Annotated in this window: 193 protein-coding genes (2 of these 193 cut by a window edge); 91 read left to right on the forward strand and 102 right to left on the reverse strand. The window is 45.6% G+C overall.

Annotated features, from left to right (window positions below; translation table 11 throughout):
• Positions 1-61, forward strand: partial view of a GGDEF domain-containing protein gene (locus R7P64_RS00300; protein ID WP_025768745.1) — the 3' end only. The gene continues 1088 nt to the left of window position 1, outside the view; the window shows 61 of its 1149 coding nt (coding positions 1089-1149); the start codon falls outside the window, past its left edge; the stop codon is at positions 59-61.
• Positions 62-64: 3 nt separating this feature from the next.
• On the opposite strand, the gene R7P64_RS00305 is transcribed toward R7P64_RS00300, so the two are convergent.
• Together R7P64_RS00305 and R7P64_RS00310 are read right to left on the reverse strand one after the other, a co-directional pair.
• Complete coding sequence (locus R7P64_RS00305) at positions 65-346, reverse strand: hypothetical protein (RefSeq protein WP_005374405.1); 282 nt, start codon at positions 344-346, stop codon at positions 65-67.
• Between the two features lie 132 nt (positions 347-478).
• Entirely contained in the window at positions 479-763 is a 285-nt protein-coding gene (locus R7P64_RS00310) for a pyrimidine/purine nucleoside phosphorylase (RefSeq protein ID WP_005383244.1), read from the reverse strand.
• Between the two features lie 328 nt (positions 764-1091).
• Here R7P64_RS00310 and R7P64_RS00315 point away from each other — a divergent pair, with 328 nt between their 5' ends.
• Complete coding sequence (locus R7P64_RS00315) at positions 1092-1595, forward strand: DUF2850 domain-containing protein (protein WP_053308095.1); 504 nt, start codon at positions 1092-1094, stop codon at positions 1593-1595.
• A gap of 359 nt (positions 1596-1954) precedes the next feature.
• Positions 1955-4501: a glycosyl hydrolase family 18 protein gene (locus tag R7P64_RS00320; protein WP_054576506.1), complete on the forward strand. Its 2547-nt coding sequence runs from the start codon at positions 1955-1957 to the stop codon at positions 4499-4501.
• A 168-nt stretch (positions 4502-4669) separates the two neighbouring features.
• On the opposite strand, the gene R7P64_RS00325 is transcribed toward R7P64_RS00320, so the two are convergent.
• Both R7P64_RS00325 and R7P64_RS00330 read right to left on the reverse strand, forming a co-directional pair.
• Entirely contained in the window at positions 4670-5527 is an 858-nt protein-coding gene (locus tag R7P64_RS00325) for an alpha/beta hydrolase (protein ID WP_017633823.1), read from the reverse strand.
• A 128-nt stretch (positions 5528-5655) separates the two neighbouring features.
• The gene (locus R7P64_RS00330; RefSeq protein WP_047102492.1) at positions 5656-6246 is read right to left on the reverse strand and encodes a TetR/AcrR family transcriptional regulator; all 591 of its coding nucleotides are present in this window, start codon (positions 6244-6246) and stop codon (positions 5656-5658) included.
• Positions 6247-6496: 250 nt separating this feature from the next.
• On the opposite strand from R7P64_RS00330, the gene R7P64_RS00335 reads away from it, so the two are divergent.
• On the forward strand, positions 6497-7522 hold the full coding sequence (locus R7P64_RS00335; RefSeq protein ID WP_262637829.1) for an acyltransferase: 1026 nt from the start codon (positions 6497-6499) through the stop codon (positions 7520-7522).
• Between the two features lie 420 nt (positions 7523-7942).
• The gene (gene nhaD / locus R7P64_RS00340; RefSeq protein ID WP_053303986.1) at positions 7943-9373 is read left to right on the forward strand and encodes a sodium:proton antiporter NhaD; all 1431 of its coding nucleotides are present in this window, start codon (positions 7943-7945) and stop codon (positions 9371-9373) included.
• Between the two features lie 37 nt (positions 9374-9410).
• On the opposite strand, the gene R7P64_RS00345 is transcribed toward nhaD, so the two are convergent.
• Positions 9411-9806, reverse strand: a complete 396-nt coding sequence (locus R7P64_RS00345; RefSeq protein ID WP_017821038.1) for a GFA family protein — start codon at positions 9804-9806, stop codon at positions 9411-9413.
• 201 nt (positions 9807-10007) lie between these two features.
• Between R7P64_RS00345 and R7P64_RS00350 the strand changes: the two genes are divergently transcribed.
• A complete protein-coding gene (locus tag R7P64_RS00350) occupies positions 10008-10616 on the forward strand; it encodes a YitT family protein (protein WP_005374427.1) in 609 nt (202 codons plus the stop codon).
• Between the two features lie 72 nt (positions 10617-10688).
• Here R7P64_RS00350 and R7P64_RS00355 read toward each other — a convergent pair whose 3' ends face one another.
• The 3 genes from R7P64_RS00355 to R7P64_RS00365 all read right to left on the reverse strand — a co-directional run bounded on the left by R7P64_RS00355 (position 10689) and on the right by R7P64_RS00365 (position 13454).
• A complete protein-coding gene (locus tag R7P64_RS00355; RefSeq protein WP_318123020.1) occupies positions 10689-11507 on the reverse strand; it encodes a hypothetical protein in 819 nt (272 codons plus the stop codon).
• Positions 11508-11607: 100 nt separating this feature from the next.
• The gene (locus R7P64_RS00360; protein ID WP_053809746.1) at positions 11608-12090 is read right to left on the reverse strand and encodes a methylated-DNA--[protein]-cysteine S-methyltransferase; all 483 of its coding nucleotides are present in this window, start codon (positions 12088-12090) and stop codon (positions 11608-11610) included.
• Entirely contained in the window at positions 12087-13454 is a 1368-nt protein-coding gene (locus tag R7P64_RS00365) for an AlkA N-terminal domain-containing protein (RefSeq protein ID WP_256901215.1), read from the reverse strand. Before R7P64_RS00365 ends, R7P64_RS00360 begins: the two co-directional genes overlap by 4 nt.
• Positions 13455-13648: 194 nt before the next feature.
• Between R7P64_RS00365 and R7P64_RS00370 the strand changes: the two genes are divergently transcribed.
• The 3 genes from R7P64_RS00370 (at position 13649) to R7P64_RS00380 (ending at position 15326) form a co-directional block, all read left to right on the forward strand.
• A complete protein-coding gene (locus R7P64_RS00370; RefSeq protein ID WP_017633816.1) occupies positions 13649-13852 on the forward strand; it encodes a hypothetical protein in 204 nt (67 codons plus the stop codon).
• Between the two features lie 325 nt (positions 13853-14177).
• Positions 14178-14621 carry a DoxX family protein gene (locus R7P64_RS00375; protein ID WP_017821042.1) on the forward strand — a complete coding sequence of 148 codons (444 nt, stop codon included), beginning with the start codon at positions 14178-14180 and terminating at the stop codon, positions 14619-14621.
• Between the two features lie 9 nt (positions 14622-14630).
• The gene (locus tag R7P64_RS00380) at positions 14631-15326 is read left to right on the forward strand and encodes a pirin family protein (protein ID WP_017821043.1); all 696 of its coding nucleotides are present in this window, start codon (positions 14631-14633) and stop codon (positions 15324-15326) included.
• 81 nt (positions 15327-15407) lie between these two features.
• Here the strand turns inward: R7P64_RS00380 and R7P64_RS00385 are convergent, their stop codons facing one another.
• Positions 15408-16301 carry a LysR family transcriptional regulator gene (locus tag R7P64_RS00385; RefSeq protein ID WP_005374436.1) on the reverse strand — a complete coding sequence of 298 codons (894 nt, stop codon included), beginning with the start codon at positions 16299-16301 and terminating at the stop codon, positions 15408-15410.
• 149 nt (positions 16302-16450) lie between these two features.
• Between R7P64_RS00385 and R7P64_RS00390 the strand changes: the two genes are divergently transcribed.
• Entirely contained in the window at positions 16451-16804 is a 354-nt protein-coding gene (locus tag R7P64_RS00390; RefSeq protein ID WP_005374439.1) for a DUF413 domain-containing protein, read from the forward strand.
• Positions 16805-16951: 147 nt separating this feature from the next.
• Here R7P64_RS00390 and R7P64_RS00395 read toward each other — a convergent pair whose 3' ends face one another.
• Positions 16952-17203: a DUF3081 domain-containing protein gene (locus R7P64_RS00395; protein WP_005374440.1), complete on the reverse strand. Its 252-nt coding sequence runs from the start codon at positions 17201-17203 to the stop codon at positions 16952-16954.
• A gap of 374 nt (positions 17204-17577) precedes the next feature.
• Here R7P64_RS00395 and nagB point away from each other — a divergent pair, with 374 nt between their 5' ends.
• Positions 17578-18378 (forward strand): glucosamine-6-phosphate deaminase, encoded by an 801-nt coding sequence (gene nagB, locus R7P64_RS00400; protein ID WP_005374441.1) that lies wholly within the window; start codon positions 17578-17580, stop codon positions 18376-18378.
• 90 nt (positions 18379-18468) lie between these two features.
• Here the strand turns inward: nagB and R7P64_RS00405 are convergent, their stop codons facing one another.
• Together R7P64_RS00405 and gltS (R7P64_RS00410) are read right to left on the reverse strand one after the other, a co-directional pair.
• Positions 18469-19335, reverse strand: a complete 867-nt coding sequence (locus R7P64_RS00405; RefSeq protein ID WP_213901560.1) for a glycerol kinase — start codon at positions 19333-19335, stop codon at positions 18469-18471.
• A gap of 154 nt (positions 19336-19489) precedes the next feature.
• The gene (gltS, locus tag R7P64_RS00410) at positions 19490-20716 is read right to left on the reverse strand and encodes a sodium/glutamate symporter (RefSeq protein WP_025768732.1); all 1227 of its coding nucleotides are present in this window, start codon (positions 20714-20716) and stop codon (positions 19490-19492) included.
• Between the two features lie 413 nt (positions 20717-21129).
• Here gltS (R7P64_RS00410) and R7P64_RS00415 point away from each other — a divergent pair, with 413 nt between their 5' ends.
• From R7P64_RS00415 to R7P64_RS00425, 3 genes are read left to right on the forward strand one after another with little or no spacing between them, the layout of a single operon-like run.
• Positions 21130-21501, forward strand: coding sequence for a GntR family transcriptional regulator (locus R7P64_RS00415; protein ID WP_005374444.1), 372 nt, complete (start codon positions 21130-21132; stop codon positions 21499-21501).
• Positions 21498-22355 (forward strand): ABC transporter ATP-binding protein, encoded by an 858-nt coding sequence (locus tag R7P64_RS00420; protein WP_005383221.1) that lies wholly within the window; start codon positions 21498-21500, stop codon positions 22353-22355. Before R7P64_RS00415 ends, R7P64_RS00420 begins: the two co-directional genes overlap by 4 nt.
• Entirely contained in the window at positions 22355-23185 is an 831-nt protein-coding gene (locus R7P64_RS00425; protein ID WP_017633815.1) for a membrane protein, read from the forward strand. Before R7P64_RS00420 ends, R7P64_RS00425 begins: the two co-directional genes overlap by 1 nt.
• A gap of 101 nt (positions 23186-23286) precedes the next feature.
• Here R7P64_RS00425 and gltS (R7P64_RS00430) read toward each other — a convergent pair whose 3' ends face one another.
• Positions 23287-24522, reverse strand: coding sequence for a sodium/glutamate symporter (gltS, locus tag R7P64_RS00430; protein WP_005374448.1), 1236 nt, complete (start codon positions 24520-24522; stop codon positions 23287-23289).
• Between the two features lie 862 nt (positions 24523-25384).
• On the opposite strand from gltS (R7P64_RS00430), the gene R7P64_RS00435 reads away from it, so the two are divergent.
• The 4 genes from R7P64_RS00435 to R7P64_RS00450 all read left to right on the forward strand — a co-directional run bounded on the left by R7P64_RS00435 (position 25385) and on the right by R7P64_RS00450 (position 29044).
• The gene (locus tag R7P64_RS00435; protein ID WP_318123021.1) at positions 25385-26179 is read left to right on the forward strand and encodes a DUF4344 domain-containing metallopeptidase; all 795 of its coding nucleotides are present in this window, start codon (positions 25385-25387) and stop codon (positions 26177-26179) included.
• Positions 26180-26203: 24 nt separating this feature from the next.
• Entirely contained in the window at positions 26204-26590 is a 387-nt protein-coding gene (locus tag R7P64_RS00440; protein ID WP_182038569.1) for a thiol-disulfide oxidoreductase DCC family protein, read from the forward strand.
• A gap of 175 nt (positions 26591-26765) precedes the next feature.
• Positions 26766-28427 carry a methyl-accepting chemotaxis protein gene (locus R7P64_RS00445; protein WP_318123022.1) on the forward strand — a complete coding sequence of 554 codons (1662 nt, stop codon included), beginning with the start codon at positions 26766-26768 and terminating at the stop codon, positions 28425-28427.
• Between the two features lie 122 nt (positions 28428-28549).
• Positions 28550-29044 carry a peptidylprolyl isomerase gene (locus R7P64_RS00450; RefSeq protein ID WP_020195057.1) on the forward strand — a complete coding sequence of 165 codons (495 nt, stop codon included), beginning with the start codon at positions 28550-28552 and terminating at the stop codon, positions 29042-29044.
• A gap of 116 nt (positions 29045-29160) precedes the next feature.
• Here R7P64_RS00450 and R7P64_RS00455 read toward each other — a convergent pair whose 3' ends face one another.
• The 8 genes from R7P64_RS00455 to R7P64_RS00490 form a co-directional block, all read right to left on the reverse strand.
• Entirely contained in the window at positions 29161-29796 is a 636-nt protein-coding gene (locus tag R7P64_RS00455; RefSeq protein WP_213900001.1) for a DUF2268 domain-containing putative Zn-dependent protease, read from the reverse strand.
• A 68-nt stretch (positions 29797-29864) separates the two neighbouring features.
• The gene (locus tag R7P64_RS00460; protein WP_042522318.1) at positions 29865-30656 is read right to left on the reverse strand and encodes a LytR/AlgR family response regulator transcription factor; all 792 of its coding nucleotides are present in this window, start codon (positions 30654-30656) and stop codon (positions 29865-29867) included.
• A gap of 15 nt (positions 30657-30671) precedes the next feature.
• Positions 30672-31694: a sensor histidine kinase gene (locus R7P64_RS00465; RefSeq protein ID WP_151515217.1), complete on the reverse strand. Its 1023-nt coding sequence runs from the start codon at positions 31692-31694 to the stop codon at positions 30672-30674.
• On the reverse strand, positions 31695-33023 hold the full coding sequence (locus R7P64_RS00470) for a hypothetical protein (protein ID WP_258657790.1): 1329 nt from the start codon (positions 33021-33023) through the stop codon (positions 31695-31697).
• Between the two features lie 45 nt (positions 33024-33068).
• Positions 33069-33854, reverse strand: a complete 786-nt coding sequence (locus tag R7P64_RS00475) for an outer membrane lipoprotein-sorting protein (protein WP_318118585.1) — start codon at positions 33852-33854, stop codon at positions 33069-33071.
• A complete protein-coding gene (locus R7P64_RS00480) occupies positions 33847-35115 on the reverse strand; it encodes an ABC transporter permease (protein WP_318118586.1) in 1269 nt (422 codons plus the stop codon). Before R7P64_RS00480 ends, R7P64_RS00475 begins: the two co-directional genes overlap by 8 nt.
• Positions 35103-35801 carry an ABC transporter ATP-binding protein gene (locus tag R7P64_RS00485; protein WP_270054728.1) on the reverse strand — a complete coding sequence of 233 codons (699 nt, stop codon included), beginning with the start codon at positions 35799-35801 and terminating at the stop codon, positions 35103-35105. The genes R7P64_RS00480 and R7P64_RS00485 overlap by 13 nt, the downstream gene beginning before the upstream one ends.
• 9 nt (positions 35802-35810) lie before the next feature.
• Entirely contained in the window at positions 35811-36479 is a 669-nt protein-coding gene (locus tag R7P64_RS00490; protein WP_222712171.1) for a hypothetical protein, read from the reverse strand.
• A 393-nt stretch (positions 36480-36872) separates the two neighbouring features.
• Between R7P64_RS00490 and rodA the strand changes: the two genes are divergently transcribed.
• Complete coding sequence (gene rodA, locus R7P64_RS00495) at positions 36873-37955, forward strand: rod shape-determining protein RodA (RefSeq protein ID WP_065275570.1); 1083 nt, start codon at positions 36873-36875, stop codon at positions 37953-37955.
• Between the two features lie 72 nt (positions 37956-38027).
• Here the strand turns inward: rodA and R7P64_RS00500 are convergent, their stop codons facing one another.
• The 3 genes from R7P64_RS00500 to R7P64_RS00510 all read right to left on the reverse strand — a co-directional run bounded on the left by R7P64_RS00500 (position 38028) and on the right by R7P64_RS00510 (position 41088).
• Positions 38028-38744: a YebC/PmpR family DNA-binding transcriptional regulator gene (locus R7P64_RS00500; protein WP_005374482.1), complete on the reverse strand. Its 717-nt coding sequence runs from the start codon at positions 38742-38744 to the stop codon at positions 38028-38030.
• A gap of 135 nt (positions 38745-38879) precedes the next feature.
• Positions 38880-39089: a DUF3283 family protein gene (locus R7P64_RS00505; protein WP_005374484.1), complete on the reverse strand. Its 210-nt coding sequence runs from the start codon at positions 39087-39089 to the stop codon at positions 38880-38882.
• A gap of 100 nt (positions 39090-39189) precedes the next feature.
• Complete coding sequence (locus R7P64_RS00510) at positions 39190-41088, reverse strand: ATP-binding protein (protein ID WP_222712170.1); 1899 nt, start codon at positions 41086-41088, stop codon at positions 39190-39192.
• A gap of 68 nt (positions 41089-41156) precedes the next feature.
• Here R7P64_RS00510 and R7P64_RS00515 point away from each other — a divergent pair, with 68 nt between their 5' ends.
• The gene (locus tag R7P64_RS00515; RefSeq protein ID WP_005383196.1) at positions 41157-41912 is read left to right on the forward strand and encodes a substrate-binding periplasmic protein; all 756 of its coding nucleotides are present in this window, start codon (positions 41157-41159) and stop codon (positions 41910-41912) included.
• A gap of 68 nt (positions 41913-41980) precedes the next feature.
• Here the strand turns inward: R7P64_RS00515 and ribA are convergent, their stop codons facing one another.
• Both ribA and R7P64_RS00525 read right to left on the reverse strand, forming a co-directional pair.
• Positions 41981-43042 carry a GTP cyclohydrolase II gene (gene ribA / locus R7P64_RS00520; protein ID WP_017635221.1) on the reverse strand — a complete coding sequence of 354 codons (1062 nt, stop codon included), beginning with the start codon at positions 43040-43042 and terminating at the stop codon, positions 41981-41983.
• Between the two features lie 248 nt (positions 43043-43290).
• Positions 43291-43488, reverse strand: coding sequence for a PA3496 family putative envelope integrity protein (locus tag R7P64_RS00525; protein WP_005374493.1), 198 nt, complete (start codon positions 43486-43488; stop codon positions 43291-43293).
• A gap of 361 nt (positions 43489-43849) precedes the next feature.
• On the opposite strand from R7P64_RS00525, the gene R7P64_RS00530 reads away from it, so the two are divergent.
• From R7P64_RS00530 to R7P64_RS00540, 3 genes are read left to right on the forward strand one after another with little or no spacing between them, the layout of a single operon-like run.
• Positions 43850-44698: an ABC transporter ATP-binding protein gene (locus R7P64_RS00530; protein WP_005374497.1), complete on the forward strand. Its 849-nt coding sequence runs from the start codon at positions 43850-43852 to the stop codon at positions 44696-44698.
• Between the two features lie 2 nt (positions 44699-44700).
• On the forward strand, positions 44701-45633 hold the full coding sequence (locus tag R7P64_RS00535) for an ATP-binding cassette domain-containing protein (RefSeq protein ID WP_017821873.1): 933 nt from the start codon (positions 44701-44703) through the stop codon (positions 45631-45633).
• Positions 45633-46100 carry a hypothetical protein gene (locus R7P64_RS00540; RefSeq protein ID WP_047102478.1) on the forward strand — a complete coding sequence of 156 codons (468 nt, stop codon included), beginning with the start codon at positions 45633-45635 and terminating at the stop codon, positions 46098-46100. Before R7P64_RS00535 ends, R7P64_RS00540 begins: the two co-directional genes overlap by 1 nt.
• A gap of 289 nt (positions 46101-46389) precedes the next feature.
• Here R7P64_RS00540 and R7P64_RS00545 read toward each other — a convergent pair whose 3' ends face one another.
• On the reverse strand, positions 46390-48360 hold the full coding sequence (locus R7P64_RS00545) for a replication initiator protein RctB domain-containing protein (RefSeq protein ID WP_005374502.1): 1971 nt from the start codon (positions 48358-48360) through the stop codon (positions 46390-46392).
• A gap of 1238 nt (positions 48361-49598) precedes the next feature.
• On the opposite strand from R7P64_RS00545, the gene R7P64_RS00550 reads away from it, so the two are divergent.
• The 4 genes from R7P64_RS00550 to R7P64_RS00565 all read left to right on the forward strand — a co-directional run bounded on the left by R7P64_RS00550 (position 49599) and on the right by R7P64_RS00565 (position 55862).
• A complete protein-coding gene (locus R7P64_RS00550) occupies positions 49599-50816 on the forward strand; it encodes an AAA family ATPase (RefSeq protein WP_005374503.1) in 1218 nt (405 codons plus the stop codon).
• Between the two features lie 7 nt (positions 50817-50823).
• On the forward strand, positions 50824-51798 hold the full coding sequence (locus R7P64_RS00555; RefSeq protein ID WP_318123024.1) for a ParB/RepB/Spo0J family partition protein: 975 nt from the start codon (positions 50824-50826) through the stop codon (positions 51796-51798).
• A 105-nt stretch (positions 51799-51903) separates the two neighbouring features.
• Positions 51904-53931, forward strand: a complete 2028-nt coding sequence (locus tag R7P64_RS00560) for a tRNA(Met) cytidine acetyltransferase TmcA (protein ID WP_017821874.1) — start codon at positions 51904-51906, stop codon at positions 53929-53931.
• A gap of 251 nt (positions 53932-54182) precedes the next feature.
• Entirely contained in the window at positions 54183-55862 is a 1680-nt protein-coding gene (locus tag R7P64_RS00565; RefSeq protein ID WP_020838336.1) for a DUF342 domain-containing protein, read from the forward strand.
• Between the two features lie 56 nt (positions 55863-55918).
• Here R7P64_RS00565 and catC read toward each other — a convergent pair whose 3' ends face one another.
• Positions 55919-56578 (reverse strand): type C chloramphenicol O-acetyltransferase, encoded by a 660-nt coding sequence (catC, locus tag R7P64_RS00570; protein ID WP_213970781.1) that lies wholly within the window; start codon positions 56576-56578, stop codon positions 55919-55921.
• An 88-nt stretch (positions 56579-56666) separates the two neighbouring features.
• On the opposite strand from catC, the gene R7P64_RS00575 reads away from it, so the two are divergent.
• A complete protein-coding gene (locus R7P64_RS00575; RefSeq protein ID WP_085569464.1) occupies positions 56667-57578 on the forward strand; it encodes a LysR family transcriptional regulator in 912 nt (303 codons plus the stop codon).
• A gap of 208 nt (positions 57579-57786) precedes the next feature.
• Here the strand turns inward: R7P64_RS00575 and R7P64_RS00580 are convergent, their stop codons facing one another.
• From R7P64_RS00580 to murQ, 3 genes are all read right to left on the reverse strand, one after another.
• Positions 57787-58842 (reverse strand): porin, encoded by a 1056-nt coding sequence (locus R7P64_RS00580; RefSeq protein ID WP_318118592.1) that lies wholly within the window; start codon positions 58840-58842, stop codon positions 57787-57789.
• Positions 58843-58990: 148 nt separating this feature from the next.
• Positions 58991-60445 carry a PTS N-acetylmuramic acid transporter subunit IIBC gene (gene murP / locus R7P64_RS00585; protein ID WP_062730872.1) on the reverse strand — a complete coding sequence of 485 codons (1455 nt, stop codon included), beginning with the start codon at positions 60443-60445 and terminating at the stop codon, positions 58991-58993.
• A 28-nt stretch (positions 60446-60473) separates the two neighbouring features.
• Positions 60474-61376, reverse strand: coding sequence for an N-acetylmuramic acid 6-phosphate etherase (murQ, locus tag R7P64_RS00590; RefSeq protein WP_318123025.1), 903 nt, complete (start codon positions 61374-61376; stop codon positions 60474-60476).
• A 242-nt stretch (positions 61377-61618) separates the two neighbouring features.
• On the opposite strand from murQ, the gene R7P64_RS00595 reads away from it, so the two are divergent.
• Positions 61619-62470, forward strand: a complete 852-nt coding sequence (locus R7P64_RS00595) for a MurR/RpiR family transcriptional regulator (RefSeq protein WP_033907250.1) — start codon at positions 61619-61621, stop codon at positions 62468-62470.
• Between the two features lie 19 nt (positions 62471-62489).
• Here the strand turns inward: R7P64_RS00595 and mpaA are convergent, their stop codons facing one another.
• Complete coding sequence (gene mpaA, locus R7P64_RS00600; protein WP_005383577.1) at positions 62490-63200, reverse strand: murein tripeptide amidase MpaA; 711 nt, start codon at positions 63198-63200, stop codon at positions 62490-62492.
• Positions 63201-63341: 141 nt separating this feature from the next.
• Between mpaA and R7P64_RS00605 the strand changes: the two genes are divergently transcribed.
• Positions 63342-64967, forward strand: coding sequence for an ABC transporter substrate-binding protein (locus R7P64_RS00605; RefSeq protein ID WP_318123026.1), 1626 nt, complete (start codon positions 63342-63344; stop codon positions 64965-64967).
• 63 nt (positions 64968-65030) lie between these two features.
• Here the strand turns inward: R7P64_RS00605 and R7P64_RS00610 are convergent, their stop codons facing one another.
• A complete protein-coding gene (locus R7P64_RS00610) occupies positions 65031-65615 on the reverse strand; it encodes a flavodoxin family protein (RefSeq protein WP_017635653.1) in 585 nt (194 codons plus the stop codon).
• A 231-nt stretch (positions 65616-65846) separates the two neighbouring features.
• Here R7P64_RS00610 and R7P64_RS00615 point away from each other — a divergent pair, with 231 nt between their 5' ends.
• The gene (locus tag R7P64_RS00615) at positions 65847-66185 is read left to right on the forward strand and encodes a hypothetical protein (RefSeq protein WP_017821886.1); all 339 of its coding nucleotides are present in this window, start codon (positions 65847-65849) and stop codon (positions 66183-66185) included.
• A gap of 300 nt (positions 66186-66485) precedes the next feature.
• On the opposite strand, the gene R7P64_RS00620 is transcribed toward R7P64_RS00615, so the two are convergent.
• The 7 genes from R7P64_RS00620 to R7P64_RS00650 all read right to left on the reverse strand — a co-directional run bounded on the left by R7P64_RS00620 (position 66486) and on the right by R7P64_RS00650 (position 77075).
• A complete protein-coding gene (locus R7P64_RS00620; RefSeq protein ID WP_065275558.1) occupies positions 66486-67079 on the reverse strand; it encodes a mechanosensitive ion channel family protein in 594 nt (197 codons plus the stop codon).
• Positions 67080-67572: 493 nt separating this feature from the next.
• Positions 67573-69687 carry a type I secretion system permease/ATPase gene (locus R7P64_RS00625; RefSeq protein ID WP_005374556.1) on the reverse strand — a complete coding sequence of 705 codons (2115 nt, stop codon included), beginning with the start codon at positions 69685-69687 and terminating at the stop codon, positions 67573-67575.
• Positions 69688-69702: 15 nt separating this feature from the next.
• Entirely contained in the window at positions 69703-71616 is a 1914-nt protein-coding gene (locus tag R7P64_RS00630; protein WP_005374560.1) for an EAL domain-containing protein, read from the reverse strand.
• Between the two features lie 5 nt (positions 71617-71621).
• Positions 71622-72305: a transglutaminase-like cysteine peptidase gene (locus R7P64_RS00635; protein ID WP_005374561.1), complete on the reverse strand. Its 684-nt coding sequence runs from the start codon at positions 72303-72305 to the stop codon at positions 71622-71624.
• Between the two features lie 114 nt (positions 72306-72419).
• Positions 72420-73811: an HlyD family type I secretion periplasmic adaptor subunit gene (locus tag R7P64_RS00640; protein WP_005374562.1), complete on the reverse strand. Its 1392-nt coding sequence runs from the start codon at positions 73809-73811 to the stop codon at positions 72420-72422.
• 173 nt (positions 73812-73984) lie between these two features.
• Complete coding sequence (locus tag R7P64_RS00645; RefSeq protein WP_005383565.1) at positions 73985-75208, reverse strand: sigma-54-dependent transcriptional regulator; 1224 nt, start codon at positions 75206-75208, stop codon at positions 73985-73987.
• Positions 75201-77075 carry an ATP-binding protein gene (locus tag R7P64_RS00650; protein WP_213873676.1) on the reverse strand — a complete coding sequence of 625 codons (1875 nt, stop codon included), beginning with the start codon at positions 77073-77075 and terminating at the stop codon, positions 75201-75203. The genes R7P64_RS00645 and R7P64_RS00650 overlap by 8 nt, the downstream gene beginning before the upstream one ends.
• A gap of 115 nt (positions 77076-77190) precedes the next feature.
• On the opposite strand from R7P64_RS00650, the gene pdxH reads away from it, so the two are divergent.
• Positions 77191-77826 carry a pyridoxamine 5'-phosphate oxidase gene (gene pdxH, locus R7P64_RS00655; RefSeq protein WP_005374570.1) on the forward strand — a complete coding sequence of 212 codons (636 nt, stop codon included), beginning with the start codon at positions 77191-77193 and terminating at the stop codon, positions 77824-77826.
• Between the two features lie 73 nt (positions 77827-77899).
• On the opposite strand, the gene R7P64_RS00660 is transcribed toward pdxH, so the two are convergent.
• Positions 77900-78619 carry a PAS domain-containing protein gene (locus tag R7P64_RS00660; RefSeq protein WP_017820063.1) on the reverse strand — a complete coding sequence of 240 codons (720 nt, stop codon included), beginning with the start codon at positions 78617-78619 and terminating at the stop codon, positions 77900-77902.
• Between the two features lie 971 nt (positions 78620-79590).
• Here R7P64_RS00660 and R7P64_RS00665 point away from each other — a divergent pair.
• The 4 genes from R7P64_RS00665 to putP all read left to right on the forward strand — a co-directional run bounded on the left by R7P64_RS00665 (position 79591) and on the right by putP (position 86289).
• Positions 79591-80403, forward strand: coding sequence for an AraC family transcriptional regulator (locus R7P64_RS00665; RefSeq protein ID WP_017820064.1), 813 nt, complete (start codon positions 79591-79593; stop codon positions 80401-80403).
• A 405-nt stretch (positions 80404-80808) separates the two neighbouring features.
• The gene (gene putA, locus R7P64_RS00670; RefSeq protein ID WP_017820065.1) at positions 80809-83940 is read left to right on the forward strand and encodes a bifunctional proline dehydrogenase/L-glutamate gamma-semialdehyde dehydrogenase PutA; all 3132 of its coding nucleotides are present in this window, start codon (positions 80809-80811) and stop codon (positions 83938-83940) included.
• Between the two features lie 11 nt (positions 83941-83951).
• A complete protein-coding gene (locus tag R7P64_RS00675; protein WP_005383557.1) occupies positions 83952-84659 on the forward strand; it encodes a 1-pyrroline-5-carboxylate dehydrogenase in 708 nt (235 codons plus the stop codon).
• Between the two features lie 136 nt (positions 84660-84795).
• On the forward strand, positions 84796-86289 hold the full coding sequence (gene putP, locus R7P64_RS00680) for a sodium/proline symporter PutP (RefSeq protein WP_005374582.1): 1494 nt from the start codon (positions 84796-84798) through the stop codon (positions 86287-86289).
• Positions 86290-86413: 124 nt separating this feature from the next.
• Here the strand turns inward: putP and R7P64_RS00685 are convergent, their stop codons facing one another.
• Positions 86414-86947, reverse strand: a complete 534-nt coding sequence (locus tag R7P64_RS00685; protein ID WP_262665447.1) for a GNAT family N-acetyltransferase — start codon at positions 86945-86947, stop codon at positions 86414-86416.
• A gap of 148 nt (positions 86948-87095) precedes the next feature.
• On the opposite strand from R7P64_RS00685, the gene R7P64_RS00690 reads away from it, so the two are divergent.
• The gene (locus tag R7P64_RS00690; RefSeq protein ID WP_005374587.1) at positions 87096-87335 is read left to right on the forward strand and encodes an RNA recognition motif domain-containing protein; all 240 of its coding nucleotides are present in this window, start codon (positions 87096-87098) and stop codon (positions 87333-87335) included.
• A 91-nt stretch (positions 87336-87426) separates the two neighbouring features.
• On the opposite strand, the gene R7P64_RS00695 is transcribed toward R7P64_RS00690, so the two are convergent.
• Both R7P64_RS00695 and R7P64_RS00700 read right to left on the reverse strand, forming a co-directional pair.
• A complete protein-coding gene (locus R7P64_RS00695) occupies positions 87427-87861 on the reverse strand; it encodes a hypothetical protein (protein WP_017820067.1) in 435 nt (144 codons plus the stop codon).
• An 18-nt stretch (positions 87862-87879) separates the two neighbouring features.
• A complete protein-coding gene (locus R7P64_RS00700; protein WP_085569453.1) occupies positions 87880-88413 on the reverse strand; it encodes a GNAT family N-acetyltransferase in 534 nt (177 codons plus the stop codon).
• 358 nt (positions 88414-88771) lie between these two features.
• On the opposite strand from R7P64_RS00700, the gene R7P64_RS00705 reads away from it, so the two are divergent.
• Both R7P64_RS00705 and R7P64_RS00710 read left to right on the forward strand, forming a co-directional pair.
• On the forward strand, positions 88772-89020 hold the full coding sequence (locus tag R7P64_RS00705) for a hypothetical protein (protein WP_005374593.1): 249 nt from the start codon (positions 88772-88774) through the stop codon (positions 89018-89020).
• A 292-nt stretch (positions 89021-89312) separates the two neighbouring features.
• Positions 89313-89789, forward strand: a complete 477-nt coding sequence (locus R7P64_RS00710; RefSeq protein ID WP_005374595.1) for an Lrp/AsnC family transcriptional regulator — start codon at positions 89313-89315, stop codon at positions 89787-89789.
• Positions 89790-89892: 103 nt separating this feature from the next.
• Here R7P64_RS00710 and R7P64_RS00715 read toward each other — a convergent pair whose 3' ends face one another.
• Positions 89893-90600: a DUF445 domain-containing protein gene (locus R7P64_RS00715; RefSeq protein WP_262657676.1), complete on the reverse strand. Its 708-nt coding sequence runs from the start codon at positions 90598-90600 to the stop codon at positions 89893-89895.
• Positions 90601-91192: 592 nt separating this feature from the next.
• Positions 91193-93043, reverse strand: a complete 1851-nt coding sequence (locus R7P64_RS00720; RefSeq protein WP_005374597.1) for an ABC transporter ATP-binding protein — start codon at positions 93041-93043, stop codon at positions 91193-91195.
• A 404-nt stretch (positions 93044-93447) separates the two neighbouring features.
• On the opposite strand from R7P64_RS00720, the gene R7P64_RS00725 reads away from it, so the two are divergent.
• Both R7P64_RS00725 and R7P64_RS00730 read left to right on the forward strand, forming a co-directional pair.
• A complete protein-coding gene (locus tag R7P64_RS00725; RefSeq protein ID WP_318123028.1) occupies positions 93448-94449 on the forward strand; it encodes an arginine deiminase-related protein in 1002 nt (333 codons plus the stop codon).
• Between the two features lie 265 nt (positions 94450-94714).
• Positions 94715-95953: a DEAD/DEAH box helicase gene (locus R7P64_RS00730; protein ID WP_213965799.1), complete on the forward strand. Its 1239-nt coding sequence runs from the start codon at positions 94715-94717 to the stop codon at positions 95951-95953.
• Between the two features lie 66 nt (positions 95954-96019).
• On the opposite strand, the gene R7P64_RS00735 is transcribed toward R7P64_RS00730, so the two are convergent.
• Positions 96020-96712 (reverse strand): MOSC domain-containing protein, encoded by a 693-nt coding sequence (locus R7P64_RS00735; protein WP_213965798.1) that lies wholly within the window; start codon positions 96710-96712, stop codon positions 96020-96022.
• Positions 96713-96823: 111 nt separating this feature from the next.
• Between R7P64_RS00735 and R7P64_RS00740 the strand changes: the two genes are divergently transcribed.
• Both R7P64_RS00740 and R7P64_RS00745 read left to right on the forward strand, forming a co-directional pair.
• A complete protein-coding gene (locus tag R7P64_RS00740; RefSeq protein WP_213966476.1) occupies positions 96824-97639 on the forward strand; it encodes an AraC family transcriptional regulator in 816 nt (271 codons plus the stop codon).
• An 88-nt stretch (positions 97640-97727) separates the two neighbouring features.
• Positions 97728-98720 carry a zinc-dependent alcohol dehydrogenase family protein gene (locus R7P64_RS00745; protein WP_213964021.1) on the forward strand — a complete coding sequence of 331 codons (993 nt, stop codon included), beginning with the start codon at positions 97728-97730 and terminating at the stop codon, positions 98718-98720.
• A 73-nt stretch (positions 98721-98793) separates the two neighbouring features.
• Here the strand turns inward: R7P64_RS00745 and R7P64_RS00750 are convergent, their stop codons facing one another.
• From R7P64_RS00750 to R7P64_RS00760, 3 genes are all read right to left on the reverse strand, one after another.
• A complete protein-coding gene (locus R7P64_RS00750; protein WP_005383527.1) occupies positions 98794-99489 on the reverse strand; it encodes a VC0807 family protein in 696 nt (231 codons plus the stop codon).
• Between the two features lie 166 nt (positions 99490-99655).
• Complete coding sequence (locus R7P64_RS00755) at positions 99656-100186, reverse strand: sigma-70 family RNA polymerase sigma factor (RefSeq protein ID WP_255209459.1); 531 nt, start codon at positions 100184-100186, stop codon at positions 99656-99658.
• Positions 100187-100306: 120 nt separating this feature from the next.
• On the reverse strand, positions 100307-100993 hold the full coding sequence (locus R7P64_RS00760) for a DJ-1/PfpI family protein (protein WP_318123033.1): 687 nt from the start codon (positions 100991-100993) through the stop codon (positions 100307-100309).
• Positions 100994-101119: 126 nt separating this feature from the next.
• Here R7P64_RS00760 and R7P64_RS00765 point away from each other — a divergent pair, with 126 nt between their 5' ends.
• Together R7P64_RS00765 and R7P64_RS00770 are read left to right on the forward strand one after the other, a co-directional pair.
• Entirely contained in the window at positions 101120-102076 is a 957-nt protein-coding gene (locus R7P64_RS00765; protein ID WP_005374613.1) for a LysR family transcriptional regulator, read from the forward strand.
• Positions 102077-102203: 127 nt separating this feature from the next.
• A complete protein-coding gene (locus R7P64_RS00770; protein WP_195723056.1) occupies positions 102204-102743 on the forward strand; it encodes a CAP domain-containing protein in 540 nt (179 codons plus the stop codon).
• Between the two features lie 77 nt (positions 102744-102820).
• Here the strand turns inward: R7P64_RS00770 and R7P64_RS00775 are convergent, their stop codons facing one another.
• From R7P64_RS00775 to R7P64_RS00790, 4 genes are all read right to left on the reverse strand, one after another.
• Complete coding sequence (locus tag R7P64_RS00775; protein ID WP_005374615.1) at positions 102821-103240, reverse strand: VOC family protein; 420 nt, start codon at positions 103238-103240, stop codon at positions 102821-102823.
• Positions 103241-104480: 1240 nt separating this feature from the next.
• Positions 104481-106049 (reverse strand): alkyl hydroperoxide reductase subunit F, encoded by a 1569-nt coding sequence (gene ahpF / locus R7P64_RS00780; RefSeq protein WP_238952382.1) that lies wholly within the window; start codon positions 106047-106049, stop codon positions 104481-104483.
• Positions 106050-106384: 335 nt separating this feature from the next.
• Positions 106385-106942 (reverse strand): alkyl hydroperoxide reductase subunit C, encoded by a 558-nt coding sequence (gene ahpC / locus R7P64_RS00785; RefSeq protein WP_005374632.1) that lies wholly within the window; start codon positions 106940-106942, stop codon positions 106385-106387.
• A 305-nt stretch (positions 106943-107247) separates the two neighbouring features.
• Positions 107248-107706, reverse strand: a complete 459-nt coding sequence (locus R7P64_RS00790; protein WP_005383518.1) for a MarR family winged helix-turn-helix transcriptional regulator — start codon at positions 107704-107706, stop codon at positions 107248-107250.
• A 137-nt stretch (positions 107707-107843) separates the two neighbouring features.
• Between R7P64_RS00790 and R7P64_RS00795 the strand changes: the two genes are divergently transcribed.
• Positions 107844-108266, forward strand: a complete 423-nt coding sequence (locus R7P64_RS00795) for an organic hydroperoxide resistance protein (protein WP_047476680.1) — start codon at positions 107844-107846, stop codon at positions 108264-108266.
• A 78-nt stretch (positions 108267-108344) separates the two neighbouring features.
• Here the strand turns inward: R7P64_RS00795 and R7P64_RS00800 are convergent, their stop codons facing one another.
• Complete coding sequence (locus tag R7P64_RS00800; RefSeq protein WP_193837805.1) at positions 108345-109442, reverse strand: YdcF family protein; 1098 nt, start codon at positions 109440-109442, stop codon at positions 108345-108347.
• Between the two features lie 298 nt (positions 109443-109740).
• Complete coding sequence (locus tag R7P64_RS00805; RefSeq protein WP_318118604.1) at positions 109741-110640, reverse strand: AraC family transcriptional regulator; 900 nt, start codon at positions 110638-110640, stop codon at positions 109741-109743.
• A gap of 184 nt (positions 110641-110824) precedes the next feature.
• Here R7P64_RS00805 and R7P64_RS00810 point away from each other — a divergent pair, with 184 nt between their 5' ends.
• Positions 110825-111688: a helix-turn-helix transcriptional regulator gene (locus R7P64_RS00810; protein ID WP_318123037.1), complete on the forward strand. Its 864-nt coding sequence runs from the start codon at positions 110825-110827 to the stop codon at positions 111686-111688.
• 91 nt (positions 111689-111779) lie between these two features.
• Positions 111780-112367 carry a GNAT family N-acetyltransferase gene (locus R7P64_RS00815; RefSeq protein ID WP_137282953.1) on the forward strand — a complete coding sequence of 196 codons (588 nt, stop codon included), beginning with the start codon at positions 111780-111782 and terminating at the stop codon, positions 112365-112367.
• Positions 112368-112448: 81 nt separating this feature from the next.
• On the opposite strand, the gene R7P64_RS00820 is transcribed toward R7P64_RS00815, so the two are convergent.
• The 5 genes from R7P64_RS00820 to R7P64_RS00840 form a co-directional block, all read right to left on the reverse strand.
• Entirely contained in the window at positions 112449-112715 is a 267-nt protein-coding gene (locus R7P64_RS00820; RefSeq protein ID WP_004746427.1) for a DUF2999 family protein, read from the reverse strand.
• A gap of 103 nt (positions 112716-112818) precedes the next feature.
• Positions 112819-113928, reverse strand: coding sequence for a lipocalin-like domain-containing protein (locus tag R7P64_RS00825; protein WP_151515245.1), 1110 nt, complete (start codon positions 113926-113928; stop codon positions 112819-112821).
• Complete coding sequence (locus R7P64_RS00830; protein ID WP_137282955.1) at positions 113928-116438, reverse strand: ABC transporter permease; 2511 nt, start codon at positions 116436-116438, stop codon at positions 113928-113930. The genes R7P64_RS00825 and R7P64_RS00830 overlap by 1 nt, the downstream gene beginning before the upstream one ends.
• Positions 116425-117150, reverse strand: coding sequence for an ABC transporter ATP-binding protein (locus R7P64_RS00835; protein ID WP_053307992.1), 726 nt, complete (start codon positions 117148-117150; stop codon positions 116425-116427). Before R7P64_RS00835 ends, R7P64_RS00830 begins: the two co-directional genes overlap by 14 nt.
• Before the next feature lie 487 nt (positions 117151-117637).
• Complete coding sequence (locus R7P64_RS00840) at positions 117638-117883, reverse strand: DUF3297 family protein (RefSeq protein WP_005374689.1); 246 nt, start codon at positions 117881-117883, stop codon at positions 117638-117640.
• A gap of 266 nt (positions 117884-118149) precedes the next feature.
• Between R7P64_RS00840 and R7P64_RS00845 the strand changes: the two genes are divergently transcribed.
• The 5 genes from R7P64_RS00845 to R7P64_RS00865 are packed head-to-tail and all read left to right on the forward strand — an operon-like array spanning position 118150 to position 123021.
• Positions 118150-119322: a glycosyltransferase gene (locus R7P64_RS00845; protein ID WP_250155371.1), complete on the forward strand. Its 1173-nt coding sequence runs from the start codon at positions 118150-118152 to the stop codon at positions 119320-119322.
• A gap of 8 nt (positions 119323-119330) precedes the next feature.
• Positions 119331-120281 (forward strand): glycosyltransferase family 2 protein, encoded by a 951-nt coding sequence (locus R7P64_RS00850; RefSeq protein WP_005383496.1) that lies wholly within the window; start codon positions 119331-119333, stop codon positions 120279-120281.
• Entirely contained in the window at positions 120268-120645 is a 378-nt protein-coding gene (locus R7P64_RS00855) for a GtrA family protein (RefSeq protein ID WP_130545677.1), read from the forward strand. The genes R7P64_RS00850 and R7P64_RS00855 overlap by 14 nt, the downstream gene beginning before the upstream one ends.
• Positions 120646-120658: 13 nt before the next feature.
• Positions 120659-121375 carry a class I SAM-dependent methyltransferase gene (locus R7P64_RS00860; protein ID WP_137282957.1) on the forward strand — a complete coding sequence of 239 codons (717 nt, stop codon included), beginning with the start codon at positions 120659-120661 and terminating at the stop codon, positions 121373-121375.
• The gene (locus R7P64_RS00865) at positions 121372-123021 is read left to right on the forward strand and encodes a glycosyltransferase family 39 protein (RefSeq protein ID WP_318123040.1); all 1650 of its coding nucleotides are present in this window, start codon (positions 121372-121374) and stop codon (positions 123019-123021) included. The genes R7P64_RS00860 and R7P64_RS00865 overlap by 4 nt, the downstream gene beginning before the upstream one ends.
• Positions 123022-123050: 29 nt before the next feature.
• On the opposite strand, the gene R7P64_RS00870 is transcribed toward R7P64_RS00865, so the two are convergent.
• Positions 123051-125042 carry a U32 family peptidase gene (locus R7P64_RS00870; RefSeq protein ID WP_318123042.1) on the reverse strand — a complete coding sequence of 664 codons (1992 nt, stop codon included), beginning with the start codon at positions 125040-125042 and terminating at the stop codon, positions 123051-123053.
• A gap of 227 nt (positions 125043-125269) precedes the next feature.
• On the opposite strand from R7P64_RS00870, the gene R7P64_RS00875 reads away from it, so the two are divergent.
• Positions 125270-125716: a DUF302 domain-containing protein gene (locus R7P64_RS00875; protein ID WP_213964028.1), complete on the forward strand. Its 447-nt coding sequence runs from the start codon at positions 125270-125272 to the stop codon at positions 125714-125716.
• A 96-nt stretch (positions 125717-125812) separates the two neighbouring features.
• Here the strand turns inward: R7P64_RS00875 and ptsG are convergent, their stop codons facing one another.
• Positions 125813-127255, reverse strand: a complete 1443-nt coding sequence (gene ptsG / locus R7P64_RS00880; protein ID WP_012842409.1) for a glucose-specific PTS transporter subunit IIBC — start codon at positions 127253-127255, stop codon at positions 125813-125815.
• Positions 127256-127520: 265 nt separating this feature from the next.
• Here ptsG and R7P64_RS00885 point away from each other — a divergent pair, with 265 nt between their 5' ends.
• Genes R7P64_RS00885 through R7P64_RS00895 form a run of 3 tightly spaced genes read left to right on the forward strand, consistent with a single transcriptional unit; the run spans position 127521 to position 130895 of the window.
• Positions 127521-128228, forward strand: a complete 708-nt coding sequence (locus R7P64_RS00885; protein WP_021450481.1) for a response regulator — start codon at positions 127521-127523, stop codon at positions 128226-128228.
• On the forward strand, positions 128218-129648 hold the full coding sequence (locus R7P64_RS00890; protein WP_137282960.1) for an ATP-binding protein: 1431 nt from the start codon (positions 128218-128220) through the stop codon (positions 129646-129648). Before R7P64_RS00885 ends, R7P64_RS00890 begins: the two co-directional genes overlap by 11 nt.
• 2 nt (positions 129649-129650) lie before the next feature.
• On the forward strand, positions 129651-130895 hold the full coding sequence (locus R7P64_RS00895) for an ABC transporter substrate-binding protein (protein ID WP_318118610.1): 1245 nt from the start codon (positions 129651-129653) through the stop codon (positions 130893-130895).
• A gap of 72 nt (positions 130896-130967) precedes the next feature.
• Here R7P64_RS00895 and R7P64_RS00900 read toward each other — a convergent pair whose 3' ends face one another.
• From R7P64_RS00900 to R7P64_RS00920, 5 genes are read right to left on the reverse strand one after another with little or no spacing between them, the layout of a single operon-like run.
• A complete protein-coding gene (locus R7P64_RS00900) occupies positions 130968-132170 on the reverse strand; it encodes a type III PLP-dependent enzyme (protein ID WP_085569437.1) in 1203 nt (400 codons plus the stop codon).
• Positions 132163-133992: an IucA/IucC family protein gene (locus R7P64_RS00905; protein ID WP_213866672.1), complete on the reverse strand. Its 1830-nt coding sequence runs from the start codon at positions 133990-133992 to the stop codon at positions 132163-132165. Before R7P64_RS00905 ends, R7P64_RS00900 begins: the two co-directional genes overlap by 8 nt.
• Entirely contained in the window at positions 133964-135169 is a 1206-nt protein-coding gene (locus tag R7P64_RS00910) for an MFS transporter (protein WP_318118613.1), read from the reverse strand. Before R7P64_RS00910 ends, R7P64_RS00905 begins: the two co-directional genes overlap by 29 nt.
• Before the next feature lie 6 nt (positions 135170-135175).
• A complete protein-coding gene (locus tag R7P64_RS00915) occupies positions 135176-137008 on the reverse strand; it encodes an IucA/IucC family protein (protein WP_318123043.1) in 1833 nt (610 codons plus the stop codon).
• Positions 137005-138216 (reverse strand): ATP-grasp domain-containing protein, encoded by a 1212-nt coding sequence (locus R7P64_RS00920; RefSeq protein ID WP_151515255.1) that lies wholly within the window; start codon positions 138214-138216, stop codon positions 137005-137007. Before R7P64_RS00920 ends, R7P64_RS00915 begins: the two co-directional genes overlap by 4 nt.
• Before the next feature lie 250 nt (positions 138217-138466).
• Here R7P64_RS00920 and R7P64_RS00925 point away from each other — a divergent pair, with 250 nt between their 5' ends.
• The 6 genes from R7P64_RS00925 to fecE all read left to right on the forward strand — a co-directional run bounded on the left by R7P64_RS00925 (position 138467) and on the right by fecE (position 146556).
• A complete protein-coding gene (locus tag R7P64_RS00925; RefSeq protein ID WP_318123047.1) occupies positions 138467-140503 on the forward strand; it encodes a TonB-dependent siderophore receptor in 2037 nt (678 codons plus the stop codon).
• Positions 140504-140623: 120 nt separating this feature from the next.
• Positions 140624-142762, forward strand: coding sequence for a TonB-dependent siderophore vibrioferrin receptor PvuA (pvuA, locus tag R7P64_RS00930; protein ID WP_017634503.1), 2139 nt, complete (start codon positions 140624-140626; stop codon positions 142760-142762).
• 101 nt (positions 142763-142863) lie between these two features.
• Complete coding sequence (locus tag R7P64_RS00935) at positions 142864-143787, forward strand: Fe(3+) dicitrate ABC transporter substrate-binding protein FecB (protein ID WP_248525458.1); 924 nt, start codon at positions 142864-142866, stop codon at positions 143785-143787.
• A 74-nt stretch (positions 143788-143861) separates the two neighbouring features.
• Complete coding sequence (locus R7P64_RS00940) at positions 143862-144821, forward strand: FecCD family ABC transporter permease (protein WP_370687806.1); 960 nt, start codon at positions 143862-143864, stop codon at positions 144819-144821.
• A complete protein-coding gene (locus R7P64_RS00945) occupies positions 144818-145789 on the forward strand; it encodes a FecCD family ABC transporter permease (protein WP_213915592.1) in 972 nt (323 codons plus the stop codon). Before R7P64_RS00940 ends, R7P64_RS00945 begins: the two co-directional genes overlap by 4 nt.
• A 2-nt stretch (positions 145790-145791) precedes the next feature.
• Positions 145792-146556 carry a Fe(3+) dicitrate ABC transporter ATP-binding protein FecE gene (gene fecE, locus R7P64_RS00950; RefSeq protein ID WP_213973067.1) on the forward strand — a complete coding sequence of 255 codons (765 nt, stop codon included), beginning with the start codon at positions 145792-145794 and terminating at the stop codon, positions 146554-146556.
• 117 nt (positions 146557-146673) lie between these two features.
• Here fecE and R7P64_RS00955 read toward each other — a convergent pair whose 3' ends face one another.
• Positions 146674-148560 (reverse strand): methyl-accepting chemotaxis protein, encoded by a 1887-nt coding sequence (locus tag R7P64_RS00955; protein ID WP_054575394.1) that lies wholly within the window; start codon positions 148558-148560, stop codon positions 146674-146676.
• Positions 148561-148924: 364 nt separating this feature from the next.
• Here R7P64_RS00955 and R7P64_RS00960 point away from each other — a divergent pair, with 364 nt between their 5' ends.
• Positions 148925-151675, forward strand: coding sequence for a M16 family metallopeptidase (locus R7P64_RS00960; protein ID WP_213973068.1), 2751 nt, complete (start codon positions 148925-148927; stop codon positions 151673-151675).
• An 87-nt stretch (positions 151676-151762) separates the two neighbouring features.
• Here the strand turns inward: R7P64_RS00960 and R7P64_RS00965 are convergent, their stop codons facing one another.
• Both R7P64_RS00965 and R7P64_RS00970 read right to left on the reverse strand, forming a co-directional pair.
• Positions 151763-152215, reverse strand: coding sequence for a bactofilin family protein (locus R7P64_RS00965; RefSeq protein ID WP_080276973.1), 453 nt, complete (start codon positions 152213-152215; stop codon positions 151763-151765).
• Positions 152119-153072 (reverse strand): M23 family metallopeptidase, encoded by a 954-nt coding sequence (locus R7P64_RS00970; RefSeq protein ID WP_318123052.1) that lies wholly within the window; start codon positions 153070-153072, stop codon positions 152119-152121. Before R7P64_RS00970 ends, R7P64_RS00965 begins: the two co-directional genes overlap by 97 nt.
• A 427-nt stretch (positions 153073-153499) precedes the next feature.
• Here R7P64_RS00970 and R7P64_RS00975 point away from each other — a divergent pair, with 427 nt between their 5' ends.
• Positions 153500-155254, forward strand: coding sequence for a hypothetical protein (locus tag R7P64_RS00975; RefSeq protein WP_213973069.1), 1755 nt, complete (start codon positions 153500-153502; stop codon positions 155252-155254).
• Between the two features lie 80 nt (positions 155255-155334).
• Here R7P64_RS00975 and R7P64_RS00980 read toward each other — a convergent pair whose 3' ends face one another.
• From R7P64_RS00980 to R7P64_RS01035, 12 genes are all read right to left on the reverse strand, one after another.
• The gene (locus R7P64_RS00980; protein WP_213973070.1) at positions 155335-155979 is read right to left on the reverse strand and encodes an START domain-containing protein; all 645 of its coding nucleotides are present in this window, start codon (positions 155977-155979) and stop codon (positions 155335-155337) included.
• A gap of 77 nt (positions 155980-156056) precedes the next feature.
• Positions 156057-157241 carry a multidrug effflux MFS transporter gene (locus tag R7P64_RS00985; protein WP_213973071.1) on the reverse strand — a complete coding sequence of 395 codons (1185 nt, stop codon included), beginning with the start codon at positions 157239-157241 and terminating at the stop codon, positions 156057-156059.
• Entirely contained in the window at positions 157238-157882 is a 645-nt protein-coding gene (locus tag R7P64_RS00990) for a recombinase family protein (RefSeq protein WP_213973072.1), read from the reverse strand. The genes R7P64_RS00985 and R7P64_RS00990 overlap by 4 nt, the downstream gene beginning before the upstream one ends.
• A gap of 146 nt (positions 157883-158028) precedes the next feature.
• Positions 158029-159036, reverse strand: coding sequence for a LacI family DNA-binding transcriptional regulator (locus tag R7P64_RS00995; RefSeq protein ID WP_005374731.1), 1008 nt, complete (start codon positions 159034-159036; stop codon positions 158029-158031).
• Positions 159037-159253: 217 nt separating this feature from the next.
• Complete coding sequence (locus R7P64_RS01000) at positions 159254-160987, reverse strand: sodium:solute symporter family transporter (protein ID WP_005383442.1); 1734 nt, start codon at positions 160985-160987, stop codon at positions 159254-159256.
• The gene (locus R7P64_RS01005) at positions 160980-161975 is read right to left on the reverse strand and encodes an ester cyclase (RefSeq protein WP_042522215.1); all 996 of its coding nucleotides are present in this window, start codon (positions 161973-161975) and stop codon (positions 160980-160982) included. Before R7P64_RS01005 ends, R7P64_RS01000 begins: the two co-directional genes overlap by 8 nt.
• 49 nt (positions 161976-162024) lie before the next feature.
• Positions 162025-162999, reverse strand: coding sequence for an ester cyclase (locus R7P64_RS01010; protein ID WP_025768665.1), 975 nt, complete (start codon positions 162997-162999; stop codon positions 162025-162027).
• 513 nt (positions 163000-163512) lie between these two features.
• Entirely contained in the window at positions 163513-164793 is a 1281-nt protein-coding gene (locus tag R7P64_RS01015; RefSeq protein WP_047102426.1) for a TRAP transporter large permease, read from the reverse strand.
• The gene (locus tag R7P64_RS01020) at positions 164790-165353 is read right to left on the reverse strand and encodes a TRAP transporter small permease (protein ID WP_025768663.1); all 564 of its coding nucleotides are present in this window, start codon (positions 165351-165353) and stop codon (positions 164790-164792) included. Before R7P64_RS01020 ends, R7P64_RS01015 begins: the two co-directional genes overlap by 4 nt.
• Before the next feature lie 58 nt (positions 165354-165411).
• Positions 165412-166407 (reverse strand): TRAP transporter substrate-binding protein, encoded by a 996-nt coding sequence (locus R7P64_RS01025; RefSeq protein WP_025768662.1) that lies wholly within the window; start codon positions 166405-166407, stop codon positions 165412-165414.
• A 267-nt stretch (positions 166408-166674) separates the two neighbouring features.
• Entirely contained in the window at positions 166675-167631 is a 957-nt protein-coding gene (locus R7P64_RS01030) for a LacI family DNA-binding transcriptional regulator (protein ID WP_104976388.1), read from the reverse strand.
• 150 nt (positions 167632-167781) lie between these two features.
• Positions 167782-168531 (reverse strand): HpcH/HpaI aldolase family protein, encoded by a 750-nt coding sequence (locus R7P64_RS01035; protein ID WP_005374748.1) that lies wholly within the window; start codon positions 168529-168531, stop codon positions 167782-167784.
• A 289-nt stretch (positions 168532-168820) separates the two neighbouring features.
• Here R7P64_RS01035 and hisD point away from each other — a divergent pair, with 289 nt between their 5' ends.
• The 4 genes from hisD to R7P64_RS01055 all read left to right on the forward strand — a co-directional run bounded on the left by hisD (position 168821) and on the right by R7P64_RS01055 (position 172646).
• Positions 168821-170107, forward strand: coding sequence for a histidinol dehydrogenase (gene hisD, locus R7P64_RS01040; RefSeq protein ID WP_318123056.1), 1287 nt, complete (start codon positions 168821-168823; stop codon positions 170105-170107).
• A 1-nt stretch (position 170108) separates the two neighbouring features.
• Positions 170109-170843: an SDR family NAD(P)-dependent oxidoreductase gene (locus R7P64_RS01045; RefSeq protein WP_017634483.1), complete on the forward strand. Its 735-nt coding sequence runs from the start codon at positions 170109-170111 to the stop codon at positions 170841-170843.
• A gap of 83 nt (positions 170844-170926) precedes the next feature.
• A complete protein-coding gene (locus R7P64_RS01050) occupies positions 170927-171931 on the forward strand; it encodes a cupin (RefSeq protein WP_017634482.1) in 1005 nt (334 codons plus the stop codon).
• Position 171932: 1 nt separating this feature from the next.
• Entirely contained in the window at positions 171933-172646 is a 714-nt protein-coding gene (locus R7P64_RS01055; RefSeq protein ID WP_054576565.1) for an alpha/beta fold hydrolase, read from the forward strand.
• A 69-nt stretch (positions 172647-172715) separates the two neighbouring features.
• Here the strand turns inward: R7P64_RS01055 and R7P64_RS01060 are convergent, their stop codons facing one another.
• The 3 genes from R7P64_RS01060 to R7P64_RS01070 form a co-directional block, all read right to left on the reverse strand.
• Positions 172716-173801 (reverse strand): porin, encoded by a 1086-nt coding sequence (locus tag R7P64_RS01060; protein ID WP_054576566.1) that lies wholly within the window; start codon positions 173799-173801, stop codon positions 172716-172718.
• A gap of 177 nt (positions 173802-173978) precedes the next feature.
• Complete coding sequence (locus R7P64_RS01065; protein ID WP_005374772.1) at positions 173979-174995, reverse strand: nuclear transport factor 2 family protein; 1017 nt, start codon at positions 174993-174995, stop codon at positions 173979-173981.
• Between the two features lie 101 nt (positions 174996-175096).
• The gene (locus tag R7P64_RS01070; protein WP_149191701.1) at positions 175097-176392 is read right to left on the reverse strand and encodes an MFS transporter; all 1296 of its coding nucleotides are present in this window, start codon (positions 176390-176392) and stop codon (positions 175097-175099) included.
• 338 nt (positions 176393-176730) lie between these two features.
• On the opposite strand from R7P64_RS01070, the gene R7P64_RS01075 reads away from it, so the two are divergent.
• Both R7P64_RS01075 and R7P64_RS01080 read left to right on the forward strand, forming a co-directional pair.
• A complete protein-coding gene (locus tag R7P64_RS01075; RefSeq protein ID WP_318118626.1) occupies positions 176731-178272 on the forward strand; it encodes a sodium:solute symporter in 1542 nt (513 codons plus the stop codon).
• A gap of 11 nt (positions 178273-178283) precedes the next feature.
• Positions 178284-179654, forward strand: a complete 1371-nt coding sequence (locus R7P64_RS01080) for an L-serine ammonia-lyase (RefSeq protein ID WP_318118628.1) — start codon at positions 178284-178286, stop codon at positions 179652-179654.
• Positions 179655-179732: 78 nt separating this feature from the next.
• On the opposite strand, the gene glgX is transcribed toward R7P64_RS01080, so the two are convergent.
• Positions 179733-181724 carry a glycogen debranching protein GlgX gene (gene glgX, locus R7P64_RS01085; protein ID WP_130545711.1) on the reverse strand — a complete coding sequence of 664 codons (1992 nt, stop codon included), beginning with the start codon at positions 181722-181724 and terminating at the stop codon, positions 179733-179735.
• A gap of 446 nt (positions 181725-182170) precedes the next feature.
• Between glgX and R7P64_RS01090 the strand changes: the two genes are divergently transcribed.
• The 5 genes from R7P64_RS01090 (at position 182171) to R7P64_RS01110 (ending at position 188857) form a co-directional block, all read left to right on the forward strand.
• Positions 182171-183442, forward strand: a complete 1272-nt coding sequence (locus tag R7P64_RS01090) for a maltoporin (protein ID WP_005374784.1) — start codon at positions 182171-182173, stop codon at positions 183440-183442.
• Between the two features lie 100 nt (positions 183443-183542).
• On the forward strand, positions 183543-184352 hold the full coding sequence (locus R7P64_RS01095) for a MalM family protein (protein WP_005374786.1): 810 nt from the start codon (positions 183543-183545) through the stop codon (positions 184350-184352).
• Positions 184353-184668: 316 nt separating this feature from the next.
• Positions 184669-185175, forward strand: coding sequence for a glycosidase (locus R7P64_RS01100; RefSeq protein WP_318118630.1), 507 nt, complete (start codon positions 184669-184671; stop codon positions 185173-185175).
• A 120-nt stretch (positions 185176-185295) separates the two neighbouring features.
• Positions 185296-186909 (forward strand): alpha-amylase family glycosyl hydrolase, encoded by a 1614-nt coding sequence (locus tag R7P64_RS01105; protein WP_318123058.1) that lies wholly within the window; start codon positions 185296-185298, stop codon positions 186907-186909.
• Positions 186910-187240: 331 nt separating this feature from the next.
• Positions 187241-188857: an endonuclease gene (locus R7P64_RS01110; protein ID WP_318123059.1), complete on the forward strand. Its 1617-nt coding sequence runs from the start codon at positions 187241-187243 to the stop codon at positions 188855-188857.
• A gap of 99 nt (positions 188858-188956) precedes the next feature.
• Here R7P64_RS01110 and pulA read toward each other — a convergent pair whose 3' ends face one another.
• A complete protein-coding gene (gene pulA, locus R7P64_RS01115) occupies positions 188957-192946 on the reverse strand; it encodes a pullulanase-type alpha-1,6-glucosidase (protein ID WP_258475674.1) in 3990 nt (1329 codons plus the stop codon).
• Between the two features lie 546 nt (positions 192947-193492).
• Here pulA and R7P64_RS01120 point away from each other — a divergent pair.
• From R7P64_RS01120 to pdxY, 6 genes are all read left to right on the forward strand, one after another.
• On the forward strand, positions 193493-194689 hold the full coding sequence (locus R7P64_RS01120) for a hypothetical protein (protein WP_318123062.1): 1197 nt from the start codon (positions 193493-193495) through the stop codon (positions 194687-194689).
• Between the two features lie 582 nt (positions 194690-195271).
• The gene (locus tag R7P64_RS01125; RefSeq protein ID WP_318123210.1) at positions 195272-195673 is read left to right on the forward strand and encodes a helix-turn-helix transcriptional regulator; all 402 of its coding nucleotides are present in this window, start codon (positions 195272-195274) and stop codon (positions 195671-195673) included.
• Positions 195674-196083: 410 nt separating this feature from the next.
• Positions 196084-198264 carry an ornithine decarboxylase SpeF gene (speF, locus tag R7P64_RS01130; RefSeq protein ID WP_033906657.1) on the forward strand — a complete coding sequence of 727 codons (2181 nt, stop codon included), beginning with the start codon at positions 196084-196086 and terminating at the stop codon, positions 198262-198264.
• Between the two features lie 61 nt (positions 198265-198325).
• Positions 198326-199636: a putrescine-ornithine antiporter gene (gene potE / locus R7P64_RS01135; RefSeq protein WP_053307967.1), complete on the forward strand. Its 1311-nt coding sequence runs from the start codon at positions 198326-198328 to the stop codon at positions 199634-199636.
• A 147-nt stretch (positions 199637-199783) separates the two neighbouring features.
• Positions 199784-199972, forward strand: a complete 189-nt coding sequence (locus R7P64_RS01140) for an AbrB/MazE/SpoVT family DNA-binding domain-containing protein (protein ID WP_017634469.1) — start codon at positions 199784-199786, stop codon at positions 199970-199972.
• Between the two features lie 101 nt (positions 199973-200073).
• Positions 200074-200943 (forward strand): pyridoxal kinase PdxY, encoded by an 870-nt coding sequence (gene pdxY / locus R7P64_RS01145; protein ID WP_318123063.1) that lies wholly within the window; start codon positions 200074-200076, stop codon positions 200941-200943.
• A 65-nt stretch (positions 200944-201008) separates the two neighbouring features.
• On the opposite strand, the gene sstT is transcribed toward pdxY, so the two are convergent.
• The 7 genes from sstT to malT form a co-directional block, all read right to left on the reverse strand.
• Positions 201009-202226 carry a serine/threonine transporter SstT gene (sstT, locus tag R7P64_RS01150; protein ID WP_005374821.1) on the reverse strand — a complete coding sequence of 406 codons (1218 nt, stop codon included), beginning with the start codon at positions 202224-202226 and terminating at the stop codon, positions 201009-201011.
• A 356-nt stretch (positions 202227-202582) separates the two neighbouring features.
• Positions 202583-203659, reverse strand: coding sequence for a ribosome small subunit-dependent GTPase A (gene rsgA, locus R7P64_RS01155; protein ID WP_318123064.1), 1077 nt, complete (start codon positions 203657-203659; stop codon positions 202583-202585).
• Positions 203660-203934: 275 nt separating this feature from the next.
• Positions 203935-204243 carry a PTS transporter subunit EIIB gene (locus R7P64_RS01160; RefSeq protein WP_005384641.1) on the reverse strand — a complete coding sequence of 103 codons (309 nt, stop codon included), beginning with the start codon at positions 204241-204243 and terminating at the stop codon, positions 203935-203937.
• A complete protein-coding gene (locus R7P64_RS01165; protein WP_017820122.1) occupies positions 204233-204847 on the reverse strand; it encodes an SCO family protein in 615 nt (204 codons plus the stop codon). Before R7P64_RS01165 ends, R7P64_RS01160 begins: the two co-directional genes overlap by 11 nt.
• 9 nt (positions 204848-204856) lie before the next feature.
• Positions 204857-205282, reverse strand: a complete 426-nt coding sequence (locus R7P64_RS01170) for a hypothetical protein (protein WP_017820123.1) — start codon at positions 205280-205282, stop codon at positions 204857-204859.
• Between the two features lie 243 nt (positions 205283-205525).
• The gene (locus tag R7P64_RS01175; protein WP_017820124.1) at positions 205526-206443 is read right to left on the reverse strand and encodes a DUF368 domain-containing protein; all 918 of its coding nucleotides are present in this window, start codon (positions 206441-206443) and stop codon (positions 205526-205528) included.
• Between the two features lie 578 nt (positions 206444-207021).
• Entirely contained in the window at positions 207022-209730 is a 2709-nt protein-coding gene (gene malT / locus R7P64_RS01180) for an HTH-type transcriptional regulator MalT (protein ID WP_005374834.1), read from the reverse strand.
• A gap of 734 nt (positions 209731-210464) precedes the next feature.
• Between malT and R7P64_RS01185 the strand changes: the two genes are divergently transcribed.
• The 5 genes from R7P64_RS01185 to R7P64_RS01205 all read left to right on the forward strand — a co-directional run bounded on the left by R7P64_RS01185 (position 210465) and on the right by R7P64_RS01205 (position 220762).
• On the forward strand, positions 210465-212918 hold the full coding sequence (locus R7P64_RS01185; RefSeq protein ID WP_005374836.1) for a glycogen/starch/alpha-glucan phosphorylase: 2454 nt from the start codon (positions 210465-210467) through the stop codon (positions 212916-212918).
• A gap of 117 nt (positions 212919-213035) precedes the next feature.
• Positions 213036-215216 (forward strand): 4-alpha-glucanotransferase, encoded by a 2181-nt coding sequence (malQ, locus tag R7P64_RS01190; protein ID WP_318123065.1) that lies wholly within the window; start codon positions 213036-213038, stop codon positions 215214-215216.
• 232 nt (positions 215217-215448) lie between these two features.
• Positions 215449-217692 (forward strand): 1,4-alpha-glucan branching protein GlgB, encoded by a 2244-nt coding sequence (gene glgB, locus R7P64_RS01195; RefSeq protein ID WP_318123211.1) that lies wholly within the window; start codon positions 215449-215451, stop codon positions 217690-217692.
• 151 nt (positions 217693-217843) lie between these two features.
• Positions 217844-218521, forward strand: coding sequence for a monofunctional biosynthetic peptidoglycan transglycosylase (mtgA, locus tag R7P64_RS01200; protein ID WP_151515271.1), 678 nt, complete (start codon positions 217844-217846; stop codon positions 218519-218521).
• Positions 218522-218701: 180 nt separating this feature from the next.
• Positions 218702-220762, forward strand: coding sequence for an alpha-amylase (locus R7P64_RS01205; protein ID WP_222712124.1), 2061 nt, complete (start codon positions 218702-218704; stop codon positions 220760-220762).
• 69 nt (positions 220763-220831) lie between these two features.
• On the opposite strand, the gene R7P64_RS01210 is transcribed toward R7P64_RS01205, so the two are convergent.
• Together R7P64_RS01210 and R7P64_RS01215 are read right to left on the reverse strand one after the other, a co-directional pair.
• Positions 220832-221548, reverse strand: coding sequence for a DsbA family protein (locus R7P64_RS01210; RefSeq protein ID WP_005384623.1), 717 nt, complete (start codon positions 221546-221548; stop codon positions 220832-220834).
• A 96-nt stretch (positions 221549-221644) separates the two neighbouring features.
• Positions 221645-221932 carry a hypothetical protein gene (locus R7P64_RS01215; protein WP_049872671.1) on the reverse strand — a complete coding sequence of 96 codons (288 nt, stop codon included), beginning with the start codon at positions 221930-221932 and terminating at the stop codon, positions 221645-221647.
• Between the two features lie 448 nt (positions 221933-222380).
• Between R7P64_RS01215 and R7P64_RS01220 the strand changes: the two genes are divergently transcribed.
• The 4 genes from R7P64_RS01220 (at position 222381) to R7P64_RS01235 (ending at position 225305) form a co-directional block, all read left to right on the forward strand.
• A complete protein-coding gene (locus tag R7P64_RS01220; RefSeq protein WP_005374846.1) occupies positions 222381-223118 on the forward strand; it encodes a nucleoside recognition domain-containing protein in 738 nt (245 codons plus the stop codon).
• Positions 223118-223585, forward strand: coding sequence for a YjiG family protein (locus R7P64_RS01225; protein ID WP_005374849.1), 468 nt, complete (start codon positions 223118-223120; stop codon positions 223583-223585). The genes R7P64_RS01220 and R7P64_RS01225 overlap by 1 nt, the downstream gene beginning before the upstream one ends.
• Positions 223586-223594: 9 nt before the next feature.
• Positions 223595-224719 (forward strand): M20 family metallopeptidase, encoded by a 1125-nt coding sequence (locus tag R7P64_RS01230; RefSeq protein ID WP_318123066.1) that lies wholly within the window; start codon positions 223595-223597, stop codon positions 224717-224719.
• A 211-nt stretch (positions 224720-224930) separates the two neighbouring features.
• On the forward strand, positions 224931-225305 hold the full coding sequence (locus tag R7P64_RS01235) for a YkvA family protein (RefSeq protein WP_064354966.1): 375 nt from the start codon (positions 224931-224933) through the stop codon (positions 225303-225305).
• Positions 225306-225314: 9 nt separating this feature from the next.
• Here the strand turns inward: R7P64_RS01235 and R7P64_RS01240 are convergent, their stop codons facing one another.
• From R7P64_RS01240 to R7P64_RS01260, 5 genes are all read right to left on the reverse strand, one after another.
• On the reverse strand, positions 225315-226508 hold the full coding sequence (locus R7P64_RS01240) for a lipase family protein (protein WP_064354965.1): 1194 nt from the start codon (positions 226506-226508) through the stop codon (positions 225315-225317).
• Positions 226508-226981 (reverse strand): DUF6795 domain-containing protein, encoded by a 474-nt coding sequence (locus R7P64_RS01245; protein ID WP_232284613.1) that lies wholly within the window; start codon positions 226979-226981, stop codon positions 226508-226510. The genes R7P64_RS01240 and R7P64_RS01245 overlap by 1 nt, the downstream gene beginning before the upstream one ends.
• A 403-nt stretch (positions 226982-227384) precedes the next feature.
• Positions 227385-228689, reverse strand: coding sequence for a dicarboxylate/amino acid:cation symporter (locus R7P64_RS01250; RefSeq protein WP_064354964.1), 1305 nt, complete (start codon positions 228687-228689; stop codon positions 227385-227387).
• Between the two features lie 389 nt (positions 228690-229078).
• Positions 229079-230344 carry a DUF1835 domain-containing protein gene (locus R7P64_RS01255; RefSeq protein ID WP_318123067.1) on the reverse strand — a complete coding sequence of 422 codons (1266 nt, stop codon included), beginning with the start codon at positions 230342-230344 and terminating at the stop codon, positions 229079-229081.
• Between the two features lie 280 nt (positions 230345-230624).
• A protein-coding gene (locus R7P64_RS01260) for a LysR family transcriptional regulator (RefSeq protein WP_318118646.1) crosses the window boundary here: on the reverse strand, positions 230625-230686 show its final stretch. The gene runs 829 nt beyond the window's last position; the window shows 62 of its 891 coding nt (coding positions 830-891); its start codon lies beyond the right edge, outside the window; the stop codon is at positions 230625-230627.

Raw genomic sequence — 230686 nt, forward strand, 5'->3', positions numbered from 1 at the left:
GCACTGCAATACGGAAGAACAGTCAACATCTGATGCACCAGCGGTACCAGAAGCTTGCTAATGACTAAGCGAACACATGCATCACCCAAAGCCCCACAACGAGGAATACGATTAACCACACTACTTGCAACGTTCTGTTCGGCTTGTCTTGCTGACGAGTGGGGTGATCTTTAAACGCACGGCCCTTCATTTTGCCCATTAAGCTCTTCCCTAGAGCACGTCGATAAAATTCACGTCTCTTATGAGCGGCGTTGGCAACTTCGGTAAAGCGCTGTCTTTGCTCATTGGTGAGATCTTTATCCTCGTAACGAGGAGGGAGATCAGAATGCTTGCGTTGTACTGCCATCACTTCCTCCCTGGTCGATGGGTACATTTTTATTAAGTATATACCCAAATAACCAAAAAGATGCGTTATAAGTGAAGCACATAGACGAAAAAACCACCCGAAGGTGGTTTTATGACGAGCAACAAATGAACGCTAGAAGTACTCACATAAATACGCAGTCGCTTCTTTCACTTGAAGCTCAAATGAAGAATTACCTTCCACTTCAAAAAACTCACCACTTTGATAAGTCGTCCAATCGCTCTCGCCAACACGCTTGACCACAAGCGCACCTTTTACAACCGTCATACGCTCTGGTGCTTGAGTACCAAACGTGTACTCACCAGGAAGCATCACACCAACGCTAACATCCTGATCTTTCTGGTTAAAGCCTAGTGATTTTACACTACCAGCAAAATAGCTATTTTCCTTAATATTCATTATTGGTTTCCTTATCAAAAGTCCGCTCTTTTTTACCTTGTTTCTTTCCGTTACTCAAGCTTTGAAAGCCATTAAACTCAACGTAATAACGCACATCCTTTGCTACTGAGCGAGAACCTTTTTTAGCGAGGATTAATCAGGCGACCTAAACCGAGCAAGAAAACCTGCGAAGTAATGAATGTGAGCAAACAACAAAACCATCAATAAGATGTGTATCTGAATGTAAAAGTGGACATTAGATCATAGTTTCGTCGTCTCAATGGCGGGATTGTTTGTTTTTAAAAAGGAAGGTTTCCACCATGTTAAAAAAGTGGAGAAAATTAGATCTATGACGGACTCGACTCGCCGAAGGCGAAAAGCACGACAAGAACCAAAACTTTCATTTTTGGCTCGCCACCAATCCAAAATCCTCAAGAGTACATTTGTCTGCTTCGGGATGGGTATGTTGACGTTTTTTGGCTATCAAATCCACCTGTCCTATCAAGACCACATTGATCCGGAAAAGGTGTACGGCGAATGGATTGAGATTGGCGCGCCACCCTACCAAACAGAACGTCTCGTTTTCACTGAAGATGGGGTATACCGAAACCATCGACTTATTACGACGGAATTTGAATTCGATGGCAAGGTCATCACGTTGAATACCGGATTAGGAAAGACCGCGTATCAGATCTCAGGCTCTCATCTTTCACCTCAAATACGCCGTATTGAACCTCTTATTCCAGATCAGCGATTCATTCGTAAAGGATTTGAGCATACCGTTCAGGGCTCAGAAACCGGCGCAGCCTCTAAACGTCGTGCCGCGTTGAGTGAACACTTCAGCCGTGACTAGTACGTCTTCACGGCTATTTTTCCTTTTCTATATCAATGAAACAAAACCTTAATAAACAACAAAATAAGGCCTTCATCGCATTTAACTAACTCGTTACTGAGTAAACAATAATTTTAGTTTCTGCTGAGATTTTATAAATTATTGACTCAGTCTGACACTTTCTGTGTAACAGAGTGCGAGTTTTAGTTAAGTTCTCTCAAGTGCCTCGAAAACCGTCTTAATTTTTTTTGACGAAAAAAAACTCTCTGAAATGCTGAGTGTGATGCTTTTGCACGTGGAGTAAATCCAATCATCTTATCTGGTGCAAGAGCAGCCTATGTTCTAGGTAGAACATGAATCCAAGGATTGAGAGAGAAGTTATGATTCGATTTAACCTATGTGCAGCTGGAGTTGCTTTAGCGCTATCAGGTGCTGCAGTTGCTGCTCCAACCGCACCAAGTATCGATATGTACGGTTCCAACAACCTTCAGTTTTCTAAAATTGAACTCGCGATGGAAACCACGTCAGGCTACTACGACATGGTGAAATACCATGAGCAAGCGAAGATCACTGTTAAATTTAACCAGTGGAGTGGCACACCTGGTGACACTTACAACGTCTATTTTGATGGTGTAAAAGTAGCAAGCGGCCCTATCACTGGTAGCCAAACAACAGCTTCGTTTGAATACGGCCAAGGTGGCTTATACCAAATGGAAATCGAAGCATGTGATGCGACAGGTTGTGCGAAAAGCGCACCAGCTGAAATCACAATTGCAGATACCGATGGTTCTCACCTGAAGCCACTAACGATGAATGTTGATCCAAACAACAAAACCTACAATACCGATCCAAGCGTCGTGATGGGTACGTATTTTGTTGAATGGGGCATCTATGGCCGTGACTACACCGTCGATAATATGCCGGTCGACAACTTGACTCACATCCTTTACGGTTTTATCCCAATTTGTGGCCCAAATGAGTCTGTGAAGTCTGTTGGCGGCAACAGTTTCAACGCGCTACAAACTGCTTGTACAGGTGTGCCTGATTATGAAGTCGTTATCCATGACCCTTGGGCTGCTTATCAGAAGAGCTTCCCACAAGCTGGTCATGAATACAGCACGCCTATCAAGGGTAACTACGCAATGCTAATGGCATTGAAACAACGTAACCCTGATCTAAAAATCATCCCATCGATCGGTGGTTGGACACTGTCTGACCCATTCTTCGATTTCGTGGACAAGAAAAACCGTGACACATTCGTCGCATCAGTTAAGAAGTTCCTGAAAACTTGGAAATTCTACGACGGTGTTGACATCGACTGGGAATTCCCTGGCGGCGGCGGTGCAGCAGCCGATAAGGGCGACCCTGTAAACGATGGCCCAGCATACATCGCACTGATGCGTGAACTGCGCGTAATGCTTGATGAATTAGAAGCTGAGACAGGCCGTACTTACGAGCTAACGTCCGCTATCGGTGTCGGTTACGACAAGATTGAAGACGTAGACTACGCAGATGCAGTTCAGTACATGGATTACATCTTCGCAATGACTTACGACTTCTACGGTGGTTGGAATAACGTTCCTGGTCACCAAACTGCGCTTTACTGTGGTTCATTCATGCGTCCTGGTCAGTGTGACGGTAGTGGCGTTGATGAGAACGGCGAACCGTACAAAGGTCCTGCTTACACAGCAGATAACGGCATCCAACTTCTTCTTGCTCAAGGCGTTCCTGCGAACAAGCTAGTACTTGGTACAGCAATGTACGGTCGTGGCTGGGAAGGCGTAACTCCAGATACACTCACAGATCCAAACGACCCAATGACAGGTACTGCTACAGGTAAACTGAAGGGCAGCACAGCGCAAGGTGTTTGGGAAGATGGCGTAATTGACTACAAAGGCATTAAGTCATTCATGCTAGGTGCAAACAACACTGGTATTAACGGCTTCGAGTACGGCTACGATGCACAAGCAGAAGCACCATGGGTATGGAACCGTACTACGGGCGAGTTGATCACATTTGATGACCACCGTTCAGTGCTAGCAAAAGGTAGCTACGCGAAGTCTCTTGGTCTTGCTGGTCTATTCTCTTGGGAAATTGACGCGGATAACGGTGACATTCTAAACGCGATGCACGAAGGTATGGCTGGTGGTGTGGTTCCTCAACCAAACCGTAAACCAACCGCAGCCGCTGGCGCAGATCAATCGGTAACAGGTCCTGCAAATGTGGTTCTAGATGGCAGCCTGTCAAAAGACTCTGACGGCACCATCGCAAGCTACGCTTGGGAACAAGTATCTGGCACAGCAGTGGTACTAACAGGTGCAAACACAGCGAAAGCAAGCTTTGATGCAGCAGAAGTTACTGTTGAAGAGCAATTAACTTTCAAGCTGACGGTGACTGATAACGAGGGTGCAACGGCATCTGACCTCGTTGTAGTAACAGTGAAACCAGCAGGTGTTGTTGACCCAGTGAACAGCGCACCAGTAGCACAAGTTGTTGCTCCAGCAACAGCAAACGCTGGTGACGTTGTGGTTGTAGATGCATCTGCGTCTAGCGATGCAGACAACGATACCCTGACATTCAACTGGACTCTACCTCAAGGTCTGAATGCAACGGTTGAAGGCTCTAAAGTCACGTTCACTGCTGCGGAATACCCGCAAGACACAAGCTTAAGCTTCACTGTAAGTGTGAGCGACGGTAAAGCGTCTTCATCGGCAAGCGCGACAGTGGTTGTTGCACAGCACGCAACCGATCCGAACCCTGGTACTTGTGACAACGCATGGGATGCGAGCGCAGTGTACACAGGTGGTAACCAAGTGACTCACGCAGGTAAAACGTGGGAAGCGAAATGGTGGACTCAGGGTGACGATCCTAGCCAATCTGGCGAATGGGGCGTTTGGAAAGAAGTTGGCGTAGCTAACTGTAACTAACTTCAGCCTTGCAGACGTTCTGCTAAATAAACAAAGGACAGCTTCGGCTGTCCTTTTTGGATTTAACTTCTTAACGAGAAGAGCAACACCAGAGACGAAAAAGTCTGAGGTGTTACTTTCAAATCGAATTAGCGCAAAACGGAGCGAATCAATCAGTAAAAGTAAGGGTTACCAAGCACTATCGAGCAAACGGTCAAAACTACTGAAGACTTGCTCACACTTCATCACTCGACCATGCCCCTGACCTTGTGTTGTCACTAACTCAACGTTTTTAATCTCTTCAGCCGCTTTTGCCGAGACACTGTATTTGGTGAACTTGTCTTGCTCATCATGAATAATAATGGTGTGAGACGGACGCTCAGACAAACGCTTCATCGGATCAATGGACTGTAACGGATAACCAAATTGGTCTTCAACTTCTGAAACCACAGCATTAAAAAGCTTCATCGAGTAACCGGAACGTGCAATGCTACCGAATAAGTTCTCTACGTAATTTAATACCGGAGCAATAAGCAGCAAAGGCTTGTTTTCTAATTTACTGTGCCTACACTCAAGAGCAGAAGCGGTGCCCATGCTGTGCCCAACTAGGCCAACAATATCCTCGACCGTATCCAACACATCTTCTAATCCTCTGACAAACCCCGGAATGTGCCCATACTGCCCCTCACTCTCACCATGTGCCGGATGATCGTACGCCAAAGCAGTAAACCCTTTCGACGCAATATGTTCCATCAGTGGATAAAACTGACTTGCCGTTCCAGACCAACCATGAGTTAGCACCCAAATAGGTCCAGAACCCAAAGTATAGGTTTTGATGATGCCTGCATGCCCTTTAATTTCACCTTTGATAAGCCCTTGAGGCTCAATATTTTTAGGTTGCGTACGAGCAGGTGTCAGAAGAAGCTTGCGCGCGGTCTTCTTTGCATGTGACGGGGCCAGTGTATGGTGTAACCGAGTACTAATGTTCACCAAACTGCGCTTAATACTGAAACGTTGCGATGTATTAAAGTAAATTTTTTCACTCATAATCATGTCCTTAACTATCAGCTTTGCAAAAAATAGAACGGTCGTGCTTTTTACGCTGATAAGAAAGAGCGAACTCAGCCGCTCTTTGTGATTTTATGTCTACGAATCTGGGAAGCGAATAACCGATATTAGCCTTTCCAGCGAGAAAATAAGTTGTCGATCCCTTGCCAAAACAGACGCAAGCTTTCTTGCTCACCTTTAATTGAGTAAAAAACATGCGCACTCAAATAGAGACCGTACAAATCAAACGTTGCTTGGCGTGTATCTAAGTCTGCTGCAAATTCTTGCTTCTCTTTGCCTTTCGTTATTTGGATCTCCAAATAGCTCAGCCAAGTGTCTATGGATTTACGCAGTCCGGCCTGAAGCGGGCAATCTTTATCTGCCGTATCATTCCAAGCGTCAAGAAACATACAACTTCCTTGGAATGCGTGATTCCAAGTCATCCAAGAGTCGAGCAACCCTCTAATTTTACGCTCGATATTGCCATCCCCGAGTTCTCGAGCAGGCTCAATAACCCGATCAGCGAACACTTTATTGGCGTGATCAAGCACCGATAGCTGTAAATTCAACTTCGAATTAAAGTGGGCAAACAGACCACTTTTCGACATACCGCATTGCTTGGCTAACTCTCCAATCGTAAGACTTTCTAATCCGTCTTCGCTGGCGATCTCAAAAGCCCGCTGCAGAATAAACTCTTTTGTCACTTTTCCTTTTTGCATAATCTTATTTTTAGCACGATCGTTCTTTTTTGCAATCTCGAGTTAACTGGTCTAACCATTATTCAGTGCTATTTTCGACTCACGAATCAGGTATTGATTGCGTTAATAGGTTAATAATTAAGAAGTTTGAAGTAAGTCTTAATTTTCAAAACAGCTTCAATGTAAGCGCAAGTCTGTTGACTTTTTCACGTATTACTTCAGTAACAACCTGCTATTTTCACCTAAGTTTTTTATTTAGGTAAACAATGTAATGGCAAAGAAACAAAAAATAGCCAGCTTAGAGTTTGCACGTATCATTGCGATGCTTGCGATTGTGGGTTTGCATTGCCAGATGGCACTGACGTACTGGCAGTGGGATGGGATACCATGGGTTGGCTATATGCTCAACCAACTGGCTCGTTTTGCTGTTCCGTTGTTCTTTCTCATCTCGGGTTATCTAATCCAGCCGAAGTTGAGTCACTCACCTATTGATACTCTTAAGAACTACGCCAAACCGTTAATGAAGGTTTGGCTCATTTGGAGCATGATCAGTTTACTGATGCCATTCCAATGGCAGACGGTCGCTGAGGCAGGGTATCTCGCCGAAAGGCAAGGTTATTGGGGGTACTTAATGTCAACCCCGATCAATTCACTCATCGAAGGCGGACTCGTTCATCTATGGTTTATTCCGGCTCTGGTCATTGCCGTAGCGTTAATTGCCTTTCTCGTGCATATCAATATGGCGCAACTGATACTGCCAACCGCAGTATTGCTATACATATACGGGGTCTTTGCTGGCAGTTACGCGACCATTACCGACCTGCCAGCGCCTTTCTTTACTCGTAACGGGCCTTTTTTCAGCACGTTGCTAATTGCTCTAGGTTATTCCGCACGAGAAGCGCAGTGGCGGTGGTCGAGAAACAATACGGTTCGATGCATTATTCTTGGCATGGCACTGCATTTTGGTGAAGCTTACTGGCTGATGCAACATGACATCGCTTTCAACTCGCACGACTTCCTATTCGGTACCGTTATCTGGGCTGTAGGTGTCTTTATGTGGCTTTTGGCTCACCCTCATTTTGGCGACATGCCTTGGGTCTTCAAACTATCTCCTAGCGTGTTAGGAATATATGTTAGCCATCTGCTTATCATAATTGTCATGATGAATGTCGCTGGATTTATCGGGCTGCAACACCTCGCGAAAGATGTGTTTATTTATCCTGCAACGATTGTTGCAACCATACTGCTTGTGAAAGCAATTGACGCTTCACCGTTGAAAAAATGGCTCCTACGCTAAATGCATTCAGCTCTAGATATAGCTAGCTTTAACTCAAAAGGGTTAGAGCTAGCCAGTTAAAAATGAGATTTCTCTCTCACTGACCAATTTTTGACTTTCTAATCCTTCAGAATTTGCTTTCACTCACAAAAAACATTGTTCATTTCCTTTAAATTGGCTCGACTATTACAACATTGCTCATTAAACGGAGGCTGTATGTGGGCAGGTCAAGGACTCGTTCCTTTTTTAGAGATTAGTCACTGGTTAACTTACGGTTTATATGCCGCTGCGGTTTTATTCGGCGCAGCAAGCATTGCGTCACTCAGAAAATAGTGGCGCACACTATCATTTCCTAACTCCTACTGTTAATTCGAGCTCTCTCACAACTAACTCATTCATTTGTGGCTAATATTTCTCCAACCAGACAAAGGAGAAATGTCTATGCCAATCTATCCAATTGTGGCTTTCTGCTGTTTGTTGTTCTCTAGCGCCACCTTTGCTGCATCAACCAATGAACTGAATCTTGTTAATTCTGGTGTCGGTTACGCGGCTCTGATTATCTTTTCGATCGCTTACATACTGGTTATGTTGGAAGAGTATCTGAAAATGAGAAAATCCAAGCCAGTGCTGCTCGCTGCAGGGTTAATTTGGATTCTGATTGGCTACACCTTTGCTCAGCACAACCAGCCTGAAATCGCCAAATCCGCACTAGAACACAACTTGTTGGAATATGCCGAGTTGCTGCTGTTTTTGCTCGTGGCGATGACTTACATCAACGCAATGGAAGAACGCAAACTCTTCGATGCCTTACAGGCGTGGATGGTTGGTAAAGGTTTTGGATTCAAAAAGTTGTTCTGGCTGACGGGGTTTCTCGCTTTTGTCATTTCACCGATTGCCGATAACTTAACTACGGCCCTTTTGATGTGCGCTGTAGTGATGAAAGTCTCTGGTGATAATCCTAAGTTCGTCAATCTTGCTTGTATCAACATTGTTATCGCAGCCAATGCTGGCGGTGCATTCAGCCCATTTGGTGATATTACAACCCTGATGGTGTGGCAGGCCGGTCATGTCAGCTTTGCTGAGTTCACTCCGTTGTTTGTACCGTCATTGGTGAACTACTTGGTTCCCGCATTTTTGATGTCACTTTTTGTTCCAAACACAAAACCGAATACGATTCACCAACACGTTGAGCTAAAACGCGGGGCAAGGCGTATTGTCGCGTTGTTCATTTTGACGATTGCCACCGCAGTCTCTTTCCATGCTGTGCTGCACTTCCCACCCGTTATGGGCATGATGATGGGCTTGGCGTACTTACAGTTTTTCGGATATTTTTTGCGCCAAACTCTCAAACACTCACTCGCAAAAAAAGCAGCTATGGCAATTGCCAATGGCGATGATCAGGCATTGAAGCGCTTAGGCTCAGTGGTTCCGTTTGATGTGTTTCATCGTGTGTCTCGAGCTGAATGGGACACCTTGTTGTTCTTCTACGGTGTTGTAATGTGTGTTGGCGGTTTAAGTTTACTTGGCTACCTCGAACTGGTTTCAAACGTCATGTACACGCAATGGAACCCAGTCTGGGCAAACGTAATGGTTGGTGTCCTATCTGCAATCGTCGATAACATTCCGGTTATGTTTGCTGTACTGACCATGGAACCAAGCATGTCGATGGGCAACTGGCTACTGGTCACATTAACCGCAGGTGTCGGTGGCAGTTTGCTTTCCATTGGCTCCGCGGCAGGCGTCGCTTTAATGGGAGCCGCGCGTGGACAATACACCTTCTTTGGCCACTTAAAGTGGGCTCCCGTCATCGCCTTGGGTTATGCCGCCAGTATTGCGGTACACTTGTGGATGAATAGCGGTTTATTTACTTAAAAACACCTAGAATTAGTCACTTAACTTGCAATGTAACCTAACGGTCGGATGGATGGTTAACGCCATCCATCACTTCAATCGCTCCCAACTCATATGGGTTGACGCCCTCTAAGCAGCCGACATTATAGCCATACTCACTCGGGTCAGAACGACGCTGATGGTGCGTATAAATACCGCACTCGCCACAGAAAAAGTGCTTCGCAGTGTGTGTATTAAATTGATACTGCTTCAAGACGTCTTCGCCTTGCACAATACGAATACCGTTCAAAGGTACAGACGCGACAATCGCGCCACGACGTCGACACATAGAACAGTCACACCGTCTCGGTTTCTCAATACCATTGGGTAACGCCAGTTCCAACTCAACTTTTCCACAGTGACAACTCAGTCGATGTAATGTGTTGATTTGGGTGTTGCCAACTTTCTTAATCATAACTTTTCCTTGTTGTTTTTCTATCTGTGTACATTATGTTAAACAGGTTAATATCATCATAATCTCGTCCAAAAACTCGACATCCATCACTTTTCGCGACATTTTATTGGCCGATTTGTTAGTTGCTATTTTGGCGACTGTCTATCGCGTCCGTGAGACGTGTTATCTCCGGCGCGGTTTTTAAACCAAGGAAATTAATTTATGGACAAAGATCATAGCCTAAGAGAGAACCTCTTGGCTCTGACGCTCGGCAGTGCGTTGGTGTCACTTGGGGTGATATTTTTTAGCAAAGTAGGATTGCTCACTGGCGGTACGGCTGGTTTGGCGATCTTCCTAACCAAAGTGAGTGACTTCAGTTTTGGTCAGATATTTTTCGCTCTTAACCTCCCTTTTTATATTTTATCTGTGATGCGCATGGGTTGGCGCTTCACTATCAATACCTTTATTGCGGTTTCGATTGTCTCTTTTGCGGTCGATCATCTGCATCATGTGATTGAGATTTCACGAATCGAACCTTTCTATGCGGCACTTTTGGGTGGTGGGCTGATTGGAATCGGTATGTTGGTAATTTTCCGTCACAAAATGAGTTTGGGTGGCTTTAACATTCTAGCGTTGTACCTTCAGGAACGTTTTGGAGTTCGAGCGGGTAAAGTTCAAATGGCGTTAGATTGTGCCATCGTGGTGATGTCACTGTTCATTGTAGATGTGCACCTTATCGCTCTATCTGTTCTAGGTGCCATCGCAACGAACTTGATTTTGGCGATGAACCATAAACCAGGACGATACCAAGCAAAAGCGCAAGCAGCATAATCATCGCTGCATAGTCAACAACCCTAAAGCCCCCAGCCAGTCGCTCGGGGCTTTTTTCATTCTACGCTAAGATCACGTCAACGAGCTCGTTTTGCAGTGCTGCTGCATCTCCTCATCCAATTTAGCTTTATATTTCTGGCTAAGATGGAAGTGTACTTGCATCAGCAAGTCATGTGCGTGGAACAGCTCAAGCGCGTCGCTACCATGTTGCTGACAAATATCTTCACAGCGCTCAGCATGCACTTTGGCTTCTTGCGGTTTATCCGCTTTAAGCAAGCTCATAGCTAAGCGATACTCTGCGCGCTCTTCTTGCATCCACCCCCCTGCCACTTTCCAATAGTCTAGCGCGAGTGTTGCTGCTTCTAACATCTTCGATGTTTCCATGCACGTGCGCTCAGCCAGCGCTTCGTACTGACATGCTAAGTTGTTCGCAGTGATCGCGATAGCGCGTGCTAATGGCCCTTCTGCATCGTTCGGCGTCATTCCTAACGCTGCCTTCACCAACCATTGACTCGCCAGTTCAAGCTGAACAAGTGCAGAAAGTTCATTCGAAATCAAAGCGTAAACTCGGCGTTGTTCTTGCTCTTCCAATAATTCCATATTGTCAGTGCCATTTACGAAATAGCGCGCAACGGCAATACTGCGTTGAAATGCCAAACTCTCGGCAACCTTGCGTTCATCAAAGTGATCTAAACAAGTAAGAAACTGTTCTGGGCACTGGAGATGCCCAATAGCGGTATGCAGCATCAATGCGAATATTCGCTCGATTTGGGTAACGTCTTCCACCTCGCTCAGAGCCGTTTCTAGCTTAGCATAAACTTGTTCGGGATTTTCCTCGTGATGCTGCCAACACTCACTCATGAAGGCATCAAAATCCGTTTTGAAAGGCATGTCCTTATTGTCCTTCTTCTATTCGTATAACGATTATGAAACTCTACACTATCGTTACCCCTGTGTAGCACGCTTAATCCCAATACGAGAATCGCCTCACTTAAAGCGGTGTACCTTGCTCCAGCGCGAGCAAACGTTGCTTGCGCTCCACTCCACCTGCATACCCAGTCAGTTTTCCGCTTTTGCCAATAACGCGATGACAAGGTACCACGATAGAAATCGGATTCTTCCCGTTTGCTAACCCAACAGCACGCACAGCTTTAGGGTTACCTATCGCATTCGCGAGATCTTGATAGCTCCACGTTTCCCCATATGGAATGGTCGTTAGTGCCTGCCAAACTTGATTTTGAAAATCAGTGCCTGTCGCTGCAAGGGGCAAGTCGAATTCGTTGCGCAGACCAGCAAAGTATTCATCCAGTTGGGTGACAGCTTGGCGCAAGACCGGATGCTGCTCGTCTCGCCCCCCCAGCTCACTCGGCTTAGTGGTGCATGTTTCAAACCAAATGCCAAGTAAGCCCTCAGCGTTCGATTGGATAGTCACCGTTCCTAGTGGACTCGGCATTTCGGTATAAAATGTTTTCATGATTGATTCCATAAGTGAAACGTCGCGTAGCTTCCCCAAGGGGCCGCAGTGTGCGTATTCAGTGATGGGTAACGCTGCATCGCCTTTTTCACCACTAAGTCTTTATCTAGAAAGCAATCGGGTTGAGATTGCCCTCGCAGTTGAGCATAACTGACGGTCCAAGGTCCAATGCCTTTCAAAGCTAGCCACTGCTGGGGGGCAGCTTCTGAGTTGTCCTGCATAAACTGGGCGAAGCGCACTAGCGTCTCTATACGGCTTTGCGGCATGCGCAAAAAGCTCACGTCGGCGTTCGCAATATCACTGGGAGTCGGGAAAAAACGTTTTTCTGACTCTCCACTAAGTGTGGCCACCAATAAGTTAAGTTGACCAATCGCAGCTTTAACCGACACCTGCTGGCCTAAAATCGCTCTAACCCCTGCTTCCCATGCATTCCATACACCAGGAATACGAATACCTTTACTCGACACGAGCCCAGGCGCGACATACTCCAAATGCTGCTCAACAGTACAAATATCAGCGTCAAGATCGAACATACGACGAATGTCAGACACCAAGTTTTGCAGCTTCGTTACGTCTTCAATTTCAAACGCCAGTTCTAAGTATCCTTCACCTTTTGTCGCTTTAAACCAGGCTTTGCTGTTATCCAAAAAAACGTTGCGCTGATAACTCTCATCACTCACTAGCTCAACCCCCTCAACCGCTCGCAAACGATAGAAGTCCAACATGTGCGACCAATTCAACTCACCTCGATAAGGTAAGGCAATTCGATTGCAACCCGCACCATCAAACTCTTTACGGCGTACTTGAGAAGGCGTTAGTTTGAGAAACTTTTGAAAAGCATCGTTAAAGCGGCGCGTACTGTTAAAACCTGACGCAAACCCCACGTCGGTGACCGACATAGAGCTGGAGTGAAGCAACTGTTTGGCGAACATTAGTTGCTGATATTGCGCATACTGCTTGGGTGACATACCTAGATACTGCTCAAACAACATACGTAAGTAACGGTCAGAAATCCCAACACGCTCAGCCAACTCTGACACCGAATGGTGATGCAACTCCCCTCTATCAATTAACGAAATCGCTCGTTGAAAGGTCGTCTCGACACCTTTCCATGCCCAAGATCCAGGCGCGCTGTCAGGTCGACAACGTAAACACGGACGGTACCCTGCTTGAAGGGCTTGCGTCTTATCAGCGAAATACTCAACATTTTCTTCTTTAGGCAAATTTGCCGGGCAAATCGGACGGCAAAAGATTCCCGTTGTTTTTACCGCCACATAAAATCGCCCATCAAAACGACTGTCTCGCGCGACTCGCGCCTTGTGACACTGCTCGAAGGTCAGTGAGGTATGGGGGTGAATAAACATAGTGCTTTCCTTGCTCATGCCTTTTGTCATTTATTGTTCATAGGCATCGTTCAATATAGTGTTATTGTAGCTTGCTTAAGCGCCCACAATTAGCCATTTTCGGAACTCAATATTGAGATTTATTGGCATTAGCGCTTTTGTACACTAAAGTTAGATCCAGAACATCACAACAACGTCGGCTAAAGGGAATTGGCATGGACTTACATACTTGCGTAATTGTATTAAGAAACCAAAAGGTTATTACCAGTAAATCCGTAGATCATTCTATTGGAATTATCGAAAGAGACTCAGATAACGAGATCTCAGAAATTCAGATTAATGCGACGGATGGACGTAATATTCGAACTTATCACTACAACAATGTAGAGGAGTCATTAGAGAGCTTAATGAACCTCTGACGGTTTTCTTTAACACACCTTTCTCCCTTGTTAAAAGCGAAAGCAATAGAGCACAGTACATGTGCTCTTTTTTTGTTTAACAGCAAAAATGTTTATCGAAAATAATGACAGACCTTGATTTAAAACAGACAATAATCGGCAAATAAACACCCGAATATAAAAATCAAGACATTGATTTAAATAAATAAAAACCAATCATTCAATTTTTTAGAACGAGTTTATCAAAATCCTCCCGTTATTTTTATGTTCGCCTCTACCTAAACTGTTCTCAACAGCACGGGAGCACACGCTTCCCACTCATTGAAAAGAGTCAGAGGACAGAATCATGAAAGCACTATTACAGAAAATTACCACATCAAACGCAGGTTACAGCGCACTATCACTTCGCGTTCCAATCGGCATTATCTTTATGGCGCACGGCGCACAAAAACTATTTGGCTGGTTTGGTGGCTACGGCCTAGAAGGCACAGGTCAGTGGATGGCATCTATCGGTTTAGGTCCTGGCGTACTCATGGCGTTACTTGCGGGCAGCGCAGAGTTCTTTGGCGGCTTGTTCATTTTACTTGGTCTGCTAACTCGACCAGCAGCGGTTGCTTTGGCGTTCACGATGGTGGTAGCGATATTCTCTGTCCACTTTGAGAATGGCCTGTTCATGGCAAACAACGGTTACGAGTTTGGCTTGGCATTACTGGCAGCGAGCGTTTCTCTGGCGTTCTCTGGCGCAGGTAAAGCAGCGTTAGATAACTTATTAAACAAAAAGCTCTCTTAAGGAGGCCTTATGATTACGGTAAGACATGCAGCAGACCGAGGTCGAGCAAACTTTGGCTGGCTTGATAGCAAACATACGTTTTCTTTTGGTAGCTACTACGATCCTCAACATATGGGCTTTTCTGAGCTGAGAGTCATTAATGACGATGTAGTCAAGCCTGGCGCGGGTTTTGATACACATGGCCACCGTGATATGGAGATCATCAGCTATGTGTTGGAAGGTGTTATCGCACACAAAGACAGTGAAGGTAACGTCAAAACACTACCTGCAGGTGAATTCCAACTCATGTCGGCAGGGAAAGGGATTTACCACAGTGAGTACAATGCATCGAACCAAGATACGCTGCGGTTTCTACAGATTTGGATTCAACCGAACACATTTGGAACCAAACCAGGTTATCAGCAAAAAGATTTTGGTCGCAATCCTGGGTTAACGACTATCGCAACTCCAACTGGAGAAAACGGCACGCTACTTATTAAGCAAGATGCGACTTTGCATCAGTTAATTCTTGAGCCAAGTAGCGAACTAAACTTTGAGATTGAGTCGGGCCGAAATCTATTCATCCATCAAGTGACTGGGAGCCTTAGTGTCGACAATACCACTTTGACGGCTGGCGACGGCGCGAAGGTTGAACACCAGAGTAAGGTTGTTTTGCGCAATACATCAAACGAAAGCACAACAGCCCTGTTGTTTGACTTACCATAACTATCGATTCATCGAGATAAAAACAAAGCCGCCTTGATTTCTCAAGGCGGCTTTTTCGTTTTTCTGACTTTTCATTCAACGCTATTCGTCGGAAGTGCCAGAACCAATTTGCTGAAAACTGTAAGCGGTCAGTGGATCGATCTCTTTGACAATTTCTTCCACTTGCTTAATCGCGTCTACAGACGAGCTAGCTTTACGATAGCTCAAATAGATAGGGCGACACCAATCTTCTACTCCAGACACCTTGTGAAGCTGCCCATTAGCGATAAATGGCTCCACGAGAGAGATTGGTAAGTACGCGGCTCCACCCTTCTCTAAAATAAAGTCCAATGCGATACGCGCTGTTGAAGTGCGTAAATATGGAGCCGGAATCTTAGGGTGACGCTCAGAATGCTCTGAGGAGAAACGCGTCCCCCAGTCAACGTACACATATTTGTTTTCGAAAACGGTGTCTAAAGAATCTTTCTCAGTTGATACCAGAACGAGAACAACATCCGCCACTTTTTTACAGTTAAGCTCATCAGCTTTGATCTGATCGAACGCAAATGCCATATCTAACGTGCGCTCTAGCAAGCTACGACTGAGCATCTCACGTCCCATCACTTCTGCCATGAAGCCATAACCACCAAACGAATCTGTGACGACACTTAAACAATTCTGTAAATAAGCGTCCCAAATGTTTGGCGTGCCACCTAACGTTAGTTGCAGCGCTTTGCCATCTTCAAGCGATAATTCTAGCTTCGCTTGTTGCAATGTAGTGACCATTACCTCGGCATAGCTGATTAAGCGCTCACCTGCAGAGGTCAACTTTATGTTATTTCGATCACGAATAAACAATTGCGTATCGAAGTAACTTTCCAATTGTTTGATACGTGCGCTCACAGCGGCTTGGGTAATATAAAGGTTCTCAGCAGCACGTCCGAAGTGACGAACTCTTGCCAGCTCTAAAAATGTTCGAAAGACTTTTACATCCATAAACCATCTCCTGGTTAATATAAAACCAGATTAACAACTAATTAAAATCATGACGACAAAAAAGTTTTGTTTTTCTTTTGTTAGATTTAAGCCTAATTTTCGCCGTAAGTTCACTACATTCATCAATAACGGTTACAGAGGCTGTTGACATGTCTGACACTGAATTCCGTCATGGCAAAAAACGTTTTTACGATAACGTAAAATTCCCACGCGGCTTTGCAAAGTCTGGCGATTTTACTCTTTCAGAAGAGGAAATCCTAACAATTTATGGGGATACAATGCTTGGCTTAGAGTCAGGCGAATTAACACCTGAAAACAGCGAAGAGAAACACTTCATCAAGGTGTTAGAAAACCCGGGCAAAGCAAAAACAAAACTTGAGCGTACGTGGCTAAAGTACACCCAACTTGCTCGTGGTCGCAAGCGCTTCCATACGCTAAATGGTCGTAACAAGCCTGACGCCACAGAAGAATACATTGAAGAGAGTTTGGTTGAAGACGATTAATAACCAATAACCTAGTTCTCGCCTTTTTCTAGCAGTAGGCGAAAGCTCGTTTGACTTTACTGAGCGAGCAAGACAAGCTCATTTCTTCTCCTAAAGCCCAAGGGGGCATTCTCCCAAGGGCTTTTTTAATATTTGGGTGATGACCGTTTACTTGGCGAGCGTCGCAATCTTTTTCAGAAAGCTCTCTTTCAAATGCTCTTGGTCATATTCCAAGTGATAGGTGTTGTGGAAGCCAATTTTTAGCTCAACACCATTCCCTCTCAAGAAAACGTTGTACCCATCGTAGTCAGAAAACGCTTCTACACCTTCATACATTTTACCAAATTCGGTTGGTGTACCGTTGTTCATCACACATTCGTAAGCCTGTAGTACTTTGCTCGGATCTAACTCATTTTTCATACCGAATTCCTCACTGGTTTACACATTTCAATTATGGTTAAAGAATGAGCGCCATGCCATATCTAACCCATAATATTTGAAGTTCGTGTGCGATTTCGCACTCTGTAGGTTGTTAAAAAACAAGGTTAAGTGCGAAGGCAGAACTTAATTTAGATCATAAATTTTATCTATTGATTCGTCAGTTTCATAATGCAATTTCTTTGTAAAAAATCGTCTTATAAAAGCATTTAGATATAAAAATCGTCGACAAAACCAACATTGGTTAAAGAAAAAGCAAAATTTTGACCTAAAACAATAGCAGTTCGCCATTACTTATTTTATAATGCGAATTAATGTTTCAGTACATCGTCAATTCCAATAACTAGGGGCACAAAATGAGACTTATCCCGTTAACTCGAGCAGCACAAGTAGGTAAGTGGGCAGCTGCGCATATCGCTAAGCGTATCAACGACTTTAAACCTACTGCTGAGCGTCCATTCGTTCTGGGTCTACCAACTGGTGGCACTCCTCTAGCAACCTACAAAGCCCTAATCGAGCTTTACCAAGCCGGCGAAGTCAGCTTCAAAAACGTCGTGACTTTTAACATGGATGAGTACATTGGCATCCCTGCGGATCACCCAGAATCTTACCGCTCGTTCATGTACAACAACTTCTTTAATCACATTGATATTCAAGAAGAAAATATCAACCTACTGAACGGTAACACAGACGATCACGACGCAGAATGTAAGCGTTACGAAGACAAAATTAAGTCTTACGGCAAGATCAACCTGTTCATGGGCGGCGTGGGTAACGACGGTCACATCGCGTTCAACGAGCCAGCGTCATCTCTTTCTTCTCGTACTCGCATCAAGACCCTCACTGAAGACACTCGCATTGCGAACTCTCGCTTCTTTGACGGCGATATCAACCAAGTGCCTAAATACGCGCTGACTATCGGTGTTGGTACGCTTCTAGACTCAGAAGAAGTGATGATCTTGGTCACTGGTCATAACAAAGCTCAGGCACTTGAAGCAGCCGTGGAAGGTTGTGTAAACCACCTATGGACAGTTTCTGCACTTCAACTTCACCCTAAAGCGGTGATCGTATGCGACGAACCAGCTCAACAAGAACTGAAAGTGAAGACAGTGAAGTACTTCTCTGAGCTAGAAGCAGAAAACATCAAAGGCTTTTAACCCATAGGATGGCAGCCTAGAAACACACTAAAAATACAAAACCCGTGTTGAACACGGGTTTTTTCTTATCTGAACAGCGGGCTTAAGTCGTCAATAAGCTTTAATACCAAACTGACGAAGACGCTTAGGAAGCACTTCATCCAACTTGTCTAGTTCACTCGGTTCGACTTCGATAAGATTGAAATGATGCTGCTCATAAACAGTACGAATGGTATCACGGTCGGCCTGAGCCATCTCCCCATCGTCACTTCCCCAAAATTGCAAATAGACTTTACCGCCTGGTAAGTAAAAATCGCTAGTGACATCTTGGTCAATCGGCAGCTGACGCTCATAAGCGTGCACTACACCAGCCAAGTACAGCCAGTTGTCAATGAGCAACTCACCCTTAGAGCGTACGTAATGCCCATCTAATGTTCGGTGCTTGGCTTCAAATTTTTGGCGAAAGCTTGAGTACGATTTATCCGTAGAATGTGACTCCGCGTCTTGCCCTAAAAACTCAATGACAGACTGCTTAAGACGCTTGTTACGCAGCACCACATCGTGCCATACGACAAAGGTATTTTGTGTTTCTTTATCGGTTCTTTGCTGCCCACCAGCGCGCACACCAGCTTCTGTGACACTCCATCCCTCTTCGGATTTGGTCAACCAACCCAGTTCACTCAAAAGCTGGTTCATGCGCTTCGCATTCAATTTCAGCTTTTCACCCAGTTGTGTCGCGCTCAATGTTTTCCCTGAGCTGGGAGTCAGCTCAATATGTAAGTTGGTCGGCCAGACGATGAACTGGCCAAATTTAGGGTGATCCACATACTCACCGCCAAACTTTGCCCCTTCTTCGGTCAAAATCCACTTTTCATCTTGGCGAACGATGTAGCCTGCACGTTTGAGATCGGCAAACAGCAGCTTAGCTTCTACCTTGCGCATTTTCGCTAATGCCGACGTCGATATTTTTTCAGACATGTGGGTACCTCATGCTGCTGCAAAATTGAACACTATGTCGTCATAGTAACGCATTGATTTCACGGCTTGAAGTCAGGCAAACAAGATTTCGTGTTACAAATAGCAAAGCCAGCGTATAGGTGCTGGCTTTGTTATTTCGGTAAAAAAGCGAATGTTATTTAATAAAAGCGATGCATCCTTGCAAAATCACTAAATTCACAATGTCGATGAAGAATGCACCGACAATTGGAACCACCATAAATGCTTGTGGTGATGGACCATATCGACTCACGATGGAGCCCATATTCATGACCGCAGTCGGTGTAGCACCTAACCCAAAACCGCAGTGTCCGCTAGCGATCACCGCCGCATCGTAGTTGCCTCCCATCATGCGGAATGTTACGTAGTAAGTGAACATCGCCAACACTGCCGACTGAATAGCAAGAATAATAAGGAATGGGATCGCAAGATCGAAAATATTCCACAATTTCAAACTCATCAAGGCCATGGCAAGAAATAGAGATAGTGCAACCGTGCCAAGAATATCAACGGTTTCTAAATCAACCTTGCGCGCCTTCGTCACTTCCATGATGTTAGTGATAACAACACCAATAAACAGCGCATAAACAAAATCGGGAATCATTAACCACTTGATGTCAAAACTGCTTACCCAACTCTCCAGATACTTCGCGCCTGTCACGCAAAGTAGAATGATGGACAAGCTTTCAACGACTCTTTTCGCTGTGACACGATCTTCCTCATGTTCGTTGTACGTCACCAGTTCAGGGAAACTCTGATGACTTTGATTGGTGCGTCCGTATTCCGATTCCAAGTTGTGTTTGTTTAGTAGCTTTTGTGCAACAGGGCTGCCAATAATCCCGCCCATCACCAAGCCAAATGTAGCAGAAGCCATTGCCACCTCTAGAACATTATGCAAACCATACATTTCTTGAAAAGTTTGCGACCACGCAGCTCCAGTTCCATGTCCGCCAGAAAGCGTAATGGATCCGGCGATCAACCCCATGAGTGGATCTAACCCCAACGCTGTTGCTAAGGACACGCCGACCGCGTTTTGGATAAGAATGTAGACCGATGCCACAACTAGGAAGATGAAAACCTTCGCACCGCCTTTAATCAGTTGGGTGTAATTTGCCGCTAAGCCAACGGTTGCAAAAAACATCAGCATAAAGACGTTTTGCAGTGGTAAATCAAAGGAGACATCCACACCATTTAAGTGCATCGTCGTGATTACGCAAGCGACCACTAGACCACCAACAATTGGCTCTGGAATATTAAATTTTTTTAAGGTTGGTAACTTGGTATTGATGAACTGCCCTAAAAACAACACGCAAATTGCGACGAGGAACGACTCCTGTGGGCCGATAGATATTACCTGATTCATGAGACCTCTTTACTCTACTCTTTCTCATTCATTGAGCACGCGCTCAACGTGAGATAGGTGCCTAAGCCAGTCAGATTGCCTCTCGAAACTTTTGTTTTCTAGGCCTCCTTGACCATCAATTCTCATCAAGTAAGAAATAGGCAGACCTAAAATTATGCTAATTATCATTCGGTGAGAATATTCATTTAGAACAGGCGATAAGTGTATTGATGGGAAGAGAAAAACAACACTTCTCAACTTATGAGAAGCAATTAATTTCCATATAAAACAAAACCTCAAAACAACGACCACATAGGTGGATATTTAGAGCGAATGAGACAGGCGGATACACTAGGTTTTAAATTATTACTTTCTCTCTAATGCACTAGGTGTTATACATATATATAACACCATCTCAACCAAGAGATTCACTCATGACTAATTGGCATGATCGCCAACCGATATTTCGACAGTTGGCAGACCAGATCACGCAGCAAATACTGCAAGGTGTCTGGCAAGAAGGCGATGCTCTGCCCTCCGTCCGTAGCATCTCTGCAGATATGAAAATTAACCACCTCACCGTTATGAAAGGCTATCAATTGCTTGTTGATGACGGGCTAGTGGAGAAAAAACGCGGTCAAGGTATGTTTGTCGCTTCAGGAGCAAAGCTCAAATTACTCGCAGACGAGAAGGCACGTTTTCTTCAGCAACAAATTCCGCAGATAGCCGACACAATACAGCGTCTGGATATGTCACTCGACGAATTCATTCAACAACTAAAACCACACTTGAAAGGTGACCAATGAGCGCATTAGTCAGTGTAAACAACGTCTCCAAGCAATATCAGCAACAAGGAGAAGCACTGCATGAAGTGAGTTTCGACCTACATGCAGGACAAGTACTTGGCTTACTCGGCCATAATGGCGCAGGTAAATCAACGCTTATTAATGCCCTACTCGGTGCACATGAATATCAGGGCACTATTCGTATCAACGGATTTGAACCCATTATGCAACGCGACAAGATAATGCAGAGCTTATCCTACATCTCGGATGTCAACGTTCTGCCAGATTGGATGACCGTTGCTCAACTGCTTAACTATACCGAGGGCGTGCATCCAGGGTTCAATCGCGCCCAAGCAGATACGCTACTTCGTCAAACGGACATCAAACCTCGTGCGCGCATCAAATCTTTATCCAAAGGGATGAAGGTGCAATTACACCTCGCGATTGTGATCGCGACCAACACCCAAATCCTCATATTGGATGAACCGACACTCGGGTTAGATCTCGTGTATCGCGAGACGTTTTATCGTCACTTATTGGAATGGTTTCACGACGGCGAGCGCGTGTTGATCATCGCCAGTCATGAAGTATCAGAGATTGAGCACTTGCTGACAGATGTTCTGATTCTTAAGCATGGTCGCCCCGTTCTGCAAACCTCGATGGACAGTATCAGTGAAGACTATTTCATTCTTGAAGCCAACGACGAGCACCGCACACAAATTGAAGCGATGAACCCACTCTCGTCACAAAAAGGCCTCGGTTCAACGAAATGGTTACTCAAAGCCCAGTATGCCCAACAAGCAGAAACAATGGGTTCCATCCATGGGGTGAAGTTAGCGGATCTATTTTTAGCATTGCAGAAGGAGGCAGCGTAATGCGTTCAGTTGTCGCGATGTTGCAAAAAGAGTGGTTAGAAAACCCTCTTGTTTTACGTATTCCACTGTTTGTGTTGGCGTGTGGAGTTATTCTCTTTGTGAGTTTAATGAGTAACGATACTCTACAACACAATATGTTTTTCCAAATGAGCTTTGGTGGCGATGTCAGTGACATTCACAGAGAGCTTGGTGATGACGTCAATATGTTGATTACCGGAGGAGCAGGGCTGCTGTCTATCTTGTTAGCCGTTCAGTACTTCCCAAGAACGCTACGCAAAGAACGGGCGGAAGGCAGCATTATGTTTTGGCGCAGTATGCCTGTCAGTGACATAAAAACCCATTTAGTGAAGCTAGGGTTTGGCTTATTGGTGATTCCGCTCGTCTGCTCGGTGCTCGTACTCGCTGCAAATTTAATGTTGTGGTTGCTGAACATCTCTACTGATCACCAATTGGCTTTATTGTACCGCCAAGCCTCGTTAGGTTACGTGCTGCTGCATTGGGGAGAGTTTTTAATCAGAATGTTGTTCGCCGGTATTCTGCTGTTACCGCTGGCATTAACTGCGATGGCTATTTCACAAAAAGTGAACTCACCACTGGTCATTTTGTTTATCGCCATTTATGCGCTACGTTGGATGCCTATCGCACTTTTTGGTTACTACGGGCTAGATCACTTTTTCTCCGAAGTGCTTTACCTTCCGCTGCACGCCATTATTACACCAAACCCATTCAATACCATTCCTCAAGCGGGTTGGTTAAACGTTGGCATTTACGCCTTCATTGGTATTCTTGGTTGGACAGCTAGCCTCAAGTTCAGCCGAACCATTCAATAATCCGTCGTCCGATAAACGGCCAAAATCGAGCCATAAAAAAACGGTCACAACCTGTGTTGTGACCGTTTTTATTTCGACCTTAGGAGATCATGAACTTAAATTTAACCAAGGAATGAAATGTAACCTTGTAAAATGATTAAGTTAACGATGTCGATAAAGAAAGCCCCCACAATTGGCACCACCATAAATGCCTGCGGCGACGGGCCAAATCGGTTAACGATCGAACCCATGTTCATTACGGCTGTTGGGGTTGCACCCAAGCCAAAACCGCAGTGCCCCCCTGCAATAACCGCAGCATCGTAGTTGCTTCCCATCACTTTGAACGTAACATAGTACGTAAAGATAGCTAAGACGACAGACTGCACAGCTAAAATAACCAAGAATGGAATCGCTAGATCGAAGATATTCCATAACTTCAAGCTCATCAGAGCCATCGCTAAGAACAGAGATAGCGATACCGTACCTAACATATCGACCGTTTCGGCATCTAACTTACGAATCTTGGTCACTTCCAAGAAATTCGTAATGATCACACCAATGAATAGCGCATATACGAAGTCTGGAATCATCAGCCATGAGATTTCATACGTGCTTACCCATTGCTCGACATACTTGGCCCCAGTAACACAGATCAGTAGGAAGAAGAGTTTCTCCACCACTTTTTTCGCCGTTACTTTATCTTCTTCGTATTCATTGTAAGTCACCAACTCCGGGAATTTCTCGTGAGTTTTGGCATCTCGACCACCACGACCATACTCAGACTCTATGCTGTTCTTTTCCACCAGACGCTGCGCTACAGGGCTACCAATGATACCGCCGATGATCAAACCAAAAGTCGCTGATGCCATTGCAATTTCTAAGACGTTATCCAATCCATACACGTCTTGAAAGGTTTGTGACCACGCAGCACCTGTACCATGACCACCAGACAGAGTAATCGAGCCAGCAATTAACCCCATCAAAGGATCTAAACCGAGCGCCGCCGCAAGTGAAACGCCAACGCCGTTTTGTATGATGATGTAAAACGATGCGACAGCTAAGAAGATAAAAACCTTCGCACCTCCTTTCATCAACTGAGTGTAATTTGCGGCCAAACCAACTGTCGCAAAAAACATTAACATAAACGTATTTTGTAATGGCAAGTCGAACTCTAAATCGATGCCGTTGAAATGAAGAGCAGTAATCATGCAGGCCACAATAAGGCCACCTACAATCGGCTCAGGTATGTTGAATTTCTTTAAAATCGGTAGCTTAGCATTAATAAAATGCCCCAGGAAAAGCACACTAATTGCGACCAAGAAGGACTCCAGTGCACCTACAGATATTAAATGATTCATATCGCCTCTTATTATTGTTCTCTTCATTCTCCGTAATGAATGAGTGTTAGTTTAACCTTCGTTCAATAGCAAATTTTCTCGCTTTATTGTTTCGAAAATACTCAAAAAGTTGGTGTAGATGCGCCTTAGGCTAGTTTAAGGGGCGCTCCTTAAGCGATGTGTCAGTTTTTACGCTGTTAGCAAGCCCTTAAATGTGAAAGGAGCTGATACAGCTCCTTCAAATGGCCCCTCGCAATACCTGTGCGTTATCGCTTGGGGTGTTGTGTTGTGAGTAAATTCTGGGTGACACTTTCTGAACCACTTCGGGCTCCCTTACTTAAACAGAATGTGTCAATTACTATCAAACAAAGTTCCTTCCCGTTGTAACCGCTAAACGCCGAGAGCGCGTTCAAAACAATTGGGTTTGCCTGTTCCTGTCGTAGCTTTTCAACTCTGGCTCATGGTGTATAAACGAGCCGAATCCAAGGAAACTCTCAGGCTGCAACAAACGTTTTCGTCACAACGGAGCAGGATTATAACATATCGCTGATAATTTTCTTCAATTCAGTGACATTCACCAACCCCATGGTTAAACCTTGCAATGATTAACTGCCTATTATCATTTTCACAGATAAAGATCGAAGCACAGTTACTCAGTAAGCTTCTTAGAAAACGATGCATAGCTAATAACTTCACCGCCGTTCTTATCCAAGAGGTCTTGATAAACGCCCTAGAGAACCAAGCAGCCGAAATATGCGATGTTATCATGATTGCTTTTCGAGACCGACGTCCCGACTTTGGCTAATGAGTACACCCCCAACTATGCATCAGACAAAAACATGTATAATTTTTTATACAAGTTATTCAATAACAAGAGTCCCACATGAACATTCATTCGCTTTGCGCTGCGCTATTACTCAGCATCGTCTCATCAGCTACAGCAGCTGAAAACATTCGTATTCAATATTCTCCCATAGAGACAACTCATGAAAAAATCGCCCAACAATCTATTCAAAGCAGCGATGTAAACACCATCTTTGTTGAGCTGTCTCAGGCCTACTTTCCATTTGATCAAGCTCTCACGCTGGTTTACGGCGGAGAAGATGGTCCAATGTATGATCCTGATACACACACAATATACGTTCCTTACACTTTTTATTTGGAGTCGCTCAATTACTTCTCCAATAATCAGTATGGAGAACGCTTCGGAAAATCCCCAAAAACAGGGGCGCTAGATACGTTATTGCACACTTTACTTCATGAAGCTGGACATGCTTACATCGAAGATCAAAGCATCCCTGTTCTCGGAAAAGAAGAAGATGCGGTCGATAATTTTGCCACTATTTTAATGATTGACTTCCTAGAAGATGGCGCAGATATGGCCATTAGCGCCGCCGACATGTTCGCATTCGAATCCGACGACAGACCGGACTACTACGATTTTGGCGAGTACATTGACGAACACAGCTTTGATTTGCAGCGTTACTTTTCAACGTTATGTTTGGTGTACGGTAGTGATCCTGAGCAATACAAAGCCTTACTCGATGAAGTAGAAAAAGACTACCTGCGTGATCGCAAAGAGTTCTGCCAATTCAATTACGGCAACATTCGCGACAATTGGCTGCATTACTTGCAAAACAATGAACCAAAAGAAAATTCGCCACGTAAAAGCGATTAGAAAATCTCAAATAGGAAGACCGCAATGACAAACCTCACCATATTTTATGACGGAACCTGCCCGCTTTGTGCCAAAGAGATGAAGGCGCTAAAACAACGCGATTCCAAGCAGCACATCAAAACCGTCGATATCTATAGTGATACATTCGCAGATTATCCGCAGATCGATCCTGAACAAGCCAACACCATTTTGCACGCCCTCAACGAAAAGGGGGAGCTTCTGCTTGGGTTGGACGTGACTCATCGTGCGTGGCAATTAGTTGGTCGCGGTTGGCTCTACGCTCCACTGCGTTGGCGCCTCGTTAAACCTGTTGCTGACTGGCTTTACCTCAAATTCGCAAAGAATAGGTATCGCGTCTCATATTGGTTAACAGGGACTTCTCGTTGCAATAGTGGGTCGTGTTCACGTTAATTGTGATCCCGCTTAAAAATGCTACGACCTTCGTCTAGATTTATAAATTTCCAGTACTTCTGATTGATTAACTCGGTTAATCTCTAAGCATTACAACAATAAGTATTAACACTTTTATCAGGCAAGCTTATTCAGCTTGTCACTTGTAACGCTGCGCCGAGAGAAGGACGTCTCTATGAATCTGACGATCAGAAAACGACTATATATCCTTTCAATAATTCCAATTCTAACTATGGCAATAGGCATGATGTGGTTCACCTATCTACAAACCACGGCCTACAACGAGCACGAGATTGAGCAAACTCGAAGTCGAATGATGGAGATGAAAAAAGCCGAACTCAAAAGCTACGTACAAATGGCGCGTTCCGCTGTCGAGCCGCTACTCGCACAAAATGCCCCACTGGAAGAGGCTCTGCCTATCTTGAAACAACTAGAGTTTGGTCAATCCGGATACATCTTTGGTTATGATTCAAAAGGCGTTCGCGTCGTGGTGGGTAAAAACACCAAAGGCATCGGGGAAAACTTCTATAACTTGCAGGACAAGAAAGGCAATTACCTGATCCAGGATTTGTTAAAAAATGCCAAAACTGGCGAGTTCACGACTTATTACTTCCCGAAACTCGGTCAGAGTGAAGCACTACCGAAACTGAGCTACTCAGTCTTTATTCCTGAATGGGACTTGATGTTGGGAACGGGTTTCTACACGGACGATATCGACGCCATTGTGGCAGACATGGAAAAAGCCGCACACGAAGATCTCAACACCACACTGACGGCAATAGCCCTGTTTTGTGCCTCAATAACAGCGATAGTTGCAGTCTTTGCCGTATTTGTTAACCGCAGCATCATGAAACCTATTGAGCAGTTTGATGCTTCAATTCACTCTTTCGCACAAGGCGATGCAGATTTAACCGCGCGCATGGAAGAATCGAGCGTGCCGGAGTTCACGCAGCTGAGCCGTAACTTCAATATCTTCGTTGAAAGCCTACAAGGCATAATCAAGAGCGTTAGCCACGTAGGACAAGAAGTGGTTTCAGAGACCAACGAGATGTCACAGCGTGCATCGCAAGTGGATGAATTAGCTTCTGGTCAACGTGAAGAGACCGAACAAGTCGCAGCGGCAATGACCGAGATGACAGCAACGGCGCACGAGATTTCAAACAACGCTAACCAAGCAGCGCAATCAGCCAGAGACGCCGATGAAAACTCACAACAAGCAAAACACATTGTTGATTCGGCAGCGAACTCTGTCGAAGCACTCGCGCTAGAGGTGTCGGAAGCCAGCACGGTGATTTCTCGTTTAGAGAGCGACGTAAAAAACATTTCTTCTTCTCTGGAAGTGATTCAGGATATAGCCGAGCAAACTAACCTATTGGCACTGAACGCAGCCATTGAAGCAGCCCGTGCAGGCGAACAAGGTCGCGGCTTCGCAGTCGTTGCCGATGAGGTTCGTAAACTGGCAAGTCGCACTCAAGACAGCACAGGCGAAATTCACCAAATGATTGAGCAATTGAAGTCTGGCTCGGATGCGGCAGTGAAAGCCATGGGCTCAAGCCAAGCGCGTGGTGAAGCAACGGTTGAGGAAGCACGAGCTGCCTCTGCCGCACTGCAAGAAATCCAAGCCGCAATTGCTAACATCATGGACATGAACACCCTGATCGCAACGGCAACCGAAGAGCAAAGCCAAGTTGGGCAAGAGATTTCACAACGCATTGAAGTGATCTCTCAACAAAGCAGTCAGTCGGCAAGCCTTGCGAATCAAAACCGTGCAGGCAGTGGCAACCTTAACCACAAAGCCAACGAACTGTACGACTTGGTCGGTCGCTTTACGGTCTAGAGCTTTCCTCAAACACTCAACATGCAAACAGCGACGCCAAAACGTCGCTGTTTTTATTTCTGCTATCATAATGCGACTTAGCTATAATGCCGCCAACTAAGCACCCACAAGGGCAAAACCAGATGATTATTATGACCACCAATTTCGGTGACATCGAGATTGAACTGAACCTAGAACGAGCACCAGTTAGTTCAAAGAACTTCAAAAAATACTGTGAAGATGGCTTCTACAACGGCACCATTTTCCACCGCGTTATCGATGGCTTTATGATTCAAGGTGGCGGTCATACCGAAGACATGGCAGAAAAGCCAACACGCGCCCCTATCGCGAACGAAGCAAACCGTGGTCTAAAGAACCTTGTTGGCACTATCGCAATGGCGCGTACCGATGCTCCGCACTCTGCAACAGCACAGTTCTTCATTAACTTGGAAGACAATGATTTCCTAGACCACACCGCAACCACCAACCTAGGCTGGGGCTATGCCGTGTTTGGTAAAGTGACCGCGGGTATGGATGTCGTAAATCGCATCGCGAAAGTAAAAACGACCTCTAAGCTTGGTCACGATGATGTGCCATGCGATCCAATCATTATCGAGAAAGTGACGATCAGCGAATAAACCCATTCGCCTCTGCAGAGAAATCGTCGCTATAAACGAAGAAAGCGCCTAACGTCTGATGACCTAGGCGCTTTTTGTTTTTATAACTCGGCCGATTAGTTGGGCTTATAACGAAGTTATTGATAGAAAAGCTCAGCTTTGGCTCCAACCAAATCCAGTTCAGAGCCTTGAAAGTCAGCCAGATATTCAGCAACAAGGTTGTACCCAACCCAATACCCCATGTATTTCGGCCAGCGGCTTTCATCGCTGCCAAGAAAGTAAGCGTCGAAGTTGTAATCTAGGCTGGTCAACTTATCTTTCATCTCAGCGTAGAAAGGGCGCCAATCTTGATCTTTGATTTGCTCAAACAAGCTCGGAGTGACGCCGCCATTCACCTTACGTTCGAAGTGACAAGCTAACCCTTCCATAATCAGCACATCACCAAGTGCAACGCCATTCTCTCCGGCTCGCATACGGAACAGGTGATGCAACTCATGCGCTAACACCGCAGCTAGTTCTTTCTCAATAACGTTTTTAATATCAGCACGTTGAGTATCAAGCAGAATCTCTACACGATAGGCGCTTAAGCAATAGCCACCAATCCCCGTCTGCGGTACGTCATTGCGATCAAACGGGCTAATGGTGAGGTCAATGTTACTTAAATCAAAGTAACTAGAAAGTGGTGAGCTCAGATCATCAAGTTTCTGATGCAAATACTCAGAGATTGGAGACAGTTCTCCCGTCGCATTTAACAGGGTTACGCGATAACTCATTTATCTTCCTTGATAATGTGGGTTAAGAGCAGCGAGTTTACAGTGTAAAGAGTGAGCAGTTCTAGCGATTACATCCCTTTGAACAAACTTTGAGATGCACGACTCACAGGGAGCTTAGTTTCTCCAACATGCACAAACATTCTTCCAGCAAAGTCTTTGTTTACTTTGTTAATTTTGCACACTTGCACCACGCTTGAACGGTGCACTTGCCAGAACTGTTCTGGGTTAAGCTGCCCTATCAACTCTTTCAACGATGTACGAATCAAATACTCCTGCACTTTGCCTTGTCCTTGTTGGGCATACACAGAAACGTATTTTTCTTCCGCTTTGAAATACAACACATCAGACGTGGCGATCAGATGAATATCTTCCCCTTGCGTCGCTTTAATCCACTGTAAATACTGCGGCGTTTGTGGCGCGGATAATTGCTGCAACTGCTCTAACAGGCTGCTCATCTGCACATTGCTGCTCTCTTGTGTTCGCTTAGCAAGGCGTGCTTTCACTCTTTCACACGTCGTCAGGAGGCGCTCATCCGAGATAGGCTTAAGCAAATAATCGGCAGCATTTTGCTCAAAAGCTTTGATGGCGTAATCATCGTACGCGGTGACAAACACAATCAAAGGTGGATTGGCGAGTTGATTGAGCTTTTGTGCTAATGTCATGCCATCCAAAACTGGCATACGAATATCTAGAAACGCAATGTCAGGTTGACTTTGCTCAATGGCTTGCAACGCTTGTTCACCATCGGCGACTTTGGCTATCACCTCTAACTCTGGCCACACTTCAGCTAGGCTTTTATCAAGATGACGCCTCAATAGCGGTTCATCATCAGCAATAATGGCAGTAAACCCTGTATTCATTCCTTTCTTCCTTGATTACGATTCCATTGGCCAACTCAGGCGAACACAAACGCCACCCTGAACAGACTCACTGATAGAGACCTCTCCTTGCCCTGCGAACAAAGCTTCAACTCGCTGCTTGAGATTACTTAGACCCACACCAGAGCCCATGTGACCACTCACGTGATTCAAGCCAACACCCGTGTCTCTGACTTCAATCTTCAAGTTCTGTTGTTCGCGCTTGATGAGCAAGCTGACTTCACCACCCTCTCGCTTCGGCTCAATACCATGGATGATGGCGTTTTCGATTAAGGGTTGTAGCATCATCGGCGGTAACTCGGTTCTGCCTAGTCCCTCTTCAACCTCAATCTTGTAACTGAGTCGTTCACCCAAACGAGTTTGTTGAATACCCAAGTAAGCTTCAATTAACGCCGTTTCATTGTCTATGGTGGTGTGCTCTTCGCGTGAGCTTTTTAGCGTTGCACGCAACAGCGCGGTTAATTGTTCTAGCATCAGCTTGGCTTTATCGACATCTTGCGACATGAGTGCACTGATATTCGCCAGGGTATTGAATAGGAAATGCGGTTCAATCTGGCTTTGCATCTGCTTAAGCTGACTTAGCAACAGCGCACGATCTTGCTCTGCTTTCTCGCGCTTGATGGCTTCCAACTCTCGTTGAGCAACCGCCTCTTTCTCACGCGAGTAAAAATAGAAATAACACATACCGCTAAACAGTAATCCCATTAAGCCAACAGGGATCATATCGGAGATACCAAAATACTCTCCGAGCCAAAATTGCGCATTAATCACCCCAAACAATAAACAGGCAACAAGCGAACACACCACTTCTATCATACGTGGGATGGTTGGAAACAAACGGTCAATCAACCATGAGAAGAAGATAGCCGAATAGCCAAATCCAAAGCTAACCGCCACATGAATGTAAAATGGACCGCCCCAAACCGAGAGCGTCATTGCTGCGATAAAGAGACAAAATGCCGTGGTCACTAATAAGCTACGCGGCCATCCACTTTTTACCACTGATTTTGCTGAACACATTTAGAATTTCCCTTTGATATTAAATACAATCATATGCTTATCATTGATTTGTGCGTAAGCAGATTGGTCGTCTCCGGTTAAAAAGCGTGCGGCAACTTCCACTTCTACACTTTGATCGCCGGTATCAATCCATTGGTAGTTAAGCCACTGCGTGACAATCACACCGCCATCTTGTGGCGACAACATCACATCCAACGTGGGGGTTACATCAATTAGCCAGCCCATATCTGCTTTGCCGTTCCATGCAGCCCACGCTTCCACATCCCAACTCCAGTGCAGCATTACGTTATGCTGAACGATATTGGCATGCTGAAACCCTTGGGCGTAGCTTGTCGCAAGTAGAGATACATTAGGATCAGGGATCTGAGAAAGTAATTCGCCACGCCCTATTGCTTGTTGCCATTCGCTTTTCGACCATGCTCGGCTGTCGTACCAATATTCGGCAATCACGTTATGTCCGGCTTGGTTTGCCCAGTTCAATCCAACTAAGGCTTGAAATGCGCTGCCCTGCTCCTCAACCGAAACGGGTTGGTAAAGATCACCCTGCTGAAACTGATAGCCAACACTTTGCTTTTGCCACAGCATGGAACCGTGCATGGCGATGGATTCATCCCACACCGCAATGGCACTGGCTCCGAGTAAACCTCTGCGCACATCATCGTAATAACCAATAAGTTGATACTCGGTGTCACCCACTAGCGCATAACGACGAATACCAATACCTTGTTGCTCTGCGGCTTGATCAAGTGCACTTTGGTCTTGTTGCCCCCAGCTTGAATCCGTTGCAATCACCGTCCACTCGCCTGCCATATCGTAGTGTGAAAGTGAAAACACACCCGCACCTTCTTCTGCGACTAAGCCAACCGGGTTTTGTCGATAAGGCTTAAAGAGATCCAAAGGTCGGTAGCCATAACCCACGCCCCAATCCACGCGCAACTTACCCAAACTCACATCAAGAGTGGTATCTCCGACTTGCCACTCCCCTAGCCAAGCCAGCTCTCGAATCAACAGTTGATTATCAGCTTCACTCCACCAGTCACTCTCTCCTTGTTGATTGAGGTACAAACCTTGGCTGTACAGAGCAAACAAACCACTGAAGTTGTGATAATTCACCTGCACATCCAACAGTGCATTAAGTGAATCACGAGAACTGCCCTGCGCCTGCATAAATGCGCTATCACGCTGCTTGGCCGTTTCGTAACTGACAGCCCAATCCCACTCAAAACTCAGCTCATCATTGGCAAAAACAGGGGCTGCAGCGCCCACACACAATGACGCAGCAATCAACAGACTGGTGCTTTTGCTAAGGTTAGGCTGGCGCGATTTCATGTGACTTCCTTGCTCGTTTTCATGGTTCTATTTACGAAGCTCAGACTAAAGCTGAGTCGTGTTGGCTTTCGGCAAATAACTTGGGTTGTAGAACTTGTTATCCAGCTGCCAAGGCACGATTTCTTGGTACTCGATAACGGTCTTTTTGCTCGGCTGAATGCTATCAAGCAAGGTCATCTCACTGACGTAGTCTTCACCGTTGTCGCTTGCACGTCCGTATTGCGCTTGCTTGGCGAGTTTGCCAGAGCGCAAGTAGAGATCGGCTTTGATTGGAAACGCATCTTGCTCAGACAACCACAAATCGATCTTTTGGTAACTCGCCCCTTTGGTTTTCGCGGTTAAAGCAAGGTGATAAGCCGCGACACTTTCCCCGTTCACCGAAACGGTTTCTGTCGCTTTCCATTCACCTTGATAATCTTGGCTCCACGTCAGGGTTGAGATGTCGCCGATAGACGCTTCCCCAAGCAACTTCTGCATTGGCGTAATTCGAATCGGGCGGCGGCTCTTTGGCATTTGCAGCCAGTAGTTATCGCCCATCATCAACATCTTTTGCCCTGCTTCAACCGCCGATTTGAATACCACCAACGATTCACGATTTGGACGCGTGTACACGTGGTAAAGGCGAGTTTTATCTAACTCTTGGTCTTGATATAAGCGCACCAGAGACACCACTTTGGAGGAATCATCTTGCAAGCGGTAGCTGTCGGCTTTTTCAATCAATTGCGCAACTTGCTGTGCATCTAGTGCTGCTTCATTCGCACTGACATTCATGCTTGCAACGCCAGTTACCGTCAGCAATGCAATTGGTAATAGTGATTTGAAATTAAACATAAATCAGTGCCTCCGTAATTGGCTTGTTCACCCCTTTGCGTGCCGAGAAAAACGCCGCAACCAAACAAATCATCAATACTGCAAATCCAGCTATAGCCACCAGCTCCCAAGAGAAGTAAATCGTCAATGGGTAACCTTCTGTGCGTCCTGGCGGTGGCGGCATTTGCACATCCACGACCATCAGTAAGACGGTGACTAGCGCCGTAAACAAAGCACCGATTAAGCTGCCAATCACGGCAAGTAACCCTGCTTCGCGCAAGAACCCAGCAATAATTTCGCGAGGGTAGCTACCAAGTGCTGACAAGGTGCCAATTTCACGGGTGCGTTCCGTTACCGACATGGTCATGGTGTTAAACAGCGCGACAAATACCACCAACGCCATTACTGCGCCCATGATGCCGAAGATGCGGTCGTACAAATCTTTCACTTTGAGATAGAAGAACGCACGTTCTTGCCAAGGCGTGATCTCAATATCTTGCTCGCCAAAGTTCTGCTTTTGCTTACTCAAAACCGAAGCCACTTGTTGCTCGACTTGGCTAGTTAAACTGGTATCGAACAGAAAGACAGATAACGCGCTGACTTTGTCTGAACCGAGCAGCGATTGCGCGCTGTTGATGTGTACGTAAAGCTGGCGTTTATCAAGCTCAGGCACGCCTGTTGAGTAGATGCCTCGTACTTTGAAGTCATACGCATTCAATGCGCCATCGGTAGTGGTCGCCAGCAAGGTAATCCAATCGCCAACGTGCACGCTTAGGTTGTTCGCCAAATCAACACCGAGCATCACTTCTGGCTCCGCTGGGTCATAACGCGATGCATGAATGTTGGACAGCGTCTGCCCTTCGCGCACGTCCAAAAACGGTCCTTTCATATCGAATTCGCGTTCGTTAACACCAATGCCGATAAAGATCGATGACTTGTTGCCGTTGGAAATCAAACCGCTGAACTCAACTCGAGGCTGCACACCTCGCACTTCATTCAACCCAATCAATTGCTTGGTGATGTCGTCAGCATGAGTTAACCCGTTACTCAGTGGCATTTCTTCTTCTTTAGCGAAGTAACCCGGCGTGGTTAACGTCAGATGCCCCGTGTCACGAGCTGTCGACTCTTTCAAACTGTCGTAGGTGTACAGACCAAAACCGCCCGCACTGGTTAAGGCAAACACGGCAATGGCGATGATCAGCATCGACAACAAACTGCGGCGGCGATTGCGTTGCAGGTTCAACCAAGCAAGGCGAACGGAAACTGGAATTAGCTTGCCCATGAAACCTCCTCCACACTTGTGTGCGTTTGGGTAATTTTGCCGTCCACCAATTCAATGGTGCGATCGCAGCGGGATGCCATACGAGGGTCGTGTGTAGCGACGACAAAAGTGGTGCCTAGCTCGTGTCCGAGCCCTTTCATAATGTCGATGACCTTGTTGGCAGTTTGGCTATCAAGACTTGCGGTTGGCTCATCAGCAATCACCAACGCTGGTTTGTGCACTAAGGCGCGCGCAATTGCCACACGCTGCTGCTGACCGCCCGACAAGTTATCGGGCATGTGATGAATAAACTCACCCAACCCAACGTGTTCTAGCATTTGTGTGGCGAGCTCGGTTTGATCTGCTTTTGAAAAGCCGTTGAGGTGTAGCGGATACACCACGTTCTCTAGTGCCGTCATCACGGGAACAAGGTTGAATTTTTGGAACACAAAGCCAAGCTTTTCACGGCGCATTTTCGCAGCTTGCATTTGTCCGGTTGGATATGGGCTGCATGCAAATGTCACCTGACCTTGGTATTGAGTATCCAGCATGCCAAGCACGTTAAGTAAGGTGCTTTTGCCTGAGCCAGACGGTCCGCACAATGCCACCATTTCGCCGGAAAACACTTCACCAGAAACGTCTCGCAATGCACGCACCGTTTGGCTGCCAAGGGCATAGTCGCGGCTAAGTTGATTAAATACGATCATGACGCCTCCCTAATACTTGGCTAGCAGCGCTTTCGCGGTTTGCGTTTCTAGATTGCTGTCGCCCAATTGCTCCATTTGCGCTAACCATATTTTGGCTTGTTGAACATCTTCAGCGCGCAGTGCCGCTTCAATGGCGTAGCGATAAATCCAAGACGTTGCGGCGAAAGGTTGCTGGCTAAAACTCGGTTCATCGAGCAGAGAAAGGTACAGCTCGTAGCCACGCTCAAAGTGATTGAACATGTCAGGTAGAGAAGTAAATGTGGTGGCTGCCATAGCGGTGGCTAGTTGGTATTCCGGCAAACCTTGTAAGCGTTGTTGCTCTTGCAGTGGTACTGGCTGATTCGCCATTAGATCCAAACCTTTTTGGATAGTAGCAAGACCGCGCTCGGTGAACTTCATCTTGTTCCAAGGCATAAACGCCTCACGACCTTGCAACGTCTCAGCACTGCCCAAGTAAACCAAGGTCACCGGCGTTGCGCCCTGCTCTTCGAGTTGTTTGGATAGTTCGCCATAAACAGTATCAACTAAGCCAGAGTCACCCTGCGCCGCTTGGTTGAATTGACTGAGTGTGCGCTCGCTTGGGTTAGCCAGAGCCAGATTGCTGCTAAGTGCAAATGTGGCGATAAAGGTACTTGCCAGTTTAAGAGCTTTAATTGAGCGAGATTGAGAAACCATCATGTACTGTCCTTAGTTGAACGTGATTTGATGGTTTCAGATTAAGGGAGAAAATCGCACGCTGCTTTTGCATGCGACCAATGGCAGTTATGTGGAGTGAATGGTATTAAGAGAGGATGAATGACATTCACTTAAACAGAAAATACAATTCCGCTCATTCGTAACTCTACATTTTTACGGCAGTCACAATAAAAACACTGGCTTAAAATCTGAGGCTAGTGTATTTATCCATCCCACAGCTACCCATAACAGACAGTGTCGCACTCTCCTTTCTTACACACCTTTGCATGGTGTCTGTTGTTTCCAAATCGAGATTCTTAGCATCGGAATAGTTTGAACTCTTCGAGTTTTAGTTGTTTTCGCACTCAAAATAGGTGCGTTATTAGGTCGTTGAAAATGAATAAGCGTTATTTCCCAAGAGTTGATTTACCACTACTCATGGCGATCATTCCGATCATGCTGTTAAGTTCGCTCACTCTCTGGAGTGCCAGTAGCTTTAATGAGGCGATGCTCTTCAAACATTTGGCGCGCTGCGGACTGACATTAGTTTGTATCTTGGTCATGTCCTCGATTCCAGCGTCCAGCTATCAGCGCTCAGCTCCATATCTCTACATTATTGCGGTTGCGCTACTACTTGCTGTCGCTTTATTTGGTGATAGCACCAATGGCTCTCAACGTTGGCTCGATATCGGCTTCTTCCGCTTTCAACCGTCTGAACTAATCAAACTTTCCATTCCAATCATGATCGCCTGGATGCTTCATATTGAAGGAGGTCGACCAGACAGTCGGAAAATTGCGTTTTGCTTACTTATTACAATGATTCCTGCCGGGTTAATCGCGCTACAACCGGATTTAGACGGTGCAGTTTTTACCATCATTTATGCATTGTTCGTTTTGTTTTTGGCTGGCATGAGCTGGAAAATAATCTGCGGGTTTATTGCGAGCATTTTAACGTTAGCACCTATTTTATGGTTCTTCGTTATGGAAACCTATCAAAAGAGCCGTGTAACACAGTTCTTGCACCCTGAGTCCGATCCACTGGGTTCGGGCTACCAAATCATCCAATCTTTGATTGCGATTGGCTCAGGCGGTATGAAAGGCAAAGGTTGGATGAATGCAACGCAGGGAACACTTGGCTTTATTCCAGAAAGTCATACGGACTTTATTTTTTCGACCTATGCAGAAGAATGGGGCTTTGTTGGCAGTTTAGTCTTACTCGCATTGTACTTGTTTATTACTGCACGCGTTATGTTGCTTGCATGTCAGTCTGACCACTTTTTTAGTCGGCTGGTAAGTGGCGCATTAGCGATGAGCTTTTTTCTGTATGCTTTTATCAATACGGGCATGGTGAGTGGCTTGTTGCCAGTAATGGGTAGCCCACTTCCCTTCTTTAGCTATGGCGGCACGGCGATGCTAACTCAAGGTATCTGTTTTGGTGTAATCATGTCGCTGTGTTATTCCAAATATCGTAACGCATAGCTCTGCTTGAGAAAAAGCGATCAAAAAAGGCTTCCCTAAGGAAGCCTTTTTACAACGATATGAGCGAATTAATTACAGCTCTGCGTTGTGGTAAACCTGCTGAACATCATCACAGTCATCTAGAAGATCTAGGAATTTCTGGAACTTCTCAGCATCTTCACCCGAAACAGGCGTATGAGTTTGCGGAACGAATGTGATTTCTTCAACATCGATCGTTAGATCTGGGAATGCACCGTTAAGCGCAGTTTTTGTTTTGAAGAATTCTGTGTGAGGTGCGAATACAGTGATAACACCGTCTTCTAGCTCAACGTCAGTAACGTCTACGTCTTCCATCATTAGCGTTTCTAGGATGATTTCATCATCGTCGCCTTTGAACTGGAATACCGCTTGGTGATCGAACATGTGAGAAACCGAGCCCTCAACACCAATTTTCGCACCGACTTTCACAAAGCATTGGCGTACATCTTGGAAAGTACGGTTGCCGTTGTCTGTTAGACAGTCAACGATAACGCTAGTACCGCCAGGGCCGAAGCCTTCGTAACGTGCAGGAGTGTAGTCTTCACCACCGCCACCGTTCGCTTTGTCGATCGCTTTATCGATAACGTGCGCAGGAACTTGGTCTTTTTTCGCTTTTGCGATCAGGTGTTTCAAAGACAAGTTCATGTCTGGATCACCACCACCGTTTTTCGCGCACATGTAAATTTCTTTACCGTATTTGGAATAAACTTTAATTTTCGCGCCTGCAGTTTTCGCCATAGAGGCTTTGCGCACTTCAAAACTTCTTCCCATCGGGATGTCTCTCTAAATTCAAATTTAATGCGAAGGATTTTAGCAAAAAGCGAAACCTTTTCAATTTCGCTTAGCAAAGGAATAGGGAGGTTACCTCATTCGTCGCATTGGATTGAACCATTGCCACGGTTCGCGTTAAGCGACACCCATTACTCGTTTGTACTTTTCGACCGATTGCTGAAAAAACGCCTTTTCATCAGCATCGTTAATCTTGGACAACTGTTCTTCTATTGCTTCAGGACCAGATTTGGCCTCTCTGAGCTTCCAAACCAAAAACGACGCCTGCTTATCCAGTTCGATTTTGTTTTTTTCGTCAGGCGGCAATAGGGATAGATTAAACGACATTCACAGCCTCAAGGTACTTTAAATACTAGCCGGGCACTATATCACACAGAGTTACAATTACAGAATAGAAACGCACTTAACTTGATCGATTTCAAGTTAACTATTTTGGCACAGCGCTGATTTTCAGTGCTTTTGGTAAATGCTGTTCGAATATTTGTTGTAATCGAGTCTTGGTAACGGGTTTAGCCACAAACTCGTTCATCCCAACATCGAAGCAATGTTGCTGATCCTCTTTAATGACATTGGCACTTAGCGCAATAATTGGAACGTGTTTCCCCCACTCTCCCATTTTTCGAATTCGCTCCGTAGCAATAAACCCATCCATCACAGGCATTTGGCAGTCCATAAAAATCAAATCGAAAGGCTGCTGATCACACAGCTGCAATGCTTCTTCGCCATGGTTAGCGACACTCACTCGCACACCCAGTTTTTCTAACATGATGCGAACTACCTTCTGATTGACGATGGTATCTTCAACAACCAATACCCAAGGTTTATCATTATCTTGAGGGCTGATTTCGTTGTCTTCCGCTTTCGGGAAATCTAATACATTAAGTTGGTCGGTATAGGTCGATTGCGCATTTATTACAGCAACAGGAATCGAAAACTCAAAACAGCTTCCCAGCCCAAGCTCACTTGTTAGTTGTATTTCCCCTCCCATCAAGTTAACCAACTGTGCAGCTATCGCCAAACCAAGCCCTGTCCCACCATACTTTCTGGTGGTACTACCATCAGCTTGTTGGAAGCGTTCGAAGATTGCTTGTTGGTGCTCTTTCGCAATACCAATACCAGAATCCACAACTCGAAACCGGATATGAGCGGTCTCTCCATCAAGTCGAGATAACGCTACAAGAAGCTTCACATGGCCGCGCTCGGTAAATTTAATCGCGTTGCTCAACAAATTGTTCAGAACTTGTTTCAATCGTGTGGCATCACCTTGCACTTCCATTGGCAAGTGAGGATCAATATCGCTGAGCAGCTGTAAGTTTTTCTGCTTGGCTTTGACACTATGTAAACTGATGATATCGTCAAGTAGCTCGCGAAGATCATAGCTCGTGTATTCCAGCTCTACTTTGCCAGCTTCAACTTTAGAGAAGTCCAAAATGTCGTCGATGATCGTCATTAGTGAGTGAGAAGAACTGTCAATGATCTCTACAAACTCTTTTTGCTGGGGATCGAGGTCGGTGTCATTGAGCAACGACGACACACCAATAATGCCATTCATCGGTGTGCGGATCTCATGACTCATAGTGGCAAGAAACTCACTTTTCTTACGATTAGCGACTTCTGCCCTATCGCGTTCAGCCTCTAACTCAGTCTGGTGCTCTTTCACTTTCTCAACACTTCGGTTGTATTTCTCTGCCAAAACACTCACTTCATCAAAGCACCATCGTTTAGGGAGAGTCACTTTACTCGGCACTGTACCACCACGAAAATCGCTCACCGCACCTGACAGCAATTGTAATGGATTGACCAACAAGCGAAACGCCACCCAAAGAACACCAATGATGAGGACAAGAATTTTGATCGCTTCTGTCGTAAGTAGAAAAAAGAACTGCTGCCAAAGATCTTCATATATCGCGCTAAGATCCGATTGAACCGTTAATATCGCGAGATCATACGTTTTATCGCCGACCCGATACTGCATCGGCCAGCTTCTCTCGACAACATCCTCAGAAAGCGCCGAACCTAATTCAATGATAACTTCGTCTTCACTAGCAATACGTAAGTAGTCCACCGAGGGCATACGCATTGCACCTTGAGCTTGTGTCAGCAACAGCTCCCTATCCTCTACCCACAAACTCGCAGAAAAGCTCGATAAATAGCTAGACTCAACCTGCTTTAATTCAACATCTAAATGGGCTAAATCTTCGTGAAAAACTCGATATAAGCTCACTGTAGAAATGATGACCGTAAAGATTAAACTCAACGTTAATACCGCCAACATAAGTTGGTTGCCGATACTAAAACGACGTTGAGATCGCTCTTTTTCATCCATATGAAACCGCTCCGATAAACTTGCGCTACTCTAAATATAGCTACGCACAAATAATAATCGAGGATACGATGAAAAGACTTCTACTTAGATTGGCTTTTAGCTTAATTGTTGTAAGTTCTCATGTGACCGCAAATCAAGTGAACTATTACGTCATTGCTGAACAAGCTCGACCATTTCAAATTGAACAACAGGGACAAATGCACTCCGGAATTGTGACCGATATCGTCAGCGCTATCTTCGCGGAGTCGGATTACCAAGTGAATTATCATACTTATCCATTTAAACGTATGATTTCCATATTGGAAGAAGGCGCTGAGCCAAACTGGTTAACTTATGGCAGCCCGAACTGGGGCAAGGTGCAATCGGAAAATTTATCTGAGGAGCCCATTTACACTGTAAAACATGTACTGGTGTCGAGTAGCGAGAAGCCTTTAGAATTCAAAAATATGGATACGATGCATGGTCGTTCTATTGTATTACTGCTGGGGTTTGATTATCCAAATTTAACACCGTTCTTTGAAAATGGCAGTGTCAATGAAATGCGCGTGAAAGACTACAACGCCGCATACCGAGTGATAAGCCGAACCCCTGGAGATACAGCTTTTGTCGAGATGGAATCCCGAGTCCTTTACAACTTAAAGCGACTCAATTTGCCGTTAGAGAATTTTCAGATACAGCCTTTCAGCTCGGTTATTCCTGACTACTCAATCTACCTAGCTTTTTCACCTCAAATGCAACCAGAAACTCAAAATTACATCAATACACGACTCGTTGAATTAAAAACCTCAGGGGAAATTGATGAAATCATTCAAAAGTATCAATGAATCAACTCATTAACAAAAACGCCAACGATGATACGTTGGCGTTTTTGTTTCTGGGAAATCTGTAGCACTTACTTAGTGTGGTTAACAAACTTAGGATCAAACATGTGCCCCAACTTACTCGCCTTGGTTTGCAGGTAATGTTGATTACTTGGGTTATTCCCTTCTTGTAATGGCACTCGTTCAATGACGTTAATATCAACCGCTTTTAAGGCGGCGAGCTTGCGTGGGTTATTCGTCATTAGACGCACAGCGTCAATCCCCAAATGCTCTAGCATTCCTTTACAGAACGCGTAATCACGCATATCAGCGGCAAAACCTAAACGCTCATTTGCTTCCACGGTATCTGCGCCATCATCTTGTAAGTGATAGGCACGAATTTTATTAATCAAGCCGATTCCACGCCCTTCTTGACGTAAATAAAGCAGCACGCCACATCCCTCTTTGACGATGTTTTGTAGCGCTCTATTAAGCTGAAAACCACAGTCACAACGCGTGCTAAATAGAGCATCTCCGGTAAGACACTCCGAATGCAACCGAATAAGTGGTGCTGCACTTTTTGTTGGCTCGCCATAGACCAGAGCAAGATGCTCTTTATTTGTCGCGGCTTCAATAAAGCCGTACATCATAAATGTGCCCCACTGGGTGGGCAATTTGGCTTTATCGATAAACTTCACGAGATTGTAAGGCTCAACATGTCTCAGCTCTGCTCGAACATTCATCAGAATCTCTCCTAGATGATTTTCTCCTTTACCATCTCCCCCGTCTCCCCAAAAGGCATCTTTATGAGAATGCTCTGTTAGGCAAGCGTTACCCGTTCTCATTAATTGCTGCGCTAATGGTGGATTTTGTAGAAACTTTTCCCTAACGATGAAAGCCATAACAGCCAACTTTATATCGTCCCAATCGCTTCTGACAAAGTGTTCGTATTTACGGCTTAAAGCAAACGCTTCATCAGGGGTGCTTGCGTGCTGAATTTTACTTTGCAACTGAGCATCGAGAAACTTTTGGGCTTGGTAATAATGTTCGCTGGTGGGCCAAGTTTGGGAGGAGATATTGACTGGGGCATGGCAAAAATTTGAGAGAAAACCGTGGGGCTCATCGGGCTCATAAAAAAGGATTTGATCAACCATACTTGCGCTCCTTGCTTTGTGGTTGCGATAATCAACAAAAAGCATATCGCTACTGATATATCTAGTAACACAAGGTCAGATTGTCAAACTTCTTCGGGACGGGACGGGACGGGACGTGAGTGTGAAACTCGTGCTTTTGAGGCGCAAGACAGATAAATGGAGGTTTTGAATAAGAGAGTAATAGAGTGAAAAAATAAAAAGGGCAGTCCGTCGACTACCCTATGGGTTGCTAAACCAACCTGAGGCGATCAGTGTATCAAGCCAAGCTCCCTTGCTTCTTCAATGGTCAACCCACTTTCACGGATCTCACGTAACGCTTCAATGCGTCTTCTGGCTTCTGCTGATTTCACTGTTTTCTCTGGCTTCACAACGGTTTCCTCATCAGGTAATTCCCATTTGTGAGCGATGTTGGTCATCTCGTCATGGTCGATAGAATTAATGGACATATTTCCTCCGAACACACCATGTTTTCGATGCGTAATCTATAGCAAAACCGGAACAAGGTGGTAAGAAAAACTGTAGGGAAATGTGACCCCTCCCGCCCTTTCGTTAACTCCTTAATAGATTCATCATTTAAGTTTTGCCAAGGGACAAATTTACGATTAAATTTGAGTAATTCCCCCTACGAAAAGTGTGCTGATCTAGCTCTCAATTCTGCTCTTCTTTAGTTTTATCAACGACGCATTACACCACTTCCTGTTTCACCTAACTTTCGAGTCACTTCACTGATTCATAGCTTGATACTTTCTAAAAACCGCCACACCTGATAATGATAATAATTATCTTTTAGATTGATAAGGTGTTTATATGGATGGTATTAACTTAAGTCATGCATACCACAATGACCCGGTCATCCAGATCCGAGATTTGTGCGTCGATTACATCACTGATAATGGTGATTTTAATGCGGTAAAGTCCGTCAGCTTTGATATCGGCAAAGGCGAAGTATTTGGTCTTGCCGGTGAATCTGGATGTGGTAAAAGCACAATCGCATTCTCAATAAATCGTCTTCATAAGCCGCCAGCGTTCATTTCTGGCGGTAAAATATGGTTTGATGGCAAAGATATCCTTAGTATCTCAGACTCTGAACTGACCGCTCTAAGGTGGAGTGAAATCGCCATGGTGTTCCAGAGCGCGATGAACTCACTCAACCCTGTCTTAACGATACAAGAGCAATTTGCAGATGTGTTACGACACCATCAAGGCCTCACTAACGCTCAAGCAAAAGATAGAGCAGAAAAGTTGTTGGACTTGGTCAATATTCCTCGAGAACGCTTAGCAGAATATCCTCATCAATTTTCAGGAGGAATGCGTCAGCGCTTGGTGATAGCCATTGCTTTGTCTCTAAATCCAAAACTGATCATTATGGATGAACCCACAACAGCATTAGATGTAGTGGTACAGAGAGAAATTTTACAGCAAATTTATCAGCTTAGAGATGAGTTCGGTTTTTCAGTCCTCTTTATCACTCATGACCTGGCACTCATGAGCCAACTATGTGATCGAATTGCAATCATGCGTCACGGAGAAATCGTCGAAGTCAATCGAGCATACGATATACGCAATCATCCTCAACACCCCTACACGCAAAAGCTATGGGCTTCTTTCCCAAACATCCATGACGTCCACAAACAACCAGAGTTACAAGGAGCGTAACCATGAGCCAGCCTATCATCCAAATGAAAAATGTGATTAAAGAATTCAAAGTGGGCGGTGGTTTAGCGAAAGAGGAAACCTTTCGTGCGCTTCAAGGAGTGACTTTTGATCTGTACGCAGGAAAAACCTTGGCTTTGGTTGGAGAGTCAGGCTGCGGTAAGAGTACTTGCGCTCGTTTAATAACCAAAGTCTATCCTGCAACGGAAGGCGAGATCCTTTTCAATGGCACTGACATAAATGAGATCACGTCACGATCGGCTCTACAAGAATATCGCAGTAAAGTACAAATGGTGTTTCAAGATCCGTTTGGCTCTCTCAATCCAACTCATACCATTCGCCATCACCTAACACGTCCTTTGAAAATTCATAAACAAGTCAAAAACGAGCGCGACATCCCAGCCCGCTTGGAAGAGCTTCTAAAGCTGGTGGAACTACCTGAAGAGACATTGAATAAGTTCCCTCACGAACTCAGTGGTGGGCAACGTCAGCGAGTAAACTTAGCAAGGGCTTTAGCGGTAGGTTCGCAAATCATTCTTGCGGATGAGCCTACGTCTATGCTGGATGTTTCTATTCGCTTGGGAGTGTTGAATTTAATGCAACGAATGAAGCAAGAACTGGGAATTGGTTTTTTATACATCACACATGATCTGGCGACTGCGCACTACATCGCGGAAGAAACCGCAGTAATGTACAAAGGGCAAATCGTTGAATGGGGCGACACTCATTCAATACTTAAGAATCCGCAGCATCCTTATACTAAGCTGTTGATTTCTGCCGTTCCTGATCCTGACTTACCTTTTGGTAACTTAGTGAAAAATGAGCCAAACTATTCGATAGATGCCGATGAAATTCGTCAACGTAGCAGCATAATTGTCGACGAATTTGATCAAATAGGGCCAAATCACTATGTAAAACAATGGACTGAGGCAGCGTAATGGATTTGAGTACTTGGCAAGATCAAATCGCCATGTGGTACGAACAGCGGAAACATGATCAAGTAGAAAAATTGGAAACGATCTTATATCAGGTGCCTGATGACGTGTTTGGACCCGAATTGAGTGATCTTCAAAGTAAAGCGATTGCTTGCTGGTTGGATGGATGTTTACGCGTGTTTCAACATGCAAGCTACCAAGACCCTCAGAAAGCATATCAAACCTTGCTTTATACGAGTGCAAAGCTTGAACAAGCAGCATGCCAAGTCTCGACTGATATTCTGATCAAAGATTGGTGTTTGAGACGACTTCAGCATCTCACCGTTGTGGCGTTAGAGTTTTGTAATCAGCAGTGTGATCAAAACAAGTGGCAGGAACAAGCCCATAGCTTAATCGAATCACATGTTGCGTTGATGCGTTCATTACATTGGAATGAACCCAAGAAGCATGATCAAGGTTTACCTCATTAGTCCGGAAAAATGATCAAGGCTTAATTAGCGGAATTTTAGGCAAAAAAAAGCGAGTTTCCTGAGGAGAAACTCGCGAAGTCTATTCAGAATGAATGTAACAATATGAGCCAATCTATTAATCATCAGAAAGGACAAAAGGTTGTCTATTCGGGATAAATAGTAGTATTAGGCTTGGCTTCTAATGTCAGTGGTTTGTAAGAGTTAAGTCTGTTTTTTATCATCGAAAGACATTGTTACATTTCAAACCGATACATCACACCTATAGCTTGATACACATCAAGCGACACTTTTAAATCGCCATTTCATCCAAGGCACGAAATACCATTTCATCCATGTGACCATCGAAGATTTGACGACAAACTTTCCGACGCACCGCTAACCCCGCAATCAAGCGCTCGATGGTAAGATGCTTAACATCGTTCTGGGTGTTAAACAGCTCGACGGTTTTACTTAATGTCTCATAAGGAATCGGCTCATCCCCTACCCTTAGCCAATCGAGCTTCTCTATGTAATCTGAGCACTCTTCTTTGATTGAGGCATACGAGTGCCCTGTCATCGCAGACAAAGCCGTTATACTGCGTTCTAGAGCCTCTGGTGAGGTATATTTAGATAGAGTAATGGTGATCTCATCAGCATTGATCTCTACCAAATGTTTTCTTTGCTTCACGCGTCGCCCTAAATTTCCTCTTGGAGACGGTGCTTTGCGTTGAATGGGCTCAAATTCGCCGTCTATGATGCCTGAGAGCTCCTCAAGCTGCTGTCGGGTTACCATCTCATTACGAAGCGGGTTTGGCAGCGTAGGCGCCATGTTGCGCTTACCTGCGTTGGTTGTACGCGCTCGCGAATAACGTAAGACCTCTTCGACATCACATTTGATATCGATCTGGTAGTCCATCACTTTGTCATTTTCGATCATGGTTTCGATCGTTAAGTGATAGCCCCATAAGTTCACCACAAAAAGATCGTCTGTCCCTTTGCCGTCTGACAAGCGTTTCAGCTCACGGATCAGATCCATTGAGAACCGACGCCATTCAATGTTACGTGCAAGCTTCTGATTTAACTCGCTCAACAGCATGCAATCTGTGTGTCGGCGCACCATACGGCTACGGAAAAACGAATACAGCTGGAACACCAACGTATGCTGTTTCAGGATTTCTGGTGGGAACAAGAAGAAATAATCGCGTGTTAGTAGTTCTTCGTAGAACGACGGTTCCCACACCAAGATGTATAAGTTGGGTTTAATACGAATTTCGCCATCACTGCCCTCAACGGGCGCTTCTTCTGAAGCCGTGATGGTACGGGCTAAGAAGCGGAAGCGGTCACTCTTAAAGCCTTCGGGCATATTTTCACTGAGCCATCGGCCAGTGAGTTCATGCAGTTGGAAATCGGTAAACTCGATACGATCGATACTGTCACGGATGGAATCACGAGCTGGGCCACTGTCTTTTTTGCCTCTGAGCGACAAAATATCAGTGATGTATAGCGGCGTTTTGTTTGGTACGTGAGCAGCATCAAGCTGATACTGATCTTTGTGATGATCATGATACTGAACCGTTAACGTGAAGAGAGCGAACAGGGTCATGAGATCATCCACAGTCATGATATTTTTGGATGATCGCGTCTCGATAACGGCTTTTGTGCCAGAGATCGACACCATGGATTTCTGATAACTTTTTCGAGTTCTTGGTGGCGCAAGTGCTTGGTCAATGATCCCAGCCCAATTTGTTGGAGATACAACAAATTGATCGGCTTCATCTTTCATCGTGGGAGGTGTGTTTAACCCGTGCTCATTCAACAAACGTTTGTTTACTTGAGTCTGAGCCAATGCTTTCGAACGTTTTTGTTTTTCGTTCTGGCGAACTTTGTCGGTAACAAGACTTGTTGCTCCCAACACAGATATAAGCTGATTGGGATTCACAAATTTATGTAGCATCGTTTTACCAGCAAGTCCCTCTTCAAAACGCACTGGAGTTTGAGTAAATAAACCAATATTTACTGCCGCGCGCAAACGTTGTTGCAGGGCTGCACGTGTGAGTTGCCCATCTGTTGCTTCCACAATCTCTGTGGTTGAAACCAAACCATCCTTGCTGCTGAAGCCTCGTAATGAGATCAGATTAAGCAACTCTAAGATGCTTTTAGTCACCCCTTTGAAATGTTGGTACTGTTCTACCCAATCCGCAGAGGATTCATGTACCTCAAAAAGATGGCCATCTTTGTGGCTTCTCGGTGCTTTAATCAGAATTTTTTCATCAGCCGTCATTTTAGATCCAGATCACACTAGCCGTAGTTGTGCTATGGTTCCGAAGAATAAAGAAAAACAGATCATAAATAAAGAAAAAAGATTGTTTTTTAAATAACTGATCTTTTTGATTAATCTGATCTTAATTGATTATATGATCTAATGATCTGGCTTGGAATTTTCCTCTAAGCTTTTGTTCTATAAGGCTATTATTTTCATGTATTTCGGAACTATGATCATAAGAAGTCTGAAAGTATGATCAACAATAACCTGAAAGCATGATCATATTTATTCGTAAGCATGATCATTAAGGTTATGAAAAGATGATCAAAAGAGTCTTGAAACGATGATCATGATGTTTTTACAGGTTATCCACAGATGCAGTATTTAATAATGATCTTCACGATGATTATATTGTGCATTGGTAATGTTATTTATACTCGGATCGATGATCAAGAGCCAATATATCTATCGTTCTGGCGTCCATATTGATGAGATATCACTCATCTGATTAAAATACATTCAAGTCGCTCATATTTAGAAGTAAATCCTAGTCTCTGCTTATTTACAGGAAGCATGATCATGAGAGTGTGATTTATCATAGCAACTTGCGCAATTTCATTGTTCCGGCTTCTATACCGTCAATTTCTGCTCAATCCCCCATTCTGTCTGCACTCAACCGTAAATCAGAGAAGAAAACTCATGCTTCCGAGAGATTCTAAGGCTTGATCATATTTCCGATTAATGGATCTTATTTTATTTGCGTGTTTACAGCGTACTCTGCTCAATTTTGCCATGATCATGCTTTCGGATTTGTTTATTAACACGGAAGCATGATCATAAGTATACCTTGATCATACTTCCATAGATGTTTCGCTGGAACTGCCCTATTTTGTTCGGAGACATGATCAAGGTGTTCAGGTCTTTATTGTTCCGATATTACTTACTATTTTTCGTTTAAATTAGGTTGGTCTAACATAATCCGTAATTTAGCTTAAGATTATAATCGTTCCGGTAGAAAATTGATTTACATTGTAAATGAGTGACGCTGTAACACTTTTTATTTTTAAGTTTAGGTGTCCACTTATGCGAAGATTATTTGATTAAAAATAGTTATCTTTTTGACCATAAATCATAAAAGCGTCGATTTGGGTGTTTTTTTATGTGATGGTAATTCAAAATGTTCGTGCACCTTTTTGTTGTTTTTGGTCTTTACTGCTGTACAATTGCAATTATAAATCCTTCCAACGGAATTTGGCATGAAAAGAGAAAAAACGATTGAAAACCTTCTTGAGTTAGCGGAGCTGACTCAGCAGGTTCAAGCTGACCGTATTGAAATTGTTTTAGAAGAGCGAAGCGATAACTACTTCCCACCAATGTCGAAAGCGATGATGGAAACCCGTTCTGGTCTAACTCGCCGTAAGCTCGACGACGCGATTGGTAAAATGGAAGCCGCTGGGCATCAATTTACCAAAAACAACGCGAATCATTATTCAATTACGTTAGAAGAAGCACACATGCTCATGGATGCGGCTGAAGTGCCTAAATTTCATGAGCGTAAAAAGAATTCAGGTAACAAACCTTGGATTATTAATGTGCAGAACCAAAAGGGCGGTACAGGTAAATCAATGACCGCGGTTCATTTAGCGGCATGTTTAGCGCTAAATTTGGATAAACGATACCGTATTTGTTTAATCGACTTAGACCCACAAGGCTCGCTACGTTTATTCCTCAACCCGCAAATCAGCATGGCAGAGCATGATAATATCTATTCTGCGGTAGACATTATGTTGGGTAACGTGCCTGATGGTGTGGAAATTGACAGTGAATTTTTACGTAAAAACGTATTGCTGCCAACGCAATATCCGAACTTAAAGTCGATTTCAGCGTTTCCAGAAGACGCGATGTTTAATGCGGAAGCATGGCAAACGCTATCTGAAGACCCATCACTCGATATCGTCCGTCTGCTGAAAGAGCAACTGATTGATAAAATTGCTGATGACTTCGATATCATTATGATTGATACCGGTCCACACGTTGACCCATTAGTATGGAATGCTATGTATGCATCAAATGCCTTGCTAATTCCTTGTGCGGCTAAGCGCCTGGACTGGGCTTCAACAGTAAACTTCTTCCAGCATTTGCCTACGGTATATGAAATGTTCCCGGAGGACTGGAATGGTCTTGAGTTTGTTCGCTTGATGCCAACCATGTTTGAGGACGACAATAAGAAGCAAGTTTCTGTTTTAACTGAAATGAACTATCTTCTAGGTGACCAAGTTATGATGGCTACTATTCCTCGTAGCCGTGCGTTTGAAACCTGTGCCGATACCTACAGCACAGTATTTGATCTGACAGTAAGCGATTTTGAAGGCGGTAAGAAGACACTAGCTACCGCGCAAGACGCTGTTCATAAAAGCGCACTGGAATTAGAGCGTGTGCTGCACTCTAATTGGCCGTCATTGAATCAGGGGTAATAAGTAAATGGCTTTGAAAACGTCTGAATTAAACGCGAAATTATTTGGCAAAACGAATAAGCGTCGTGTTGTGACTCCGCAAGAGGCGCAAACTGCGGCAAAAGATAAAGCTCAAACGATTGAACTAGCAGTTGCAGGTGAAAATATTGTTCAGTTTGAACTTGTGCGTATTCCTGCAAATAAAGTTGCGACAGAAACAACAGTATTTGTTGATAACGCTCGTGAGCAATCGTTCTTAAACGAACATGCTTTATCTGATGTTTTAGTCACACTCAAAGAGCGTGGCCAACAATATCCAGCTGTGGGTCGTAGAACTGAAGATGGCAAGATCGAAGTTTTAGATGGTAGCCGTCGTCGCATGTCTTGTATCCTCGCTGAACAAGATTTTTTGGTTTATGTTGCTGACAACATCAATACTGACCATGCTAAGTTTTTGTCTGATGTGGCAAATGCTCACAAACCGCTCTCTTTATACGAAAAAGGTAAAGAGATGCAGGCTAAGCTTGATAGTGGTGAAGCTGAGGATCAGAAAGCATTGGCAAAAATGTTCCAGTGCAGTGAAGCGTTGGTAAGTGGCGCTTTAAAAGCCGCAGCATTACCGTTAGAACTGCTTCAAGCGTATCCGAATGTTGGCGATCTCGGTCGCCCAACAATCGTGAAACTGCACAAACAGTTTTCAACGCTAACGCCAGAGCAGCAGCAAGAGCTGTTAGATAAATGTCGCTCTAGCGAAGGATTTTTATGGCAGCGAAGCGCAGCTCAAGGCGTTGCTCGTCTGACAAAAGAAGTCACGGAAAGCATCGAAAATTGGATTACTGAACTTGCACCAGCAAAACCTGGTAAGAAGACGGAAAAAGTCGACTTAGTTAAAGGTCGAGCAAGCTATAGCCGAAAAGGTAGCAGCCTGGCGTTGAACTTGAAGAAAGTTGACGACAGCTTAATGGAAGAGATTCTTGCGTTTGTACAAACCAAACTGCAATAACAAATGATGATTGAATCAACCGCCTCCGGGCGGTTTTTTTATATCTGAGAAGCGTCAAATTAAAGATGTGATACCATTGCGTCAGTTCAACGTTGGATAGACAAAATGCAGACACAATCTGATTTCCTTTCATCACTTCAACATCAAGCTCACCAATCTTTCCAAAGGATTGGTGTTGTCATTCAAGGCGAGGCTTCTTGGCAAAATGCGTTGATGTCAGAGTTCCATAAAACGCAGCGCCATCAACGTTGGTTTTCTGTTGGTGATTTTGGTTTGAAAAACGTATCCAGTGTTTCGTCTAAACAAGGACACATGTTGCTAGGCAGAGAGTGTGACGTTCTATTGTTTGATGCTCGAAATGGCTTTGACGCCAATAGTTTTACCGCCGCGCTTGGCTCATTGGTTGGCGGCGGTTTTCTTATTGTCATTACTGAGCTGCGACAAAATGCGAATTTTGCTCAGCAATGGATGCACAAACAGTGGGAGAAGCTCGTTGTTATTGAGCAAGACAAACCATTGCCAACGGCTCCAGACATCAAGCAAGCAGAAAAAGAAAGCCACTACACGGAACAAGAACATGCCATTTCTCTAATTGAAAAGGTGGTGACAGGACATCGAAAGCGACCGTTAATTTTGACCGCTGATCGTGGGCGCGGAAAAACAAGTGCCCTCGGCATTGCGTGTGCGAACTTATTACAGCAGAAGCCACTTAGAATCTTAATTACGGCACCATCTATAAAAGCCGTTGAGCCTGTTTACCAACATGCTTTACGTTTACTCCCTAACGCACAGCGCATTAAGAAGGACAGATTAGAATCAGGGCAGGGAGCCATTCAATTCATTGCTCCTGACGAACTTCTATCGAGCAGACCTGAATGTGATTTGTTACTTGTCGATGAAGCGGCTGCAATTCCAGTTCCTATGCTCAAAAGCATTACCGAACATTATCATCGACTCGTTTTTTCTACGACTGTTCATGGTTATGAAGGTTGTGGCCGGGGCTTTACGATTAAATTTGTTGATTGGCTTCAGAAACAGCGTTCGGGAATGAAAACATGGCACATGACACAGCCCATCCGCTGGAGCATGAATGATGCGCTTGAATCATGGCTCTATGACGCGTTTTTGTTGGATGCGGAGTTAACGCACCATCAACTTAAACAGGTCGACTCAATTTCCCTTTCTAAAGCCGATAAGAACAATTTGATATCGCAGCCTAGTTTGCTGCGTGAGTGCTTCGCTCTTTTGGTGAATGCTCATTATCAGACCTCGCCGAATGATTTGATTCACCTTTTGCAAGACGACAACAGTCAGCTCTATTTTGCTAAGCAAGATAATGCGGTTGTGGGGGTGATATTAGCGGTCGAAGAGGGGGGCCTTGACGATGAATTGATTGAAGAAATCCAGCTTGGTAAGCGTCGTCCTAAAGGACACTTAGCCCCAATTACGATTGCAAACCACCTAGGATTCCCGAATGTCGCGAATCTATCGACGCTGCGAGTCATGAGAATTGCGGTTCATCCAGCATTGCAAGGCAAAGGCATTGGTCAAAAAATTCTGCAGCAACTTGAGCAAATGGCTGCTAAACACATTGCCTACTTATCCACGAGTTTTGGTGCGACGGAAGAGTTGCTCTATTTCTGGCGACAATCGAACTTCCGTACAATTCGCTTAGGGTCAATGCGCGATGCTGCTAGCGGTTGTTATTCAGTCTTGATGGTCAAACCTTGTGATTCCCAACAGACGGCTTGGGTCGACCAATCTCAGGCGCTATTTGAAGAAATGTTGTCTAACAATGTGGCTGACGTCTATCCAAAATTAGAAGCCCCTATTTTTCGAGCTCTATTGCCGCAACCTTTGGGAATGAGTCCACTTCATCCCGCTAAGTTATTACTAATTGAATGTTATGCTGATGGTGGTAACAGTTATGAGTCTGTGTCTGTGTGGCTTCAACAGTGGTTACTTAATTTAGGTTTGAACTCTGTTTCCGACTTGATGATTAGTAAGCTTTTTCTTAACCGTAGTTGGACTGAATGTGCTCAGCAATTTGGTTTACCTGGAAGAAGGCAAGTTGAGCAGCAGTTAAGGGACGAAGTAAGACACATTTGGAGCGATTTACACTGTAAACAATAAAGGGAAATTTACACTGTAAATGAAATTATTGGGAGCTGATTTTACACTGTAAATCCAGCTCCTTTTTGTTTCAGCGTGTATTTTGATTGAGCTTTAGGTTAAATCGAGTTTTCTCTTAATATGCTGTTTAACCGTTATTGATGGATTACTTTCTTTAGTGACGTGAGCCCTATAATAAGAAATGCGAGGTTTGTTCAGAAAACGGATTTGGTTAGACTGAAAGTGTTGATGGGAAGCAAAGTGGTAAGGGTATGTGGAAGCTGTGTCTTGAGTTATCTGAAGATAAGACCAAGGTGATAGCCCGTCTTCCGGGAGAAGTGGACCTCGGTGGTGAGCTAAATCAAAATGAATTAAACGAGCAGCTCGTCGCAATGAACGCTGAAAGGATGTTTGTTGTTGAGGGGGAAGTCGTTAGGTTCATTAACTGCGCCAAAGAACGTAAAGCCGAAGCTTACGAAGGCATCGTCATTGCGGAAAAACGCAACGCGCAAGTTGAGGTCGAATTATCGAATAATGACATGCTCGCCAGTATGAACGTTGTCGGTGCGTACGGAGGCCGAGGTTTACGTGGCCCCGAGATTGTTCAAGCCCTTGCTCAAGCGCGAGTTTCGAAAGGCATCAACAAACTGGCTTTGAAGAAAGTGTTGGTTGTCAGCACTCAGCTCAAACCCGGCGAAACTTTTTCTCAACCTGTAGCGGTTGGTAAGCAACCTATCAAAGGCAAAGACGCTCTTTTTACTCCTCTCGTTAAAGACATCACCAAACGCATCCTCAAACCCAAAGACGGCCAATCTGCTAGCGACAAAATTGATTTACGTAACCTCGGTGAAACTATCGCGGTTGACGTAGGCGATGAGGTGATGCGCCGCACGCCTGCGACCAAAGGTACGCCAGGTTTTACTGTTCAAGGGCGAGTGATTCCTCCACAAGCTGGAAAAGACAGCCCAATGAAGCCAGGCAAGGGCACCGAGATAAGCAAGCACGACCCAAACCTATTGATTGCATCGGTATCCGGTACGCCTCTAATTAAAGACAAAACCATTGAAGTTGATAACGCACTCTGTCTCAATAGCGTTGGCGTGAATACAGGTCACGTGAAATTCAAAGGGAATGTGATTATCGGTGGCAACATCGAATCCGGAATGATTGTTAAAGCGACGGGCTCTATTACTGTAGGCGGCTTCATTGAATCGGCTGACGTACAAGCGCAAGACGACATTCAAGTTGGTAAAGGGATCATTGGCCACACCGTGAGTGATGGCCAGCCAAAGAGTTGTCACGTCAAAGCCAAAGGTTCGATTCGTGCCAGCTACGCCCAATATTGTGATTTGCAAGCTGGCGAAGATATTGAGTTGGCGGTGCACAGCATGAATAACGATATTGTTTGTGGGCGCAATCTGACGGTGCTGGATGCGAACGGTAGGAACGGTACGCTCAGCGGCGGAGATGCAAAAGTCGGTGACAAAGTGGTGTGCTTACAATTGGGCGTAGAAGGCGACACCGCCACTAAGGTAGAAGCGTTCGCGCGCTATTCTGCATTTAAGGAGCGATTAGCAGAGCTCAAAGATCAATACAAACGCGCTCAAGAAGGCACGATGGATGTGATTCGTAAAGAGCTCGAATTTAAGAAACGTCCTAAAGCCGAACGTACCGACGAAGAACAAGCTCAGATTGACGTGATGAAAACACAAAACAACGAGCAGCTTGAAGCGATAAAGCAAAAGCTAGAACAAACGGAACATGACTTTGAAGTCGCGTTAGAAGAAAATATTGTCGAAGCCAAAGAGCGTGTCTTCACACGCGTGACGGTGCAGTTTGGCGACGAACAAGTAACGACAAAGCGCACTCATGGCGGTTGTTCGTTCCGTTTCAATCAATACGAAATTAAAGTCTCGGCGAACTTGGAAGAAGAGGACGTCGCTGCGGTTTAAGCTTTCTTACTCATTGAGCCCACACGTCGCAACAAGATGTGTGGGCTTTTGTTTATCTACAAATCGACAATGTGCTCTTGATAGTAGTCCGCAAGCGCACCGGCTTGGCTGCTACACATTACTTTCATTGCTTGTTTAATGTGTTCTATTGGCCAGTTCCACCATTGGATATTGAGTAGAGTCTCAATCTCTTTATCGCTAAATCGTTGACGTACGACTTGGTTGTTTCCAACCACCACCGAATAAGGTTGCACGTCTTTCGTCACTACGGCGCGTGCTCCGATGACGGCTCCATCGCCGATGTTTACTCCGGGCATGATCATCGCCTCACTGCCAATCCAAACATCGTTCCCCACCACTGTATCTCCGGCACGCTCGAAACCGTCTTGTACGCCTTCTCCAAATTCTTCAGGAGAGAAGGGGAAGGTCGAAATCCAGTCAATGCGATGACCTTGGTTTCCTGCCATCATGAAGGTGGCTCCAGAAGCGATGGAACAAAACTTGCCAATGATTAATTTGTCGATGCTATCGGGTTCTCTACTTTGCCATTCTTGAAGTGTGACGGGGTCACCCAACAAGTAGCGTACCGCTTGCTCTTCGAAGCTTTTTTGATGATAGAAGCCCGAGTAATAGCTGTAATCGCCAACGATGATATTGGGATTAGTGATGTGATCTTTAATGACTTGACCTTTTAACCACGTGTCGAAAACACTCATAACTCATCCTTTCAAATTTAGGTTGTACAGAGTTTAGAGGCTTTCTATTATTTCCAGTAGTTTGATTTTAGAGATTCAGAATTACTGTATGGAAATAAAATGGCTCAGCTACGTACCACTTTACGTCGCTTTGTGTGAGGAACGAAGTATTGCTGGTGCAGCAAAGCGACTGAATTGTTCGAATGCGCATGTAAGTCGGCAACTTAAACAGCTTGAAGACATATTGTCGGTGCAGCTTATTCAGCGAACTACGCGCCAGTTTAATTTGACCTACGATGGTTTGCGGTTTTATCAGCAGGTAAAGCAACTGCTCGAAGGCGCTGAGCAGATCAATGAGCAAGTCATGGCAAACGAGATCGTATCGGGAAAATTGAGAATAGCGGCGTCCGCTTCTTTCGGAGCTGCGTTACTCAGCCAAACATTGATCGAGTTTCGATTGCAACATCCACAAGTGAGTGTTGAAGTGATCTTCACAGAGACACCTCTCGACTTGATTGAGGCTGGGTTTGATATCGCATTCTACTTTACCGATACTCCCCCAGAGGGATACGTCGGCCATCAGCTACGCACTTTACACTGTAAACCGATCGCTCATCGCTCGTATTTAGCTGATAAACCAAATGTAAGTACGCCAGAGGAGCTTGGTGACTTAGAGCACATCCTTTATAAAAGTCGTGACTTGGTGTTAGACAAGTGGACGTTTACGCATAAGCAAACTCAACAGCAGTGCAGCATTGAGTTAGAAAGTACGCTGAGTTTTAATCTTGTCCAGTCCATGTTGGATGCTACTTTGACTGGCTGTGGTGTAGCCATGTTAGATGAATTTGCACTGGCTAAACTCGACCCTGCACAAAAAGAACAACTCGTGAGTTTGCTGCCAGAATGGCAAACGGATGCGATTTTGCCGCTTTATCTGCTTTACCCAAAACGTGAGCACTTACCAAGAAGAACGCGAGCGTTCATCGAACACTTTAGGAACATATATTCTGTCGGCGAATAGCGACAACAAACTTAGCAACAATTGAGGAAGCAAAGGAATGCGAAAACACTGTCACCAGTTTTCCTGATGCAGGCGTGTTGGTCAAAACAGGTAACGAAGAAAACATATTACGAGGGTGAGCTTCTTCAAATCAGCATTAAAGGCAATAACTACTGACCGGACACAGAAGAAGCTCATGGATTCAGCTAACTTACATTAAGTATCGTGCTTACAGCTCGTAACGCAGACCTAAGTGGTAGTAGCTTTCGTCTGCGTGCGCACCGCCAAACGAGACTTCTTGTCCATTGCTGTAGCCACGCGAGCCGTTACGATCAACGTAGTTTGTGTAGATAGAAGAACGAGGCGTCAGTTTGTATTGCACTTCTAGCGTTGTATCTTTCAGCTCTAGCTCGTCACCATAACTGTTTTCTAAAGAACGATAACCAGCACGCAGTGCCCATTTGTCATTTACACTGTAAACCGCCGTCAATTCCATCACTTTGTCGGTGCTGGTTTGTGAGTAATAGCCCTCTAGTTCATCTTCCGAGTACAACGCACCCAACATCAAATCACCTAGGTAGTAACGCGTACCTGCGCCCCAGAATGTGTAATCGGTGTCGTTGCTTTCACGTGCATCACCTTTATTTTTCTGCATCGCCACCACTGGCGCCAAGGTACCCAAATTCCCCATGTCTAGCGTATAACGCAGTGCAGCGTTGTAACCGTAGTCGAGCTCAGAAGTGTTGTTTCCTAAAATGTACGCGACAGAAAAGTCGAAATTACCTAGGCTGTTTTGATATTGCAGCGTGCCATCTTGACGGAAAACTTGCGTCGCGGTTTTGTCGACTTTATTCGCTTGGCGCGCCATAGAAACATCGGAAGAGGCGAACACATCACCAATGTCGGTAAACATAATCAATCCAGATGCCACGCGACCACCAGTAATACGACCATAATCTTTCGCATCAATACCCGCCCATACATAACGTGCAGTCAGAGATGGTTTGTCGTTTACTTGGTTTGCGTATTCAGCTGCACCCACTTGGTATTGCGCTTGGCCGATGATCGACGCGTACTCGTTGATGGTTTGTGAACCGTTTAAACCAATACGGCCATCAAACTCGCCATTTGCATCGCCGTGCTCGTCATTTTTACTGGTGACATTGAAACCAAGACGAGAGTAAATATTTAAAACTGACCCATCTTCCGCTTGATACAGCTGCGCTGCCATTGCGTTTGATGCCATCAATGTAGGGAGAAGTAGAGCCAAAATGTGCTTTTTCATGATTAACGACCTTTCATTTCTATTGTTTTAGGTACGACAAAGCCTCTTCCGAGTAACGGAATAAGAAAAATTGTCGTGAAGTAGAGAGAGGGTGCGCCCTTGTTTGCCAAGGGCGCGAGCTAGTCCATTCCTATAGGGGAAGAATGATTTAGCTTAAATCGACGTCTTTGCAGCCAAAGAAGTAAGTCGCGAGGAAGCCGACGATGTAAGAGATAAGCAGTCCGGCAACAAACACCATCATGCCCGGGAAGATGCCATTTTCAGATGTCATGAGAGGAATCGCCACGATACCGGACGGGCCAAACACCGTATTAAGACCAACTGGTAAGCCAAGGTAAGAAACTAAACCGATAAAGAAGCCGCCCGCAGCACCACCAATACAAGCGGTAACGAATGGTTTTACGCGTGGTAATGTCACGCCGTAAATCAATGGTTCGCCAATGCCTAGAAGACCCGGAATAATAGCGCCTTTAACTTGAGTGCGCAGTAGAGCGTCTTTTTTGGCTTTGAAATACAGCGCCATTGACGCGCCAACCTGACCGCCACCAGCCATTGCCAGGATAGGGAATAGCGAGTTAAAGCCCTGTGCTTCCATCAATGCGAAGTACACTGGAACAAAACCCTGGTGGATGCCAAATACCACAGAAATTAAGAACAAACCTGCCAAGATTGCAGCGCCTAATGGGTTATCGTTTAAGTTGAGGAACAACCAAGACATCCCTTTAAATAACTCGCCGCCGATCGGCATGATGATCAAGAAGGTTACCGCACCCATGATCAATAGAGTGATAACGGACGTTAAGATCATGTCCAGATCATCAGGCATGTATTGACGAACCTTACGCTCGACTTGTGCACCGATGATCGCTGCCAAAAGTACGCCGATAATGTTGCCGCGCGGATCAATCGCAAAGCCGAAAAACTCGTTCATGCCAGAGTAAATGCCGGATGTAGCCTCTGGGTTGTAACCCAGCACAAACAAAGAGGCGAGAATGGCACCATTAACACCAGAGCCGCCAAACGCTTGCTGCGCGTTGTAACCAATCAGAATACTTAGGAAAGCAAACAGACCCTTACCAAAGACTTTCATGTAGGCGATCAAATCTAGCATAAACTGGCTTGGTGTCTGGTCGAGAACAAACATTTGTTCCAATAACGTCGCAAAACCTAACAACAGACCAGCGGCAATAAAACCAGGGATCAACGGCGTAAAGATGGTGGCAAACTTGCTTAAAAAACGCTGAACCGCACTGGTTTGTTTGCTCTTCATCTGTTTTTTCTGCTCGGCCGCGACGGCAGAAAGATCTTGTTGCGGCATATCTGCTTCTTCACTGTCACCAGAGGTTAAGCTGTCGATCAATTGATTCATCATCTCAGCCGCTTGTTGAGCTTTTCCGGGACCGAGAATGATCTGAAACTGCTCATCGCTTTCCACCACACCCATTACGCCGGGAATTTGCTTGATAACTGATTGATCAGCCAAGCCATTGTTGGCGAGCGATAAACGCAAACGCGTCATACAGTTACCACATTTGCTTACGTTGTTACTGCCACCCACTGCGGACAGCAACTGCGATACTGTGTTTGAAGTTATTTTTGCCATAGGGTCTATCCTTCAGAACTCGGATTATTTAGTTATTATTTAGTGCTGCGCGAATAAAGCCGTTGTGCGCGGCGAGGCGTGATTTGGCTTGTTTGGCATCCAAATCGGCCAAAATCATTAAGATGGCGGTTTTGCAGTGGCGACCGCAGGCATTTAATGCTCGCTCTGCTTCTTCTTTTGATGCGTCGGTTGCTTCCACAACAATGTTGGTTTGGCGTTGGATGAGCTTGGCGTTAGTGGCTTCTACATCCACCATTAAGTTGCCAAATACCTTACCGCTACGAATCATTGCGCCTGTCGTGAGCATGTTTAGCACCAGTTTTTGTGCGGTGCCGGCTTTCATGCGAGAAGATCCAGTGACAACCTCTGCGCCAACTATCGGCAGAATCGCGATGTCGGCCGCTTCTGCCATGGTACATTCTGGATTACAAGCGATAGATGCGGTCGTGGCTCCGATGGATTTAGCGTAGTCCAAACCACCTAGTACATAAGGTGTACGGCCACTCGCTGCAATGCCTACAACCACGTCATGCTTGGTGAGGTGAAGTGCTTTTAAGTCGTCTTGACCCATTTTCGCGTTGTCTTCTGCGTTTTCTACCGCTTTTAAAATCGCTTGATGTCCACCAGCAATTAAGCCAATCACCATATCTGGATGCGTGCCGTAGGTAGGAGGACACTCGCTTGCATCAAGAATGCCTAAGCGACCTGACGTACCAGCTCCCATGTAAATTAAACGGCCACCATTTGCAAAAGCTTGGGTAATTGCGTCAACTGTCTCTGCAATTTGTGGTAGCACCGCTTTTAACGCGAGCGGGACTTTTTGATCCTCTTCATTAATGACTTGCAGCATCTCGATGGTCGAAAGCGTATCGATCTCGGCACTGGCTGGGTTACGGCTTTCTGTCACCAATCTGCTTAAATCAATTTTCATGTTTTGCACTCTTCGTAATGTTCAATCTGAGGGCGATTTTATGGAATAAAATATTCAGGTTTGGTGATAAAAATCACACTTGAGGTTATTCTTTATGCAGGAGAAATTTGGAATAATGAGAGAAAATATACGTCTATTACGTCCGGGATTAACTGTCTTGGTTAGAATAATCAGGGGGTTAAATCAAACGCCTATTATTTCTGATTTGGAATAATTTATTTAAAATTTTTGAGGTTTTTGTTGTGTCAGTTATCAATAAGATAGTCGCGAGGCGTACTCAGCTTTCGCAAAGTGGTCGTTTGGTTGGCGATTGGATTGTTGAAAACGCAGAAAAGGCGGCGCTGCTCACCAGCCAAGAACTTGCGGCGCAAGTAAAAGTGAGTCAATCGAGCATTGTGAAATTTACTCAGCGTATCGGCTTTAAAGGTTACAGCGAGTTTAAGTTAGCTCTGAATGAAGAGATTGGCCGTAAGCATGCGATGCAGTCGACACCGCTGCACAGTGATATTTTGGCTGACGACCCCATTGCGGTTATTTCACAGAAACTGGTGAAAGCGAAAACCGACGCTATGTTTCAAACCACCAATACGCTGTCTTACGAAGCGTGTCACCAAGCGGTGAAATGGTTGAGTGAAGCGCGTCGAGTGCAAGTGGTCGGGATTGGGGGCTCTGCACTGACCGCGAAGGATTTAAGCTTTAAACTGCTTAAACTTGGTATTACGGCGCTTTCTGAACAAGACAGCCACGTGCAGATTGCTGTTGCCCGCACGCTCTCTCCAGAAGATGTTCAGATCGCAATCTCGTTTTCGGGTGAGCGCAAAGAAATTCTCGTCGCGGCAGAAGCGGCAAAAGAGCAGGGCGCGAAGGTGATTGCGTTATCTGCGCCTGGAAGAAGTCGCTTGCGCGGTATTGCCGATATTACGTTTGATACGATTGCCAATGAAACGGAACATCGCAGCTCATCCATTGCTTCGCGTACCGCGCAAAACGTGATCACCGATTTGCTGTTTATCATCTTGGTTCAGCAAAGAGACGACAGTGCCCGTCAGTTGATCAGCGATATCAGTACCGACATCAAACAGATCCTCACATGATCGCTTGTTTAACAGCGGACTAGAGATCCGGATCGTGCCTCAGTAAAGCAATAAAAGCGGATAGATGCTTTTCAATGGTGAGATCGGCAGAAATTGCCGGTAACTCCAACGTGATGCAAGGTAAATCACGTTCACTACACCAAGTGCCGAATGAGCCGGGTGTTTCGTAGTCGACATCGTCCACGATTGGCAGCTGAAACTGCTCGCCGAGCCATTTGGCAAGGTCGGAATGTTTGGGATCATCCACAAACGCAAGCGGTTCATGAAACGACACCACAAACTTTGGCTTGCGCAGTTCAATCAAGTTAATTAATGCGCTAACTTCAGGCTCTAGTTGGTTTTTAGTGCCAGTTTTTACCTGTACGTCTCGAACGGGTGTGTGAGAGCTCCATCGATACACTGTGCCATGCTCAGTCCAATTTTGGGTTGGAAACGCGCGATTGAGATCCACTTGGTTTGCATTTGCGCGTGTGCCTAGTTGGTTGCCGTCAGGATTCATTGACAGAATCACATCATGTCGTAAGTTTTCAGCAGGCAAGCTTCTTAGCGCGCAGGACAAACCTGCAATCGAGGCCGTCTCGTCCCCGTGAGTGCCTGCCAAAATCAAACCTCGCGAAGCACTTTCGACTTGAGCCGGAAAATACAGTAATGGCGCACCAAGCACGGATTGACCGTATGATGTTGGCCGAATTAAAAATGCCGCTCTTTCCGTTCTTGGAATTAGACTCACCGTAATCTCCTGATTGATGAAGTAGTATCAATATCTAAGCTAATTACACCTAGCTAAACTGAACCGTTTAAACTCGTCAACGGTTGAAATGTTAATTGTGGCACTTGCTTCACAAGACGCGTTAGGAGAACGAAAAACGATATGGATTTTAAAAAACATTCAACGGCGTTGCTGATTTCCTCTTTATTCACCCCTTTTCTTGCTACATCAGTTGCTGCGGAGACCTTACCTAAAGGCATTCAACTTGCCACAGAACAGCATTTAGTACGTGCGAATGACGCAGAGGCGGCGACGCTTGACCCAGCGAAAGCCGAAGGTCTGCCAGAAATGCATGTGATTCGTGACTTATTTGAAGGGCTTGTGATTCAAGATCGTGACGGAAACATTATTCCCGGTGTGGCAGAATCATGGGAAACCAACGACAACCAAACCTTTACTTTTCACTTGCGCAAAGACGCGAAATGGTCGAATGGCGAGCCTGTGACAGCGGATGATTTTGTCTATTCACTGCGCCGAGCGGTAGATCCGAAAACCGCTTCTCCAAATGTTTGGTATCTCAAACTCACCAAGATCAAAAACATCACCGATGTAGCAGAGGGCAAAAAGCCTTTGGACGATCTCGGTATCAAGGCAGTGGATAAATACACCCTACGTTTTGAGTTGGACAGTCAAGTGCCGTACTTTGTTGCTATGACTGGGCACACGTCCATGATGCCAGTGCATCAAGCGACAGTGGAAAACCGCGACAAGCCGTGGAGCGATCCAGACCAATTTGTTAGCAACGGTGCATTCACATTGGATAAGTGGGTCGTGAATGAGCGCATTGAACTGGTTAAGAGTCCAAGTTACTGGGACAGCGCAGATACGCATCTAAACAGAGTGACTTACATTCCGTTTGAAAACCAAAACGCGTCGATCAATCGTTATGCGGCAGGAGAGTTGGATATCACGTCCGATGTGCCGACTCATATGGCACAGAAGCTTAAACAAGATTACAAGCAGGCTTACACGGTGGTGCCATTACTGTGCACGTATTACTTCGCGTTCAATACCACTCGTCCGCCATTTGATGATGCGCGAGTGCGTCAAGCGGTGTCGTACTCCATCATGCGTGATGTGATTACGAATGGTGTCACGCAAGTGGGCAACCTTCCTGCGTACACCTTTGCGCATCAGTACACTGCCGGTTTTGATGCGACGCCCCCTGAGTATAGTAAATGGAGTCAGCAACAACGTGACGAGAAAGCGCGTCAGTTGTTAAAAGAAGCGGGTTACAGCCAAGACAAGCCGCTCGATTTTAAATTGCTGTACAACACCAGTGAGGCAAACAAATCGATCGCGGTTGCGATAGCGTCGATGCTACAAAAAAATCTCGGTGCACACGTGGAGTTAGAAAACCAAGAGTGGAAGTCATACTTAGTGGCGCGTAAACAAGGCAATTTCGATGTGATGCGCGCTTCCTGGTGTGGTGATTACAATGAAGCGTCTACTTTCCTGAGCTTACTTCGCTCAGGTTCTTCGGGTAACTTTGCACGTTACAGCAATGAAGCGTACGACAACGCGATGAACAGTGCATTGGCCGCAACCGATGAGAAAGCGCGCCAAGGTTTCTATGATCAAGCCGAGCAATTGTTGGCGGCGGATATGCCAATCGCACCGATTTACTACTACATGCAAGCGCGTTTGGTTCGTCCTACGGTTGGCGGTTTTGCCAAGAGCAACGTAGAAGGTCGTATCTACTCGAAAGACCTCTACATCAAGAAGTAGCGCTCAAAACAAGCGATAAATATGAAGCCCCGAAGATGTATCTTACGGGGCTTCTTTTTATTGTTAGCGAGTGGAGAGCTTGTTCACGAGCATAGCGACTCGTTTGCCAAGATACTCTGCTGTTGCAACATCAGAAGCATGCAACTGACCATCTTCACCACCTTGTGCAACAATACCACCTTGTACACCATAACGATTCAGGTTTTGCTCCCCAGAATTGCTGATCTTATCCAACCCGACCCACATCATGCCGTGTTGGTTAGCGAGCGTTTGTAGATATTGTAATGTGCAAGATTGGTCGCCATTCATTGCCCCACCACTGGTAAAGCCAGCCGCGATTTTGCTCGCCCATTTTTGGTAATACCAAGATTCACTGCTTGCATCTGCAAATGCTTTAAACTGCGCTGCTACACCGCCCATATAGGTCGGTGAGCCAAAGATAATCGCATCACACTCAGCAAGTTCATCCATTAGTTTAGGGTTCACAAAACGTCCCTCAATAATCTCATTGCCTTCAATTCGGTGAGAGAGGATTTCACAGTCATCTTGCTGCTTAATGCCTTGTTGTTCAACGCCTGCGGCAATCGCGCGAGCAAGCTGACCAGTAACGTCGGTTTTAGAGAAATAAATAATCGCAATTTTGGACACAATGGTTCCTTTTTTCATTGTTGATTTTTAATCGTGCGACTAAGGCTAAAACCTCAAGCTAAGTTGAGGTCAAGAAGAGATTTGAGATAGATAAAGTACGAATTGGTATCTAAAGAGCTTTCTTATAGGGTAAGTCGACGGCATAACTACAGTGAATGCAACGACGATGAATGTCGTGTATAAAAGCGTTAAAGGAAGATCTTAAAGATGTAGAAAACTCTCTTGGAAACAATGATAAAGGTACCGATGCTAGTGATGATTAATAGGCGGAAAAATAGATTAAAATATGTAAACTCAGATCTGATCCAAGGCGGGAAAAGTACATTTCATCGTTTCTTAAGGCGAGGGATTATTATCATTATGGTAGGAGGCCTTTCTACAGCCTCTTCCACGGTATTTGCACACTTTATAGCGGGTGTGTTTGATGTGGATATGAATGTTCATCCAGAGAGCTTAGAAGAAAAAGTGCATGCACTACTTTTTGTTTCGGTCAGTCTTGTTTTTTACCTCTTTTATGCCCTTATCTCGCTAAATATTAGTGGGTGGCTCATAATGAAGCTAAAAATATAAGCTTAACTAAAACCATGTCCTTGTATTTTAAGGAAGATGGAACTAGTGACGATTTTTTCTTTGCTTGCACCATCTCTATTTTTTGTATTTATTTAAGGTTCGTAAATAAGAAGCTTCCTTTGGTTAAAGTGGCGCTTTTGGTTTCGGCGATGTGTCATGTTTTTATCATGAAAGAATACAGTGGTGACCTTCAGCTTATACGTTTTGTCTCTTCACTGTTTTTCGCCATTAACTTTGGGTTATTTGTGACCACCAAGTGATACTAAAAAGCCGATGTAGATACATCGGCTTTTTAGTGGGTTATTTCTTTCTGCGAGTATAAATCCGAGATTTTACTTTACTTGGCTCTGGCTTGTTTTTCGCCAGCTTTAGCACTGCTTTTTGCAAAATCTGGTTGTTTGGGTAAGTGATTAAGTTTCCGTTGTCGTGCTTAATTAACACGTGAAACATACTGATTTCTTGAATCTCACCGCAGATGTCTTCATCTTTATCTACGACTTTAATTCGGTCACCCACTCGGTATGGGAAGACAAAAAAGATCAAAAAGCTGGCAGTGATGTTGCTCAGAATTGACCACTGCGCGATAAACGCCACACCTAATACGGCAAAAATGGACGATAGGAACAAAGACACATCGCCATAGCCAATACCTGTGATAATGGCAAAAATAGAGGCGGTCAAAAATAGCAGCGCGACATTGAAACAGCGCTGAATAAAACTCAAACGAGCCTTTTTTACACCTTTCGTTGTTGCCAAATTTAGGATGGCTCGATTTACAACCCTCTTCAGGATGCGATACGCGATCAGGACAAAAATGCCCATCAATAGTTTGTAACCGAGGGAGCCCGTAGTGAAATACTGGCTCACTTGCTCTAATTGGATCCAATCATTCATTTCTTCATCTCGACGATATCTAGAAAGCGGCTTTTATAGCTGATTTTTTGCTGTAAGTAATCACAATTTTTCTTTACACCATTTGTCTCTGTGTTGAGGTTCCACAGAGTGCTATATAAGTTAATCAAAGACTTAGTGAGTATTACAAACTCTTTGGCTTCATTACTTATATTCAATCAAAGCTGACGTGATTTTGAAGAGAGCAATCTTTGAGCTGTATCCCATATCCGACATTCTATGACGCTAGTTCCCTATAAACGAGCTGAATATGACTTTTGTCCTGATAACCTAAGGTGTATTAATTGAAATAGCTTTTAGGGCGTTGAAAAATGGAAGAAGATGAAAAGGCGATTATGATTTTATTCGTGATTGTTGGCCTTGTACTCGTTTGGGTCGCGCTTGAAGAACTTAATTATCTCGGGCTCCCAATAAAATAAGCCCCGTTAAACACAAGTTAAACGGGGCCCTTGTCTTTTATCAATGTGAATTCAGGCTAGCTAACCGCACGCACTTTGCCTTGTTTCAAATCGTTCAGCACTTGCGCTTTAGGACCATCTGCGATGATGCTGCCTTTTTCCATCACAATTACGCGATCAACGATGTCGAGCATAGACGTTTTATGCGTAATCAGAATCAGCGTTTCACTAGGTTTCAACTGTGCTAATTGATGCTTAATGTGCATCTCTGAGCGGTTATCCATCGCACTGGTTGGTTCATCCATGAGTAGAACAGGAGGACGACCCAAAAATGCACGAGCGATCGTGACTGCTTGACGTTGACCACCCGAAAGCATTGCACCACCTTCACCAACTTGGCGTTCTAAGCCCGCTGGGTCAGATTGCGTAAACGCAGTAACACCGGCACGATTCGCTGCGTCTAGTACGTCACGGTCATCGGTTAATGGGCGACCTAGCGTAATGTTGTCGCGGATAGAACCAAAGAACAGATTCGAATCTTGCGGCACACAACCAATATTACGGCGAATGTCGACATGATGCAGCTGTGCGATGTCGGTATCATCAATGCGAACATGACCTTCCGTCGGCTGATACAAGCCCATGATGAGACGTTCTAACGTGGTTTTACCCGAACCGATACGGCCTATGATCGCTACTTTTTCGCCTGGGTTAATGGTCAAGCTCAAATCTCGAATCGACGCCACCGGTGAATCTGGGTAGTGGAAGGTCACGCGTTCAAGTTCAATTTTGCCTTGTACTATTGGACGGTGAATGTAACGTTTACCTTCTTCTTGTTCATCCGGCATTTCCATGACTTGATTGATAATTGTCATAGAAGACTTCGCTTGGTTGTAGCGCGTAGAGAGTAAGGATAACTGAACCAAAGGACCAATCGCGCGGCCGCTAAGCATGGTTGCGGCAATCAAACCACCCATGGTTAAGTCGCCCTCTGCAATCAAGTAAACGCCTAGGATGATCATCCCTACGTTACTACTTTGCTGCACAAAACCTGCTGCGTTTTGAATGCTATCCGTAATTCGGCGGCTTTTTATATTCCAGTTCGCCATGTGCGCAACTGCCTCTTCCCAGCGGTATTGGAATTGGCTTTGCGCACTGAGCATTTTTACGGTTTCTAACCCAGCCAAGCTCTCTATCAAATTGGCATATTTTTGCGATGCTAGGCGTGAACCCTCCTCAATGGAGCGGCGCAGCGGCCCTTGTATCAGTAGCGAGTGAATAATCAAAATGACCACGCCCACCATCGGTACATACACAAGATCGCCAGCCATTAGCCATATAATCACTAAGAACAAAATGGCAAAAGGCAAATCAATGAGAGCACTGACGGTCGCTGAAGTAAAAAACTCTCGAATAGATTCGAATTCTTGTAAATGGCGAGCGAAGGCACCGACCGAAGGCGGCTTTGATTCCATTCTAATCCCCATCACTTTGCTGAACAGTTTGGATGAAATCAGAATGTCAGACTTCTTGCCCGCCACATCAATGAAGTAATTTCTCAGCGACTTGAGAATGAAGTCGAACAGGAACACGACAAAGATGCCACTTGCTAGTACCCATAGGGTTTCAAACGCAAGATTCGGAACCACTTTGTCGTACACCAAGCGAGTGAATAGCGGAGCGGCAACCGCAAAGAGGTTGATGAGAAGTGATGCGATTAAAACATCACGGTAGATGCGTTTTGACTGCCACAAGGTGGACCAGAACCAGTGGCCTTCGTTGGTTTTGAGCACTTCGGGAGAGCGCTCATCGAAACGGAATTGCTTTTTAACTAAAAAGTACCGACCAGTGTATTGCTCAAGTAGGTCTTCTAATGGAATAGAGATCGGCACCATTCCACTTTCTAGGGTGGTGACTTCGGCCTCGCGTTTCTCCATATTGATGCTGTTGAGAACGCAAGAGTCACCGCCTTTAAGAACTAAGATTGCCGGCAGAATTAGGCTAGAGATGCTCTCCAGCTCTGCGCGGTTTTCCTTGGCAACCAATCCGGCCCTTTCCGCTGCTCTTGGTAGCAAAAATGGGGTCAGTTTACCGTCAGATAGCGGTAGTCCGTTGACTAGCGCTTCTGGCGAGTTAGCTAACCCATAGTAACGGCTAACGTAGATGAGCGAATTCAGTAAAGGGTCTTTCATCGTTGATAAACCTTTTTATTCCTTGTCGACGATGAATCCTTGGAATACCTCAACAAAGTGTTCAGTGAGGAAATCCAACTGGATTTGAGTTTCGATACGCGATGCGATAGTCGTAATACCAAGGTTGTGGGCAGTACGAGAGATCGACGTTAGCGTGAATTTTTGTTTTTCGTCGTGCAAGTTGTGTGTGAATAGGTAATCGAGCTTCACATAGTTCGGGCGGAACTCTTGGATGTATTCCAAAGATTGGAAGTTACGTCCGTAGTTATCTACGCCGAACTCAGCACCTGATTGGCGAATGGCATTACATAACAGTGCTGTGTGGTGAGGCTGATCGATAAAGCATTCCTCTGGAATTTCAAAGTGTAGCTTAGAGGCCACTTTGGCGTGTTTTTCCAGCATGCTAGTTGTCCAGCGAATAAACGATGGTTGAGACAAGCTACTTTGCGCGATGTTAATCGCGACTGGGTCATTAAGTTCACCATTTTCTAGCATCTTAATCATTGATTCAATGACATACTGGTCAAAGATGTTGGTGGCGTCTAACTGTTCTAGTGCGAATAGGTATTGATTCGCACGATACGTTTCACCATCTTTTTCGATGCTTGAAAATACTTCGTTGTGGAATACTTTACCCCATGTGTTTTTCGCAGCTTGGAAACGGAATTTAACCCAATCACTATGAATGGCTTCTTCAACCAACGCTTTCCATTGCTGTTTACCCATCAAACTAGAAGGTGTATCACTGCCAATGAAGCCGTATGGCTTGTCTGGTTGCGCTTTGGCTTTCGATAGTGCGTTGTCCACCATCGAGAGGATTTCAGAGCGCGTTTTCTGATCTTTGCTGTGTGCAACCCCTAGTGACGCTTTAGGTTTTGCTAAGCCTGTTGGGTCAGTATTTAGGCCGTTCACACAATTGACGATGCTGTCCGATAAAATGCGTAACTCGCTCTCATCCATATGAGGGAAAAGCAAGCCGAACTCATCACTAGACAAGCGAGCAATAGTGGCACCCGGTACATCAATGGTGTTTTTCAAACGTTGAGACAGTTCTTTAACGTGGGCATCTGCGCGTTGGTAATCTTTGGTCTCGTAAATGTCCCCAATGTATTCAGCATGGAGTAGCGCGATACCCCCTTGCGTTTGCTCTGCAAGCCATTGGTCGATTTGGTTGATGTAGAATGAGCGGTTACCCAATTTAGATATAGGATCGAGGTAAGCCTGAGCACGCAGACGTTGCGCCTCTTTGGCTTGCTCTTTGAATGATAGCTCGATTTGAGCAGACATCATGTTAATGCCATCTACCACCGCGATAAGATCTTTGGTTCTTGGACGAGCAAGCGGTTCACCAAATTGGTTATTCGCGATTTCATGCATTTTATTCACGATGGCCGTTAATGGTTTTAGCGAGCGACGTAGGATGTATGAAATTGCCACTAAACCAGCCAGAAAAATGACACTGAATACAGACAGCAAGCCAATAAAACCTTGCCAGAGCTGCTCGTAAGCTGCGCCTGGGTGGCTAATGATTTCTACTTCGGCGAGCTGCATCCAACCACTGGTCACAACACGCTTATCGTGAATCGCTTTAAATAGATTCATGTCGATAAACCATTGTGGCACCGTACTTGGTTTAACTGGGTAAGTACGCACGATCTGGTAGTCAGAATCTAATGCTGTAAGACGAACAACTGAGTAGGTGCTGCCGTCAAATAGAGCATTAATCACGGACTCAACCGCGACTTTATCTTTGTCCTTTAGGTAAGGAGCCAATGCCAAACCTACGGTGTTAATAGTGTTGTTGACCTCTGAACGTTGCTGTTGCTCCAAGCTGTCTCGAGTCGTGTTGAATTGGATTACGAATACTGATGCCAACAAGAGTATAAAGACCGTAACCATCCCCACCACAAGCTTCTTATATAGGGTCATGTTTCTCACTCGTCATAGTTAATTTTAGGTTTATTTAACTGCAACTTACGTTCGCGCGAGCGTAAGTCATTCCAAAGGCTCAACCGTGATGCTTTCCCTGCCAGCTCTCCAGTGCTAGCAGATGACTTCATCAACCACAGGTTTGTACCATTAAAACTGTATATCGGTAGCAAGTCGCTACGCTTAGAGGCTCGGACAATGTCAGGATTGATATTATCGAGAATGAGCGGCTCAGAACTTGGGGTAGGGTAGTAAGCTAATACCATGTGAAACTGATTCAGTTCGATGGCTTTTACGTATATTAACCGCATCTTTGAATCTGGTATTCCTAGCTCGAGTAAAGAGAAGTACTTAGCAATAGTGAAATCTTCACAGTCTCCTGCGTTACTCCCTAAAAATTCGAGTGGCGTAGCCCAATAATCTGTCTTTCCCCACAGTTTTATGTCGTCAACGAAATACAGCTGATTAAAAAAGTCGTTAACGCCAGCGAGCTGTTCATGAGTCTCTAATTGTTTAAATAAGTCGAGGTTCTTTCGCCATGTATTTACGCGCAATCCCGCACGTTCGCCGTACACCGCTGTGACCGTATTGACCCATCGTTGTTCTTTACTGTTCAGCGCACCAAGTTGGAACGACAAACAACTTAAGCTGATTAATAATGTAACTTTACGCTGCAAATTGGATCGCATATTCGACTCGTATCACAAGTATACTCTTCTAGAGAGTTCGTCAGTGAGAAATAAGTGCTTTTTATTTAATCACTTATCGCTCAATACTCCCTCTCGCGAGTATCTTAATGTGGTTTACTCCTTCAAGGCGTTCGTTTTGGCACTTAAAATCGGTTTAAGTAGATATTCCAAAACGGTTCGCTTCCCTGTGATGATATCGACCGATGCTGTCATTCCTGGAATGATTGGTAAATCTGCATCTTGACCAAAGTTTGTTTTTTCGGTGCGTACACGAACAATGTAGAAGCTGTTGCCTTCTTCATCTTGAGTGGTATCCGCGCTGATATGTTCCAACTCTCCCTCTAAACCGCCGTACTTTGTGAAGTCGTAAGCTGTAAATTTCACGATAGCGTGAAGATCTGGGCGTAAAAATGCGATGTCTTTTGGCGCAATTTTCGCCTCTACCAATAGTGTGTCTTCTGTTGGTACGATCTCGACGATATCCATACCAGGTTGGATAACACCACCGACAGTATTGATGTTCAGTGTTTTGATTTTGCCTGTTACTGGCGAATTCACAACCGTTCGGTTTACTCTATCTTCCAAGCCCACCGCTGATTCAACCAAAGCAGATAACTGGTCTTGGGCGCTGTTGAGTTTCTCTTGCTGTTCAGAGCGGAATTTGAGTGCAACATCAATACGGTTGAGCATGGATTCTCGAATCGCTGATTGCAATACGGGAATCTTGAGCTCACTGGACGTCATTTCACGACGGGTATCGTTGACTTGGCGCTGTAATTTGAGCAGTTCAATACGAGGAACAACGCCCTCGTCTGCCAAAGGTTTGGTGATATCGAGTTCTTTTTTCGCGTATTGGTAGCTTTGACGCAAGTTCCTTACTCGTGCTTGGATCTCTACCAAGTCCTGCTGCTTTTGCTGCACTTGTTGGTCAATAACAGAAAGTTGGTTGCGTAAATTATCTAGATCTTCGCGATATTCTGCTTTTTGACGCTGTGTGAGTTGAGGTCGAGTCTCTTCCAAGGTTGGTGGGAAGGTCAGTTTACCGTAATCAAGTAGTACACTTTGACGCCAGTTTTCCGTTTCAAAATCACGATTAACGGCAACACTGTTAATAGAAGCGGATAGTTGCAGCACAGATGCGGTAAGGTTGGCAACTTGTTGCTCACGTTCACGAAAATCTGAGCGAAAGCGGGTGTCGTCGATAAGCAGTAACTGTTGGCCTTTTTCAACCAACTGACCTTCTTTGACCAAGATTTCTTTGACTAAGCCACCTTCTAAGTTTTGGACTACTTGTATCTGTGAGGAGGGAATCACTTTGCCTTGACCAACCGTGACTTTGTCGATTTCAGCCCAAGATGCCCAACCTATTGCTGCAATGAAAAATAGCACCATAACCCAAAGCATAAAACGCGCGCTGTTGGGGGTATTGAGGAGCAATGCTGCAGTTTTGTCATCAACAAAATCCAACTCTTCATCGTTGAGTTTGTTGTAGTTATCTCGGCTCATCACAGTCCCTGCTTATATAATTACGGATTATCTTTTTGATCTTATTATTATTAACCGATCGTGTCAGCATGCTCGGCTAATAAAATATGAGAAGAGGGTTATTCTCTCTTCAAATGAGCTTTCTTACACTTTCTAAATCAAACAAAAGCATAATTAGCGCCGGAGTATAGCTATTACGCCTTGAACTTGGCTTTATCCAACTGATGTTTTTTTAGTTTGTCGTACAAGGTTTTGCGTGATACCTGTAATTCTAGTTGAACCTCTTTGAGTCTGCCGCGATGTCTTTGCAATGCATCGAATAACAAGCAATATTCAAAGTATTCTGTGCGCTGAGTCATACTCTGAATTTCAAGACTTTTCTCACTGTTCCAATCTTCCATTCTAAAAGTATCTGGCTTGAGGGCACGAAGTTCAGCAAATTGGCGTAGCTGCTTAACGTTTTCTGGCCATTCGAGACTGGTGAGGTGTTTGACCTCTTCTAGGCTGATATGTGGCGGCTGTAACTGATATCGGCTCGCGGTGTGGCGCACAAAGTGCTTGTATAAAGGCCCTATATCTTCCTTTCTCTCATCGAGCGTCGGTAAGTGAATTAGAGTCGCCAGGGATTTTAGAGGCGGCTCGGCTTGGGTGGTCGCGCCAAAAACACGTTCAAGTTTTGGGTGCTTGAATAAGTATTCCCATTGCTCAAATGATACATGCTCTGCGCTATGTAAGTACAAACTGCAGTGGCGTTTTCCTTCACTTAAGCGGTGTATGGCTTTGTCGAGCGCTTCTAATGAAAGCTCATAGAGGTCTTCACCAGAAGCGGCGATTAGCTCACTATCCGGTGTTGCATGTATGTCGTGGGCAAATTGTGCAGCGAGTCGCCGACCCGTACCATCTTGACCTACAAAAATGAGCGGCTGGCTTGTGGGCGCACTGATCAAGGCGCGACGAATACTAACCATGGCCTTACTGTGACCAATCATTTTCGGACCAACATGAGTTTGCATGTCGAGCTCTTTCTTAAGCCAGATGTTTTCTTGCAACAAGTTCAGTTTATCGCTGGCATTGTTGAGCGATTTCATGAGCTGTTCCGTTGAAAACGGTTTTTCTAGAAAGTCGTACGCGCCGCTTTTCATCGCATCTACCGCGGTTTTCACATCTCCATGTCCAGTAAGTACGATGAATTGAAAGTGATCGTTTTTGCTTCGCAAAGTTCGCATAAACTCCAAGCCATCCATCACGGGCATATGGATATCGGTAATGATAATCGCAGGCGTATTTGAGTCGATTACGCGTAAGGCTTCTACTGCGTTTGGTAAGCAGGTGACGTCTATCCCTTCAATCAGCAGGGCTTGAGACACGGCATCACGAATGTGTGGTTCGTCATCAACAAAGAAAACTGGGTTATTCATGGTCGTTTTCCACTTCTGGAGTACGTTTATTCTGATTGACTATTGGTAGCGTCACGATAAAGGTCATGCCTCCTGCTTGTTGTTCTGTGTTCTGATGTTTATAGGCACAGAGGGAGCCGTGATAGCTCTCTAAAATGCGTTTGGAGATGGTCAAACCTAATCCTAAGCCCTCTGGCTTAGTCGTAAAAAATGGATCAAAGATTTTTGCTAGGGCTTCGTCCGACATGCCAGGCCCGTTATCGGAAACAAGAATGTCGCAACTGTCATCATGACACTGAACAGCAATGGATATTTGCGGATCGATACAGTGGTTTTCCATCGCTTGTGCCGCGTTGTGGAAGAGATTGATCAGCACTTGTTCTAATTCAACGCTGTGAATGGCCAGCTTCACATCATAGTCGATGGCCGGAACTTTTAGTGTTACTCCTTGCTTAATAAGCTTGTTGCTCAAAATGCTGGTGGCAGTATGTACCGCGTCGTGCAGTACTGAGATTTCATTGTGTGAATCGTACGTGGCTTTCCGAGTAAAGACTTTTAAGCGGGCAATGACTTCCGAAATGGTGTCATTAAGTGTCAGCATTTTGCCCAAATTGTCGGCGACCATTGGGTATTTTTCCATTGCCAACAAACGCTGCGAGTTTTCGGTATAGGTTCTTAGTGCGGAAAGTGGCTGATTTATCTCATGATTAATACTGGCTGATAGCTCGCCCAACAGTGCCAATTTCGCGGCTTGCGTCAGTTCTTGTTGTGTTTGTTTAAGCTCTTGTTGGCTTTGTTCATATTGGCGGATGGTCTGTTGTAGCTTTTGGTTGGCTTCACTCAGAACTAGTGTCCGTTGCACTACTTTTTCTTCTAGGCTCACATTGAGATGGGCAAGGCGTGCTTTGTTAACTAGGGTTTGGAACCACGCTAACGCAATCAGCGCAATGAGCGCATATAAGATCAGGAAGACGATATCGGCCTGTAAAACGGCGGCAAGAACGCTGTTGTGGTTAATTAAGGCAACGACGCGAAACCCTTTATCCAATAAGTGTGTTGCGTATGCGAGGTAATTCGGTGATAGAAGCAATTGATTGTCATCAAACTCCGTGACACCACTGTGTGCCGTTAACTCACCAAAATATTCGGGTAAGGTATCGCCATATTGACGCGTTTCGGTAAGTTCATTTATTGCACTCGATGACAGTGGGAAAAGTGCACGATAGCGCCAGTCTGGTAAATTGCTCATAAACACGACATTGTGTTTATCTGTAATGAGTACGTCAGTCGTGGTTTGCGAAAGGCGCTGTTCTAATTGCTCCAAATTCACTTTTACTGTGATCACGCCAACGACTTCCTCATTTACCCACAGCGGAGATGAGAAGAAGTACCCACGTTTATTCGAGCGTACGCCTAATCCAACGTATTGAGCGGGCTCACCGCGTCGCGCATTTTTAAAATAGGGGCGATAGCTAAAGCTAGAGCCAACAAACGTATCTTCTTGCTGAAAGTTACTTGAGGCTATGACTAACCCGGTACGGTCATGAACGTAAATCGTATCGGCCAAACTTTGCTTCAACCAATCTGATAACAGTAGGTTGAGCTCTTGAGAGGGCGTTCCGCGCTCGACTGCTTTGAGTAGTCTTGGGTCGTGACTTAATAGGTTTGGTATCTGTTCAAACTTTGCCAGTTCGTAGTCCACTTCTTGTGATACTTGCGCGGCTTGTCTCTCTAGCTTTTGTTGCCATTGATCATGTTGGTATTGAGTTGCGTAATGATGAGTAAGCGCAAGCCCTGAAATGCCAACGGCACACAGTAGCAGTAAAAAATGACGTAGGGCTTTGGGGTTGAGTAAGTTCACGATCGGCTCACTGGTTTTTTGTGTCATGGTATCAAATGACGCACTGTGATGCTGTGAGCGGCAACGATAACAAGCACAATGATGTCCTTGTATTTCCTCAGTATCGGGAGCACAATCGACAAAAACGAGTGAAGGAGTAAAGATGGAACTTGCTGATATTCGTCGTGAGTACACCAAAGGTGGGCTGCGTCGTAAAGATTTGAAAGCTGATCCTATTGATCAATTTAATCTGTGGCTAGAGCAAGCAGTTGAAGCGGGTTTAACGGACCCGACTGCGATGACAGTTGCAACGGTTGATGAAAATGGCATGCCGTTTCAACGCATTGTTCTATTGAAAAACGTCGACAAAGATGGTTTTGTGTTTTACACCAACCTAGGCAGTCGCAAGGCCCAGCAGCTAGAGCATAACAGCAATATTAGTTTGCACTTCCCTTGGCATCCGTTAGAGCGCCAAGTTCATATTACTGGTGTGGCTGAAAAGCTTACCGCCGTAGAGAATATGAAATACTTTACTTCTCGTCCTAAAGAGAGCCAGTTGGCCGCAATCGCGAGCAAACAAAGTAGCCGTATTTCTGCCAGAGGTGTGTTGGAAGGTAAGTTTTTAGAGCTAAAACAGAAGTTTGCTAAGGGTGAAATACCAGTACCAACCTTTTGGGGTGGCTTTCGCGTAAAACCAAAGAGCATCGAATTTTGGCAAGGTGGCGAGCATCGCCTTCACGATCGTTTTCTTTTCTCCCAGCATGATGGAAGTTGGGACATTGATCGTTTAGCGCCATAGGCTTATGGTTCCTCATGAATAAACAAACACCGCCGAATTGGGGCGGTGTTTTTGTAGGTAGAAGCAATTCGAATTATCGCTCTCCATTCAACACAACCGATAATTGATGCTTAAGCAGCGTTTTGGGTACAACAGAGCCGTAGCCTGCTTCCATTGCTTTATCTATTAGCTCGTTCTTGCTGTTCGCTGCAAACTTATTACGTAAGCGTGCGACGTGACCTTCAACGGTTTTTGTTGATATGCCCATGACCTGAGAGATGAATTGTGGCTTTTTGCCATAGAGCAAGAGGAAAAGCGTTTCTTGCTCGCGGCATGTGAGCTTCTCTGGTTTTGGTTGTAAGTCAGAAAAACGAAAGATGGATTGTTGATTTGGGTTGGTACTGATTGCACGACAAACCCAATACCCGACTTCAATCACGGCGGTGTCGGTGAGTTCTCTTCCGTAGAAAATGGTGCCTACGATGTCGCCTTTGTCATCTCGCCACGGTGTTTTAGTAAATATATGTGCTCGCCAGCGGCCATCTGGATAAGGGTGGATATCCAGAATTTTTAGTGACTCGCCAGTTTCGAGAACGTGTTTATCTTGGCGTTGAAATTCTTGCGCGCATTCAGTGGTTGGGCTGGCCATATCAAAATCAGTTTTACCCAAGCACTCCTCGGGCGACGTGTGCCCTAACAGTTCTGCGTATTCCTGGTTTACGTATAGGAATACCGAATCTTTATCTTTGCATCCCCAACAACCTGGTAGCTGTTTAAGGAGGGATTGTTCTATGGTATCGACTGAAATATTCACAAAAGGACTCACTACATACTGCTTTTACCAATACAGAGACGTCCGTGTTACATGGCTCGTATTGATGTTGCCAAGTAGGCAGTTACGTTGCTAGAACACGTTCGTTGATTGGCGCTCAATCCAATTAAATTCATGGTGTTCGATGTTTTCGTCAGGTAGTCATAGACAACGACGAAATGGAACGAAGAGTTTAATTGGGAAAATGGTCTGTTTCATTACAGATATGTGCGCTCACGGATGTCCGCCTAATGTTCGGCTTACAACTCGTATCGTCCTTGATCATGCTTCCTACAACTCAGTTGTAATGTGGTTGACGTTCATATCACTTGTGAGCGAAAGAGCAGCACCTAAGCATATGAGAGGGACAGTGAGACAAAAGCTATGATATCAGCTTATGCCATTGTTTTCATTGTTGAGAAGCGAAAAAAAGCCAGCCTGAAGACGGGCTGGCAACACAAGATATAATCTTGTCGACGTGTAGAAGAGGTTCTAAATTACCTAGCGAGGGTCTGCTAAGTAAGTTAGAGGTATCAATGAGATACCGAGAGCTTTAGATCGTATGCATCTTAAAGCTCGATAACTAATGTATTGAATCAGAGGCATATTAGTAAGGGGGGAAATCCCTCTATGTTGAGTTTAAGCGTGGGTTTCGATCCGTTTCGGAGACGACTTATCTAATATGGAGCACGGTGTTTTACAAAATAACAGATTGTTCGGTAACAAGGATCTTTACATTGATTGATTATGTATACGTAAGGTGTTGCCTATCTATCCGTTTTTGTTAATAAAATTGGTTGCTCACTGACCGTAAATTAACCTCGCATGATCATCGTTCCGGAACTATGATCATGTAAATGAACTTGATCATGCTGATTTGATCTTGTCGATTGAGTTGGGTAAAAGTTGCAACCCAACAAAGAAGGTATATGATGCGAAGACGTAAGCTGACCGTGTAAAGACGACTGTTTGAAATGAGTGACTCAGATAACCAAAAAATCCTTTCATATCAAGAGATTATTCTGCCAAAGCCGGCGGAGCTGATCACACTTCCGTCTTATATGGATTGCCACGATCATTCTTATACGCAGATCGTGATTGGTTTAAAAGGGCAAGCCGAATTTGAAGTGCGCGGGCGAGGTAATCTTGTCGGCCCTGGTCAAGGTTGTGTGGTCACCGCATGCTCTGATCATGCTTTCGGTGGCGTCATCAATCAATCGGATATTTTGGTGCTGAATATGCCCAAACCGACAAATGATGATCCTGAAATGCTTCAAAAAATCAATAACCTGGAGAGAGATCATGTCTACTTCCAGTTAGATAGTCAAATTCAGAAGTTGATACAGATGTTGGTTCAGGAAATGCGAAACCATCCGGATGACCTGCTGTTAAGTCGTGCGTGTAACGACACTGTGATTGCATTAATGCAGCGCCATATCTCGGCATTTGAGACCAGTCGAAAAGAGTCGCGCTTTGATTTGGAGGCGATTGATCGTTACATTGAGCAGCACCTGAGTCATAAGATTAGTGTGGCTCAATTGGCCGGGCGAGTGTTTCTTGGGGAAAGTCAGTTCCATTGCTTGTTTAAAGAGCAGATGGGGATTACACCTCATCAATATGTTCTTGGAAAGCGTATCGACATGGCTCGTGAATTAATCGAGCAAGGGCACCTTTCTTTAGGGCAAATTGCCGAGTTTACTGGCTTCTCAAGCCAGAGTACTTTTACTCATACTTTTACTCGCTTACAGGGAATATCACCTTCCCGTTATAAAAAACAAGTTGGATAACAACGCGTTTTTTAGGTCAAATAATCATCAATCAGAATAAAGCCATGCACTATGCATGGTTTTTTTATGTTTTATTCACGTGACCTATCTCTCGTTTTTTTAAATTCTCTGTTCTTTGCAGTGGTTGATATGCCACTTGATCCTACATTTTCTCTTAGAACGAGCTCTTCACAAAAATCTTATTGATATTCTTGATATTTTGTTGTGAATGCAATGAAAAAATTAAAATTTACAACACAAAATATTACCTATTTGAATGTGACTATGTGGATGTTTTGTTATAAAAGCGAGTTTTTGGCAAAAATGTCGTAGTTTTTGACAAGTATTCTTATCGGCCTCAAAATACACTGCCAGCCATTGATAATCCTCGAAGCGGTTTTCGAGGAGTGAGATTGAGGAACACACATGTTTACAGCTACGAACGTGTTGACACCGGAATTTATCGGGCAGCCGCTTGATAAGTTGTGGTCACTGATCTCGCCATTATATATGGTGGACGAGTCTCAATGGCTAGAGCAACTATTGCCACTAGCGACGCCGACAGAGGATGAAAAATCGGCGATCACTACCCAAACGACCCACCTTATCGAAGCCATTCGTGCCGATAAGAAGTCAATCCAGATGATTGATGCTTTATTGCTGGAATACAGCTTAGATACTCAAGAAGGTATCTTGCTGATGTGTCTTGCAGAAGCATTAATGCGCATCCCAGATGCCGCGACAGCAGATTCTTTGATTAAAGATAAGTTGAGTGTCGCAGACTGGAAATCTCACCTGAAGAACTCTGACTCTGTGTTTGTTAACGCATCAACATGGGGCCTCATGCTAACAGGTAAAGTGGTTGGTCTTGGTGAGCAAGGCACCCAGAGCCCAGGTCAGGCTGTAAACCGTCTGGTAAATAAATTCTCTGAGCCCGTGATTCGTAAAGCCATGTATCAGGCAATGAAGATCATGGGTCACCAGTTTGTTCGTGGTCGTACGATCGAAGAAGCGCAAAAGAACGGTCGCCCAATGCGCGACAAAGGTTTCACCTACTCGTTTGATATGTTGGGTGAGGCGGCGTTAACTACAGCGGACGCGAACAAGTACTTCAAAGATTACCTAATGGCGATCGAAGCGGTGGGTCGCGAGACTTACGGTAACGACACCAGCCCTGCGCCTTCGATTTCCATCAAGCTTTCTGCATTACACCCGCGCTACGAAGTCGCAAATGAAGAACGTGTAATGACAGAGTTGTATGACTCACTAATGCAACTACTAAAACGTGCTATTGAAGTCGACGTTGCAATCACAATCGATGCAGAAGAAGCGGATCGCCTTGAGCTTTCCCTGAAGCTATTTGAGAAAGTATACCGTAGCGATCTTGTGAAGGGTTGGGGCAAGTTTGGTTTGGTTATTCAAGCCTACTCAAAACGTGCGCTACCAGTCTTGGTGTGGCTAAATGCACTCGCAAAAGAACAAGGTGACGTTATTCCTCTGCGTTTGGTTAAAGGCGCGTACTGGGACAGCGAAATCAAGTGGTCTCAACAAGCGGGTTATGCAAATTACCCAGTATACACTCGCAAAGAAGCGACGGACGTTGCATACCTAGCTTGTGCTCGTTTCCTACTTAGCGAAGGTGTTCGCGGTAATATCTACCCACAATTTGCAAGCCACAATGCTCACACGGTGACGGCAATTGCTGTCATGGCGGAGCACAAAGAATACGAGTTCCAGCGCCTGCATGGTATGGGTGATTCACTGTATAACCATGTTATGAAAATGTACGGTCAGCCAGTACGTATTTATGCACCTGTCGGTAGCCATGCTGATCTTCTTCCGTACTTGGTTCGTCGTCTGCTTGAAAATGGTGCGAACAGCTCGTTTGTACACCGTCTAGTTGATGCGCGTTGTCCAATTTACGAGTTGACTCATCACCCTGTGGATGTGTTGACGGGTTTTGACACGCTACACAACGACAAGATCCCATTACCTGCCGACATTTTCCCTGAGCGTAAGAACTCATATGGCGTCAACATCGACATCGACAGTGAAGCGAAGCCATTTGAAGCTCAGGTCGAAAGCTTCATGGACAATCAGTGGGTTGCAGGCCCGATGATCAATGGTGAGCGCTTTGCCGAAAGCATGATCAAGGAAAATGCGGCTGAGATCATCACCGCACCATACGATCGCCGAATTGAAGTCGGCAAAGTGGCATTTGCAACTCTTGATCACGTTTCCGCTGCAATTGATGCGGCGCAAACTGCTTTCTCTGATTGGAAAGCCGTTCCTGTTGAGCAAAAAGCGGCTTGTTTAGAAAAGCTTGCTGACTTAATGGAAGAAAACCTAGCTGAGCTGGTGGCGATTTGTCACAAAGAAGCGGGTAAAACGATTCACGATAGCATTGATGAAGTTCGTGAAGCGGTGGATTTCTGTCGTTATTACGCGAAACAAGCGCAAAACTTACAGCCATTTGAGCTAGAAGGCTTTGATGGTGTGAAACGCATTTCTAGCCGTGAAGGTCTTGGTGTGTTTGTGTGTATTAGCCCTTGGAACTTCCCGTTGGCTATCTTCCTTGGTCAGGTAACGGCAGCACTGATTGCAGGTAACACTGTGGTTGCAAAACCTGCTGAGCAAACAAGCTTAATTGCCGCTCGCGCTATTGAATTAATGCTTGATGCGGGTTTCCCTGCTGGTGTGATTCAGTTACTTACTGGTCGCGGCGCTGAGATCGGTCATGCACTGACTTCTCATGATGCCATTGCTGGTGTGGCATTCACTGGTTCAACGGCAACGGCGCAACGCATTAACGTCACGCTTGCGGAGCGCAGCGCGAAACCGGTTCCGTTTATTGCGGAAACAGGTGGTCAAAACGCAATGATCGTGGACAGTACTGCATTGCCAGAGCAGGTGGTGCGTGATGTGATTCGTTCGGCGTTTGCATCTGCAGGTCAGCGTTGTTCTGCCCTTCGTGTTCTATTTGTACAAGAAGATGTAGCAGACCGTATGATCAACCTGATTCAAGGTGCGATGAATGAGCTGCATGTTGGTTTACCTTACCTACACAAAACGGATGTTGGTCCGGTTATCGACAGCAATGCAAAACAAAAACTCCTTGCTCACCTTGAGCAAATGAGCAAAACACAGACTAAAGTCGCTCAGCTACAGCTGGATGAATCGTGCCAGCATGGTGACTTTGTCTCACCAAGTGCGTTTGAAATCTCGGGCATCGATGTGCTGAAAGAAGAACAATTTGGTCCAATCTTGCACATTGTTCGCTTTAAAGCGTCTGAATTACCGAACGTGGTTGCGCAGATCAACAGAACGGGTTTTGGCTTGACGATGGGTATCCATAGCCGTAACGAAACCACGTACCGTTGGATTGAGAAACATGCACGAGTAGGTAACTGCTACATCAACCGAGACCAAGTTGGCGCTGTGGTTGGTGTACAGCCGTTTGGTGGTCAAGGCTTGTCGGGTACTGGCCCGAAAGCTGGTGGTCCACACTACCTATTCCGCTTTACTCAACATCTTCTTGCTCAAGCAGAAAACGCATAAGGAGTCGCATTATGGTTCATCAGATCACCTATTTTAAAGATGCATTCTCTGCGTGGGAGCAGTGGAATCTGACTGATTTTGATTACAAATGCGAGCATGTTCTGGCATTTAAATCTGCACTAGAAGGGCAGCAGTCTACCGTTGCCAAAGTGGTTTCTTACCACTTGCAACAAGCATCAGCTCTTCTTGCAGAAACTCACCAGTTAGTTGGCCCTACAGGGGAAACTAACGAACTGTATGCCGCAGGACGCGGTGTGGCTTTGGTGATTTGTGAAAACAACATCGAGCCTGCTGATAATGCGTTATACAGTGCTTTTGCGATGATCACCTGTGCCTTAATTGCAGGCAACAGTGTGGTCGTTTGCAGTGACAATGCAGAGCTAAACCAATTGGTTAAGCAAGCTGTAGCGTTGGCAAACTTCCCATCTAACTTAGTCCAGGTTGTTGCGTACGATGCGTCTGCCCCGTTGCTTGAGAGCGATGTACGTAGTGTGGGTTATGTTGGGCGTTCACAGGTTGAGCATGCGCTCAATCTTCAACTAGCTAAGCGTGACGGTGCAATCGTCGGCTTAGTTTCTGAAACGGATTTAGAGTCACCGAAATTGGCTCATGATCCTCATCTCTCGTTGCGCTTCATTACTGAGCGCACTCGAACGATAAATATTACCGCGGTGGGTGGTAACGCAACTCTACTCGAGTTGGGGAACGAAACTCACTAACCTGACTTGTAATGCCAATCTGGAGTAACTGGACTGAGAGCCGGTCCAGATTGGTTTTTTATACTCTGATGTATTGCTGAGACGGTAAAATATCAGGGCAGGCAAGGAAGGAAATAATTATAACGAGGACTATCTAATGATAGAAAATAGCTTTGCTATCACGTCCACTTTTGTGGCGTATTTACTGATTATGGTTGCTATTGGCGTTTACGCGTATAAGAGGACTTCCAATTCATCTGACTACTTCCTAGGTGGCCGTAGCCTAGGTCCGTGGCCTGCTGCATTATCTGCAGGTGCTTCAGACATGAGTGGTTGGTTGCTGCTAGGCTTGCCTGGCTATGCGTACGCTGCGGGTATCGAGGCCTTCTGGTTAGCCGGCGGTCTACTTCTTGGTACATGGGCAAACTGGCTCATCAGTGCAAAACGCCTCCGTACCTACAGTATCCAAACTGACGCGCTAACGTTGCCAGAGTTCCTGTCACGTCGCTTCAACGATAAGTCGAAACTGATTCAGACAATCTCTGCGTTTTTCATTCTTCTATTTTTCCTTTTCTACACCAGCTCAGGTTTGGTCGCAGGGGGCAAACTGTTTGAGACGGTATTCGGTCTAGATTATACCTACGCTGTTATCATCGGTACGGTGTGTGTCGTTTCTTACACACTATTCGGTGGTTTCCTAGCGGTATCTTGGACTGACTTAGTGCAAGGTCTGCTAATGGCGGCTGCGCTAATGATTGTTCCTATAGCGGTAATGGACGGTGGTTTAGGTCAGCTAAGTTCTGATCTACATGACATCAACCCAGAACTTGCAACGCTATGGAATGACGCGAAAGGCGAACCATTGTCTGCAATTGCCATTATCTCTCTAGCGGCGTGGGGCCTTGGTTACTTTGGTCAGCCACACATCCTAGCGCGTTTTAAAGCGTCTCGTTCAAACAAAGATCTAACGACTGCACGTCGTATCGCAGTGATTTGGACGGCACTATCTATGGTTGGTGCAATGCTTGTTGGTCTTGTTGGTCTGGTTTGGGTTACGGGTCATCCGGGTACTCAACTAGAAGACGGTGAGAAGATCTTCATGCTATTGGTTAACGCAGTATTCCACCCTGTCGTTGCGGGTATGTTGTTAGCAGCAATCCTAGCGGCGGTAATGAGTACCGCTGACTCACAGCTCCTTGTTTCATCTTCAGCGCTTGCAGAAGATTTCTACAAGCAAGTATTCAAGCCAGAAGCGTCTTCTGAAGAAATCGTAATGATTGGTCGTATCGGTGTTATCGTTATTTCGCTTGTTGCGCTATTCCTAGCGATGACGCCTGATAGCTCAGTACTTGGCCTTGTATCTTACGCTTGGGCTGGTTTTGGTGCGGCATTTGGTCCTGCGGTTGTACTTAGCCTTTACTGGAGCGGTATGAACCGTAATGGCGCGTTAGCAGGTATTCTTGTTGGTGGTATCACTATCGTAGTTTGGAAGCAGCTAACAGGCGGTTGGTTTGATGTGTACGAAATCGTACCGGGCATCATCTTCTCTACGCTTGCCATCATTGTGGTAAGTAAAGCAACGGGTGGTGCTGCGCAAGACGTGTTAGACCAACACCAGTCGTTCGAGAAAAAACTGGTTGAACTAGACTAGTAACTTCCCGTATATGAACACAAAGCCCGCTATTTTAGCGGGCTTTGTTTTATCTGAAACTTAATTAACGTTAATGGCGGTAGCTTGAGATCAGAGCTTAGCATTGCTCGGTTAGATTGGAGTGTTAGTCGCGACGAATTTTGGCGTAAATAATGGTGTTACTCAGCTCTCCCGATGTAGTCAGACGTTCGTTTCTGAGCTCTCCTTCGAACTCATAACCACAGCGCTCGGCTACAGCCCTGCTCTTTTGGTTGGTGCTATCAGCATGAATTGCGATTCTCTTTGCGCCCAAGTCATCAAACGCATAGCGCTCAACTTCGAGCACAGCCTCGGCAACATAACCATTGCCAACGGCAGCATTATCTAACCAATAACCTATCTCAAAGGATGGTACGTCGGGATCTCGAATCATCAGGCCGACCGCACCCAGTAAGCGATCGCTTTCCTTTTCAATCATGTAGTAACGCAGCTCTTCTTCGAAGTTTTCAAAGTTTGCGATGGCTTTCTCTGTCCCTTCTATCATCGCTTCTAATGTCAGCACATGAGGCACCCACGGCAGATAGACTTCGAGAGTTTTTTGGCTGCGAACGACAGCTTGATGCGCCTCTTCGGCTCGTTCTAAACAAGCAGGGATGAGTTTGAGACGTTTCGTTTCCATGCCGACTCTCCTATGGGTGAAAAATGAACGGAAAATCATTTAAACAGATGTACTTAGAATGATCTAGTCAACGCCGTCATATTATTCACTTGGTTTGCCAGAGAGAAACTGAGAGAATCGAACCGTTATCAAACCAACTAGGTTCATTATGAAACTTTTAGTAAGAAACTTGGCTCGTCACATGACCGAGCAAGATATCCGCAAATTATTCTCAGCGTACGGCAAAGTAGAACTGTGTTCGCTAGTGCTTGATCAAGACACGGGTTTGTCGAAAGGCTTCGGTTTTGTCATCATGCCGGACGAAGCAGAAGCCATTTCTGCTCTTGAAGCACTGAATTTGACGAACGTAGAAAAAAGCAAAATTCGCGTGAAAGTCGCACAAGACTAATACAGAGAAAAGCCAGCGTTATTGCTGGCTTTTTTGTCTTTCTATTTAGAGACCAAATTGGCAACATTCTAGAATGTCTTCTCTTTTCGTTTTAGCGAGATTGATCATCAATTCTCTCTTCAAGTTGTTTCATTAAATCCTTTAACTGTAGAGAATCGAAATTGTCTGAATTCGGCACTTGGTAAGCGTCGTTGACTGTGTAGAGCATCAAACTTTTGCTAGAGAAGAACTCTTTCTGTATTTGGACTTTGACAATGTCATCAAGAGGTAGACGGAAGTAAACCGTTGAGCCCTGGCGGTATTTCAAGGTGTTGGTGCTTGCATCGATATCTAGCGTTTTAGGATTGAACGCGCGGCGCGTGAAGTACGTTGAGAGCAGTTTCAATCCTATTATTGTGAGTGCTACGAGTCCAAACTCGACGATCTTGTCTGCTAGGTAGGAAAAATAGAACAGCGACAACAATACAGTTCCTAGCAAGAAAGGGTTGTTCTTGGGCAGATTTTGTGAAGTTTCATGGATGATCATCCGACATATTCCTCGACTTTATTCAGAAGCGACGAACGTGAGTTGGTAGACACAAACCTTTCGTTCTTTGCCTTGCATGCGCAATGTTTTGTCACCGATGTAAGGGATATTTAGTTTTTGGATCACCGATTTAGAACGCTGATTGTCCACCAAATGCATCACGGTTATTCCGTTTAACTCAAAGTGCATTCGAGCAAATTCGAGTAAGGCTTTGGAGGCCTCGAATGCATAGCCTTTCCCCCAATGTGGCACGCCAACCCAGTAGCCTAATGTACCGTAGCCCTCTTCGATACGCGGTAAACTCACTGCACCAAGTAACTCCCCAGTGTTTCGCAAGGTAATAGCGTACGCCACGCCTTGATGCTGCTGATACATCGGATCGTGCCTATCTATCCATGCTTGCGCCATCGGTCGCTCATAAGGATGAGGGATGTTTGCTGTCATGTCGGCAATTCGCTTATCTCCAGCGAGTAAAGCCACTTGTTGGCAGTCATCGATATTGAATGGCCGGAGGACGAGTCTTTCGGTAGTGAGAATCGGTTGTATCGTCATGCATTTCTTCCTTGATGAGACGGCTATAGCTGCTAGCAACTGGTTTGCGGGGTAAATCGAGATAACAAGGCGTCTCGAAAGCTCGATCTAGCCAGGCGTGTAGTTGTCATGCGCCTTACTAAATAATAAGCCCGAACAATTGCTTATGTGTAATGTGTCGTATTATTACACACATAAGCACGTTTGCTCATATTGATGGTACAAAAGTTGAGGTCTGACCAATGTCTCAGTTTTTTGATACTTTCGTTCAATTTTTTGAAGATAGGGCACAAAAAATTAAAGGAGCTTTTTAATTGTGGAATTATTTTGAACAAAATATGTCAATTGTCAGTAGGACGAAAAAGTAGGGAGAAGAGAAATGCCGGATATATATTGCGCAGCTTGTAGAAAATCAACGCAACATAAAGTGATTATGAAGCGTTGCGAGCCTCAGTCTGTTGACTCGTTAACAGGCAAAATGGTGAGTTTTACACAGCTGATGGCGAAATTTGTATCAGGTGAACATTATTACGAGATGGAGCCTCAATACTACTGCCGTTGTTGTAATCATCGTGCAATTGGAGAGGTTGTTCCACATCCTACACGGCATACATCGGCCGCACTCTAATTCTGAGTGATAGCCATGATTAATGGCTAAATAGGGCAGTGTTGCCCGAACGACATATCTATACAGGCGTGTCATGCGCTTTCAAATTTGCGACTCCGCGGGAGCCGCTAGGTTGCTTTTTCTCTTCATATCACGGTTACTAAGTGAGCGGCAATAATCATAGCTCTTTCCCTCCTTCGTTGTTTTCTGGTTATTCTCTGCTGAATTTCACATGCTGTGCATTTGATGGTTTGCAATTGTTTGAGCAACGATTAATGTGATGCTTTCTAAGTGGTTACAAGGAAGTGGGTTAATGAGTTATCAATTGGACCGGATTGATTTACATATTTTGAGAGTGCTTCATTCGAGAGGCAGAATTCCAGTTGTAGAACTAGCAAAGCTGATTAACTTAACGACTTCTCCATGTTCTGATCGTGTAAAGCGGCTAGAAAAAGAAGGGTATATCAATGGTTATCATGCGGAGTTGAATGCGGAAAAGTTGGGGCTGGATGTGCAAGTATTCATCCATATTCGTTTAGACCAAACCAGTTTTTCTATTTTTGAAAAGTTTGCGAAAGCGGTGGAATTGATGCCTGAAATTGAAGAGTGCTACTCGCTCTCTGGAGATTTCGATACCATGATAAAAGTTCGTGTTAAGAGCATGAAAGCGTATCAGGAGTTTATGTCGAGCAAGTTAGGCACGCTTCCGGGCGTGATTCAAACTCGTAGTGAAGTGGTCATAGAAGAACATAAAACGGGATTTGGTGTTAATCCCGAGCTCCTTGGTTAGGCGAGGCATGTGTTGAGCCTCCTTATTGAGCGTGACTTGGCGTATTATTTTTTCAAGATAAAAAAAGGAGCCGAAGCTCCTTTTTTAATAAATCGGTGAGCGATTATGCCCCGATAAAGGTGCTGATAACGCCTATTAAACCACCAAAAACACCGCCCCAAACGACTAGCCATCCAAGGTGTTGTTTAATCATTTTTTGCACCATTTCTTTAACTAATGCCGGTGTTAATTCGCTTAAACGTTGATCGATGATACCTTCAATGTTCTGCTTTATCTCATCCATCATTGCAGGAGATTCGAATTGCTCTTTCAGTGCTTCTTTGATGTTATCGCTCTTGCTCAACTCAATGATGGATTCTTGCATCTTTTCGACGAAAGGTTGGCGCATGGGTTGTAGCGCTTCCGAGCCGCCAAACATCGCTAGCATGCCACCAAACTGAGAGCCTTCAATTACTTCCACTAGGGAATCAAATGCTGGATTTAAATCTACTTTCTCAATTACTGGTTGAAGATCGATGTTCACACCGCCCGCCATTTCTTTATTCAAGAATCGGTCAATGTTCGCTTCAGTAAAAAACTGTTCCATCATCAGTTTTTTGATAGCCAGTTTAAACTCTTCAAATCGCGCGGGGATCACGCCAGAACCGTATAATCCAGGCACTTTCTCAAACAGCATATGGATGGCAAGCCAGTTGGTGATGGCGCCTGAGAACGCAAACAGCCCTGCATACCAAAGATAGTCGTTTTGTAATTGATGACCTCCAGCCATCAAAGCGATAGCGAGGACATTCGTTAGCAAACTTTTGTTCATAGTGACCAGTTATATATGAATATCGGAAAGAATAAGTGGGCCTGATTCTATACCTAAGTCACATTAAGATGCTAGGTTTTGCCGTGATGAGTAGTCTTGTAGAGAAGGGACAAAAAATGAATGCTCAGAAAAACAAAACCCGACAATCATTGTCGGGCCACTGCTTTTTCTTAGAAAAACTAAGATTCTATTTTTAATTTTAGATGCGGTAGATCTTACAACAAAGTTGGCATTTCCATCTTTCTGAGTAGCCAAATAGCTTGTCAGCCCAACTTGGTTTGAGTTGTACGATCTGCATTGAACCACATTTACACATAAGCTAATTACCTTATTGTTAATATAATAACTAAGCCATCTATTGAGTATAGCTGTTTCTCAAAAAGTGAAATGACAAATGAAGACGGCTCAATACTCTGTATTGTGTTCATTGCAATGGATACGCAACGAGGCGGTATATTAGCAGAAAAAGTGTGAGCTTTATCATGGAGAGTGTTTCATATATGAGAAACCACAATGGCTATATGAGCATCTAGCCATGGATTTAAATAAAAAACGGCGCTTAAAGCGCCGTTTTTATTGAGCTTATCACTCGTTAAGAAGCGTGTTGATTGTCTAGTTCTTCAGCGATAAATCCGCCAGTTTGATGCGCCCAAAGCTGGGCGTAAATGCCGTTATTCGCAATGAGTTCTTGATGAGAACCTTGTTCAACGATGCTGCCTTTATCTAGCACGATGAGGCGATCCATTTGTGCGATGGTCGATAATCGGTGAGCGATAGCAATAACCGTTTTCCCTTGCATTAATTCATTCAAGCTTTCCTGAATCGCTGCTTCGACTTCTGAATCTAGAGCCGATGTTGCTTCATCCAATACCAGCAATGGTGCATCTTTGAGTAGCACACGAGATATTGCGATACGCTGACGTTGGCCGCCAGACAGTTTCACACCACGTTCACCAACTTGCGCATCGTATCCGACATTACCAAATGGGTCGGTCAGAGTTTCGATAAACTCATGGGCATGCGCTTGCTTAGTGGCTTTCAGCAAATCTTCTTCTGTCGCATCTGGATTGCCATACAAAATATTGTCTCGAATTGAACGGTGTAGCAGAGAAGTATCTTGGGTCACCATACCGATCTTTGAGCGCAAAGAGTCTTGTGTGACTTCTGAGATGTTCTGTCCATCGATCTTAATGCTGCCGTCTTCGACATCGTGGAAACGAAGTAACAAGTTCACCAACGTCGATTTCCCGGCGCCGGAGCGCCCAACCAAGCCGACTTTCTCTCCTGGTTTGATGTTGAGATCGAGGTGGCTAATCACGCCTTTGTTCTCACCGTAATGGAAGCTGACGTTATCAAAGTGAATGCCTCCTTCAGTGACAACCAAGTCTTTTGCACCTGGTTTATCTTTAATATCAATAGGCTTAGAGAGCGTTTTCATTCCATCGACAACGGTTCCCATGTTTTCAAAGAGGGCGCCAACTTCCCACATTATCCACATAGACATACCGTTTACGCGCAATGCAAGACTAACAGCAATCGCAATCGCGCCAACGCTAATGGCACTATCCAACCACAGGTAAATCGATAAAGCAGCAACGGAAAATACCAAAATATAGTTTGAGATCTCTACAGCGACGTCGAAGCCGGTCACTAGGCGCATTTGACGATAGACCGTATTCAAAAATCCTTTCATGCCTTGCTCGGCATATTGGGTTTCGCGCTGGCTATGAGAAAACAGTTTGACGGTTTGAATATTGGTATAACTGTCTACGATGCGCCCTGTCATTGTCGAACGTGCATCGGCCTGCGCTGAAGCGACGTCTTTGAGCTTAGGGACAAAATAGATTTGGATAGCGATGTAAGCGAGTAACCAGACGATCATTGGGATCATCAAACGCCAGTCTGCCGTCGCTAACATAATGATCATGCTGGTGAAGTAAACCGTAACGTAAACAAACACATCCATAGCTTTCATTACGGTTTCGCGCACAGCTAATGAGGTTTGCATGACTTTCGTTGCGACTCGGCCTGCAAAATCATCTTGATAGAAGTTCAAGCTTTGATTGAGCAAATACCGGTGTGCAAGCCAGCGGATAGACATTGGGTAGTTGCCCAATAACGTTTGATGAACGAGCAACGAGTACAAGATCACCAATATAGGCATGACAACCAGCAATAAGGCTCCGTAGAAAATCAAATCCGATTTGTTGTCTTGTAAGAACGTTTCTGGATTGCTGGTAGACAACCAATCAACCAATTGTCCCATGGCGCCAAACAACATTACCTCAACAACAGCCACAATTGTGGCCATCAAAGACATGATGATCAAAGGCTTTTCATAACCACGAGTGTAATAACGCAGAAAAGCGAACATCCCTGAAGGAGGCTGATCCGGCGTAGATTTGGGGAACGGCTCTGTAAAGCCTTCAAATCGTTTAAACATAACTCATCCTAAAGTTAAAACAGTGCCATTTGGGGTGGCTAAATCCATCGATTCACGCTGCTTTGGACGAAACCGCGTGTATGAGAGTTTCTTGCCTGCTCCTCGATAAAGCAGACCGATTGACGAGAGGGGCGAAAAAATAGTCTAACCGATTGTGTCTTAAATGTAACTAGTTGGTTATGAGTGTGATTGTCTATGGTTCTGATTCTTATGATGAATTCTTATCATGTTCATCACGGTGCAATAAAAGCTTAAACCTGCAAGGTGACAATAAAATTTAGGGAAAAATGAACTTAATGCAGCAAAAATTACTTTTGGGCAATTAAATTAATTGTCAAAACAGCAAAACTGAAGTTAACAATAAATTTACAATCTCCTCATTCTAGTGATAAGGAATGTATTGGATGCTATTACACGAATCAGTGACCCAATTTGCTAATGGGAAAGAAGAAAGCACGCAAAGTGCTCAGCGCCAAACCGCAAACTGCGTAGTGATGGTGCCACCGAAAGAGTTTCGTTTTAATGAAGAAACCGCACAAGATAATGAGTTCCAACATAAAGTGTCACTCAGCCAAGAAGAAGTCTCACGTCGAGTAATGGCCGAGTTCGCGAGTATGGTTGCAACGCTGCGTCAAGAGGGCGTTCAAGTTGTTGAGTTTGATTATCCAACTTCAGATGTTGCAACGCCAGACGCGGTATTTCCAAACAATTGGTTTAGCACTACGCCAGATGGCACGTTGTACACCTTTCCAATGGCCTGTGAAAACCGTCAAAAAGAAGTACGTCCCGATGCGCTTGTGGCAGCACTAGCGCAAGCAGGGCGAGAAGTTCATCGACGCAGCAGTCTAACTGAATATCTTGATGAGCAAGCGTATTTAGAAAGCACGGGTGTGATGGTGTTTGACCACCTAAATAAAACGGTCTACGCCGCACTCTCACAACGTTGTGATCGTCTGGTTTTAGAAGATTACGCCGATCGTATTGGCTATGAACGAGTGATTTCTTTCCAAACTCGTTTGCCGTCTGGTGCGCCGATTTATCACACCAATGTGATGATGGCGGTTGGCGAACAGTTTTGCGTGATTTGTGACGAAGTGATCCCAGAATTTGAGCGTCGTTTTGTAATGAAGTCACTCGCCAAAGACAAGCAAGTCATCTCAATTTCGCTTGATCAGATGAACCAGTTCTGCGGTAACATTCTGCAACTGGAAACGATCAACGGCGACAAGGTGATTGCGATGTCGCAATCGGCGTACGATGCATTCTCACCAGCACAAAGAAACCAATTGGCAACGCACGGTAAATTGCTGCCATTCGACGTTTCTACCATAGAATCTATTGGTGGTGGTTCGGTTCGTTGCATGTTGGGTGAAGTGTTCTTACCGAATCGTAAAGCTTTGCTTTAATAAACTGCACATTTCTTTTCAGCCGCAGTGAAAGGCTGACGAAGCGTTCTCTTCAAGGGTTTTTAGCCGTTAGCTCTGTGGCAGTACAGACTAACGGCTTTTTTGCGCTTTTTAGTTTTCTGACGATTTGCGTAGGTGACGCTTGGTTTAAGCGCCTAAAGTAGGATGGTTCACCTAGCAGATTGTGGTAAAGTCCGCGCCTGCGTTTTACCGCATCTTCATTATTTTTATTGCTTCTTCAACCCAAAGTACAAGGTTTTCGTTAATGCCATTTTCTACTCTCTCATTGAGTTCTGAGCTGATTCACGCACTGCCAAAAGACTTCAAGAAACCGACCGATATTCAAGCGTTGGCCATTCCTGAGCTGTTGGCTGGTCAAGATCTATTGGCTTTGGCAAATACAGGCAGCGGCAAAACCCTGGCTTATGGTTTGCCTTTGTTGGAAAAGCTGGGTGTCAATCCAGAGCAAAAAGCGCTGATTCTTGTGCCAACTCGTGAGCTGGCAATGCAAGTGAGTGAAGCAATTAACCAAGTTGGTCAAGTTCTTGAACTCAACGCAGTGTGTTTGTGTGGCGGCGTTGATAAAGAGCAACAACAGCAGGCGCTAGCGACAAATCCTCATATCCTTGTCGCGACGACAGGTCGTTTGGTTGATCTGGCAAACAACGGTTTAGACTTAAGCAATATCCATTACCTAGTGTTGGATGAGGCGGATCGTCTGTTGGATATGGGCTTTTGGCCTGACGTGCAAAATATTGCGGGGCAGATTTCAAACCAGCGTCAAACCGCAATGTTCTCGGCAACGTTTTCAGATGAGTTGAAGGGTAAAGCGAAGCTGCTTATGCAGGCACCAAAGCAAGTTGCAGCGCATCAAGAAAACAGCACCAACCAAGATATTGCTGAAACGCTGTACCTCGTCAACAAAGGCAGTAAAACCAAGGCATTGATTGAACTGATTCAAAAAAACGCGTGGACTAAGGCATTAGTCTTTATTGGTGCGAAAGAGAACGCCGATGGCTTAGCGAAGAAGCTGAATAAAGCGGGCATCTCAACCAATGCGCTGCATGGCAATAAGAGTCAAGATGAGCGAGAAGAAGCACTGGCGCAGTTTAAATCTGGGCAAATTCAGGTGTTGATTGCCACCGATCTACTAGCGCGTGGCATTCACATTGAGCAATTACCTGTAGTGATCAACTTTGAACTGCCAATGCATGCAGAAACTTACGTTCACCGAGTAGGACGTACCGCTCGCGCAGGCGAACAAGGCGTGGCGGTGTCATTGGTTTGTCATGGTGAAATGGACGCACTAAACGCGATTCGTCACCTGACTCAACGTGCATTGCTAGTGCAAGATCTGGTTGGTTTTCCAGTAACGGATAAGCCATCAACTGGCGAGAGCAAACGCGCGCCACGCGATAAAAAAGCCAACCGCCGAACTCATGCTAAGAAGAGCATTAAGCAGTTCCAAGGTAAGTCGAAACGCCCAGCCCCGAGTGCGAAGTAAACCAAAAAAACACGCTCTGGCGGCATAGTTGGTTCAGAGCGTGGCTTAAAATTTTACTTTGGGGTGTCAACTCACAGTTGGGCCAACCAAGCGCATTTCCCAATCTTCAACTTCGCCAGTTTCTAGGCGGCGCTCGACCAACTTGCCCCAAGACTCGACTAACGGCAGCTCAGACAGCTGAGTGAGTTCTTTTCTATCTAAACAGCCAGTGAAAACCGCGCCCATGATGCGAGCCAGTGGCCATTCTGGATAAGGTCTTTCGCACAGAATAATCTCGTCGCCTGCACCGATATCGCCTTCTTCCAACACTCGGAAATACCAGCCTGTTCGAAGCGTATCTTGCAGTCTTCTCGCCATATCGTGTTGGTCAAAGCGTACGTTAAGTTTCCAACAAGGCATGCGACCTTGCGACACTTCCAGTAGTGTTGAGCCGATGCGAATTTTATCTTTCAAGCAAATCGTGGATTCGGTTACGCCTTCGGAGCTGATGTTTTCGCCAAAGCCGCCGGCGGATTGGAAAATGGTTCTTTCGCCTAATTCTTGTTGCCAGATTGGGTAGTGCTCGCTTGGGTAAATATGAAGCGCTTTTTGAATGCCACCATGAAAGCGTGGATCACCTTGCTCATCACTGATAAAACCGAGCTCTGTTGCATGCTGGCGCTCAGGCAGCACTTGTTTGTTGATTGCGCTTTGCGCACCATGAGCATAAGGGACGGTTTTCCCTGCTAGCACAGCTTTTACGACGCCGATTTTCTTCATGTAACCTCCTTATTATTTGAATGAGAGATAAAGTGTTTACCTTCATTCGCGATGCGGAGCATGATAGCCTAGTAAACTTGTGTCGGTGTAGGGGTGAAAAGACAACTAACAATGCTAACTCGCCAAATTGATTCGAAGTCAGGCGTCGTCACCTCCAATGAGATGATGGCCGCGAATTCCCATTCTCCTGTTTTAGTGAAAACCATCGACATGCCAAAAGGTTACATTGATGCGCTGCATCAACACACTTGGCATCAAATCATCTTTCCTATCAAAGGGTTATTGCAAACACAAACGGAGCATTATCAGCATTTGGTTCCGCACACTTCTGCGTTATTTGTTCCTGCGGGTGTTCAACACGAGTCGATTGCTCTAAGCAATACGATATTTGTTGGTATTTACCTCAACCCTGAGTTTGGCGCAACGTACGAGCCACAAGTGAGAACCATTGCTTTAACGCCGTTTTTAAATGAGCTTTTACAAGAGATCCGCAGACAGTGTGAAGGTGAGACAAGCCACGAAGAAGTGCTGCATTTGCTGGCGGTGTTGCATGATCAAATTTTGAAAAGCAACGTGCAGACATTTCAGTTATTGCTGCCACAAGACAGACGACTAAAACTGATTTTCGAGCGACTGACTGACGAGCCAGCGTTGAGCTGTTCGCTAAAAGAGTGGGGGGAGAAAATTGGGGCGTCTGAGCGTACTTTATCACGGCTGTTCGCCAAGGAATTCAACACTTCATTTCTACTTTGGCGGCAACAAATTCGGCTAATTTACTCGCTTTCTTTGTTAGATGAATCGTTGCCAATCCAAGCCATTGCAGACCTAGTGGGTTATCAAAACGACTCATCCTACATCAAAGCATTTAAAGCCTATTTTGATATGACGCCACAACAGTTTAGAGTGAACGGCGCATCGCGCAGGTAGAAATACAGAGTTTCGACTTCACTTAATGCTTTTGAGTAGAAGTTACGAAACTTCCTTTTTGAATTTCAATTACATGGTATGAATAACAATGGCACCAACGATAAATACTCGAGTGAATCAATTCTGTTTTGGTCAACCCAAAACGTCGCTGTCGTTGGAAAAAGAGCCCCTCAAACCGCTTGCTCAGGGCAAGGTTCGGGTGCGACTGGAAGCCACCAATATTAACCCAAGTGACTTGCTTTCCATTCATGGTGTTGGGCAATACCGCCGCGTTCACGTACCACCTCGCGTGCCGGGATTTGAAGCGGTTGGGCGTGTGGTGGAAGTCAGTGCAGTTGATCAAACTGACCTTCAAGTTGGGCAAAAGGTGTTGGTGGCGATGAGTGGGACTTGGCAATACTACATAGATGCCTCGCCTGAGAATCTTTTTCCGCTACCTGAGAGTTTGGAGAACGGCTATGCCTGTCAGTTGTACATCAACGCGTTAACCGCGTGGGTGATCACCACTAAAGTAGCTAAGTTGAACAAAGACGATGTGGTGATCATCAATGCAGCAGGGTCAGCGATCGGTAAGATATTTGCCCAGCTCGCCCATTCACTGGGTTTTGCACTGATTGCTGTGACCTCAAAGCGAGACGAGTATCCGTACGATACCATTCCAGTGTTGGACGCGAAGAAAAACTTACAAGCGCAGCTGCAAACGCGCCAACTGCCACAACCAACGGTCGCTTTGGATGCGATAGGCGGTGAGGCTGGCACGGATCTCATTCGTACCTTGAAAGAAAACGGCCAATACATCAACTACGGAACATTGTCGTTAACGCCTTATACGCCTGAGTTTTTTGAATCGATGAAGGCCAACAACATCGACTTTAGTACATTCTTTTTGCGGTATTGGGAAGAATCGGTAGGTAAAGGCGGGAGAAAGACGGTGTTCGCTGAAATGTTAGAACACTTTATTAGCAGCGACATAAAGTTAAACGTTGCATATGATCTGTCGTTAGAGGACTTTCAAACAGCGATTGAAATGGTTGAGCGACGCTCGTCAGCAGTGTCAGGTAAAATCATTTTGACGCTATGATTTACAGTGAGTCTGTTGAGAAAAGGGAGGATAAAATCCTCCCTTTTTTATGGGTTTATTTGTAATGATAGGGCTATTTTAGATGGAAGATTTGCTCTGTTTCGAGCGATGTCATCGCACGTACTTGACGCCAAATGTAATAAAAAATACCAAACATCATCAACATACTTGGGATGGCAATCATTGGGTAACTGTACAGCGTCATTTTTCCTAACTCTTCGTTAAAGGCAGCAGTACCAGAAGGGCTAGTCACAATCCAAGTCGCAAGGAAGTAGTTCATTGCAGATGAGAACGCAAAAGTACTTGCAAACAGGTAGTTAGAAGACATAAGGCAACGTTCGAACGCATCGGTTTTACCATTTTCTTTTAAACGTTGGTTAATCAACGCGAGATTCAACACTGTGTCATTCAGTACTAACTTCTGCATCAGTGGGTAGCGGGTAAACGTTGACCCCAAAACCGCTAAACCGATCAGGCCAGGAATCAGGGCTTCTTTTAGTGCTAACCAGCGTGTATCAAGCTCTAACAAGCCGATGCCACCAGTTAGTAGAACACTGATAAAGCCCAGAGCAGAAATAAAGTTAAATTTCTTGTTACGGACAAGGTCCATACCGCCATAAATGATAGGAAATAGCAAAGCGACAACCAGCGCCATTGCTGTCCCTAGATGCTCATCGCCACTAAACTTCATCAAAATGAAGGAAGGGATAAATACGTTGAAAAGGATTTCAAATAAGGGATTCGGCTTTTTCGCCGTCGTGTTACTCATAATGTTTTACTGACTCTACTCTATGTCGGCTGTTATTGTACTTTGACAAGAAGTGTTCATCTAGTCGCGCTTGATGTAAAGCGTTAAAGCGTCGAGTTGTGTAACGACTTATGAAATAGACCGGAGCATAGCCAGTTAGTTTACATGGTTGACTACTTTTTGTGTCTTAATGACTCTCCTTCTGTGCGATGATCTGATTACGCGCTCTGAATAATCGAGTCGCCACTGTGTTGTGGTTGAGCCTCAAGGCTTGGGCAATTTCATCATGATTCAACCCAGCCACTAAGCTCAAGAGCAACGGTTCTCGGTATTTGGGTTCGAGAATCATCATTTGTTTTTGAAGCCAATCTTGGGCCATGTCGTAGTCACTGCCAGGGTAGGTTTTTGTCTGTATTGCACACTCATCAATGTCGACAAAATCGTACTGTTTTCTATCAAAGCGCCGAGCATTCTCACGACGCAAAATAGTAATGAGCCAAGACTTCGCGGCGTTGGGGTCATTTAATTTATCAAAGAATCGCCACGCTTTCAGAAAGGTTTCTTGCGCTAAATCTTGAGCAAGGTGGTGATCTTTGCATAACCAATACGCGAGACGGTAGATCTCTTGGTATCGATCTTTCGTCAGTGCTTCGTAACGTTTATGTTTTTCCATAGCATTAAGATAAAAAGTTTGGAGAGCACGTTGTGTCTGCCAGATGAACGACAACCCTTTTTATCGCTTTTACAGTGATAAAAAGGGTTGTTCGATTAGGAAGACAAATTCGAAGAGTTAACCTTCCAAATATCGAAGGGTGACTCTGATTTCTTTCTTACACGCTTAAAATGGTTGGTTGGAAAAGCGTGAGTACTGGATGGCATCTGCGACTTCCTGAGCTTTAGACTCTGAAGTCATAAGGTGAAGTAGCTTAAGAGCAGCTTGATAGCTAACTAGGCTACCGTTCGAAGTGATAACGCCATCATCAATGACAAAATTCTGGTCGACTTGTACTTTGACTGCTGGGTAATCTCTTTGAAAGCCGTTTTCACCTCCGGCCCAAGTTGTTGCTTTTTTACCGTTTAAAAGGCCAGCTTCGGCTAACAAATACGCGCCAGAGCAATTACTTGCCATCCAATCTGCCGCCTTTGAGGTAGTTCTAATAAAGTGAATGAGATCTTTATTTTCGATTAGTGCATCCATGTCATAGCTGGATGTTAAAACCAATACGTCGAGTTCCGGCAGATCACCAATCCAAGCATCCACACCAATTTTTAATCCTTCTTCAGTGGTGATGGTTTTCTGATCTGAGACGGAAATGGTGAGCACGTCATAATCACTAAACCAAGTGAGACGACTTGCGACGCCAAAGACCTCTAAAGGCGCAGTAACATCAGAGGTCAGTACGCCATCGTAAACCAGAATACCAATTCGTTTATCTGCGGCATGTGCTGTTTGAAGCACCCCAAAGAATAGGACTAGTGTCGCTATCAATAGTTGTAGTGCATTCTTCAATCCGATTTTACCCATGGTTTTTTCCTCGCTAACAGAGCATCAAGTTATTGAGGTTCATTATATTTAGGCTAATTAGTGATTGAAGAGCCACTTGGTCTTTACTAAAGTGAATAAAATTCATGAATAGAGTTCATTGGTTATATGGATAAGATACGGTCCCTACGATTTTTTATTGCCACTTTAGATGGCGGTAGTTTTGCTGCGGCTGCCAAAGTGTATGGCACTGACCCTTCGACCGTGAGCAAAGCCATACATCGTCTTGAAAGCGATTTGGGTATACAGCTTTTTCAACGTTCTACGCGACAGAGCCGACTGACAGAAGCTGGTCGTCGGTACGCAAATACTGCTAGGTTTGTACTGGAAGAGCTGGCGGCATGTGAGGATTCATTAAAAAGTCACAATGATGCACTTTCAGGGCAGCTTAAGATTAATGTGCCAGTCTCGTACGGTCGCCTCTATATTCGTCCTTTATTAAAAGAGTTTTGTCGCCGCTACCCTAACATCACTATCGATATTCATTACGATGACGCCTACGTTGATATTATTGAGCAAGGTATTGATGTGTCGATTCGCTCTGGTGTCGTTCACGATAGTCAATTGATTGTGCGTCAGCTCAGCCCTATCGATTTTATCATTTGTGCCAGTCAGGATTACTTAGCGCGCCATGGTGTTCCGAGTGGCTCGGATGTATTCAATGACCATTCTTGGGTTCGTTTTCGTTTTAAACAAACGGGGAAACTGTTGCCGATTCGGATGCCAGAACCAGACGGTGCGAGTGAATATGACCCCGAAAGAAACTACATTGTAAATGACGGTGAATCTATGGCAGAGCTTTGCGCAGAAGGCTTAGGATTAACTCAGATCCCTCATTTTATCGCGAGAGACTGGCTTAAAGCGGGGCGTTTAGTGCCGATATTTCCGAGCATGCGCCAAGCAGGAAATGGCGTGTATCTTCTCTATGCCAACCGGGAATATGTGCCTGCCCGAGTTAGGGTGTTCATCGATTTTATCACTCAAGCAATACAGGATATGGATGAAACGCCATTCCATACTTGGGCTGAAACGTTGCCGATTTATCGACCGAACCAAGGCGATTGAAAACTTCATGTGAGTCTTTGGTTAAAAACCCCTAAGCTATATGGTGCTTTTATTGGTTTTTGTTAGTTTATTGGGCGTTATTATCGAAAAGCGCAGTTTGCTCTTCGTCACTCATAAAGGAAATACAATGCCAACTAAGATCTTAGTGCCTGCTTTGGCCCTACTTCTCAGCGCATGTGGCGGCGATGGGGAGTCGTCAGCCCCAGCAGAAAGCGGCTCACAAAACACAGGTTCCACATCGTCACAAGGCACATTTGCCGAGCAGATGCTTGCAGCGGTCAACAGCGCCCGCTCTACTACACAACAGTGTGGCGCAACCACCATGCCACCTGTTGGGGCTCTGACTTGGAGCTACGATTTGGAAAGCGCCGCTTATCGACATTCAAGCGATATGGCGAACAGCGATTTCATGAGCCACACAGGCTCTGATGGCAGCAAAATGTCAGATCGAGTTAACGCAACGGGTTATGCTTGGAGCGCCATTGGTGAGAATGTCGCCGTAGGGCAAAGCAGCATTAACGCCGCCATTAATGCTTGGTTATCGAGTGAAGGTCACTGCCTTAATATCATGAGTGCGGATTTTGATCAGATGGGCGCGTCGCTTGTCGAAAATCACTCTGCACGCTACGGATATTACTGGACTCAGGTTTTTGCCAAACAGCGCTAATGCGATAAAGAAGCCTGATAGATAAAATAAAACGCCAGCAGTCACTATCTGCTGGCGTTTTATTATTTACATCTCTTTTAGCTTGTCAGGTTACGAAGTTTTGGGTCATCCGCCAGATATTCAACAAATTCAATCTCAAAACCGGCAGGGTCAACAAAATACACATTTTTGCGGTATGGTTCATCAGCACCAGGTTGGGCAATCGGATAACCTGCATCGGTTAGTCTTTTGATGATTGCATCGACGTTGTTGGTCACATAAGCAAAATGCGCTAGCCCAACTTGGTGCCCGCTCAACTCGCGGTTTTCACCTTCGCCATGGTCACTCATGGCTATGTATTGATACTCGTCGCCAAAATGTAGCCAGTTTCTTGGTTTGCCACTCCATTCGCCTTTACCTTCATCACGCACGTACCAATGTGGAAATGCAGTTTGGTAAAACTTCAGCATTTCAGGGATATCTTTCACGACTAAGTTAATATGTTCTAGTTGGATCATGATGTGCTCCTTTTTGTCATTTTCTAGCCAACGATGAACATGCTAAAACCTCAAGTTATATTGAGGTAAAGGGCTTTTTTAAAATTTTTTAGGGTTGATATCTTTGGATCTGGATACATTGAGAGATTCGGTGGGTTTGGTGCTTTGAATCTGAAAGCTGGGTTAGGGGCTTGCAACCTTGTTTCACCTTTTGTTTGTTCGTGTTCGTGCTACTCATTTTCGATCGAGTTTACGGTGAGTAGATTCCCAGTCTCGCCTAGGTTCGCGGGAATGACGGAAAGAGAGTGCTAGACTAAGAGCGTCATTCTGAAAGAGCCTAAGCGAGTATTCAGAATCTACTTTCAGCACGTTGTGATGCTGGTGGAGTGAATTGAATTATCTGTGACTGTAAAACTTTCCACCTTACACTCGGAATGATGAGACCTTGAGAGTTTGATATAAGGGGGAGGTTAGGTGGGGTTGTTGGTTTGAGGCTGAATGTTGGGTAAGGTGTTTGCAACCTTGTTTCACCTTTTGTTTGTTCGTGTTCTTGCTAATCATTTTCGATCGAGTTTTTGGTGAGTAGATTCCCAGTCTCACCTAGGTTCGCGGGAATGACGGAAAGAGAGCTAAACGAGCAGCGTCATTCTGAAGGAGCCTAAGCGAGTATTCAGAATCTACTTTCAGTGTGTTGTTATGTTGCGTTGTGAATTGAATTATCCGCGAGCACAGAACCAGTTCCTCCCTTTTGAGCTCTGCGTGTTGAGAGCTTCGGAGTTTGATACAAGGGGAGGTTAGGTGGGGTTGCTGGTTGAATGTTGGGTAAAGTGCTTGCAACCTTGTTTCAACTTTTGTTTGTTCGTGCTACTCATTTTCGATCGAGTTTACGGTGAGTAGATTCCGAGTCTCACCTAGGTTCGCGGGAATGACGGAAAGAGAGCTAAACGAACAGCGTCATTCTGCAAGAGCCTAAGCGAGTATTCAGTATCTATTCGCAGCGCGTTGTGATGCTGGTGGAGTGAACTGAATTATCCGTGATTGTAGAGCCATTCCCTCCAGTTTGAACTCGGAGCGCTGAGGGATTTGTTTACACCTCTCCCCAAACAAAAAAAGCCAGCAGTTAATACCTGCTGGCAAAGTCTTTGGGCTTCTAGGTTTTTTTGATTTTATTTCTTGTTACTCATCGCTGTCACGGTGCCCCGATTGGTTTTCCGGGGAAGAAAACACAGCACCGTGCGCTTTGTGCTCAAGAAATTGGAGATTAACCTTGCTTACGGATTAGGTAGTCAAATGCGCCTAAGCTTGCTTTTGCACCTTCACCCATCGCAATGATGATCTGTTTGTAAGGAACGGTTGTTGCGTCACCGGCTGCGAACACACCTTCTAGGCTCGTATCGCCACGGCTACCGACCTCGATTTCGCCGCGCTCAGATAGCGCTACTTCTGAATCTTTTAGCCATTCTGTGTTTGGTACTAGACCGATTTGAACAAAGATACCTGACAGTTCAATCTCTTTGATCTCATCTGTGTTGCGATCTTTGTACTTCAAGCTTGTTACGCGAGTACCGTCACCCACTACTTCTGTTGTTTGCGCCATCGTGATGATGTCTACGTTTGGTAGTGAGTTCGCTTTGTCGATAAGCACTTGGTCTGCACGAAGTACGTCTGCAAATTCAAGAACCGTTACATGTTCTACAATACCAGCAAGGTCGATAGCAGCTTCGATGCCTGAGTTACCACCACCGATAACTGCGGTTTTCTTGCCTTTGAACAGTGGGCCGTCACAGTGTGGGCAGTACGCGACACCTTTGTTGCGGTACTCTTGCTCACCCGGAACGTTCATTTCACGCCAGCGTGCACCAGGGCTTAAGATGACACTCTTACTCTTCAGCGTTGCGCCGCTTTCAAGTTGGATGTGAATCAAACCATCTTCTGTATGTGCTGCGCCCATTAGCTTCTCAGCTTGTTGCTCAGTCACGACGTCTACGTCGTATTCTTTTAGGTGTTCTGCTAGGTCAGTTGCTAGTTTTGGACCTTCAGTACGTTTTACCGAAATGAAGTTCTCGATTGCCATGGTGTCCATAACCTGACCACCAAAACGCTTAGCAACAACGCCAGTACGAATACCTTTACGAGCAGCGTATAGTGCAGCTGCGCTACCACCAGGACCACCGCCGACAACAAGCACGTCGTATGGGTCTTTTTCGCTCAGTGCTTTCGCCGCTTTCTCGCTCGCGCCGTCATCCACTTTGTTTAGGATTTCAGTCAGAGACATACGGCCTTGACCGAATAGCTCACCGTTCACGAATACACTTGGTACTGCCATGATGTCGCGTTGTTTCACTTCATCTTGGAACAAACCACCGTCGATCATGGTTGCTTTTACTTTCGGGTTGATCGCCGCCATCATGTTGAACGCTTGAACCACGTCCGGACAGTTTTGACACGACAATGAAATGAAGATTTCTACGTCTAGATCTTTGTCTAGTGCTGCGATTTGCTCAATCACTTCTGGTTCTAGTTTGATTGGGTGACCGCCAGAATGAAGCAGTGCCAATACTAGAGAGGTAAATTCGTGACCCATTGGCAAGCCTGCAAAGCGTAGTGCTGTGCCTTTTGCTGGGCTAGTTACCGCCATCACTGGTTTACGTGCGCTTGCGTTGTCGTCACGTTCAACGGTGATTAGGTCGCTCATCTCTGCGATTTGGTTCGCTAGAGACAAAATGTCATTCGATGCTTTGCTTTCATCTAGACTAACCACTAAACGAACTTCTTCTTTTACATTAGCCAGATATTGTTTGAGTTGTTGTTGGATCGCTTGGTCTAACATAGTTGTTACTACCTTAATTAAATAGTTACCAATCAAAACAAGTATTTGTTCATTCTTGCTAGCTAAAATCGTTGATAACTGCGTTATAGATTTTGTAGTTAGAGTAACTAGCTATCGAAAATCTATGCCTGGTTCTAAACGATTTTTTCTACGCAATTACTGCACACCTACTTATTCAGATAGGTAATAAAAAGTGGTTACTGTAGATAAAACCTGAGGGGGAGAGAGCAAATCAGGCAGAAGGTCGTCAAGGTATCTAACCTGAAGTGCTCTCTAATTCAGTTCTAATCAGAAAAAGGAAATCGGGAACTGATTAGAACTTAAATTTCAGTGGCTTAGATTTTGCCAACTAGGTCTAGTGATGGAGCTAGTGTCTCTTCACCTTCTTTCCATTTAGCTGGGCAAACTTCGCCTGGGTGCGCTGCTACGTATTGAGCTGCTTTCACTTTGCGTAGTAGGTCTTCTGCGTCACGACCGATACCTTCAGCAGTGATTTCCATTGCTTGGATAGTACCTTCTGGGTCGATTAGGAACGTAGCGCGGTCTGCAAGACCTTGACCTTCACGCATCACACCGAAGTTGTTTGTGATGTTGCCTGTTTGGTCGCCAAGCATGTAGTACTGAATCTTACCGATTGTGTCTGAGCTGTCGTGCCATGCTTTGTGAGTGAAGTGTGTGTCAGTTGATACTGAGTAAACTTCTACGCCACGTTTTTGTAGCTCTTCGTAGTGGTCTGCTAGGTCGCCCAGTTCTGTTGGACATACAAACGTAAAGTCTGCTGGGTAGAAGAAGAATACTGCCCATTTACCTAGAACGTCTTGTTCTGTTACTTCAACGAATTCACCGTTTTTGTACGCTGTAGCTGCAAATGGTTTGATTTGAGTATTAATCATAATTTACTTTCCTTTGAATGTTTTAAGCTGAGCTGTTGTTGCTTTCGGAAAGTATATTCTCATTGGAGTGTGTTTAAGGAAAATCGCTTGTAACTATCCTATTGATAGCCATTTCCTATTTCACTTGATAGGGAAATCCGATGTAAGTGAGTTTGCTTTGATAGGTTTTATTGAAGATGAAGGCAGATTAGCAATAGAGAATACCGATGATTACTTTGAGTAGATCTTCTAGCTAAGATCGAAAGAGCCTGCATCTCGGCAGGCTCTTTCTAATAGGAAGTGGGGAAGCGAATGCTTCTATTTTGTTAGCTCAGATTGTCGAGCACTTTGCCACATAGCTTCTTCAGCATGATCATTTCATCCAGCTCTAAGGTGATTTTGCACATCATGGCGTTTGGCACAGACTTAGCTTGTTCTTTAAGGTCACGACCTTGTTCTGTTAGGTTGAGTACGCGAACGCGTTCATCGGTTTCACTGCGCCCACGCTCTACATAGCCTTTTGCTTCTAAGCGTTTAAGTAGCGGCGTGAGTGTGCCTGAATCCAAATGCAGTTGCGACCCCAATTCTTTCACACTGGCACCGTCTTTCTCCCACAGCACCATCATCACTAAGTACTGCGAATAAGTCAGATCAAGCTCGTCCAGCAACGGGCGGTAAGCTCGGATCACTGCATTTGCTGCGCTGTAGAGCGGGAAGCAAACTTGGTTTTCGAGTAAGAGTTTATCGTCGTCGGTCATGGTGTTGTCGGTGTAACACTGGCTCATTGGCGTTGCCTACCTGCTCACAGAGAAAGAGAGTCATAAAATAAATTGTGCACAATATAGTTGCAAACTATCTTTACTTCGATATAAGATTGCAAGCAATTAAATTGTGCGCAACTTAAATTAAGAAGGACACTCGCATGACTACTCTATACAAAACTCAAGCTACCGCTTTGGCTGGTCGTAATGGTCAAGTAAAAACTGATGACGGTCTTCTCGATCTAGAGCTGTCATACCCGAAGGAAATGGGCGGCACAGGCGCAGCAACTAACCCAGAACAGCTTTTTGCAGCGGGCTATTCAGCGTGTTTTTCTAACGCGATTTTGCACGTAGCACGTGAAGGTAAAGTGAACCTGAAGAGTGCACCCGTAACAGCGGAAGTGGGCATCGGCCCGAACGATAAAGGCGGCTTTGCACTAACAGTGAGCCTAGCGGTAGAGCTAGACATGCCACAAGAACAAGCGCTAGAGCTAACGCGCATTGCACACCAAGTTTGCCCATATTCAAACGCAGTTCGTGGCAACATTGATGTGGCAGTAACGGTAAACGGCGAAGCAATTTAAGCGGTTTCAACCACTGCACAAAGACAAGAAAGCCTGCAAGCACGCAGGCTTTTTTTGATTGGTATGAGTCGAGAATACTTAACGCGACTCTAGCGGGTAAGAGCGGTAGCTCCACATGCCGTAAGTACGCAGAGCATCGCGGTAGATACCAAGCAGCTCACTATCGCTGGCTTTGGCTAAGTCTTTCAGTGGCTTGTCTGGATAGCTCACTGTGTCGAAAGTGATGCCTTGCGGACCAGTTTGCCAGCTTGCGATTTCAAACAAGGTTTGACCGCGGCGCACGTGGCTCGCTGAGCTTATGATGGTCGCGTGTTTAATGTTATGACGCGCCAATGCGTAGCTGCTGAATAGGGCGTTACCTACCGTGCTGGTGGCGTAGTTTTCTTCAATGATGCGATCTTTGCTGATGCCTTTTTCAATCAGCCAATCCGCCATTAACTTGCCTTCGGTTTTGTGGTTCTTCGGTACACCACCCGTCAATACGATCAATGCGTCTGGATTTGCTTTCGCCATTGCTAACGTAGTTTCCAAACGCTCAACCAAGATTTGATGCATTGAACCATCTGGGTTCAGCGCGTATCCCAACGTGACGATTGCGCCTTTGTCATCCAATTTGCCTTTGTCGGCTTTCTCTTTTAGCGGCGTGGCAAGTACGCGGTCAACGGTGTCGAAGATGCGTTGGATGTCTGCCGCTTTACCTGCATTGAGCTTAGTGAGCGTCGCCATGTGTTTCGCTGATTCCGTTTGGTTGCCCTCAAAGCGTTGCCATACCGCTAAGTAAGCGTGCAAATCCACATCGTCTGGTGCAACAGAAAGGGCTTGTTCAAACAGTTCAATCGCGCGGTCTGCATTCTTGTTGTAGATCTGCGCGTTGGCCGCAGAAATCAGTAGGTCAGTACGGTACGGCTCAAGTTTGTAGGCTTCTAGTAAGCGGTCGGTGACAATCTCCATGTTGCTCGGCATTTTGGCGGTAAAACCTGCGTGCGAGATACGCGCAGGGGATCTGAATGCTTGTACCGCGTCATTCAGCAGTTGGTCGACAACCTGACGTTTAGTGACGATCTGTGAGTAGTCGGCGGAAGATTGGACGGCGGCATCGTTAGCCGCGATAGAGTATGGGGCAGCAGTCAGCGCAATCACGCTACCAAGAGCAATGGCAAGTAAGTTCTTCTTCATGGAATGTCCTAGAGGTGCTGTAGTACCTAGTTTTTATTGTGCCTAGCGTTGTAGGTCGAACGGGGTCGATGGAGTTTTTTCAGTCTAGGTTCGCTTCATGAATAATCTGTGAAATGAATCCCAACTCAGCCGAGCGAATGAATGCGCGTGGCCAAAACGCGAAGTAGGATCACGAAAATACTGAGGTATTCGTTCGTGTTCTAAGTAATTGGATTAAAAGATAAACAGCGTTTGGAAGAACGAATTTAAGCAACCAGAGTAAGAAATGAAAAAGCCTGCAACGATGCAGGCTTATGGTTTATTTGATGGCAGTGCAGAAGCTAACGTCTGCATGGTGCGTTTGTGGGTCGAAGCTGTGGTAAAGCTCAAAGCAAGGACGATCGTCGTTCTCAATACCGGATTCAATCACTTTGCTCATGACATCATCCCATGCTCTTGAGTATTGGCTCGGGTCAGTAATGTGCTGGCGCATCACCGCATACTGACCGCCGGGGAAGTCTTGCAGCTCAATACCTTTCGGAACTTCCGTGTCTTCTGGCACCATTAGACAGATGTCAGTACGGCACTTCTCGTCTGGTGTGATTTCTGGGTTGTCATGGTAGATGAAGATGCAGGTATTGCCTGCCAAACCTTTCATTCCTGCCCATTGATACAGGCGACCTGATGGCTCTTCATAGCCTTGGCCGTAAGGGCCGTTTACACGAATGTAAGCCAGTTTTGCTTTTTCAAAGTTTTGCGTTTCCATTGTCATGCTCCATTTGGTGAGTTCAGAGCCAGTATATGAATCGCTTGGTGTTACTTCGTTTCCATTCTTGCGCAACGTGTGTCCAATCTTGCTGTTTCGTGCTAATTCAGAAAACTGCTGGTAGTTTTCGCAGTCACGAAAGGCCGTCGGTGTAACGCCATAATGTTGTTTGAAGGCTTTGGCTAAGCTCTGTGAGCTAGAAAATCCGTACTCTAGGGCAATGTTTAATACCGGTTGCTTGGATTTGAATAAGTCATCGGCGGCGGCTTCTAAACGTAAACGTCGAATGAAATCAGCCAATGTCTCCCCTTGCACGGCTTTGAAGGTACGATGAAAGTGATATGGGGAAAGGTTCGCCAGCGCGGCCACTTCTGGCAGGTTGAGTGGTTCATTAAAGTGTTGTTCTAAATAACGAATCACAGGAACCAGTCGTTGGTGGTAGTCGACGCGCATCGGGGTATTTCCTTGTTCTGTTCAGCTTGTTTTCTCTGCTCAAAGCCTACCGCAATCCAACAAGCTTGCAAGGGAGCAGGGTGAGAAATGCGTGGCGAGATGAGCGTCAATCAGTCACACTCAACGAGCAGATGTTGAAGCAAAAACGTCGTGCTTATTATCTTTACTAACCGCTAGGACAATCATGATAGCTTGGAAACAGTCTCTGCCAGAGTACGAATGGCTCATTCATCAAATTTGGTACTTGGAAGTGCCAGAGGGTGAAGTCATTGACCCCAAGCCGCACCTTATTCCAAACCCGCGTGCTCATTTACTCTTTACGCCACCAGAGCAAGGCTACAGCTACGACACGGGAGACACAAAGCTTGCTGGCAAAGGCTGCCACTTATTAACGGCTAACGAACATTTGCTGTTGTTGGAAGATGCGGCTCCCATCAAGCGTATCGGCATCACTTTTCGCCCAGAGGGTTTGTATGCCATTGAATCACGGTTTAGTGATGTATCCCAAGTTAGCGCAATTAACCAATGCGAATGGTTTGATTGGCTCAGCGCGGCGTTTGATGTGCGCTTTCAACAAGGGTTATGGCAACTAGAGTTGCAAGATTCACCGCAATGTTTGCTGAACTACATCAAACAACATCTAGATGCGTTAGATATCGAACCTTGCCGTACCAAACCGTTTTTGGCGTCACAAAAAGCAGTGTCCGTGATGGACGCTCAAGCGCTACGTTCACCTGAGCTAGCGATGGATATTGATGAGATAGCCAAACAGTGCGCTTGTTCTCGCAGAACGCTTGAGCGCAGTTTTAAACAAGTGGTGGGGTTGAGTGTTAAGCAGTATCAACAAATGGCACGTCTGGAGCAGATGATTTTGACCCTCTATAAGCAACAAGAGGCGATTGATTGGGTGAGCTTCTCACAGCAATTTGGTTTCAGTGACCAATCGCATTTGATTCGTACCCTCAAACAGCAGCTAAGAAAAACGCCGAGCAAATACTTGAAAAAGCGCGACTTAACCATCGATATCTATGGCGACTTTGAGTCGTAATGCATTGCTGGTCAGCCCGAAAGTTGTCGCAAAAATCCAATTTTTCTCTTATCCGCTGAGCTACTATTTTCAGCAGATAACGAGGTAACACATGTCATATCAAAAACTAAAACAAGGCGAAGCCATCCCATTTAACGAATCGTTGACTATCCAGCTGATTCAAGGCTCTGATCTACAAGATATTATCGAGATGTTGAACGATGATAAGGTCAATCAGTATCTGTTCTTCGCACCTGCTGACAACAGCCTGTATGAAGGTTTCTTTGGCCCTATTATTGAAAATACGGCACAAGCGATCAAAGGAGGTGTTTGGCCAGATAGCCCAACGTTCGTGATTCGTGACCAACAAGGTCAGTACATGGGAATGTGTGCAGTGACCGCAGTGATGTTCTTAACTGGCAACTACGAAGTGGGTTATCAGTTACCTACTTGCGCATGGGGCAAAGGCGTTGCGACTCGCGCTTGCCAAATGATGACCGAGATTGGATTTACTGAGCTAAACGCCCATAAAGTCAGTGCCGATTGCTACGCTTCTAATGTTGGCTCTTACAAGACGTTAGAGAAAAATGGTTTTACTCAAGAAGGCCGTCAGAAAGACTACTACAAACGAGAGCAAGGCTTTGACGACAAGCTGTACTACGGTATGACCGCAGAACAATTCGCGTCTTTAAATCGCTAATAATTAGCCAACAAAAAAGGCCGTTAACCCACATGCTCGGGTTAACGGCCTTTTCTATATTCAGCGCTAAATGGCTAAGACTTAGTTGCCTTGGTTCTGGCTTTGAAGCTTCTCTTTTGCTTCTTCAACCTTTGAGAAATCCAATCCCAATTCGTCTACCGCTTCTTTGATTAGCGCAGGGTTTTGCATCACTTGCGCCATCAGCATTTGTAGCTTGTCTTGTGGCAAACCTAGTTGGCTGATTGTTGCCATTGCCGCTAGAGGGTTTTGCGTCAGAGTCTGAAAAATCTCGTTGATTTGTTCGTCGCTGATGTTGTTCTCTTTTAGCAAGGCGATAATTGGGTTCATCATATTTCCTTTCAATTATTCATTGGATGACACTGAGGTGCAGTGTATCACTCGGTTACCTGTGTTTGTACTAGCTGAATAATTGGGGTAATCATTCAACTTTTCAATACCCCGTTAGTTCCATATAACCTGTCCCAGAATGAGAGCCCTCAATACGCACCGGGCCTTCCCAATAAGGCACAGAAAGGGGCATTTTCGCGTTCGGGTTGAGTGCAGAAACCGTGAGCTCAACTTGCTGGTTAGGAATCGACACTTGCCACTCGGTTGGATAATTGCGACCTTGGATTTCTGTTTGCTTAGTCGCCTTTAACTGAATGTATTTTTGAGAAATGGCGATGCCAGAACCATCTTGTTGCATCAGTCTTGCGCTGGAGTAACTGGCTGCTCCGGTTTTGGAATCCCGCAATTGGAACACCACCAAGCTGGTGTCGTCATTCAACCTTAGGGCAAACCAGTCCCAGCCTTGTTGTGAGTCGAGTAAGAATTGCGAGCTCCACTCTCGGTCTATCCAGCCTTTGCCCGACACTTGATGGGTTTTGCCGTCGATGGTGACTTCACCGGAGACATCAATAAACGGTTGGCTGTAGTAATACGAAGCCACCTGACCATCGGCGCTTTTGGTGCTGTAACCTTGCTCGCCTTGCTTTTGATAAGGCGCAGTGCTGGTAAGCGTCAGCGAATAGCCAAACTGTTCGGAGTTTGCATTCAATGTGGCAGTGAAGAGATCGGTGGTTGAAGAAGTCCACTGCCAATCATCGAGGTAAACCCGAAATGGTGAAGAATCAACGCCTGCGAGAGAGGCTTGATCGCGCGACCATTTTTCATCGGCGTAGTGTTTGTCTGCGGTCGTGACTGCGCTGTGCGCCATGTAGATTTGTTGAGCTTGCCACTCGGTTTTCTTCACGTCATCTTCGTCCTTTGGCGGCGCAGCAGCAAAGCGAAATTGTGTCCACTGGACGCCAAGTGGGTTGCCGTTTGCATCGATTAAGTTAGCGGTTAAGTACCACCATTCATGACGAAAATCCGGGTGTGCTTGATGATCGGTAGGAAAGGTGAGTTCAACCCCTTTTTCTACGGGTGTGAATAGGTTGCTCTCGCTTTGCATATCTCCACTGCCCAGCAACGTGCCCATATTTTGTTGTTGGGGATCTTCACAACCGAACAGGAACAGACTGCTCATGAATAGAGTAAGTGTGCTTGCTAATCGAACCATCACAACACCTCGCTTTGCAAACTGGATACGACAGGCTTGCTGACCAATCGCCACAGCGGAATCAAGGTTGCAATCACTGCCACCAAGATGGTGATCGCCGCAATACTGAGCGCATCACTCCAATTCCACAGATAATTTAAGCTCCAACCAAAAGCGCGTAAGGTGACGATGTCTGTCAGCACGTAACCCACCATGGCTCCTAAAGGTAGGGCGATAACAAGGGTAAAACTGACCAAAGCGACGATCTGTCCGACCACCATGGTCATTAATTTACGACGGCTGACGCCAAGTGCGTACAGCCTTGCAATGGCGGCTTTGCGCGCGTCGAGTAACATAAAACAAGCACTGAACAAGCCAATCACTGCGACCATCAACGTCACGCCGTTGAGTGCGCGTGTAATGGCGAAGGTCTGCGAGAAAATATCCAACGCGATGGATTTGATTTGCGCCTGATCGTAGAGCTGACTTGGATGCAGATTCAGTTGCTCGCGCAGTTGGTCGTATACGATTTGTGGGTCACCTGAGACTTTAATTCCAAGACTTGTTGGCAAGTCGGTAAATCCGCTCTCTTGCCATAGCTTTGGTGCTAATAACACTTCACCGTTGGGTGAGCCGTAATCGTGGAATATCGCACCCACAAGTAGGCTCTTATTTGGAATGGCATCAAGCGTGAGCTCGCTACCCAGTGATAAACCCAGTTTGACCGCGGTTGGTTCACTGATCGCGACTGACTCACCTTGGTAAAAACGCTGCCAGAAGTTCTCCAAATGCGATTTGAACACCATGGTTTGCTCTAAGGTGTCTTTATCTTTGGTGCCAAGCAAAATCGGTAAACCTTGCAGGTTATCGTCGACGTAGTATTGTTTGTAGACGGTCTCAACCTTGTCGAACTGCCCTAATGCGCGCTCTACATCTGCGATTTCCCCTTGGGCAGGGCTAACGTAAATATCGGCGTGCAGTCTTTGTTCTAACCACTGTTTTAGGGTGGATTCAAAACTGCCCACTAAGGTGTTCATCCCCATATTGGCTGTAACGGCGAGTAGCAGTGCCATCATGGCGAGAGAAAGCGGAGAAATCAGCTCGCGCAGCTCAGCAAACAGATACTGCATCAAACCGGAACTGGTGCGTTTTTCACACCAATTGGCTAATACGCTGAGTGTTTTGGGTAGATACAAAGGAATCGACACCACAAGCACGCCGAGCCACGCCATGGTAAATCGGTGGTGCTCACTCAGCCACAAACCCGCAAGCGCAAGAATCGTTAACGCAGCACCTATCAAGAACAATTGGTTTTCGTTAGAGGCTTCAGGTGCTTGATAAAATCCACCATGAGAGGAGAGCGGCTGGCGCACTCGCTGTTTAAAGTGCTGCCAACATGCCAATAGTGTTGCGGCTAACGTGAGCAGCAGGGCTTGCGCCCACCATTGCCACTGCCAAGTGCCGGGCAGCAGTGTCGCACCATAAAGTTGTTCTAGAGTCAGTGCTACGGTCGGATGCAACCAATGGCTGAGCTGCATGCCCAATACAAAACCCAGTGAAGCACCGATGGTAACGAGAATAGTGAGTTCAACCAACAGCGCAGAGAACACAATGCTCGGCGCAACACCTGCCTGTTGGATTTGTACTAACAGACGATTGCGTTTCAGCAAACTGTATTTTACGCCGTTGTAGGCAATGAACAGCCCGACTAAAAAGGCAAGTAAGCTCATTGCTGTGAGATTGAGGTGAAAGCTGTCGGTCAGCGAGCCAAGGTCTGTGCTTTGATTGTTGGAAATCCATTGCCCTTGATCGCCAATCAGCTTCTGCCAATTTGCTTGCGTGTCTTTATTCCCTTTAACACCCGAATGGAAAACCGCAATGTAACTGAGCTGTCCTTGTTTATTGAGCAGTTGCTGGGCAAAACCAATGTCCATCAACATTCGGCTACCTAACTGCCATTCGTCGGGTAGCACCACCACTTGGGTTGGAATGTCGTCCAGAGTTAGGGTTTCTACTTCTCCTAAGTTTTGATGTTGAGATTGACTCATCATCACGATTGGCTTGCCAGCTAAAAGCTCAGGTAAAGGTAACGCACTATCGAACAAAGATACGTTTTGTTGGTTTTCTGAAGAATAGCGCGAACGTGAAGAGATGGCGGCAATCAACTCGCTGCCTTGTACTGACCAGCGACGCCCTTGTTCGTCTCTCACTCGCCCTTCGATTACAGGTAGCGCTGCACTGAGCCCGTTTTGTCTAAGGGTGAAGTAGAGCGATTCGGGCAGATAGTTTTGCCCTGCTGGTGGAATAATTACGTTCTGAGCTTGTGCGCTAAGCTGCTCGGTAGACTCCGCATAACTGCGCTTGGCATTGAGGTTGATGGCTTGCACCGCAACAAACAAGGTCACGGCCAGCACGATACCGATCAGAATTGCGGCGGCTTGCAGTGGCGCCTGCCGATAGTGCGCTGCAAACAGATTCAGGGCGAGTCGAGTATGAGTGAATCTGGTGTTTGATAGCTTAGCTTGCTTCATGGCGAAGCTCATGTTTGTTTTGGTGATGACCGCCATGCAACTGACTATTTTCCAAACGCCCATCCTTCAAACGTAATTGGGTTTTCATAAACTCAGCGCATTCAGGGCTGTGGGTGACTAACAGTACTGCCGTATTGCCTTGGGTGGTGATTTCACTCAGTAGTTTCATCACTTCCAAGCCCGCTTTTTGGTCGAGGTTTCCTGTGGGTTCATCAGCAAGTAGCAGTTTAGGTTTGTGTGCCAATGCGCGTGCGATAGCGACTCGTTGCTGTTGACCGCCGGAAAGGGCAGAAACATGCCTGTCGAGAAGTTGGCTGATACCTAGAGTCTCGACCAAATAATCGCACCAGTCGTTCCATTTCTGTTGATTCAAATGCAGGGGGAAGGCGATGTTTTGCTGCACGTTGAGCGGCGTTAATAGATTGAATTGCTGGAAGATAACACCGAGTTTTTGATGTCGAAATCGGCTCCATTGTGGGTCTTTCCAAGCCGCCGTGTTATCGCCATCTAACCACAACTCACCATCGGAAAGCGGCTCAAAGCCAGCGATGACATTGAGCAAAGTACTTTTGCCGCTGCCACTTGCGCCCGTCAGCGCAACACTCGCTCCTGTGTTCAACGTGAAGTCGACGCCTTCCAACACGCGATGTGTCTCTTTGCCATCGACAAAGCTTTTGCTGGCGTGTTTGAGTGTGACAAGTGGGCTTTCCATTTCCTCTCCCTGGATTAAAAAGGTGTCGTTTCTTTTGGCAATCGCTATTGCAGTTAGTTCTCTAGAAACTTTAGACAACAATCAGATAAAAACAGCGATTTACATCGAGTTTAGGGTCTGTTGACCTTTCGAGCTGATTTTTGCAGCGAATTGTTGGGTATTTGTGCAAGGCAGAAGCTTTGATGTGTAGTTAGCCTACATGAAAAAGCTGATAACGCAGGAGAAATGACCAACAAACGCTGCCCAAAGGGTTCGGCTAAAATCGTTCTATGCCTTGTTAAGGAGTATTTACTTAGGATGCTAGGCTACACACTCCTTGCCTCGCCTAAAACGATTTTACCTCGAACAAAACTTAATCTCGAAAGATAAACAGACCCTACTTTGTACTGAAAAGAAGAGGGAATAGATTAAACGAGGAAGGGATATGACAGGCATTAAAAAAGCCCGAGTCAAACTCGAGCTTTCAAATATATTCAGCGTGGTCAGCTTACACGTAGTACGCTTCAACTTCGCCTTTAAGCTTGATTAGCATTGGGTTACCGAAACGGTCTTTTGCTTTAGGAGAAGCAATTTTTACCCAACCTTCGCTGATGCAGTATTCTTCTACGTCAGTACGCTCTTGGCCGTTGATACGAATACCGATTTGGTGCTCGAAGCATTCTTTGATGAAGAATGGGCTACGTGGGTTACCCGCTAGGCGATCTGGTAGAGCTGGTTTAGCTGTATCTGTCATTTTGTGTGACCTTGAAGTCATTAAAAAAAGTGCGTCATTGTAGTCAGTGCAAGGCGAGTGTTCAAGGATTGTGACTGGTTTTAATGGACCGAACTGCAATAAAGCCCTGATTTTTATCTATCTCCTTTTGCTCTTTCGGTGAGCCCTTTTAAAACTAATTCAATCATTATCTTTTTATCATTTTGATTCTCTTACTAGTAAACAGTTTCTCAGGTTCTCGTTGTTTATACTATGGTTATTAGGTGCGATAAGTATTAGGAAAACAAATGGAACTTGTGATCTTAGCTATCGCTAGATTTCGAAGTGATCAAAAAGAAGCAATGAGTAAAAACTTCGTCAATTTAGCGCAGTGCTTAACTGAGAATGGACATCATGTTGTCACTGTTTCTCCAACTGAGTTTCGTTCTCATATTAAGGTTGAACAACATACCTTTCGTAATGAGAGTCGATATGAATCTCTGTTTGAGGGGCTGATGAATCTAATTTACTTATGTAGAGAGCTCAACAGGCTGCTCGAGAAAACCAACAGTGCGAAGGTTAACCTACACATTGCTACGCCTGTAGAACTATTGGTGGTTTTTTTCTTTTTAAAATCTCGATATCAAAAGCAGACGACTTTATCCATTTGGCAGTCATATTTGACCTTAGACGAGGTCCGTAATAACAAGCATTATTTTTTTCGGAATTGGTTTAAGTATTTACATTTACTTCTATTTAATTCGTTTATCAGTGCGCCTTTATACAAGCGTTTGTTAGACAATTTTTGTCAAGCGATTGTGCACAGTAACTACCAGAAATTTCAGTTATCTTCTCTGTCTCATTTGCCAGTATATTTCATTCAAAATGGGGTTTTTTCTGAGCACTTTTCGCGACCTAATCCTGCAAAGCAGACACAAAGAATGTCTTTACTTTATATCGGGCATTCTAAGCCATCAAAAGGCGTTGACGCTTTAATTGAATTGGCTGCAATACTAAAGAAGCGAGAATGTATCGATTTTGACCTAACGCTCTGTCTCAGTGGCTTCGGCGACCAAGCAAATATAGAGAAACTTGTTTCTAAACATGAGCTACATCACCAAATAGAATTTAAAGAGAGCATTGATATTTCAGTTGAGATGGCGAGTGCAGATTTGTTGGTTTTACCACTAAGGACATGTGTCGGAACGAGCCTAACACCTAACCTAATCGTGGAGGCGGTATCTTGCGGATTACCGATTGCGATTCCTGATTTCGAGCAATTATCGGATGTTATTCAATTTGGTTCTAATGCCATTGAAATTGATCTGGATGATTTAGAAGCGAGTGCAAGTGCGATAGAGAACGGTTTTAAGTTAGGTCAACTTGACCAGATGTCTAGAAATCAAATAGAGCAGTTTAAAGTTCGTTATACGTTAGAAAGTTTTGTGTCTGGCTATACGCGAACACTCGGCCTTGGGTAGGAGGGAGTATGGATAAAATTAGCTTTATCGCTCCGTGTTTTAATGAAGAGTCTGTCATCGAGGAGTATTACTCGCGTTTGTGCGAAATTGCTAAGCAATACGATCAGTATTTGTTTGAGTTTGTTGTAGTTAATGATGCTAGTGTTGATAAAAGTGCAGTAATTTTAGACAAGCTGGCTATGGCGGATGAACGATTAGTGATCGTGCATCTTGCTGCGAATGTAGGGCAGCAAACCGCTTTGTTTGCTGGAATCGAAGCTGCAACTGGAGATATTAATATTACCATTGATATTGATCTTCAAGATCCCCCAGAAGTTATTACACAGTTCTTAAAAGAGATCGATAAAGGCTTTGATATCGTCCATGCCCAACGCTTGTCGAGAAGAAATGAAACCGCTTTTAAGCTAATTAGTGCAAAATTGTTTTACCGCTTTTTATCCCTCACTTCTCCCGCTAATTTAATTGAAGATTGCGGTGATTTTCGAGCATTTACTAAGCCAGTTAGAGAGGCCATTTCATGTTACCGAGAGAAGCACAAATACTTGAGGGGTATTTTTGCCATTATCGGATTTAATCAAACCATTATTCAATATGAACGTGATGGTAGACATGCAGGAGAAACGAAGTATTCACTTACCAAGATGTTTGCTTTAGCGTCAGACGCGGTACTTAATTTTTCCCGCTTTCCTATTCAACTGATGTTTGTTATCTCAACATTGATGTGGTCACTTGGCTTGTTATATCTCACCAAAGCACTAGTAAGTAAGTTCGTTTTTGGCACAACTGTCGATGGTTGGACATCAATCATCTTTTTCCAAGTCTTTTTCTCAGGGATTTTATTGTTCTTTATTGCCTTAATCGGCTCTTACGTCGGGCGAATTTTCGAGCAAGGTCAAGACCGACCCGATTACATTATTCGTTACACAAGGAATATAAAGAGTAGCGATGAAGATAGTTAAGTTTGGTTCAGTGGGTATCATGAATACTCTGGTCAGTTACCTCGTTTTTTGTGTTCTTATTTATTTTGATGTCTATTATTTGACATCTTCTGTTTTGTCTTTTTTAGTGGGTTCTGCCTTTAGTTACATCATGAACTCAATATATACGTTTTCTGTTTGTACAAATGTAAGAAGCTTTTTTAAATTCATCACCATAACGGCAGGATCATTGTTCTTGAGTGTTTTGCTGCTTTATATCTTTAAAAGTATTGTAGGCATTCATGTTCTCATTTCGCAGATTTTGGTCGTGTTGATTCGTTTCCCAATTGTATATCTATTAATGAAACGCATCGTCTTTAATCAAGCTCATTTGTTTCAGCGCTGAAAAGAGGTGACTTATGAAAACGAATCGGCAAGAAAAACAAGATTTCTACAGTGATTCTGAAACGGTGAAAAAGTATGAAGATCTACGTTTTTCAAATGTTGGTGGACAATTTGTACATCAGTCTGAAGTGTCTTTGTTTTCACAGTTTCTTAATATCTGCTCCTTGCAAGAGTCAATTCTAGATATACCCTGTGGCACGGGAAGAATGCTTCCAACTATTACGGCGTCTGGCTTTCAACAGGTTTATGCGGCAGATTACTCTGATGAGATGCTCGCAGTTTGTTACGAGAACCCTTTGTTCCAAAAAACACATTTTTCTAAACAAGACATCTATTCAACTACATATCCAGAGCAGCAGTTTTCAGTAGTATTATCTAGTCGTTTTCTGTTTCATTGCGATGATCAAGATCGGTTGTTTTCGGAGTTTGAACGGGTAATTGCACCAGAAGGATATCTTATTTTTGATAGCCTAAGGTGGTCTCCGCGAACTTGGACCCGACTTTTTTCTGAACAGCTAGGAGGAGATGTTTACACCAATAGCACATCTAGTATTTACAAGCTGGCAGATGCACACGGTTTCGAGGTTATAGACTCTCAAGTGATCCTGCTCTTTCCTAGCTTTGTCTATAACTTTATTCCAGGCATTTTAATGCGCCCGTTGATATGGCTTGAGTCAATTTGGCCGAGTTTACTCAAAACGAAACAAGTTTGGATACTTAAGAAGCGATGAGTGAAGCAAGAGTTAGATGGCTACTTGGGATTAACTTAAGTCTGTTATTCGGTTTTTACGTTTACATCATATTCAATCTCGCGCTCGTTAATGATGATTACATGGCGCTTTATACCACATGGTTAATGAGCGTTGGGAAACGGCCGAATCTTGACTTCAATGTTGATAGCTATACTTTGCTTTTTGATTGGATGACGCCAGTTTACTTTTTCTTTGGCGAACGATTCGAGCTTATTTACGTTTTTCGTTCGTTTTTTGTTTTGTTTTTGTTGGCGATAGGTTGGCAAGTCTATGTGCTTCTTCGCCAAATATTTACAGTCAATATTGCACTCACTACATTGTTATTGCTCTTTGCCTCTTCTGCGATGGTGATGCGTGGCATTGACCTTCGTCCTGACCTCGTTATTCTTTTTCTTTGGTTACAAATAATCATTGTGTTGTATGTGTGCCCAGGAAGTGATGCTCATAAATTGTTTTGGGTGGGGTTATTATTCGGGCTTGCGATACTCTTCAAATTTAAGGCGATTTTGATTGGCGTAGTGATTGGGCTCTTCGGGCTTATTCGGCTAATTCAAAAGCGCTCCGTACGTGACTTTGTCTTGGATGTCAGTGCGCTTTTGTTAGGCATTATCTCTTGCGTAGCTTTGTTTGTTGCGACCGTTGGAATCTCTTCACTTGAACTGTTTTTGTACACGACGTTTGATTTATTTCTGTATTCGACATCGCATGTTAGTGATGCAAACTCTCTGAAGGTTGATGTACTGATACAGTACTTTTTACATGATATTGTTTATTGGCTGTTTGCTCTCATAGGAGTGGGAATATGTGTCGGTAAGTGGAAAGTACTGTCGTTTAAGCAAGCTCAGTTTTTGATAGCTTTGGTTATATTAGCTGTGTTGTCGGTTTTGGCTAACCCCCACTATCACGCATATAACTTGGTCACACTTTACCCTTTGCTTGCGATATTTGTTGCGTTTTCAATCCAGTACGTTGTTTCATCTACTCGGGAGTGGTCGAAAGGAACGGTTACCACTTGTATCGTACTATTCTTGATTGTGATTGCTCGTATCATCCACTATCCGGTACAGCATAATAATCAGCACCAAATCGCACTACACACATTCATAGAAAGGCACACGCAAGTTGACGAGGCGGTCTTTGCCTATGAAGGAATAGGTCTTTTTCGTCCATCGACTTATCATTGGCGAACATCTGCCATCAAGATAAACAACTACTATCGGGGTCAGTATGACGTTTGGCAGGAAATTCGTGCAGTAAAGCCGATACTCATCGTCGAAAGTTATCGAATTCCTGATTGGTTATTAGAGGAGGACCGTGATGCTCTTCGGCAACACTATGTATCTATTGCTCCGTTTATTCTGACTCTTGGGTTAAAAACACAATCTAGTGTTCGAGGCGATTTACTGAGCTCGGGTTGGTACGTGCTTGAGAGTGATCGTTTGAACCGTTGCTTTATTGATGGTGTTGGTGTGTCTGTCGGAGAGAAGATATGGCTCAACTCCGGATCGCATACACTGATGTCCCAAGATGGTACTTGTACTCTTCATTGGTATTTTTCTCATCTTGGCCTTGAGGCGCTCAGGCAAAGCAATCCTGAGAATTCCCCCTATTTGTTTGGCCCTTAGCAAAGGTTGTAGAACTTAGTTTTGTTCCCCTATAACTCCTTTAAATACTGCGCGTTGGCTGTTGGTTGAATCATGTCATTCAGCGTTTGGATGGCTAGTTCGCTGTGTTCTTCAAGTAGAGCTAAGAACGCGTCAATCAACTCAGGTTTGCTTGCTGAGACTTTCGTTTCGGTCTGGATATCACGCAGATCGATCAACACATCGGTAAATAATTGAGGCAGATCGTGCAGCACTTGCAGGTTTAAGACGTTGTGTTCGCTGTAGATCGAATTGTGGCTGCCTTTCTGTTTTTGCACCACGTAAGGATTGTCTTTTAAGTTGATGATAGACGTGCGTTTATCACAGCGTTTCAAACAGCCTTTGTTGACCTTCACCTTACGGCATCCTTCGGTTTGTTGGAACAAACATTGGCGGCTCGTGAGTAGGGTATTTGGATGATAAATGCTGTAGAAGCTGCGCATGTTTTTCGGACGCTTTATGTGACGCATCTGCTTCATATTCAGCTCGTTAGAAACAAACGCGCCACTTGCCGCGAACTCGTCTTGAAGGCATTTAAACGCGTATGAGTTCACCGTGTTCATTTGTGGGCCTGCCACCCAGCCTAAGCCGAGCTCTTTTGCGAGCATGCCGACGCCTGAGTTGTTGGTGATCAACAATTCAGGTTGGATGGTTTCCAAAAATACACGAGCGGCGTGGTAGTCTTCGCCAATCAAAATGGCAGGGAACCAAGGTTTGAGCATTGGGTTGGCTTGGAACAATTCAATCATCGCGCTCAGTTCACCAGACAATCCCATTGGCAATTGATAGTAAACATCAATGTCGTGGTATTCGCACAGCATGGCTTCTTGTGCTGACGAGATCAGAACCGATAGTTTTGGCGCACCTTGGCGAGGGTCTGGTTGAGGTAACGCTGGCAGAGTTGGCACATCAATCGACCCTTTCAAGCTGCTGCCGGATACTTGTGTTGAAGTGGCATCGAACGACTTAGTTTGCTCTGCCACTTTCTCAATGATCGCGGTTTTGTCATCGTATAGTTTCTTTTTCACCGCTTGCACATCATCAGCAGATTGGCATTGGTAAACCTTCGAAAAATGCTTTACAGCGTGGTCGCGCGGGTTGTCGATGTACATCGCCTTGCCGAAATCACCTTGCAAAAATGCGTTGGAGAAATCACGGTTGAACACCGTGTATAACTCTGTGGTGTCTTCAGAGAGTTCCAAACCTTCGCACAAGCGATCGATTTGCTGACGCCAATTGTCGACCACGGTATAGACGTAGTGCGATTTCTTGATTCGTCCTTCCACTTTTAAGGAATACACGCCAGCATCGGCAAGCGCTTCCAAGTCCCCAAAGGCGGAGTTGTCTTTCATATTGAGTGGGTAGTTGTTGCCCGTTTTGGTCGTTTCGTACTGTTCGCGACAAGGTTGACTGCAACGTCCACGGTTACCTGATGCACCATTGCGAGCGGAACTTATGTAGCAAATTCCGGAGAATCCGATGCAGTATGAGCCGTGGACAAACACTTCCATCATTACGTTGTGCTCGCGACCAAATTGCGCCAGATGTTTTATCTCACTGATGTTAAGTTCGCGAGATAAGTTTACTCGGCTTGCGGTGATCTGGTTGAGAAAGAGGATCTGGCCTTCGTTATGCGTGTTCAGTTGCGTTGACGCGTGCACATCCAAATCGGGAAAGTGATGTTTGAGAATATAGGTCAGACCGAGATCTTGCACGATCACGCCATCGATTTTGGTGGTGTTCAGTTGGCTGAGTAAGCGAACAATCGCTGGAATTTCACTTTCTAAAATCAGCACATTCAACGTTAGGAAAATCTTACAGCTGTGCTGATGGGCTAACGTTAACACGCCATTTAAGTTATCTAAGGTGAGGTTGGTCGCTCGGTTACGAGCATTGAAGCGGTCGAGCCCACAGTAAATTGCATCGGCGCCAGCGGCAATGGCGGCTTTGATGGAATCTAAATCACCACCGGGTGCTAATAACTCAAATTGATCGCGTGTCACTACTTTTCTCTTTCTTACTAAAATAGGCTGCAAATGTTACGTATTTCACGCTTTTGATGCTCGGCTAGTTAATGCTTTATTAATCTGAATCAATTAATCCGTGTTACACGGTCGACTCTTGAGTGGGTAGAGTGCAATTCGCGATAGTGGGATCTGACTTCTATAGTTTTCCTACACTTGGTTTTTCTATATCTAGTTTTCGACTCAGAGAGAGGAAGGGACGACAAATGAAAAAAGTAATCATCGGGTTGGTCGTGGCGTTGACGTCATTGATTGCGTTGGCTGGTGAGGGTGTGGTAACCGTTGCGAGCACGCATTCAGCAAAAGATACGGCGGATAAATTTGTCGCTATCGCGCAAGAAAAAGGGTTGAACGTCTTTGCGCGCATTAACCATCAAGAGAATGCCACGAAAGTCGATATGACGTTGCGACCAACCGAAGTTATCGTGTTTGGAAACCCTAAAGTGGGCACGCCACTGATGATCTGTGCGCAGGAAGTGGCGCTCGATTTACCCCAAAAAGTGTTGGTGTATGAAGATGCTGAAGGCAAAACGTGGTTAGCTTATAACGATCCTATGTATTTAAAGCAGCGCCATCATATTGAAGGCTGTGACGAGGTATTGAACAAAATCAGCGGCGTGCTGGGCAATTTAACCAACGCGGCGGCGAAGTAGGGCTGGTTATTGGCTTCGCTTTTTTTACTCCGAAAACGAAAAAGCCAACCTCACAAGGAGGTTGGCAAATCTTACCTAAACTGGGGATAAATAAGATCAGGAGGCAGCGAGTACGCTGTGCACTTCTGACTTAATTGAGTCAGACTGCGTACCGAAAATCGCTTGTAAACTGTCGCCAATCACTAACACATCTCGCGCGCCAAGTGCTTTTAGCTTAGCAACATCAACGTTAGCGATGTCTTTCACCGAGACACGTAGACGAGTGATACACGCATCGACTGACTTGATATTGGCTTTGCCGCCCAATGCAGCTACTACATCCACAGCAATTTCATCAGGTTGTCCGGCAATCTTCACTTCTGCAATGTCGGTTTCACGGCCCGGCGTTTTCAGATCCAACTTCACAATTAGGAAGCGGAACAAGCCATAGTACAACGTCGCCCAGATTGGACCGATGATGATGAACATCCACGCGTTGGTCGACATTGGGTAGTAAAGGAAGAACTGGATCGCGCCGTGCGCAAAGTCCGTACTGTGTTTGATTTCCAAAAACGCGGTGATCGCAAACGCAATACCGGTGAGGAAAATATGGATCACGTACAGCACTGGCGCGACGAATAGGAAGGTAAATTCGATTGGCTCTGTGATACCAGTTAACCAAGAGGTCAACGCCGCAGACATCATCAAACCGCCGACGATTTTCTTGCGCTCTGGAGACGCGCAGTGGTAAATCGCTAGTGCCGCTGCTGGTAGTGCCCACATGGAATACATAAAGCCACCAGACAGATAACCTGCGGTTTTATCGCCCGCGAAGAAGCGAGTGAGCTCACCGGTAAACTCTTTGCCGGTTTCTGGGTCTACATAGCTGCCGACTTCAAAGAAGAACGGCGCATTCCAGATGTGGTGCAAACCAACCGGGAGTAAAGAACGTTCGCCCGCGCCGTAAACCGCCCACGCAAGTACAGGGTTTTGGTACGCTGCCCAATGAGAGAATGCATCAAGAAGTTGTCCGACAGGTGGCCATGCAAACGCGAGAATCGCACCAACGACGATCGCCGATAAACCGGTGACAATGGGCACAAATCGCTTACCCGCGAAGAAGCCCAAATATTCCGGCAGTTTGATGTTGTAGAAGCGGTTGTACATGATTGCCGCGACCGCACCGATAAAGATGCCGCCAAACACCCCGGTTTGTAGCGTCTCAACGCCCATGATGGTGGCGTCAGTTTCTAGGCCGCGCAGACCAGTCACGATACCGAGCGATGCGTTCATAATAATTAGGCCAACTAAGCCAGCGAGCGCAGCGGCACCGTCATTGCCTTTTGATAACCCGAGCGCCACACCGACCGCAAACATCAACTGCATGTTGCCGAACACGCCTTCACCGGCGGCGAGCATCACTTTGTTGACCGCGTCTGGAATAAACGCAAAGCCCGCGTTACCAATACCCAGCATCAAGCCGGCCACTGGTAACACCGCCACAGGCAGCATCAACGACCGCCCTATTTTTTGTAGTTGTCCAAATATACTTGCAAACATGGTTTCCTCCTGACGAATGCCAGTGTTGTAGGACCTGATTCCTTCAGGTCATGTTGTTTCACGTAAGGTCAGGATGATCATAGCGAGCAAGGCGGCGCCTAAGGTTACAAAAGGCAATCAGTTTGTAAGTGACCGCTTACAAATCTCTTACACCGAGAAGTGAAAATTGTAATCGGCTCGATTGTGAATGTGCGTTTAAGAATGCATCATATTGGCCAGCGCCAAACTCAGGGGCAGGCACAGGGACGGACACAGGGAAAGTAGGATGGAAAACAAGCAGATACTGGTCGTCGATGACAACCTCGACCTTCGCGAAGCGTTGTCAGATTACCTTGGCCGTGCAGGGTTTGAAGTGCTTTGTGCGGAAAACGGCGGCGTGATGTGGCAACTGCTCAACGATCACCATCCTGATTTAATCATCCTCGATATTATGATGCCCGGTGAAGACGGTTTTACCCTGTGCCAGAAACTGCGCAAAAACTCCGATATCCCGATCATCATGCTGACCGCCGTCACTGAAGAAGCCGACCGAGTCGCGGGGCTAGAAATGGGCGCAGACGACTACATCACCAAATCATTCAGTCCGCGTGAACTGCTCGCGCGCATCAAAACGATTCTGAGACGCAGCCAAACGACCGCCAATAGCAAACTGACGCGTAAAGTGCGTTTTGACGATTGGTTATTAGATACCGTAACCCGGCAACTGACCCACGTTGCTAGCCGCGAGGTTAAGCAACTGAGTGGCGCGGATTTGTCGCTGCTCGGTTTGTTCGTCAACCACGCGCAATCAATATTGTCTCGCGATGACATTGCGCGCGAGATCTGGGGACGCGATGCCGACCCGTTTGAACGCGGCATTGACGTGCAGATCAGCCGCTTGCGTCATCACCTTGAAGATAAAGACCGCTCGCTGATCCTAACGGTGCGCAACAAAGGCTACATGCTGACCACGGATGTACATTATGAGAATTAAACGCTGGACGGGATCACTGGTCGTTCGTACCAGTGTGTTCCTGTTGCTGGTGATCATTCTGGCGCAGGTATTATCCGGGATTATCTGGTATCAACACGCCAGCGAACGCGACAAAGAAGGCCTGACCACCACAGTCAAAAGCTTAGCATTGAGCGCTTCTTCCACCATCGCTTTCTTTCAAACCCTCCCTTCGGAATATCGCCACTTGGTGCTCAATCAACTACGCAACATGGGTGGTACGCGCTTTTTCGTCTCACTCAACAATCACCAGATTGACGTCGACCCACTGCCAGAGAGCGAGCGCAAAACGTTGGTCATCAACCAAGTTCGCGAGGTATTAGAAAGCGAGCTGAGCGGCATTCCTAATATCGAGGTGGAGTTCACCCAGCGCGACAAACTCAAAGTGTTCAACAACGAGCTACCTATCGACGAACTACCGCTATTGTGGGCGCATTATTCGCTTTCGTTTGGTGACCTCAATCCGCCTATTCTGGTGATGCAGGTCGAAGTCGCGCAGAACGAATGGTTTTATCTCGCGGCGGTGCTACCCGCGCCTTACATCAACCTAGAGACTAACTATTTTGAGCTGCGCCAATGGCTGACGCTATTGGTGTCCGCGCTAATGCTGTTGCTGTGTACCTGGTTTATCGTTCGCAAAGAAATTCAACCCATTCGAGAGCTGGCAAAAGCCGCAACCCTGATGTCGAGCCGATTAGACGTGCCCGAAGTCTCTGAACGCGGCAGTAACGAACTGAAAGCGGCGGTACGTGCGTTTAACAAAATGAACCGACGCATCGACAGCCACATTAAAGACCGCGAGATGCTGTTCAGTGCCATTTCACACGATCTGAAAACGCCGATTGCTTGCCTAAAACTACGGGCGGAAATGCTGGATGACGACGCCGACCGAGAACGCTTTATCCGCCTGAGTAACGACCTAGATTTGATGGTCAAAGGCGCATTGCAATGCATTAAAGAGACCGATATCCACGAGGAAATCGAGCCGATCAATTTCACCCAACTGATTCAGCACATTTCCGCCAATATCGCCGATGCGCCGGACACAATTCGCATCCACGGTGAAATCCGCACCCACTTTGCTGGTAAACCGTTAGCGATTAAGCGCTGCATTCAGAATCTGGTCGATAACGCGCTCAAATACGGCCATCAAGCGGACATTACGCTGAGTGAAAGCCCAGAGTCGATCCAGATTGAAATTGAAGATCACGGTGATGGTGTTGACGATTTATTACTTGAAAAGCTCTGCCAGCCATACTTCCGCGCTAGCAACGATAAAGAAGGCAGTGGGCTGGGGTTAACCATTTCACAGAGCATTGCAAAGGCTCACGGCGGCAGTTTGTCGCTGAGCCATTCTCAGTTTGGCAGCCTCTGCGCCACGCTGACTTTCCCGAGAGACTGACTATGAACAAACTGGTATTCCCGTTCCCACTGTTGCTCGCCCCTTGCGTCGCTCACGCTGAGTCACCACAAGGGGTAGAGTTTTTGCATTGGTGGACTTCTGACGGCGAGCAGCAAGCGCTGCAAACACTCAAAGCTCAGCTAAAACAGCATGATATCGAGCTGCTGCAAAGCCCGGTGTTAGGCGGTGGTGGCGACAGCGCGATGACGGTACTGCAAGCTCGCGCGCTGGCGGGCAATCCACCGAGCTTCGCGCAAATCGAAGGGCCAAGTATTAAAGCGTGGGATGCCATCGGTATTTTGCACAACGTCAACGCGGTAGCGGATGAGCAGCGCTGGGACGAGGTGCTCTACCCGCTGTCTATCGAAATCAATAAAACACAAAACGGCTATATCGCCCTGCCACTTACGCTGCACCGTTTGAACTGGTTGTGGGTCAACCACAAGCTGCTTAAACAACTGAATCTGTCCGCGCCGAACAACTGGCAAGAGATGTTCGCCGCCATGGAGCTTGCTAAGCAAAATGGCATCGTGCCGATCGCGGTCGGCGAGCAGCCGTGGCAAGTCGCCCAACTTTTCGAGAACTTAGTGATCTCCACTGGCGGTGTTGAGTTCTACACCAATGCGATGGTTAAACTTGAGCGAGACAGCATCGACAGCGAAACTCTGCGCCAAGCGCTGACGCAATTTCGCCGCCTGAGTTTGTTGATCGACAACCAATTACCTGACAGTAAGTGGGATACGGCGACCCAAGCGCTAGCCGACGGTCATGCGCTGTTTCAAATCGGTGGAGATTGGATTTTGGGTGAGCTGCTCGCCAATCAAGTCTCAGTTCCGCAAGAGATCGGCTGTTACCCAACGCCGGACAGCGATGGTGTATTCCTCTACAACATGGACAGTTTGGTGTTTATGTCGAGCAAATCGTTTTCTGCCGAGGCGGCTCAGCAAACCGCGAGCGCGCTGACAGACGTCGAGTTTCAAGCTAAGTTCAATAAGGTAAAAGGCTCGATTCCGGTACGCACCGATATCGACATCAGCGATTTTAATCCTTGTCAGGTCCAGTCATATCAAGACTTTCACTACGGCGTTAAACACAATCTCGCTGTGCCGAGTATGATTGATTCGATGGCGGTCAATCCGGTAGCTCAGCAAGCGATAAACTCGGAAATCTTCCGTTTTTACCGCAATCCCAAGATGGAACCCGACGAGCTGATAAAACGCATTATTGCTATTTCGCAAAGCGGTTAATGGCAATTAATTTGTGCCGAGTGGAATAAAAAAGCCCCAATGATTGGGGCTGAGTAAAGCGAAGTATGCCGTTTAAAAATAGTGGAAGATCGGCGGTTCATGCATCAAGAAGTTTTGATGGGAGATGTTCCACGCATAGGCGCCCGCTAAGGTAAACACAACGTAATCACCAATATCGACGTGGGCGACGTGTTGATTGCGTGCCAGCACATCTTTGGGCGTACAAAGCTGGCCGACAAAGGTCGCTTGTGCATGCTGAATTGGATGAGAAATCTCATGGTGTTGCTCGCTTTTCAGGATGACGAATGGATGATCATGGCTCTGCGCCGCTGGCGTGCGGAAGTGGTGAGTTCCTCCGCGCGCGATGACAAAGTTTTCGCCAAGATTTTGCTTAATATCCAGTACTTCCATCACGTAATAACCGCATGCCGCCGTGATGAAACGTCCGCATTCAAAACGCAGTGTCCAATCTTGCACTTGCTCTTTGGCGATGAGGAATTCCAACTTGTCGCAAAACTCCATCCACGGAAAGTGTTGCTCAGGGTTTTGGTAGTTAATCCCCATGCCTCCACCCAAGTTGATCATCAGCTCACCGAGTTCAAACTCTTGTTGCCACGCTTTCACGACTTGGAAATAGCGCTGCATTAACGCTAAGTGACGTTCAACATCGAGCTGATGCGACATCAAGTGAAAATGGAAGCCTTTGAGTGACACTTGCGGGAAATCGCGCAGCAACATCAAAGTATTGCTCAGCTCGGACTCGTCAAAACCAAAAGGGGTCGGCTTGCCGCCCATCGCCAACTTGCTGAGCGTGATGTCGCCGATATTAATGTTCATACGCAAAAAGATCGAAGCAGGGCGGTTGAGGCGCTCGGTTAGTGCTCCAATGCGCTTTAGCTCGGTGAGGCTTTCGACATGAATCGCATCGACATCCAGCTCAATCGCTTGTTGCAATTCAATTGGCATTTTTCCTGGGCCGCCGAAGATCAATGGCTTATCGAGTTGTTGCTGGTGGAGGTGTGCCAACTCCCCACCAGATGCCGCTTCAAAACCATCGACATACGGCGCGAGCGTTTTAAGAATCGGGCCTGATGGATTGGCTTTGGCTGCGTAAAATAGCTCGACATTTTTCGGCAAAACGTGGCGCATTTGTTTGATGTGTTCTTCTAAGGCGTTTAGATCATACAAGTACGCGCACAAGGGTTGATTTTGCTGCTGTGCGAGCGTGTGAATTTGCTGGCTAACGCGTGTCGGTAGAGAGAGTGAATTAGACATGTTGCGCTCCTTTTTCGTGTTGCTGCCAAGGCGCAGCGACTTGGGTATAGCCCGACTCCTTATCGGCTTTTTGCATCAAACGCGTGGTGAAATTATTTTTGCTTGGGAAGTGACCGCCATTCTGCAACGCTTCTAGTTCCGGCTGTTTTCCATTCACTGACTGCCAACGCACAATGGCACTTTGCACCGCATTCCACAGCGTTTGCTCTAGTGGCTCATCACCTTCTGCGATGAAGAAAATCGCTTCGCTGATGTTGTTGATAAAGGTGCAGTATCCGATGCGATTCCAGCCTTGTTCGCGACTGTAGTAAACCGATTGTCGCGCGCGTTCAGACAAATCAGTTAATGTTTCTGCTGGCCAGAACTCTGGCAGTAATTTAGTGCCTTCCAAATCACGAATCCAAACACAACACGGCATCTCTTGCTCAAAGCCAATCAAGGTGTTTTGCAAATGCGGCTCAAACGCCACCCCGTGTTTGAAGTAGTAATTAAACACGCCCGGAATTAGGCAATGCAAATAGCGCTCAAACCACAGTGTCGCGATGTCGGAATAGCGATTTTGCGTAGTACGCGCTTTGTTTTTAAGGCGTTGAGCAATGCAACTGTTGCCGTTTTTGTCGTAAGCAAACAGAGCGCCAGCGAGGGTTGGTTTTAAGATGTCGACTTCGCTCAGCGAGAAATTTTCGCGGTATAAAATCCCAAACGATTCGCGCGCTTTGGTGTTGTCGTCCCAGTTGTGCTCAGCGACACTTTCTAGATTCAACGTGGTGGCGTAAGGCTCAGTCATCACTTTAAATACGGGGTTGTGCAGCTGCTCGTTTTCTCTAATTGGTTTAAGAATCGACGTGAGCTGCACGGCGCTGTCGAGTTCGTACCACGCGTTTTTGCGCACGCAATTGGTTAATCGTACGTTGATGGAGAATTTCGCAAACCAATCCATATCTGGGTGGTAGAGGGTACGAACTGAAGAGGTCGGCTGCATCTTTTCACCACCTAAACCCAGTGGCGTGATCTTGCCTTGTTCAATGGCACGCTTCACGCTTGGGTTGCTCAAAATGGTGTAGCTTTCCCAAGGATGGCAAGGGTAGAGGGTCTTCCCATTGCTGGTGGCGTGTTGTGGCGCGAGCTGTTGTAGCATGTGCTGAGCAGGGTTAGCTTCTCCGTCGGAACTCAGCACATCAAGTAAGGACGTATCCACTTCAAACCAGTACAACGGGACTTGCGCGCCGACTTCTGGAGAAAACGCCAAGAGATCATCCATGGTGACGCCCGAACGACTTTTCGGGGTCGGATGGAAAGTATGCCCCCAAATCAGAGACTGTTCCGAAGCGATAAACTCGTTGTGATGCGATTTGGGCGCGACGTTGAGAAACTGCTCGGTAACCAGCACGCTATTTTCTAGTTGTTCGATCAGCTCATGGTTAAACGGGATCGCCAACACCTGCTTGAGATAGTTAAGCAAAAGCGTAAGAGTTTGCGTGGCATCCAATTTCGCCCAACCAGATCCCGGCATTTTCGCCCACGGCAGTTCTGCCAATTTGATTTTGCCCAGTTTGCTCGCGTAGTGAATCGGCAAAACCAGCACGCCATTTTGTTGAGAAAGATGAACGGCTACCCGCTGCTTGGCGGAATAGTTGCGTTTTAACGTTTGGGGTAGCGATGTCGATTGGTAGTGCCATTCCACTTGTTGATTCGGTAGCGCAAATTCACGTAAGTAACAATTAAGAACACCCATTATCGTGTTGAGTTGGGCCTTCTCCCGATTGAGCTGCACATCATGCGCGCGCAACTCGCTAGTCTGAGAGGATTGAGTTTGTAACATGTTGATTTCCAAATTTTGAATGGAGAACCAGCGCGATCAAGGTGATTACGCTGACTATCGCAGAAAGTAGGAAAGGAACCTCAAGTAGCCCCAAGCTAGAAATGAAAGAAGCGCAAAATCCCGCCGCCACGCCACCCCATTTGGACATGGCATCAAAGCGAGAAAATACTTTGCCACTGAGTTTGCGATCCAGATTGCTCGCAAGATGCTGATGCAATCCGTGATAACAACACACCATCGCGATGCCAAAGATAATTCTCGCAGCAATGAGTGCGGTTTCGGACGCAATCAAATGCAAGGCAGAGCTCACGGCAAGCAATGCAAACCCGAGCCACAACGTGCGCAGCGGTTGATGGCGATTCAGCCCATCTGACAACACGTGGATTTTGCCTGCCAGCAACAGATAGACGCCATGCGGCAGTGCGTACAAAAAACCGATCCATGCGTGGTGAGTGATGCCATATTGCTGCACAAACGGCGAGAAATAAGGAAAGGTCACCACCATGGAAAACGCAAACCCGAACTGAGCAAAGAAGATCCAGCGAATGGCATGCATTGCGTTTTTCTGTGCAACCGGTTTTTCTTGCTGAGATTCTGAGTTTGGCTTTTCGAGGTTTCGTTCGGCGGGTTTATCCGCAGGCAGTGTTAGCGTGATGCCCATAGCAATTAAAGGCAAAACGCATAACCACAGGTACGCGTTGAGTGGGTCGGTTTCGGACAAGCTCCAGCCGAGCCCAATGGGCGCAACGATCAGCGCCAAGCGAGCAGATAGCTGGGTTTTATTGAGTGACTTGCCGAGTGTTTTGGCTTCTTTAATTTGACTAGATAAGTAGCTGTTCGAGGCGGCCATGGTGCCGCCAAAGGTTCCTTGAACAATAAGACCAAACACAAACATGGCGAGGTTGTCTGCCAAGCCGCACAGCGCAAAACCTGCTGCAAGGCCAAGTTGCGCACGCAAGAGTGAGCGGCGGCGACCGTAGCGATCGGCAAAGTTGCCCCAAAATCGCGCCGCCAACGCAGTACAAAACGTAGGTAGGATAAACAATACCCCTGCCCAGTCCGCATCAATGCTTGCGCCTAATGTTGGCAACACGACGGGTAGAAATAGCGGCATACCTAACGCGGCAAACGCAGCGATAAAGTGGCACAACAACACACTGTAGATGAGTTTGGTCATAATCGTTTAACGTACGCTTTTTTTGATGGCTTCTAAGTAGGCGCGCTGCGCTTCTTCGCTAGAAAGCAGCAAGAAGTTCGGGGCCGACAAACCATAGAACTTATTGATGTCACTCGCGCCGGAGGCTTCTTTCGAGAGCAAACTGCCAGAGCTCAACAAGTACTTGGCGTACAAATCAGGCGCCTCTTGCAGTAACTCGCGTGCCAGTTTTGTTTCTAACCCTTCGCCTTCCAATCGGTTGAGTTGCTCAGCAATGCTTTTGGCCACGATGGCGTAAAGCGATGTTGAAGAGGCAATGCCCTTTGTAGCCATGGCTTCTACAATCGCTGCGATATCCAATTGTAATGTGATGGTGGTAAACATCTGACCGAGCGCCAATTCATTGTCGACTTTGATGCGTTGATCGAGCAGTTCATCGCAATCCACTGGAAGTAGTTTTGCGCCGTGTTTTTGGGCTGCATGCTCTGTTGCAAAGTGGAAGCGCTCTGGCCAAATTCGCGCCGCGTCGTTGTCTTTCATCGCGAGCGTCATTTTGCCCTGTTGATCAAAAGCAACGATGGCGTTTTGCTGGTTGGACTCCAATGCAATGCCATAACGAAGCCACAAGGTGAGGTGCACTTGGCATAATAGGTCGACATAATCTTTGAACCACGCCAGCGTATCTTGTTGATAGTACTGCTCTGCCAAGTGTTCTAAGAACAAGCGGTCGTCAGGCATTGGGCTTGCCAGTGCTGCAACCGGAACTAACGCTTTGTCTTCGCAATGAGTAAGTGGGTACTCACGTACGATGTACGCGAAGGTTTTATCCTCGCCGACGTGTCCACCGTGTTTTTCGTTGCAATGGAACAAGCGACTGTTTAAGTCGGCGTCCGTTTGTTCAAGGTGGCTGAGTAGGCGTTCAAACCAGTGGCCGTCATACAGTGTTGAAGGCTTGATTAAGCGAATATTTTTTGTGCCTAGCGATCGCATGATCAGCGGAACCTTGATGTGAATGTGCGGTGCGTCGTTCACGACCACCGTACGAACGGAAAGCGTCGGCGTCACGTCTAGATACGTTAAAGGCGCTTCTATCATACCTTCGGGTAAGGCTTCTAAAGATCGCAGGGTGAGCGGATGCGCAGGGAACAGTACGTGGCTCAGTGCAAAATCAGCAGGAAGCCCAACTTGCTCCATGGTTGGCCAGCAATCAGGTTGTTCGCTGGTTAATGTCACCAGTGATTTTTCAATCGCAATCCAATGCAGAGCAAAGCTTGGTGCAAACTCGGGCGCGTACTTAGCAAGGTCTTTATCGCTCAGACCAAACTTCGCCCGCGCAGTTGGATAGTACGGATGGTCAAGGTAAGAAGCGATCTGGTCGGCTAGCAGCAGTTTTTGATGCCAAGAACCAAGCTCGGATATTGGTTGAGAAATGTGGTCTGCGTGATGATGAAACGCTTGGTCACACAGCGCTTTGTGTTTCTCTGCACATTCCAGTTCTTGAAGGTATCCCGCCAGCAACTCGTGAGAGCTCTCATCCGCCAGTGTCGTTAGTAGCGCAATCCACTCTTTGTAATGCTGTTGATGCTCGATTTGGCCATTTTTCTCCACCCACCAACCTGGTGGTGTTTCGTCATTGGCGTGACCGTAGCGCCAGTGCTGCATGTAATACGTTGGCGCAACAGGTAAATACAACGTGAAATCAGAGTTGGCAAATATCAGCCAGACTTGCTCGTCTTGAGGAACAATTACCCCTTTTGGCGCGTCTCTACTGAACTTGGCCTTCGACAAAATGCCAAACATGTCTTCGCGCAAGCAAGTGTCGATCAATCGTTGCGTTAGATACAAAGCGTTGTCATTCATGCTGCCACCTCACGAGTCGGAGCGAGATCGAAATTGCTAAGCGCGTTCTGCAGCGCTTGGTCGAGGTTTCGCCCTGATGGTGAGACAATCGAAATTCGGGCGAGATAATCCTTATTGGAATAACTCTGTTGGAAGTGTTCTCCAGCGGTTTTTAGTACCTGTTGCTGGGTGATGATATCGTCATCGTGTTGGATGAACGACGTCGAACCTCCGTCAATCACACCACTGTGTCCCGCAACTACGTAGTGCACGTGCGCTGACCCATGAATTTGGTAATCGCCGTCCAATCTTCGACCCAGATGCAGACCCAAAATCGTGCTAAACCAGCCGAAGTGAGCGAGATTGTTGAGCAAGAATTCGCGGCCATCTCCAATACTGCGGTAGTTGATTTCCACCAGAACTGGGCCGTTTTCCGTGATGATAAATTCGCTGTGGCAAACTCCAAAACCAACGCCGAACGCTTTCAGTTGAGCCAAGCAAGCTTCTCGGTGAGCAATGCCGTTTGGTCCGTTCCAGTCTGCGGCGGTTTCGATAAAGTAAGGCGGCTCAGAGAGCGACACATCAAAACCGCCCACGGCGATAAGTTGGTTACCGTCTCCTAAAGTTTCGAGCGTAACCAACGGTCCTTGAAGAAACTGCTCCACCAGAATGGCGGCGTTTGGGTGCTTTTGCCAAAACGCCTCGCAGTAAGCATCGAGCTCGCTTTGGGAGTCACAGCGCTGTACATCTATACTTGCCACGCCTTCTTTGGGTTTTGCTACGACAGGGAAGGCCATGCCTAATGCCACATTCGAATGGCGATGCAGCAAACAGCTTTGTGTGTTGGGTAAGGATTTTTCATTTAACACTTGTCGAGTTAAGTGTTTGTTTTTGGCCTTTAACGTGACAGACCAATCTTTGGATGGGAGGCCAAAAAATTGCGCGCAGATGGCGGTGGAAGTTTGTAAGTGATCACTATTGCTGAAAATAGCGTCTGGCTTTAATTCATGCTCCGTGATGGTTTCGATGAGTTCTAATGGGTTGAAGACATCACATTCTAGAATGGTATCCGGATTAAAGTGACTATCACGACTCGCCAACTCTAAATGGCTGAGCTTATGGTCGGTGATAAGAACGACGTGAAGGTCCATCGCTTTAGCTGCAGGCACAAAGCCGTGAGTGACTGCATCATTAACGACATGACTTACGATAATCATCGTAGATTTCATGAGCTTTCCTAATTTTCTAACATTTTCTTCTAACGTTGATAAAGTCGCTCACGGTCGTCTTCCAATGTGCCTCTCTCGAGACGGAGGGCAGAAGTTTTAGTGTTTATTGTTATGATATTTGGTTTTTTTTGTTGTTAGTTGTGTTTTTAGGGTAAATAAATATAGAGCATAAAATTAATATTGCAAATAGAAATAATATTTGTTCTTATTTCCATCCGTTGGCTTTATAACAACTAAACGGAATTATGGAATGAATAAATTATTGACCCTGACCCCCTTGGCGGTCGCGATTGGTTCTTCATTAGTAGCACCAAGCGCAGTGGCTTCAGAAGAGACGAACTCAACCCCATCAGCAACTGAAACGATTCAAGTCTTCGGTCATCAGTACGAAGGTTATGCTGAACACATGCCCCAATCAGGCACCAAAACCGATGTGGAATGGCTTGATGTGCCACAAGCGGTATCCGTACTAACGAAAACAGAAATGCAAGACCGAGGCGCGGTGCGTTTAGTGGATGCGCTAGATGGGGTAGCCGGGGTCAATAACACCTTGGGCGAAGGCAGCCGCGATCAGTTCATGATCCGTGGTTTTGATTCACTCAACGATATGTACCGTGATGGCTTGCGAGATGACGGTACGTTGCAGTCTTACCGCAGCTTAGCGAACATTGAACGCGTTGAAATTGTGAAAGGCCCTGCGGGTGCTTTGTATGGCCGCGGTTCGGCTGGAGGCATCATCAACTTGGTGACGAAACGCGCTAACGGTGAGAATTTTACTCACGTAAACGGTAGTGTTGGCAGCAACAACCAGTATGTTGGTCAGGTCGACAGCTCAATGGCGTTTACAGATAAGGTCAACGGGCGTATTAACTTGGAATACCGTCAAGCCAACTCGTACGTTGATCATGTTGATTCAAACGATTTCTTCATTGCACCGACCATTCGTGTGTTACCAGCGGAAGGTCACACCATTGATATTGACGTGGAATACGCCCATCAAGAACTAGTGCCGTATCGTGGTGTGCCATCAAAAAATGGCAAGCCAGTTGATTTGCCAGTAAGCACTTACTTTGGCGGCACAAACGACTATCAGGAGTCAGACAGTCTCCGTATTGCGGTGGATTACGAATGGCGTCTGAATGATCAATGGGTATGGAACAACCGAGCGGCATTCAACCATATCGAACTTGAGCAAAAAGGCACGCGTCAGGGCAAAGTGACGGGTAATGAAGTGTCTCAAACCGTCAACAACTTTGGTTACGATCCACGTACTACGACCACTTTACAATCTGAGTTGGTTTGGGAAACCAGGGACAATCAATTGATGGTGGGTGCAGATTTCAACCAGATCGATATCGACCTAACGTTGGCAAGTGACAAAACGCTTCCTCCGCAAAATATCTACGACCCAGTCGTTGGTCCAACGCCTGATCCGGGCTTTAAGCCATTTCGTGACAATACCACCACCACGACAGGTTTGTATGTGCAAGACGTCTATACGTGGGGTGACCTTTCTTTGATCGGTAACGTGCGTTACGACTCGATGGAACTCGAACAACAAAAAGCGGGCTCAGATAAGGAAAAATTGGATGATGACAAAGTCAGCTACCGTGCTGGTTTGGTATACCGCATCAATTCCGACACATCCGTATACGCCAGTTTAGCGCGCTCTTGGCAGTTACCGTACGCTGGTATCTACATCAATCCAAAATTGGCGGAATTCTTCCACACCGACTTAAAAGAGGTGGGTGCGAAAGCGTACCTTTTGGATAACGCATTAATGTTGAATGCGGCACTGTTCCAGATTGATCAAGAGCAACCACAAACTAACGTGGACGGCGATGTGATCGATAAAATTGAAGTGCGTCACCAAGGTATTGAATTAGAGGCTCGCGGTCAAATCACCAAACAGTGGGACATCTCTGTGGGTTACAGCTACTTGGACGCGGAAGACAAAGCCACAGGCAAAAAGCCGAACGATGTATCAGACCACTTGTTCTCTCTTTGGAGCACTTACCAATTGGATGACAACTGGCGTTTAGGCGGTGGTGTGAAGTACGTGGGCGACCGTTACGCAGGTAACGACGAAGCTGTCGCACTTGGCGATTACACAACGGTGGATTTGATGGCGGCGTACACCACTGGTCGTCATAAAATCCAAGCGAACGCTTACAACATTTTGGATGAGAAATACATTCTTGGCGCAACAAACGGCACGTCTGGCTTAAACCAGATTGGCTACGGCGCACCAGCCGAGTTCATGCTCAGCTACGGATATCAGTTCTAGGCTTTTTGTGCGTAGTTAGCGCCTGTTAGCCGATTTTTTCCTCATATTGAGGATGTTTAGCCCCGAGAGCCTACGGGATGTATTCTGCCCGAGGCTCAATTTCTCGCAAAGGAGATCTTAATGTCTTACCAGAATTTGGATGGTAAAGTGCGTGTACGTGCTGGTTTGTCTACCACTTACAGTGTGCTTGCGATTGCAATCGCTTCTGCCACATCCATGAGCGCGGTTGCCGCTCCTGCTAAAAAAGAACAAACTACCGCGATGGAAACCGTCGTTGTCACTGGTAGCGTGATTGGTAAATCTGAAATTGAAGACGTCAAAGAGTACCCAGGTGCTCGTACCGTCATTACCCGCGATCAAATCGAGAAAACCGCCGCAGGCTCGATTGATAACGCGCTACAGCGCGTGCCGGGTATTAAAGTTCAGGATGAAAGCGGAACGGGCGTATTGCCTAACATTTCCGTACGTGGTTTGAAAGCAAGCCGTAGTGGTCATGCTCAGTTCTTGATGGATGGTGTACCGCTAACACTTGCGCCATATGGTCACACTGGTCAGTCTATCTTCCCAGCAACACTGTCGATGCTTGATCGTATTGACATTGTACGCGGTGGTGCCGCAGTACAGTACGGCCCAAACAACGTCGGTGGTGTGATCAACTTAGTGACCAAACCGATTCCACACACGTGGCAAACTGAAATCAGTAACCGCCTTACCGTGTTTGATGGCGGTGATGCGCCGCTGAATGATTTTTACCTGCGCACGGGCGGCTGGTTAAGCGACACGTTTGCACTGCAGTTGGAAGGTAACTTCCTAAAAGGTGAAAGCTTCCGTGAACATTCCGATACGGACGTGAAGAACTTTCAAGCTAAAGCACAGTGGCTATTGAGTGACACTCAAGAGATTCAAGCATTCCTGCAACGTTACGATGCTGAAACGCAAATGCCGGGCGCACTTTCGCCACAAGACTACGAACAAGATCGTCACCAATCGAAACGTCCTTACGATGATTATGAAGGTAAGTCGACACGCTGGAGTGTTAAGTACATCCACGATTTGCCATTTGCCGACAGTGCTGAGCTAGAAGTGCTAACGTTTGGCCATAAGTCAGAGCGTCTTTTCAAGTGGGGCTTTAACAGCGCGGGTGGCCATTGGGCTGATCCGGCTTTGCCAGCGACGGACGTTCGTACCTCTCCACGTGAATTTACCGTGTATGGTATAGAGCCAAAAATGGCGATGTACTTTGGCGAAGGTAAATCCGTTACTCAAAACTGGATCGTGGGTACCCGTTATGTTAACGAAGACATCGACTACAAACTCACTCAGACTCCAATCGCCGGTGGTGCAACCAGCGTTCCGCGTGATTGGCATTTAGATACGGACGCGTTTGCTGGATACGTTAGCAACGAAATTGGTTTGTTCAATGATACATTGAAGGTAACGCCTGGGTTGCGTGTTGAGTCGGTTCGAATGACGTTTACCGATCGTGGTAAAAAACAAACAGCAGACAACACCGTGACGGAATGGTTGCCAGGTTTGACGGTGGCATACAACTTAACTGATCAGTGGGTGACGTATGCGAACGCGCAAAAATCACTTCGTGCGCCACAAATTGCCTACATCCGAGGCTTGGGTGAAGAAGGGAGCGAACTGGCTTGGAACTACGAAGTCGGCGCGCGTTACACCCAAGATGCGACCAGTTTTAACGCTGCACTTTATCGCATCGATTTTGAAGACCAACTGCAATGGCAAAGCTCAACGCAGACCTTCGATAACATCGGAAAAACACTTCACCAAGGTTTAGAGCTTTCTGCTCGTTACGTGCCTGAAGTTCTACCTGCTCTGAGCTTGGGCGCAAGTTACAACTACCTCGACGCTACGCTTGAAGAAGAAGGCGCGAATAAAGGTAATCAACTGCCTTACACCTCTAAGCATCAGCTTGGTTGGGATGCAACCTACGCATTTTACGGCATGGACACCACGCTATCGGGCTTCTACTTCAGTGACTCGTATACCGATAACGCCAACACCAGTGCCGAAGATGCAACAGGCGCAACGGGTAAAGTACCATCTTACATGGTGTGGAATTTCAATTTGGGGACGGATTTATACAAAGACGACAAAGGCAAGTTACGCATGAATGTTGCGGTGAACAACTTGTTTGACGAGGAGTATTACTTCCGCGGGATTGATACAAGCCCAGTTGGTCGGTACCCAGCTCCGGGACGCTCTTACACACTGGATCTGAACTATCAGTTTTAAGCGTTTCGTTCACCGAGTTTGAAAAGAAAAGTCGCCAATTTACCTTGGCGACTTTGCCGATCTTAGGTAATGGAAAACTCTTAGCACTGGAAAAAAGCAAGATGAAAAATAAAAAACAATTTACGATCAAACACTTTTCAACCGTTTTGCTGATGCTGTTGAGCTCAGTTTTTATGTCATTTTCCGCAAGTGCTCAGGTGCGCAGCGTGCAAGATGAGCAAGGCACTTTTGAGCTAGAAGCGATACCTCAACGTATTGTGGTTTTGGAGTTTTCGTTTGTGGACGCTCTGGCGGCCGTCGATGTCTCACCGGTAGGCGTTGCCGATGACAACGATGTCACACGAGTCATCCCTGCTGTTCGCGCCAAGATTGAACCTTGGCAATCGGTCGGCATGCGTTCACAACCGAGTTTAGAGGCGATCGCGGTGCTCAAGCCTGATATGATCATTGCCGATGCCGAACGTCATCGCGCTATTTATCAAGATTTGCAGCGAATTGCGCCAACTTTGCTATTAAAAAGTCGTGGTGAGACATATCAAGAAAACCTCGAATCTGCACACAAAATCGGCGTGGCGATTGGCAAGCAAGCGCAAATGACGCAACGAATCGAGCAGCACAAACAGACCATGGCAGAGTTCAAACAGCATTTTGCGACACAAGAAACCATTCAGTTTGGTGTGGTTTCTGACAAAGGGATGTGGCTGCATAGCCCGGTTTCTTACGCTGGGGGCGTTTTGAGTACGCTGGGCATCCAAAGCCCGCTGGCTCCATCTGAGCAAAAAGCGTATATCCCAACCAGTTTCGAACTTTTACTAAAAACCAACCCTGATTGGTTGTTAGTTGGACTTTACTCTCAACCAAATATTGTGGATGAGTGGCGCAAAAACCCATTATTTAAGCTGCTAACCGCTGCGAAAAAACAGCAACTTGTTGAGGTCTCTCCTGAGCTGTGGTCGTTAAATCGCGGCATGTTGGCTGCGGAAGAAATTGCCCGCAATCTTGAAGCGTTATTGGAGCGCTCATGAGTGCGGCGATAAGCTCGGAAAGCGCGTCTTCGGTTAGCAAATCGCATTGGAAAGCGAGCTTGTTTGTCTGTGCTATGGCGTTGTGTACGCTCTCAGGCTATGCAGCCTCAATGATTGGCTGGTCCAACTTTTCTTTGAGCGTTAATGATCTGACAAGCTATTGGTTTGCGTTTGATGAGGGCAATATGCTGCATCAAATCCTCGCGACGCTGCGTGCGCCTCGTGCCTATGCTGGGTTATTAATTGGCGCTTCGCTTGCGGTATCCGGAGTGCTGATGCAAGGATTAACTCGTAACCCTTTGGCGTCGCCATCCATTCTCGGCATTAATGCTGGTGCGGCTTGTTTTATGGCCTTAGCGTCCATCGGCGTACCATTCTTTAGTCAATTGAACCCAATCATCAACGCAGTACTCGGCGCGCTACTAAGTGGTGGTGCGGTCATGTTGTTGGGCGGTTTTTTCTCCGCGCGTTCTCACCCATTGCGTTTAGTGCTAGCGGGCATTGCCATCAGTGCACTGCTGATAGGGTTAACTCGTGCGTCGGTAATTTTGGCGGATGACATGGCTTACAGCGTGTTGCATTGGTTAACGGGCTCACTCTCCGCGGTAGATTCTGAGCAGTGGCAGCAACTGTGGCCTTTTGCGACTTTAGGTTTGGTGCTCGCCATGGGCTTAGCGCGAAACTTAAATTTACTCGCGTTGGGGGACGAAGTTGCTGTTGGGCTAGGTGGTAACATTCGTCTTACGCGATTTATCAGTGGTTTAGCGGTTGTGCTGTTGGCAGGAACTAGCGTAGCGATTGCTGGGCCAATTGGCTTTGTCGGGTTGTTAGTGCCGCACTTGGTACGCCCGATTGTTGGTCACAACTATCACATTCTCATTCCGGTTTCCGCCTTGTGTGGCGCGGCATTGGTGACGTGGTCAGATGCTTTATCACGAGCGATCGCCTTTCCGGCTGAAACGCCAGTGGGCGTGATTACCGCGCTGTTGGGCACACCTTGCTTTATCGCGATTGCAATGAGGAAATCATCATGATGAATCAAACCAAACTGTTTGCATTAGTTGGATTGTTGCTGATTGCGTCTTCTCTCACGCTGTTTGTTGGCGCGGCGAACATGTCGGCTCAACAGGTTTTTGCATTACTGTTTTCTTTCTCTGACTCGGACTTTGTGATTCACCAATATCGATTACCGAGAATGTTGCTCGCCATTGGCGTGGGCGCTGGGTTGGGGCTGTCAGGCGTTTTAGTTCAAGGCGTCATCCGTAATCCACTTGCCTCACCAGATTTAATGGGGATAAGCGCCGGAGCAGGACTGGCGGCTACCGCTTGTTTGGTGCTGTATCCGAATGCGCCAGTGGCAATGTTGCCGATGGTCGCCATGGCGGGAGGCTTGCTTGCTGCTGGCTTTATTGCTGTGCTGGCTTACTGGTCGAAACCAACACCAGCACGTTTGGCGCTGATTGGTGTTGCTGTCAGCGCATTTTTAGCCAGCGGTATCGATTTTCTTCTGATTGTGCACCCTATCGAAATCAACACGGCGATGGTATGGCTAACCGGCAGTTTGTGGGGACGAAATTGGCAACAAGTGCCGTTTATTTGGAGTGCTCTATTGCTGCTACTGCCATTGGCGTTTTGGCTGGCTTGGCGGCTAGATGTTATGGGACTGGGAGAAGAAAGCGCTACTACGCTTGGCATGAAACCAAGACAGACCCAAATTCTTGCGCTGATTGCTGCCGTGTTATTGGCGAGCATCAGTGTGTCTGTGGCAGGCACGATCAGCTTTGTTGGCCTGCTTGCGCCGCATCTTGCGCGTTTGCTGTTTGGCCACAACCACAAGTTGTTAATTCCAGCCGCTGCAACCCTTGGCGCTTTGTTGGTGATTTGCGCCGATGGTTTAGCGAGAGGCTTACAGCCGCCAATTGAGCTACCAGCGGGAGTGCTGACATCTGTTATTGGCGCACCATATTTCATTTTTCTTTTGTATCGTTATAGAGGTTGGTAAGCATGTTACGAACGCAGAACTTATCCGTCGCGTACGGCAAACAGACCATCATTCCAGATCTCTCTTTGTCGATTCCTCAAGGTAAAATTACCGCACTAGTTGGTCCAAATGGTTGCGGTAAATCGACACTATTAAAAACCTTGGTACGCATCAATAAACCCGCTTCTGGCCAAGTGTTGTATGACGAAAAACCACTAAGCAACTACGGGGATAAACGCTTGGCGCGTTCGTTGTCTTTGCTGCCGCAGATTCTTGTCAGTCCTGAAGGTATTACCGTCAGAAAACTGGTCGAATATGGCCGCTCGCCTTATCTCTCTCATTGGGGCCGGTTAAGTCAACAAGACAAGACCTTAGTCGAGCAAGCAATGCAAGATACTGGCGTGATTGAGTTTGCTGACAAGCCAGTTGAATCGTTGTCTGGTGGCCAAAGACAAAGGGCGTGGATTGCGATGGTAATGGCGCAAGATACTGACGTAGTGATGCTTGATGAGCCAACCACTTACCTGGATCTTTCTCACCAAGTTGAGCTGATGAAACTCATGAGGCAGATGAACGACAAAGGCAAAACTGTGGTGGTAGTGCTGCACGATCTAAACCAAGCGTGCCGTTACTGCGATCATTTGGTGGTGTTGGAAAAAGGTCAGTTAGTCACGCAGGGAACACCGCAAGAGGTACTGACAGAAGGTATGTTGGCATCGGTGTTTGATTTACAAGCGAGAGTATTTAACGACCCAATCTCAGGCACGCCGATGTGTGTGGCGGTGTAGGTTTACGTCTTTCGAAAGCTATCTGCAATAAAAACGTCGATCCATAAAAACAAACCCCGCTAGTAACAAAGTCGCTAGCGGGGTTTGTTGTTTTTAAGAGCGTCCTTAATGTGGCGTTTAAGCCAGTTTAAATGTTGCTACTTTCGAGTTGAGATCCTCAGCTTGCGATTTCAGCTCAGCAGATTGATTCATCGATTCTTCGGCACCAACTACCAAGTGATCGGTCACATCTTTAATGGACGTGACGTTTTGCGTGATTTCATTGGTTACGTGCGTTTGCTCTTCGGCGGCGGTCGCGATTTGCGTTGCCATATCGCTGATCAGCGCAACGGCCGCGTTGATTTCATCCAGAGCCAGTGCTGCGCGATCAGCATCTTCCACCGAACCTTGCGCGAGCTGAGAGCTTGTATCCATGATGGCCACTGCGCGTTGTGTGGTTTGCTGCAAGGTCTCGATCGTCGAGCGAATCTCTTCGGTTGAGGTGTGTGTGCGTTGTGATAGCACGCGAACCTCGTCTGCAACAACGGCAAAACCGCGACCTTGTTCACCTGCACGCGCCGCTTCAATCGCCGCATTCAGAGCCAGTAAGTTGGTTTGCTCTGCGATGTCTCGAATCGTTGATAGCACGGTTGAGATGTCTTGCGCGTGCTGGTTGAGCTCACCGATGACAACGCTCGCTTGGTTGACTTCAGAAGACAAATTATTGATGGACGATTTGGAATTGATCACCAACTCATGACCGTTTTGTGTGCTTGCTGAAGAGTCTTGAGCGGCTTTAGCCGTCTGCTCTGCATGTGCTGCAATCTCTTGCGTTGCTGATGCCATTTCAGTCACAGCGGTCGCCACCATAGTGATTTCTTGTTGCTGATGGTTCAGATCGGAAACCGATTGATTCGCGCGAGTCGTGCTCAGCTCCGATTGTTGGCTCAGTTCTTCCGCTTGGTGACGAATGTGACCAATAAGTTGCTGCAAACTTTCAACGAACTGGTTGAAGTTTTCAGCCAGCTCACCAACTTCGTCACGGTTTTCTACTTTGATGCGTTGAGTCAGATCGCCGCTACCGTTGGCGATTTGCGCAAGCGCATTCGAAACATTGTAGAGCGGACGGAACAAGATGTTACATAGCAGGTTAAACAAAGCCACACAGATAACGACGACGATAGTGGTTGCGATGATTTGATCCCAAACTGCATCGTAAAGTGGGGCAACCAACGAGTTTTGATCTAACACTGTGACCGTTGTGAGTTTGGTACCCTCTATGTGGCGCGCGTAAATCACATATTCGGTGCCGTTAATAGAGACGCGACGCTCTGTACCTGAACGTGCGGCAGACGTAATGTCGTTGTTGTTGAGGCCCAGCTTGCTAACCGGTTGATTCAGCAGTTTACCGTTGTTATGAGTGAAAATATTGCCCTGTTCATTGGCAATAAACATATAACCTTCACCCGGCAGGATCACTTGGTTGAGACTGTTCAGGATATCACCGATCTCTACGTCAGCACCCAGAACGACGGTTTGACCATGCAATTGCAGGGCTTTACCGAGCGACACGACGTTAGCCCCCGTGGCAGCTGCGACGGTCGGGTTATCCATAAAGACTTTCGATGGGTTGGCGATTGCATTGGTGTACCAGCCCCACTTACGAGGATCGTTATTACCTGGTGGCAAAACCACCCCATTAGCGTTGTCTTGTGACCCGTCCGGGTAAGCGAGGAAAACGTTATCGAACGCGCCAGAGTCTCGGACTTGTTTCAAATGCGTAACCAGAGAACGTTTCTCTGAATCAGAAGAGAGTGAAGTTAGTGCGCGCTCTTTAGAGAGTAGCCAGTCCTTTACGTATTGATTGTAAGATGCGCTAGTGCTTTCTAGTCGCTGTGCGACTTCGACATCGAGCCTATTTAATGAATCTCGAAAAGACAGCCCCTCTACCAGCACTCCCCCTAGAATGATGGCGGCACTGGCAGAGATTGCCAGTTTGTTTTTTAATGATAGATTTTTGAACATAAAGCGAATAATAGATCTTTGAATAATAGTTGTTGTGTTTTTATTCTCATCAGTGCTCTCTGCGCTGTTGAATATGCAGCAGAAAGTCAGATTCGAATCTGTTCAATAATTATATTTTATTGCTCAAAATAAATACTGACTCCATGTCGCGAATTTGAGTTTTACACCAAATAAGCAAAAGGATTTGGAACGATATTATTTATGTATTTGTAAAGTAAGGATTTGTCGATTTTTGTAAATGAGAATTGATTTCAATAATTGGTGATCTTTATCACATTTGCGTGTCTGATAATCCATTAAAAATGTGAAGGTTATAGCACCGGATATATATTGATTAGCTTAATCATTGTTATGGGCAATCGTTATGCGCAGTATATTGTTAGTCCCCGCGTTATTAGTGTCAGGGTGTGCTCTGATACAACAGTCGACGCCGATTCAACCTGACGCCAACTGGCACGTGGACCAGTTATCGAACGGTATGAAATACCATCTCTATCCAACAGAAGACCAAGAAGTCTCGGTCCGTTTGGTGATGAATATCGGCTCATTCCAAGAAACATCTTCTCAAAAGGGTTACGCTCACTTTGTTGAGCATATGGCGTTTAATGGTAGTGAGCATTTTACCGGTAACGACGTTGTCAAACTTTTTGAGCAATCTGGTGGTAGCTTTGGCGCTGATATCAACGCTTTTACCAGTTATCAGCAAACGTCTTACCAACTTGACCTTGCGAATAATACGAAGCTAGAAGATGCCCTGAAGTGGATGAGAGATATCGGTAACGGACTTGAGTTTGCTCCTGAGCAAGTAGAGAAAGAAAAAGGGGTGATTCTCGGGGAATGGCGACGTGCCAATCCGGATGATAAGTCCTTTTCTATGCATGCTTACCAAGCCTCGATTGAAGGCACTATGTATGGTGAGCATGACCCAATTGGTACTCGCGAAGCGATTCAAAATGCTTCCTCAAGTAAGTTAAAGGCGTTTTACGACAAATGGTACCAGCCACAAAATGCCGAGTTGATTGTGACTGGTAATATCGACGTAGATTCACTGTCCAAGATTATCAAAAGCAAGTTCTCGAACTGGGAAAGTACCTCGGATACGGTAATAGAGAAGCGCCGTGATATTCGAGTGAACAACGAAAACAGAATCTTGCCAAGTAACACGATGGAATCACCAAGTCTTCATTTAGTGATTGAGCGTGGTCTAAGTGGCGGCACGACGATTGAGCAACAACATGAAGTGTGGCGTGATGAAGTCGCAACACAACTCATTCAACAGCGTTTGATCCGTGTACTCAGTGATGCCGCTGAACCTTTTCAATACGCTTATGCAGAGCCCTATTACTCTAACTATCAGCGTATGATGTCGGCAGGGATTTCGTTTGCACCAGATCGCCGCGAACAAATGCACCAGACTTTCATTCGTACCTTGGCGTCGTTGAGAGATTATGGTGCGACTCAATCCGAGTTAGATAGCGTTATGTCAAATTGGCAAGGTGAACTTGCAAATATTGATTCAGATTGGAGTCAGCGTAAGCCAAACAGTTACGCAGAAGCACGTGTTTTTCAAATTGGACAAGACAGTGTCAGCCAATCAAAAGAGAATTATGCCCAGAGTTTGGCAGAATTCATCAACAACGAGAATTTAGAGAGCATTAACACACAATTGGCGGCTTTGTTATCTCAGCAGCCAAGCTTTTTTATTGGTTTGGGGAAAAGCGAAACGTCAGAACAGTTCAATGGTGTATTTGCCGCTCTAAACAGTGCCTATCTTCAAACTGGCGAAAAACCGTTAGAGATGTATGACAAAGTGGATGGATTCTTAAAGCCTACCCAGGAAGGCAGCATCACGAGCATGCGTCAGGAAGCGGGTGGTTTTCAAGTCTATACGCTATCAAACGGTGTCGAAGTGTGGTTCCAAAAAGATACTAAAGCGGGTGGTCGAGCGTATATTTACTATGCGAGCCAAGGTGGTAAAGCCGCTGTTGATCCGACGTTGTATGCCGCTTATGAAATCGCAGCAACAACGGCAATACGCAGTGGGTTAGGGGCATTTTCTGGTTCAGAGCTAGATAGCTACTTACGCAAAAACAACATTGCGCTTGGCGCGATGCTTGATGCGACCAGTCACGGAGCACAAATTACGGCGCCAAATACGCACCTAACTGATGCTTTGAATGGACTATACAACCTAGCGACGGAGATTAAAGTCGACGAGCGCCAGATGGCAGCAGCGAAGCAAGAGTTTAAACAGCAGAGCGGCGCTTTTTTTGAATCACCGATGGGAAAACTGATTCAAAAAGCAAACGGCAATTCTTATTTGCCGGGTAGTCGTCATCGTATAGTGTCCAGTGATGATGTTGAACAAGTGACTTCCGAGCAGATACTAGCGGTGCATGAGCAACTTTTCAAAACCAATGATGGTTTTAAGATGGTTATTGTTGCAAACGTAGAGCCGGAAGAAATTACACCACTTTTGCGTAAATATGTGGCCTCTATCGAAATGAAACCGAGTCGTTCGATTGATTATCACGTTGCGTTTAACCCGGAAGTGCCGGAGCGAACTGTGGTTGCGGATGGGCATGAACCTTCATCGTTGTATGTAATGCGTTTGACTAATACGAGCGATTACCAACGTACGGCAAGAGACACGGTTATCGAAGATATTTTGCAACGTATTAGTAATGCACGTGTTTTGGATATTGTGCGAGAAGAGTCTAGCCTTGATTACAGCCCGAGCATTTACACCATGACACAAGATCGCGAACCCATCTCTGATTGGCTCTTGGAGTCTCAAGTTGAGCCCGAAGACGTGGCACTTTTAGAGAGTAAACTAGGCAAAGTGTTTGATGGTTTAGCGTCAAATATTACCCAAAAAGAAGTGGATACGGCCGCGAAACAACTGGCAGTCGCGATGCAAGGATTGGATGACAACCCAGCACAGAGATCATGGGCATATACTCGTTATTTGGTGCATGATTACGGCGTCGATGTGTTACTTGACGTTGAGAAAGTGGCTAAAAGTGTGACGTTAGATGAAGTGAAAGCGCATGCAAAATCAGCTTTTGGTCCACAGGCAAAACGCTCGGTGATGGTTTTAAATCCGGCCGAATAATCACGTAGTTTCTGACGAAAATCGTGGCAATAGTAATAAAAAAGACGGCGTGAAAGCCGTCTTTTTTAAGCACTTTAATCAAAGCTTTTATGCTGATTTACGCGAAAGTCGCTTTTCATTGTTGGTGTTGTTTTCTTTTGTGATCGCACTGTCTTGAGCCTTACCCTTGAGCGTTACCACTTCTTTTTCAGGTAATTCAGCTGCTTCACCAAAGAATTTGCCACCAGGTTCAATGCTGAGGTTATTGCTCCAGATCCTACCGCTTACGCGTCCCTTGGCAAGCACTTGAATGTGTTCTGCGTGACAGTTTCCGTCCATCATGCCGTTAATGATCAGCTGTTTAGCGTAAATTTCACCGTTTACTCGCCCGCTTTCTGCGACAACGAGAGTGCCTTCCACGTTAATTTGACCATCGACGATGCCATCAATCTGGACATCGTTTTCTACTTTGAGTTCTCCGCTAAGAGAACAGCCTTTGGCGATGAGAGTTGAAGCTGCTGAGCTACTCGTTGTTCCACTGTTTTGATTAAAGATTCCCATCGTATTCTTCGCTCCTTAGTAAAAATGTCTTCGAAATCATTAAGGCTCCAATCGACAAATGGTTTCGGATTCAGTGCTCGCCCAACAAATCGCACCTCGTAATGCAGGTGAGGGCCAGAAGAGAGCCCACTGTTGCCGGAAATTGCAATCAGCTGCCCTTTTTTGACGAACTGACCACTTTTTACTTTGAACGCTTTCAAGTGCGAATAAGAACTCGAAAAACCGAAAGAATGTTGTAGCCTGAGGAAGTTACCAGAGCCTTTATTACTGCGGCGGGTGACTTCCACTACCCCATCGGCAGGGGCATAAATTTTGGTGCCGATATTTACGGCAAAATCGAGCCCACGATGCATCTTGGCAACTTTTGTCACCGGATGGATACGCTTACCGAATCCGGAAGATAGTCGTACGTTGCCGACTGGAGAGCCACTTGGTATTTGGTTTAATAACACCATGCGAACGTTTGAGGTTATCGCCGCTGCATCGAGCCTAGCATCCAAGTTATTTGTCGAGGTATGTTCTCCAACCCCAAGCACTTTCTCTAATTCACCCAAACGTTCCGAAACAAGTTGTACCCGTTCTTCCCGTTCTGAAAGGTCATTTTCTAGCTCTGATTTAAGTGTTTTCAGTGTGCTGAGCTCTTCACCCATGGTGCGTGAATGCTCTGTCAATTCAGCTTGTTTTAACGCTGCATTATCAACGCGAGTGTACAAGTGATGAATTAAGATTACGGTCGCGGCCAGAGCAACAACAAAAAAAACGAAAAACGTTTTTATGTTGCGTTGCATCCTTTTACTGAAGTACCAATGTCTTGAGCCATTGATAGTTGATATAGAGAGCGTCAACTGGTCTTTCATCGTCTTCTATTGCTCGTATTTGGTATACGTCTCGTCACTGAGTTAGTAGGAATGTAAGGAAAACGAGTAGGGACCGCCAGAGGCAAATTGGAAAGAAGTGTCAGGTCGTGAGGCGTTTTCAGATATTAGATAAAAGACTCAATAAAGATTTAATATTCTGCTGATTTTGGTCGTAATTACTCCAAATCGCTTCATTTAACTGAATATTATGATTTTTAAGGCGGTTATCCGAGAAATTGGATTGTGAATATTGCCAATAGCATCCGCACGCAATTCAACTTACTTCACGGTTTGCCTTATAAATGTTGGATAATTTATCAAACCGACATTCATTACATCGATAACTTGTTTATGATAGCGGTTGATATAAAGCACTATTCATTGGCTTTAAACCTAAGCGTTACATTTCGTTTAGGAACACATAACTATGACAACGGAGTTGGTCGTGAAAAAACTACTATTGGCTACAGCAGTGGTCGCAGCAGCAGGGGGCGCTGGCTACCTGTACCAAAACAATACTACCGCGAGTGATGCAGGCTCACTGTTAACGCAAGTTCCTGCAGATTCACTTATGGTGACGTATCAGACAGAACCTTTTAACCATTATAAATACATGAACGCATTCGGTACGGCGAATCAAGGCTCGATTGCAGAACTTTTTGCCGATGAACCACTGTCTCCACAACAGCAGTTTGCAGTTAACTTATTCGATGGGTACCTAGAGAGTGCTGCGTCGCCAGAAACATTAAAAGCTTATTTGGGCACCGGGGAAAACATTAATCCTGTGTTGTACACAATTGGTATGGTACCAGTGTACAAAGTGGATATTGAAGACCCTGCCGCGTTATGGAAAACACTGGATCATGAAGAGCAGATGAGCGGCGCTAAGCATGAGTTGGTTAAGCTTGGTGAAGTCGAGTATCGTCGTTACGAGATGACTGATTCAATTGACCCGCAGGACGGTATTGGCTTGGTTGTAGCCGTGGTTGATAACGTGCTTACGTTAACGGTTGATGTTCCGCAACTGGGCGTTCAAAACCCGATTAAAATGGCATTAGGGCTTGAAGCACCAAGTCAAAATATTGCTGAGAGTGGACGTCTTGAGGCGTTGCAAGCCAAATACGGTGAAAACAACAACTCTTTTGGTTACTTTGATCATCGCGAAGTGATTAAAGGTTTGACGACGAAAGATGGCAATATGTTTGCTCGTCAAATTAGCACGTTGGATGCAATAGATCCTGAACCAACTATTGAGGAAATGCGTTCACCAGCCTGCCATACTGAGCTTACTCAAGTTGCAGAAAACTGGCCTCAGTCCGTCGCGTTTGCAGAATACAAGATGAAAGGCGATCAGGCGTTCATTAAAGGTTCTTTTGTTGTTGAGTCCAACAATAAAGTGATTCTAGATGCGCTCAAGTCGATTCGTGGTGTATTGGCAGAGTCTAAAAGTGATAAGAGTTTCTTTAGTATGGCGCTTGGTTTAGACATTAATACGCTAGCGCCATCGATTGGTCAGATTTGGGCTGACTTGACCCAGCCTCAATACCAATGCTCTTTATTGACACAAATGCAGCAAGAGATGGGCGGCCAGAATCCAGCAGCCGCTGTAAGCATGGGGTCAGGCATGGTTAACGGCCTCAAAGGGTTAAGCCTGCAAATGTTTGATATCAAAGTAGATACTAATGCTCAGCATGGTGAAGTATTTAGCCAGCTAGATGGTATGTTGTCTCTTTCTGCCAATGATCCAATGATGCTTATTCAAACTGCGCAAATGTTCGTTCCTGAACTTGCTCAATTGCAAATTCAACCGGATAACCAACCTGTTAATGTCAGTGACCTATTAGAAATGCATACTGGCGTGAAGGTGGACGTGTTTGCTCGTCTAAACGAAAACCATTTCACCCTTTACAGTGGTGATAGTGCTACGGAAGCAAGCAAAGAAGTGATGGCGCAATCACTTTCTCCAAATGGCTTGTTCAGCTTTGATTTTGATTCAGAGCGTATTTTGGAAGTGTTAGAGAGTGCGTCGTCAATCACTGGGGAGCCGGTTCCGGATGATGTTGTCAAAAGCTTACAAGGCGAGCTTGTTGGTGGTATGACGATGGACGTGACAGACCAAGGTATTGGTTTTGAGTTTGATTACCGTGGTGCAACTAAACCTGTAACGGTTGCACAGCAGTAACACGTTGAGTAGAAAAGGCGGCGCAATGCCGCCTTTTGTTATTATGTACCGTATTAAAAAGCGAGTGGGAAGAGCGACGCTTACTCATCTATTTGAGGATGAGAGTATTGCTGATATTCAGGTAACTCTTTTCTTAAATTACTAAATGTCGCCCATGCACTTTCTTTTGAGAGTTTGTTGATCAGCCAGTTTGGCAATAGACCTCCGGGGTCAGCAAACGCCTTGTATTCCACGAGTGTTGTATCGTTTGTGAGTTTTTGTAACTCCCAAGTCGCATCAACCGAGCGAATTCGAACATAACCATTTTGTTCAGCAAGATATGAGTCAGGTGCGCTTTTGATTTCTATGGTGAATCCCAGCTCATCGACCCAGTACTTTGAGTAGGTGACCATATCCCGATTTTTGGTAGGCCATGGTGCTTTAAACTGGGTGTAAACGATGTTCTCGGTGGCCGATATCTGATTTAAAACCCGGCTATGACTGGCATTGTCAATCCAGTTCGGGATGTTGTCACTGTCTTCCAGTAGCGTTAAAAATGCACCATAGCTGGTGGGTGTGAACATCCGGGCACGGATCTCAACTAAACCGTCACTATGTTCTCGGGAGTAAATTGTGATTCCATTCTTGTCACGCTCGAACTGCCAGTTCTCGTTGGCGCTCGCGTCAGTACCAGCGGATATCAATGTGGCGAGTGTTAAGGCGCCAATTCTTATATGCAACATCATGTTAGTATCCGCCAACTTTTCCTAAATTTAAGTTTATACGATTTGTTGTAGCTATAAGGACAATAGTATGTTTTTTGTTATTGTTCTGAAGGTTGCTCAGCACTGAAGCCACGTTGAATGTTGGTGAAAGTAAGCGATGCAAATATTACGATAACGATCGCTAGATGCCATGCTTGACTCAATCCAAGCTGCACCAGAGTTAAGCTGACCAATGAGGAGACGACCATTTGTCCACCACCAGACATTGCCGCTGCGGCACCTGCTTGCTTTTTATAAGGTTGCATTACCATCGCTTGTGCACAAGGTAGGGCAATACCATTACCCAAGATCATTAATAGCTGTCCTAGCATCAGAAATAGAGGCTCAACAGGGCAGAAAAATAACCATATTGCGGCAGCGAGGTGAAGAAATGGGGTGCAAAGCAGCATTTTTTTATTGCCAATAATTGGCCTTACTCGGTTACAAATCGTGGTACCACATAACATACCCAAAGCGGGAATGAGCGCCCACATCGCGTATTGAGCGGAGGTCATGCCAATTTGATCTTGCATGATAAATGGCATCACAGAGACTGTCGTAATCATTAAGCTGAAGTTTAACCAACTGATACTGGCGAAACTCATAAAGTAACGAGACGTAAGTAAGCTCTTGTATTGGAGCAACATGTTTCGGGGTGACGGAATGACAGAACGTTTTGCGATGGTTTCTGTGAACTTAAAGGCGATGATTACCCAGGCCAGCGAGACATAGCCCAACAGAGAAATAAACACCATACTCCAACCGAAGTGGAAGTTGATAAAGCCGCCAATCACAGGTGCAATAAGTGGCGTGATTGAAGCCGCCATGGCGATGTAAGACATTGCCACTGGGAGTTCATCCCCGCTAAACCTATCTCGAGTCGACGCCCTCGCGAGTACCGCGCAGCATCCTGTACCTAACCCTTGTAAAAAGCGCCCCATCACCATCCCTGTAAATGTGTCGCTGAAGAAAATAATCATCAGCAGACCAGACATCGCAATGAGTAAACCGGTAAGTAATACTCTTTTTCGTCCTAAAGCATCTGACACTGGCCCGTAGATAAATTGAGAGGGGCCAAAGCCGAGCAAATAAATACTCACAAGTAGTTGAGCTTGGTCGAGGGAGATGGAAAAGTCTTTTGCTATCCATGGCAAAGAGGGCATAACTAACCCCATGCTCAACTGGCCAACGCTAATAATAAGACAGGCGAGTAGTATAGTATGAAAGTTGATTGGGCGACTCATGACTGGTCTCCATTCAAACAACCTTTTTGGCGTCGTGATCTTAAGCCGCCTTCGTCATCCACTTCATTTAGCTTTGCTTTGACCCGCTTCACAGTCGATAGACTGACTTCGCATTGCTCTGCTACGTTTTGCAATGTGTAGCCTTCTAGCAGCAATGTTGCGATCTGTTGGTGTTTGGTTTTGTTTGCGGGGCGGCCGCGAAACTTCTGTTTCCATAATTCTGGCTGCTCTTTAATGGCCTGTCGCCCTTGCTCTGCGGCAAACAGGCGATGTTCAGTCTGCACTTTCCCATATCCAGATAACACTGTGAGTAGTGTTTGAGTTTGAACAGAACCTGGCTCAAAAGTTAGTGATTCACATACGGTTTTCAATGTTACCCCTTTATCGAGTAGCATTTTTATCGTGTTCAATGCTTGACTAAAGTCGCGACCAAATGCGGTCAGCCACCAGAGCACAATCGTATCCCCAGCTCTGACGGAATCGAGCAGTTGTAAGAATGCCTCTCTCTCGGTTGGAGGCATGCAACCACGAACCTTATCCTCAAAATGCTGAGCTTCGGGCGCAAAAGCTTTTAGAGTATTAAGGTGCTCTTGGTAAGCTCGATTTTTTGGCGAATAACGAGTGTAAAGATACGTGGTCATAAGGATTATGAGCCTTTTTTTGTTTGGTTCATATAGTGTAATGGCTCATAAATATACATGGGTTCATTAATGCTTACAACACTAAATGAGCCGTTTGGGAGTCAGAGGCAAATAAAAAAGCCAACCGAATGGCTGGCTATAGCTATTTAAGCTTTTGTTGTCTGTCGCTCGATTAACTTCACTGGCACCATCATTTTTACTAGGCTGCCGTTTTTCGTATTAATTTGATCAACAATGATCTTCACGCACTCGCGAGCGAGGCGACGGAAATCCTGGCGGAATGTGGTTAGTTGATAGCTCAACCATTCAGTCTGAGGAATATTATCAAAGCCAATGACTTGTAAGTCCTGAGGAATGCTCAACCCGCATTCTATACGAGCGATATCCATGACCGCCATCGCAAGGTTATCGGTTGCACAGAACACTGCTTCAGGCCGATTTTTGTCTGCCAGTATGGCACGGACTTTATCAAGTGAGCTCGCGTAGTCATAGCTGGCTTCAATGATGCGTGGCGTCTTGCCGGTTAGGTCTTCAAATTCAGAGCAGAAGCCGCTTTGGCGTTCGTCATTCGTAAAGGTTGGCACTTCTCCCGTCAAATAAACCGCGTTCTTCACGCCACTTTTGTGCAGAAGTTGCGCGGCTTGTTGGCCTGCTTCGTAGTTGTCACTGATAACGTAGCTACTCCTAGTACCTTCAACAACTCGTGCGTATTGAACAATTGGGATATTAAACTCTTCACATTCTTCATAAAGGGACTTATTGAAGGTTGCGGAAGCAGCAATGACACCATCGACGCGATACTGGAAGATATTTGGGATTGAGTGGCCCTCTTCTTCATCCACTTGCCATGGAATCAATACGGCAGAATAACCTTTTTTCTGTAACTCACTGGAAATTAACTGCAGTGTTTTCATATGGATAGGGTAATCCGCATCAGGAAACACCAAACCTATCAATTTCGATTCGTTTGTGGTCAGGCTACGTGCAAAGGCGTTAGGGCGGTAGTTAAGGGCTTTAGCCGCTTCAAAGACTTTTTGCTTGGTCTTTTCGGATACTGAGCTACCCGGAACAAACACGCGCGATACAGTAGATTGAGAGACGCCTGCCATCTTTGCCACATCTTTTGATGTGACTACGTGTTTAATTGATTTCATGAATAAAACTTAGTTGCCAGTAATTGAGGTCATAAGACTAGCATAAATAGGTACGTATTCATAAATGTTCTGACGGGGTATCCTAAGTAGAATAATGGCTTTGGAGTGTTAAAAAGCAAAATGTGGGTTAACCCATTCGATTTGATTTGAGCTAGCACTAGATCTAGAGCGTAGATACTGTCCGTTTGTTGGACGTACAGTATCTACGTAAAGAACATTAATTTGCTTGTTTGACTGCAACTTTACGTTTCGGGGAGAGGAGTGAATACCCCATGTATCCGATGCAAGCGGTAGCGACAAGAATAGAGCAGCCACGCATAAAGTTAATCAGCATAGGAGCGTTGTCGGTAAACGCGTTGATCCCCCAAAGCATCACGAGAGAGAATACAAACATCACTAGTAAGCCATAACATGGAGCATCGATTTTGCCGGGAACGACATACCAACCATCTTCCTTGATTGGTTTATTTAGACGAGCATATTCCGCTTGCTGGCCTTTCACTGTGTAAAGATGCATTTCATCTTGTTTACCCGTCAGGAGAAGGCTAGCAATGTAAGCGACAACGGCATTCACAAGGACGCCAATCACGCAATACCAAGGCCACGCAATATCGGTCGCAACGGCTACATACCAGATCACCAAGAAGCTAGCAGCAACGCCAATTAACAAGCCTTTTTCCGTAATGTGTTTTGAGTAGAAACCAAGGACGAACATACAGAAGCTCGCACCGACAAAGTAAGAGCCTGCCTTACTCAGCACTTCCAGTACCGAGCCTGTGCTGGTGGCAAACATGATCGCTGGAATGATGACCAAAATCGCCCACGCCACCGTGAAGAAACGCGATACCTTTAAGTAATGCTCTTCCGACTCGTTTTGCTTGTAGAAGCGTTTGTAAAAGTCAGCCACAGAAACGGTCGCCATTGAGTTAAATGCGGAATCGAGACTCGACATACTTGCCGCCAGAATCGCAGCGGCAATGATGCCCATCAAGCCTGGCATTCCATATTCACTCGCATAATGAAGAATGATGGTGTTGCCGTTTTCAAACTCTTTACCGTCGTAATAAGCGTTGAACAGGACGCCAAGCAAGATAAAGACAAAGTAAATAAAGAAGGCCACGTAACCCATCATCAACATTGCCTTTTTCGCATCGCCCATGTTTTTCGCGGCCATACAACGTTGTACCATCATCTGGTTACCGCCATACACGGTGGTGTGGAACATCGTCATTGCGATAACGCCGGCCCATACAGTCGTTACTTGGCTTAGGTCAAAACTTGTCTGTAGGGCATCGGTCATTCCTTTCGCTTTGAGTTCTGCCATGACCTCCGTCATCGGGGCAGGCATGCCATTCCATACAGCTTCAATGATGATGAATGCGCCAATAAATAAGATTACTGCTTGAATCACATCGGTCCAAATGACGGCCGCGATACCGCCCATTACGGTGTAGATAAGGGCGATTGCAGTGACGATCATGATGCAGTACATCACGTCGATACCAGTAATGAACTCCAAAATCATTGCTGTCGCATAGAGTACGGCTGCCGAGCTCAATGCTTGTTTGATAAGGAAGATAAACGACAAAGTCAGTCGTGAAGCCTTACCGAAGCGTCGTTCTTGATACTCGTAGATGGAGGTTAAACCGTTATTGTAGAAAAACGGCATAAACACAGCCACAATGAAGAAGATAACGAGCGGGTAATTGAGGTGAATCGCGATAACCGACAGACCTTCTTTGTAAGACCAAGCTGGCCCGCCAAGGAAAGACATGGCACTCACGTAAGTACAAACGACAGAAATACCGATCGCCCACCAAGGGATGCTCTTATCACCCAAGGCGAATTGGCTAGCCGAAGTGACTCGCTTTCCGATTACTGCACCCAGTACTAGCGTGAGGGCGATGTATCCCCCAAGGATGCTCCAGTTAAGTGCGCCAAACTCATGCATAATTAGGTCCTTCTAACTGTTCTTTCATTTGTGCAAACACGTCATAGCCAAGTTGCAGCAGGATATGAACGATGTCGATCGCCACCCAGTTTTCTTTCAGTAAATCTCCTTCGCGTCGCCAAATGTCCATAACGCGAAGTTCGATGTGTTTTCCGGTTGGGGCAAGACCGAGCCAGCCACTGTAACCAGTGTGAGTACCATGCATATGTGGCCAACCACCTGTGGATACGTAGTCATTTTTGGCCAAAAAATTGACCTCAATATCGACACTTCGATCTGGGAACGCAAACACAAATGGCGCTTGATGGTGGTTACGGAAACCTTTGATACCGCGCGTAGTACCAATACCAGCAGGGCCGTACCACATGAAGTCATTGTGCCAGTAGTTTTCAAGATCCATCGAGAAAAGATCTTTGCCATCAAAACGACCCAAGCAAGACAGCATATCTTCAACCAGCTGGGCGCTCTTTTCACTTTCTTCCAAAGACACAACAGATTGTTGAATACCGTTAGAAGTTGCAGGAGAAGGAACCAAGCCATCGTGACCTAAGCTTTTACGAAGAGGGTTGCAGCCTGCTTGATTCATCGCATCGATGAAGTCTGGAATCATGTAAGATTCGGTGATTTGGTCGTTCTCCACACACACCATTTCGGTGTAACGCAAGTAGAGTGTTTTCCCTGTTGCTGGGATGCCAAACAGTGGTTGTTCAAATGTACCGATAAAGTAGCCGGTAGAGTTGTACCAAGTGCGGCCTTCGTATTCGCCGTGCATCACAATCATTGGTCGGCGCTCGGCATCAGGTAAAGCATTAACAAGTGGTGAGAGGAAAGATTCGTGGGTTGCATCTGGGCCATTAAGATCGTTCACAGGGTGCGCCACGCACCATTTTACGTCAGGGTTCAAAGCTTGCAGAGCGGCCTGTTTTTGCTCGATGTCTGCGGCTTTGAAGTAGTTCTGGTAGAACTGTTCGATGATGTTGAGTGACATGTTGCTTCCTTACTGTCTGTGATTTTAATAAATAGTGTTTAGTCAGCCGTTAGCCTTGCTGTAGCAGGATTTGCTTCCAGATTGCGGTCTCGTCAAACAAAGTGAATTCGCGACGAAGACCCCAAGGACCAAACTCAGCGTGGCTGATCCCCATGATGTAAACCTCTTTCCCAGAAGGCTTACCGAACATCCCATACCCTTCATGCTTACCGTGCAAAGACCATCGAATTGCAGTGCGTGGTGACATCATGTCGTCATCTCGGCCAATACGATGGTGAACGGTAAATTGAGCATTTGGGAAAGACGCACGAAGTGCCATCCAAAAATGATCGACTTCCGAGTGTGATAGGGCAGTTTGACCTCCAGTGTATTCGCCGATGCAAGCGCGGTCGTACTCTTTCGGTACTATAGAGAACTCGGCATTCATAAGGCTTCTGAGAATTGCTTCGTAGCGCTGACCATATTCGTTGTCGTTGCCTACGCCCAAATAAGGTCCAGGAATGTCGACTTCAGGTGTGAACGGAAATGGGCTTGATTCCACGCCACCTTCAAATTCGATTTGTTGGCGTGCAAACTCTTCTGACGTCATACCCAGTTGTTTCGCGATATCGGCTTGATCGCGAACCAACCATTCGTCATTGATTTGGTTATTGATAGCGTGGCAATCTGCGATAATACGGAAACGAAGTTTGCGGTTCGAGGCTTGCCCGTAGAAGCCGTTGCCACTGTGTGTTGCAGTAGAGATGATTCGATGAGAAGAAAGCATGCCTTGTTCCGGGGTGCCTGACCAAATGACGTCTTCGCCATATAGCGTGCGATCGGGAAACTCGGCCAGTGTCGCCATTGTTGCACTGATCACCCCTTCGTTTCCTTGAACGATAGAGAGTGGAGTACGCACAACAATGTCGGGAGAGTAGTAGTGTTCTAAGGTGTTTAAACCTCGGTCTTCCCAAATCTCTTTTGTGATACCAAGAATGTAGTCGGGAAAGTCACGCCACTTTTCATCGAAGCCAACCATGGCCATAAATCACCTCCGTAATTGAATAATTATTTTTTGATTACGTATTCAAAATATATCATGTTGCCATTTTGTCAACGGATTGTTTTTCGATTGTTTAAATAGCGTGCTGATGATCAGATTTTTAACAATTGAGCGGAAAATAAACTAAAAAAGTACAGGAGAGATGGAAGCTATCTCTTATCGAGACGTGTTAATAAGAAAGGAGGTCAAAGTTTTTTGTATGAATTTCCTAGTATCTTATTGTTTTTTAATCGCTTAATTTATTTTGATCTGTTTGAATGGAAACAAATGATTAAGCCAAAACTGATAATCATGCAGATCAAGGCACCCAAATAGACTTTATCGCTAATATTCAGCTATTTTGGTGTCAATTATCCTTATATCTTTCAAATTTTCCTTTTGCATACGAATGCTTTAGGTCTTTTTTATTAAATCGGAAGTAGATAACGAATAAGCCACTAGAAAGGTGTTTATCTAGTGGCTATAACAGTCATAAGCGCTCTATGAGTGCTACGATCAGGATAAAAGCGCAGGTAACGATAGCGAGATGGCAGGGATGAAGGTAATCAACATCAAGGCCACTATCATTGCACCAATCCAACCCATGATGGCTTTAGAGAGCGACTCTATCGGTACTTTGCCTACCTGACTTGCCATAAACAGGTTAGCACCCAGAGGAGGCGTAACAAAGCCAATGGCCAAGTTCACGATCATCACGATACCAAAATGAACGGGATCCATGCCGAGTGCTGACGTAATGGGTAACAGAATTGGTGTGAGAATAACAATCGCTGCCAGCGTTTCCATAAAGGTACCGACGAGCAACAACAGGACATTGATGCAAAGCAGTATCAGAAGTTTGTTTTCGGTAATCGATAGAATGAACTGAGCAATTTCAGTCGGCAGACGTTCTAGGGTCAATATGCGGCCAAACGTCACGGACGCACCCACAATGACGAGCACAGCGCCAACTAACAGTGACGACTCTAGAATGATTTTCACCACTTGCGCTGGTTTGAGTTCTTTATAAACAAACATGCCAAAGAATAAGCCATAGAGAACTCCGATGGCGGCTGATTCGGTAGGCGTGAAAATGCCAGAATAGATACCGCCGAGAATGATCACGGGGAGTAGCATTGCCCAGCTGGCTTCTTTTAGCGCAGCAAGACGCTCTGCCCAAGTCGCTTTGCGTTCGTTACCTGTGTAGCCCCGCATTTTTGAGACAATTAGACAGTAGCCGATCAATACCATACCGACGACCAAGCCAGGAATGATTCCCGCCATGAACATCTTAGTGACGGAGACTTCAGCAGTGATCGCGTAGACGATCATCACCACAGAGGGTGGAATAATGACGCCAATTCCGCCGGAAGAGGCTATCAAGGCACCGGCAAAGCTGCGGTCGTAGCCTTTCTTCACCATCGAGGGAATCATCGTCAGGCCGATAGCGGCAACAGTGGCAGACCCCGTACCAGAGATGGAAGCGAAGAACATGCACGCCACAATGGCGACGATGCCAAGCCCACCAGTAAAGTGGCCAAAGAAGACCTCCGCCACGTGTAATAATCGTTTTGAGATCCCTCCTTGGCTCATAAGGTTACCTGCCAAGGTAAATAGAACGACGGCGAGGAGAGGGAAAGAGTCGAGCCCTGTTACCATTCCTTGGACTAAAAACTCAATGTTAAGAAACGGCAGACTGAGTATCGCGACCATACTGGCTGCCGCCAGAGCAATACCGACCGGAACGCCAATGAGCAGAAGCAGACCAAAGCTGCCAAACAAAAGTGCAGACGTCATGCGTTAAACTCCAATAGTCGGTTAGAAGTACGGTACTTTGCTTTGATATGGCGATAGCGTTGGCGAGAAAAGCGAACTCGTTCATTGCTGGTGGAGCACGCGTTCACACGTTGATAAATGCTTGTCACTAGGCGCGCGCAGCTTAATAGTGCGCAAACTAAAACAGAGGCATACAAACACGCAATAGGAATTTCCATTGCGGGTGCAATCTGACCGAGTTGCAGGCTGCGATTGATCACCTTAAATCCAAACCAGGCGACAGTGGCACTAAAGGCAAGGTAGATAAGATCAGAAACAATCAAACTGAATTGCGTCCAATTGCCCGGAAGTTTATCGATGAACACACGAATGCGGATGTGTCGATCATCTCGGATACAATAGCTGATGCTCAGGTACATCGCCCATACGAATAAATAACGTGCCAGCTCTTCAGCCCACGCGATCGTTGCGTCAAATAGGCGTAGTGCGATTTGCAAGCACAGTAAAGTTGTCATCGTCGAGATCGCGATAACGATAAGGGTAGGTTCTAGGTATTTGTCTAGTAAGCGAAACCACTTCATGTTCACCTCCAAAACGAGAAAGCACGACCTGTTGCCAGAGCGTGCAAAAGAGTGGGAGTTATAGGCGTTCTATCTCGGCAATCACGTTGTCAAACAAGTCTTCACCTGTCTTGCTACGCAGATCTTGGTACACGGCTGCATTCATTTTTTCTTTCATGATGCTGCGTACCTCGTCTGGGACGATGTTAACCGTCATGCCTTTTGCTTCGAGCTCTTTGATTACTTCTTGGTTTTGCTTAGCGGCGAGCTCACGCTGTTTTGCGATGGTTTCTTTGCTTACTTCACTGATCAGCGCTTGTTGTGCGGCCGGCAGTGAATCCCAAAACGATTTGTTCATGAACAACACGTAGTTGGTGTATATATGGTTAGTTAAAGAGAGGTACTTTTGTGCCTCGTAAAAACGTTCGGCATAAATAGAGTAGATAGCACTTTCTTGAGCGTTAATCAGGCCTTGTTGTAACGAGGTGAAAATTTCTCCCCAAGACAGAGGTGTTGGCGCAGTACCAATAGATTTCCACGCGCTTATTTGAGTGGGGTTAGATGCCGAGCGAATCTTTAGCCCTTTCAGGTCCTCAATACTATCAATTGGCTGTTTGTTGTTGGTCACGCTACGAAAGCCGACCTCCATAAAGCCAAGTCCATGAAAGCCTTTTGATTCCATAGCATTCAACAATGGTTGTCCGATCTTCTCACTGTCGAGCGCTTTGTGTGCTTGCTCTTCGCTATCAAAAAGGTAGAACACGTCGAGCACGTTAAACTCTGGGACGTAGGGAGAGAGTAAAACTGACGCACCAAACGTCATTTGTAAGTTGCCTTGCTGCACGAGTTCAGTCGTCTCACGCACATCGCCTAGTTGTCTTGCCGGATAGATTTCAACTTCTATCTCACCGTTTGAGCGAGCTTCCACTTCTTGTTCGAAATAGAGCATTGCTTTGTGTACGGGAGAGGTTTCTTGACTGTCATGAGCAAGACGAATAACACTGGTTGCAAACGTATTCATACTGCTAAATGCAAGTCCCAGTGCGGTAAGTGAAGTAAGGATTGCTTTCTTCATCGTTCTTCCTTGTTTCTGGTATGACCTGCCATGGGCATTCGTCGGCAAGTCACACAACTTTTTATGTTTTTATAAATTAGTTGAGCAATTCATATCCATTTTGCATACGAATCCAAAATAAAACATTAAAGTAACAAGTCAATAACAAGATTGATGAATTGATGAGGAATTAAATAACGATTGGTGAAAATTTAATCGTGATCACAGAAAATGCCTTACTCGAAAGCAAGACATTTTGTTTATGAAGAATGAATAAAAATGGATTTATTAAGTGGTGCTACTACGTTCGATCAAGGTGCCTTGCTCGAAAAGGTATTCGCCAGTTGCATCCAGGTTGCCGTTGATTCGATTCATCAAATCTTCAACCGCTCGTTTAACAATTTTGTCGACTGGTTGAGCAATGGTGGTCAAATCATAGCTCGGCCATGCAGACATCGGAATGTTATCTACACCCATCACAGAGAAGTCTTGGGGGATCTTTGCTCCGGCTTGTCGCAAGCCATCCATCACACCCATGGCGAGGATGTCGTTTGCACAAAAAATTGCATCGGGTTTGCTAGTGTGCGACAAGATCGCTTTCGCCGCTTCTAAGCCTGCTTCAAAGCTGTACTTGGCTTGGATAAAGGTTGGTGACGGGGAGCCGAGTTCTTGCAATTTTGAAGAGAAACCCAGCCAACGCTCTTCACTGGTCATGGAGCCAGCATCGCCACTGATATAAGCACACTGTTTTGCGCCTTTCTGCGTTAAATACTCGGCTGCTTGTTGGCCCGCCAATCGGTTATCAATACCAGAGCTATTGGCATTAATACCCTCGGCGTAGCGGTTAATCAAGCTTAAATGAACGCCAAACTTTTCGCATTGGGCAAACGCGCGTGAGGTTAAACGGCTGGTGGCGATAACGAGTCCGTCCACTTGGTATTCAATGGCGCGTGAAATGGCGAGATCGAGGTCGTCTTTGTCGATAGGGCAAAGCACAACTTGTCCGCCTCGCTTTTGAATTTCGACAGCCAAAGCACGAGATTGCATGTCATACATTGGGTTTGATTCGCTATCTAACGCAATCGCCACTAAGCCTGAACGATTCGAAATCAGACCTCGGGCGATGGCATTCGGTGTGTATCCGAGCTTAGCTGCGGCATCCATCACCATTTTGCGTTTCTTCTCGCTAATACTCGCAGTCGGGCTGAATGCTCTAGATACCGTCGATTGAGAGACGCCGAGCATCTTCGCGACGTCGATCGAAGTTACTTTCGCTTTAATGGTGATACTCCTTATTTAAGGCCATTGAACCTTCTCATACGTGCTGAGTGTATGGGCTAGGGGATTTCTGTGTCTAGAGCATTACATTGATAAGGCGTAAATATCAGAGAAAACTCAAGAATTCATCACATTTCTCTCTTGCTTGAAGCCATCAATGATCATTTTGTGTTCAGAGCCAACACAAAAGAAGCTAACGCCGAGTTCACGCCATTCCCGAGCTTGTTGAGCCGTCGCGACAAACATGCCAACAGGTTTATTGGCGGCTCTGGCCGCTTCGATTACTCGCATACTTGCTTGTGCGACTTTCTCATCATGAACGCTATCAGCACCATAAGCGACAGTGAGATCAACTTGGCCAATGAAGAGCGCATCAATTCCTTCAACATTGGCAATCGCTTCAACATTTTCAACCCCTTGAGGGTCTTCAATTTGTGCAATGACAATCGTATTCGCACGGCTGTCTTTTAAGTGTTCAACCATGGGCTTAGTGGCGTATTGCGCTGCTCGACTGGAACCAGCATACCCTCGGCCACCTTCTCCGTAATGGCAGATTTTCGCCAGTTGCGTCGCTTGCTCAGCAGTACAAACATGGGGAATTTGTACACCCGCCGCGCCACAGTCAAGCGCGTTCAAAATGGTTGAAGGAGCGCTGTCTTGTACTCGTACCACGCACGCGAGGTCATTCGCTCTGGCCGCCATGATGCACAGATCAAGCGAGGAACGATCGAAAGGTGCGTGCTCTGCATCCAGTACCACAAAAGGCAACTCTGCCAGTGCCAATACCTCGATAATGTGAGGATGAGGGGTTTTAACAAATGTACCTAATAGCGTTTCTTTAGTCAGACGTTGTTTAAAATTGCTCATGATTCTCTCCTTTGCAAAGGTATGCAAAAGCTAACATGTAGAAATGTAAATGATGAGTAAAAATGATGTGATCTAAAACTCATTTTTGATTAAAAAGTAAACTCTACCAAAGTCGAAATTACTTTATTTTCCCTTTTTAAATTAGTTAATACAAAGGCTTAAAGGTGGTTTTTGTTGTTTGTTGACTTAACTTGTCAAATGTTAATTAAGTGTTTAATCTTATTTTGCATTCGTATCCAAAATCATAAAAATAACCGTTCGTCAGCCTCAATGTTCAAGGAGAAACCCAATGGCACGCATTTTAAAAAACGGAATCACTGAAGAAGCATCAAACGACGCAAAAGTGCGTCAGATTGTTGAAAACATTCTTGCTGATATTGAATCGAAAGGTGATAGCGCTGTACGTGAGTTGTCTGAAAAGTTTGATAACTGGTCGCCGGAGCAATTCCGCCTGTCAGAAGAGCAAATCCAAGCCTGTGTGGATGCGCTTGATGAATCGACTCGTCATGATATCGAGTTCGCTCAGCAACAAGTTCGAAACTTTGCTCAAATTCAACGTGACTCAATGAAAGACGTCGAAGTAGAAACCATGCCTGGTGTGGTACTGGGGCATAAAAATATTCCAGTAAACAGCGTGGGTTGTTACATCCCTGGCGGTAAATACCCATTGGTTGCATCCGCTCACATGAGTGTACTGACGGCGAAAGTCGCGGGCGTAAAACGTGTTATTGCTTGTGCGCCACCGTTTAATGGCCAGCCGAATGTGGCGATTGTCGCTGCGATGGCAATGGCGGGTGCGGATGAAATCTATTGCTTCGGTGGTGTTCAGGCGGTAGGTGCAATGGCTCTGGGGACGGAGACTATTGCACCGGTCGATATGATTGTAGGGCCGGGTAACGCATTTGTGGCAGAAGCAAAACGTCAACTGTTTGGCCGTGTCGGTATCGACTTGTTCGCAGGCCCAACGGAAACCCTTGTGATTGCTGATGAGAAGGGCTGTGACCCAGAATTGGCAGCAGCGGATTTGCTTGGTCAGGCTGAGCACGGTTACAACTCTCCCGCTGTATTGTTGACCAATAGCGAGACATTTGCGCAACAGACCATCAAAGAGATCGAACGTCAGTTAACCATTCTTCCAACGGCTGAAGTCGCGGGTAAAGCGTGGGCAGATTACGGACAAGTGATTGTGTGTGATAGCTACGAAGAAATGGTGGAAGTGGCAGACGATATTGCATCTGAACATGTGCAAGTGATGACAGAAGATCCTAAATACTTCCTAGATAATATGACCAACTACGGTGCCTTGTTCCTAGGTCGTGAAACCAACGTTTCTTACGGCGACAAATGTATTGGTACCAACCATACACTGCCAACGAAGAAAGCGGCGCGATACACCGGTGGTCTTTGGGTAGGTAAATTTATCAAGACCTGTACTTACCAGCGTGTAACGGAAGCTGCGTCGCTAAAAGTCGGTGAGTACTGCTCTCGCTTGTGTGCACTCGAAGGTTTTGCTGGCCACAAAGAGCAAGCGGATATTCGTGTGCGCCGTTACAAAGGCAAAGTAGAAGAGGCGTAATATGTCGAAACTTGCCTTAGTCACAGGCGGCAGTGGCGGACTGGGTGCCGCCATTTGTCGCAAGCTAGCTGAATCGGGATATCGCGTAATTCTGACTTACAACAGTAATCAGAAAGCGGCCGAGGATGTGCTTTCCTCGCTGCCACGTAACGAGCATCTAGCATTCAAATTGAACGTGGCAGATTCTAGTGCGATTGAACAGCTTAAATATCAAGTCAGTGAAATAAGCGACAAGCTGGATCTGTTGGTCAACTGTGCGGGGATGACGAAATTCGTCGCGCACTCTGATTTGCAAAGTTTAGATGACCAGCTGTTTGACCAAATTTTCCAAGTGAACGTCCGTGCGCCTTTTGCCATGGTTCGAGCGTTTGAGCCTTGGCTTAAGCAAGCCAATGGTTGTGTGGTTAACATTACTTCTATCGCGGCACAGACTGCGATGGGGAGCAACATTGCTTACTGTGCAAGTAAATCTGCCGCGGAGAACATGACCCGTTCTTTAGCTCGCGCTCTGTCTCCCGAGGTTCGAGTTCTGGCTGTTGCTCCAGGGCTTGTCGACACTGAGTTTGTCAAAGGCTTGGATGACGCATGGCGTAATCAACAAGAACAATCCACACCGCTTAAGCGTTTAGCCAATGACGAAGAAGTCGCTCAAGCCGTGTACGCCGCAGCAGAAGTTTTGACCTTCTCGACAGGCAATACCATCGCGGTTGATGGTGGGCGACCTTTAGGTCTGTAACACACTTTCGGTCTGTAACTAACTTTAGGCTTGTAACTAACAATTCAAAGGCTAGGTCCAAACAAGGACAACAAGGATTTACAATGACTCTACAATCTAAAATGAATAATAACCTGGTCCGCTACATGGAACTGATTCCGGGTACGAGTGCGTTTATTGATGCGCGCACGCCAGGCAGTGATCTCAAAGATAACTTTTGTATTATCGGTGCAGGGGTGGCAGAGAGCAGTCGTCAGCATGTTCATATTCGCGATACGGCGGGCTTTAATATTGGTGCTGCAGGCCAACCGCCGGGCATCAAAAATTCGTTACATTCTCATCGCACCGCTGAGCTTTTCTTGGTGTTCAAAGGTCAGTTCCGTTTTTATTGGGGGAACGATGGAGAGCATGAGGCGGTGTTGTCTCACGGTGACGTCATCTCGATTCCAACCAATCTCTTCCGTGGATTTGAAGTGGTTGGCCGCGATTACGGCTTTATGTTCTCGGTACTTGGCGGCGACGATTCAGGTGGCGGCGTTATTTGGCATCCAAACGTTATTAAAGACAGTCAAGGTTATGGTTTATACCTCAAAGCCGATGGCACACTCGTGGACACCATTAATGGCGACCCGGTGCCACAAGAATCAGAATTGATGCCGCTGCTTACCGAAGAAGAGCTCGCGACCTTCGATACCTACACCGCAGAAGAGATGATGCCATTTGTCGCTCTGCAAAAAGATTATCGTGAAATCAAAGGCGATTTCAGCGGAAGCAACGTGAAACAATACGCCTTAACGGGTCACCCTTTGGCGAGCTATGACTTCCAAGTAAAGAGTGAAGATGAAGTGAGCATCATGGCTTATGAGCTTTCTGAAGGTGGCTCGATTCCTCAACACTGCCGAGAAGAAAAACAAGTGCTTATCAACTTTGATGGGGATACAGAGGTGGTGCTCACACATCAAGGCGAACAAGCTAACGTTGTTTTAACGCGCGGTGATGTGCTGAATGTTCCAGAAGGTGCGTCATACTCACTGACGAACTTGCGTGGTAATAGTTTGACGTATTGCATTCTTGGGTCTGATCAACCAAAGCCGCTTGCAGGAGAATAAAATGACACAACCCACCTCGTTAGTTTGGCTACCCGGACTACTTTGTGATGGCACATTGTTTGAGGAAGTCAACCGAGCGTTGCCAAGTTGGGTTGAGCCTTCATGCCCGACGCTGGCTTCATTGCCGTCAATGGAACAGCTGGCGCAGAGAGTGTTGCAAGACGCACCGCAGGAGTTTGTCTTGGGTGGCTTATCAATGGGTGGGATTCTTGCCTTTGAGGTGTACCGTCAAGCGCCAAACAGAGTCAAAGGCTTGATCCTCATGGATACCAATGCAGCAGATGAAAAGCCAGAGGTGACACAAAAGCGTGATGCACTGGTTAGCCGTGCGTTAAGTGGTGAGTTTGAACGCATTACACCTGATACTCTGATGCCTGTGCTGATTCATCCAAGCCGTTTGCAAGACAAAGCGTTAACTGAGCGTATAGAAGGCATGGCGGTCAATGTAGGTTTGGAGGCATTTGAAGCGCATGCTAAAGCGTTAGCAACTCGCCCGGATGCTCGACCTTTATTGGCGGACATTCAAGCTCCTACGTTGGTGATAACAGGTAAAGAAGATAAGCTTTGTCCGCTAGACAATCATCTGCTCATGGAGAGATGCATCCCAAACGTCACGCTTCATGTTATCCCGGAGTGTGGGCATCTATCTACGCTTGAGCAGCCTTTAATTGTTAGTGAAGTGATGACTACTTGGCTTCAAGATAACTTTGCTTAGTGTTGATAAGAACTTCATCACTCACCACCTTAAGGTTACTTGGGTATAGGTGGTGAGCGATGAGTATTATCAGAAGTAGTAGCGAATACCTGCCGCGAATTGATCATCACGGTTTTCGAATTTGCTGCCATCGTACTGATCTTTACCTAGGTCGAACTGGTATTCAGTCCAAACTAGGAATTTGTTCTTCTGGAAGTGGTATTCAAGACCAGGAATCAGCAAGTTACGCTCGTAACCTTGTGTCTCGTCACCACGATCTTCCATGTAGTTGTAGTTCAACGTTGGGCGTAGGCCGTTGTCGAAGTGGTAGTAAGTGTAGACTTCGCCACCTAGGGTATCGAACATTACGTCCGTACCGCCTTGGCTCACTGCTTCCCAGTTTTCGCCAACGTGGAAAGTCGCACCCGCGTAGAAGCCACCGTTGCTGTAGTTTGCGCCCAATAGCATGATGCGCATGTTGTCGCCGTTTTCTGCGCCAACGACGCTTGCGTCTAGATCCGCAACTTCATTTTGATGGTAAGCCGCACCCAGTGTTACGCCATCAACCGGTTTGTAAGTGATCGACGCACCCATGCCGTTTTTCAGTGAGGCTGTCGCATTGCTTGCTAGAGCAACATCTTCACGCGTGGTTTGGTAAGTAAAGCCGTAGCTCACTTTTTCATTGATTGAATTACGGTACGTGATTGAGTTTTCCGCACGACCAGCACCGGATGCGATACCCCAGTCAGCTAGGTTGTAAACACCTGAGCCACGAGTACCGAATACACGACCTAAATCGGTGTACCATGCTACGTCGTAGAAGGTAGACCACTGCTTAGTACCTGCAGCAATCTTGCCATATTTTTCGTGATCAACACCTGCGTATAGCAAGCGGTCGTAAATGTTTTCGCCGTTCGCGCCAGAGTTGTAGCCCCATTCCGCGTGACCGAAACCAGTCCAGCCGTTATCCAGACCCATTTGGCCTTTCAAACCGAAACGTGAGCTGCCGCTGTTCCATTCGCCGTTGTCATCACCGCCACGGTCTTGGTAGCGAAGATCGAAACGGCCATCGATGGTTAGGCTGTCGCCAGCGTCATTAACAAAAGTGTGTGCAGCAAAGGCTGAGCTAGAAGTAAGCGCTGCTAAAATCACTGCAGAAAGGGTCGACTTTTTCATCATCAATCTCATTATTCAGGGAGCAGAAAGCCACCGTGCGTTCATGCCCGTTTTGAATAAGGGTTCTATCTTGAGGTTGTGCCCCATCCTTGAGGCACGAGTTGGGAGCATGTCACCTGAACCGAGAGGGGATTCAGGCAACATAAAGGCGGGTTGACAATCCGCCCCTAGGACTTCTTATAGAGAAGGGTTTAGGATCTGTTGAGTACGCTCGAACACGTCTAGACCTTGCTGTTTTAGCCAGTAAGGAAGGTCGATCAGTACCCAGTTCTCAGATAGCTTGTCGCCGTCACGGTAGTAAACGTCAACCACTTGCATGTCTGCACGTACTTCACCACCTGTCATACCTAGGAAACCACCGATTGGCGTGTTAGATAGGTTTGGCCAGCCGAAGAAACAAGAGAAGTTACCTTCTGCGAAACGACATACGTGGCCGTTAAACTTCTTGTCTTTCAGGTTGTTACGGAACGGCAATTGGTGCTGCTGTTGGTAACGAGGAATTGTGTAAGACGCACCGATACCACATGGACCGTACCAGATCATGTCTTTAGACCAGCTCTTCTCAAGAACTTCTGGTGGGCAACCCATAGCGCCGCTGTCGTTCAGTGCAGATAGGTCATCAACCATCTTGTTCACTAGTGCTAGTGTTGCTACGCCTTCTTCTGGTGCTGCGTCTTCGAACAGTAGACCGTCGTGGTTACGAGGACCAGGGTATACGAAGTGCTTACCTGTTGATGGTGGTAGTGGGTAACAACCCGCTTGGTCCATTGCGCCTAGAAGGTCTAGGAATAGGCCAGTCTTAGTGATCTTGCCGTTTTCAACACAGTTAAATTCTGCGTAACGGATGTTCATGATTTTGCCAGTTGGGCGCATGCCTAGGTATTCAGCGTCGAATAGACCCATGAAGTGACCCATGCTCATTACCCAGATTTCACCTGATGTTACTTCGTTCTCACCACCGATGAAGATGTCTTGACGACGCTGCATGCGAGTCATTGATTTCATCAAAGGAGCCCAGAAAACGTCAGCCGCTGCTTGAGCGCCTTGTTGCTCACGGAATGGGTAAACACCACGCCATAGGTAATCTTCTGAAGTGTGTGCTTTTAGTACTTCTGCCACGTTCTCGTGAGTTGCGTTTTCCATTGCGCTGAAGTATTCACGTACAACGCGTTTCGCTTCTTGATATTTAGACATAATAAACTCTCTTATTTGCTGTCGAGTCGGCTTTGGGAACAGGACTCGAAATTAAGTTTTTTCATCCGGCCGGGGAGCCAGCCGGAGTTTTTGAAATTCAGTTACGCTTTTGCTGCTTCGGCTTTTTTGCTCTTATCGAACACGCCGCCTTTTAGTGTCTCTGGCAGTGATAGCCATAGAAGACCAGCAAGGATCCATACGATTGGTGAACCCCACATTGCGGTTTGTAGGTCGGTACGCTCTTGGATGAAGATAAGTACCATTGGTGCCCACATACCGAGGATACGACCGCCGTGGAATAGCGCCGCGCCGTAGCTACGTAGGTGTGCTGGGAACAGTTCTGAGAAGTAACCACCCCATACCGCAGAAGAAGACAGACCGAAGTTGTAAATCAGACCAAGTAGAGCCAGCATGTTTAGGCCGCCAATCACCATGTCGCCAGGTGCAACAAAGAAGATTGAAACCATGATGCCCGCTAGGATGAAGCCAAACGCGTTCACCTTACGACCGAATTTGTCAGCTACCCAACCCCAGAACCACGCACCAAACAGTGAACCAAATGCTGAGATAGAGAAGATGAGACCGATGGTTGCACCGTCGAACATACGTACATCACGTAGGTAAGTGGTTACGAAGCCACCAAAGAATTGGAAACCGTAGAAGTTAAGGCCAGCCAGTAATAGACACGTTAATGTGATCTTACGGTAAGGCTTACTTAGCATTTCGCCCCAAGAGCCTCTTTTCGCTGGTGCATTTGATTCTTCTACTTTTGCTTGCTCTTCTTCACCGTAAGCGATCACTTTGCTGTCGCTAGGTAGTACAAAGATCATGACCACAGCGGCTGCCAATGGTGGGATACCACCTACAAGCATTAGGCTTTCCCATGGAGCATCAATGCTTGCAATAAATGCTGCATACGCACCCATTACCATCAGTGCTACAGAGAACATAGAAGACGCGAATGCCGTCAACTTACCACGTACCGTTGGCGTAAATAGGCCGATCATTAGGCTTACTGCCACGGTGAAGTAACCACCCAGTGACAAACCAATGATGAAACGCATTGCTGCCCACGTTGTGTAGTCGGTGAACATCATATTGATGATCGTTGCGCCACCGTTTAGGGCTGTGATGGTAATAAGAGTGGATTTCTTACCAAATTTTGTTGCGAACCAAGCACAGCTCAATGCACCGATAAGTGCACCAACCGACTGCCATGTATAGAACTGGGCAGTGTCTGACAGGCTAATACCATCATACGCTTCAACGATGTATGGGCGTACGTAGTCAATAATTACAAAGTTATAACAATAGAAAAAGTAACCAACCAGTATCGCTAGATAGGCTGCTACCCTTTGAATCATAGGAACTTCGCTCATGTGTCTTTTGGCATTCATGACCGATAAACCTCTATTTCACTTAGGATTTGTTGCTATTCAAACTTAATGAACACGATCTTATTTGGATCATCTTCGATTTCGTGTCGGGGTGAATCATAGTTTTTTTAAGGTTATTAGATCCGTGATCAAAATCAATTTTAAAATGAATGCGTACCCATTTTGTGGGTTTTAGTGACAAGGATCTCACTAATCGGCGTTTTTGGCGATTTTGAATACATTTTCGCCTATATTGGTGATAATAATCACACTTACAGTGGGATTGTCGTTCAAAAATGCCTTTTTACAGTAATATCTGGGCATAATAATTAGCTACCCAGAATTAGGAAAACCTTAAAATGGTTACGTACTCAAGTTTTGTGGTGATTGCGTTATATGTAGCAATTACCATACTAATCAGCTATTTAGTGAATAAGCGCTACAGCAATGGTGGCGACTTTTCCACGGGTGGAAAGCAATTTGGCTGGTTTACGGCGGGTGTTTCGATACTTGCGACTTACATTAGTGCGATGACGTTTGTAGGGATGCCTGGTTGGGTTTATAGCTCTGGCATGGAAGCGATGAGTATTCACCTTAACTATCCCATCGTTATCTTTTTCACTGTCATTTTCTTTGTGCCTGTCTTCTATAAGCTGGGCTTGACTTCGATTTATGAATACCTTGAGCACCGCTTTGGGGTGTATGCAAGAACCATCAACTCGATTGTGTTCATTGTGGTTCAATGTATCTCTGCGGGTGTGATTTTGTATGCCGTGGCGCTGATCTTAGTGCAAGTTCTGCCTATCAGTATTTCTGAAGCCATTATCTACATCAGTATTTTCACCGCTTGCTATACCTATGCGGGCGGGATTTCCACGGTTATCTGGACCGATATGTTGCAATCTGCAGTATTGGTAGCGGGCAGCATCGCCATCTTTGCCATTCTAATGACAGAGATTAATGCGGCAGATTACCTTTCTCGTGATCACCTGAATATCATCAACTTAGACTTTGATTTGGGCGTAGATACCACACTCTGGGCTGGCGTGGTTGCCGTGAGCTTTTTGCATTTGAGTGTGTACGGCACCAACCAATTGATCATCCAACGCACGTTAGCGACGAGATGTGAAAAGACGGCGCAGAAGTCGATGCTGTTGTGTGGTTACGGTGCGTTTTTCGTGTATTTGTTCTTCGCGGTACTCGGTGTTCTTTTGAGTGTTTTCTATCAAGATCAATCGTTTGAAAACAGCAATGAAGTGATTTTGGATTTCGTCTTCAACCACACTAACCCAATCGTCGTTGGTTTGATCATTTCCGCGTTGGCGGCGGCCGCAATGTCGACCTTGGATTCGACCTACAACTCAATTGCGACTGTCGCAACGTTCGATATCTACAAGCGTTTCGTTCGCAAAAGTGCCGATGATGAGCACTACGAAAAAGTCGCAAGAAAGATGAGTTTGCTCGCTGCGGCTATGGTGGTAGTGCCAGCTCTTCTGGCGGTATCGAATGAATCGGTACTCAAAACCATCGCTAGTCTGACTTCTATCTTTGTTGGTATTCGTTTGGGTTCATTCGTGCTTGGTTTATTCTGGGTGAAAGCCAATGAGAAAGGCGTGATCGTTGGCAGTATCATGAGTGTGATTGCGGTGTTTACTGCGATGTATCTCGACGTGGCTTGGCCGTGGTTCGCGCCAATTGGTACGTTCGTCTTCCTTTTGTTTGGTGTGTTAGTGAGCCGTCGTTGGGGCGCTGTGACTGCCGAGCAACAAATTTTTATCAATAATCAAAAACATCTTTTTGCAAAGCCAACCGCAAGTCATTACGGGCTATTGGTGTTCGCTGTGGCGACCATCGCCGCTTGTATGGTTCTCCCTGATTGGCTTTATGCTGCATTGTCGTAATAGGTAAGTTTATGCTGTCCATCTTTGATATTTACAAGATTGGTGTGGGCCCTTCTAGCTCTCACACCAATGGTCCAATGATCGCGGGTTACCACTTCACTCGTTTGATTGAATCGAACTTGGCAAAAGTGGTTCGTATTCAAGTCGATTTATACGGCTCACTCTCGTTAACGGGGATTGGTCACCATACAGACCGTGCGACCATTTTGGGTCTGTTGGGTAACAAACCAGATACCATCAAAATCGCTTCTGCGAACAAAGCGATGCGCAAGGCGATTGAAGAGAGCATGATGTCTGTCGATGGCCGTCATGAAATCGAATTCAACTACAAAACGGACATGTTGTTCCATGAAGAGAACCTTCCTCTGCATGAGAATGGAATGACGATTACTGCGTTAGATGCGCACGGCAACCAGGTTGGGTTTGAAACTTACTACTCTATCGGTGGTGGTTTCATCGCAACGGCGGATGAACTGCAAAGTGGCAGTGCGACTGCTCCCGTAGAAGTTGAGTTCCCATTCTCCAGTGCGGACGAAATGTTGGCGCAGGCAGAGAATAACGGCATGAGCCTTGGCGGCATGATTCTGAAAAACGAACAAGCGTTTCAGGATATGGAAGCCATCAATCAACGCGCAGAACAGATCTGGCGTGTGATGACGCGTTGCATGGAGCGCGGTTTCGAAACAGAAGGTATCTTGGATGGCGGCTTGAATGTGACCCGCCGTGCGCCTAACTTGCTGAAGAAGCTTGAAGCAAATGAAGCAATCGAAAACGATCCGATGGAAATCATGGATTGGATTAACCTGTTTGCTTTTGCTGTGAGTGAAGAAAACGCGGCTGGTGGACAAGTCGTAACGTCGCCAACTAATGGTGCGGCGGGTGTGATTCCAGCGGTATTGATGTACTACCATCGCTTCATCAAAGAGCTCGATACTAAACAGCTTAAAGACTTCCTTGCTGTATCCGGTGCGATTGGCATTTTGTACAAAACTAATGCGTCTATCTCGGGTGCCGAAGTGGGTTGTCAGGGCGAAGTTGGCGTGTCTTCTTCCATGGCGGCAGCTGGCTTGACCGCGCTGCGTGGTGGTAGCAATGAGCAAATTTGTATTGCGGCCGAGATTGCCATGGAGCACTCACTAGGAATGACTTGTGACCCAATTGGGGGCTTAGTGCAAGTTCCGTGTATTGAGCGTAATGCAATGGGCGCAATGAAAGCGATCAATGCATCTCGCATGGCATTAAAGCGTAATAGTAAATGTTTGATCTCGTTGGATAAGGTGATTGAAACCATGTATCAAACGGGCAAAGACATGAACAAGAAATACCGCGAGACGTCACTGGGTGGATTGGCTTTGATCCACCTAGCGCCGCCTTGCGAATAATGAGTTAGGCAAATCTAACCAACAAAAAAGCCGAAGCACTGAGGTGCATCGGCTTTCCTTTTTTGGAGCGTTTATAATTTAGCTACGCGTTTGCTCACCTTTTGGTGTGCTTTGGATTGGTTGATAGTGCAAAATCACCATCGAGGTGGGTGACAGCAAGACTTCGCCTTCAGCATGTCCTGGGTTGAGGTTACGTACGTTTGTATCACAGATCGTCACCCATTCTTGCTTTCGCTCATTGGGGAGCTTAAAGCGAGCTGTAGCGTTAGTTTGGTTGATGAGGTAAACCAGCTCTTGCCCTTCTTTACCGATACCAAGGTGAAGTGCGACAGAGCTTAAACGGTTCCAATCATCGTGCTCCATTAAGCGACCGTCTGTACGGCGCCAGAAAATACGGTTGTTATTGCGGTTTTCGCCACTGAAAGCTCGGATAAATGGCACCATGTATTGATTTCGGTTGGCGACCATTTGTGACATCCATGCTTTGAAATGTTGCTTACGTTCTGTCTCTTCCCAGTTCAGCCAACTGGTTTCGTTGTCTTGGCAATAGGCATTATTGTTACCGCCTTGGGTGTGAGACAGAACATCAGCAGTGAGAATGTGTGGGATACCGAAGGCAAACAGCAAGCTAGCAATAAGGTTGCGTTTTTGCTTCTCACGCGTGGCGATGATCATCAGATTTTCCGTCTCGCCCTCAACACCGTAGTTTTCTGAACGATTGTCACCGTGACCGTCGCGATTTTCTTCGCCATTGGCTTCGTTATGTTTGTGCTTGTAAGACACTAAATCTTGCAGTGTGAAGCCATCGTGATACGTGATGTAATTTACGGTGAGTTTGTATGGCCAGTTCGCTGCACTGTAAATGTCACGAGAGCCCATTAATCGAGTGGCAAACTCTTTTAAATAGCCTTGATCACCGCGCCAAAAACTGCGGGAAATATCACGCAGTTTGTCATTACATTCGTTCCAACCAAATGGAAAGTTACCCACTTGGTAGCCATTTGGACCAATATCCCAAGGCTCGGCAATCAATTTGGTTTCACGCAAAATTGGGTCTTGCGCAACGGCTTTAAAGAAAGCTGCTTCTGGGTTGTAATCATCGCCCTGTCGACCTAACGTTGCAGCCAAGTCAAAACGGAAGCCATCGACTTTAAATTCGCTAACCCAGTAGCGCAATGTATCCATCACAAGGTTTAAGGCTGGTTGGTAGGTGAGATCCACTGTATTTCCGCAGCCAGTGTAATTGGCGAAGTGGTTGCCATGTTTGATGTAAAAACAGGAATCGAGGGCCTTCAGGTTGAAGATTGTAGGGCCTTCACCACCTTCAGCAGTGTGGTTGTAAACCACGTCGAGAATCACTTCGATGCCGTTTTTATGCAATTCGCGAATCGTTGTTTTTAATTCCGTAACGGCGTCTTGTTCTGCGTAGCGCGGATCGGGCACCATAAAGAGATAAGGGTTGTATCCCCAATAATTGACCTTTTCCATCTCTAGTAGGTGAGGCTCATGCATGCATGCTGCGACAGGTAGCAATTGCAGCGTGTTGATGTTTTGTTGTTTGTAAAAGGCCAGCATTTCAGGTGATGCAAGACCTAAATAGCGCCCCCTCAGCTTGTCCTCAACCTCTGGGTGGCGTTGGGTAATCCCTTTGACGTGCGTCTCAAACAACACCATCTCTTCTCTGGGTATACGCGGGTGATCCGTGTTTTGCCAGTCAAAATCATCTTCGATAACGACGCACTTCGGCATATCGAAACTTTTGGCTGGAGAGTACGGAGGGTGATAGTGGAGGGCTTTATCTATTGATTTTGCGTACGGATCAGAAATTAACAGTGGCTCTTCCTTGTGGGAGACAAGGTAACCGTATTTTTGCCCCGGCTTAATATCTGGAATAAAAGTATGACGTATGCCAGCGTATTCATTCGGTAAACCGTGAAGCTCGTAGCTGCCATCGTCTGCAAACAATGCCAGTTGAATGTCTTTTACGCCTGGAGCATGAATAGAGAAGTTACAGCCTTCTTTATTCAATGTTGCGCCCAGGGGGTAGGGGCGAGAGAGAAGTCGTGTCATCGGAGATACTTTATTTAATATTTATTGCTACCTTTAGGAAACTATAAGTTAAAAACTTTGTCTTACTAAGGTCAACCACCCTAAATATAAAAATATTCGTGTAATTTAATTACTTTATGTGACGGCTTAGAGTCAAAAATATGAAATGGCTATCACTTTGTAGCGGCTCAAAACCGAACAAACTTACTAATTCCTCCCTAGATTGGTGATCTGACTCGAAAAAACACCATTCGGTAAATTTTCTACTCCCTTCTCATCCCCCTTAAATTAGTTTAGGGCGGAGGAAGTCATCCTTGTACGCCTCGGGTAATCTCACAACTGTTGAAACAAACGGGGATTCGTTCCCATCTTACCTCTCTTTCTTTAGGTGTGTTTTTACTGCCTATATTCACCTAAAAGAGTGAGCAGGGAAGACAGAATTATAAATACCCTTAATGGAGTTAAGAATGAAAAAAGTAAGTGCAATTGCTGCTGCTGTAGCTGCAACTTTAGCTGCTGGTTCTGCATTCGCAGTGGATTTCCACGGTTACATGCGTGCTGGCGTTGGCGTGAACGCTGACGGTGGTCAACAATTAACATTCGAAAAGAACAAGATCGGTCGTCTAGGTAATGAAAGCGATATCTACGGCGAGATTCAACTAGGTAAAGAAGTTTACAACAACAACGGCAAAACGTTCTACGTAGACTCTATGGTTGCAATGACTTCTAACGGTTCAAACGACTGGGAAAGCACTTCTGCTAACTGTGGTTTGGATAACGGCGAAGTGAAATGTGTAGACGATGCACAATTCGCACTACGTCAGTTCAACGTTCAAGCTAAAGGCCTACTAAACTTTGCTCCTGAAGCAACGCTTTGGGCAGGTAAACGCTACTACCAACGTCACGACATTCATATCTCTGACTTCTACTACTGGAACATCTCTGGCGCGGGCGCTGGTGTTGAAGGTATCGAAGCTGGTCCTGGTAAAGTTTCTTTCGCTTGGGTTCGTAACGACCGCGGCGATATCGCAGACCCAGGCAACGATGGTGGCGCAACAAACGTAAACACTCTAGACGTACGTTACGCAGGTCTTCCTCTATGGGACAACGGCTCTCTAGAAATGGGCTTGAACTACGCAATTCTTAACGAAACTGACGCTGCGCCAAACGGCACTAAAGATGCGAAAAACGGCGTAATGTTCACAGCAGAATTGACTCAAGGTCTAGACGCTGGTTTCAACAAAACAGTGCTTCAGTACGGTACTGAAGGTTACTCAAAAACAATGGCATTCTACGGCGACGGTAGCTGGTACGGCGCAGAAGCTGACAACGGTGCATCTGGTTACCGCCTAATCAACTGGGGTGTAATCGGCATGGGCGACAGCTGGGAAATGGGTCACCAGTTAGTGTACGGTGTTGGTGAAGACATGTGGGCTGGCCAAGACAAGTGGGAAACAATGTCTGTTGTTGTTCGTCCTATGTACAAATGGGATGACAACCACAAAACTATCTTCGAAGCTGGTTACGCTATCGACGATAACGACGGCGAAGAAAACAAATACGGTAAGCTAACTGTTGCTCAAGCATGGTCTGCTGGCTCTAGCTTCTGGGCTCGTCCTGAAATCCGTGTTTACGCTTCTTACCTAACGGCTGACAAAGAAGACAACTCAAACACATTTGACAACGGTCGTTCAGACGATACGTTCCAATTCGGTGTACAAGCTGAAGCTTGGTGGTAATCATCTAACCACTAAGTCCTAAATTGTCCTAGAATGATACAGCCAGAACTTATCTGGCTGTATTTATTTAAAAAACAATAAAGAGTCGAGGTAGACAGTAATGAAAAAATGGCTTGCTCCCGTACTGCTGGGCATGTTGGCTACTGGTTGTGCGTCTGTAGAACAAGTAGAGATGAGTCCAAAAGGTCAGCAACAAGTGATCACGCAATCGGGTGATATTCAATGGGTACCGCTTAACGTGCCTGTGGTTACTGAATTCGCTTTGACTGATAAAAGCCAAATGTTGTTGGATGGTAACAGTGCTGGCGCTATTGCAGCGTTTGCTCTTCCAGGTAACCGTGGCAGTCTCGATATCAAATTAGAGACATTCGTAAGTAAAGAACTTCAATTTTATGCTCCTAATGTCGCAGTGATGAACTCGGCAGGAGAAACCATTTACCAAGCAGATTTTTCAAAGTTTAAGTATGAACCAGCAAAACTGTTGGACAACGATAAATTCGTACTTGATCTCAATGTGATTCCAGACATGACAGGTAACGATCTGCATGTGTTGGTTTACACTACTTCCGCCGATCTAAAAGGAAGTACACAAGTTTTACACCCTGCAAAAGCCTTCGCCATGGCGCGTCACACTCAGCCGCCAGATATTGCAGACCCTCTAGCGAAACATAGCCCACTCGGTCAGTTCCGCTTTTCGGTATCCGCGAATGATATTGTGAATACTAAGATTGTTGCGAAAAACGACAACATTCCCCAAGGTACGGACCTTACTAGCTACTACTACAGCTCAATTGAAGCGGCAGTCGCAGCGAATGATATTCCGAAAGCGCTCACTTTGCTTGATGAAGCAAAAGAGCTAGGTATTGAAGGTGCACAACAAGTGTTTGTGAAAGCCGTAAATAGAAAATAATCAGATAAAAAAAGGTCAGCGAAATGCTGACCTTTTTCATAGAAAATAAACTAATAAAAATACCCCTACATAGAGTTACCTTATTCACATAATTATTTTTATTACTTTGTTTTTTATATAGGTTGGATCAATAATTAATGGCAGTTCCTAATTTATTTTTTGTACTTAGGAAATAAACAAACTTCTCGAAGTGATTTAAATTCACAATCTGACGATATTTATTGTCGTTTGATATTTCCATTTTAATAACGATTAATATTTCTTTTAACCGTTGAGTTTATTTTACTTTGGATATACTAAAAAGGAATTACGTGAAATGAACATGTTGAAGACCTCTCTTGCTGCTGCTCTACTTGTTGCCTTAGTGGGTTGTCAATCGACTGCAGAACCAGAAGCGGCCGCAGAGCCTGTTGTTAATATGTCTCAAGACGAAGTGGTTGCTTTCATGAAAGCGTGTGACAACCCAGATAGCACAGCGAAAGGACCTATTTCTAAACCACTATTTGTGGTGGGTACTTTTGCGGATTCCGATTGGAAACACGTGCCTCAGCGTCAATACACCTACAAAGGGAATAATTTCTACCAAGCCGTGGTTCAAGAAAAAGTAGGCTCCTACAAAATGCAGTACGCGACCGAGTTGTGGTTCCCACAATTTACCGCAAAAGGTAATAGAATGAACGTTGGTGAATTAACACCATTAACATTTGGTGGTTACGGTACGGATACTTCGGTTGATATTAAAGAAGATGGTAAATATGTATGGAGTCTTCATTTTGAAGGAAAAGGCAAACCTGTTCATGTCATGGTAAATAAGTGCCAATAATATTCCATTCAGTTATTTAAAATCTATTTTTATTTATTAACCCCTGCATGAAACACATGTCGGGGTTAATTTTATTACTCAAATTTCCGTAGTTTATTTGAGTAAGTTAGGGAGAATAAAATGCGTAATATCCTACGTAACCATCGCCTGTCTCGATCGTTGCTTGCGTTAAGTGTGATTGGTGCTTTATCTGCGTGTAATTCTTCTGGTGGTGGCGACACTAATAGCAGCACTCCGCTACCGGATACCAGTTATGCTTGCCAAGCCAATGTCATGGCGCAAAGTAACCAACTTCGTACTTATCAAATCATGGTAGAGAGTTTTGTGGATGGTGATGCGAGCATTGGTCACGGTACAGGTTATGGCACCAGCCATCATAACGGCGATTTGCAAGGAGTGATTGATTCACTCGATTACATCCAAGATTTAGGGATGAACGCGATTTGGTTGACGCCAGTTTTTGAATCGGAAGCGATAGTGGGCCAAGAACACTGGGCCGATCGTCTGGATGCCACGGGCTACTTTGCAACGGATTACTTCACCATTGATCCACGTTTTGGTGATTTAGAAACGGCGAGAACCTTGGTCGAGGAAGCACACAAACGCGGATTATACGTGTTTTTTGATGGTGTATTTGGTCATCACAAAGATGGTTTGATCAAACCATCTCCCTCCGGTTTGTTGCCATCGGGATCGAGCAATCCCGTTGATTACCCGGCCAGTCTCGATTTCTACAAAGAAGTGGCAACCTATTGGATCAAAGAACTGAAGATTGACGGCTGGCGTTTAGATCAAGCCTATCAAGTTCCGACAGACGCTTGGACACAACTTCGTAAAGCCGTCGATGAAGCCTCACAAAGTGTGACGTACACCAATAGCAAAGGCGAACAAGTGAATCCGTTGGGCTATATGGTGGCAGAGATTTGGAAAGGGGAGTCTGAAATCGCGAATGAGGCGTATGGATCGAACAGCGATCCAGCATTGTGCTCTGCGTTTGACTTCCCTATGCGATATCGCATCGTTGAAACTTTGGCCGTGAATGAGAGCGGCGTGGGTGGTCGCGGTGCGGATTGGTTAGACAACGGCTACAGCACACACAACCAATATCCAACACATGCGCAGCCGAATTTGATGATCGGCAACCATGATTTAGTGCGCTTTGGTGACTTGTTACAGCGCGGAAATTTAGCGGATGTGAATGATGTGGAATATTGGTTACGCCATAAAGCCGCATTTGCTTTCCAAGCGGCGTACACCGGGCCAATCACGTTGTACTACGGTGATGAAATCGGGGATCAAGTGGATGGTTTTGCCGCAAAAGAAGACAACAGCACCTGTGCCATTCAAGGCTTGTGCGATGATCACGTTGCGCGCAGCAGTGCGAAAATTGAAGGCGTGACGGCGACGCTTGATGCAAACCAAGCCGATCTCAAATCTTATGTGACATCGCTGATGACAATGCGCGATGCGCATCCTGCACTTTATCAAGGGTCACGCACGAATTTAGTTGCGAGTAACGGCAGTTATGTGGACTTGAAACAATCTGGTTCGGACAAAGTCTTGTTTGCGCTAAATACCTTAGAGAGCGCTAGAAGCGTCACTCTTACTCAGGAGAGTGTTGGTACTGGTGAGTTGGTGGATTTGCTCACGAATGAAAAAATTACTCCGAGTAATGGTCAATATCAGATTCTGATGTCGCCACTACAAGGACGATTCTTTGCGGTAAAACCTTAAGGAATTATCCAGAATTGATGCTCACCAGTTGAGCTGACCACAAGCTTTCTTATAAACAAGCCAAGTGTTGTTGCTGACCCCCATAGGCGCACACTTGGCTTTTTTCTGTCTGTTTTACTTTTCCCTTAATGGTTTTACGACGATGTAGCCAACAAGTTGCTTCGCTTTTTGTATTGGCGTTTGTTTTCAGCAGATGGATATTTGTGAGATAAGCTGCACATTAAAAAGTAAATTAACACTTGTGCAACGTAAAAATGTGACTGAAGAATTATTTATGCCCCACTAATATGTTTATCGTGTCTGGGATTTATATAACTAATGGAAAAGTATAATGAAATCCATAACGAACTCCCTCTGTCTCCTTGCTGCTGTTAGCTCTCCGTTTGCATATAGCCAAATTATCAACGGTGACTTTGAACAGTGGAATGGCAATGTACCTACGCAGTGGTCAGAGATTGACGCGGGCATTACAGTGTCGCCAAGCAGCGAGCAAATCAAATCGGGTGGTCTGGCTGCCCAGGTCGTCGTGAATACAGGTACCCAAAGCAACACCGACTTTTTGCAAACCATTAATGTGGAGCAAGGGAAAACCTATCCGTTTTCTGTCTCGGTTTATCATACCGAAGGAAATGTAAAAGCACGTCTGGTGGTTGATGGTTATCACAATTACTCGAACCCACAACAGATAAACCAGTGGCAAGAGCTCGCGCACAACTACACAGCGAGCTCGAACAAGACCATCAACGTCGGTTTGCGTTTTTACGATGAAGCCAGTTTTGATGGCTCAGAAGTTGTCTACGTCGATAATTTTCAACCGACTGAGACGAGTACACAACCTCCTGTAGAAAGTTGTAGTGATCACCAAGTGGTCTTGACTCTCACAACCGATAATTATGGTTCAGAAACTAGCTGGACGTTAAAAAACAACCAAGCTGAAGTACTGTTTTCTGGTCAGGGATATGAGTCAGCAATCACCATTGAAAAGAGCATGTGCTTAGCTGACGGTAACTACCAATTCACGATTCAAGACGAGTATGGTGACGGCATTTGTTGTGGCAGTGGCGCGGGGTCGTACACGCTGACTGAGGGAGATAAGACTCTTGCTTCTGGCGCTGAATTCTCGAAAAGTGAAACCACCGATTTTACGTTAGGTGACTCAACCACGACCCCACCAGTGGTTGATGGTTACTATCAAGCGGCATCTGGTAAGACGGGATACGCTCTAAAAACAGCGTTGTTTAACATTATCAATAATCACTCCAGCCGAGGCTATTCTGCGGTGTGGACCTTGGTAAAAGATGCCGATATTGATCGTTATTACGAAAATGATGGCTCTATTCTCGATATGTATTCTGAAAAGCCATCTGGTAGCGATACAGTAAGCTTTACCAAAGTCACAGACCAATGTGGCCAATACAAAACGGAAGGGGATTGCTACAACCGTGAGCACTCTTTTCCGAAAAGCTGGTTTGGCGGTAAGGTTGAGCCGATGAACTCAGACGGTCATCACTTGTTTGCGACTGATGGTTATGTAAACGCGAAGCGCAGTAATTGGCCATTTGGTGAAGTGGGCACCGCGACCTACGTGTCTAGTAATGGCTCTAAACTTGGCCAAGCAAGCACTAATCTGGGCTACTCCGGTACGGTGTTTGAGCCGATTGATGAGTTTAAGGGCGACTTCGCCCGTGCTTATTTCTACATGGCAACCCGCTATGAAAATGTTGTAGGTAACTGGGAAGGCAATTCAAGCAATGCGGATGCTGTCCTTGATGGTTCAAGTTCAACGGTTTTTGAACCTTGGATGTTAAACATGCTGAAACGTTGGCACAAAAATGATCCCGTTAGTGAAAAAGAACGAAATCGGAATGAACAAGTGTTTGATTTTCAGGGCAATCGTAATCCATTCATTGATCATCCTGAGTTTGTTGAACAGATTTGGGGAAACTAACGCCTTTTTGATTTTGGTATCCACCATTTAGTGACGCCAACAAAACAAAGGGGAAGCGTGATGCTTCCCCTTTTTCATTACGGATGTTTTTAAATGAAACTAGTTTTTCGTTACCGTCACGATTGGCGCCGACTTGTCAGCCGCGTTGAAGTGGAAGTTGTAATTTCCTGCTTCTGCAATCGCAATTTTCAGGTTTGCACTACCGCCACCGACTTCCATCGTTAGCGCTTTACCAAGCTCAACACTGCCTTCGCCACCGAAGTTGGTGTCTGCTGCCCAGTCTGCGCTCGCAACTTTCATCTCGTAGTTGCCCGCCGCTAGGGTAATGTCTAGCGAATAAACGTCATTTGCAACATAGCTGAACTTCGCTGTTGAGTCTTGTGCTGGAGCATCCCATGTAGTGATAGTGCCACGTAAGTAAAGTGCTGTTTCACCGAATGTTGGTGCATCTGCTGACTTGGTCACTGACACGACCGGTTTTTCTACGCTTTCATCTTGAACATGTAGCGCGTTCAGAGTGAAGTTGTACTTACCTGTTTCAGCAACAGACAGCTTACAGTTACCTTCTGAACCTAATTCTAGTGAACCAGAAGCTATATTCGCAGCATCACAACCGATGTTTGGATTTGCCCAACCAGAGTCCGCGAATTTGAACTCGTGTTCACCAGCTTCAAGAACGCCAGTTACAGAGTACATACCGTTGCCAATAAAGGTCATCTTCCAATCACTGCTATCAGACCACTCGTTCATCGTGCCTTTCACGTAAACCACGGTTTCGCCGTAAGGAGGAATACTCGATACGTCTTTGTTATCCGTGTTTACTGGTAGGCCAGCACCTTGCGCGCCGTTTTGTGGCTGTACGAATACCGCTGTTGTCAGTGCTGGTACTGTGAACGTTTCATTGGTGAAGCTTGCACCTTTCACGATGTCATCCGCAGAGTTTTGTTGAACTTCATGCAGTTCGAAACCAGTTGCGCCAGCAACTTTGAAAGATTTCTCAGTTGATGTTGAGTTCACAACGGCCACGACAGCATCGTAGTTCGAATCCAAATCGGCACCCGCTGATGTACCATCGTCGATAGACATCACAATCAAGCCTTCCACTTGGTCTTTCCCTACGTTGCGGAAGTCCACACGGTTCATCACTTCTTGCGCGGTATCTAGGCGGAACAGTTCGCTTGTGCTACGGATTTTAAGTAGCTCTAGGAATTGTTGCTTAGTCAGCTCGATGTCGGTTGAATCTGGTTTCGCCGTGCTGTCACCAACGATGGTTTTGATCAGCTCCCAGTTTGCACCGTCTTTGTCTTCACGTGGTAGACCAACGTTCCAGTTATTGTCGCTTCCGTCGAAGAATACACGGTTGAACCAGTCACCAGAATCGTACGAGTCGCGCTGCATAGATTTAGAGCGCAATAGCTCAGAACCCATGTGGATGAATGGAATGCCTTGACCAAGCATCACCGTTGATAGGGACACAGACTGCATACGTGCACGCTCGGCAGATGAAGTGCCTGTCGCAATCTTGTAGGCGTTGTTATCCCACAATGTTTGGTTGTCGTGCTTAGACACGTAAGAGATGTTCTCTGATGGCACTTTTGTGTAGCCTGCAGGCGCACCATTGTAATCAACGTTCTTACCCAGTTTGGTTTCGCCTTTGTAATCAAGAAGGATGTAATCAGCCAAGTTACCAGCCATACCTAGACGAACCAGATCTTGGTTGTGTAAACGACCATTCACCGACTCTGCGTCAGTTTTGGTTTCTTCGTTAGGATAAGCGGCGTTACCAAAGCCTTGGTTAAAGCGAAGTGGGTGCTTACCTTCAGAATCTACACCGCCATCAAACGGGCTTCCGCCACGAACTGCGTCACGCAGACGATCAGAGAAAGTACCGATTTCTGTCCCCGCCATGTTGACTTGTGTCGCCTGATCGAAGCGAGCGTTTTGCGCGACTTCACCAAAGTCCCAACCTTCGCCGTAGAACAAGGTATTCGGGTCAATTTCACGGACTTTTTCAAGTGCGTAAACCATCACATCTTTCGGCTGGTGGCCCATAAGGTCAAAACGGAAACCATCGACTTTATAGTCATCCGCCCATACCATCAATGAGTCAACCATTAGTTTACCCATCATCAAGTTCTCGGTTGCGGTGTTATCACAACAGGTTGAGTTTTCGACGCCGCCAGTGTTGACGTTTAGGCGGTGGTAGTACCCAGGGACAATCTTATCCAGTACTGATTTTTCGTTCACACCAGATGCATTTGTGTGGTTGTACACGACGTCCATGACCAGTTTCAGATCCATTTTATGCGTCGCTTGAACCATTTCGCGGAACTCAAGAATACGCTTAGACCCGTTAGGATCGGTCGCATAACTGCCTTCTGGCACGGTGTAGTGGTAAGGGTCATAACCCCAGTTGAAGCTGTCTAGCATGCGAAGATCGTTCATCAACGCTTGTGCTTTGCCCGTTGTTGGGTCGTAGCTATTTAATACCTCTTCAATTACTTTGCCGTCATCTTCGGTCTCACAAATGGAGGCTTCTGGCTTGATGCCACAAAGTTTACCCACGGTGTCGGTGATATCGACTCGCTTGTCAGCGTCTTCATCCACGGTTGCAATATCAAACGCAGGCAGGATATGTAGCGTTGTTAGGCCAGCATCTTTTAAAGCTTGTAAGTGAGATACAGACTCACGCTCAGGTTCTGTAAGCGCCAGATATTTGCCATCAAGACTTGGTGTGCCTTTGCTGTCGTTAAAGCTGAAATCACGAATGTGTGACTCGTAAAGGACGTGGTCTTCGTCTTTTTTAACCGTTGGGCGTGCGTAGTTTTTCCAATCTTGAGGCATTAAGCTTGGATCATCTAAATCAACCACTTGCGAGTATCGTGAGTTCTTAGACAAGCTCATTGAATATGGGTCTGTTACCAAACGCGTTTCAACGACGCCAGTTGTTGGGTGGTATACTTTAACTTGGTAGCGATAGTATTTGTTGACAACGTTGCTTTGTGCCTCAGAAACCCAGATACCTGTTGCTGGGTCTTCCGTCATGGCAACGGTCGCTTCTTCTGCTAAGTTTTCATCGTAGATTATCAGATCAACATCTTGGGCAGTTGGTGCCCATAGTTTGAAGGTTGCGGCACCGCCTTCCACAATCGCACCGAGTTCTTGACCGATCGCGTTACCTGCCTTGGAATCGGCAAACACCGCATCCAAAACGCCCGGCTTTTGCATTTCAGTTGCAGAAATGACGTCACCATTTGCGTTGTAAGCCACCATAACAATTTGTGACTTCAGGATCGTACGCAAGGTCGCGTCATCGACATCGATACCCGCAGCTTGAAGGCTAGCAAGGTGACGGAAGCGTGATTTCAGACCATCAGACAACTCACCAGCTTTTGTCAGCTCAACGGCTGTACCGCCAGAGATTTGCTTGTCTTCATCCATTTTGATGTCATTGCTAAGGCTGTAGAACAGCTTCATGGAATCCGCACTGGTCGCCGCTTCCCATGCGATGGTGTTGGCGTCTAACCAATGGGCTTTTTGACCATCAATATCAACAGGGCGCTCTTCTATTGGCTCGTAGTAAAGTTCACTGCTGCCGTGGAAGCCAAACAAACCTTTCGATTCGCCGATTTTCGTCAACTCTACTTTTGAGTTTGCGCTGCCGAACGCTTTCTCATCACCTTTGTGCAGAATGAAGTTCATGCATTCGTGTGGGTCAGAGGCGTCAGGGTTTATTTTCAGTACGTAGTAAGCACCGTAGGTGTCGTTGATGCCATCGAATGGGTGTGGCGCAGACCAATCCGTTCCTGTTCCCGGAATGCCCATTGCGTCTAAATCTGTGCTGGTACAGCCCTCACCGTTCCATAGGTGCAAGCCCCAACCTTCGTAGTCGCTGGCTGTTGAAGCTGATGCTACGTCACGTTTGTAATAAATGACGACTTCGTTCTCTCCCGCAGGGTACAAGCCTGAGCCAGGGGTCGTCGTATCTTCGTTCGTGCTATCACTACCACAACCGCTGATTACCGCGACGGAAATCAAAGGCAGTACGGTTTTGGCAATTGTTGATAATTTAAATGTCTTATTGTCCACGTTTACAAATCCATTGTTATTGAATTGATATTGAGCTGCGCGCTGCCTTCGCTGACTCAATCATCAAGAAGGTTTTGCACACGCTAGAAAGGCAGATGCCAAAAAAGGAAATGTTCAATTAGATGCTAATACACTGAATCATCAGCAAAATGTGAGAGCAGGCTGTTAAGTTTTTTACAGGTGCAAATTTTCTGTCACAGTCGATTTTGTTCACAAATTAAATAACAAAACAGGCGCATAGTGAGAGATTCTGCACATCATTAAAATGTAAATTTTTATGGGATGAGTAAGGGGGGATGATAGGGGATGAGAATGTCTCAGCCCCAAAACCGTGATTAAGTTCTATAAAAATGAGGGCTATATTTTTCTTTTAAAAATAAGTTGCAGTGATGTTGAATAAAATACCGCCATTAAGTCTTCGCAAGCTTCAGATTTTCGCTAAGTGGTCGTTATATAATGAAGGTAGTCGGCGTTATGTCGGCGCGTAATCATAAGATTTCCCTGAAAGGGAGTTGAATTGGGCCCTGAAACCAAAAGAGGCTATTTATGAGTAGTATGGGCATTGCCATTGCGGCAACTGGCCTTTCACTCGTCCTGATATTTGTGTGGATGATCTCGTTGTCGATGCGGAAACAGAGACTCGAGGCAGAGAGGAAAGCTCGCGAAGCCGCTTATCGAAAGGCGATGCATAAAGCGCGAGAGCAAGAGCGTAAAGAGCGAGAGTTCAAAGCAGAAACCGGGCATATCCCCACCATTTTATTTCTAGCGAAAGAAGCCGAAAAGGACAACATTCGTCAAGCGCTGTATTGGTATGATAAAGCCGCTAAACTGGACAATGTGACGGGGATGTACGGCATTGTTCGCTTAAGTGAACGCATGCGCGAAGATGTGATTTTAAAAGAGCAGGCAAACTTCTGGCGTACCGCAATTGCGGGAATGGAAGGGGATACCGAAGCGAAATTTTCGACAGGCAAAGCGTTGGTTTTTGGTCGCGGAACGGAAAAAAATATTCCCAAAGGTAACCAACTGATTGAAACCGCAGCCGAGGAAGGCTGCATTGATGCCATGCTTTACATGGGTGAGTGGCAGCTTTCACCAGACAATAGTGCAGGACGCAGTGCAGATGCGCTTTACTGGTTTATGAAAGCGGCGGAAAAAGACAGTGCGGATGGCAAGATCCAAGTCGGCTTATGTTACCTAAATGGCATTGGTACAGAAAAAAGCATGGTTAAAGGTTGCTACTGGCTGGAACGGGCCGCGGAAGGTGGCAGTGCTAAAGCGATGTATCATGCTGGCGAAGCGTGGAAGGATAAAGGTAAAACGGGTAATGCAATTGCTTACGTTTGGCTGTTTCTTGCTGCTAATATGGGCTACCAACCTGCACGTACGTTGCGTGATGAAGTGGCAACCAATATTGGTGTTGATGTTGTCGTTGGATTGCAGTCCATAGCGAAGCCGTTGCAAAGAAAGCTGGCCTCAGGAATGGTTAGAAAGCACTCTATTATTCGAGCCCTTAACAAAGTGTACAAACGCGAAGCGTATTTTCCTGCGGAAGAGGAGCTCAATGCGGTGTTGAATGATGAGAATAAAGACGTCTCCGAAGCTTGGGAGGAGACATCAACACTAGATTTTCAGCCTAAGATGACAACGGTAACAGCAGAAGACCAGGCAAGCACATCGCCTAACGAAAAAAAACTCTCTAAAGATGCGCTCGATTTCACTCAAAACTTCCTTCAGCCATAACCTATCTTATCCAGAAGCCTCAAGATTGAGGCTTTTCTTTTGCTCTTTTGCCAGTATCTCTATCAGTCACGACAACAGAATGTAAACTTACTTAAGCAGTCATTTTACTGATGTGCATACTATTTATGCGATTTTTCAACATATTGTTAGTACTTAACTAAGATGGGATCTGTTTACCTTAAAAAAGAGGTTTTTCCCTCTTTATTTACTTCCGCTATTGGGCTTAGATCAAGCCTTTTCAATTGATAGTAATAATGATTGAAGAGCAATGCTTGATGCCCCGATTTATAGGTGAATAGTACTCATTACTTTATCTAATAATGTAAATTAAAAAATGTATTATAAATCTTAAATTGTTCTTTTATATTTAGGTGTCGATTATTGATTTTATGATTAATTAGGCGCAAGATAACGTAAAAATAAAATAGCATAGTTAATATGCAGAATTACACTAGGAAGTAACTTTTTCATTACATGTTTCATAATAAATAGAGATAATTTTTTATCTCTGTTTTTATTTATATTAGAGATTTGTGTATGTTGAGAATCATTAGTGCAGATAAATTTATCTCTTAAAGGTTTATCTTAGAGTACAGTAAGGCTGAGTTCGCTTCTTTATTAGGTGTTTCCGTCGCTAAAATAAGTAATATTGAAAGTGGAAAATCTTCAATCCCCCCGGTGTATGATTACGCCATTAATTACTTGTTGAGTGAACATCCATTTAAAGATAGTGCTGTTGATGCTTTATGCTCTCATGAAACGTTAAACTTTGCTCGTCGTATTGATGTCAATACCAAAGTAAAACGCTTGTCCTGTAAGCGTTGCGATAGCCGTAGACTGCACGTTATGGCTGGCATGAGTGGCTTGTATTTTGTCGAGTGCATGGATTGTAAACACACTATGTACTCGTCAGGCATGTCTGTAAAACGTTATCAGCAATGGTCGAATGATGGAGTCAAACTAGATAGTCATTTATTTAATTGAATTGTGTTTCCTTTGCACCTAAAGTAAAAAGCCATCAATACATGTGTTGATGGCTTTTTTATTATGTGTTTAAATTTAGTTAAAATTAAAACATTTATCATTCCTAATAATATAGTCTTAATAATTATATAGTGATGGAAATCTCAAAAAATTATTTTCTTGATATTTCATTTCTAACAACAATGGCTGTGGTCACACAATTTTTAATTATTTTTCCTTTTAAGCCTGGTTTCAATATCATTGGGCTATCAATTGGAAAGTGATGAAGATCGCGAAATTTTAATTCGATAAAATAAAACTTTTAAATATGAAAATTTAATCACGAAATTTGTTTTTTGAATTTTAAATATCGTTTTCGTTTGTAATATCTGTACCTGTCAATTTTAAAGAACAAAAAAGAGATATTCCAAATGAAACGTTTAATTATAGGTGTTAGTAATTACATGCCAGAAGACTTCAGTTTATTAGCTGAATCTTTAGATGAACAATTTAATCGTCATTTACAACCTTTAGAGCAAGTTGAATTAACCGACGTTGGTGCGGCTATTATTACTTCAGCAGACATTAAAGCAGGTCTGCATAAAATGATTTCTGAAACGGGTTACGGTATTCCAGTTTTCTTAGTAACGGATGAAAACCCAGTTTCGGCAGAAGATTACGTTTGGCTAACTGGCGTTATCGATTTAGAAAGACAATCTATTGAGTACTACTGTCGTCAAATCAACGAAGCAGTAACCAAGTACGAATGTCGTCTGCTTCCTCCTTTCTTCAAGCAATTAACGCACTATGTTGAGATGGGTAACTCAGCGTTTGACTGTCCGGGACACCAAGGTGGTCAGTTCTTCAAAAAACACCCAGCGGGTAAACAATTCTACGATTTCTTCGGCGAAAACCTGTTCCGTAGTGACTTGTGTAATGCGGACGTGGATTTAGGTGACTTGCTGATCCACGAAGGTTCTGCACACCAAGCGCAAGCGCACGCTGCAAAAGTATTTAACGCGGACAAAACTTACTTCGTACTTAACGGCACTTCTGCTTCAAACAAAGTAGTCTGTAACGCGCTGGTAACTGAAGGTGATTTGGTACTGTTCGACCGTAACAACCACAAATCGAACCACCACGGTGCGTTAATCCAAGCGGGTGGTATGCCAGTTTACTTAGAAACGGCGCGTAACCCTTGGGGCTTTATCGGTGGTATGGATGAACACTGTTTCGATGAAGAATACATTCGTGCTCAAATCGCGAAAGTGGACCCAGAACGTGCACGCGATGAACGTCCTTTCCGTCTTGCTATTATCCAACTTGGTACTTATGACGGTACTATCTACAACGCTCGCTACGTAATGGATAAGATAGGTCACCTTTGTGACTACATCCTGTTTGACTCTGCATGGGTTGGTTATGAGCAGTTCATCCCGATGATGAAAGACTGTTCACCACTGCTGCTGGATTTGAAACCAGAAGACGCAGGTGTGATCGTGACTCAGTCTGTTCACAAACAACAAGCTGGCTTCTCTCAAACATCGCAAATCCACAAAAAAGACCGCCATATCAAAGGTCAAGCTCGTTACTGTAACCACAAACGCTTTAACAACGCGTTTATGATGCACGCATCGACTTCACCATTCTACGCACTGTTCTCTGCGCTTGATGTGAACGCGAAGATCCACGACGGCGAAGCAGGTCTGCGTTTATGGCGCGATGCGGTTAAGACAGGTATCGAAGCGCGTAAAGAAATCCTTAAGAGTTGTGAATTGATTCGTCCGTTCATTCCAGATGAAGTCGAAGGCCAACCTTGGGGCAGCTACGACACTGACGTGATAGCAACGAACAAGAAATTCTTCATGTTTGAGCCAAACGCAAGCTGGCACAAATTCGAGGGGTACGGTGAAGGTCAATACTTCGTTGACCCATGTAAATTGCTACTAACCACAGCAGGTATTGCTGAAGATGGCAGCTACGCAGACTTTGGTATTCCTGCAACGCTTTTAGCGAACTTCCTTCGTGAAAATGGCATCATCCCTGAAAAGTGCGACTTGAACTCTATCTTGTTCCTACTCACTCCTGCGGAAGATATGGGTAAGATCCGTCACCTTGTGGCTCAAATTAACCGATTCGAAAAATTCATCCGTGATGATGCCCCTTTAAGTATCGTACTTCCAAGCGTCTACGAAGCGAATAAAGAACGCTACCGTGGCTACACCATCCGTCAGCTATGTCAGGAAATGCATGACATGTACAAAGAGCTGAACGTGAAACAGTTACAAAAAGCGATGTTCCGCAGCGAGTACTTCCCACAAATGGTTCACAAACCTGACGTAGCAACACGCAAATACTTCCGTGGTGAATGCAATTACCTACCACTTAAAGAGGCCGTGGGCCGCGTAGCCGCTGAAGGTGCACTTCCTTACCCTCCAGGCATTATCTGTGTGATCACTGGTGAAGTCTGGACTCAACAGGTGGTGGATTACTTCCTATCTCTAGAAGAAGGCATTAACCGCTTCCCAGGCTTCGCGCCAGAAATTCAAGGTGTGTACCTTGAAGATGTTAACGGTCGCACTACCGCACATTGTTATGTCCTAAAAGATTAATCTACCCGTTCGCACCACGCTCCGGCGTCGGTGCGAACCGCTTATTCGTGGAGAATAATTTATGAGTACTGAAACTAAAAAAATGTCGGTGGTGCAGTTAACCATTCTGACGTTCATCAATATGGCTGGCTCCGGTATTATCATGCTGCCAAGTAAACTGGCGCAAGTGGGTACCATTTCAGTGTTGTCTTGGCTGATCACGGCAGCGGGCTCTTTGGCGTTGGCTTATGTGTTTGCAAAATGTGGTCGCTTTAGTAAACGAGACGGCGGTATGAACGGTTACGCGTCTTACGCATTCGGTAAATCGGGTGCGTTTATGGCGGGCTGGACTTACGGTTTGTCGCTCCTTATTGCGAACATTGCGATCGCGATTACTTGTGTGGGTTACGGCTCCGCATTCTTTGAAGTGACCCTATCTCCGGTCGAAACCTGTTTGTACACCATCGCCATTCTTTGGATTTGTACTTTCGCTAACTTCGGTGGCGCGAAAATCACAGGTCAAATTGGTACATTCACCGTGTGGGGCGTAATCCTACCAGTGTGTTCATTGGGTATTGTTGGGTGGTTCTGGTTTAACCCAACCATGTACATTGAAGCTTGGAACCCACACCACTTGCCATTTGGTGAAGCGGTGAGTGCTTCTATTGCGATGACTCTATGGGCATTCCTTGGTCTTGAATCAGCTTGTGCGAACTCTGAAGCGGTAGAAAACCCAGAGAAGAACGTACCAATCGCAGTGCTAGGTGGTACGCTAATCGCGGCTGTGGTTTACATTGTATCGACAAACATCTGTTCTGGTATCGTTGCAAACTCTGAGCTTGCTGCATCTACAGCGCCATTCTCAACCGTATGGACAGTGATGCTAGGTTCTGCTGCTGGTAAAGTGGTTGCGGGTATGGCGGTATTGGCTTGTGCGGGCTCTCTATTGGGTTGGCAATTCACTATCGCGTCAGTGTTCAAATCGTCTTCTGATGCGGGCTTCTTCCCTAAATTGTTCTCTCAAGTGGACAAACGCGGCACACCGATCAAAGGTATGATCGCGATTACTATCATCCAATCAGTATTGTCTCTAATGACGATTTCTCCAACGCTGAACGAGCAGTTCGAAGCACTGGTTAACCTAGCGGTAGTAACAAACGTTATTCCTTACATCTTATGTATGGGCGCAATCTTTATTATGCAGCAAGTGGCGCACGTGCCAGAGCGCGAGATGAAAACCACCAACGTTATCGCTCTGATTGGCTCTCTGTACAGCTTCTATGCGCTTTACGGCTCCGGCTACGAAGCGATGATGTGGGGCTCTATCGTAACCTTCCTAGGCTGGAGTGCTTACGGTCTGATTGCTGCGAAGCATGAGCCTTTAGCAAATTAAAAAATAATACTGAAAGAGCCTTCCCAAACGCGGTGTGGAAGGCTCTTTGCTTTTAGGCATTTACGCCAAATCCAAGTCAGCTTAATGTATTTGAGGCTAGACATCCAATGACGTGAAAACTCATTTTCGACATTTGGAGGACGAAAGATGATAAGTCAACCTGTTAAAATCGGTGACGACACCGCCGTAGTCATTCCAAGCGTAATCCTGGCTCAGCTCGGGATAAGGGAAGGAGATACCCTAGAAATCGCACTGAATAAAGACAAAATGGAAATTAAGAAGATGGTGTTGAAAACCAGCGCGCCAACTTACTCTGAAGATATTGAGGAGAATTGAGTTAGAGAATCTTGGTTTGTCGGATACACTACTGGTTTCGCAAAACTGGCGCTTGCCGCTGTCTTTGAACTATCGATAACTACAATAAGAGGTAAGGTACTATGCAAGGTATCCTCTCTATACAATCTCATGTTTCTTTTGGTCATGCTGGTAACAGCAGTGCCGTTTTCCCAATGCAACGCATGGGTTTCGAAGTATGGCCGATTCATACCGTTCAATTTTCTAACCACACGCAGTATCAAGAAGGCTGGACTGGGCGAGCGTTTGCGGCTGAAGACATCAGCGAGTTAGTTCGTGGACTTGGTAACATCGGCGCGCTGGAAAAGTGCCAAGCGGTATTGACGGGCTACCAAGGTAGCGCAGAGCAGTGCCTTGCTGTTGAAGAAACCGTGACGAAAGTGAAACAAGCAAACCCGAACGCACTTTACGTTTGCGACCCTGTAATGGGCGCGCCAGACAAAGGCTGCATTGTGGCTCCGGGCATTGCTGAAAATCTTCTAACGCGTTTGATGCCAATGGCGGACGTGATCGTTCCGAACCAATTCGAGCTAAGTCAATTTGCTGAGATGGAAATCCACTCACTAGACGATGCGATCACCGCATGCCAACGTGCGCTAGAAAAAGGTCCAAAAGTGGTGCTAGTTAAGCACCTTTACTGCCTAGAAAATGGCAGCTTCAACATGCTATTGGCTACGCAAGAAGGCATTTACCTTGCGAAGCGTCCTCAATTTGAGTTTGCTAAACAACCTGTTGGCGTGGGCGATCTTATTTCAGCTATCTTTACCGCGGGACTCTTAAAAGGCTGGTCTCCTAAACAAGCTTTCCAACATTGTCACGACGCGTGTTACGGGATGTTGAGTGCAACGTACCATGCGGGTGAGTGGGAGCTGCAAACTATTGCTGCGCAGCAAGAGTTTGTTAAACCAAGCAAACACTTCCCGATTGAAGAAGTGGCTCTGGTCACCGCATAATTGAGCGCAATTAAACAAAAAAGGGGAGCCATCATCGGCTCCCCTTTCTATTTGTTCTGTCAGTCTTACTGAGCTTTTTGCTGCTCTGATTTACAAACTGCTGCCGTAAAGACAACGTCTGTTGAGCTGTTTAGCGCAGTTTCTGCAGAGTCTTGAATCACACCGATAATAAAGCCAACCGCTACAACCTGCATGGCTACGTCGTTTGAGATACCAAACAGGCCACACGCAAGTGGGATAAGTAGTAGAGAGCCACCTGCAACACCTGATGCGCCACATGCAGAAACCGCAGCCACAATACTGAGCAGTAGCGCAGTCAGTAGATCAACTTCGATACCCATAGTGTGCACAGCTGCAAGCGTTAGTGTTGTGATAGTGATTGCAGCACCAGCCATGTTGATGGTCGCACCTAGAGGAATAGATACTGAGTATGTATCCTCGTCCAGTTTTAGCTTCTCACATAGTGCCATGTTTACTGGAATATTCGCTGCACTTGAACGAGTGAAGAACGCTGTTACACCACTTTCACGTAGACAACGGAATACAAGTGGGTAAGGGTTTTGTTTGGTTTTAACGAACACGATCGCCGGGTTTACAACGAGTGCGATGATCATCATTGCGCCAAGAAGAACCGCCAGAAGGTGTGCGTAGCTTGCTAGCGCGCTAAAGCCTGTTGTCGCAAACGTTGAAGCAACCAAGCCAAAGATACCAAATGGTGCAAGACGAATGATAAAGCGCACAATGTGAGACACGCTGTGGCTTAGATCTTCAAATACGGCCTTCGTTGTTGCCGATGCGTGGTGTAGTGCAAGACCCAGACCCACACCCCAAGCAAGAATGCCGATGTAGTTTGCTTCTACTAGTGCATTTACTGGGTTGTCGACCAGTTTAAACAACAATGTGCGTAGAATTTCAGCAATACCTTGAGGAGGCGTTGCACCTTCAGCGCCGGTGACAAGCGTTAAATTGGTCGGGAAAAGGAAGCTTAGAACCACTGCTGATAGCGCCGCGAAGAATGTACCCATCAGGTACAGTACAACGATTGGGCGCATGTAAGTGTGTTGGTTTTTCTTTTGGTTTGCAATTGAAGCGGCAACCAAAATAAACACAAGAATTGGCGCGATCGCTTTAAGCGCACCGACAAAAAGGCTACCAATTAATCCCGCGCTTTCGGCATGGCTTGGAGAAATTGTCGCGAGCAAAATACCAAAGACGATACCGACAAGGATCTGGACGACGAGGTTACCACGAGCATATCGGGCAACGAGGCTGTTGTGTTGCATACATCATTCCTGCAATTTTATGCCAGAGTGGCAGGGCAATAGTCCATCATTACACGGCGATAATGCCCTTATATTACAAGGGGTGAGCATTGCTTCTGGTCACTAAGACACATGATTATCAATTATCCTGTTTTTATAAATTCAGCCATTTTCTTGCTGAATATCACATATCTTAGCTTGGTAATATTTTGTGTCTAGTTTTAGTTTGTTTTTGGATTAAATGTTTGCTCAATGTTATTTAAATAAGATTTTTATGTTGAAAATTATCATTAGTTATGAGTAATGGTTTTTAATAAAGTTGTTAAAAAGGAGACTTTCGTCTCCTTTGATTTTATTGACAACTCAAACGCAACAAATTAATAACTTTGTTGGCGCCTGCGCTTATCACTCATGGCATTTCGAGTGAGTTTCCCGAATTGTCGACTTTGAGCTCGTTGCTCTGCCAAAGTCGCACCGTTAAAGGCTTGTTCTCGCAATAGTTTTTGATAGTTATTGAAACGACGAACTTCCAGTTTGCCATTTTCAATCGCAGTTTGAATTGCGCAACCCGGCTCAGTTTGATGCTGGCAATCACCAAAGCGACAACGCTGAGCGAGAGCCTCAATGTCAGAAAATGCCTCACTGACCCCCGATTCACAATCTACTAGTTGAAGCTCGCGCATTCCCGGAGTATCAATCAAGATGCCGCCATCAGGTAATAGATGGATAGAGCGCGATGTAGTTGTATGTCGCCCTTTGCTATCGTCTTCACGAATATGCCCAGTTGCCTGTTCTTGTTGCCCGAGTAATGCATTAACAAGAGTTGATTTGCCAACGCCTGAAGAACCGATAAAAGCGAGGGTTTGTCCTTCTTTGCACCAGGTCATGAGTTTAGAAGCACTCTCTATTTCTAAGCCGTTGACTGTCTCTATAGCTAATAGAGGGTCGAGCTTCTGTACTTGGCTTTTTAGTTCATCAGTATTGTCACACAAATCGGCTTTGGAAAGCACGATGACGGGTTCGACTTCGGCTTCATGAGCCAAGGCAAGATAACGTTCAATACGACTTAAATTGAAGTCGTCGTTAAGGGAACAGACGATAAACACTGTATCCACATTGGCTGCGATGAGTTGCTCTGCCACTTTGCTGCCAGCGGCTTTGCGGCTAAAGAGGCTCAAGCGATCCAGTAAGCGAGCAAATTGCTGATCTTCATTTAAGATTACCCAGTCTCCGACGGTCATATTGGGTAAAGAATGGTGGGTATTAAGATGAACTTGCCCAGTTTCTGTTGCCAATAAATAACCACTTCGGTGATGCGCAATTACACGAGCAAAGATAGTGTTGTCGTAATCGTCTAATGTCAGTTGTTGCTGAAAAAATGGTTTCCAACCCAATTGTTTTAGAGGGTTTGAAGTTGAAACTAATGTGTCACAAAAAGTATGTGTTTGATTCATTATTGAATTATCCCAGACGCAACAAAGCGCCTTAATACAAATCGCATTAGGGTCTAATTCGGATAGAGTTGACCCCGGTGAAGACCGGGCAGAGAAGGGGAGTTGTGGCTATGCCACAGAGTTGGTGCTGTTAGGGTTACCCTTGCGATGCCCAGTTAGTGTTATTCAATACAATCATCTTGTGTCCTCTTCGTTGGTTAATAAATAAGTGAGTTAATTAAGCCAAAAGAGTATAGCCGCCGTTTTTTAAAGAGGGTAGCTATACTGCAAAAATATTAACTTTGTTTTGTGATGCGCTCTTCCATAATCTGCGAATACGTGTTGGCTTTTAAGCCGTATATGATTTGGACATGACGATCATCCAATATCACGACGCCATGCGCGCCATGATTTTTGAGTGCGTTCTTATCGATGACGGACGTCGCTCTGAGGGTAAGGCGCAGCCGAGTCGCACATGCACCAGTTTCTAGCAGGTTCTCTATGCCCCCAATGGCGTCAATGATCGTATCGACGTCTTGTTCGACATTGGGGTTGGTATGAGTTAGGAAATTGAAAAATTGCTTCAGCACTGACTTAACCGTCATTTGAAGAGCCTTCGGTCGTTAGTTTTGAAATGGCTTCAACAATCGGTGCCGGTGAGAGTGTATGCGGTACTTTAGTGATTAACGTGCCATCCGGCTTCAAGAAGTAAAAGTAAGAGCTATGATCCAGCGTGTACTTTAGTTCCGAGCCTTCCAATTCTGTCTTACGGAAAATGACACCATAGTTGTGTGCCAAAGGTGTCGTTACATCAAGTGGTGCCGATAGGCCTTCAATCATTGGATGGAAGTAATGGGCATATTTTGCTGATGCATCGGCCTCATCACGCTCTGGGTCTAAAGAAATGAACATCGGGCGTAGTTGTGCTTTTTGCGCGTCGTCAATTTGATTCAGTGCCCCTGCCAGCATTGCAAGAGAAGTTGGGCAAACGTCTGGGCAGCGAGTAAAGCCAAAATAGACAACTCGGATGCGAGGGTCATTCACATCGAAGATATTGACGGCTTGGTTATTTTCCCCAAACAATACCGTTTGTTGAGAGGTGGAACTGTCCACTAGCTCTGGCTTCGTGTTCTGATTATCTAAATAGCTCTTTACGCCAAACCCGAGTGCGAAAGCAGCTACGAGAAATAGGGACCAATTGCGGCTCATAACGATTCCTTATCTTTGCATTTTTATAGCAGGGTAAACGGTATTCTCTCCATCACTGAGTTCACCAACCCAAGTCATCGCATCCTCCGTGCAAACCGGGAGAATGATGTCACCTTGATATTGGCCAGGAGCGATTTGCTTCAGCAAAAACTTAGGCTCACCCATCTCCATTTCTCTTCCTGAAAGACTTAGGATGAGTTGCTTAGCATCGCTTGTATGCCACTCAACATTTAGAGTGGTAGGAACCAAGGGTTGAGCAGTTTCTGAGTTTAGTGTCATCGTAACATTTTCTTGGACGCAAGAGGTTGTAGAGAGAAAGCAGTATTCATCTATTGACTTGCTTTGAGTGGAAGAAGAAAAGCTTTTTATTAGAGTCGGGGCATAAAATCCCGCAACTAATGCGGCTGAAACAGCGGCGATTTGTAACACTTTCATGAAGGTTCAGCATTTATCACTTAACATTACGAGCATCGTAGCACAGATGCGCCGCTCGCCAACTCGTGACCTCGGTAAATTGTGCGTTATACCTCGGTGACCAGCTTCCTAGTAACGCGACGGACTTTATTGCATCAAATACAGCAGAGTTTTCAATTGAGATGTTTTGCCCTTAGCCAATAGATAAAAACGGAGCCAATTGGCTCCGTTTTTATTTGGTTCAGTATGTGTTTGATACCAAAGTTATTTATCTGAATCTGCGAATTTCTCTAGACCCAAAACCAGAGCAATGGCTGCAAGCATCATTACGACAGCAAGTACTAACTGAGAAGGTTGTGATGTCACGTGTTCAAATTCAAATGGTGATAGGTTGTGCTGTAGCAATGGCACTTGTTCGCCCTTCGAATTGGTGCGCCAAGTGATGGTTTCTTTCCATGGCCAAATCTTTGGCAACGTACCAATCATTAATCCAGTCAAAAACATCAGGGTGAAATCACGGAACTTGCGTAGTAACCACGACAATAAGTGAGAGAAGGACAGTAAACCGATCACGCAGCCAGACAAAAATAGCGCTAATGTATCGACTTGAAAACCTTTCACTGCGGCTAATACAGGAGCATACATGCCAATCAGCAGCAAAATAAAACTGCCAGAGATACCCGGCAAGATCATCGCACAAATCGCGATAGCTCCAGCGAATAAGGTGTTAATGGCCGTTGGTTCCATGTGTAAAGGTTTGAGCACAGTAATACTATAAGCAAACCCGACACCAACGAGCAGAATGACAAAGCGGACAAGATCGCGTTGCTCAACCTGACGAATAATGTGATACACAGAGACCAAAATTAGACCAAAGAAAAATGACCAAAGTGGGATCGGGTGTGTGTCAAGAAGCCAAGTAATCAACTTTGCTAGCGTTGCAATACTGGTGAAAATGCCGGCAAACAGAGCGATTAGGAAGAATCCGTTGATGTGATTAAACGCGGCTTTAAACCCTTCTTTTCGCCAGATAGAGAAAAGTGAGGGGTTAATGCGTCGAATGCTTTCAAGCAGCGTATCGTAAATACCAGTGATAAACGCGATGGTGCCGCCAGATACACCAGGTACAACATCTGCTGCACCCATGGCGATTCCCTTGAAGAAAGTAATTAAGTAGTTCATTGCTCTAATGCTAAGTCGTTTCGATGGCAGAGAGTATACAAACATTGCGATGAAAAAAGTATGAAATAGTGCTGTAACTACTTGGTTTTATATCCAATCTATTGCCTATCTTTATTACCCGCCAAGAGACAATGCCGCTGTAACGAGCTTTTAATGCTTGGTTTACATTTTTGAGATGATTAACTCTACTATCAATTATCAATCTTGGTTGCATTATGCAATTGCAATTTGCATTATAAAATTGCATTTTGATAATTTGCGCGTGAATAAATCCAGCTTATATGAGATCTTGTGCCCAAAAATAAGTCTTTGCATTTTGGCATGATTAATGCATAATACTGCTCGACCCTTCTTAAGCCGAGGGTCACCTAGCCAACTGACGTTGTTAGTGAATACAATTTGTTCACACTAAATATAAGCCAATCGCGATTATTGCGGTTGGCTATTTTTTTATATGAACAACGTTACTTACGTGCTTTGCAAATTGCACTTCTCTTTCTGTCAGTCATAAAAAAGGGCTGACGTGTTACGTCAACCCTTGTGTTTTACTTTACGTTTTAACCCGTTTATCGAGCAGTTCAGTATCCCATTAACTGTAGCAAATTTTCAGCTGTCACAATGGCTTCTTTACGATTAGCAATATTAAGCTTTTGGTACAGGTTGCGAATGTGGGTTTTAATTGTCGTACCTGCCACATCCAGCTCTTGTGCGATTTGCTCGTTACTAAAGCCTGAATAAATCAGTCCCAGAACCTGCCATTCGCGTTGTGTTAATGGGCTGGTACGTACTAGCTCTGGCACATTAGGGTGATTCACCAACTTTTCAATAAAGTCTTCATCAAAGTGAATTGACCGGCTACGTTGATTCGATGAAATGTCCTTCATTAACTGTTGAGCACGGTGACGCTCAAGATCGCCCAGTTCATGGCGGAGGCTCAACTTCTCCAGCAGACCGCCAATGGTTGCACCATCAATCAGGAAGTTTCCGACCATGCCAGTTTGGTTCGTCATTACTAATGCTTCTTTTAACAGAGCCTTGGCTTGCTCCTCATCTTTTTGGCGAGCAGAAAGGACCGCTTCAACCACTAAGTTGCGATTAGTATCTGTGATTAGGTTAGTGCGACGAGCTTCACCTTGGAGGAAATCTAACGCAGCACGAGCGTCGGTATATTGGCCTAAGTTAATGTGGGCGCGGGCAATGTTACGCCATTGCAATTGAGAAAAGTGGTTGCATGCCGATTCAGGACGAACCGCAGTGTTGAGCCATTCTTGCATTGCATCGGTATTCCCGCGCGCTTGCCAAAATAGAATCAACGATAGTGAAGCGTTTGCAGTCCAATCTACGTGGTAAGTCGACTGTTTCATCAAGTGTTGGATGTGCTCAATGAATTTACCGGCTTTGTCTAATTCACCGCGTCCAATCGCAATACGCGCCAACATCGAATAGCTATGTAAGTGCTTGCTTGGTGAATGGTTTTCGAGAATTTGCAGACCTTTGTACGCGCATTCTTCCGCTTCATCAAGTCGGTTCCAGCACCAAAGTACTTGCGCGCGAATACGCAGCAAAAATTCATGAAGAGGAACATGCTGAAGCTGCTGATCTTCAATCAGACGAAATGCGGAATCTTGTAGTTCAAAGGCAGCTTGCACGTAACCTTGTGCAATTAAAATCTCGCTTTGCTGCAATATTGCCCATAACGCTTGGTGATATACTTGATACTGACGAGCTAGCTTTTCAGTTTGTTGCATCATCGGCAAAGCACGGTCTAGTTTACCTAGCACGTGGTTAACTTCACCAACAACCGAAGTCGCCACAATTCGGCTACGGTAAATAGTGTTATCAAGTTGGCTAAGCGCTAGCTCCGCTAATTCGAGAGCTTTTTCTGGTTGGTTACTGTTGATAGCCACTTGAGCAAGCAACGCGTTTGCTTGCCCTTGATAATGAATATCTAACGCAATGTTACGCTTTTTGTGTTCCTCTTCCGCTTCTTCAAGCAGGTGGCCCACTTGGTTATAACGATGCTGACTTTGAGCCAACCATGCTCGGAGCATCGTAAGTTTTGGGTGGCTGAACAACAGATCATCGTCCAACTTGTTAATTGAGCTTTCCAGTGTGCTGAGTTCGCCTTGGTTAAACATCTTCCAGCCGAATTCGTTTAGGATCTCTACCACTAAGTCCTTATCATTCGATTTTTGTGCATGATGAATCGCTTGGTGTGGTGCTTTTTGCTGTAACCAAGCGATAGCAGCATTGCGGTGGAGATCTTTTTCTTGCTGAGGAATACGAGCTTGGCGCTCATGAGATAAAAACTCGCCAAATAAGTTATGGAACCGGAACCAGTTCTGTTCCCCTTCGAGCGGGTAAATGAATAAGCCGTAACGGTTAAGCGATTCAATCATTCCCAGTGCGTCTTCGCGTTGGGTAAGGGCAAACACTAGCTCATCATTGAAGTGGTCAAGCACGGATACTTGCATTAAAAAGTGACGAGTTTCGTGATCGAGTAAGTCAAACACTTCTTCGACCAAGTAATCCCACAAGTGCGCGTGATTGAACTGCGATACCGACTCTACAGTTTGCGCCAATGTGCGGTTTTGATGTTGGGCTTGTAATGCGATCAACTGCATCGCCGATGGCCAACCTTCAACATAGGTTCTTAGGCTGTTCGCCATGTCTTCATCAATACCATCGGCGATACGCTGGTTAAAGAAGCGAGTGGTTTCTTCGGTATCAAACGCCAACATCTCGTTGCCAATTTCGATCATTAAATCACGAACACGTAAGTTTGCAGTGCCTAGAGGCGGCGCTGCACGACTGGTTACCACAACGGTGAGGTTGTCTGGCATGTGCTTTAAAAAGAAACGCATGGATTCATGGATTTCATCATTCGTGATTAAATGGTAGTCATCAAGCACCACGTAGCACTCTTGATGAAAGTCAGCCATTTCTGCGAATACTTCGCTAAATAGGGAGCGTAAAGACGAGATCTGACGTTTTTCCGCCAGTTTTTGTGCGTTAGCGCAACTGAAGTTGGTGGCTTTGTTTAATGCTTGAAGCAGATAGTTTACAAAGCGAAAGCCGTCGTTATCGCTGTCATCAATGCTGTACCAACCGACGTTTGGCTTATCGGATAGCCACTGCGCTGCCATTGTTGTTTTTCCGTAACCTGCTGGGGATCGGAATAAAACCAATTTGTAGTAAGGCGCTTGCTGTAGTAAGTCCAACACTCGTGGGCGCACGATGGCATTGTGCAGGCGTCCTGGTCGAGTAAGCTTAGATGGAATCCACATTAGTAGTTATGTCCTTATTTATGTATACCCAAATGACAGCAACGTGATCATTCTAGTAAAGCCCCCTTGAAAGCCGTCTTACTGAATGATGCCATCAGCATCAAAAACACTGTTTGAATACCGGATAATGTCGCTACTATTGGGGCTTGCGTCCGTCTGAAAAACCATTCCATACGGTCACTTAAATATAAAAGCTAGCGAAAACTAGAAATAACTCACATCGCCTAATTCTAGTTTGTATAAAAAGCGTACAATCCTGTGAGCTGAGAGGGATGTTACGACATCAGAAATGTTCGTTACTTTGATCCACTTCCTAATTCTCAAGGGTTGATGGATTTACCATCAACTACGCCCTTTATTTGTGATTGTCGTCACTTAAATATCGTTTGTTTCGTTAGCGTTAAGATCGCGTTGCACATAGATTACGAAAAGTTCTTCTACGCTGACCGAGTTAATGTGACCGATATTACAATTTTCACATCATCAGATGAGTGGACTATAAAAAGCGTCATGAACGGGTTTTAACCTTTCTCACATTCCATTGTGATCAAAATCACTAAGAACTGGTGCAAAGTTCACTTTGTTGAGATTTGGATCACTAACCTAGCAATGGTACCCCCTCTACGCCCTCAGCCCTCCTCCTTCAAAGGATGAGAATTAGGAGGATGTTTATTCACAGAGGTAAATGCACGATGTATGGCAGATGAATTACCAAAAGACGTGAGAATTTCGTAATGAAACCTACTCAACAAAAACAATTTGACAAGAAGTCGTTCCAAGAAAGCGTAAAGAAACACCTATCTGTAACTTACGCTCATACGATTGAAAACGCAGACAGCCGCGCATGGTACCTAGCAATGGGGCATGCTCTGGCTGAATTTACTACTCTAGATTTGCTTGCGACAGAAGAAGATCCACGCATTAAAAGTGCGAAGAGCGTTAACTACCTTTCGCTAGAATTCCTTATCGGTCGTTTGACTGGTAACAACCTAATCAGCATGGGTCTGTACGAGCAAGTAACAGAAGCAATGGCTGAGCTAGGTTACAACCTAACTGATCTGCTAGAAGAAGAGCGCGACCCATCATTGGGTAACGGTGGCCTTGGTCGTCTGGCTGCGTGTTTCATGGATTCATGTGCGGCACAAGAATTCCCAACTGTCGGCTATGGTTTACATTACGAATACGGTCTATTTAAACAGTCATTCAAAGATGGTCGCCAGCAAGAAGCACCTGACGCATGGCGCGGTGTAGAAGGTTACCCTTGGGAAATTGCGCGTCCAGAACTTGCGCAAGAGATCGGTTTCTACGGTCACGTTGAAGTGATTAACGAGAACGGTAAAGAAGTTCGCAAATGGGTACCAGGCATGACAGTAAGAGCAATGCCTTGGGATCTTCCAATTGTGGGTTACGAATCAGACACGGTTTACCCGCTACGTCTTTGGGAATGTCAGGCGATTGCACCATTCTCACTAGCAAGCTTTAACAATGGTGATTACTTCGAAGCTCAGCACGCACTGATCGACGCAGGTAACATCACTAAAGTGCTTTACCCGAACGACAACCACGAGAAAGGTAAAACACTGCGTCTAATGCAGCAGTACTTCCACTCAGCAGCGTCTGTACGTGACATCCTACGTCGCCACGAAGCTGCGGGCTACTCGCTAGCGGATCTACCTAAGCAAGAGACTATCCAGCTTAACGATACACACCCAACGATTGCGATTCCTGAACTAATGCGCATCCTGATGGATGAAAAAGGTTTAGCTTGGGAAGCGGCTTGGGAAATCAGCTCTAAGACATTTGCGTACACCAACCACACGCTACTTCCAGAAGCACTAGAGACATGGCCAGAGTCGCTAATCCAGCACCTGCTACCACGTCACATGGAGATCATTTACGAGATCAACCACCGCTTCCTACAAGACGTACGTGCAATGTGGCCGGGTGATGTCGCGAAGCAACAGAAGCTTTCTATCATCGAAGAAGGTTTCCACCGCATGGTTCGCATGGCAAACCTATGTGTAATCGGCTCTTACGCAGTAAACGGTGTAGCAGCACTTCACTCTGAATTGGTTAAGAAAGACCTATTCCCAGAGTTCCACGAAATGTACCCGACACGTCTACACAACGTAACGAACGGTATTACGCCACGTCGCTGGTTGAAGTTCTGTAACCCAGGTCTGTCTCAGCTTATCACTGAGAAAGTCGGCCCAGAATGGCCAGCGAAACTAGAGCAACTTGAAGGTATTGCGAAGTACGCTACTGACGCGACATTCCAAAAAGAATTCATGGCAGTGAAGAAAGAGAACAAAGAACGCCTAGCAACTTGGGTGAAAGAGAACATGGGTATCGAGCTCGATACTAATGCAATCTTCGATGTTCAAATCAAGCGTCTGCACGAGTACAAACGTCAGCATCTAGACTTGCTACACGTACTGTCTCTGTACCACCGTATTCTTAATGAACCAGGTTTTGAGTGTACGCCACGCGTTGTGTTCTTCGCAGCAAAAGCAGCACCGGGTTACCACCTAGCGAAAGAAATCATCTTCGCAATCAACAAGATTGCAGACAAGGTGAACAACGATCCTCGCATCGGTAACAAGCTGAAAGTGGTATTCATCCCTGACTACCGCGTGAGCATGGCTGAAATCATTATCCCTGCGGCTGACGTTTCTCAACAAATCTCGCTAGCGGGTAAAGAAGCATCAGGTACAGGTAACATGAAGATGGCGCTAAACGGTGCGCTAACTATCGGTACAATGGATGGTGCGAACGTTGAAATTCGTGAAGAAGTGGGCGATGAGAACATCTACATCTTCGGTCTAGATGTTGAAGGTGTGAAAGCGCTGAAAGCTCAAGGTTATAACCCATTTGACTACTACAACGCGGATCACCTACTCAAAGCGTCCATGGACCTACTACTGGGTGAAGAATTCACTCCAGGTCAACCGGGCCTACTACGTGCAACGTACGATAGCCTGCTGGATGGCGGTGACCCATACCTATGTCTTGCGGACTTCGCATCGTATGTGAAAGCGCACGAAGACATGAGCGAACAATATAAAGATCAAGCTGGCTGGGCGAAGAAGGCCATTCTTAATACCGCCCTTGTTGGCAAGTTCACGTCAGACCGCTCAATCCGCGACTACGTGAACAATATCTGGAAACTTGAAGCGGTGAAACGCTAATAGAACCTAGTTAAGACCAAGGTAGCCAAGCGCTACCTTTGGTCATTTTCCAAAAGAAGTTATTGATAACAATAAAACCCTACATGGAAGGTGTTGGTATTACCTTCGGAGAAAGCGATGAAAGAACAAACAGCATTAAAGAAAGTCGCGGAAATGGCGAGATTGGCTGATAGCTATGTCAGTGCTTGGGGAGATGAGGCTAAAGTGTCTGAGGAGACGCTACGCCGCTTGCTCGCTTCGCTTGGCTACGATACTAGCAGTGATGAAAAACTACTGGCTTCTGCTGAAAAGAAACATAAAAAAGACGTACTAGCCCCTGTTCTTGTTTTACGCGACGGCGAACCAGTCGAAGTGGAACTAAACCTAGGTACGAGTGCTCGTGAGAGTGAATTCAGCTGGCGTTTAGAAACAGAACAAGGAGAGGTACTTGAAGGCTATCTTCAGTCCCAAATTGTTCGTGATGAGCGTGCTGAGGGTGGCCCTCTAGTGTTTGCATTGCCAAAGAACTTGGCTTGGGGTTATCACAAACTGATCATCAGTCGTAAGCGTCGTAAAACACCTTACGAGATGTCATTGATCATTACGCCGAAAGCGTGTTTCAAACAAGACGATCTAAACCAACACAAAAAGCTATGGGGTCCTAGTATCCAGCTTTACACACTGCGTACTCAGCATAACTGGGGCATCGGTGATTTTGGCGACCTAAAACAACTGGTGAGTGATATTGCCTCTCGTGGCGGTGACTTCATTGGCTTGAACCCGATTCACTCGCTGTTCCCTGCGAATCCAGAAGGGGCAAGCCCATACAGCCCGTCTTCTCGTCGTTGGTTGAACATCATGTACATCGACGTAAGCTCTGTACCTGAGTTCGCGCTAAGTGCAGAAGCACAACAACGTGTCGGTAGCGCAGAGTTCCAACAACGTTTACAAAAAGCGCGAGACTCTCATTGGGTGAATTACACCGAAGTTTCGCAACTAAAAATGAGCGTTCTTCCGCTGCTATTCTGTGAGTTTAAAGCTCGCCATTTAGACAAAAACACCGATCGCGCTCGTGCCTTCTTGGACTTTGTTGAAAAAGGCGGAGACAGCTTGCTACACCAAGCTGCATTCGATGCACTTCATGCTGATTTACATGCAGAAGATGCAAACATGTGGGGCTGGCCAGTATTCCCTGAGAAATACCGCACATTCGACGCAGCTGGTACTCAGAAGTACATTAAGGACAACCAAGATCGTGTTCACTTGTACATGTACCTGCAATGGATCGCAGACGATCAAATCAAAGAAGCGCAAGCGCTAGCCGAAGAAAAAGGCATGGCTGTGGGTTTGTACCGCGACCTTGCGGTGGGTGTTGCAGATTCAGGCAGCGAAACATGGGCTGACGAAGGCGCGCTAGTATTGGATGCAAGCATCGGTGCGCCACCAGATGTACTTGGTCCACTAGGCCAAAACTGGGGTCTGCCTCCGCTTAACCCTCAGGTTCTAGAAGCGACTGGCTACGACGCTTACATCAAATTGCTACGTGCTAACATGAAGCATTGTGGTGCATTGCGTATCGACCACGTACTTGGCCTGCTTCGCCTTTGGTGGATTCCAAAAGGCGAGAAAGCGACAGAAGGCGCATACCTGTACTACCCAGTGGAAGACATGCTAGCAATCCTAGCGTTGGAATCTCACCGTCATCAGTGTTCTGTAATCGGTGAAGACTTGGGTACTGTACCTGATGAAATCGTTGATATCCTTCGTGATGCGGGTGTGCATTCGTACAAAGTCTTCTTCTTCGAAACCTCAAAAGAGGACGGCGGCTTTATTTCTCCTAAGCACTACGCAGAGCAATCGATGGCGGCACTGTGTACGCATGACATGCCAACCCTCCGTGGTTTCTGGCACTGCGATGATTTGAAAATGGGTCGTGAGATTGGCCTTTACCCAGATGAAAAACAGTTGGAAGGCTTATTTGCTGATCGCTTGAAGTGCAAGCAAGGCATTCTAGACAGCGTTCGCTGGCATGGCTATTTGCCAGAAGGCATTGGTCATGATGCTCAGTACGTGCCAATGGATTCATACCTAAGCGAAGCGCTGCAACTGCACGTAGCCGCGGGTGACTCTGCACTGCTTAGTGTTCAGCTTGAAGACTGGCTAGAAATGGATCAACCGGTCAATATTCCTGGTACGGTGGATGAGTATCCAAACTGGCGTCGTAAATTGTCGATGAACCTAGATGAAATCTTCAGCCGTGAAGATGTGAATCGTATTTCTAAACGCCTTACTGAAGTTCGTGCACAGGCGAGTAAGTAAGATGCCTAGAGTGGCGTAGATGGACGAGCTGATTACCAATTTTGTTAGCTCAGAGGTACGAAAGTTCCGTCTAGGTCACTCATTCCTAAAACACAATCCGTTAGGATGAAGTACCGTTATTATGCCCGCGACAATAGCGGGCATTTTTGTATTTTGACGCCGTTTACGCAACGAACGTGAGAAGCGGAGTCTTTTTGTGAGTTCACAACGTTGGCTGTGGAGAAACCGATGTTTGATTCAGATCTCTGGTCTTGAAAAGGATGTTGGCTCTAGGGAGAAAGATTTGAAAACCACCAAAACCAAGAAAATAAAGAAACAACACGAACGCGCATACGAACTGCTTGCTGAGGCGGCTTACTCAGATCCATTTGCGGCGCTGGGTCCATTCATTGACGACGAAGCTTCGCTGAGAGTTTGGATGCCGGGCGCAAACAAGGTTGAACTGCTTGTTAATGGTGAACCTCGCGTGGCGCTTGAGCGTGATGGCGACAGCGGTTTCATCTTAAAAGAGCAACGCGATTTACACCTGACCCACTACCGTTTAGCGGTCGATTGGAATGGTGTTGAACAAATTATTGATGACCCGTACCAGTACCACAATATCTACCAAGAGTACGAGCATCTGCATACGCCAAAAGACATGTATCACTACATGGGCGCACACTTTGTCACGCTAGAACGTGGCGGTGAAAACATCTCTGGTGTGCGTTTCCTTGTTTATGCACCACATGCATCTGCTGTTAGCCTTGTGGGTTGCTTCAACCAATGGGATGGCCGTCGTCATCCAATGCAACGCCTAGACTACGGTATCTGGGGCCTATTCATTCCTGGTTTGGAAGAGGGGGTACAATACAAATTTGAGCTCAAAGGGCCAAATGGGGAAGGGCTGCCACACAAACAAGACCCTTGGGGTTTCTACTCTGAGCAATACCCATCGTTCGCATCCATTACCTACGATCACAAGCGTTACCAATGGCAAGATGCGAAATGGCAAAACCGCGCAGTGACACAAAAGCGTGATGAAGCGTTATCGTTTTATGAGCTGCATGCTGGATCATGGAAGCGCGACGAGAACGGTGATTTCCTCAACTACCGCGAACTCGCGGAGCAGTTGGTGCCATACCTTGTGGATATGGGCTACACCCACGTTGAGCTGATGCCTGTGTCTGAGCATCCATTCTATGGTTCATGGGGCTATCAACCCGTTGGCTTATTTGCGCCAACTAGCCGTTACGGCTCTCCGGATGATTTCAAATTCTTCGTGGATGCGTGTCACCAAGCTGGTATCGGTGTGGTGCTGGATTGGGTACCAGCACACTTCCCATCGGATGACCACGGTTTAGTGAACTTTGATGGTACGCCTCTGTTCCATGATCCAGATCCTCGTCGCGGTTGGCACCAAGATTGGAATTCCTACATTTACGATCTCGGTCGTGAACATGTACGTCGCTTCCTTGTCTCGAATGCGCTGTACTGGTTTGAACAATTCCATATTGATGGCATTCGTGTCGATGCTGTTGCGTCGATGCTCTATCTCGATTATTCACGTAGCCACGATCAGTGGGTCCCGAACGTTGATGGTGGCAACGAAAACTACGACGCAATCGCAACCTTAAAATGGATGAACGAAGAAGTGTACAAGCACTTCCCGAATGCGATGACGATTGCGGAAGAGTCAACGGCGTTTCCGGGTGTGTCTGCGCCAACCTTTATGGGTGGTTTAGGCTTTGGCTTCAAGTGGAATATGGGGTGGATGCACGACAGTCTTTCATACATCAAAGAAGATCCTGTTCACCGCAAATACCACCACAATACCATCACCTTCCCGCTGGTTTATGCGCACAGCGAAAACTACGTCTTGTCTCTCTCTCACGATGAGGTGGTGTACGGAAAAGGCTCTATCCATAACAAGATGCCAGGTGATGAATGGCAGCAAACCGCAAACCTACGTGCATACTACGGTTATATGTATGGTCAACCGGGCAAAAAGCTGAACTTTATGGGCGCGGAAATTGGCCAAACGGCGGAGTGGAACCACGATGATCAGTTGCAATGGTTCTTACTGGAATATGAGCGTCATCAAGGTGTCCAAAAGCTGATGCGAGATTTGAACCACTTGTACCGAAATGAAGCGGCGATGCACGATCAAGATTGTGTTCCTGCTGGTTTTGAGTGGCGTCTACAAGACGAAGCGGATGCGAGCATCCTAGCGCACGAGCGTATTAGTAAAGAAGGTGAGCGTATTCTGATCATCACCAACTTTACGCCCGTACCACACGAGCGCTTTCGTTTAGGCGTTCCAAATGCAGGTCAATACGAACTGCTACTGAATACAGACGATAGCAAATACGGCGGCAGCGATTTTAAAGTGCTGACCAGTGTGAAAACGGAAAAAGTTGAAAGTGAATCACTGCCTCAATCACTTGAGCTTCGTTTGCCTCCACTTTCAACCGTGTTCTACAAGCTGCACAAATAATTTAGTCTAATCAAATTCTAAGCCCGTTTTACATTGTAAATCGGGCTTTTTTTGACCTATTTTTTACCTCTAAAACTTGTTGTTCTTGATTGAATCAGGCAAGCTCACGGGTTTGTTTATCATCAATCGCTAATGCATTGGGGAACTACACATGTTGAAAAGGCTTAAGTCATTTCTATTTAAAATGGTGTTGATATTGCTGATCGCCCCAGTCGTTTTGGTTGGTTTGGTGAAATATGTCGATCCACCAATATGGGGATGGAAGTTAAGCCGCATTGTTGCGCCACCAAAGAACTATCCAGACAATAGTCAACACGAATGGGTATCCTTGTCGCGCATTTCAAAAAATATGCAGTTAGCGGTGATTGCGACCGAAGATCAAAAATTCCCTCATCATTATGGTGTCGATTTCGAATCGCTATTCGACGTGATTTCCGAGGCTGGTGATAATGGTCCGTCGAGAGGCGCGAGCACTATTACCCAACAGGCTGCGAAAAATGTGTTTTTGTTTCCTTCTCACTCCTACGTTCGCAAGGCTTACGAGCTTTACTTTGCCTTACTGATGGAGCTGATGTGGAGTAAAGAGCGTATTCTAGAAGTGTATCTAAATGTGGTTGAATTTGGTCCCGGTATTTACGGAGCCGAAGCAGCGGCGCAGAATTACTTTGGTGTCAGTGCAAAGCAACTCTCGAAGTGGCAAGCAGCGCGTTTAGCCGTGGTGTTGCCAAACCCATATCGAATCAAAGTCTACCCACAAAGTGAGTACACTGCTCGCCGCACAAGATGGGCGATGAATCAAATGAGCAATCTTGGCAGCGTGCAACTTTAACTCCCTCAATCTATTGCACTTAAATAGAACTACGCCCCTATATCAATAAAATGTGAAGCGTCACAAGCTTTAGGGCGTAGCCTTTCAGAATGATGTGCTCAGTTTTTCATCCATTTACTATTAGTGTGAATAAAAATACAACACGAATACTGCGCCTATGCGCAACCAATGGACTGAACGATGAAACTGAATCTGATTACGACTACCTTATTGCTTGCATCGGCAAGTGCCATCGCCGAGCCAAACATCACCATTTCTACCACGACCAACAGCCGTGACTTTCCGTTAAGTGCAGAGCAGCCTTTGGTTGTGCCATTAACCAAAGATGGCTATACGCTCAAAATCACGGGTGTTGAAGGCGACTGTGTCGCGCCTGACGGTCAAAAGGTCAAATTCAACAAACCTATCGCGCTGAACTGTGGAAAGCCAACAGAACTGCCATTAAAAATCCGCTTTACTGGCGATTACTCTTTTGCTTTTGATGCGGAAGCGAAAACATTGCGCTTCAAGCGTGAACCTAAGAAAGCCGCCAAGACAGAATTCAAACGCCCAATCCCACAAGTGCAATGTGAGGTTTATCAAGGCGGCGAAGTCACCATTGCGCTGGGTGACAGTTTCCCCGATGGCACCAAGTTGCGTGATGCTTACTCTGGGCAGATGGTCGAAGTAAAAGATCAGCAAGTATCGCTGACGCCGAGCAAAGATTCCGGCGGTTTGGTGCTACTAGAGCCAGTGAAGAAAACCAAAGAAGCAGTGCCGTTTGATTACCGCAATGCCAACATTTACTTCGTGATGGTTGACCGTTTCAACAACGCCGATACCAGCAATGACAACAGCTATGGGCGTAAGAAAGACGGCAAAGAAGAGATCGGCACCTTCCACGGCGGTGACCTAAAAGGCGTGATCGAAAAGCTAGATTACATCAATAGCCTAGGTACCGATGCGATTTGGTTATCGCCAATCGTTGAGCAAGTACATGGTTTTGTGGGTGGCGGCGATAGCGGCTCATTCCCATTCTACGCTTACCACGGTTACTGGACGCGTGATTTCACCAAGATTGATGAGAACTTCGGTAACGAAGATGACCTGAAAAAGCTGGTGGAAGAGGCACACAAACGTGACCTTAAAGTATTGATGGACGCAGTAATCAACCACACCGGTTACTCAACGTTAGCCGATTTGCAATTTGATGGTATTGAGGTGTTAAAACCAAACGCAGAACTACCTAAGAAGTGGGGGGATTGGCAACCAAAAGCGGGTGAAAATTGGCATAGCTACCACCAGAATATTGATTACCAGAGTCCAAACTGGGCGAAATGGTGGGGCGGTGACTGGGTAAGAACAGGTCTACCGGGATACCCAGCTCCGGGCAGCAGTGATATCACCATGTCATTGGCGGGTTTGCCTGACTTTATCACTGAATCAGACAAAGCCGTGAAGCCAGCTCAATGGCTATTGGATAACCCTGGCACTCGCGTTGAGGCGCGTGATAATTACACCGTCTCGGACTACCTAATTGAGTGGCAAACTGATTGGGTGAAACGCTTTGGTATTGATGGTTACCGTGTCGACACGGTGAAGCACGTTGAAGGCGATGTGTGGAAACGCTTGAAAGAAGAGGCATCAAGCAGCCTTGAGCAGTGGCGTAAAGAGAACGGTAAGTCAGGTCAGCCATTCTGGATGATGGGTGAAGTATGGGGACATACCGCTTATCGCAGCCCTTACTTTGACGATGGCTTTGATGCGTTGATTAACTTCGACATGCAGAAGAAATTAGATAAAGGCGCGGCGTGTTTCAGCCAAATGGCAGACACTTACCAAAGCTATGCGGACACTATCGCCAATGAGAAAGACTTTAACCCTGTGAGCTACATGTCTTCTCACGATACCGAGCTGTTCTTCTCTCGCTTCAAAGATTACGGTATGCAGCGTAACGCCGCGAATGCACTGCTTCTGAGTCCTGGTGCTGTTCAGGTTTATTATGGTGATGAAGTTGGTCGTAACATTGGTCCTTACGCGGACGATTTCCACCAAGGCACTCGTTCTGATATGGTATGGAAGCTATCTGATGAGAAGCAAGCGCTGCTCAAACACTGGCAAACTCTTGGTCAGTTCCGTAAAGCGCACCCAGCGATTGGTGCAGGTCAGCATCAAGTAATTGAACAAGAAGGCGCGTACGTGTTCTCTCGCTCGCTTGGCAATGACAAAGTCGTTGTGGCGTTTGTGGGTCGCGACAAGTAGTTAGAACTTCGTTTTAAGCCTAGATAGAAAAAGCCCTTCCTTGAGTTATCAGGGAAGGGCTTTGTTGTATTAGTTCGCCAGTTCTTGGTCGATAACTTTTTCTAGCTCGTCAAACGGCACATAGCCAGGAATGACTTGATCATTAATGATCAACGCAGGCGTGCCGCGTAAACCAAGTTGCGTGAAATACTGATAGTTTTTATCAAGCAACGCCTTGGTCTCTTTGTCGTCGACAAGCTGCGCTTCTGTCCCCGTTTTTTTCGCGATTTGATTTAAGGAACGTGCGTCATGTGCGCCCGGTTTTTTCACCAATAATTCATGCACTTGTTCGTACTTATCTCGCTGGTTTTGCCAAACATTTAATGCGTAACTTGCCGAGTTGTAGCCGTTTTTCTCGTATTGTTCTTTAAAAGAGACATTGAGGTTAAGCACTTTTACCTGCGGATATTCCTTACCAACTTTGACCAGCTCTCCTTCTAAACGTTTACAAAAAGGGCAGCTGTAGTCTGTTACGTTAATAATGGTTAACTCAGGGTTTTCAGCACCAAAAGAGGAATGTTTGCCATCACTTAGATATTGACGAACCTCCTTCAAGGTGTCGCCAAATGACTGTTGATACGCAATGTACTCTTGAAGGTTTTGGTGCAATGAATCAAGAATTTGAGGGTTATCTTTTAGTATCTGATTAACTTCCTCTAGCTTTTGTTCTGCGGTCTTTTCTGATGCGAAAGATACGGCAGATACGATAGCCATCGTTAACGCCAAAAGTGTACGAGTGAATGTCATAATATTTCCTAAAACTTTTAAATTTCGTTGTTTGTTATGTGAAGTGAATAAAATATGTACAAAAGTCAGGCAGAAAGGTCTCTCGCCTTGCTGGCTTTATTCTCTAAACACGCAAAGTTTTAGGTGAACCCGATACTTTTCCGGTATCGGTTCTGTGTATTCCAGATAACGAATTGCTGTGGTTGTCATCGGCAGCGCCACAATCAAAGCAAACAGAAAAAATGGAATAAGAATATGATCAAACTGATGTTGGTACGCTTGAACCAGCTTTTCTGAAAGGTCGCAAGATGGTGATAAATTCACACTCTCATCTTGCTGACTCTGTATTTGGTGAGCCTTCGGGCAGCTTTTCGAGAAACCAGAATTTTGGCTTAAGCATATCATCACCACCCAAAGCACGAGGGCGAGTGTCCATTTGGCTATTTTATATTGTGAGCGTAACAATGGGTCGTATAGTCCTGTTAATTCTGGTTTATACCGTTTACATATGACCGGGCCATCCTAACCTAAATTTCGTGGCTGAATGTTACTTTCGAGTTAATCGATATTGCCTCAATGCCAAAGTATGAAGTACGTCATGAATGTTGTAGAAAGCAATATTCGTCAGAATCATTTGTTGAGTTGATGAAGAAGTCGTGAGCTATCGACATAGATTAATATACCTAATTGTTAGCACAAATTTTTATTATCTTTCAATTGTGATTGGAATCATAAAACAAAACTTCATAACTGAGTCGCGATAATGTTCGGCAGGCGGATTGATTTTGATCATCTCTCTAGCACATTATTCAGGTGAACATATGTGTTAAGTTCCACATGTGTAGGTAATGTTATGAAAATTCCTGTTCAAACTGAGCGTAAAGTTACACTGGGGTGCTACGTTGCTCTGGCGTTTGCGGTTGTGTTCTTTTCTGGCCTGATGCAATCTAGCGAATGGTACGGTGTATTCGATTTTACAACGCTCAATGGCTCTTTCGGCAAGGTGGCGTATGGTGTCACCGAAACGGCTGACGGTGTGCAAGTTGCAACAACGTCGCTTCGCGGTACTGGTGGTAGCGGTGCTCGCGACGGTTTCATTTTCGCACTTACTTTGATTCCAACTGTTATGTTCGCCTTAGGTATGATCAACGTACTTGAGCACTACGGTGCACTTGAAGCAGCTCGTAAGCTTCTTACTCCTCTTCTACGTCCTCTAATGGGCATCCCTGGTAACTCTGGTCTGGCTTTAATTGCTTCTCTACAAAGTACCGATGCAGGTGCGGCAATGACGCGTCAGCTAAAAGATGAAGGTCACCTAACTAAGCGTGAAACGGACGTATTTACCATGTTCCAGTTCACTGCAGGTGCAACCATCGTGAACTTCTTCTCATCGGGTGCTGTGCTGTTCACACTGACGATGGCTGACGGCTCTCTAGCAGTAACGTCTTCTATTGGTTTAGCAGTTGTGGTGATGTTCGCATTTAAGATCATCGGCGCGAACCTGTTCCGTATCTACCTGAACATGACGGAAGGTAAAGAAGACAAGCAAGACCAAAACAAATCAGAGAACTTAAAAGAGGAGACGGCATAATGGGTGACGTTAAAGCGAAAAAACCAATGGTGACGGATATCTTCGTCGAAGGTGCTAAGAAAGGTTGGGTGATTGCGACTACCTCTACGGTGCCTAACGTATTGATGGCGTTCGTAATCATCAAAGCGCTGCAAATCACTGGCGCGTTGGATCTGATGGGCACTGTGTTTTCTCCAATCATGGCGGTGTTTGGTCTTCCGGGTGAAGCTGCAGCGGTATTGATCGGTGCTTGGATGTCGATGGGTGGCGCAGTGGGTGTGGTTATCACGCTGTTTGACCAAGGTATCCTTAACGGCACGCACATTGCGATTCTAGCGCCTGCCATCTACCTTATGGGCTCTCAAGTTCAGTACATGGGTCGTATCATGGGCCCAATCGGTACTGAAGGTCGTTACATCCCAGTTATGATTGCAATCTCAGTATTGAACGCGTTTGGCGCAATGCTGGTGATGAATCTGTTTGTCTAGGAGTGAGTCATGCAATTCTCTCTAAATGAATATCTAGAAGAGCTACGTCCGCTGATCAATGTGGATTGTGGCACTTACACGACTGATGGTATCGAGTTTATCGCTTCTCAATTTGAAGAGAAGTACCAAGCGATGTCAGGTTGGAGCGTAAAGCGCATCGACTGTGGCAAAGCGGGCATCGGTCTTGAAGTTCGAAACAAGCCGGAAGCTGAGCAAATCGACGTGATGCTGATTGGTCACATGGATACCGTGTTCCCTGTGGGTACCGCTGAGCTTCGACCAATGTCTCAAGATGCAGAGAAAGCTTACGGTCCGGGCGTCTCGGACATGAAATCTGGCTTGCTGAACATCGTATACGCGATGCGCAACCTAGACCAAGCGGTGTTGGATAAGCTGTCTATCGCTATCTGCATGAACCCAGATGAAGAAACGGGCTCTCTGAACTCTGTGGATTGGATTCAATCAGTAGCGAAAAACGCTAAGAATGTACTGGTTGTAGAAGCAGCACGTGCAGACGGTGGTTTAGTGAAAGCGCGCAAAGGCATGGCTCGCTACAAAATGACCTTTAATGGCGTTGCAGCTCACGCTGGTAACGAGCCAGAGAATGGCCGCAGCGCAATCACTGAGATGGCGAATTGGATTCTAGCAGTCAATGCAATGACCAACTTTGAATCTGGTACCACGTTGAACGTCGGTATTGTTTCTGGCGGCAACAGTGCGAACATCGTCCCGGAGCACGCTGAAGCGATCGTGGATGTGCGTTTCTGGAGTAATGAAGAATACGATGATGTCGATAGCAAGCTAAACGGCATGCTGGAAACACCATTCGTTGATGGCGTTAGCATCGAGTTGGTTCGTGAAGCTTACAAACCCTCTATGGTGCCAAGCACGCAAACTGAAAGCTTGATGGCATTAGTTGAAGAAGCAGCAAGTGAACTGTCTATTGACATCAACTGGAAAGAAGTGGGTGGCGGCTCTGATGCAAACAATACGGCAATTCTTGGCGTTCCAACTTTGGATGGTCTAGGACCTATCGGTGCAGGTTTCCACAGTGACCAAGAGTACTTGTTGCTTGAGTCTATCGAACCACGTATCAAAATGCTGATGCGTGTATTGGAGAAGATTGCTCAATAGGGCATTCTGCTTTTAAAGCTTGGTTCCCAAAGCTTTTGGCTTCAACCTTTTGGTTTGCAAAACTTTTTGTTTCCAAGGCAATAATCCCCGGACTTCGGTTTGGGGATTTTTCTATCTGTGTTTCACTTTACTATCATTTCTTGTTATTAATCTTGCGTTCAGGTTCGATTTATTAATATGTTGGACATAGTCATAAATTTCGGAGGCAACGATGACCACAACAATGTCTGTAAAATCGGCGCCGAAAGACGCCAAAGATCAAACGATGCAAGCGCCAGATGAGAAAACATTCTGGCGAAAAATGAAAGGGTCGGTTAAGAAAGCGGGTGAAGAAATTGCCGTAATGGGCATTAAATCATGGCTCGCGATGACAGATTCCAACACCGCCGTTCGCCACAAGGCTATACTAGGTGGCGCGCTGGCTTACTTCGTCCTACCAACAGATATGGTGCCAGACGTACTAGCTGGCGTCGGTTTTACCGATGATATGGCGGCACTTACCTTAGCCGCGAACTCAGTCGGTAATGCCATCACTAAAGAACACGAAGCACAAGCCAGAGAAAAACTGAATTCGATGTCTGATTAAGTTGAAAGTTTATTTTACAGCACTAATAGCCATTTGTGCTGCTCGATAAAGTTTTCCAAATACCATAAGAAAAACGTTTCTAATAAACTTTGCAGACATATCTTCAATTGCTGTTACTGGTTTTCCAATAAACACCAGCATATGGCCTAACAGCCCTTTGACTTGTGATTCTCTTACTTTAGAAGCTTTAGCTACTTTTTCTATATTTCTGGCGAGTATATCATAAAATGTCATTCCAGTAGATACTGTGGCTTGGGCTGCTATTGCTGCAAACAAGCCAGTATCTTTTAATAAGGTTATTAATGCTGCTTGAATTCTTTCTGACCAATATTCTGTAAATGATGCTTGGTTTCTGTGCTCAAACTTAAATCTAGTAGGTGTATACAAGTACTTGTTAGATCTGACTTTTATTGCTCCCCACGTTTCGGAGTTAGCATTATCTAAATACCCTAAGCTTGTTTCGCTAGACATACTATGAGCATTTAAATTAAAGCCAGTACTAGCGTCTAAGCGGTACTCATCGCCATTATGTGGAGCATGAATAAATGGCCAGACAGGTACTTTAGGCACAGGATCTGCGCCGTGAGTACAGCGGTATACTTTGTCGTTGCTTTTACTAGATTTACGGGAATATTGTTCTAAACCAACTCTAGGTGCGCCAAAAGTATATAAATTCACTCTTAATGAATATTCTTCTCTCAGCCAATCAGAACATAATGAAGCCAGAGCTCCTCCTAAGCTATGCCCAACACAATGAATACGGTTAGGTAAATTTTGGCATTGCTGTAAATATTGTTTTATGCTTGGTTTGATACTTGAAAATGAATTAATAAATCCAGCATGAGCGATAGAGCCATTTGGAGAGCCTTTAAGGCCGACATTTAGGTTGGTTACCCAATCATTGGCGTTTTGCGTCCCTCTAATGGAAATTACTAAATCTCCCTTATATTTTCCTTTCCCAATACCAATTACCGCAAATGCTTCAGATGTTCTCATTACACCAGGTACCACTTTTCTAAACAATGGTATACGATCTAATCCTGTGATGCCTCCAGTTCGGCCACTAAAAACATCTTGCTGCGAAAATGCAAAGTGTTTTTCAAAACCTCCTTGTCCCCTAAACGCTAGTCTCCCTTGTCCCTGGTATACTCCATACGGTATGTTCGCGATCTCTGATGCAAGTTTTGGTGTTAAAGACGGCATTATGTATCCTCCGTAAACTCTGTTTTATATAAAAATCCATTTAAATTGCAGTTGCTAATAACCATTAGATCTCGAGCACTTTCTAGATTGATATTTTTGAAAAAATATCGGAATTCTTTATTTTTAAGCTCACAGTAAAGGTTATTTAAGTTATCTTTTATAAATATAGGCGGTGAAACGTAGCTTAACTGAGACTCCCAAATGTACTTCTTTTCTTCATTTATATAGGTATATATTCCGATATATGAATATGTTTGATTCAAAGCTGATTCTTTAAACCTTTGAGAATGTATGACTGGCTTAAAGTGAAATTCACCTAACTCATTAGTAATTGAACTCCTTTTGTAAGCATTCTTTAAAAAATTAGCTTCTAAGTAAACGGTTAAATTTTTTAGAGGTCTTTGGTCAAGAACTAAAGTACCTTTTATCTCTGGGCTTAATGTATATTTAAATTTCTTAAAAAAATCGAACATACTTTCGTTGAAACCTAATGCAAGTATTGGAAATGAGAATATGAATAAAAAAAGACTATTTTTAAACATGAAATTATGATGTATGTATCTTAGTACCAACTTAATTATCAGACTACTATCTATCGCGATTTGGTTTTGAACTTTAATTTGATAATGGAATTTGTATCTCTATATGATGAAAATGTCCCTTATATCATTTTCAAAGTGATAAACATAGGCGAGTTATCTTAACCCTGTAGATGAACTAATATAGAATCTAACTACTTACCGATTAGTAATTGAAACAACCTCGGGGGACGAGAGTTTTATCTAAACCTTTTTGATTTCGGGTTAATTGGAAACAAAAAACCACCTTAGAGTAAGGTGGTTTTTGCTTAGACAGGATAATTTAACTTGGAAGGGTTTATGCTTCCGTGCGCTTCAGGTGCACTTCTTCTTCGGCAACGCCTGCCATTGGGTCGTTGAAGCGAGCTTGATCCAATGCGCCTTCTGATTTCGCAACGATGACGGTTACTGCACTGTCACCAGTGATATTTACCGCGGTACGAATCATATCAAGAAGACGGTCAACACCCATGATGAGCGCGATACCTTCAAGCGGCAGACCAACTTGGTTCAATACCATAGCAAGCATGACAAGACCCACACCAGGAACACCTGCGGTACCGATAGACGCCAGAGTTGCCGTCATGATAACCATTAGGTAATCGCCCATAGTTAAATCAATATTGAAAGCTTGAGCAATAAACGCAGTTGCTACGCCTTGCATGATCGCCGTACCGTCCATGTTCACGGTTGCACCAAGTGGTACTGTGAACGATGATACACGGTTCTCAACACCCATGCGGTGCTTTGCTGTTTCCATTGTCACTGGAATCGTCGCGTTCGATGATGCTGTAGAAAAAGCAAACATGATCGCGTCTTCCATCTTGCGTAGGAACGTAATTGGGTTTAGACCTGTGAAACCTTTTAACATTAAGCTGTAAGTAACTAGACCGTGTAGGACAAGCGTACCAGCCAGTACTAAGAAGTACTCTGCCAGATTGACGATCGCGCCCAGACCAAGACCAGTAAATAGCTTCGCCATTAAGAAGAACACCCCATAAGGCGCCAAGTTCATCAAAATCGCGACCAGTTTCATGATCACTTCATTCAGATCAGAGAAGAATGCTGCGATGCGTTCGCCTGGTTTACCCGCTGCACTGATCGCGATACCGAATAGCACGGCGAACACGATAACTTGCAGAGTTTTACCTTCTGCCATTGCGCTGATTGGGTTGGTCGGGAACATATCGATGATCACCTGACCTAAAGATGGCGCTTCGGCTGATTTGAATGAACTTGCTGCCGTTAGATCTGCCCCTGCCCCTGGCTGGAATAGAGTACCCATAGTTAGAGCAAGCGTAATCGCGATAGCCGTTGTCGTAACGTAGAAAGCGAGGGTTTTACCGCCCATGCGACCCAGTGTAGAGAGGTCTTTGAGAGAGCTAGTACCACAAACTAACGAAACAAATACTAGCGGTACAACAAGCATTTTTAAGCTGGCAACGAAGATCTGTCCACCAACTTCGAATAATCCATTAACAATGTATGCGTCGACAAATCCGTTGTCGGCAAAAAGTGTGCGAATTGCAAATCCTGTCAAGATACCCGCAACCATACCTAAAATTACGCGGCTGGTAAGCGACATCGGTTTCTTGGTATTCATGAGAACACTCCTTATAGTTATGCACCTTGAGTTCACTTCAAAGCGGCGAGCAGATTAGCAGCGGAGTGAGAAAATACGAAAGAATAATCCTCTAAATGGTTAATAGATGTGAACTTTATCACTAATAAAAATGGGATTTTAACCAAATATTAACGAATTGCCTGGATAAAAAGTTTGTATTTTAACACTTTTATCGAATATACAACCGATAACAAAGAGGATTTACAATAAATTCTAATAAGAGATAGAGTGCATACTCTCTTTGAGTGGATGCATTTCTGCATAACTATTTAAGTTGTATTCAGACTAGCGGTCGCTTCTTTAGGGATAATTTAGTATTGAGTGTTCATCAGAGCCAACGAACCCTTTATGCTTTCATATTTGTCAACTCAATGATGGTTGGCAAGTGTAGTTAGTTGGAGGTGATCCCAGCTCCAATAACTTTGACTGGTATTTTTAATCCCTCCAACCCAATAGCATTGTTTCGCTCGTATTAAGCCTTCCAAACACTGCTTGCCAGCCTCAGTGATACGGACGCTTTGTTCCCACCAGTGCCTTTCACGTGACTCAATCGTGATCAAAGGTGTTTGACACTGTGCTAGAGGGAGGAGTAACGCGTAAAACATCACGTCTCCTAGGTAAGGAAGAGGTTCTAGTTGTTGATATTGCTCAAACCAATCTTTGATGGGAATTGAACGATTTTGCGAGCTCAAAACCTTTAGTGCGAGGTGTTGTGTCAAGCTCAATCCAGTTTGTGAATTAGGTAACTCTTGCAAATGGCGTTTAAGCACGTCGAGTATATTGGGTAAGCAATCCAGTTGATGTTGCTCTATCAAACTGACGATAGCTTTTGGTGAGGAACATGACACTGCTTGCCAACACTGCTTTGCTTGGCTCAATAACTTAGCAGATACGGGTTTACGATATCGCCAACAAGAACGAATAGCTTCTTCAGGCAACTGCCCAAAGCCGATGAATCGTTCAGTGCCCGGGAACTGGTTCAACTCAATGATCTCTATCACTTTATTCTCTACATTCTCTAACTGTGTTAGAGCACGAATTAGCATCAATTGATCATAACTGTCATGTTCGACCCAAAAGACGATTCGTTCAAATACATCATTTTGCAACAGATCGAGGTTTGATTGTTCCAATGTGACTATATCTTGAACCGAGTCTTCACGCTTCATCACGGGCAGCAGAGTCTCTACGACATATTGGGCACGAATGGCAAGGAAGTTCTGCGGTGTTGCTGGTATGGGGCCAATACAAAGCGGATCGATCAGGGCTAAAAATGTCCCTTCAAATCCGCTGGCTTTAAGTTGTTGTTGAATGTCGTGGCCACAACGAACGTGTAGCGTTTTTACTTTTGCATCTAGGGGCGGTTTTTGTTCTTTGATGGCTAGTTTGTGCGCTTCTAGCTCTTCGACATGAGCTTTTAGTTTACTCCAACTGGATAAGCCCAGTTCTCTTGCGAGTGCATGTTGAACGTCAGCCAATTGAATTGTATTGGGAGCCAAAGATTCTGGTTTGGAGTGAAATCGCTTAACTAACTCCAACGTAGCGTTATCGTATAGGCGGATAGCTTTGAGCCTTTTTTTAGCAATGGATTTTTGCTGATTGATATTGATCGAGAAGCTATTTGTAGAGTTCATATTTTACCTTTCTTATTTCTTCCACACTCGCCTAAATAGAAGCTAAAAAGAAGGTAAAAACAGATTGTGCCTGCTAAACCAAGCAGGTGAGGATATTGCCGTGAACCGAGTTCTTTCCGCGAGTGTTGGGTGCTTTAGGCATGAGCAGAGTGATAGTAGGTGGTCGCTATCCTTCGTGCAACCTTTTGTGAGAGTGTAGCGTCACAAAATGGCCGTTTCTCTATATTTAGGGAGAATCAATAGGCGATAACACTAGCGATTCAACTCAATACCACTGTCGCTAGGCTCGAGTTTCTACACTTTTGAGTAAAGTACGATAAAGCGCTTGAGTCGCAGGACCAC

The organism is Vibrio sp. 2304, from assembly GCF_033339475.1.
Lineage (GTDB): Bacteria > Pseudomonadota > Gammaproteobacteria > Enterobacterales > Vibrionaceae > Vibrio > Vibrio alginolyticus.

Coding starts and splice junctions, on each gene's coding strand:
- R7P64_RS00380 (WP_017821043.1), top strand. CDS start 14,631: ATGATTACGGTAAGACATGCAGCAGACCGAGGTCGAGCAAACTTTGGC.
- R7P64_RS00545 (WP_005374502.1), bottom strand. CDS start 48,360: ATGACGGCTGATGAAAAAATTCTGATTAAAGCACCGAGAAGCCACAAA.
- R7P64_RS01075 (WP_318118626.1), top strand. CDS start 176,731: ATGGTTACGTACTCAAGTTTTGTGGTGATTGCGTTATATGTAGCAATT.
- R7P64_RS01170 (WP_017820123.1), bottom strand. CDS start 205,282: ATGAAAGTGTTACAAATCGCCGCTGTTTCAGCCGCATTAGTTGCGGGA.
- R7P64_RS00815 (WP_137282953.1), top strand. CDS start 111,780: ATGTCATATCAAAAACTAAAACAAGGCGAAGCCATCCCATTTAACGAA.
- pdxH (WP_005374570.1), top strand. CDS start 77,191: ATGGAACTTGCTGATATTCGTCGTGAGTACACCAAAGGTGGGCTGCGT.
- catC (WP_213970781.1), bottom strand. CDS start 56,578: ATGAGTGTTTTCGACACGTGGTTAAAAGGTCAAGTCATTAAAGATCAC.
- R7P64_RS00905 (WP_213866672.1), bottom strand. CDS start 133,992: ATGTTACAAACTCAATCCTCTCAGACTAGCGAGTTGCGCGCGCATGAT.
- R7P64_RS01065 (WP_005374772.1), bottom strand. CDS start 174,995: ATGTCTAAATATCAAGAAGCGAAACGCGTTGTACGTGAATACTTCAGC.
- R7P64_RS00635 (WP_005374561.1), bottom strand. CDS start 72,305: ATGCGATCCAATTTGCAGCGTAAAGTTACATTATTAATCAGCTTAAGT.
- R7P64_RS00850 (WP_005383496.1), top strand. CDS start 119,331: ATGGATAAAATTAGCTTTATCGCTCCGTGTTTTAATGAAGAGTCTGTC.
- R7P64_RS01015 (WP_047102426.1), bottom strand. CDS start 164,793: ATGACGTCTGCACTTTTGTTTGGCAGCTTTGGTCTGCTTCTGCTCATT.
- R7P64_RS00565 (WP_020838336.1), top strand. CDS start 54,183: ATGTGGAAGCTGTGTCTTGAGTTATCTGAAGATAAGACCAAGGTGATA.
- R7P64_RS01000 (WP_005383442.1), bottom strand. CDS start 160,987: ATGCATGAGTTTGGCGCACTTAACTGGAGCATCCTTGGGGGATACATC.
- R7P64_RS00335 (WP_262637829.1), top strand. CDS start 6,497: ATGGCAAAGAAACAAAAAATAGCCAGCTTAGAGTTTGCACGTATCATT.
- fecE (WP_213973067.1), top strand. CDS start 145,792: ATGTTACGAACGCAGAACTTATCCGTCGCGTACGGCAAACAGACCATC.
- R7P64_RS01165 (WP_017820122.1), bottom strand. CDS start 204,847: ATGAGCCGCAATTGGTCCCTATTTCTCGTAGCTGCTTTCGCACTCGGG.
- R7P64_RS00800 (WP_193837805.1), bottom strand. CDS start 109,442: ATGAAGAAGAACTTACTTGCCATTGCTCTTGGTAGCGTGATTGCGCTG.
- R7P64_RS00970 (WP_318123052.1), bottom strand. CDS start 153,072: ATGAAAGACCAGTTGACGCTCTCTATATCAACTATCAATGGCTCAAGA.
- nhaD (WP_053303986.1), top strand. CDS start 7,943: ATGCCAATCTATCCAATTGTGGCTTTCTGCTGTTTGTTGTTCTCTAGC.
- R7P64_RS00345 (WP_017821038.1), bottom strand. CDS start 9,806: ATGATTAAGAAAGTTGGCAACACCCAAATCAACACATTACATCGACTG.
- R7P64_RS00405 (WP_213901560.1), bottom strand. CDS start 19,335: ATGTCTGAAAAAATATCGACGTCGGCATTAGCGAAAATGCGCAAGGTA.
- R7P64_RS00925 (WP_318123047.1), top strand. CDS start 138,467: ATGAATAAATTATTGACCCTGACCCCCTTGGCGGTCGCGATTGGTTCT.
- R7P64_RS00855 (WP_130545677.1), top strand. CDS start 120,268: ATGAAGATAGTTAAGTTTGGTTCAGTGGGTATCATGAATACTCTGGTC.
- R7P64_RS00510 (WP_222712170.1), bottom strand. CDS start 41,088: ATGGATGAAAAAGAGCGATCTCAACGTCGTTTTAGTATCGGCAACCAA.
- R7P64_RS00985 (WP_213973071.1), bottom strand. CDS start 157,241: ATGAGTCGCCCAATCAACTTTCATACTATACTACTCGCCTGTCTTATT.
- R7P64_RS00465 (WP_151515217.1), bottom strand. CDS start 31,694: ATGTGTTCAGCAAAATCAGTGGTAAAAAGTGGATGGCCGCGTAGCTTA.
- R7P64_RS00975 (WP_213973069.1), top strand. CDS start 153,500: ATGACAACGGAGTTGGTCGTGAAAAAACTACTATTGGCTACAGCAGTG.
- R7P64_RS00395 (WP_005374440.1), bottom strand. CDS start 17,203: ATGAAAAATGAGTTAGATCCGAGCAAAGTACTACAGGCTTACGAATGT.
- R7P64_RS00310 (WP_005383244.1), bottom strand. CDS start 763: ATGAATATTAAGGAAAATAGCTATTTTGCTGGTAGTGTAAAATCACTA.
- R7P64_RS00895 (WP_318118610.1), top strand. CDS start 129,651: ATGAACAAACTGGTATTCCCGTTCCCACTGTTGCTCGCCCCTTGCGTC.
- R7P64_RS00475 (WP_318118585.1), bottom strand. CDS start 33,854: ATGTTTAATTTCAAATCACTATTACCAATTGCATTGCTGACGGTAACT.
- putA (WP_017820065.1), top strand. CDS start 80,809: ATGTTTACAGCTACGAACGTGTTGACACCGGAATTTATCGGGCAGCCG.
- R7P64_RS00720 (WP_005374597.1), bottom strand. CDS start 93,043: ATGTTTAAACGATTTGAAGGCTTTACAGAGCCGTTCCCCAAATCTACG.
- R7P64_RS00935 (WP_248525458.1), top strand. CDS start 142,864: ATGAAAAATAAAAAACAATTTACGATCAAACACTTTTCAACCGTTTTG.
- R7P64_RS00620 (WP_065275558.1), bottom strand. CDS start 67,079: ATGAATGATTGGATCCAATTAGAGCAAGTGAGCCAGTATTTCACTACG.
- R7P64_RS00685 (WP_262665447.1), bottom strand. CDS start 86,947: ATGGAAACGAAACGTCTCAAACTCATCCCTGCTTGTTTAGAACGAGCC.
- R7P64_RS00940 (WP_370687806.1), top strand. CDS start 143,862: ATGGCGTTGTGTACGCTCTCAGGCTATGCAGCCTCAATGATTGGCTGG.
- malQ (WP_318123065.1), top strand. CDS start 213,036: ATGAAAGAACAAACAGCATTAAAGAAAGTCGCGGAAATGGCGAGATTG.
- R7P64_RS00500 (WP_005374482.1), bottom strand. CDS start 38,744: ATGGGAAGAAGTTTTGAAGTGCGCAAAGCCTCTATGGCGAAAACTGCA.
- R7P64_RS00615 (WP_017821886.1), top strand. CDS start 65,847: ATGATAAAGGTACCGATGCTAGTGATGATTAATAGGCGGAAAAATAGA.
- ptsG (WP_012842409.1), bottom strand. CDS start 127,255: ATGTTTGCAAGTATATTTGGACAACTACAAAAAATAGGGCGGTCGTTG.
- R7P64_RS00900 (WP_085569437.1), bottom strand. CDS start 132,170: ATGTCTAATTCACTCTCTCTACCGACACGCGTTAGCCAGCAAATTCAC.
- R7P64_RS00665 (WP_017820064.1), top strand. CDS start 79,591: ATGAGTGACTCAGATAACCAAAAAATCCTTTCATATCAAGAGATTATT.
- R7P64_RS01020 (WP_025768663.1), bottom strand. CDS start 165,353: ATGAAGTGGTTTCGCTTACTAGACAAATACCTAGAACCTACCCTTATC.
- R7P64_RS00485 (WP_270054728.1), bottom strand. CDS start 35,801: ATGATCGTATTTAATCAACTTAGCCGCGACTATGCCCTTGGCAGCCAA.
- R7P64_RS00910 (WP_318118613.1), bottom strand. CDS start 135,169: ATGACCAAACTCATCTACAGTGTGTTGTTGTGCCACTTTATCGCTGCG.
- R7P64_RS00385 (WP_005374436.1), bottom strand. CDS start 16,301: ATGGATGTAAAAGTCTTTCGAACATTTTTAGAGCTGGCAAGAGTTCGT.
- R7P64_RS01060 (WP_054576566.1), bottom strand. CDS start 173,801: ATGAAAAAGTCGACCCTTTCTGCAGTGATTTTAGCAGCGCTTACTTCT.
- R7P64_RS01225 (WP_005374849.1), top strand. CDS start 223,118: ATGGGTGACGTTAAAGCGAAAAAACCAATGGTGACGGATATCTTCGTC.
- hisD (WP_318123056.1), top strand. CDS start 168,821: ATGGCACGCATTTTAAAAAACGGAATCACTGAAGAAGCATCAAACGAC.
- R7P64_RS00700 (WP_085569453.1), bottom strand. CDS start 88,413: ATGACGATACAACCGATTCTCACTACCGAAAGACTCGTCCTCCGGCCA.
- murQ (WP_318123025.1), bottom strand. CDS start 61,376: ATGAAAATTGATTTAAGCAGATTGGTGACAGAAAGCCGTAACCCAGCC.
- mtgA (WP_151515271.1), top strand. CDS start 217,844: ATGTTGAAAAGGCTTAAGTCATTTCTATTTAAAATGGTGTTGATATTG.
- R7P64_RS00305 (WP_005374405.1), bottom strand. CDS start 346: ATGGCAGTACAACGCAAGCATTCTGATCTCCCTCCTCGTTACGAGGAT.
- R7P64_RS01050 (WP_017634482.1), top strand. CDS start 170,927: ATGACTCTACAATCTAAAATGAATAATAACCTGGTCCGCTACATGGAA.
- putP (WP_005374582.1), top strand. CDS start 84,796: ATGATAGAAAATAGCTTTGCTATCACGTCCACTTTTGTGGCGTATTTA.
- ribA (WP_017635221.1), bottom strand. CDS start 43,042: ATGGTTGATCAAATCCTTTTTTATGAGCCCGATGAGCCCCACGGTTTT.
- ahpC (WP_005374632.1), bottom strand. CDS start 106,942: ATGATTAATACTCAAATCAAACCATTTGCAGCTACAGCGTACAAAAAC.
- R7P64_RS00550 (WP_005374503.1), top strand. CDS start 49,599: ATGAAAAGAGAAAAAACGATTGAAAACCTTCTTGAGTTAGCGGAGCTG.
- R7P64_RS00530 (WP_005374497.1), top strand. CDS start 43,850: ATGGATGGTATTAACTTAAGTCATGCATACCACAATGACCCGGTCATC.
- R7P64_RS01005 (WP_042522215.1), bottom strand. CDS start 161,975: ATGTCACTCAACATCATCGAACAGTTCTACCAGAACTACTTCAAAGCC.
- R7P64_RS00830 (WP_137282955.1), bottom strand. CDS start 116,438: ATGAAGCAAGCTAAGCTATCAAACACCAGATTCACTCATACTCGACTC.
- R7P64_RS00920 (WP_151515255.1), bottom strand. CDS start 138,216: ATGAAATCTACGATGATTATCGTAAGTCATGTCGTTAATGATGCAGTC.
- R7P64_RS01250 (WP_064354964.1), bottom strand. CDS start 228,689: ATGAATACCAAGAAACCGATGTCGCTTACCAGCCGCGTAATTTTAGGT.
- R7P64_RS00820 (WP_004746427.1), bottom strand. CDS start 112,715: ATGAACCCAATTATCGCCTTGCTAAAAGAGAACAACATCAGCGACGAA.
- R7P64_RS01205 (WP_222712124.1), top strand. CDS start 218,702: ATGAAACTGAATCTGATTACGACTACCTTATTGCTTGCATCGGCAAGT.
- R7P64_RS00835 (WP_053307992.1), bottom strand. CDS start 117,150: ATGGAAAGCCCACTTGTCACACTCAAACACGCCAGCAAAAGCTTTGTC.
- R7P64_RS00630 (WP_005374560.1), bottom strand. CDS start 71,616: ATGACCCTATATAAGAAGCTTGTGGTGGGGATGGTTACGGTCTTTATA.
- R7P64_RS00470 (WP_258657790.1), bottom strand. CDS start 33,023: ATGAAATCGCGCCAGCCTAACCTTAGCAAAAGCACCAGTCTGTTGATT.
- R7P64_RS00330 (WP_047102492.1), bottom strand. CDS start 6,246: ATGCAAAAAGGAAAAGTGACAAAAGAGTTTATTCTGCAGCGGGCTTTT.
- R7P64_RS00730 (WP_213965799.1), top strand. CDS start 94,715: ATGCCATTTTCTACTCTCTCATTGAGTTCTGAGCTGATTCACGCACTG.
- R7P64_RS01120 (WP_318123062.1), top strand. CDS start 193,493: ATGAGTAGTATGGGCATTGCCATTGCGGCAACTGGCCTTTCACTCGTC.
- ahpF (WP_238952382.1), bottom strand. CDS start 106,049: ATGTTAGACCAAGCGATCCAACAACAACTCAAACAATATCTGGCTAAT.
- R7P64_RS00695 (WP_017820067.1), bottom strand. CDS start 87,861: ATGATCATCCATGAAACTTCACAAAATCTGCCCAAGAACAACCCTTTC.
- R7P64_RS00825 (WP_151515245.1), bottom strand. CDS start 113,928: ATGGTTCGATTAGCAAGCACACTTACTCTATTCATGAGCAGTCTGTTC.
- R7P64_RS00625 (WP_005374556.1), bottom strand. CDS start 69,687: ATGAAAGACCCTTTACTGAATTCGCTCATCTACGTTAGCCGTTACTAT.
- R7P64_RS00740 (WP_213966476.1), top strand. CDS start 96,824: ATGCTAACTCGCCAAATTGATTCGAAGTCAGGCGTCGTCACCTCCAAT.
- R7P64_RS00915 (WP_318123043.1), bottom strand. CDS start 137,008: ATGAATGACAACGCTTTGTATCTAACGCAACGATTGATCGACACTTGC.
- R7P64_RS01175 (WP_017820124.1), bottom strand. CDS start 206,443: ATGAACTACTTAATTACTTTCTTCAAGGGAATCGCCATGGGTGCAGCA.
- pvuA (WP_017634503.1), top strand. CDS start 140,624: ATGTCTTACCAGAATTTGGATGGTAAAGTGCGTGTACGTGCTGGTTTG.
- R7P64_RS00845 (WP_250155371.1), top strand. CDS start 118,150: ATGGAACTTGTGATCTTAGCTATCGCTAGATTTCGAAGTGATCAAAAA.
- R7P64_RS00370 (WP_017633816.1), top strand. CDS start 13,649: ATGGACTTACATACTTGCGTAATTGTATTAAGAAACCAAAAGGTTATT.
- R7P64_RS00560 (WP_017821874.1), top strand. CDS start 51,904: ATGCAGACACAATCTGATTTCCTTTCATCACTTCAACATCAAGCTCAC.
- R7P64_RS00320 (WP_054576506.1), top strand. CDS start 1,955: ATGATTCGATTTAACCTATGTGCAGCTGGAGTTGCTTTAGCGCTATCA.
- R7P64_RS01090 (WP_005374784.1), top strand. CDS start 182,171: ATGAAAAAAGTAAGTGCAATTGCTGCTGCTGTAGCTGCAACTTTAGCT.
- R7P64_RS00365 (WP_256901215.1), bottom strand. CDS start 13,454: ATGTTTATTCACCCCCATACCTCACTGACCTTCGAGCAGTGTCACAAG.
- R7P64_RS01240 (WP_064354965.1), bottom strand. CDS start 226,508: ATGCCGTCTTTAACACCAAAACTTGCATCAGAGATCGCGAACATACCG.
- malT (WP_005374834.1), bottom strand. CDS start 209,730: ATGTGGATTCCATCTAAGCTTACTCGACCAGGACGCCTGCACAATGCC.
- R7P64_RS01160 (WP_005384641.1), bottom strand. CDS start 204,243: ATGACGGTTAAGTCAGTGCTGAAGCAATTTTTCAATTTCCTAACTCAT.
- R7P64_RS00640 (WP_005374562.1), bottom strand. CDS start 73,811: ATGAGCCGAGATAACTACAACAAACTCAACGATGAAGAGTTGGATTTT.
- R7P64_RS00480 (WP_318118586.1), bottom strand. CDS start 35,115: ATGGGCAAGCTAATTCCAGTTTCCGTTCGCCTTGCTTGGTTGAACCTG.
- R7P64_RS00890 (WP_137282960.1), top strand. CDS start 128,218: ATGAGAATTAAACGCTGGACGGGATCACTGGTCGTTCGTACCAGTGTG.
- R7P64_RS00840 (WP_005374689.1), bottom strand. CDS start 117,883: ATGACAGATACAGCTAAACCAGCTCTACCAGATCGCCTAGCGGGTAAC.
- R7P64_RS00750 (WP_005383527.1), bottom strand. CDS start 99,489: ATGAGTAACACGACGGCGAAAAAGCCGAATCCCTTATTTGAAATCCTT.
- R7P64_RS00525 (WP_005374493.1), bottom strand. CDS start 43,488: ATGTCCATTAATTCTATCGACCATGACGAGATGACCAACATCGCTCAC.
- R7P64_RS00355 (WP_318123020.1), bottom strand. CDS start 11,507: ATGCCTTTCAAAACGGATTTTGATGCCTTCATGAGTGAGTGTTGGCAG.
- R7P64_RS00805 (WP_318118604.1), bottom strand. CDS start 110,640: ATGCGCGTCGACTACCACCAACGACTGGTTCCTGTGATTCGTTATTTA.
- R7P64_RS00455 (WP_213900001.1), bottom strand. CDS start 29,796: ATGAGTTATCGCGTAACCCTGTTAAATGCGACGGGAGAACTGTCTCCA.
- R7P64_RS00945 (WP_213915592.1), top strand. CDS start 144,818: ATGATGAATCAAACCAAACTGTTTGCATTAGTTGGATTGTTGCTGATT.
- R7P64_RS00435 (WP_318123021.1), top strand. CDS start 25,385: ATGAACATTCATTCGCTTTGCGCTGCGCTATTACTCAGCATCGTCTCA.
- R7P64_RS00515 (WP_005383196.1), top strand. CDS start 41,157: ATGAAAAGACTTCTACTTAGATTGGCTTTTAGCTTAATTGTTGTAAGT.
- R7P64_RS00675 (WP_005383557.1), top strand. CDS start 83,952: ATGGTTCATCAGATCACCTATTTTAAAGATGCATTCTCTGCGTGGGAG.
- R7P64_RS00960 (WP_213973068.1), top strand. CDS start 148,925: ATGCGCAGTATATTGTTAGTCCCCGCGTTATTAGTGTCAGGGTGTGCT.
- R7P64_RS00705 (WP_005374593.1), top strand. CDS start 88,772: ATGCCGGATATATATTGCGCAGCTTGTAGAAAATCAACGCAACATAAA.
- R7P64_RS00965 (WP_080276973.1), bottom strand. CDS start 152,215: ATGGGAATCTTTAATCAAAACAGTGGAACAACGAGTAGCTCAGCAGCT.
- R7P64_RS00715 (WP_262657676.1), bottom strand. CDS start 90,600: ATGAACAAAAGTTTGCTAACGAATGTCCTCGCTATCGCTTTGATGGCT.
- R7P64_RS00605 (WP_318123026.1), top strand. CDS start 63,342: ATGGATTTTAAAAAACATTCAACGGCGTTGCTGATTTCCTCTTTATTC.
- R7P64_RS00885 (WP_021450481.1), top strand. CDS start 127,521: ATGGAAAACAAGCAGATACTGGTCGTCGATGACAACCTCGACCTTCGC.
- R7P64_RS00555 (WP_318123024.1), top strand. CDS start 50,824: ATGGCTTTGAAAACGTCTGAATTAAACGCGAAATTATTTGGCAAAACG.
- R7P64_RS00440 (WP_182038569.1), top strand. CDS start 26,204: ATGACAAACCTCACCATATTTTATGACGGAACCTGCCCGCTTTGTGCC.
- R7P64_RS00760 (WP_318123033.1), bottom strand. CDS start 100,993: ATGGGTAAAATCGGATTGAAGAATGCACTACAACTATTGATAGCGACA.
- R7P64_RS00360 (WP_053809746.1), bottom strand. CDS start 12,090: ATGAAAACATTTTATACCGAAATGCCGAGTCCACTAGGAACGGTGACT.
- R7P64_RS00955 (WP_054575394.1), bottom strand. CDS start 148,560: ATGTTCAAAAATCTATCATTAAAAAACAAACTGGCAATCTCTGCCAGT.
- gltS (WP_025768732.1), bottom strand. CDS start 20,716: ATGAATCAGGTAATATCTATCGGCCCACAGGAGTCGTTCCTCGTCGCA.
- R7P64_RS00770 (WP_195723056.1), top strand. CDS start 102,204: ATGCCAACTAAGATCTTAGTGCCTGCTTTGGCCCTACTTCTCAGCGCA.
- R7P64_RS00450 (WP_020195057.1), top strand. CDS start 28,550: ATGATTATTATGACCACCAATTTCGGTGACATCGAGATTGAACTGAAC.
- R7P64_RS00710 (WP_005374595.1), top strand. CDS start 89,313: ATGAGTTATCAATTGGACCGGATTGATTTACATATTTTGAGAGTGCTT.
- R7P64_RS00810 (WP_318123037.1), top strand. CDS start 110,825: ATGATAGCTTGGAAACAGTCTCTGCCAGAGTACGAATGGCTCATTCAT.
- R7P64_RS00990 (WP_213973072.1), bottom strand. CDS start 157,882: ATGACCACGTATCTTTACACTCGTTATTCGCCAAAAAATCGAGCTTAC.
- R7P64_RS00725 (WP_318123028.1), top strand. CDS start 93,448: ATGCTATTACACGAATCAGTGACCCAATTTGCTAATGGGAAAGAAGAA.
- R7P64_RS00735 (WP_213965798.1), bottom strand. CDS start 96,712: ATGAAGAAAATCGGCGTCGTAAAAGCTGTGCTAGCAGGGAAAACCGTC.
- R7P64_RS00775 (WP_005374615.1), bottom strand. CDS start 103,240: ATGATCCAACTAGAACATATTAACTTAGTCGTGAAAGATATCCCTGAA.
- R7P64_RS01185 (WP_005374836.1), top strand. CDS start 210,465: ATGAAACCTACTCAACAAAAACAATTTGACAAGAAGTCGTTCCAAGAA.
- R7P64_RS01025 (WP_025768662.1), bottom strand. CDS start 166,407: ATGAAGAAAGCAATCCTTACTTCACTTACCGCACTGGGACTTGCATTT.
- rodA (WP_065275570.1), top strand. CDS start 36,873: ATGAATAAGCGTTATTTCCCAAGAGTTGATTTACCACTACTCATGGCG.
- R7P64_RS01255 (WP_318123067.1), bottom strand. CDS start 230,344: ATGAACTCTACAAATAGCTTCTCGATCAATATCAATCAGCAAAAATCC.
- R7P64_RS01055 (WP_054576565.1), top strand. CDS start 171,933: ATGACACAACCCACCTCGTTAGTTTGGCTACCCGGACTACTTTGTGAT.
- R7P64_RS00865 (WP_318123040.1), top strand. CDS start 121,372: ATGAGTGAAGCAAGAGTTAGATGGCTACTTGGGATTAACTTAAGTCTG.
- R7P64_RS01035 (WP_005374748.1), bottom strand. CDS start 168,531: ATGAGCAATTTTAAACAACGTCTGACTAAAGAAACGCTATTAGGTACA.
- R7P64_RS00745 (WP_213964021.1), top strand. CDS start 97,728: ATGGCACCAACGATAAATACTCGAGTGAATCAATTCTGTTTTGGTCAA.
- R7P64_RS00650 (WP_213873676.1), bottom strand. CDS start 77,075: ATGACACAAAAAACCAGTGAGCCGATCGTGAACTTACTCAACCCCAAA.
- R7P64_RS00420 (WP_005383221.1), top strand. CDS start 21,498: ATGAGCGCATTAGTCAGTGTAAACAACGTCTCCAAGCAATATCAGCAA.
- R7P64_RS00445 (WP_318123022.1), top strand. CDS start 26,766: ATGAATCTGACGATCAGAAAACGACTATATATCCTTTCAATAATTCCA.
- R7P64_RS00425 (WP_017633815.1), top strand. CDS start 22,355: ATGCGTTCAGTTGTCGCGATGTTGCAAAAAGAGTGGTTAGAAAACCCT.
- R7P64_RS00325 (WP_017633823.1), bottom strand. CDS start 5,527: ATGAGTGAAAAAATTTACTTTAATACATCGCAACGTTTCAGTATTAAG.
- gltS (WP_005374448.1), bottom strand. CDS start 24,522: ATGAATCATTTAATATCTGTAGGTGCACTGGAGTCCTTCTTGGTCGCA.
- R7P64_RS00460 (WP_042522318.1), bottom strand. CDS start 30,656: ATGAATACAGGGTTTACTGCCATTATTGCTGATGATGAACCGCTATTG.
- R7P64_RS00580 (WP_318118592.1), bottom strand. CDS start 58,842: ATGAAAAAGCACATTTTGGCTCTACTTCTCCCTACATTGATGGCATCA.
- glgX (WP_130545711.1), bottom strand. CDS start 181,724: ATGACACGACTTCTCTCTCGCCCCTACCCCCTGGGCGCAACATTGAAT.
- sstT (WP_005374821.1), bottom strand. CDS start 202,226: ATGCAACACAACAGCCTCGTTGCCCGATATGCTCGTGGTAACCTCGTC.
- murP (WP_062730872.1), bottom strand. CDS start 60,445: ATGGCAAAAATAACTTCAAACACAGTATCGCAGTTGCTGTCCGCAGTG.
- R7P64_RS00540 (WP_047102478.1), top strand. CDS start 45,633: ATGGATTTGAGTACTTGGCAAGATCAAATCGCCATGTGGTACGAACAG.
- R7P64_RS00645 (WP_005383565.1), bottom strand. CDS start 75,208: ATGAATAACCCAGTTTTCTTTGTTGATGACGAACCACACATTCGTGAT.
- R7P64_RS01245 (WP_232284613.1), bottom strand. CDS start 226,981: ATGTTCGATTTTTTTAAGAAATTTAAATATACATTAAGCCCAGAGATA.
- R7P64_RS01030 (WP_104976388.1), bottom strand. CDS start 167,631: ATGCTCGGCGTCTCTCAATCGACGGTATCTAGAGCATTCAGCCCGACT.
- R7P64_RS01230 (WP_318123066.1), top strand. CDS start 223,595: ATGCAATTCTCTCTAAATGAATATCTAGAAGAGCTACGTCCGCTGATC.
- speF (WP_033906657.1), top strand. CDS start 196,084: ATGAAACGTTTAATTATAGGTGTTAGTAATTACATGCCAGAAGACTTC.
- R7P64_RS01100 (WP_318118630.1), top strand. CDS start 184,669: ATGAACATGTTGAAGACCTCTCTTGCTGCTGCTCTACTTGTTGCCTTA.
- R7P64_RS00315 (WP_053308095.1), top strand. CDS start 1,092: ATGACGGACTCGACTCGCCGAAGGCGAAAAGCACGACAAGAACCAAAA.
- R7P64_RS01140 (WP_017634469.1), top strand. CDS start 199,784: ATGATAAGTCAACCTGTTAAAATCGGTGACGACACCGCCGTAGTCATT.
- R7P64_RS01215 (WP_049872671.1), bottom strand. CDS start 221,932: ATGATATGCTTAAGCCAAAATTCTGGTTTCTCGAAAAGCTGCCCGAAG.
- R7P64_RS01010 (WP_025768665.1), bottom strand. CDS start 162,999: ATGGCCATGGTTGGCTTCGATGAAAAGTGGCGTGACTTTCCCGACTAC.
- R7P64_RS01105 (WP_318123058.1), top strand. CDS start 185,296: ATGCGTAATATCCTACGTAACCATCGCCTGTCTCGATCGTTGCTTGCG.
- R7P64_RS00980 (WP_213973070.1), bottom strand. CDS start 155,979: ATGATGTTGCATATAAGAATTGGCGCCTTAACACTCGCCACATTGATA.
- R7P64_RS01210 (WP_005384623.1), bottom strand. CDS start 221,548: ATGACATTCACTCGTACACTTTTGGCGTTAACGATGGCTATCGTATCT.
- R7P64_RS00860 (WP_137282957.1), top strand. CDS start 120,659: ATGAAAACGAATCGGCAAGAAAAACAAGATTTCTACAGTGATTCTGAA.
- R7P64_RS01220 (WP_005374846.1), top strand. CDS start 222,381: ATGAAAATTCCTGTTCAAACTGAGCGTAAAGTTACACTGGGGTGCTAC.
- R7P64_RS00505 (WP_005374484.1), bottom strand. CDS start 39,089: ATGTCGTTTAATCTATCCCTATTGCCGCCTGACGAAAAAAACAAAATC.
- R7P64_RS00795 (WP_047476680.1), top strand. CDS start 107,844: ATGACTACTCTATACAAAACTCAAGCTACCGCTTTGGCTGGTCGTAAT.
- R7P64_RS00875 (WP_213964028.1), top strand. CDS start 125,270: ATGAAAAAAGTAATCATCGGGTTGGTCGTGGCGTTGACGTCATTGATT.
- R7P64_RS00995 (WP_005374731.1), bottom strand. CDS start 159,036: ATGAAATCAATTAAACACGTAGTCACATCAAAAGATGTGGCAAAGATG.
- rsgA (WP_318123064.1), bottom strand. CDS start 203,659: ATGAATCAAACACATACTTTTTGTGACACATTAGTTTCAACTTCAAAC.
- R7P64_RS01095 (WP_005374786.1), top strand. CDS start 183,543: ATGAAAAAATGGCTTGCTCCCGTACTGCTGGGCATGTTGGCTACTGGT.
- R7P64_RS00535 (WP_017821873.1), top strand. CDS start 44,701: ATGAGCCAGCCTATCATCCAAATGAAAAATGTGATTAAAGAATTCAAA.
- R7P64_RS00415 (WP_005374444.1), top strand. CDS start 21,130: ATGACTAATTGGCATGATCGCCAACCGATATTTCGACAGTTGGCAGAC.
- R7P64_RS00375 (WP_017821042.1), top strand. CDS start 14,178: ATGAAAGCACTATTACAGAAAATTACCACATCAAACGCAGGTTACAGC.
- potE (WP_053307967.1), top strand. CDS start 198,326: ATGAGTACTGAAACTAAAAAAATGTCGGTGGTGCAGTTAACCATTCTG.
- R7P64_RS00790 (WP_005383518.1), bottom strand. CDS start 107,706: ATGAGCCAGTGTTACACCGACAACACCATGACCGACGACGATAAACTC.
- R7P64_RS00490 (WP_222712171.1), bottom strand. CDS start 36,479: ATGATGGTTTCTCAATCTCGCTCAATTAAAGCTCTTAAACTGGCAAGT.
- pdxY (WP_318123063.1), top strand. CDS start 200,074: ATGCAAGGTATCCTCTCTATACAATCTCATGTTTCTTTTGGTCATGCT.
- R7P64_RS01110 (WP_318123059.1), top strand. CDS start 187,241: ATGAAATCCATAACGAACTCCCTCTGTCTCCTTGCTGCTGTTAGCTCT.
- R7P64_RS00575 (WP_085569464.1), top strand. CDS start 56,667: ATGGAAATAAAATGGCTCAGCTACGTACCACTTTACGTCGCTTTGTGT.
- R7P64_RS00765 (WP_005374613.1), top strand. CDS start 101,120: ATGGATAAGATACGGTCCCTACGATTTTTTATTGCCACTTTAGATGGC.
- R7P64_RS00390 (WP_005374439.1), top strand. CDS start 16,451: ATGTCTGACACTGAATTCCGTCATGGCAAAAAACGTTTTTACGATAAC.
- R7P64_RS00350 (WP_005374427.1), top strand. CDS start 10,008: ATGGACAAAGATCATAGCCTAAGAGAGAACCTCTTGGCTCTGACGCTC.
- R7P64_RS00690 (WP_005374587.1), top strand. CDS start 87,096: ATGAAACTTTTAGTAAGAAACTTGGCTCGTCACATGACCGAGCAAGAT.
- R7P64_RS01070 (WP_149191701.1), bottom strand. CDS start 176,392: ATGAATGCCAAAAGACACATGAGCGAAGTTCCTATGATTCAAAGGGTA.
- R7P64_RS01045 (WP_017634483.1), top strand. CDS start 170,109: ATGTCGAAACTTGCCTTAGTCACAGGCGGCAGTGGCGGACTGGGTGCC.
- R7P64_RS01235 (WP_064354966.1), top strand. CDS start 224,931: ATGACCACAACAATGTCTGTAAAATCGGCGCCGAAAGACGCCAAAGAT.
- R7P64_RS01080 (WP_318118628.1), top strand. CDS start 178,284: ATGCTGTCCATCTTTGATATTTACAAGATTGGTGTGGGCCCTTCTAGC.
- nagB (WP_005374441.1), top strand. CDS start 17,578: ATGAGACTTATCCCGTTAACTCGAGCAGCACAAGTAGGTAAGTGGGCA.